Genomic DNA, 230,686 nt, shown 5'->3' with positions numbered 1-230,686 from the left:
ACAGTGACAGACAAGACTCTCCCCCTTGGTGTCCGGTTGGATGGTTGGTTTCCGGAACGGACGCCTGGTGATGTTCGCACCGGGGTCCGACAAGTCGGCCTCTCCAGAGTGGCACCGCAGCACCGTCGCGAGCCACTGATTTTCCGCTGGAGCTCGGGGTTCGGCCGCCCGATACAATGCGCCGCAGGCGCGAGTGACGGGTCGTTGGACGGCGAGCCCGCCAGACACAGGAGGGTCGTTGACGCGGATGGTCGGGCTGTTCGCCGGGATCGGCGGGCTCGAACTCGGCCTCGGCAGCAACGGCTGGTCGACCGAGTTGCTCTGTGAGATCGATCCCGGCGCGCAGGGCGTGCTCGCGGCTCGCTTCCCCGACACTCCCCTGCACGGCGACATCACCCGGCTGCGCTCCCTGCCCGCCCGAACCGAACTGGTCGCCGCGGGCTTCCCGTGTCAGGACCTGTCCCAGGCCGGTCGCACCGCGGGCATCACCGGTCGCCGATCCGGGCTGGTCGACGAGGTGTTCCGGCTGGTCCGGCGGCAACGCGGACCGCGCTGGCTGCTGATCGAGAACGTCCCGTTCATGCTGCAACTCGGCCGGGGCGCGGCGATGCGGCACATCACAGGCGCACTGGAGGAACTCGGCTACGCGTGGGCCTATCGCGTCGTCGACGGCCGTGCCTTCGGGCTGCCGCAGCGGCGCCAGCGGGTGCTGATGCTGGCTTCGCGCACCGAGGACCCGCGCGAGGTGCTGTTCGGCGACGACGCGGGCCCGCGCGAGTACGGCGACCCCGAGCGCGATCCGTGCGGCTTCTACTGGACCGAGGGCGTGCGCGGCCTCGGCTGGGCGGTGAACGCCGTGCCGACGCTCAAGGGCGGGTCGGGTCTGGGGATCGCGAGTCCGCCCGCGGTGCGGCTGCCCGCAGGCGAGATCGTCACGCCGGGCATCGTCGACGGCGAGCGGTTGCAGGGTTTCGACGCCGACTGGACCGCGCCCGCGCTCGACGTGCCCGGGGTGCGGCAGGGGCATCGCTGGAAGCTGGTGGGCAACGCGGTCAGCGTGCGGATGGCCAACTGGGTCGGTGAGCGGTTGGCCGCGCCGTCGGAGCCGCTGACCGTGGGGGAACCGCTGCGGCCGGGCTCACCGTGGCCGACCGCGGCGTGGGGCCGCGCCGGCGTCGTGCACCGGGTTCCGCTGTCGACGTGGCCGGTGCACGAACCGTACGAGGACCTGAAGAATTTCCTCGCCGAACCCCGGCTGTTGTCGCCACGCGCCACGGCCGGTTTCCTGCGCCGTACCGAGATGGGCAATCTGCGCTTCCCGCCGGGTTTCCTCGACGATGTGCGCGATCACCTCGACCGCATGGGCGGCTGGGCGGCATGACCGGGCGGCACGCGCGACGTGGGGACGTGCCCGCCGCGCCGCCGCCTGCCGCGAAACCGGTCACCGACGCGGCGACCAGCGCCCGCATGTCTCGCCAGCGACGTGCGAATACCGCACCGGAACTGGCCCTCCGTCGTGAACTGCATCGCGCGGGCCTGCGCTATTTCGTCGACCGCGCGCCCATCAAAGGCCAGCGCCGGCGCGCCGATGTGGTGTTCCCGCGCCTGCGAGTCGCCGTCTACGTGGACGGCTGCTTCTGGCATCGATGTCCGGTGCACGCGACCGATCCGAAGAACAACGCCCAGTGGTGGGCCGACAAATTGGCGGGCAATGTGGCGCGTGACCGGGCCACCGACGCCGCGCTGCGGGCAGCGGGCTGGCAGGTCGTGCGGGTGTGGGAACACGAGGATCCGCATCTCGCCGCCCAGCAGATCTTTGCCCTGATACGCGAGCGATCACCTCGCTCGCAGCGGTAGACGCGACCGGGTCAGCGGCGGCGCGGGTCGCTGTGCACGCGCACCCGGACCAGCGATCGCGGCGCGTTGGCGGCGGCGAAACCGGAGACAGCCATCGCCAGGACCATGGCAAAACCTGCCAGCGCTATCACGTAGCTCATCGAAATCCTCCTGGTTGGTTACGCCACCCACCCTGCCCGGTGAACCTGACAACAACCTGTGCGCGCTGTGATGAAACCACGTGCGCGGCGGGCGACGCGCCCGATCGGGTGGATGAACCGGACGCTCCGCCGGGGGCAGCACAATGGTCGATGTGCCCGAATCCACCCGGATACCCCGCGGCTACCCCCTGCTGATCGCCCTCGCGATCGCGGTCGCCGGCCTCTGCTATTCGTCCTGGGTGCTGGAGTTCGTCCTGCCGATCGAGGCCGATTCGGTCAACTCCTTCCTCAGCGAACTCGACGCGGAGGGCAAGCCCTACCGGGAGGTGTTCGCCACCGCGGACAAGCTGGTCGGCCTGCTGCTGATCCCGGCCGCGATCGGCGGCCTGCTGGTCTTTCGCCGACGCACGCTCACCACCGTCGGGTGGGTGGCCCTGCTGTGCTTCGGCGCGTCGACCATCGCCGACGCCATGCTCCCGCTGCGCGATTGCGACCCGTCGGTCAGCACGTGCGGCGGCAACAGCGAGCTGTTCCCACAGCTGCACCAGCCGCACGCGCTGACCAGTTCCCTGGCGGTCACCTCGATCGCGGTGGCGGCGTTCGCCTTCAGCGCCGCCGCCTACCGCTATCACCGCTGGCGGATCCTGCGCGAGTTCGGTGTGGTCGTGCTCGTCGTGGGGTCGGCGGCGACCGTCTGGATGTTGATCGCCGACAACCTGTCCGGCTCCTACGCTCTCGGCATCGCCCAGCGCATCCAGGTCGGATCGATGTCGCTGTGGCTGCTAGCGCTGGCCGCCGCCGTGCTCGTGGAGGGGCGCGAGTGGACTAGTTGACCGAGATCCGCACCGTGTAGCCGCCCACGTCGGCGGGCAGCTTGGTGGTGTCGACCGCGAGCACCTCGCCGGTGTCCTGCAGCCCGTTGGGCAACGTCTTGGGCTTCAGCCCGAACGGCGGCTGCTCGCCCTGGCTCGCGGCCAACCCGAAATCGCTGTCGTTGGCGATGTAGATCGTCTTGCCGCCGTCGGTGGTGGCGATGCCCTCGATCTTGTCGTGGCCGAAGAACCGGCCCCGCTCGTCGAGTCCGGCGACCAGCGCCGACAGGTCCAGGTTGCGCTGCTTGGCGACCGGGGTGATGCCCGCCTTGGTCAGCGCGGCCACCGCGTCCGTGGTCGGTACGACGCCGACGAGCGTCTCCAACGGCTTGCCGTCGACCAGCAGGCCGCCCTTGGCCGCGTCGTAGGTCGCGCCGGGCACGCTCGACTGCGGGCCGACATCGGTGGCACCGGCGATATCGATGGTCCAGATCTTCTTGTTCGACTGGGGCGCGAGGTTGCCGTCACGCTCGTCGACGAGGAAGGTGGTCGCGCTCAGCGCGGTGATCTCCGAGACCGCGACCTTGTTCTGCTTCGGGTTCTCCAGCGGGTACAGGAATTCCTTCTGCGCCTTGGTCTTCAGGTCGACGGTGACGATCCGCGCAAACGGCACCTCCTTGGCCGAACCGCTCAGACCCGGGGTGTTGAGCGCGCTCTGCACGACGCCGACGAGGGTGCTGCCGTCGGGCGTGATGGTCAGGCCCTCCATGCCCTGGTTGGGCGTGCGCAAGGCGATCTCCTCGGGAAGCCCGCTCCCGGGCGCGAGCCGCTCGATCTCGGTGCCCTCGGCATCGAAATGCACCAGGAACGGGCCGTACTCGTCGGACACCCAGAAGGTGCCGTCGGCCAGTGCGACCAGGCCCTCGGGGTCGAGGCCGTGATCGGTGGGAGGCAGGACGGTGCCCTGGAGATCCTTGATGGTCTCGCCGGTTGTGGCCGAGGTGTCGACCTGACCGTTGAACGGCGCGCCCGACTTGCTGCGCAGCTCGATGCTCGACTGGAGCACCGCCCGGTTGTCGACCAGCTTGAACCGGCCGATCTTGGGCACGAATGCCGGGGTGGGCGAGAGCTTTTCGTTCTTGGCCGGGCCGTCCACATTGGGACCGCGGTCGGTCAGGCCGTAGAACTCGTCGGCGCTGCCCGGCACCGGAGTCCACGCCGAACCGAATCCGCTGCCCTGCACCGTGGTGCCGCCGAACTCGCCGAGCACCGGGATGTCGGTGGTGTACAGCCGCACCGCGTCGCTGGTGGTGACCTTGAACTGGTCGAGTCCGCGGTAGCCGGCGACCGGGGTGTAGACGTAGGACCCGTCGGTGCGGCGGGTCAGGCTGCCGTGCTCGGGCTCCAGGTCGACGCCGAGGACCGCGCTCTTGCCCGACTTGGCGACCAACTCGTCGAGCGAGATGACCAGCGTCTGGTCCCGGTCCACGGAGAAGTCGGCGTCGGCGCCGGGCGTCGAGCAGCCCGTGGCGACGGCGGCGGCGCACAGCGCGGCGGTGAGCGGGAGGAGGCGGAAAACTGGACGCGCGTTCATCTGCCATGCGTACCGCGTCGAGCCGACCGGCAGCCGACCGACAAATGAATTGTGATCCACCCTGCGGTGGATCATTCTGGCTGCCATGACCACAACTCGGGTGAACATCGCTTCCGCCTCCGATTTCGAAGATGTCGTGGGGTACTCGCGGGCCGTGCGTGTCGGTGACCATGTGGTGGTGAGCGGAACGACCGCCGCCGTCCCCGGTGGTGGCGCCGTCGGCGGCGACGACATCGGCGCGCAGACCACCGAGGTCCTCGCCCGTATCGCCACCGCGCTGGAACAGGCGGGCGCGAGTTTGCGGGATGTGGTGCGCACCCGCATCTTCGTCACCGACATCTCCCGCTGGTCCGAAGTCGCCGCCGCGCACTCGGCCGTCTTCGACACCATCCGCCCCGCCGCCTCGATGTACCAGGTGACCGGCTTGATCGCTCCCGAGCTCCTGGTAGAGATCGAGGCCGACGCGATCGTTGCCGGCTGAATCGTCACACGCGCCGCTGCTCCGCCGTCGCCGTCGAGCCCGAAAACTCCCCAGTTGTCCACAGGTTCACGGTTATCCACAGGGGGCGCCGACACCGCGGTGAACGGCGGTGCGCACGGACCAGGGCAACTACGCTCGACCGGGTGACCAGCGAAACGGCTACTCCCACCGACCTGCTCACCCAGGTCGCCGCCTCCACCGCCCGCTTCGACGCGGCGATCGGCGCGCTCACCGATACCCAGCTGAGCGAACCGTCCCGGCTGCCGGGCTGGACGCGCGGGCACGTCGTCGCGCACATGGCGCGCAATGCCGACAGCCTGCTGAACCTGCTGCTGTGGGCACGCACCGGCATCGAGATCCCCCAGTACGCCAGCGCCGCGCTCCGCGACGCCGACATCGAGGCGGGCGCACCGCGCCACCTGGCCGTCCAGCACGCCGACTTCACCGCCTCGGCGCACCGCTGGCAAGCGGTGGCCACCACGATGCCCGCCGCGGACTGGCAGGCGGTCGTGCGCAACCGGCAGGGCGGCTCGCTCACCGCCGCCCAGATTCCGTGGATGCGCCTGCGCGAGACCGAGATCCATCACGTCGACCTCGGCGTCGACTACACCCCCGCCGACTGGCCCGCGTCCTTCGTGGCCCGCCTGCTCCCGGAAGCCATCGCCGACGTCTCCGCCAACCTGCGCCCGGAGGCAACCCCCACCTTCGACATCCAGGCCACCGACACCGACTTCATCGCCACCGTCGGCCCCGGCCGCCCGCACCACACCGTCCTCGGCCCATCCTCGGCCCTGCTCGCCTGGCTCCTCGGCCGCTCCCCCGGCCACGACCTCACCGGCCCGCTGCCCCCGCTGCCCGCGTGGAAGTAGCCGACCCGGCCGAGCATGAGAAAAGGCCCCCAGCGAATGCTGAGAGCCTTTTCTTGGTGCGCCCGAAGGGATTCGAACCCCTAACCTCTTGATCCGTAGTCAAGTGCTCTATCCGTTGAGCTACGGGCGCATGGTCTTCAGTTGTACCCGGCGAACCGGGTGTGGCGGAGGCGAGAGGATTTGAACCTCCGGTCCCCGTGAAGGGACAACTCATTAGCAGTGAGTCCCATTCGGCCGCTCTGGCACGCCTCCTGGAGCCTTCTCTTTCGAGGGCACCGGTCCTTGTCGAACCGCCGGGAATGAAGATTACACGAGCAGTTCATGTAGTCCAAAACGCCTGGTCAACTACCGTAAGTTGCTGTCGAACCAGTCGTAGATCCGGGTCTGGGAATCGATCCGAATGGCGTTGGCCGCGTCGTCGTCCGGATCGGGGCGGTCGGCGCGGTGACTGAGGCCGGGATAGGTGATGGTGAGACTGGCCACATTCGCTCGGGCGGCCTCGTCGCGGAGCCGCTCGACGGCGTCGGGCGGGGTGGCCGGATCGTCGGCGCCGAACAGGCCGAGCCACGGCGCCTGCAACGCGGCGGCGATGTCGACCAGGGCGGTGTCCTGATCCGGGAGCGGCTCGGTGATGCCGGGGGCACCCACGCTCACCGCGGCGCCGATCGGACGGTTGGTGGCGACGAGGAAGGCGGCGGTGCCCGCGGTGTCGAAGCCCAGCACGCCGATGGTGTCGGGGAAGACGCCGCGGCGAGTGAGCCAGTCGAAGCCGGCGTCGAAGTCGTCGAAGAGCTCGTCGCCGAAGACCTCGGTGACCTGGTCGTCGGCGATCCGGTCGAAAAGGTGCGGCGCGACGACGATCCAGCCATCGAAGGCCAGCGACCGCATCAGGTCCAGCAGCTGGGGCGAGAACTCCCGGGATTCGTGCAGGACCACGATGCCGCCGCGGGCGACTCGCTCGGGCTCGACCACGGTGATGGGCACAGCCGTCCGCGTGGCGACGGCTGCCGTTTCGGCGCCACCCGCCACGGCGGTGAGCTCCACCGACCTGAGTGGGGCGACATCGTCGTAGGTCCCCGACATAAACCCAGCGTAGGCGGCGAAACAGCGGTTGGGTAGAGCTGATCGGCGGCGGCGCGCACCGATATGACGCGTCACCGTAGGGTGGAGGCGTGACAGCGCACATCCGGCCCGACCTCGCCACCATCCCGGCCTACGTTCCCGGCCGTAACCACCCCGATGCGGTGAAGCTCGCGTCGAACGAGACGACCTTCGGGCCGTTGCCGAGCGCGGCGAAGGCGATCGCGGAATCGGCCGAGCAGGCCAACCGGTACCCGGACAACCAGGTCACCGAGCTGCGAGCCGCCCTGGCGGACTTCCTCGGCGTCACGGTCGCGAATGTGGCGGTCGGCTGCGGCAGCGTCGCGCTGTGCCAGGAGCTCGTGCAGATCACCTGTGACGCGCCGACCGACGAGGTGGTCTTCGCCTGGCGCTCGTTCGAGGCGTACCCGATCGTCACCCAGGTGGGCAACGCCACCGCGGTGCCGGTGCCGCTGGCCGAGGGCCACCTGCACGACCTGGACGCGATGGCCGACGCGGTCACCGAGCGCACCAAGCTGATCTTCGTCTGCAACCCGAACAACCCCACCGGCACCGCGCACGGACGCGCCGAGCTGGAGCGGTTCCTGGACCGGGTGCCCGCGCACGTGCTCGTCGTGCTGGACGAGGCCTACTACGAGTACCTCCGGCTGACCCCCGAGACCCGTCCCGACGGCGTCGAGATCGGCCGCACCCGACCGAATGTCGTGGTGCTGCGCACCTTCTCGAAGGCCTACGGCCTGGCGGGCCTGCGGGTCGGCTACGCCGTCGGTGATCCCGAGGTGATCACCGCCCTGCTGAAGGTGCACATCCCGTTCAGCGTGAACCGGGTGGCGCAGGCGGCCGCGATCGCCTCGCTGGAAGCCCGTGGCGAGTTGCTCGACCGGACCGACGTGCTGGTCGCCCAGCGCCACCAGGTGCGCGACGCGCTGCTGGCGGCCGGCTACCAGGTGCCGTCGAGCGAGGCCAACTTCGTGTGGCTGCCGCTGGGCGAGCGCACCACCGCTTTCGCCGAGGCCAGCGCGGCCGTCGGCGTGCTGGTGCGGCCGTTCGCCGGGGACGGCGTGCGGGTCACGATCGGCGACCCGCACGAGAACGAGCAATTCCTCGCGTTCGCCACCGCACCGGAGACCGCCGCCCGATTCCGTTAGGTCAGCACACCGTCAGCATGCCTTGACGCCAGTCGTGGTGGGATTACCGCGATTTCGAGCACACCGCCAGCACACCGGTCGTAGGCTGGCTCGCAGCGAATCTCGGTGTTCGAACAGGACGACTATGCATGCGGCGACGCTCGACCGATTACCTGGTCGGCGCGCGCCACCGGTCGAGCAGCGTGTTCTCGGCGGGCGAATACCCCGCATCCCGGGTACGCCCGCACGGCCCTGCACCCTGCTGCCCGACCGGAGATGTACCGTGAACCAACGTTCTCGCCCTGCTGTCTGCGAAAAAGGCTCCACCCCAGTCACTTCGGCCGGTGACACCGTCGTCGCCGCACCGCCTGCCACCGACCTCGAGCGTCGGCTACGCGAATGCGACGAGTTCTTCCGCAATCCCGAACTTGGTCATCTACCCACCCAGCGCCGGCTCGGCGCGCTCGCCGAACTGCGCGAAACCGGCACCTATCGGCAGACCGCCGAGGAGATCCTGATCGGCGCCAAACTGGCGTGGCGCAATCACGCGCGCTGTGTCGGGCGCAAGCATTGGCGGTCGCTCAAACTGCTGGACGCGCGCCGAGTTACTTCCGCGCGAGAGCTTTCCGAGGCTTGCTGGCAGCATCTGCGCCTGGCCACCAACGGCGGTGCGATCCAGTCGATGATCACAGTCGGCCCGCAGCTCGAGCCCGGCGGTGGGGAGTACCGCATCGTGAGCTCGCAGCTGATCCGTTACGCGGGCTATCCCAACGGCGACGGCACCGTCACCGGCGATCCGGCCAACATCGCCGCCACCGAGCAGGCGATGGCGCTGGGCTGGCGCGGCGCGCGCACCCCGTTCGACGTGCTGCCCGTGCTCATCAGCACGCCCGACGAGGACCTGCAGTACTTCGATGTGCCGCGCGAGCTGGTCCGCGAGGTCGATCTGGTTCACCCCGACTACCCGTGGTTCGCCACCCTCGGGCTGAAATGGCATGCGCTACCGGCGGTGTCGAACATGGACCTCGAGGTAGGCGGCATCACCTACCCGTTCGCCCCGTTCAACGGCTGGTACGTCGGCACCGAGATCGGCGCGCGCAACCTCAGCGACACCGATCGCTACAACATGTTGCCGCTGATCGCCGACATGATGGAGCTCGACACCTCCTCGGTGCGCACGCTGTGGCGCGACAAGGCGCTGATCGAGCTGAATCACGCGGTACTGCACAGCTTCCGGACCTCGGGCGTGCACCTGGTCGACCACCACACCGTCGCCAAACAGTTCTGTGATCACGTCCAGCGCGAGGAGGCGGCGGGCCGACGCTGCCCCACCGACTGGAGCTGGATCAACCCGCCGATCTCCTCGGGCCTGACCCCCACCTTCCATCGCTATTACGACGAACCCGACATGGACATCCGTCCCAACTTCGTCAAGCGGGAGCGGCCGGGCGAACGCTAGCGACGCTTGTGCGCCGATCGCCGATGCCGCCTCGACCGGGGGTTGTTTGCCGAAGATCGACTCGGGTATTTGCTTCGAAGTAGCTGATCTGGCTACGCCGGATGCTGCGAAAGAGCGATCACGACAACCCAGCGGAGCCGCCCGCCGACCCGATGCGGCCGGAATCGGGCGACCTCCGCGTCAGGTAGGAGGATCATCATGAGCAGAGCGACATTGGATTCGTTGATCGGCGCCACCGCGTACGACGAGCGGGGCGAGAAGATCGGCAAGGTCAAGCAGATCTACCTCGAGAACACCACCGGGGCGCCGACCTGGGCCGCCGTGTCCACCGGTCTGTTCCACGGCGACTCGCTGGTCCCGCTGGCCGGTGCCGAGCACCGGGCAGACGAGGACACCCTGCGCCTGCACGTCGACAAGGAAGCGGTGAGATCCGCGCCGCACCTCGACGACGACGGCCGGATCAGCGCCGAGTCCGAGCAGGAACTGTTCCGGCACTACCACGTCGACCCGCGGGCGGCGGCCTGGGATACCTACGGCCGCCAGCAGATTCGTGCGGGCGACGAGGAGCCGCTGACCCACGGCAACCCCGGGATCGGCGGTGAGTCGATGATCCGCTCGGAGGAACAGCTCCGGGTGGATACCGAGCGCGAGACCGTCGGCACCGCCCGGCTGCGCAAGTACGTGGTCACCGAGGAACAGAACGTGCGCGTCCCGACGAGTCACGAGGAAGTCCGCGTCGAGCGCGAACCGATCACCGATCGGGGCGAGCGCGGGGTCGAGATCGGTGACGACGAGCGTGAGGTGACCCTGCACGCCGACCGGGTGCGGGTGGAGACCGAGGCCGTCCCGGTGGAACGAGTCCGGCTGGCGGTCGACGAGGTCGAGGACGAGCAGACCGTGTCCGGCACCGTTCGCAAGGAACGCGTGGACACCGAGGGCTTCGACGACGATCCGCCGCGCACCGCGCGCTGACCTGGGTGCCAACCAGCTCGCGGCCGCCCGCTCCGGTGGGCGGCCGCGAGTCGTTCACCGGGCTGTTCCGCACCGACTCGGCCACGACTTCGTCGCCCGCCCCGCTGGTCCGTGTGGAAGACGAGCTCAACAGCAGAGGGTGGCTCCTCAGGCGGTGAAGAAGGTGCAGGCGCCGTAGGCGTCCGTGGCGGAGACGACGAAGCCGTCGGCGGTCGGGGTGGTCGGGGTGCCCGCGTCGTCGACGAGGTCGCGGGCCGCGACGACGTCGTCGACGCGGATGGTCAGGGCGGCCGGGTAGGAGGCGGCGGGCGCCGGTTCGCCGGGCAGGAGTTCGTCCGCGTCGCTCGCCCGGACGAATTCGAGCCGCGCGGGCCCGACGGCGAACATGGTCAGCGGGCCCTCCTGGTCGGGCACGCGGTCCAGGACGCGCCGATAGCGGTCGACGACGGTGGCGAAGGCGGCGTCGTCGACGACATACAGCGCCGAGCCGAGGCCGCGGGCGCCGTTCGGGTGCCGCAGATAGCGCGGTTGGTGGACGTAGTCGCGGGTCAGGTGCTGGGCGACGCCGAGGTAGGTCTCGGGGGTCGCGCGCGGGTCGACGTGGACGGCGCGGGCCCGCAGGGTGCGTGGGCCGTCCACGGTGTCGACCGGGCGTTCGAGGTCGAGGACCCCGGACGTGCGTAACCCGGCCTCGGTCAGGCGACGGTCGGCCTTCTCGGCGTCCGAGGTCTCCAGGTTGAGCAGGCGCAGCCCCTCGTACTCGTCGGCCATCGCCCTGGTGTGCCACGGGTCGGGCGCGGATTCGTCGACGATGCCGAGCAGCTCGAGATAGGAGTCCTCGAAGACCGCGCACAGGTTCGCGGTGCAGCCGGCGACCGGCGGCTCCCCCGGCCCGGCGGCGAGCAGGTGGCGCGAGCGCGGGGTGAGGGTGAAGCCGAGGGAACGGTAGCGGCGCTCGAGGCCGTCGAGATCGCGGGTGAGGATGCCGACGTGGTGGATGCCGTCGATGTCTGCTGTCATGCGTCGATCGTGGGTCCGGCCGGGGGCGATGTCGCCGATCCGCGCCCGCTGCGCCGGAATCCGACACGACCTACGCTGATCTGGTGGATTCGGTCAGGCTCGACGCGGTCGATCTGGGGCTGCTGCACGCCTTGCAGGTCGACGGCCGGGCTTCGTTCCGCCGGATCGGCGAGGTGCTCGATGTCGCCGACCGGACGGTGGCGCGGCGGTTCGCGCGGCTGCGCGCCCACGGGCTGGCGCGGGTCACCGGCATCGCCGCCACCGGCCTGGTCGGCCACGCCGAGTGGCTGGTCCGGATCCGGGTGCGGCCCGGCGGCGCGGACGCGCTGGCGCGAGCACTCGCCCGCAGGCCGGACACCTCGTGGGTGAGCGTGCTCGCCGGCGGTGCCGAGATCAGCAGCTTCTTCCATGTCGGCGCCGACGCCACGGTGCCGCTGGACGCGCTGGCCAGGCATCCGCAAGTCGAGTCGGTCCAGGTGCAGCGGCTGCTGCGGCATCTGACCGATCGGCGCTGGCAGGGCCGGACGTCGACGCTGACATCCGAGCAGGTCAGCGCGCTAGCACCGGCGCTGGCCGAGCGGCCGGACACGATCACGATGACCGAACTCGATCGGCGCTTGCTGCCCGCCCTCGCCGTCGACGGCCGCGCCGACTACGCGCGGCTGGCGCGCGCGGTCGACTGGTCGGAGTCCGCGGTCCGGCGCCGGGTGGACGAGCTGCGCAGGCAGCGCGTGCTGCGCTTCGATGTGGAGATCGATGCGGCGGTGCTCGGTTTCCCGGTGCAGACGGCACTGTGGCTGACGGTCGCGCCCGCCCGGCTCGTGGCCGTCGCGCGGGCCCTGTCGGCACATCCGGAGGCCGCGTTCGTGGGCGGGACCACCGGGACCGCGAACCTGATCGCGATCGTGGTGTGCCGCGACGCCGACACCCTGTTCGACTACCTCACCGAGCGGCTCGGCGCGCTCGACGGGATCGAACGCGTCGAGCCGGTGCCGATCACGGCCATCGCCAAACGGGCCGCTCCGGTCGGCTGATCTCGGGGCGTTCCGCAGGCCGGTCCGCGGGCGTAATGTGCTGGATTACGGGCCGAATCGCCCTGGTCCGGCTCGTTGGGCGACGAGCGAGGGAGACCGAGATGAGCACCGCATCCAGTTCGGGATTCGATGCCGAAGCACTGCGCCGTGGCATCGAAGGCCGCGACGCGACCACATTGCTGGCACTGTACGGCGACGACGCCGAGATCCGGATGGTCGACCACAACGACCAGCCCAGCCATCCCCGTGTGCTGCACGGACGTTCGGCGATCAGCGAGATGTTCGCCGACGTGTGCTCGCGGGAGATGACCCACAAACTGGAAAGCGTTCTGATGGACGGCGACCACGTCGCCTTCGTCGAATCCTGCCGCTACCCCGACGGAACCCGGGTCCTGGTCCACTCGATGGCCGACATCCGCGACGGCCGCATCGTCGACCAGACGTCCATCCAGGCCTGGGACGAGGCCGGCTGAATTCGGCCCGGGTCGTCGACGACCCGATTCGAGGATCGGCCGTTCGACGATCGCGTGCGCGGCGCCGATCGGATGAGCTGCTCGTCCACGTCGTCGCGGATCGCGGCCGTGGACAGCAGCACGGTCCCGCGCGCGCGTTCGGCGATCCTGGCGACGACGAACTCCGCGGTCGCCGCCGAGAGCATCGGCCGACCGTGACGTGACCGATCGCCCCGATCACCAGGACTGTGCTGTTGTCGACCGTGCGCCCGACAGTAGGGATGGGCCGATGCGGTTCCACGTCCTGTGCGACCGGATCGGCGGCGTCAGCGAGAAGAACAGGCGGTGCCCACCAACCGGATTGGCGGAGACGGAGGGATTTGAACCCCCGGTCGCTCTCGCGACGCTCGCTTTCAAGGCGAGTGCATTCGGCCGCTCTGCCACGTCTCCCTAGAGTGAGATCGTAGCGGACGCGCGGCGCGCGTCCGGTGTCCGGCCGAGGTCGCGGAGAGGTGGAACCACCCCATGCAGGCAATCGAGTTGAACGGGTTCGGCGGGCCGGAGGTGCTGGAGTGGACCGTCACGGTCGATCCGGAGCCGGGGCCCGGCGAGGTGTTGATCGAGGTCATCGCGGCCGGGGTGAATCGGGCCGATGTGTTGCAGCGGCGGGGGTTCTATCCGCCGCCCGCCGACGCGAGTTCGGTGCCGGGGCTGGAGTGTTCGGGGACGATCGTCGCGCTCGGGGAGGGCGTGCGGGAGTGGCGGATCGGGGATCGGGTGTGCGCGCTGCTGTCCGGTGGCGGCTATGCCGAACTGGTCGCGGTGCCTGCCACCCAGCTGTTGCCGATTCCGGACGGGCTCGATCCGGTGGCGGCGGCGGGGTTGCCCGAGGTGGCGACGACGGTGTGGTCGAACCTGGTGATGACGGCCGGGCTGCGGTCCGGGCAGCTGGTGCTGATCCACGGTGGCGGCGGCGGGATCGGGACGCACGCGATCCAGGTGGCCCGCAGCCTCGGGGCGCGGGTGGCGGTGACGGCGGGCTCGGCCGAGAAGCTGGCCAAGTGCGCCGAGCTGGGGGCCGAGCTGCTGATCGATTACAAGACGCAGGACTTCGTCGCGGTGGTCGCGGCCGAGCCGTCGCAGGCCGGTGGTTCCGGCGCCGACATCATCCTCGACAACATGGGCGCGCTGTACCTGGAACGCAATGTGGAGGCGCTGGCGGCGCACGGTCAGCTGGTGGTCATCGGGATGCAGGGCGGCGTGGCCGGGAAGCTGAATCTGGCCACGCTGCTGGGCAAGTGGGGCACGGTGCACGCGACGAACGTGCGCAACCGGCCACGCGTCGGCGCGGGCAGCAAGGCCGAGGTCGTCGCGGCGGTGCGCGAGCGGCTGTGGCCGCTGATCGCCGCGGGCGAGGTGGTGCCGGTGATCTCCGCCGAGCTGCCGATCACCGAGGCGGGCCGCGCGCACGAGCTGCTCGATTCGCCGGAGACCTTCGGCAAGATCGTGCTGCGCGTGCGCGACTGAGGACTATTCGAGCGCGCTGAGCGCGCGGCCGAGCTGGTCGATCTCGTAGCGGGTCGTGTAGGGCGCCAAGCCGATGGTGACGGCGCCGCCCTCGTCGTTGACCCCCAGCGCGTCGAGCAACCGGCTGCCGCCGTGCACGCCGCTGACCGTGCCGATCCGGTTGTCGGCCAGCTTGGCCGCCACCTTCTCCGCCTGCATCCCCGCCATGGTGAAACTGACGGTGGGGATGCGGGTGGAGGCACGGCCGATCACGGTGAGGTTGTCCACCTTGTCGAGCACCTGCATGAGGTGATCGAAGAGCTGGTCGTGATAGTCCTGCAGCGAGGTGATCGACATCTCGAGCCGTTCGCGCCGGGTGCCGCGCGCCCGCTCGTCGAGTCCGGCGAGGAAGTCGATCGACTCGGTGAGCCCGGCCAGCAGCGCGTACTGGTGGCCGCCGACCTCGAGCCGTTCAGCACCCTTGGCATAGGGGTTGAGCGACATCGACGGGATGCGATCGAGGAAGGCCGGATCGCGGAACACCAGCGCGCCCACCTGCGGGCCGCCCCACGACGGCGCGCTCAGCGCGACCACGTCGGCATTGAGTTCGTCGATATCGATCAGGGCGTACGGAGCCGCGCCGAACGCGTCGGCGACCAGCAGGCCACCCACGTCGTGCACCCGGTCGGCGGCCACCCGGACCGCGGGCGCCGAGCCAACGATCGGGGACGCGGCGGTGAGCGCGACCAGCCGCGCGGTCGGGCCGATCAGCTCCTCGAACTGCCACGACGGCATCTCGCAGGTCTCGATCTCGACCTCGGCCCAGCGCACGTGCGCGCCGTAGCGGTTGGCGATGCGCAGCCACGGGGCCACATTGGCCTCGTCGTCGAGCCGGGACAGCACGATGCCGGTGCCGAGACCGAGCCGGGAACTCAGCGATTCCGCCAGCCAGGCCAGCAGCACCGCGCGATCGGGTCCGAGCACGACGCCGGCCGGATCTCCCCCGACCAGATCGGCGACCGCCTCACGCGCGGCGTCGAGGATCGCACCGCTGCGGGTCGCCGCACCGTGGCGGCCGATATGGGAAAACGAGGAGGTGCGGAAACCCGTTGACACGGCACGCGATACCGAATCCGGAACGAGCATCCCCGCCTGCGGGTCCAAGTGGATCCAGCCGTCGCCCAGGGACGGTATCAGGCCCCGAACCCTCGCGACGTCATAAGTCATGCCCGCCACTTTAAGGGCAGCGGGCGGTCCGGTGTAACCGCGTCGGGGTTTTAGCGCGAACCTGCCACACACGCAATGATGGGGATATGACGCACTCGGAGGATGTACCGGAATCCATCGTCGTGATCGGCCCCGACGGCCGTCCGCTCACCGTGCCCGCCGACCAGAACGGTGGCGCCACGTTCACCGGGCAGGTCGTCCCCGACGACGAGCAGAGCGCCACCGACGACGCCGATTCGGGTGAGTCGCTGGCCGACATGGTCGAGCAGCCCGCCAAGGTGATGCGCATCGGCACCATGATCAAACAGCTGCTCGAGGAGGTGCGGGCGGCTCCGCTCGACGACGCCAGCCGGTCGCGCCTCAAGGAGATCCACAAGTCCTCGGTCCGCGAGCTCGAGCAGGGCCTCGCGCCCGAACTGCGCGAGGAACTGGAGCGGCTGACCCTGCCGTTCACCGACGAGTCGGTGCCCTCCGACGCCGAGCTGCGGATCGCCCAGGCCCAGCTGGTCGGCTGGCTCGAGGGCCTGTTCCACGGCATCCAGACCGCGCTGTTCGCCCAGCAGATGGCCGCCCGCGCCCAGCTGGAACAGATGCGTCAGGGCGCCTTGCCGCCGGGCATGCACGCGGGTGATCCGAAGGCCGGTGGCCACGTGGGCGGCGGGCAGTACCTGTAGACCGTTGAAGTCACTCCCCTTCTCGGCCGCCTCGATTCCGGACTGACGGAGCGAAGGAGCGCAGCGACTGAGCGGAGGAGGGAAGAATCGAGGCCGAGAGGCCGAGAACACCCGGCGCCAGCCGGGAAACAACACTGTAAGGTCGGGGACCGTGCCCGCAGCTGCCGCTCGTCCCGATTCGGTCTCCGACCAGAGTGACGCGCGTACCGAAGAGAGCCCCGTGCATTCCGACGACGATTCCCCGGTGACCGAGGCCGAACTGGCCGAGATCGCCGAAGCCGAGCACACCACGGATTCGCCCCTGCTGGTCGCGGAGCCGATGGTGTCGGACTCACAGACCTTCCAGCGCGCCTTCAAGGACATGCGAGACGGCTTCCATCAGCGCGAGCTATGGCTGTCGCTGGGCTGGCAGGACATCAAGCAGCGGTACCGGCGATCGGTGCTCGGCCCGTTCTGGATCACCATCGCGACCGGCCTGCAGGCGCTGGCGATGGGTCTGCTGTATTCGACGCTGCTCGATCAGCCGATCAGCCAGTATCTGCCGTACGTGACGATCGGCCTGATCGTCTGGAACGTCATCAGCGCCTCGATCCTCGAGGGCTCGGATGTCTTCATCGCCAACGAGGGCCTGATCAAACAGCTGCCGTCGGCGCTGAGCGTGCACGTGTACCGGCTGGTCTGGCGGCAGTTCCTGTTCTTCATCCACAACGCCGCGATCTACGCGGTGCTGTTGGTCGCGTTCTCGCTCTGGCGTGACCTGAACTGGTCGGTGCTGCTGGCCGTGCCCGCGATCCTGCTGCTGTTCCTCAACGCCATGTGGGTGTCGATCGTGTTCGGCATCTTCTCCACCCGCTACCGCGACATCGCCCCGATCCTGGGCTCGATGACGCTGATGCTGTTCGTGCTGACCCCGGTCATGTGGTCGACCAAGGCGCTGGAGAACTCGGTCGGCGGGATGAGCGACCGGGCCAAGCTGATCGAGATCGTGCCCACCTTCCACTACCTGGAGATCGTGCGCGCACCGCTGCTGGGCGAGCCGTCGGAATGGCACCACTGGGCGATCGTCGGCGCGATCACGGTGGTCGGCTGGATCGTCGCGATCCTGGCGCTCAAGCAGTACCGTGCCCGCGTCCCGTACTGGGTTTAGGAGCAGTCCCCGATGAGCCGTGTGAGTATCGAAACCCAGCAGGCGTGGGTCGAGTTCCCCATCTTCGACGCCAAGTCGCGGTCGCTGAAGAAGGCGTTCCTCGGTAAGGCGGGCGGCGCGATCGGGCGCAACAGTTCCGATGTGGTGGTCGTCGAGGCACTGCGCGACATCAACCTCTCGCTCAAGGAAGGCGACCGGGTCGGGCTGGTCGGCCACAACGGCGCGGGCAAGTCGACGCTGCTGCGGCTGCTGTCGGGGATCTACGAGCCCTCGCGCGGCAGCGCGCGCATCCGCGGCCGGGTGGCGCCGGTGTTCGACCTCGGCGTCGGCATGGATCCGGAGATCTCCGGCTACGAGAACATCATCATCCGCGGCCTGTTCCTCGGGCAGACCCGCAAGCAGATGATGTCCAAGATCGACGAGATCGCCGATTTCACCGAGCTCGGCGAGTACCTGTCGATGCCGCTGCGCACCTACTCCACCGGCATGCGGGTCCGGCTGGCGATGGGTGTGGTGACGTCCATCGACCCCGAGATCCTGCTGCTGGACGAAGGCATCGGCGCGGTCGACGCGGAGTTCATGAAGAAGGCGCGCACGCGGCTGCAGTCGCTGGTCGCGCGCTCGGGCATTCTCGTCTTCGCCAGCCATTCCAACGAGTTCCTGGCCCAGCTGTGCGACACCGCGATGTGGGTCGACCACGGCCAGATCCGCCTGCACGGCGGCATCGAGGAAGTCGTGCGAGCGTACGAGGGTCCCGACGCGGGTAACCACGTGGCACAGGTGCTGCGTGAGCTGGAGACCGAGGGCGCATCCGGCGCGACGGGCGAGAAGGAACTGGAGCAGAACAAGGCATGAGCGGTCAGCGGCCGGAGGAGGAAGCGGAGCGTGACCACGCAGGCCGCCCGAGCATGCCGAACGGGCACAGCATGAGCGGTCAGCGGCCGGAGGAGGAAGGCGATCGGGCGGTCGTGCCCGGTGGGTTCAGCGTGACCGACCGTCTCGAAGCGGCCGAGGCGCCCGCCGAACCGATCGCGCTGCCCGACGACGCCGAACTGCCCGCCGGTGCCGAACCGGCCGACCTGCACACCGAGACCGGGCCGCGGGCGCGGATCATCGGCGTGGTCGTCACGCACAAGCGCCGGGAGCTGCTCGCCGAATCGCTGAAGGTGCTGGCCTCGCAGTCGCGCCCGATCGATCACCTGATCGTCGTCGACAACGCCAACGAGGACGAGGTGGCCGAGCTGGTCGCCCAGCAGCCGATCGAGGCCACCTACCTGGGGTCGCGGCACAACCTCGGCGGCGCGGGCGGTTTCGCGCTCGGCATGCTGCACGCGCTCACCATGGGCGCGGACTGGGTGTGGCTGGCCGACGACGACGGCCGCCCGGACGGTCCCGAAGTGCTGGCGACCCTGCTCGATTGCGCGCGCAGGCACAACCTCGTCGAGGTGTCGCCGGTGGTGTGCGATATCGACGAACCCGACCGGCTGGCCTTCCCGCTGCGCCGCGGTGTGGTGTGGCGGCGGCTGCGCTCGGAGCTCGGTGACGAGGACTTCCTGCCCGGCATCGCCTCGCTGTTCAACGGCGCGCTGATCTCGGCCAAGGCCGTCGACCTGATCGGGGTGCCGGATCTTCGCCTGTTCGTGCGCGGTGACGAGGTGGAGGTGCATCGCCGCCTGGTCCGCTCCGGGCTGCCGTTCGGCACCTGTCTGCAGACGGCGTACCTGCACCCCAACGGCGCCGAGGAGTTCAAGCCGATCCTCGGCGGCCGGATGCACACCCAGTACCCGGACGACCCGGTCAAGCGCTACTTCACCTACCGCAACCGCGGCTATCTGATGTCGCAGCCGGGCATGCGCAAGCTGCTGCCGCAGGAGTGGATCCGGTTCTCCTGGTTCTTCCTGGTGACCCGGCGCGACCCGGCCGGCCTGCGCGAATGGTTCCGGCTGCGCTCGCTCGGACGCAACGAGCAGTTCGGGAAACCCGACCCGAAATAATCGGTTGCCGCGGTTCGCGGCGATGTGTCATTGTCTGGGGACCAGCGAGAAGAGACGAGGAGGTGGATGTCCGTGGTGAGGATTGCCGTGCCCCGGCGAGCTGTGCGTGCGCACACCGCCGACGTGGACTCCACCCCGAACTCTTCTCGCTGAGCCCGCCGTCGGGCTCGGCCCCGACGAAGGACTTTCCCCCATGGTCGATTACGACCGTCTCGTCCCTTACGGCTGGACCGAAGCCGTAGCCTCCGAATACCTGCCGCTGCTCGGCGAACTCGTACCCGCGCGCATCGTCCGGATGGACCGCAGCGAATGCGATGTGGTGACGCCGTCCGGGCCCGCGCGTGCCGCCTGCCCGCGCGACATCACCGGTCTGTGCACCGGCGACTGGGTCGGACTCGACGCCGAGCCAACGGTGCGGCAGCTGTTGCCGCGGCGTTCGGCGATCACGCGATCGTCGGTGTCGGGGCGTTCGGTCGCCCAGGTGCTGGCGGCCAATGTCGATACCGTGCTGATCTGCACGGCCGCCGATGGTGACGTCGACCTGGGCCGGATCGAGCGCATGCTCGCGCTGGCCTGGGAGAGCAATGCCCAGCCGATCGTCGTGCTCACCAAAGCCGATGCGGCGGTCGATATCCCGCTCGACGAGGTGCGCGCGGTCGCCCCTGGTGCGACGGTGCTCGCGGTGAGCTCCACCGCCGAGGTGGGGCTCGATGTGCTCACCGCGCTGCTCGCGGGCACGGTGGCGCTGATCGGACCGTCCGGCGCGGGCAAGTCGACCCTCGCCAACGCCCTGCTCGGCGCGGAGGTGTTCGCCACCAACGCCGTTCGCGCGGTCGATGGCAAGGGGCGCCACACCACGGTGCACCGGGAGTTGCGGCCGTTGCCCGGCGGCGGCACTCTCATCGACACGCCCGGTCTGCGTGGGATCGGCTTGTACGACGCGGCCGAGGGCATCGGCAAGACGTTCAGCGATATCGAATCCTTGGCCGCCGAATGCCGTTTCGCCGATTGCGTGCACGAGACCGAGCCGGGGTGCGCGGTACTGGCCGCGCTCGCCGACGGTTCGCTGCCCGAACGCCGCTTGGCGAGTTACCGCAAACTCGCCAAGGAGAACGAGTGGATGGCGGCCCGCACCGACAAACGCCTGGCCGCAGAACGTGCCCAGGCGTGGCGCACCATCGTCAAGGAGCAGCGCCGCCGGTACCGCGAACGCGGCCGCCGCTGACCTACCTGGACAAATGATCACCACGCTCCGGTGTGCGGGCCTGCCCAGTGCCGACCTGCACCGGAGCGTGGTGATCTTGTCCGTTCCGGCCGGTCGCTGCTCGCCCGGACGGCGGTCCAGGAGCGGGGTAGGGTTCAGGCGCACGGTTCGCTATCCGGGAGGGATGAATGAGTAGCCCCGGCGATTTTCCACCACCACACCGCCCCGACGAGCCGGGACCCGCGGATTCCAGCGAATCGGGAAGCGGCACACCCCGACCCGATCCGGGTCGCCCGTCGACCGGCGACCAGTGGTCGGCGAACGGGCCGGAGACTCCCCAACCGGGTCACGCGCGGCCGAGCCCTCCCCCACCGGGATTCGGTGGACCGGGCGCTCCGCCACCGGGATTCGGGCAGCCGGGTGGGGCACCTGGTTTCGGTCGGCCTGCCGCCGGTACCGGCGGCCCTGGCTTCGGTCCCCCTCCCGGCGTCCCCGGCTCCGGCCGGCCACCCATAGGCCCCGGCGGCCCCGGATTCGGCCAACCGCCCGCAGGTCCCGGCGTTTCGGCACCCAGCCATCCGCTGGTACCACCGCCGCCCGGATTCGGTGAACAACCAGGTCACGGGCGTCCGCAGGATGCCGACTTCGGACAACCGCACACGCCACCCGGCTTCGGTCGGCTCGACGCACTGCCGAGCCGCACCCCCGGAGGCGCCGCGGAGTCCGAATTTCCACCGCCGCACCGCCCTTCGGCCACAGTCTCTTTCGACGGCTTCTCCAGCCCGTCCGACGATCAGTCACCGGCCGGCCAGGAGAGCAGGCCACTGGTCGCCCCGCCCCGGCGCCCGGGCAGCAATCAACCACCGGGTGCACCGGGTCAACTCGGTCCCCGGCCGCCCCTGGGCGGACCTGCCCCGTTCGGCCCCGGCGCCCAACCCCAGGGGGCACCGGGCCAGTTCGGTCCAGGCGGTACGCCCCCGCACAGCGGCCCGGGCCAGTTCGGGCCCGGTCAGTTCGGTCCGGGTGCCCAACCCCCGCACGCCGCACCGGGCCAACCAGGTCCCGGCGGCCAACCCCCTGGTGCGCCCGGCCACTTCGGCCAACCACCACACGGCGAACCCAGCCGAATCGGCACCGGTGACCAGCCGCTCGCAGGCACACCAGGACATCTCGGTGGTCCACCACCGCATGCGCTCGGCCAGGTCGGCCCCGGCCAGTTCAGTCCGGGCGGCCAACCACACGGTGCGCCTGGCCAGTTCGGCCAGCCGCCACACGGCGAACCCGGCCGATTCGGCACCGGCGACCACTCGCTCGCAGGGGCACCAGGGCAACTCGGTGGACCGCCGCCGCATGCGCCTGGCCAGTTCGGGTCGGGTGGGCACGCACCGCGCGGCGGGGCCGGACAGTCGGTGGCCGGTGGAGCTTCGGGGCCGAATCCGCCTGGATTGACGGTGGATTCGTCGTATGTGTGGGCTTCGTTCATGTTGGCGCTGGTGAAGCCGAAGATCTTCGTCAACGGGCAGCCGGTACCGGATGCGCGGTGGGGGCAGACGCATGTGCCGGTGGGGCCGGGGCAGTACCACGTGCGGGTGGTGACGCCGTGGCTGTTCGATATGGGGCCCGCGGAGATCCAGGTTCCCGTCACACCGGGGCCGGGAAGCAAGGTGTACTACCGGTCGCCCGCCGCGGTCTTCTTCAAGGGGGCGATCGGGTCGGAGCCGCAGAAGACGCCGGGGGTGATCTTCCTGTGGTTGCCGTTCGCGGTGCTCGGGGTGTTCTTCCTGCTGACGTTGTTGCTGATCCTGCTCGGCTGACCGACTCCAGGCACGCGGCAGCCCCGGCATCGCGCCGGGGCTGTTCCCGTCTCGGCGGAAACGCGACCCCGCCGTCGCGGCGCGGCGACCTCGAGCCCGGCGACGAGAAACGCCGCGCCGGAACGAATTCCGGCGCGGCGTTCGAACGATCAGCGCGAACTCAGCTGGGGTCGATCCCGTAGAGCCGGGCCCAGTTCTCGCGGCTGGTCAGCTCGGGCACCGCGTCGCGGTAGGCAGCCTGCAGCGCGGGCAGTTCCTTGCGGAGCTTGCGCAGGGTGCGGTAGGTGCGGATGAGCAGGGCGCGGGCGCGGGCCTTGTCGCGGCGGCGCACGCGCACGCCGGACTGGGAGGCGTCGGTGACGACCACGTGGTCGAACAAGCCGACGTGCCACCAGTGCGCGTCCTCGCGGGTGACGCCGATCAGGCCGTGCTGGGTGCGTCCGGTCCACTGGGTGATCGCGCGCTTGATCAGCACCAACGTGACCCGGCTCGGCTCGCCACCGGCCCGGCGGACCTGGATGTCGGCGGAGTTCACCGGCGGGGTCGCGGCGGGGTGCTTGATGGTCTCCGGGTAGTCGCCGCGGGTGCCCCGGGCGGCGGCGAGGGCGTCGATACCGCCGTCGCGCAGCACCTTCGGGCCCTTCATGAAGTCCTCGATGCCCTGCAGCGTGGTGTGCACCAGGCCGTACTGCATGCCGACCAGATGCTCGGCGATATAGCGGAAGAAGTCCCTGGTGATCGCCTTGGCGTCGAGATCGGTGTGCAGGGCGCCGACGATGAGCGAGTTACGGGTGGAGAAGTAGCGCGCCCAGTCGTCGTAGTCCTTCCAGTAGAAGTCGGCGTGCCAGACGGCGGCGTTGGGCAGGGTGACGGTGACGAAACCGTGCTCACGCGCGCGGATGCCGTACTCGACGTCGTCCCACTGGAAGAAGATCGGCACCGGCAGGCCGATCTTGGCGACCACCTCGGCCGGGATCAGGCAGGTCCACCAGGCGTTGTAGCCGGCGTCGACGCGGCGCTCCTGGTTCTTCTTGAGCATGGAGGTGTTGCGCAGTGCCTTGGGCACCTTCTGCCCGTGCTTGAGCTCGTGCAGGTGCACCTCCTCCGCGCCGACGTTGAGGTAGTCGGGATTGAGCAGGAACAGCATCTGCGCGCCGACCAGGGTCGGCTCGACGGTCAGGTTGGCGAAGGCCTGCAACCGCAGCACGGTCTCGGGCTCGCAGAGGATGTCGTCGTCCATCAAGATGACGTCGGCATGCTCGTTGGCCGCCGACACCTCGTAGAGGCCGCGGGTGAAGCCACCCGCGCCGCCGAGGTTGGGCTGGCGGATGTAGCGCAGCTTGTCGCCGAAGTCGGGGCGCACCTGCTGGAACAGCGGGCGGTTCTCGACCAGGTCGGTGCCCTGGTCGACGACGTAGACGGCGTCGATCGCGGCCAGCACGGTCGCGTCGGAGGCCAGCGCGGCCACCGTGTGCGCGCAGTCCTCGGCCCGGTTGAAGGTACAGATCGCGATCGCGACCGGGCGGACCTTCTCCGGCGCCTGCGCGGTCCAGGCGAGGTCGGTGATGTCGAGGCTGCCGCCGATGGCGTCGAACTCGAGCCACAGCGCGCCGCCGTCGACGTACTGGTCGAGCGGGGCGGTCAGGCTGACCCGGCCGCCGCTGGTCGCCACGAGCGAGGCGATGATGCGGCGGTGGCCGGCGATGTCGGAGGCGACCAGGCGCACGTTCGCCTTGTCCCCGACCTCGAGGGTCGCGCTGGCCGTCACCTCGGTGACGGTGGTCCAGCGCTGCCAGTAGCTGGCGGCGAAGCGGCCGAAGTAGGTGTTGGTGTGCGCGGTGGCGCCCTTGGGCAGGTGCAGCGCCAGGCGCTCACGGACCGCGGCACCACCCTTGACGACGGCGTAGAGCTCGTCGCTCACCCGAGCCGACGGGCCGGTGAATATGCCCCTGGCCAGCACCAGCCGCTCCGGTGCCGCGTGTTCACCGCGCAGCGATTCCGGCGCGGCCTCGCGCCGATCGTTCGATTCGGTCACGGCTCCCGTAGCCGACTGTTCCATGAAGTCCTCGAAATTCTCGGTATCGACTGCGCCGACGCAAGCAGTCACGTAAAGAAGGGGCGGCGCGGCAGGCGGGGGTGAGGATATCAATCGCCCGGCCTCGTCGCGCTGTCAGTGAGGGGTCGCCGCACCCCGCGCGTGTTGCTCTTCGGTTGCCGAAGAGCCGGTGAAGACGAATTTGTCGTAGGCCCAATAGCGGAATACGACCGCGACGATCTGGCCGATCAGCGTGCCGGAAATGTTGTCCGACAGTGGCGAGGACAGGTCGAGCACATAGCGGGAAAAGCCGAGGCAGCCGAGTTGCAGCGCGATCGCGACGACGTTGAAGACCGCGTACAAAACGTATTCGCGGCCCGGGTTGTCGGTCTTCTTGTGGGAGAAGGTCCACCACTTGTTGCCGAAGTAGGTGACCACCGTCGCCACCGCGATCGCGATGATCTTGGCGACCAGCGGCGAGTGATACAGCACACCCTCGGTGAAGGTGAATCCGCCACCCCAGAAGACCAGCAGGTTGTAAGTGCCCGCGTCGACCAGGAAGCCGATCGCGCCGACGACGAGGAACGCGGCGCCCTGCCGCAGTGCCGTCACCACCTTCGACATCAACGACGCGGGGACCGGCTCGGACAACTCGGGGTGGGACACGGGCCGACCGTACACCGATGGCCCGTTCGGTCCCGCGTTAAGCTCGCTGAACCGGGTGAGCGGATCAGACGTGCGCTGTGTACCCTCCCGGTGTCCCACTGCTGCCTACATCGAGGATTGACCCGGGTGGACTCCACCGAGCTTCGCATTGCCGCCGTGGTCCCCTGCCACAACGAAGAGGCCGCGGTCGCCAAGGTCGTCGCCGACCTGAAGGCCGCCGTGCCGGGGATCGTCGTCTACGTCTACGACAACCTGAGCACCGACCGCACCGCCGAATGCGCCCGCGAGGCCGGGGCGATCGTGCGCTACGAGAACACCAAGGGCAAGGGCAACGTGGTGCGCCGTGCCTTCGCCGACATCGAGGCCGACGTCTATCTGATGATCGACGGCGACGACACCTACGAGGCGTCCGCGGCGCCGCTGATGATCAAGACGCTGCTCGACGGCCCCTACGATCACGTGCTCGGCGTGCGCAAGCAGGACGACAGCGACGGCAGCGCCTACCGCTCCGGCCACGAGACCGGCAACAAGGTGCTCAACGGCGTCGTCGGCAAGGTCTTCGGCGAGAACGTCGAGGACATGCTGAGCGGCTTCCGGGTGTTCTCGCGTCGCTTCGTCAAGAGCTTCCCGGCCGTATCGCGCGAGTTCGAGATCGAGACCGAACTGACCGTGCACTCGCTGCACCTGCGGGTGCCGCAGACCGCGGTGCAGGTCGGTTTCCGTGACCGCCCGGCGGGCAGCGAATCCAAGCTGCGCACCTACCGCGACGGCACCAAGATCCTCGCGCTGATCCTCGGCCTGGCCAGGCACGAGCGCCCGGTGGCGTTCTACGGCCTGTTCGGCACGCTGGCCTGGCTGGTCTCGCTCATCCTGACCGTCCCGATCGTGATCGAGTTCTACGACACCCACGAGGTGGCGCGGTTCCCGACGCTGTTCTTCGCGTTCACCCTGATGCTGCTGGGCAGTCTCGCGTGGACCGCGGGCATGATCCTCGACGGCATCCGCCGGTCCCGGCACGAGGCGGCGCGCCTGGTCTACCTGCGCTATTCGGCCGCGGGGGCGCACGAGGACGTCACTGCCGGAGACCGTCGGTGACGACTTCCACCGAGCCGGACACCACCGTCGAGCTCAGCAAGACCGCACCGCAGGCACCGAGCACCAAGGACCGGCTCCTCGCGCCGATCCGGTCGCTGACCCACAGGCTGGGCGCGGCCACTGTCGCCTTCGCGGTGATCGCCACCGTGTTCGGCGCCCTGTTCGCCGTGCTCACCCCGCCGTTCTGGGGCCATGACGAGCTGACCCAGTTCGGCCGGGCCTACCAGGTGGCGCACGGCGGGGTGTTCCCGCAGCGCATCGCCGACGATCGCGGCGTCGCCTACGGCGGCCAGATCCCGGTCAGCGTCGACGCGCTGATGGGCTACGCCTTCCGCGACTACAACGACAACCCGGACGAGCCCGACGCGATGGTGGCCGACCCCGCCGTCTACGACCGGCTCGGCGACGCCGAGATCAGCTCGGCCACCAAGACGATGTGGTTCACGAACACCGCCGCCTACTCGCCGGTCCCGTACGTGCCCGCCGCCGTCGGTATCCGGCTCGGTGAGGCGCTCGGCCTGAATGTCGGTGGGATGTACCTGCTGACCAGGCTGGCCGGGCTGGCGGCCTACCTGGCCGTAGTCGGTTTCGCGCTGTACGCGCTGCGGGAGCGGCGCAGTCAGTGGCTGGTGTTCACCGTCGCGGTGCTGCCGATCGCGCTGTTCCAGGCGGGCACCGTCACCGCGGATACGCTCACCAATGCGCTCGCGATCATGGTGTCGGCGCTGTTGCTGAAGGCCCTGTTCGTCGGTGACCGGTTGCGGCCGGTGGAAACCGGCGCGCTGCTCGCCGCGACGATCGCGTTGCCGTTGAGCAAGCCGACCTATGTGCTGCTGGCGATGCTGGTTGTCGTCGTGCCCGCCGACCGCCTCGGCTTCACCGGAAAACTGAAGCTGATTCCGTGGGCTTTCGCCGCGACCGGTGGCGCGCTTTTCCTCGCGTGGACCAAAATCGCGGCACCGACCGGCGACGGAATGAGCCTGATGCGCCCGCCGCACCAGTGGGGTCAGGTGCGCCCCGCCGACCAGCTGAAGGGAATCCTCAGCGACCCCGTGCAATTCGTGCACACTTTCGGCGAGAGCATCGCCCTGCGCGATCACCGCTGGTTCAACCAGTTCTTCGGTGAACTCGGCTTCGCCTACGTCGATGTGCCCGCCGTATCGATGCTGGCGTGCCTGATCGCCTTCGCGGTGAGTTTCGGTATCGCCGACCGGATGAACACCACGACAGCCACTTTCCGGCGCACGCTGATCGTGGCGCTGACCGTGCTGGCGAGCGTCGCGATGATCTACGTGACGTTGTACATGTCGTTCACGCCGGTCGATTTCTACATCATCGACGGTGTCCAGGGCCGGTATTTCGTGCCGTTGGCGATCATGGGGCTGGCCGTGGTGGCCCGCTGGGTTCCCTTGCGGCTCACCGATTCCGACGGCGTGATTCCCACCCGCGCGACGGCGATCACCGTCACCTGCGCCTCGGTTTTCGCGCTGATCGGCGCGGCCGCGACGTATTACACCGTCGTCTGGGGATAACTCCCCGGACGACGGTGCGGGACTCAGAGCGTCTTTTCGCCCGCGGCCGCGTAGGCGCGTTCGGTGGCGGCCTTCTTGGGCCGCCACCAGTCCTCGTTCTCGCGGTACCAGGTGATGGTGTCGGCGAGACCGGCCCGGAAGTCCGCGTACCGCGGTGACCAGCCCAGTTCCTCGCGCAGCAGGCTCGCGTCGATGGCGTAGCGCTGGTCGTGACCCGGCCGGTCCGTCACATGGTCGAAGTCGGCGGGATCGCGGTCGAAGGCCCGCAGGATGAGCTGGACGACGCTGAGATTGTCGAGTTCGCCCTCGGCGCCGATGAGGTAGGTCTGGCCGATCCGGCCGCGGTCGAGAATGTCCCAGACCGCGCGATTGTGGTCGTCGACGTGGATCCAGTCGCGCACCTGATGACCGGCGCCGTACAGGCGCGGCCGCACACCGTCGATGAGATTGGTGATCTGGCGCGGGATGAATTTCTCGACGTGCTGATACGGGCCGTAATTGTTGGAGCAGTTCGACAGGGTCGCGCGGACGCCGAACGAGCGGGTCCAGGCGCGCACCAACAGATCGCTGCCCGCTTTCGTCGCCGAATACGGACTGGACGGGTTGTAGGCCGTGGATTCGGTGAAGGCCGGGTCCTCGGGGGTGAGATCGCCGTACACCTCGTCGGTGGAGACGTGGTGGTAGCGCACGTCGTGGCGGCGCACGGCCTGCAGCAGCGAGTAGGTGCCGACGATATTGGTCTGCACGAACGGCCACGGCTCGGCCAGCGAGTTGTCGTTGTGCGATTCGGCCGCGAAATGCACCACCGCGTCGACGCCGCTGACCAGATTGTCGACCAGGTCCAGATCGGCGATGTCGCCGTGCACGAATTCGATCCGGTCGGCGACCGAATCCAGCGACGCCCGGTTGCCCGCGTAGGTGAGCGCGTCGAGGACGGTCACGTGCACATCCGGGCGCGTGGCCACGGTCTGCTGGACGAAATTCGCACCGATGAACCCGGCCCCGCCGGTTACGAGAACTCGCACCCGGCCAACGATACGTGCTCGCCGATGCCGTTCCGGACTCGAGGCGGCCGAAAATGCGATGCTGTACAGCGTCCGATCTGTGACGTCCCAGATATATTTGCTGTGACGTCCATCACTATAGACCCCACCAGGTTACGACTTCGGGTCTGGTTTCCTGAGAAAAAGCCCGGTCACCGCTCAGGTTTCGAGCACCGCACCAGTACCGGGGTATCAACGGTGAACAGAATTTGAATAGACGGTCACGCGAGGTTCACCGCTCGTTAGCTGCGAGGGCTTTTGATCATCGGGTCCCCTCCGAACGCTCCAACATCGAGGTTCAACGAAAATGCTGATGAGGAAATTCGCCGCCACCTCGGCGCTGCTGATCGCTGCCATGGGCGTCACCGCCGGCACCGTCAACGCCGCGCCGGTCGAAGAGGCCGCTCCGATCAACTACACCGCCGAGGTCGTCGAAGACTCCAAGGCTGTCATCACCACCGATGCCGGTTCGCTGGTGACTGAAGACGGCGTCTTCAAGATCAAGGCCGCCAACGGCACCACAGTCGCCGGCGTCCCGCTGACGTTCCGGATCGACGAGTTCGAGTTCCCGATCGCCGCCGAGATCTCGGGCAACACCGCGACCCTGACCCCGGGTCTGGACGTGGCCAAGGCTGTCTACAAGCCTGTCGCCCTTCCTTACGAGGACAAGGCTCCCTGGAAGACCGAGTACGAGCGTGAGCAGGCCGCCTGGAGCCGTCTGACCTCGACCATCTCCATGGGCGCCACCATCGGCACCCTGGTCGGCGGCCTCGGCGGCGCGACCATCGGTTGCCTCGCCGGTGCTGCCAGTGGCGCGGTTGCCGGTGGCATCCTCGGCTTCCTCGTCGGCACGGTTCCCGGCGGCATCGGCGGCTGCCTCGTCGGCGCCACCGCGCTTGGTGCCCTTGGCGTCATCGGCGGCCAGATCTTCGTGACCGCCCCGGTCGCGATCGCCGCCGCGATCCAGTACTTCACCACGATCAACCAGCCGTTCACCCCGCCGGCCAAGTAACACGCCGTAGGACCGAAGTCGAAAGGCCCCAGCCGGTCCGGCTGGGGCCTTTCGATGTCCCGGAGTGAGACTCGGCCGGCCTACCGACCGTGGTGGAAGACCGCCCGAGCCGTACTCAGGCCGTCCTGGCCCGCTGTGCGGGTTCCAGCGCCACCCGCACGAACTTGGCGACCCGGCCGAGCGCCGACCGGCTCTCCGGCATGCTCGGCAGGATGCTCATGAACGCGTGTACCTGACCGCGCCACAGCTCGAGGGTGACCGGCACGCCCGCGGCGGTCAGCCGGTGGGCCATGAGTTCGCAGTCGTAGCGCAGCAGTTCGTCCTCGGCGGCGATGAGCAGCACCGGGGGGAATCCGGTGAGCTCGGCGTTGACCGGCGACATGGCCGGGTCGAGCGGACCGGTCGCTTCGGCGCCCAGCCGGATGACGGCCTCCAGGCCCGACAGCGGAATGTAGGCATCGCGGGTGACGTTGACGTAGCCCTGCTTGGCCCGGTAGTCGAGATCGAGCAGCGGGCTCAGCCCGACCAGCGCCGCGGGCAGCGGCAGGCCGATCTCCCGGGAGCGCAGCGCGGTGGCGAAGGCGAGGTAGCCACCGGCGGAGTCGCCCGCGAAGACGATCTTGGCCGGGTCGGCGCCGTGGCGCAGCAGCCAGCGGTAGGCGAGCACACAGTCGTCGATCGACTCGGTGATCACGCGGCCGGGCAGCTGCCGGTACTCGACATTGAGCACGGCCAGTCCGGTGCGCCGCGCGATCCCGGCGACGATCGCCCGATGCGATTGCAGGCCGCCGACGGCGAAGCCGCCACCGTGCATGTACAGCACCGCGCCGTGCCGCAGCGCGCGCGACCCGCCGGCGGGCCGGACCATCTCCATCCTGAAGCCGTCCAGCTGGATCTGCTCGCGCTCGATGCCGTGCGGTTCCGGCCGCAGCCGAGACAGCAGGTCGACGGCGACGGCGCCGAGCGGGATGGTCGCCCGGTTGATCGGCACGGTCCGCAGCAGCGGCCCGATGACGCCGACGCACGCGCCCATCAGCACTCGTGACGAGGTACTCGTTCGCCCGGAGTTGACGATGATGCCCTGCTCGGGCACGCGCGCTGCCTTCTTACCCACGACAGCGGCGGCGATTCCGCCCACCACACCCGGCCCGGCGATCTTCGACGATCCCATCGCGCACCTACCTCACAGCTGGCGCGTCGACCCCCCACCAGGCGGGCCCGGTATGGATGTCCACGCTGACATCTAACATAGTGATGTTTCACACATCGACGCTCACATAATCAGATGAGCGCCTTGCGTGTCCCAGTTATCGCCCGACACACCCGGAGACAAACGTTCGTGACCAATTCGTCGACGTGTCGGAACCTCCCCGACTCCGCGGCAGGAGGAGCTGGCAGACTTCCCCCATGCGCGGAATCATCCTGGCGGGCGGCACCGGTTCGCGGCTGCACCCCATCACGCGCGGGGTGAGCAAGCAGCTCGTCCCGGTCTACGACAAGCCCATGGTCTACTACCCGTTGTCCACCCTCATGTTGGCAGGGATCGACGACATTCTGGTGATCACCACGCCGGAGGATGCCGACGCGTTCGCCCGGCTGCTCGGCGACGGCAGTCAGTTCGGCGTCGCCATCAGCTACGTGGTCCAGCCCGAACCCGACGGACTCGCGCGCGCGTTCGTGCTGGGCGCCGACCACATCGGCGGCGAGCCCGCGGCCCTGGTGCTCGGCGACAACATCTTCCACGGCCCCGGCCTCGGCGCCAGCCTGGAACGCTTCCACGACATCGACGGCGGCGCGGTCTTCGCCTACTGGGTCAAGGACCCGACCGCCTACGGCGTGGTGGAGTTCGAGCAGGGCCGCGCGGTCTCCATCGAGGAGAAGCCGAAGCGCCCGCGCTCCAACTACGCCATCCCCGGCCTCTACTTCTACGACAACGACGTGGTGCAGATCGCCCGCGAGCTGCGGCCGTCCGCGCGCGGAGAGTACGAGATCACCGACATCAACCGCGCCTACCTGGAACAGGGCAAGCTCAGCGTCGACGTGCTGGCCCGCGGCACCGCCTGGCTCGACACCGGTACCTTCGACTCGCTGCTCGACGCCGCCAACTACGTGCGCACCATCGAGGAACGGCAGGGCCTCAAGATCGGCGTGCCCGAGGAGGTGGCCTGGCGGCGCGGGCTGATCACCGACGACCAGCTCTGTGAACTGGCCGAACCGATGGTGCGCTCCGGCTACGGCCGCTATCTGCTCGATCTGATCGACCGTGGGAAAGACTGGTAACTACAGGCATGCAGATCCGTGAACTGGCCATCCCCGGCGCGTGGGAGGTGACTCCACGCCTGCTCGGCGACGACCGCGGGATGTTCTGTGAGTCGTTCAAGGCCTCGGAGTTCGAGAAGGCCACCGGGCGCCCGTTCGAGCTGCACCAGGTGAACACTTCGGTCTCGGCCGCCGGCGTGCTGCGCGGCATCCACTACACCGAGGACCCGCCGGGTCAGGCCAAGTACGTCACCTGCGTGCGCGGCGCGTTCCTGGACGTGGTGGTGGACCTGCGCCCCGGCTCGCCGACCTACGGCCGCTGGGACAGCGTGCTGCTCGACGACGTGCACCGGCGCTCGGTGTTCCTGTCCGAGGGCCTCGGCCACGCCATCCTCTCGCTCGAGGACGGCTCGACGGTCACCTACCTGTGCTCGCTCGAGTACACCCCCGAGTTCGACCGGGATATGGACGCCTTCGACGCCCGCCTCGGCATCGACTGGCCGACCGAGGCCCGCGACGGTAGTCGGCTCACCTATATCCGCTCGGCCAAAGACGAAGCGGCTCCGCCTTTTTCCTGATCCACGTGAAACAGCGCCCCCGAGCTTCAACTCGGGGACGCTGTCAGCGAACAACCCGCACCACGGTTTCGGCCGCGGCGCCAGCCGCCGTCTACACAGTCTCCAGCAGCTTCTCCTCCGCGGCGGGCGCCGCGACGACCCGCTGCCTGCGGCGCGGCAGGAAGACCGTCAGGGCGACCAGCGCGCCGACGATGGTGACGCCCGCGGCGAACTCGAGGCCCGGCCGGTAGGTGTCGAGCATCTGCTGCGGCGTCGCGCCGGCACCGTGGGTGCCGGAGGTGACGATCGCGGTGGTCACCGCGAGCACGATGGCCGCGCCGACCTGCATGGAGGTCTGCAGCACGCCGGCCGCCAGACCCTGTTCGTCGTCGTCGATACCGCTGGTGGCCTGCACGTTGATCGCCGGGAAGCCGACCCAACCGATGCCGATCAGCAGGATGGCGGGCAGCAGCACGGTCAGGTAGTCCGGCGCGGTGTCGACCCGCAGGAACAGCAGGTAGCCCACGGCCATCACGGACATGGTGACGGCGATGACCGGTCCGGTGCCGAAACGATCGATCAGCTTCTCGGAGAAGAACGCCGACCCGACGACCAGGATGCCGACCGGCAGCAGGGCCATCGCCAGCTTCAGCGCCGACCACTCCAGCGTGTCCTGCAGGTACAGGGTGACGATGAACTGCCAGCTGAAGTACGAACCGGCGACCGCGATGATGGCCAGGCTGGCCCGCACCAGCGACACCTTGCGCAGGATGCCCAGCCGCACCAGCGGGTGCCGCACCCGCTGCTCGGTGATCACGAACGCGGCGAACAGGGCGATCACAGCGAGGAACGAAGCGACCGTGCGGATCGAGGTCCAGCCGACCTCCGGCGCGGTGACCACGGTGTAGACCAGCAGCAGCATGCCCGCGGTGGACAGCAGGGCGCCGAGCAGGTCATGTCCGCCTTCCTCGGCCTTACCGTCCTTGGGCACCAGCACGAAGGCGGCGGCCAGCGCGGCCAGGGCGATCGGGACCGGGAGCAGGAAGGTCCAGCGCCAGCCGACGCCGGTCATCAGGCCGCCGAACAGCAGGCCCATCGAGTAGCCGCCCGCACCGAATACGGTGTAGATGGACAGCGCCTTGTTGCGCGCTTTCCCTTCGGCGAAGGTCGTGGTGATGATCGACAGGCCGGTGGGGGCGGTGAACGCGGCGGCCAGGCCCTTGATGAAGCGGGTGACGATCAGCAGGGCCGGATCGCTGACCAGGCCGCCGACCAGGGAGGCGATCGCGAACACGGCCAGGGCGATGAGGAAGACCTTGCGGCGCCCGAGCAGGTCGGCCGTGCGGCCGCCGAGCAGCAGCAGGCCGCCGTAACCGAGGACGTACCCGCTGACGAGCCACTGCAGGGTGGAGGTGGACAGATCGAGCTCGGCGCCGATGGACGGCAGCGCGACGCCGATCATCGAGACGTCGAGCCCGTCGAGGAACAGGACGATGCACAGGGTGATCAGCATGCCCCAGAGCCGGGCGGACCATGTGGTCGGATCGGTCGCCTGATCTGCGGCCGAGAGCGTTGCTGGCGAAGTCATGCGGCGAACATTACATGCGTGCGCATTAAATGCCAACACATAAAATGCCGTTGCATGGAGATGCCCGGACCACTAAGATGGGGCCATGTCGAACCCGGCCACAGCATCAGCTCGGCGCAATGGAGCGCCCACCGAGCTGGTCGGCCAGTGGCGCGAACTGCTCGGACGGCACGCCGCCGTGAGTTGCGCACTGGAGAAGGCGCTTCAGCACGAACACCGCATCGGTCTCAGCGAGTTCGAGACCCTCGATCGACTGGTCGACGCGGACTGTCAGAAGTACCGGATGACCGAGCTGGCGGGTGACATCTACCTGAGTCAGAGCGCGCTCTCGCGCGCGGTGGCCAGACTGGAACGCGACGGCCTGGTCGAGCGCACCATGTGCGCCGAGGACCGCCGCGCCATCTTCGTCCGGGTCACGGAAAAGGGCAGGGCGGTCTACGACCGGGCCCTGCCCACACACCGTTCGGTGCTCGCCGACTCCTGGTAGGAGCCGGGGTCACAGCTCGCCGGAAGCCGCCGCGCTGATGTCGGTGAACGCGCCGCGATAGCGGTCGTAGTCGTTCGGCTTGTCCAGGTAGGCCGAGCCGGCGAAGGTCTCCACGAAGACCACCGGCGGCTCCGGCCGGTCCAGCGAACCGTCGATACCGAAGTCGAGGATCACGAACCGGCCCGACTCCAGCCCCGCGTGATACCCGGTATCACCGGGGACCACCTGGATTCGCACCGTGTCCAGCTCGGCCAGCTCGCGCAGTCGCGCGCGCTGGCCGGCGAGCACCCGATCGTCACCGATGCGCCTGGTCAGCACCGCTTCGGCGAGCACCACCCGCAATCGCAGCGGCGACTGCGCACGGGTGATCAGCGCCTGCCTGGCCGCCCGGACCCGCAGCCTGCGCTCGAGATCCTCCTCGGTCAGGCCGGGGACGGTCTGCTCGAGCAGCGCCCTGGTGTAGTCCTCGGTCTGCAGCAGCGCCGGGACCAGCCCGTCCTCGTAGATCGACAGGCAGGTCGCGGCCTCCTCGAGGCCGATGTAGACCTCGAAGCCCTCCGGGATCACATCGCCGTAGCTCGTCCACCATCCCCTGGCCTTGGTTTCGCGCGCCAGCGCGGCCAGCGGCTCGACGAGTTCCGCCGGCGCGCCGTACACCTTGCACATGGCCTCGACGTCGAGGCTGCGCAACGACGTCTGCCCCGTCTCGATTCGCCAGATCTTCGCTTCCGACCACTCGAGTTGCGCCGCCGCGGTCCTGGTCGTCATCCGCGCCTGATTGCGCAGGTCACGTAAGTGCCTGCCCAGCTGCCTGCGCGGCATCGTCGAACCGGTGACGCCCTGTGGTGAAGCCATACTGCCCCCCTGTATCCAAATCCGGTCTCCCCCATTCTCTTTCGGAGACCGCCCTACGCAGCCGACAATAGGCGTCGGATCTGCGTACGGATTGTTTCACAATGAATCGGACAACGCGCACCACATAGTTTTGGGGCCTGCTCCAGGCGCGATCGCTACTTCTTCTTCCGGAACCGCCAGAACTGCACGGCCCGCACGTCCTCGGAGAGCTGGTTCACCGGTTCGGCGACATCGGAGAGCGCCTGGAAGAGTCCATCGGCCAGCTCACTGATGTGCTCGACCCGGCCCGCGAGCCGGGCGGCGTTGTCGGCGAACTCCAGCATCAGGCGCACCGAGGCCGCGATGGTCAGGCCGAGCGGAACGGCGACCAGTGCGGCGAGGATGCCCAGCAGAACCGAGGCCTTCCACATCAGCACCGTGAGCGCCACCGGGACGCCGATACCGAAGGAGACGACGCCGAGGATGTAGGCCAGCGGCAGCAAGGTCCTGGTCGCGGGCCTGCGGAACTGGACATCGAGCAGTGAACGCAGCACTTCGGCGGCCCACTGCTTGGCGGATCCGGTACTGCGGAACGGGTCATCGAAGCCCGCGTCGCGCGGTATGTCCGAATCGTCCGGGAATTCCTCGCCTTCGGCGGCCTGCCCCGACCGCGTGCCCGCGCGCTTCACATCGGTCTCTTTCCAAGAGAGCCAGCGTGATTCGGCTTCGAACTCCTCGGGATCTCCGTCGGGAGACGAGGACGTACCCGGCGCATCGGTCATGGTCCGAATCCTGCCCGTTTTCGGCCCGCACGCCAAGCCGGATCGGCTCGATCCTCCGATAGCGAAGGTGAGCGAACTGAGACGAAGCAGACACTCTCGAATATTTTTCGGTAACGGCGTAACAAGACGGCCACCCCCAGCCGATACGACCCATGAACGCAGGAACAGAGCTCTTCGGGGAATGGAGAACACAGTGCGCACGACGTTTCCGACCACCACCACGGGCACCGAGAAGGGTGCCGCCGCGCAGGAGTACGCCGCGCGGGGCTGGACGGTTGCCGAAACGGCCAACGGCCTGTGCCTGATCACCGACGATGACATCTCGGCTATCGAGGTCACCGGTGAGATGGCGGGCGAGGTCCGCCGATTCCTGCGCGCCAACAACCTGTCCGGCCCCGTGATCGAGATCCCGGGCCAGGAGCGTCGCGAGATCCACCTGGTCACCGGCGTCCGCAAGGCCGCCATGGCGATCGAGGCCATGCGCGAGGCCGGTGTCGTCGTACACACCGACGGTGCCAGCATCCCGCTGCCCCCGACCCAGCTCGCCGCCGGCTCCGCCGCCTGGAGCGTCGCCCCGTCCGAGGCCCGCTGGGTCCCGCCGGTCGTCGCCCTCGGTGCCGCCGTCCGCGCCGCCGCGAGCCGCAAGCGCGCCACCCTGACCCCCACGCTGACCCTGGCCAGCTGAGGTAACCAACAGCCCGAACCCTCGACCGCGACGCCTCCCCGACGTCGCGGTCGAGGGTTTTCGGCGTTTTCGAACCCGGGCACCGCGCGCGGCGTAAGGATGGGGACATGGCTCCGCGAACGCTGCTACGCACCTGTCCGCTGTGTGAGGCCGTCTGCGGCCTGACCATCACCCTCGACGAGGCCGACCGGGTGCTCTCGGTCCGCGGCGATCGCGACGACCCGTTCAGCAAGGGCTTCCTCTGCCCGAAGGGCGCGAGCTTCGGCAAGCTCGACGACGACCCCGACCTGGTCACCACCCCGCTCATCCGCGAGGGCGACACGTTCCGCCCCGCGAGCTGGGACGAGGCCTTCGACCTGATCGCGGCCGGGTTCGCCGCGGTCAACGCGGCGCACGGCAGCGGCGCGACCGCGATCTACCTCGGCAATCCCAACGCGCACACCGTCGCGGGGGCGCTGTATCTGCCCGCGCTGATCCGCGCGCTGAGCACCCGGCACATCTACACCGCCAGCACCGCCGACCAGATGCCCAAGCAGGTCGCCGCCGGGCTCATGTTCGGCGACCCGCTGACGGTGCCGGTCCCCGACCTGGACCGCACCGACTTCCTGCTGATGCTCGGCGCGAACCCGCTCGAATCCAACGGCTCGCTGTGCACCGCGCCGGACTTTCCCGGCAGGCTCAAGGCGCTGCGGGCGCGCGGCGGCAAGCTCGTCGTCGTCGACCCGAGGGCGACCAGGACCGCCGACCTCGCCGACGAGCATCTGTTCATCCGGCCGGGCGCTGACGCGTACCTGCTGTTCGCGGTGATCCACACGCTCTTCGCCGAGAACTTGGTCGACCTGCGGATCGAGGTCGACGGCCTCGACGAGCTGCGCGCCGCGTCCCAGGAGTTCGCCCCGGACGCGGTGGTCGAGCGCACCGGCATTCCCGCCGACGCCATCCGCGCCCTGGCCCGCGACCTCGCCGCCGCGCCGACGGCGGCCGTCTACGCCAGGATCGGCACCTGCACCGCCGAGTTCGGCACCGTCACCCAGTGGCTGGTCGACGCGATCAACGCGCTGACCGGCAATCTCGACGCCCCCGGCGGCGCCATGTTCGCCACCGCCGCGGCGGGCGGCATCGCGCGCAGCAAGCCGTTCCGGCCGGGCCGCTGGACCAGCCGGGTGCGCGGGCTGCCCGAGGCGATGGGCGAACTGCCGGTGGCGACCCTCGCCGACGAGATCGAGACCCCCGGTCAGGGCCAGATCCGGGCGCTGGTCACGGTCGCGGGCAATCCGGTGCTGTCCGCGCCCAGCGGCGCCCGGCTGGACCGGGGGCTGGCCGAGCTGGACTTCATGGTCAGCGTGGATCGGTACGTCAACGAGACGACCCGGCACGCGAAGGTGATCCTGCCGCCCCCGCGCTCGGTGCAGTCACCGCACTACGACTTCGCGCTGTTGCAGTTCGCGGTGCGCAACTACGCGCGCTACTCGCCGCCGCTGGTCCCGCTCGACGGGCGGCCGTCCGAGTCGGCGGTCATCGCGCGGCTCGCCGCCGCCGTCAGCGGGCAGCCGCACGACGGCACCGGCGCCGCGAGCCCGATCGCCGTGGTCGACGAGCTGGTCATCGCCGGCATGCTGCACAAGGCGGGGATGAGCGACCGGCGCGACGAGCTGGACGGCGTCGACACCACCGAACAGCGCATCGACCTGATGCTCAAGCTCGGCCCCTACGGCGCGTGGAACGGCGGCGAACTGAGCCTGCGCACCCTGCTCGACAATCCGCACGGCCTCGACCTTGGCCCGTTGCGGCCGCGCCTGCCCGGCGTCCTGCGCACCGCAACCGGCCGGGTCGACCTGGCCCCGCGCCTGCTGCTCGACGATGTCGGCAGGCTGCGCGGCAGGCTGGCGGCGAGCGCACCGGAGATGGTGCTGATCGGGCGCAGGCAGCTGCGCTCCAACAACAGCTGGATGCACAACATCGCCGGTCTGGTCGGCGGATCGAACCGCTGCACCCTCCAGATCCACCCCGACGACGCGACCAGACTCGGCCTCGGCGAGCAGGCCGCGATCAGCTCGGCGGCGGGCTCGCTGACCGTCCAGGTCGAGCAGACGCCGACGATCATGCCCGGCGTGGTGAGTTTGCCGCACGGCTGGGGACACGGCGCGAGCACCACGCAATCGGTAGCCAGCGCGCACGCCGGCGTGAACGCCAATGTGCTGACCGACGATTCGGTGGTCGACGCGATCTCCGGCACCGCGGTCTTCAACGGAGTACCGGTGAAGGTAGAACCGGCCTGATCGGTCTACCTCGGGAAACCCTTGCGCAAACCGGACTTTCGTACCATTCGCAACAATGGACTCGCCCCACGGCTTGTGACAGTCCCCTACACTGGGTGAGATTGCGGTCACAAGCGGGGGTTTCAGCGCGAAACCCGCATCACCCGGTTCGGCTAGCAGAGGGGGCCCCGATGCCCGAGAAACACGTCGGCAGCGACGGAGAGCACGAGCTTCAGGACACGTTGGGCACGACCGAAAGGGCTGGACGCTTCTACGACGACCAAGTGATCGACTACCTGAACCCGTCGATGGTCGAATTCGTCGGGCGGATGGACATGGCCTTCATCTCCACCGCCGACGCGCACGGCGAATGCGACGCCAGTTTCCGGGCGGGCACACCGGGATTCCTGCACGTGATCGACGAACGCACGATTGCGTACCCCGAATATCGAGGTAACGGGGTGATGGCCAGCCTCGGCAACATCCTCGAGAACCCCCATGTCGGAATCCTGATGATCGACTTCGTGCGCGATCTGATCGGTCTGCACATCAACGGCAAGGCTCGCATGGTTGCCGACAGTGAGCTACGGGAGACCGTCGGCGATCTGCCCGCCGCCGAACGCGGCAAGACCTCGCAGGTATGGGTCGTCGTCGACGTGGAAGAGGCTTACATCCACTGCCGCAAGCACATTCCGCAGATGGTGCCCGTCGCGCGGGATCGGCGCGAGTGGGGCACCGACAACGTCAGGGCCAAGGGCGGCGACTACTTCGGCGTCAAGGCGGGCAAGCAGCCCGCACCCGCCAAGGCCAGCTGACCTACTTGATCTTGAAGATCACCGCACGCTGCACGACGAAGTTGATGACGGTGGCGGTGCCCTGCGCGATCACGAACGCCAGCGGCTGCCGCCACCACTCGCCGGGCAGCGCGAAGTACAGCGCCGCGTTGATGCCGACCTGCACGGCGAAGGTGACCGCGTAGAGCACGACGACGGCGATGAACCGCGCCCTGCTCGGCTCGGCCTTGAACGTCCAGCGCCGGTTGATCAGGTACGCGGTCGTCGTCCCGCAGACGAAGCTGATCGCCTTGGCGAGGCTCACCGGCAGGCCGAGCAGGTTCAGCAGCAGGCTGTAGATGCCGTAGTCGACGATCGCCGAGAGACCGCCGGTCAGCGTGAACCGCACGATCTGCGTCTTCAGGTCTACGTCGGTTCCACCGGGCTCGTCGACCAGCGGAATCTCGGCGGGAAGCGGCAGATGCGGTTGGGCTTGCACGTGAGGAAGACTACGAGACCGGCCGCGTGTCCCGCCATGCATGTAGCCTCTTAGCCGATGTCCGAGAACATTCCGACCGCCACCGGCGAGGCGTTTGCGCTGAATACGCGTACGCGCAAGCTCACCGGATGGGGTCGCACCGCACCCACCTCCGCCGAAGTGCTCTCGACCAGCGATCCCGAGTTGATCGTCAAGGCCGTGAGCATGGTCGCCGAGGACAACGACTCCAAGCCGGCGCACCTGCGACGCGGCGTGATCGCGCGTGGCCTCGGCCGCTCCTACGGGGACAACTCGCAGAACGCGGGCGGCCTCGTGATCGACATGCCCGCGCTGAACAAGATCCACCGCATCGACGCCGCGACCCGCCTGGTCGACGTCGACGGCGGTGTCGATCTGGATCAGCTGATGAAGGCGGCGCTGCCGTTCGGCCTCTGGGTGCCCGTCCTACCCGGGACCAGGCAGGTCACCATCGGCGGCGCGATCGGCTCCGATATCCACGGCAAGAACCATCACAGCGCGGGCAGCTTCGGCAACCACGTCCGCTCGATGGACCTGCTGACCGCCGACGGCGTGGTCCGCACGATCACCGCCGAGTCCGACCCCGAGCTGTTCTGGGCGACCATCGGCGGCTGCGGCCTGACCGGCATCATCCTGCGCGCGACCATCGAGATGACGCCGACCGAGACGGCGTACTTCATCGCCGACGGCGACGTCACCGCCACCCTCGACGAGACCATCGCCTTCCACAGCGACGGCTCCGAGGGCAACTACGAGTACAGCTCGGCCTGGTTCGACGCGATCAGCCCGCTGCCGAAGCTGGGCCGCGCCGCCATCTCGCGCGGCAACCTGGCCAAGCTCGACCAGCTGCCCGCGAAGCTGCAGAAGGACCCGCTGCGGTTCAACGGCAAGACCTTCTTCACCCTGCCCGACGTGTTCCCGAACGGGCTGGCCAACAAGTACACCTTCGGCCCGATCGGCGAGGTCTGGTACCGCAAGTCGGGCACCTACCGCGGCAAGGTCCAGAATCTGACGCAGTTCTACCACCCGCTCGACATGCTGGGTGAGTGGAACCGTGGCTACGGCTCCAACGGCTTCCTGCAGTACCAGTTCGTGGTGCCGCCGGAGTCGGTCGAGGAGTTCAAGCGGATCATCATCGACATCCAGGGCTCCGGCTTCTACTCCTTCCTCAATGTGTTCAAGCTGTTCGGCCCGGGCAACCAGGCGCCGTTGAGCTTCCCCATGGAGGGCTGGAACATCTGCGTCGACTTCCCGATCTCGCGCGGGCTCAACGAGTTCGTCAGCGATCTGGACCGGCGGGTGCTCGAGTTCGGCGGCCGGCTCTACACCGCCAAGGACTCGCGGACCAGCGCCGAGTCGTTCCACAAGATGTACCCGCGGATCGACGAGTGGATCAAGGTCCGCCGCAGCGTCGACCCGACCGGCGTGTTCATGTCCGATATGGCCAGGAGGCTGGAGCTCCAGTGATCAACGCAGTTGGCAACCCGCAGACCATCCTGCTGTTCGGCGGCACCTCCGAGATCGGTCTCGCGATCTGCGCCGAGTACCTGCGCAAGGGCCCGGCCCGGGTCGTGCTGGCCAACCTGCCCGGCGATCCGCTGCTCGAGGGCGCGGTCGCCACGCTGAAGGCGGCGGGCGCGACCCAGGTCGACGTCATCGACTTCGACGCGCTCGACACCGAGTCGCACCCGAAGGTCGTCGACCAGGCGTTCGCCGCGGGTGACGTCGACGTCGCCATCGTGGCGTTCGGGGTGCTCGGCGACGCCGAGGAGCTGTGGCAGAACCAGCGCAAGGCGGTCATGACCGTCGGCATCAACTACACCGCCGGCGTCTCGGTGGGTGTGCTGGTCGGCGACAAGTTCAAGGCGCAGGGCCACGGCCGGTTCATCGTGATGTCCTCGGTGGCCGGTGAGCGCGTCCGTCGCTCCAACTTCGTCTACGGCTCGACCAAGGCCGGCCTGGACGGCTTCTACCTCGGCCTCGGCGAGGCGCTGCGCCCGCACGGTCCGCGCGTCACCGTGGTGCGGCCGATGCAGGTGCGCACCTCGGCGACGAAGGCGCACTGGGAGGCCACCGGCTCCAAGGAAGCCCCGCTCACGGTCGATCCCGAGGACGTGGCCCGGCTCGCCGTCGCCGCCTCCGAGAAGGGCACCGAGATCGTCTGGGCGCCCGGCGAGGCCCGCTTCCTGATGTCGGCGCTGCGCCACGTGCCGCGCCCGATCTTCCGCAAGCTGCCGATCTGATCCACCGCTCGTCCTGAACTGCCGCATCCTCTCCGAGGGTGCGGCAGTTCTCGTTCACCGACTACGCCGTGCCCGGCTCGGATCCGTCGTCGGCCGAGCCGACCGACCGGGCCGACTCCACTAGGCTGGCCCGGACCGTGGAGCCCAGTGGAGCCGGAGGATTGCGCGCCGATGACGACCAACGATGAGGTGCGGACGGGGCGCAGGATCGGGTCAGGGCTCGCCGAGGGCGCGACGGCGGCGCTGGTGGCGCTCGTCGTCGCGGCGGTCGGCCTGTACGCCTTCTCGGCGGTGCAGTGGCCTGCGTTCAACTCCTCCAACGTGACTCGGGCGCTGACGACCGTCGGGCAGGTCGTCGCGGTCGCGCTGCTCGTCGTCTCGGTGCTGCTGATCCGGCTGCGCAAGTGGCCGGTGGTCGCGAAACTGGCTTCCTGGGTGGGTATCTCGAGCTTCGTGACGGTGACGCTCGGGATGCCGCTGGCAGCGACCAAGCTCTACCTGTTCGGTGTCTCGGTGGATCAGGAGTTCCGCACCGAGTACCTGACCCGGCTCACCGACAGCGCCGCGCTGCGGGATATGACCTATGTGGACATCCCGCCCTTCTATCCGGCCGGGTGGTTCTGGATCGGTGGCCGGGTGGGCAACGTGCTCGGTATGGACGGCTGGGAAGTGTTCAAACCGTACGCGATCGGGCTGCTCGCGATCGCCGCGGCGGTGGCGCTGGTGCTGTGGACCCAGTTGGTGCGCGCCGATCTCGCGGTGGGCGCCGCGGCGGCCGTGACCGCGATGACGCTGGCGTACGCCTCGCCCGAGGCGTACGGGGCGGTACTGGTGGTGTTCCTTCCGCCCGTGCTGGTGCTGGCCTGGGGTGCGCTGCACCGATCCTCGGGTGGCTGGGGCGCGGTGCTCGGCACGGGGCTGTTCCTCGGCGTCGCCGCCTGTTTCTACACGCTGTACCTGGCGATCGCGGCGTTCACCGTGGTGCTGATGGCCGTGGTGGCGGCGGGTGTCGCGGTGTACACGCGGCGCGAAGACCTGCGTCCCAGGGTCGGCGGTCCGCGCGCGGTCGGCGGCCCGGCGCCATGGCGGGCGGCGATCGCGCCGCTGACCAAGCTGGTCGCCATGGGCGCGATCGCCGTGGTGCTCGCGCTGGTGGTGTGGGCGCCCTACCTGCTGAAAATGCTGTCGGGCGCGAAGCTGCCGTCCGGCAACGCCTTCCACTATCTGCCGCAGTCGGGCGCCGAGCTGGCGTTCCCCATGCTGGAGTTCTCGCTGCGAGGTGCGCTGTGCCTGCTCGGGACGCTGTGGCTGGTGCTGCGGGCCGGTTCGTCGCGACGGGCGCAGGCGCTGGGGCTCGGCGTGCTGGCGATCTATCTGTGGACCCTGCTGTCGATGGCGGCGACCGCGGCGGGGACGACGCTGCTCTCGTTCCGGCTGGAGCCGGTGCTGCTCGCGGTCCTCGCCGCGGCGGGCGTCTTCGGGTTCGTCGAGCTCGCCGGGGTGATCTACCGGGCGCTGCACGAGCCGGCGCCGGCGCGGATCGCGGCCGGTGTGCTCGCCGTGCTGGGCACGCTGGCCTTCGCCCAGCACATCCCGACCGTGCTCACCCACGAGATCGACACCGCCTACACCGATACCGTGCCCACCGATACCCCCACCGCCGACGGCACTTTCGGCGAGCGGGCCGACAAGCGCAAGCCCTCGGCCGTGGCCTACTACCACGCCGTGGACGAAGCCCTGTTGGCTCGGACCGGCCGTCCCCGTGACGAATCCGTCGTCCTCACCGCCGACACCAGCTTCCTCGCCTTCTACCCCTACTTCGGCTTCCAGGCCCTCACCTCGCACTACGCGAACCCGCTGTCGGACTTCAAGGCCCGCGCCGCCACCATCGCCGCCTGGAGCAAACTCGACTCGTCCCCCGCCCTCCTCGACGCCATGGCCACCGCACCCTGGCGCGCCCCCGACGCCTTCCTCTTCCGCCGCGACGGCGACACCTACACCCTGCGCCTCGCCGAGGACGTCTACCCCAACGACCCGAACGTCAAGCGCTACACGGTCGCCTTCCCGAAGACCCTCTTCACCGACCCCGCCTTCACCACCACCGACATCGGCCCCTTCACCCTGATCACCGTCCGCCGCTGATCCCTGGCTCGATCCGCCGCACGGGTCAGCGCGGCTACCTGCGGGCGGGGCACGCGGTACACACTCTGCAGCACGCACACCGCTCGTCGCTCAGGCGGTGGGGCGGCCGAGGTAGTGCAGCAGGTCGTCGATCGGGCCTGTGGAAGTGGTCTCGACGATGGGGGCGTAGGCGCCCCACTGGCGCAGGGGTTCGATGATCTCGGCGTCGTCGCCGCTGCCGGGAGCCGCGTGGACGGTGCGGGCCGCGGTCAGCAGGTGGGTGGCCAGGTCGGCGGTGAGCGGGGACGGCCGGCCGGTGGCCACGGCGATGTCCCAGGCGTGCACGGCGGCGTCGAGGGCGGCCAGGGTGGCGGCGACCGGGGTGGGCAGCTCGCCGTGCGGGAGCGGGGTGGGGACGGTCGCGGTGTCGTCGGCGACGGTGGCCCAGGCGGCGGCGGTCTCGTCGACGGCCGCGCGGACCAGCTCGATGGCGGAACCGTCGATGGTGCCGGACGGGTCGAAGGGGTTGTAGCTCGGGCCGGGACCGACGCCGAGGGCGGCGGCGTAGGCGAGCTGGTCGCCCGCCGCGTGCTGGACGACCTGGGCGACGGTCCATTCCGAGCACGGGGTCGGCAGGTCCCACTGGTCGGCGCCCACGCCGGCGACGACGTCGCTGAGGGCCTGGTAGGAGGTGGCGACCACGTCGCGCCAGACGGTCTCGAGGGCTGCGGTGCTGTTCATGATGAAGCCTTCCTTGTCGGTGATGACTCCAGCCTAGAAACCTATTAGGCTCGTTTCTTTCCTAATTTCTCCACGACTTCCGACGAGGTGGGAATGGCCGCGACGACACCCCGCGTCCTGCGTCTGCTCGCCCTGCTCCAGGACCGCGCCTACACCGGGCGCGAACTCGCCGAACGCCTCGACATCACCGAACGCACCGTCCGCAACGACATCGCCCGACTGCGCGAGCTCGGCTACCCCGTGCACGCCGAACGCGGCGCGATCGGCGGCTACCGGCTGGGCCGCGGCGCCACCATGCCGCCGCTGCTGCTCGACGACGAGGAAGCGGTCGCCGTCGCCCTGTCGATCGCCGTGGCCGCCGACGGCGCGCTCGCCGTCTCCGATCTGGGCGACCAGCTCGCCAGGGCCCTGCGCAAGATCGAGCAGATCCTGCCGAAACGCTTGCAGCGCAAGGTCTCCGCACTGCACGAGGCCACCGAGATCGGCCCGGCCACCACCGGCTCCCGCGAGCCCGACGCCCCGGTCGCGGCGGGCATCCTCACCACCCTGGCCGACGCCGTGCGCCGCACCACCGCGGTCACCGTCGACGACGGCGTCGAACTGGAGCCGTATCGCCTGATCAACTGGCAACGCCGCTGGTACCTGGTCGCCTACAGCATGAGAACCCATGCCTGGGAGGCGATTCCGGCCGCCCGGATCACCCGTGCGAGCCTGGGTAGCCGGGTGTTCGCCCCTCGCAGGCTGCCCGATGACGACCTGGTCGCCTTCGTCATGCGCCACATCGCGACCACCGGCTGGCGGGTGCACGCGCGCGTGACGGTCCTCGCGCCCGCCGAGACCGTCATCGCCCGGATCAATCCCGCGGTCGGGGTGGTGGAACCGATCGACGCGCGCACCTGCCTGCTGCACACCGGCGCCGACGCGATGGAGACGATCGCGATCTACCTGAGCATGCTGATGATGGATTTCCGCGTCGACGGTCCACCCGAACTGGTCGCGCACCTGCGCACCCTGGCCCGCCGCTATACCGAGTCCACGCCGCCGTGACCGGCCGGACGGATCGTTTCCGTTCTGCCGCAACCCGGTGTCGAGGCCGCTCGACAGCACTACACTGACTGGTGCGGCACGGTCGCCGCCGGCGGGCGAGCACCACGGCGGATGGCGTTGGAATCTTCGATCCTGCACGTCACGGGTCTCGGCGACCCGCTACCGGAGGAGGACGTATGTCCGATCCGTTGCACACGAGGGTGTGCCTCACCGGCCTGAACTGCTCCTGCCCGAGCATCAGCTTCTTCGTGGTGCCCGAGCCCCTGGTCCGCGGCGGGCAGATGCTGCACCTGCTCGAACAGGCCCCGGTCGCGGGACGAATACCCGAGCCGAAACCCGACACCGAACTGATCGAGCTGATCGAAGCCGTCCGCACGCCGCTGAGCACCCGCGGCCTCGCCCACCTCGAGCGCGTCGCCTTCGCGGGCCCGCGCCACGATCCGCCGACCGCGCGCACCGTCCTGCACGACCATCTCATCGAGGAACCGCAACCGTGGGGTCTGGACGTGGACGATCCGGCGGAGCTGGTCCGGCTGGATCTGCTGCCCGAGCACCGCATCGGCCCGCGCCGCATCGATGATTTCCAGGCGCATTCGGTGCGCCAGGCGATGGCGGCGGTCTATCGGTACTTCGGGATCGATCAACGCATCCCGCTCGTCTATCACGGATTCGCGGACCCACTGGACGGTTGGTTCGCGCTGCGCGCTTCCGCGGCCTGAACGCGCTGGTCAGAAGCACACAACCGGCTGTTGTGTTGATCGACACCCGGTAGCTACTGGTATGCGGGAACGCGATAGACCACAATATGTCCGGTCAGTGTCAACAAACCGCACGGTTCGTGTCGCGGGGCGGGTACGCTGCGAAATGTTGGAAGTTCGGCCGACCGAAATCAGTTTTGGTAGTGCTGATCGGTACGGATGCAGAGGTATAGCTATGACGCTCAGCAGACCCGAGCGGATCGATCTCTTGCTGACACGTCCGCACCGTCAAGAACCCGAGCCGGCGCCCCGCGAACAGCTGGCCACGCTCGGCGAGATCGAACAGACGGTCGTCGACGCCGCGATCGCGATGCTCGCGCCGGGCCAGAAGTTCGCGCTGCTGTGGTCGTTGCAGGTCGGCGAGCAGGCCGTGGCGGGCGTGCAGGTCAAGGAGCGCGACGGATCGGTCACCAACATGGTGCCGCCCGCCGAGGTGCTCGAGTACCTGATCGATCACAAGCGCATGTCCTACGACCCGAGCGTCGGCACCTGGCTCAGCGCCGAGATCTTCATCGCCGGGCCCACCCGCTACAAGGCCACCTTCGCCACCGGCACCGTCGCGGACTGGATGCCGGAGGTCTCCGAGGAGGACCTGCGGCACGAGTTCGACGCTTTCCCGCGCCCCGCCGCCGAGATCCCCGATTGGGCCCGCACGCAGCTCGATTGGAGCGACCGCCGGACGGGCTGAGCCCCGTTGTGCCGCGGCGCCGAGTCGCGCACAGGTTCGATGGCTAGCATCAACCCCCGTGCTGCGATCTGAACGAGCGTTCACCCGATACCGCATGGTCGCCCTCGTCTGCGGGCTCCTCGGTTTCGTGCTTGCCCTGCTGACGCCGCTGCTGCCGGTGCGCCAGGACCGCGCGAGCCTGGACTGGCCGCAACCCGGCGCGACCAGTGTCGAGGCACCGCTGGTGTCGTATGTGCCGCAGCAGCTCGACGCGCAGCTGCCGTGCACGATGTTGCGCGACCTGCCCGAGACCGGGACCACGACGCTGGTCGGCACCATCCCGGCGGCCTCCGGCCAGACCTCGCGTGGCCTCACCGTCGCCGTGCGCGACGGGGTGCTCGGGGTGCAGGCGCGCGACGTGCCGATGCTCTCGGCGCCGGTCACCGAGCTCGCGAACTGCGACCGGATCACCATCACCTCCACCATCGCGGCCACCACGGTCGAGTTCACCGGGGTGACGCGCCAGGACGGCAGCCCGTTCCGCAACACCGTCACCGTCGACAAGCGGCCCCAGATCGTCGGCGTCTTCACCGATCTCGACGCCGCCGCGCTCAGCGGCGCCCGCGTGCACGCCGACATCGATTCCCGCTTCACCTCCACGCCGACCACGCTCAAGCTGGTGACGATGATCGCCGCCGCGGTCCTCACCGTCCTCGCGCTGATCGCGCTGCATCTGCTCGACACCACCGACGGCAGGCGCGCGCGCCGGTTCCTGCCGCGGCACTGGTGGCGGATCACGCCGACCGACGTCGTCGTGGTCGTGACGCTGCTGGGCTGGCATGTCATCGGCGCCAACACCTCCGACGACGGCTACATCCTGAACATGGCCCGTGCGTCGGGCCCGTCGGGCTACATGGCCAACTACTACCGCTGGTTCGGCGTCCCCGAGGCCCCGTTCGGCTGGTCCTACGAGTTGCTGGCCTGGATGACCAAGGTCTCCGACGCCAGCCCCTGGATGCGCCTGCCCGCCCTCGCCGCCGGCCTGGTGTGCTGGGCGGTGATCAGCCGGGAAGTACTGCCGCGCCTGGGCGCCCGGGTGCGCCGCGACAAGGTGGCGCTGTGGACGGCCGGGCTGGTGTTCCTGGCGTTCTGGCTGCCCTACGACAACGGACTGCGCCCCGAGCCGCTGATCGCGGCGGGCGCGCTGCTCACCTGGTGCCTGATCGAACGCGCCATCGCCACCGCCCGGCTGCTGCCCGCGGCGCTGGCGATCCTGGTCGCCGCGTTCTCGCTGGCCGCCGGGCCGACCGGGTTGATCTGCATCGCCGCGCTCATCGCGGGGACCAGGCCGGTCATGCAGATCATCATCAAGCGCGCCCAGGGCGTGCGCCCGCGCCGGATCGCCGCCGACGCGCACGCGGCGGACGCCGATCCCGCCGACGCGAGCACCACGAACAGCGAGCGTCCTCGACTGTCGCCGGCGACCACGTTCTTCCGCTACGCCGCCCTGCTCGCGCCGGGACTGGCGGCGGGCACGCTGGTCCTGATCGTGGTCTTCGCCGACCAGACCCTCGCCACCGTCATGGAGGCCACCCGGGTCCGCACGCTCGTCGGCCCCAACGTGGCCTGGTTCGACGAGCGCACCCGCTGGGACTCGCTGTTCATGCTCTCCCCCGACGGCTCGCTGGCGCGCCGTTTCGGCGTGCTGGTGCTGCTGCTGTGCCTGCTCGTGTGCGTCCTGCAGGTGCTGCGCAAGGGCCGCATCCCCGGCACCTCGCGCGGGCCGTCGGTGCGCATCCTCGGCATCGTCTTCGGCGCGCTGCTGCTGATGATGTGGACGCCGACCAAGTGGACCCACCACTTCGGCGTGTACGCCGGGCTGGCCGGGTCGCTGGCCGCGCTGGCCGCGGTCGCGGTGGGCGCCAACGGCATCCGCGCGCCACGCAATCGCGCGCTGTTCACCGCGGCGGTGCTGTTCCTGCTCGCGATGACCTTCACCGGGTCCAACGGCTGGTGGTACGTCTCCAGCTACGGCGTGCCGTTCTGGGACAAGGCGCCGCTGGTGGCGGGCAAGGGCATCTCGACGCTGTTCCTCGGACTCGCCGTGCTGGCGCTGCTGGTCGCGCTCTACTTCCATCTGCGCGATCCCTACCGCACGCCGTCGGCGCCGAACCGCTTCGACCGGTTGGCCACCATGCCGCTGACCATCGCGGCCGCGCTGCTGGTGCTGTTCGAGGTGGCCTCGATGGCCAAGGGCGCGCTCACCCAGTACCCCGCCTACTCGATCGCCAAGTCGAACATCGAGTCGCTGGCCGGGGACACCTGCGGACTCGCCAACGACGTCCTGGTGGAGACGAATACCGCCGATTCGCTGCTCACCCCCTACACCGGCGCCCCCGCCGACGGCCTGAGCGCCGAATCCACCGGCTTCACCCCCAACGGCGTCGCCGCCGACCTCACCGCCGACGCCGACGAGACCGTGGTCGGCGGGGCGAACTCGGTCGACAAGGACTCCGCGAACAAGACCACCAACACCACCGGCGCGGGCACCGGCGGCGGGACGAGCACCGAATCGGGCATCAACGGCAGCACCGTCGCGCTGCCGTTCGGCCTCGACCCCGCGCGCACGCCCGTCCTCGGCTCCTATCAGGACGGCGTGCAGCAGCAGGCCAAGCTGACCTCGCAGTGGTACCGCCTCGACCTCGACACCGTCCGCGACGACCCGGCCTACCAGGCGCTCGTCGTCACCGCGGCCGGGCGCATCCGCTACGTCGACACCGACGGCGTCGTGCACTACGGCCAGGACCTGCGCCTGGAATACGGCACGCGCGCCGCCGACGGCAGTGTCACGATGACCGGCTCGGTCGCGCCGATGGACATCGGCCCCGCGCCGTCCTGGCGCAACCTGCGCGTGCCGCTGGATCAGCTGCCCGCCGGCGTGAACGCGGTGCGCTTGGTCGCCGCCGACAACGACATCACCCAGAAGCAGTGGCTGGCCGTGACGCCGCCCCGGCTGCCGAAGCTGGCGACGCTGCAATCGGTGGTCGGCGAGACCGACCCGGTGCTGCTGGACTGGCACGTCGGCCTGGCCTTCCCCTGCCAGCGGCCCTTCGATCACCACGACGGCGTCGCCGAGGCACCGCAGTGGCGGATCCTGCCCGACCGGGTCGGCTCCGACGCCTCCAACGCCTGGCAGGACGACATCGGCGGCGGCCCGCTCGGGTGGACAGGATTGCTGCTGAAGGCCGAGACTGTCCCCACCTATCTCGACCACGACCTCGGCCGGGACTGGGGCGCACTGGAGCGCTTCACCCCCTACCAGCCCGCGCCGCCCGCCGAGATCTCGGTGACGGTCGTGAACCAGTCGGGACGGGCGAAGGAGCCGGCGATCCGCGCGCAGTAGGGGCCACGCGGACGGGCGAGTGTGACTGTGCCAGCGGAAGGGCAGTGACCGGGCGTATACGCATGTACGGCGCGAAAATCGTAGCGGCCGTTAGCGTTTCGTGTACGTGAAACGCCTGTAAATGCCTGCCGAATGCCCTCCGTCCCCTGGTTTGAGCACGTACCCTGTTGGGTATGACAGGAGCCTTCGATGACATGGATCTGCGAGATCTCGTCGAGCTGCTCAGCGATGACGAGAAAAAGGAACTACGACCGGCTGTGATGCGGGTGCTGGATAGATTGCCTTCGCAAGAGGTATTACGTCGCGACCTCAACCGTCGCATGCTCAACGTCTGACTCCTGCTACCCCGCCAACGACAGAAGGCGCGGCCCCACCGAGTGGGTCCGCGCCTTCCTACTGTCCGGCGTCGATCAGAACACGCGCAGCGGTCCCGGCGTCCACAGGCCGTCGCGGGTCTCGGTGCCCGTCTTCAGCTGCGCGGGCTCGGCCTTGAGGTACTGGTCGTAACGCTCCAGCGAGCCCCAGTCCCGCGCCCAGTCGTCCTTCAGGTAGGTCGGGATGGTCACCCGGCTCGCCAGCATCTGCGAGAAGCCGAGCGGGCCACCGAACTCCTCGGCCTGCCAGGTATCGGTGGAGGAGATCGCCAGCGGGCGATCCGGCAGGATGCGGTAGTTCGGCACCTCGGCGACGCCGTTCTTGTGCGCGAACGGCCGCTGGCACGGGAACTGCAGGCCGACGGCCCAGTCCAGCAGCACCGGTTGGGTGCGGCCGATGAAGGTGTCCAGGGTCTGCAGCTTGGGCACCCGCGGCGGGGTGAACGCCAGCCACTGGTCACCGATCAGGATCGGGTCGTTGGCCATGATGCGGACCGCGTTCGCCTCGGCGGGCAGGTCGGCCAGCGGGACGCGCAGGTTGCGCCAGGACGGGAACGGGCCGATATCGCGGGGCAGGTAGGTGCCCAGCGTGGTGACGCTGCCGTCCGGGTTGCGGGTGCCGTACTCCACGAGCAGCGACTGACCGTACTTGTCGGCGCCGGTGTCGTCCTTGGAGGCGATGCGGCCCGCCGCGGAGATCACGACCAGCGGCGAGTCGTCGGACCGGGCCGGCAGCCCGTACCAGGACGACTCCAGGTGCGCGGGCTGCTGCACGCCCTCCTGGTAGGAGCCGAGGATCGGGGTCCGCGCCGGGTCGAGCCCGAACGGCAGGGCCACGGTCGACCCGTTGACGCCCCGCGCGCCCTCACCGCCGCCGGTGCCCGCGCTCTCGCCTTCGGCGAAGGCCGCGCCGACCGACTGGTTGCTGGTGTTGCCGGTGCCCGGCTTCACCTCGACCGCGTCCGCGGACAGATCGCTCGGCACGCCGTTGGGCGTGAAGCCGACCGAGCCGGTTCCGGCCAGCGGATCGTTCGGGTCGGTGAGCGGCGTGGCCGGATCGACGATCGGATCGAGTCTGCCGCTGTTCGGGTCGGACTCGACGAGCACATCGTTGGCCAGGCCGCAGGCGTTGCCGCCCAGCGCGTCGATGTTGGAGCGGGCCAGCGAGTACGCCGGGTACTGCTGGGTGGCGCCCTTGACCAGCGACAGCACCTCGAACAGCACCATCAGCCCGACCACGACGGTCAGCGGGATGGCGGCGAACTTGCGGATCCGCCTGCCCCGCACGGTCTTCGCCGACGGCTGCGGTTTCACGTAGTCCTCGCGCAGGGCGTACCAGCCGACCAGCGCCAAGGCCACGCCGAACAGGATCAGCATCACCGTGTTGGAGTTGATCCCGCGCAGCGAGATGGTCTTGTCGAACCACGGCACGCCGTAGCTGGAGACATACCAGTAGCCGTTGATGCCCGAGAACGACAGCGCGAGCACGAACAGCAACCCGGCCAGGAAGATCGCCCGGTTCTTGCGTGAGCGCAGCGCGCTCTGCGAGACGGCCACCGCCGTGACCGCGGCCAGCGAACCCGCGATGCCCGCGTAGGCGCCGAAGTGGTGGGTCCACTTCGTCGGGTTGAACATCATGAAGAAGATCGTGCCGAAGACGATCCCCATCAGCCGCCAGGTCGGACCCGACGCGATACCGGGCACCTGACGGCGGCGCAGCAGCACCAGCAGCGTGGTGAACAGGCACAGCAGCATCACCAGGAAGGCGAAGCGCCGGGCCAGCGAGCCGTCGACGGTCTCGACGAACATGTAGTAGTAGCGCAGGTAGTCCTCGTACCAGGCCAGGTTCGGGCCGGTGGCCTGGCGCACCCGGTTGGCCTCCTGGATGCCGGCGAAGGTCTGGTCGCCGTAGACCACGACCAGCACCAGCAGACCCGCCGACGCGATCGGGGCCAGCAGCGGCAGCGTGCCGAACTGCCGGTGCCTGCGCACGATGATCCGCACCAGCGGCCGGATGCCGGCCAGCAGCGCGGCCACACACATCAGGCCGGTCGGGGCCGCGGCCAGGGTGAAGGCCGCGATCAGCACCGCGATCCCGGCGGGCAGCAGCCTGCCGGTGGCGATGGCGCGCTCGATGGAGACCCAGGTGAGCAGCGCGCCGAGGGCGACGATCGGCTCCGAGCGCAGGCCGTTGTCGAACGGCAGCCAGAACGCCAGGAACACCAGGCCGCCGGTCCACAGCGCCACCTGCGAGCGCTTCACCGCGTTGCCGAGGCGGGGCACCACCTCGCGGCTGATGACCATCCAGCACAGGATTCCGCACAGCAGCGCGGGCAGACGCACCCACGGGCTCGCCGTGGAGATCTCGGCGAAGACCTGGATGACGTAGTAGTACCAGCCGAACGGCGCCTCGGGGACGCCGTACCAGCGGAAGTAGTTGGCCGTGTAGCCCGCGTCGGGGGCCACTCGCACCATCGACAGGATGTAGCCGTCGTCGGAGGTGTTGGCGCCGACGAAATGCCAGACCAGCAGCGTGCCGATGACCGCGCCGTCGGCCCAGGTCGGCTTGAGCCAGTTCTTCGGCAGGAACCGGCGGTGCCCGCGCCCGTCGCTGCCGTCGAGCGCGGCCAGCGCGCCCAGCGCCAGCAGAGTGCACAGCACGGCGGCGATGATCGCGACCAGCTTGATCACCGACGGGCTGGAGGAGAAGCGCGAGTCGATCGTCGAGGTCAGCGACAGTCCCGGCGGGACCTCGCCCTTGAGATCGGAGAACACCCCGACGATCTGCGGCCGCAGATCACCGGCGAGCTGACCCTGCACCGGCACCTGCACGGTCTCGACCGCGCCGGGCTGACCGGGGATCGGCCGCTCGATCTCCTTGGTCAGGCCCGTGAACTCGGCCGTGGTGCGGTTCTGATCGGAGCTGATGACGATCGCCGAGCAGCCGTCCATCGCCGCGCGGTCCGCCGAGGCGACCACCGCGTTGCGGTCGACCACGTCGACGGAGGTGTCGGAGACGCGGACGAACAGCGCCTCGAGCGCGGCCCGGTCGCCCTGCGGCGGCGCGGTGGCCAGCAGCATGCCGCCCTGCGCGGGCAGCGTCGCGACCGCCGCGCACGGGATGGTGGCGTTCAGGTCGATCGGCACCTGCGACATCAGCGGTGCCTGGATATTGCCGAGCTTGCCGTTCTGCGGCCAGTTCAGCTGCGCGGTCGTCTGGGTGACCGGCAGGAACGGCGTCGCCACCGCGAAGAGGGCGCCGAGGATTCCGGCGACGAGCGCGATCCATCGCGCGATCCGGAAGTCCTTCGGGGACGCCACCGGTTCGGCAGGTGGCTTGGTGAGAACAGCTGTTGCGGCGTCTGGCACGGTTCGCCATGGTATCCGCACCAGGGTGGTTGTGAGGGGTCGCACGCCATGCCGTCGGACATGGACCGCGCTATGGTGTGAAGCTCAAGCGTTTCATTAAGCATGCGACGTGCGCCGACTGCCGGCGCCGACAGGCTCGCGCCACCCGGCCGGAGGTTTCGCCGCTATGCGAATCCGCTATCGATCCAGGTCCGGGCGAGGCGGCCAACCGTCGAGCGGGTGCGGCACAGGAGTTTTTCGATGGTACCAGTGTGCACGGTGCATATAGCTACGAAAAGGGGTAACTGTTACAGACGGTAACAGGTCCCACATTTTAAATGCGGGGCGATTTCCCGGAGGCCGAAACGCGAAGGTTCCCGAATGAAATGGTAGTCCCGAATTGCGCGCTACAGAATTACGGCCTTCGTACTCTTGAACACGACATCTTCACATCCCGGAGATGTCGAATTCACCAAGGAGTACGCATGTTCCACAGCAACTTCTTCGCACGCACCGCAGTGGCGACCGCCGGGTGCGCGATCGCGGCCGCGTCGCTGGGCATCGGCCCCGCCGCGGCCCAGGCCTCGACGACGGTCAGCCCGGCCGGCGCCGCGGTCCAGGCCACCAACCAGGGTGTGGTCAAGGCCGTGGCGGGTGGCGTCACGATCACCTGTACGACCTCGACCGCGACCGGCACCGTGCCGGCCGCGCCCGGCAACACCAACCCGAGCGGCCCGGTCACCGTGCCGATCAGCGCGCCCAGCTTCACCGGCTGCTCGACCAGCATGTGGGGCGTCAGCGCGACCGTGACGACGAGCGGCAGCTGGTCGATCACGGGCCAGAACGGGTCGCCGATCGCGGGCTCGATCAACGTCCCGACCGGTGGCATGGTCATCCAGACCAGCGGTCTGGCGTCGTGCAAGGTGGTCGTCGCGCCCACCGCGCCCGCCGCGCTCGCGGGCACCTGGACCAACGGCAACCCGTCGACGGTGCAGGCCACGAATTCCCCGGCCCCCATCAAGGTGACCGGTGGCTTCGGCTGCCCGACCAGCGCGACAACGGGGTCGGTGACCGGTGTCTACAAGGTCACCAACACCACCACCCCGTCGGTGCCGATCACGGTCGGCCCCTGATAATTCCGGGGTGAATTCGAATCGACCGGCCGGTCGGCTCGAATTCGGTGAATTACCCGGATGTGTATAAAAGGAACCCGCGTGCGTCTCGCACTCGCACGCGGGTTCCCCACACATCCTAGGCAATATTCGCGCCGGGTGCCGCCCACCGGGCACCCGGCCGCGATTTCGCCACCGGCCCGCGGTGGTTCGGACCCCGGTCTCTTCCCGACCCCTCCCCTCCCTAGACTCGACGGCATGACCAAGGTGAATCTCGAAACCAACTACGGACAGATCGTGCTCGAGTTGGACGACCAGGCCGCGCCGAACACGGTCGCCAACTTCGTGAACTATGTGAACGCCGGCCACTACAACGGCACCGTGTTCCACCGCGTCATCCCCGGTTTCATGGTGCAGGGCGGCGGGTTCGAGCCCGGCCTGAAGCAGAAGCCCACGCAGGCGCCGATCCAGAACGAGGCCACCAACGGCCTCAAGAACGACAAGTACACCGTCGCGATGGCCCGCACCAACGACCCGCACTCGGCCACCGCCCAGTTCTTCATCAACGTCTCCGACAACGCCTTCCTCAACCACACCGCCCCGCAGGGCCAGGGCTGGGGCTACGCCGTCTTCGGCAAGGTCGCCGAGGGCACCGAGGTCGTCGACAAGATCGCCGCCGTCTCCACCGGCAACGCGGGCCCCCACCAGGACGTCCCGGTCGACGACGTCATCATCGAATCCGCCACCGTCGCCTGATCTTTCGACGTCGAGTCGGGCCGTCATCGTCAACGACGAGGGCGGCCCCGACCCGTATGACAACCGTGACGGCGCAGCCAGTGAGCACTCGGACCTACATCGAGGAACAGCGCGCTCGAGTAAACTGTGTCCAGCGGGTCGAGCCCGCACCGATAGTGTCCGGGAGGAGCGCGTGATGACTGCCGAGACAGCGCTGCCCGCGTGGATGCATCAGCAGATCACGGCAGCGGAGTACGACTCCTGGTCCGAGGAGCAGAGTGCGGGTATCGAGATCGTCGACGGGATGGTCGTTGTGAGCCCGAGCGCGTCGAAGCGCCACAACCGGTTGGCCCGGATGCTGGCGAATGCGCTGGATGCCGCATCCGGACCGGACTGGAACGCCGACATCGACTTCGACGTCCGGCTCCAAGATGTTCCGCTCACCAATCGCCGCCCGGACGTCGTGGTCTATCGCGCGGACACCATCGACCTCACCCCTACCCGCCCCGAACATGTGCTGCTCGTCGCGGAAGTCGTCTCGCCCGGTTCGGAGACCACCGACCGGATTGTGAAGGTCGACCAGTACGCCAGGGCCGGCATCGCCTTCTACTGGCGGATCGAACAAGCAGCGACCGGTGTCCCGCTGGTCTACACCTACGTCCTCGACCCGGCGACCATGGCCTATCGGACCGGTGACATGTTCACGGGCGTCGTCAAGGTCTCGGCTCCGTTCCCCGTGGAGATCGACCTCGGCGCGATCTGATCGCACGGGTCCGGCCGACGACTTCCACTGGCTCGGCGGGCTGGCAGGTACTACAGGGGCAGGACGTGGTGCTTGCGGGGGTTGCGCTGGATCTTCTTGTCCTGGAGGAGCTTCAGGGCTCGGCGGATCTCGAGGCGGGTGGTGGCCGGTTCGATGACCGCGTCGATGAAACCGCGTTCGGCGGCTACCCAGGGGGTGGCGATATTGGCGTTGTAGAAATCGATCAGGTTCTGGCGGATGGCGGCGCGCTGGTCCTCGGGGGCGGCCGCGATCTGGGCGGCGCCGAGCAGGCTGACGGCGCCCTCGGCGCCCATGACCGCGAGGCGGGCCGTCGGCCAGGCCAGGTTGATGTCGGCGCCGAGCTGCTTGGAGCCCATCACCGCGTAGCCGCCGCCGTAGGACTTGCGGACCACCAGGGTGATCTTGGGGACCGAGGCCTCCACGTAGGAGAACAGGAAGCGGCCGCCGCGCTTGATCACGCCGACCTTCTCCTGCTCGACGCCCGGCAGGAAGCCGGGGGTGTCGACGACGAAGATCAGCGGGATCTCGAACGCGTCGCACAGGCGCACGAAATGCGAGGCCTTGTCGGACGCGCGCGCGTCCAAGGCGCCGGCCGAGGCCAGCGGCTGGTTGGCGACGACACCGACGGTGTTGCCGTCGACGCGGGAGAAACCGGTGATGATGTTCTGGCCGGTCTCGGCGCTGATCTCCTTGAACTCACCGTCGTCGAAGATGCGCAGCAGGATGTCGTGCATGTCGTAGCCGGCGTTGTCCGAGTCCGGCATGAGCGTGTTCAGCTCGCGGTCGGAGTCGGTGATCTCCGGCTCCAGGCCGGGATTCACCACCGGCGGCAGTTCCTGGCAGCTGCTCGGCATGTAGCCCAGGTACTCGCGCACCCAGGTGAACGCCGCCTCCTCGTCCTTGGCGACGTGGTGGATGTTGCCGTACTCGGCCTGCGTGCGCGCCCCACCGAGCTCCTCGAGGCTGACGTCCTCGCCGGTGACCTCTTTGATGATCTTCGGGCCGGTCACGAACATGTGCGCCGACTCGGTCGCCACCACCACATCGGTGCAGATCGGCTCGTACACCGCGCCACCGGCGCAGTTGCCGAGGATCAGCGAGACCAGCGGCACCATGCCCGACAGCGGCTCCAGGTTGGTCGCCATCCACGCGTACCAGGCCAGCGAGCTGATCGCCTCCTGCACGCGCGCGCCACCGGAATCGTTGATACCGACCAGCGGGATGCCGACCTTGGACGCGTACTGCATGATCCCGCACAGCTTGCGGCCGAACGCCTCACCGACCGAACCGCCGTACACGGTCTGGTCGTGCGAGAACACCGCCACAGGACGGCCCTCGACCAGACCGTGCCCGACGACGACACCGTCACCGTAGAGCGCGGTCGGGTCACCCGGCTTGCGGACCAGCGCGCCGATCTCGACGAACGTGCCCGGGTCCATCAACATGTCGATGCGAGCCCTGGCGCTGGGAATGCCCTTCCGCGCGCGCTTCTCGATCCCCTTCGCACCCGCGGGCTCTTTGGCGAGCTCGAGGCGCTGCTGTAGATCGACAAGCTTTTCGGCGGTAGTGCTCACTTCTCTCCCTTGGCGGAAATCGCGGCCAGCTTGGCGGCGAGGTCGGCCCCGATCTGGCCGATCCGCGGTTCGTCGACGATCTGCAGGTGGTCGCCCGGGATGTGGACGATCTCCAGGTTCGGGACGTATTCGTCCCAGCCGCCGTTGGGCTTGCGGTCGGCGAAGCGGGGCTCGAGCTCGATCGCACCGTCGTGGTAGCGATCGGCCAGGTAGAGCACCACGTCACCGTCGTACTTGCGGGGGCGCACCTGCTGCAGCGCGCGGTTCTCGATCCACGAGGTGCGCTGGTGTTCGAGCACACCACCGGGGATCTTCGCGCCCGACAGCTTGATCAGGTCGCTGATCATCGAGAACTGCTCGGCGTCGGAGGCCGCCGCCAGTTCCTCGATCTGGTCGCGGTCGAGTTCGGCGGGCACGTTGTAGGTCTTCTTGGCGAAGGCCTGGTAGCGCTCGAGGCGACGCACGCGTTCCTCGGGGCTGTTGTCCTCGTCCTCGACGGTCATCGCCAGGTCGATCAGGCCGACGTAGCGCACGTCGGCGCCTTCCTCCCGCAGCAGCTGACCCACCTGCAGCGCCAGCACCGCGCCCAGCGACCAGCCGTACAGCACGTACGGGCCGTCGCCCTGGATCTTGCGCAGCTCGGGCAGGTACTGGCGGGCACGCTCCTCGATCGAGCCGTCGACTCGCTCGATGCCGTACATCGGGGTGTCGGCGGGCAGCCGCTTGAGCAGCGGCTCGTAGACCAGGGTGTTGCCGCCGGCCGGGTGGAACACGAATACCGGGGTGGCGGTGGAACCCTCGACGCGGGCCCGCAGCGGACGGATGAAGCCGTCCACGTCGGCACCGCTGTCTTGCAGGTTGCGCACGATCTCGGAGAGCTGCTCGATGGTCTCGCAGTCGAGCACGTCGTCGACGGTGACCTCGGCGCCCACCCGCTCGGTGAGGCGAGCCGCCATCTTCTCGGCGACCTCCTCCTCCAGAATCGGGAGGGTGTTGAAGATGCCGCCCGGCGAGGTGCCGGTGACCACGGCCCAGGTCGCGTAGGCGAGTCGCTCGGCAGCGTCACGTGGCGGAACGTTGTCCTCGTCCCCGGCCGGGGCCGAGTAGTCGACATCCGGCACGACCGCCGCGACCTCGGCAGGCGCGGTGTCCGTCGAAACCGGCTCGGCGGCAGCGGTATCGGCTGCCACGGCGACGGAGTCCGAGGCAGCGGAAGCAGATTCGGCCGCAGCCGGGGTACCGGCGGCCTCCGACGGCAGGTCCGCGCCCGCGGCCTTGGCGGCGGCCAGCGGATCCCCACCGGCCGCGATCGCCGCGCGCGCGGCCTCGACGAAGCCGGCGTCCACGCCGATCTCGACGTCTTCACCGGCCGCCTTGGCCGCGGCCTGCTTCTCCGCCATCGCCGCGACCTCGTCGCGGTGCTCGATCGCGTAGCGCAGGACCTTGGAGACCTCGTTGAGGCTGGCGTCGCGCACGGCCGAGACCTGCAGCTGCGGGATGTCGAACTCGTACTCGACGCGGTTCTTGATGCGCATCGCCATCAGCGAGTCCAGGCCGAGCTCCATCAGCGGGATCTCCATCGGGAGGTCCTCGACGGCGTAGCCCATGGACTCGGCGACGATCACGCACAGCCGCTGTTCGACGGTCTCGCTGCCGTTGGGGTCCCAGCGGTCGCTGGTCGCCACGGCCACCTCGGCCGCGGTCGGCTCGGCGACGGCGGCCGGGACGGTCTCGGCGACAACGGGTTCGGGCAGCGCGGCACCGGAGGTGACGACCGCGTCGAACAGCAGCGTGAAACCGGTGGCGTCCTTGGCGTGCACCTGCACCGACGCACCACCGAGATGCGGGGTGAGGGTGGTGGTCAGGGTGCCGGTGCTCGGCAGCGCGGCATGCGGGTGCGAGACCGACACGGCGACATCGGAGAGCACCTGCGCGGCAGCGGCTTTCACCAGCGCGGCCAGATCGGTGACCGAGGCGGCCTGCACCTCCCAGGCGTGGCGGCCGTCGGGCATGGCGACGTGCGCGCCGGGCACCTTGGTGTTGCCGGGACCCGAGGACATGGCGACCTTGGGCCAGTACTCCTTGCGCACGAACGCGGTACGCGGCACGTCGGCGTAATCGCCCTCGGGCAGCAGCGAACTCAGGTTCACGGCGTGGCCGTGCACGTAGAGCTGGGCGAGCGCGCCGATGACACCGGCGGACTCGTCCTCCTTGCGCTTGAGCGTGGGGATGAGCTGCGCGTCGTGCACGCCCGCGGCGAAGGTGGTGCCCAGCACCTGCATCAGCGCGACGGAATTGGGCGCCAGCTCCAGGAACGTGGTGTGCCCGGAGTCGACGGCGGCCTTGATCGCGTTGGTGAAGTACACCGCGTGGCGCATGTTCTTCACCCAGTAGGGCTCGTCGTGGATCGGCTCGGAGCCGGGCTTGAAGTACAGGCCCTCGTGCACGGTCGAGTACAGGCCCGTTGTCAGCGAGGTCGGCTCGATGCCTGCCAGTTCGGCGGCCAGCTCGCCGAGCAGCGGGTCCATCTGCGAGGTGTGGCCCGCGCCGCGGGTGGGCAGGATGCGGGCGAACTTGCCCATGCCCTCCACCTCGGCGACGATCTGCTCGACCTGCTCGCGCGGGCCGCCGATGACGGTGTTGGTCGGCGCGGCGTACACCGCGCACTCCACGTCGGGGAAGCGCGGCAGCAGCTCGGCCACATCGTGGGCGCTGAGCTCGACCAGCGCCATATTGCGCACGTCGTCCTCGGTGATCATCTGCTCGCCCTCGCCCATCAGGCGCGAGCGGGCGCAGATCACGCGCACCGCGTCTTCCAGGCTCAGACCGCCCGCGATGTAGGCGCCGGCGACCTCACCCATCGAATGGCCCACCACCGCGGCGGGTTCGGCACCGTGGGCGCGCAGCACCGCGGCCAGACCCAGCTGGGTGGTGAAGATGCCGACCTGGCAGGTACCGACGTCGTAGTCCTGCTCGTCGTCAAGGAACATCTCACGGATCGAGTAACCCGCCTCGTCCTGCACCAGCTCGTCGACCTCGTCGACGGTCTTGCGGAAGATCGAGTTCTCGTTGTACAGCTGCTTGGACATCTTGCGGTGCTGCGCGCCGAAGCCGCACATCACCCAGACGGGGGCGTTGGTCGCCGGCGAATCGGCGGTGAACACGCCGGTGCCGGGCTTGCCCTCGGCGATGGCGCGCAAGCCGGTGACGGCCTCGGCGTGCGTCTTGGCCAGCACCACACCGCGCGAACGCTGGTGGCTGCGCTTGGCCAGCGCGCGGGCGACATCGACCAGCGGCACGTCCTTGCCCGGGCCCTCCAGCCAGTCGGCCAGTTCGGCGGCGGCGCGCTTGCGGCGCGAGGGCAGGTAGGCCGACACGGCGATGATGACCGGGAGCGGCTCGGCGCGCTCGCCGTCCCACTCGACGACGACCGGCTGCTCCGGCTCGGCGGCGGCCGCGGTGATCGCGGTGGCCTCGGCGACCACGTCGGTGGTCTCCTCGCCCTCGATCGCCTCGGCCGCGACCTGCTCGACCGTCACGTCCTCGACGACGGGCAGCGACGGCACGTACTCCTGGAGCACGACGTGGGCGTTGGTGCCGCCGAAGCCGAAGCCGGAGATGCCGACGGTCGCGACGCCGCTGTAGCGCGGGTACTCGGTGGGCTCGTCGACGACCTTGAGGTTGGCCTGCTCGAACGGGATGTACGGGCTCGGGCCCGCGTAGTTGATGTTCGGCGGAATCACGTTGTGCTGGAACGACATCAGCACCTTGGCCAGGCTCGCCGCGCCCGCGCCGGATTCCAGGTGGCCGAAGTTGGTCTTGGCGGAGCCGAGCAGCGCGGGCTTGTCGGCGTCGCGGCCGCGGCCGACGATGCGGGCCAGCGCCTCGGCCTCGATCGGGTCACCGATCGGGGTGCCGGTGCCGTGCGCCTCGATGTAGTCGACGGTGGAGGGGGCGATGCCCGCGTCGCGGTAGGCGGCGCGCAGGACGTCGGCCTGAGCCTCCGGGTTCGGCGCGAACAGGCCGTTGGAGCGGCCGTCGGAGTTCACCGCGGAACCCTTGATCACGCCCAGGATGTTGTCGCCGTCGCGCTCGGCGTCGACCAGGCGCTTGAGCACGACCAGACCCGCGCCCTCGGAGCGGACCATGCCGTCGGCGTCGTTGGAGAACGCCTTGATGTGACCGTCCTTGGCGACCGCGCCGTTCTTCTCGAAACCGAGGGTGATGACGGGGGCCAGGATCATGTTCACGCCACCGGCCAGCGCCACGTCGGCCTCGCCGTCGCGCAGCGCGCGTACGGCCTGGTGGACCGCGACGATGGTCGAGGAGCAGGCGGTGTCGACGGTGACCGACGGGCCACGGAAGTCGAAGAAGTAGGAGACGCGGTTGGCGATGATGCCGGTCGACGCGCCGAGCAGGGCGTAGGCCTCCGCCGAGATCGGCAGGCTCGGGTCCCGATCGCCGAGGCCGAGCGAGGCGATCAGCTGGAAATCGCTGCTGGACGAGCCGACGAACACGCCGACCTTCTCGCCCTTGAGCTCGCTGGCCGGGATGCGCGCGTGCTCGAGCGCCTCCCAGGTGAGCTCCATCATCAGCCGCTGCTGCGGGTCGACGCGCTCGACCTCGACCGGCGACATGGCGAAGAACTCGGCGTCGAAGCCCTTGACCACGTCCTGGTCCAGGTAGCCGCCGAGGGTGTTGGACTCGCGGACGGTCTGCGCCACCCCGGGATCGCCGAGGAACTCCGACCAGCGGCCCTCCGGCAGCTCACGGATCGCGTCACCGCGACCGATGATGAACTCCCAGGTCGACTCCGGGGTGCTGCCCGCGCCGGGCAGCCGGGTCGACAGGCCGACCACGGCGATGTCGTGCGTCTCGCCGGGCTGGTAGGCGGCCGCGTAGTCCTCGGTCTCCTCGGCGGGCAGCTCCGGCTCACCGTTGACGATGACCTCGGCCAGCGAGGCGATCGTCGGATGCTGATAGACCACCGTCGGGGTGAGGATGACGCCGGTCAGTTCCTCGATGTCACCACCGAGGGCGAGGGCATCGCGCGAGGCCAGCCCGAACTCCTCCATCGGCCGGTCGACGGTGATCGCGTCGATCGACTGCCCGGTCGCGTCGGCGACCCATTTGCGCAGCCATTCGCGCAGCTCGGCCACCGAGAGATCACCCGCCGGGGTGGTCTGCGCGGGAACTTCGGGGTTCTGGGTGGGCGTGCCCTCGTTGTCAGCCATCAATTCCTCAAGCTACCTGTCTGCGTACAGGGCGCGCCGTGGAATGACGCCCGACGTGCGCTCACGCCGGGCGTCGATCCGATCCGGTCGGCCGATTACTCTTCCGGTGCATCGGGGAAAGCCTGCTGGGTGTAACCACCGCGCAGCGTTCCCTCGAGGTAGGCGGCCTTGCAGGCCCGCCGGGCGATCTTTCCGCTGGAGGTACGCGGGATGGAACCCGCGGGTACGAGCAGGATGTCACGGGCGGTCACACCGTGCCGCAGCGAGACCGCCGCGCGCACCGCGTCGGCGATCGGGGCCGGGTCGGCCTTGCCCGCGCCGGGACCACGCTCGGCCACGATGACCAGCTGCTCGGACGCGTCGTCGGCGTCGAACTTCAGGCCGGAGTGGCTGTCGGCGGCGAAGACCTCGGCGGGCAGCTGGTTGGCGGGCACCGCGAAGGCGGCGACGAAACCGGGACGCAGCGCCTTGGACGCCTCCTGCGCGGAGAACTCCAGATCCTGCGGGTAGTGGTTGCGGCCGTCGACGATCACCAGGTCCTTGACGCGACCGGTGATGTAGAGCTCGCCGTCGAAGTACACGCCGTAGTCGCCGGTGCGCAGCCAGTCGGCGTCGAGCTCGGTGCCCTCGGCGTGGCTGCCCTCGGCGGCCCGCTCGGTGACCTTGTTGCGGAAGGCCTTGGTCGACTCGTCCGGGCGACCCCAGTAGCCGATGCCCATGTTGTTGCCGTGCAGCCAGATCTCACCGACGTGACCGTCGGGCAGCTCGCGGCCGCCCTCGGGGCGCTCCACCGTCTCGGGATCGATGATGGTGGCCCACTGCGACAGCGCGACATAACCGCACGCGACCTGCGCGATGGCGTTCTCGTGGGTCTGCTCGACCCGCACCATGCGACCGGCGTTCAGCTCGTGCCGGTCGACGTAGACGACCTTGGCCTCGTCCTCGGCCTTGGTCGCCGAGACGAACAGCGTCGCCTCCGCCATGCCGTAGCAGGGCTTGATCGCGGTCTTGGGCAGGCCGTAGGGCGCGAACGCCTCGTTGAACTTCTTCATCGACGACACGGTCACCGGCTCGGAGCCGTTGATCAGGCCGATCACGTTCGACAGGTCCAGCGACTCGCCCGCCTTCGGCAGACCACGCGCCGCGGCGTGCTCGAACGCGAAGTTCGGCGCGGCCGCGAAGGTGCCCGCACCGTCGGAGACGGCGGCCAGCTCGTTGATCCAGCGCGACGGGCGGCGCACGAAGGCGCTCGGCGACATGATGGTGATGTAGCGGCCGCCGACCGCGGGCAGGATGACCGTCAGCAGGCCCATGTCGTGGAACAGCGGCAGCCAGGTGACGCCGCGCGAGTTCCAGTCCAGGTTGATCGCCTTGACCATCTGCAGCAGGTTGGTGCCGACCGCGCGGTGGGTGATCTCCACGCCCGCGGGCACCCGGGTGGAACCCGAGGTGTACTGCAGGTAGGCGATGTCGTCGATCGCGGTGTCGGGGCGGACCCAGGACTCCCCGAGGGTGTCCGGGATCGCGTCGACGGCGATGATGCGCGGACGCTGCGCGGCGGGCAGCGAACGGAAGAACTGGCGGACACCGGCGGCCGAGGAGGTCGCGGTGAGGATCGCCGACGGCTCACAGTCGCCGAGCACGGCGTGCAGGCGGTCGGTGTGACCCGGCTCGTCGGGATCGAACAGCGGCACGGCGATGGTGCCCGCGTAGATCGCCGCGAAGAAGGAGATCACGTAGTCCAGGCCCTGCGGCGCGAGGATCGCGACCCGGTCGCCCGGGTTGGTCACCTGCTGCAGGCGAGCGGCCACCGCGCGCAGCCGAACTCCGAACTCCTGCCAGGTCAGCTCGTGCACCTCGCCATCGCGTTCCCGCGAGTAGTCGATGTAGCGGTACGCGAGCGTGTTCGCATCGTTACGGGTGTGCTTCTCGACGTGATCGACCAGGGTCCGACCCTCGGGAATCACAATGTTCCCGGTCTCGTCCAGGTAGTCGTCGAAAGTCTCTTCCATTCCTTCTTCTCCTCCGAGGCCCAGACACCGGTGAATTCTCCCAACGCATTACGGCGTTGACACCCGTGAGGCCCCGACTCGCTATCGCCACCGGCCCCCGGAACACGCCGTGCGTGCGTCCTGACAACCTGCGGATTTTCGAGCGGTCTGCGCGGTGACCGCTATCGGCTAGATGTTCTCAAACCAGAGTCATGTTACAGAGAACCCCCGCTCAGTCCTCCCGCAGCAGCGGAATGACAGGCGCGAAAGCGTCCATCTGGGTGGGGAAGATGCCCACATAGGACATCGACGTGAGTTCGCGCACACGCTTGACCTGTTCGGCGATCTCCTCGAAGGTGCCGATCGCGATGTAGGGCGAACTCAGGATCTGCTCGGCGGTGAGCTCCACGTCGACCTCGAGATCGGGGTGCAGGCCGCGTTCGATCGCGCGCAGCGCCATCTCCGCGGTCTTCTCCCGGTCGTCGGTGATGACGATCGCGGTGATCGCCCAGTTCAGTTCGATGTCGGCGAACCGGTCGCCGGCAGCCTCCTTGACGATGTTGACCTTCTCGATCGTCTTCTCCAGCGTGATGCCGGACAGCAGACCCTTACCGTTCTTCGTGGTCTGCGGGACGATCGAGACGATGTCGGCGTGCTTGGCCGCCAGCGCCAGCATCTTCGGGCCACCGCCACCGGTACACAGCGGGGGACGAGGGCCCTGCCGCGGTCGGGGGGTGCCCTTGATGCCACGCACCTGGTAGTGCTTGCCCTCGAAGTTGCACTCCTGGCCACGCAGCAGCGTGTCCAGGATGGTCAACGACTCGTCGAGCTTCTCCAGCCGGATGCCGGGGCGCTCGTACGGGATGCCCGCGTTCTCGAACTCTTCCTTGATCCAGCCCGCGCCGACGCCGACCTCGAGCCTGCCCTTGGACAGCACGTCGATGGTGGCCAGGTCCTTGGCCAGCACGACGGGGTGCCGGAAGCCGTTCGCCAGCACCGAGGTGCCGAGGCGGATCTTGTCGGTCGCCTGGGTGAGTGCGCCCAGCGCCGCGATCGGACCGATCTGGTCGCCCAGGTGATCGGGGACGACGAAGGTGTCGTACCCCATCTCCTCGGCCTGCTGCGCAGTCTGGACGAACTTGCGTGCGCCGCCCTCCTGCTTGTTGCCCTCGCCCGCCGCCGCGAAGCGGAACGGACGCAGCGGCGTACCCAGCGCGGTCAACTCACCGACGGGTGCGGCAGCTTCGGTCATGAACTCATCGCTCCTGGCTGTTGCACGCTGCGCGTGCTAGGCGGTGTATTCGGGCCACCGGCTACTCCGCGGTAGCAGAGAAGACGGCGCGATCATCAGCGCACTTTACAGCGTGTGGGCGAATGGGAGTGCGGATGTCACAGCGAGGCATGATCCATGGCAATCACACACCCGCTGTGACTGTGACAACTCCGCCAATCCGGTTCGGCGGGAAGACTCAGGAATGCGGCGGATGCGGCGCGTTCTCGATGAGTCCGGCCGCCCAGTTCACCGTCCACTGGGTCGCGGTGGTGCCCTGTCCGTCCACGGTGTTGCTGGCGTAGAGCGCGTGCACCGGGTTGCCCGCCGAGCGGATCAGCGCGCCCAGGCTGCCCAGGGCATTGGCCGGGTTGAGGGCCTCGCGCGGCGCGTCGCAGATCATGTCGCCGGGCGCGCAGATCGAGTTCACCTTCGACGCCAGCGAGCCGAACCCACCGGGGCGCGGGCCGGTCATGCTGATGCCGGGCACGTTGACCCCCTTGAGCGCCACCTCGGCGCCCTGGCCCGCCGGCGGCGGATCGCCGATCTCGGTGGGCTGGCCGGGGCCGGTGTCGGCGGTGCGACGGCCGTCGGCGATCACCGTCACGCCGAGCACCTTGTCGGCCGGGACCGGCCCGTTGCCCATGCCGATCTGCGCGGCGACGTCACCGGCGATGACGGCGCCCTGCGAGAACCCGGCGATGACGTAGGTGGTCAGCGGGCACTGCTGGTGCCGCTGGGCCAGGATGTCGGTGGCCCGCGCGGTGCCCTCGGTGCGGCTGTTGTTGTAGGAGGCCTGACCGTCCGGCGGGAAGGCGATCGGGTTCGAGAACTGGGCCACGTAGGGCACCGTGTACACCTCGAGCCGGTCGTCCGGGAACTGCGCGCGCAGCGGCCCCGACACACTGAGCATCAGCGAGATCGGGTTGGCCTGCGGGTTGTACGGATCGTCGTTGCTGGCCGACTCCCAGGTGCCCGGGATCGAGAGCAGCATCACATCGGGGCAGTCCGCCGACTGCGACGTCGGTGGCGGCGGCCCGGGCGGCGTCGGCCCGGGCTCCCGCAACCGGCCGGCGAGCAGATACCAGAGCAGCACGATGACGATGATCGCCAGGACGACCAGGGCCAGCACGGTCAGGCACCCCGCGGGCCAGAGCCTGCGGGTACGTCGCGTCGGTCGGGGGTTCACTAGCAGTAGGTGGCGGTCGCGGCGGCGATGTAGATCTGAGCTGCCTTGTTGACGTCCATCTTGGACTGGTCGAACGCGGTGTCGGTGCCCGCGATCGCCGCCACGTACGGGGCGATATCGGCATCGGAGGCACCGGTGGCGCGGCTGGAGCAGATGTAGCCCGCCGCGGTCAGCGCGATGTCCGGGCTGGCCGGGTTGATCCCGTTCTTGCTCAGCTCGGCCAGGAACGCCTTGTCCTTGTCGGAGGCGGGCGCGGACGCGGGCGTGGTCTCCGGCGCTGCCTGCGGCTGCTCGGGCGCGGCCGAGGACTCCGGCGCGGCGCTCGAGGTCGTCGGGTGGTCACCGTGACCGCCCGGCGCGGGCGCCTGGGAGGTCGCCGACGCGGCGGCGCTCGCGCTCGAGGAGAGAGTGGGCGTCTGCGACGCGGTCGAGTCGTTGCCACCACAGGCGGACAGCAGGGCGACGGCAGCCAGGGCCGCGACCGAACCGGCGGCCTTGCCAGGAATCCGATGCATGAAGATGTCTTTCCTCGATCGTTCGTCAGGGAAGCGGTCGCAGACCAGGCTAGCCGGACATCACCGGCCGCCGGGTACCGCGCGGCGAAGCTCAGAGAGTTCTCAGCCCGGGCTCACACCCCATGAACTTCGGGTTTGCCGTCCCGCACCACGATGAACCCGGTCTGAAAATTCTGCTGGATCCCACCGGGGACGGTGAACTCGTCGCTGACCGGATACCCCAGCCTGCCGTTCTCGAACCCCTGTGCGCCCCAGGCGTCGGCGACCGCGCCGTTGCGCACCGACCACGCGCCCGACAACGGGCTCCAGTAGATGTTGCCGCCCTCGAACCGGCTGTACCGGCCGAGATCCTTCAGCGGCGCCTCCTCGGCGAGCGGGAAGCCCAGCGGGCTGTTCTCGAAGCCGAGCGCGGCGTACTTGTCCAGGATGAAACCCTGCACCCGGTGCGCGCCGGTGGCCGGGCTGTAGAACATCGGGCCGTGCTCGAAGGCCTGCACCGAGCCGTCGCGGCTGGGCGTACGCGCTTCGGCGGCAACGGGATACCCGGCGGGCCCGCGCTCGAAGCCCTGTTTGCCCCACTCCTCCAGGAACGCGCCGCGCATCACCTGCGCGCCGGTCTGCGGCGTCCAGTAGATCGAGCCGCCCTCGAAGGTCTGCATGCGGCCGCGCCCGTCCGGCAGGCCCACCTCGTCACCGGTCGGCATGCCCAGCGGCGACGACGGCCCGCCGACACCGGCGTACGTGCCACCGATACGGCCCGCCACCGCGTGCGCGCCGGTCGCGGCGGAATGGAACACCCGACCGTTCTGGAAGTCCTGCACCATGCCCGCCGCCACCGGGTACTCCGCCGTCAGGCAGTTCCCCAGCCACGCCGCGGCCTGGGCGACCGGGCCGATCGCGCCGCCGGTACCGCACGCGGTGCCGCCGGGATCGGTGCCGAGCGCCGCGGCCGCCTGCGACCACGACTGCCGCATCTCGAAATCCCAGTACGGCCAGGTATGCGTGCCGGCGGGGCGGTAGTTCGCCTGCACCGGGATCGCGAGCTTCTCGAGCTTGGCGACGAAGTTCTGGGTCGACAGCCGCGACAGGATCTCCAGCCCGGTGCCTGCCCAGTTCTCGCTCAGCAGCGGCACCTCGCCCAGCTGGTCGTGACTGCCCGCGAGGCCGCTACCGCTGGAGACGTACATGCTCACGCCTTTGAGCTTGTCGGCGAGCAGATAAGGATCGTGCGCCGCCCACTCCGGCCCACCGGGCGGGCCCCACATCGACATCGCGTCGAAGCCGCCGGCGTCCTTGTTGGCGAAGGTGATCGCCTGCGGCATACCGAGAGTCGTGGTGGTCAGCAGGCCCGAGTACGAGGCCACGTACTTCATCAGGCCGGGATTGCGGCCCGCCAGGTTCATCGCGGCCGTGCCGCCCATCGACAGGCCCTGTACGCCACGCACATCCGTCGTGCGCCAATCCCGTTCGAGCAGCGGCGGGAGTTCCTTGGTCAGGAATGTCTCCCACTTGTAGGTGCGACCGTTGTCGGGCGCGAGCCAATCGGAGTACCAGCTGGACTGCCCGCCGACCGGCAGCACCACGTTGACGTTCTTGTCGGCGTAGAAGCCCTCGGCGTCGGCGTCCTTGGTCCAGCCGTTCTCGTCGTCCTGGGCGCGCAGACCGTCGAGCATCAGCAGCATCGGGAACTTCGCGTCGGGGCGGACGTTCCAGTCGCGCGCCAGCAGCATCTGCACCTGGATCGGGGTGTTCATCGCGGGCGAGTACACCCACATCGCCACCCGGCGATCGGAGAGCCATTCCACCCGTTGCACGCCCGCGACGCCGGTCTGCGCCTGCGCCTGGCCGGGTATGGCGACCGTCGGCGCGAGCAGCGCCGCGGTCATCGCCGCGATGCCGAGGATCCGCCGCATCGGCGCTCGGACACGATGTTTCAACACGCGCGACCCTCCTCATCCCCACCCTGGGACTGCCTCATCGTTGGTTGTACCGCAGTACCGGCCGATAACCCGGGAGGACACGCGAGCGCCCCACACAGCAAAAAGACCGGCTCACCCTGCGGGTGAGCCGGTCTTGTCAGCGTTGCTGAACGGAAACTGTCAGGCGCCCAGCGCGCCGAGGATCTGCGGACGCGCCTTCCACAGCTGGTCCTCCCAGTACTTCCAGGAGTGGGTGCCGTTGGCCGGGAAGTCGAAGGTGGCGGCGATGCCGAGCGACTTCAGGCGGCTCTGGAACGCCAGCGTGCTGACGAACGAGATGGCCTCGATGCCCATGGCGTTGGCGGTGTTGTAGACCCCGCCCAGGCCGGCCGGACGATCGTGCTGGCCGGGCAGGCCGTTGGCCGAGGAGATGAACATCGGCAGGCCACGCAGCTCGGGCGCGAAGACCATCGGGTCCATCCGCAGCCACGCCGGGCTCCACGGAGCGGCCATGGAGTCGACGTTGAAGCGGCCCGCGTCGAGCATCATCACGCGGATGGCCTCACGCATGCCGGGAGCACCCCAGTTCAGCGGGCCCGAGAGCGAGGACGCGTGCTTGAACTGGTCCCGGTGCAGCGCGGCCAGCCGCAGGGCGGCCGGGCCGCTCATCGACAGGCCGAGCACCGCGTTGTTGGTACGGGAGACGCCGTAGCCCTCGAGGAAGGCGGGCAGCTCCTCGGTCAGGAAGGTCTCCCACTTGTAGGTGGTCTTCTGGCCGTTGGTGTTGCTGGCCGAAACCCAGTCGGCGTACCAGCTGGACTGGCCACCGACCGGCATCACCAGGGTGACGTTGTCGTTGGAGAACTGCTGCATCGCGTTGGTCTCGAACGACCAAGCGTTCTTGTCGTCGCGGGCGCGCAGGCCGTCGAGCAGGTAGAGCGCGGCGTTGCCACCGTTGCGCGCCCACTGCACCTGGACCTTCACCGGGCCCATCTTCGACGGCACCATCAGCTCTTCGTAGCCACCGGCGGGCGCGCGCAGCGCCGGCACGGACGCGGGGGCGGCGAACGCCATCGGGGCCGCCCCTGCGGCGATCGGCAGCACGAGGGCTGCGGCGCCGACAGCTAGAATTCGATTACGCCAACCGCGAGATGCAACTCCCCGGGACGTGCCCGGCTGGTCACCCTTCGGCGCGGCGGCCTTGCCGAAACGCATGTGAATTCCGCTCTCTTTCTGCTGTTGTGGCATGCCAGACCCGTCTCCGACATCGCCCCGGATCCCGACAGTCCGGCCGATCAGACAGGTGAAACAACGATCTGGTCACACTTTCGCTCGCTGGAGGATATTCGACCCACGAATTACTTGCAAGGGCAACGGAACTCGGCCGTATTAAACCGGAGAGCCGGTCCGTCGAGCCGAGCAGGTCAGAACCCGTGAACATCCGGTTCGGGCACGATTCCGGCCGGAAAACAAACGCCCGGTGCACGAATGCACCGGGCGTTCGGGTTGTCGCGAGCGACTGGCGTCAGCCGATGTTGTTCGACATATCCGGGATCATCCGCAGCGCCTCGTCGTTCCAGTTGTTCCAGGCGTGGATGCCGAACGCCGGGTAGGAGTAGGTGACGTTGCGCGCCCCGAGGGTCGCCATCCTGACCTCGAAGGCACGGGTGTTGGCCAGCGCCAACGCTTCCAGGGCCATGCCGTTGACGGTGTTCATGTTCGGTCCGTCGGTACCCGTCGGCAGACCCGACGCCGCGGCGATCCACAGCCGGGTGTTGTTGCCGACTAGATTCGGGGCGAAGACGAACGGGTCCATCCGCAGCCACTGCGGACCCCACGGCGGGGCCATCGAGTCGACGTTGTAGCCGCCCGCGTCCAGCATGGCGACGCGGATGGCCTCGCGCATGCCGGGCGCCGAGATGTTCAAATAACCGGAGAACGCGCCGGCGAAGGAGAACTGGTCCGGGTGGTAGGCGGCCAGCGTCAGCGCCGCCGAGCCACCCATCGACAGACCGAAGACCCCGTTGCGGTTGCGGCTGAAGCCCAGCCGGCCGGCGAGCGCGTTGGGCAGGTCGTTGGTGAGGAAGGATTCCCACTGGTACCGGTAGCTCTTGCCGGGCCCGCCGGAGAGCGCGTTGGCCGCGCCGGAGCCGGAGTTCGGCGCGCCGTTACCCGGAATACCGAAGAATTCGCTGGGCGAGTTCCAGTCGGCGTAGAAGCTCGACATACCGCCGACGGGCATCACCACGTTGATATCCGCCGCGGCGAGCGCATTCGGGATATCCGTTTCGATCTCCCAGCCGTTGAGGTTCTCCGGCGCGCGCATGCCGTCGAGCACGTAGGCGACGCGATTGGTATTGCCGTTTCGCGCGGGGAGAATGCGCGTCTTGATCGGGCCCATCCCGGAGTCGACCCAGAAGTCGAAGGCGGCGGGGTTGAATCCGGCGGAGGCGGGGGCGGCGCCACCCGCGATGACCGTTCCGATCGGCACCAGCAGTGCCATGGATACGCCGGCGGCCCAGCGCCGCGCCCACGATCCGGGGGCTGCGGTCTTCACGGGCCGACGCTTCCAGCGCAGTGTTCGCATTCGACTAGACCTTTCTCAGCTGAACCGACGGCGCAAACCCCGAGCTACACGGTCGGATCCCTCATCGGGCGTCGAAAGCGATCAATCCAGGGCAAAACGGACGAATCAACCTCGACGCATGCTCACTGTGTATGAATCAATGACGAATGCCTACATGTTGCTGGAAAGTGACCCGTAACACAACTCGCGGTGACCTGCCGCACGTGATTCGTCACCGGCTATCACTCGGATCGTGACGAAAACGAACAAATGGCCGCCCGGTGCCTGAGCACCGAACGGCCATTGCCATTCACGACCACCACGGTTTCGGCCGCCCCGGCCCCGCGGAGCGAGACGGAACGCCGAAGGCGCAGTATCGCTCCGCGGGGCCGGGGTCACGAGGCCGAAACCCGCGGCGCCAGCCGCCGAAGAATCAGCCGATATTGGCCGACAGATCCGGGATCATGCGATTGACCTCGGTCTCCCAGTTGCGCCAGTTGTGCACGCCGGTGAGCGGGAAGTCGAAGTTCGCGTTGCCGCCGCCGAGGGTGGCCATCCGCACCTGGAAGGCACGGCTGTTCACCATCGCGAGCAGCTCCAGCGGCACGCCCTGGACGATCTCCATCGGGTTGGAGACGTCACCCGCGCCCGGGATACCGCTGGCCGCCGACACCCACACGCGGGTGCCGTTGGCCACCAGCCGCGGCGCGAAGACGAACGGGTCCATCCGCAGCCACTGCGGGCCCCACGGCGGGGCCATGGCGTCGATGTTGAAGCCACCGGCCGAGACCATCGCGACTCGCATCGCCTCACGCATACCCGGCGCCGAGATGTTCAGGTAGCCGGAGAACGAGCCGGCGAAGCTGAACTGGTCGGGGTGGTAGGCGGCCAGCGTCAGCGCGGCCGAGCCACCCATCGACAGACCGAACACACCGTTGTTGTTGGGGTTGAAGCCCAGCCGAGCCGACAGCGCGTTGCGCAGGTTGCCGGTCAGGTAGCTTTCCCACTTGTAGGTGTTCTTCTTTCCCGCGACCTGGGCGGGCGCGATCGACGAACCCGTCATCGCCGAACCCGTGGCCGCCGAACCGGTCGAGCTGCCGCCCGAACCGGTGTCGAGGCCGAAGAAGTTGCTCGGGGCGTTCCAGTCGGCGTAGAAGCTGGACTGGCCACCCACCGGCATGACGACGTTGATGTTGGCCGCGGTCAGCGCCCGGGCGACGTTGGTGTCGATCTCCCAGCCGCTGAGGTCGTCGCGGGCCCGCATGCCGTCGAGGGCGTACACGACGCGACCGGTGTTGCCGTCGGCCGCGCGGAAGATCCGGTTCTTGATCGGGCCCATCTCGGAGTCGACCCAGAAGTCGAAGCCACTGGGATCGAACGCCGCCGAAGCGGTGCCGGTCGGGCCGGCCACCGCCGCACCGAGCGGTAGGACAACAGCCAGGGAGAGAAGCATCGACCGCTTGAGCCAGCCGGCTCCCCGGGCTCTGAGACGTCCGCCACGCATTCTGTTTTGGGCCTTTCCTCGTGCGGTTCGCGCGGAACCGCGGTTGCAAATGACCGCCGACTTACTACCGGCACACCAGTGCGCCGACGGGCCGTTCCTCGAAGACCATATCGTGACATCGATAGCCTGGCGTTACCGAAAAGTGATTAAGCGGCGAACGCCACTGGGAAACCGCAGGCCAGCGCTGTAACCACTGAGCCCACGGGTAACCCGTGGGCTCAGTGTGACGCATGTGGAGCTTTTCAGCGCGGCGGCTCGGGAAATGGATCCACCAGACCGCATCGCTGGATCTCGTACTTGGGCACCCGGTCGATCCGGTACTTCGCGAAACTCAGCGCATTGCGCAGGTTGTGCTTGAACCGGTCGAAGGTGAGCGGGTCGCGGGTGGAGATCAGCAGCGCCTGCGTTTGCGGGCACGCCATCGCCGCGCGCGCCTGGGTGACCCACTCCTCGTCCATGTACCAGGGCATCCACGGATGGATGTCGACCATGCCCGAGTCGACGACCACCCAGTCCGGGTACAGGCTCTTGTCGTGCCCGATGCGGCCGTCGGCGAGCCGGTCCGAGTGCGCGGCCAGCGGGTAGGCCAGGCCCATCGGATCGATGACGCGCACGCTCAGCGGCACGTTCATGCTCGTCATGCCCAGGTTCAGGAAGTAGACCGTGTGCCCGGCGCCGCCCTCGGGAATCGGCTGCGGCGGCGGATCCAGGTACCAGAACGTGAACGACGGCGAGTTCAGCAGCAGGCCGCCGTTGGGGTTGGCCGCGATGTCGTTGACCATCGCCCGCATGCGCGGGTAGTCGAGGTAGTCCTCGGCCAGGATCGGATGGTCCTTGCCGGTGTTGAGCACGTAGTACACGCGCTCGTCGACGATGCCCGACGAACTGATCTTGGTGCCGGTCTTGATCGCGGTGGTGCTCGCCGCGTACAGCGACCAGCCCGCGGTGCCGAGCAGCGCGACCAGCACGACCACCATGGACCAGTCACGAGGGGTGAACCCCCGCGCCACGCTGTCCGCGTGGTCAGGCGAGCTACCGTCCGCCGGCGCTGACCGACCGAGGCGGGCAGGCAGCCGGATCGGCACGACCGCCACCGGCAACAGCAGCAGGAACAGCTGGGTCAGCAGCATCCGGCCGTGCATGAAGTCGCCGCCGACGCGGATCGCGTAGACGGTGAGCAGCAGGCCGCTGCCCAGCATCAGCGTGACGACCGCGCTCGGCGAGCGCAGCCAGGTCCGGATCGCGGCCACCGACCACCGCGGCCGCACCTCGATCCCGCGCGCCACCGCGGTGACCACCCCGGCGATCAGCAGCACGAGCAGCGGAATCCACAGGTAGTACGGGCCGACGAGGTCCCACAGGTACTTCATGCCCTGGCCCCACTTGGCCCCGCCCGCGTCCTTGGCGACCGCGGTGTTCGGGTAGGGCAGGCCGTAGTAGCCCATCCGCCAGATCTGGTAGGCCACCGGCACGATCCCGGCGACGAACACGATCAGCGCGCGCAGCGCGATCGGGCCGTACCGGAACACCGGCATCGGGGTCAGGAAGATCATGCCGAGCGCGAGCACGCCGATCAGCGTGGCCTCCGGCCGGATCAGCGGCGCGAGACCGGCCAGGAAGACCAGCCCGAGCAGGCTCGGCACGCGCACGACCGCGGCCTGGCTCCACCGGATCATCAGCCACCACAGCAGCCCGACCCAGCAGATCACCAGACCGCTCTCCAGGCCGGAGGTGGCGTAGTCACGGGCGGGCGGCAGCGCGATGTAGACGAGCACGCCCGCCGGGATGAGCAGCTGGCCGCTCGTCCCGCCCCACAGCCGGGCGGTGCCGAGCATGGCGAACACGATGGCCAGCAGCGAGACCGCCAGCGCGACACCGAGCACCACGTACTCGAGCCGCGCCTGGGTCAGCCAGCTGAAGAACCAGACCAGGTAGGTCCACGCGGTACTGGTGTTGGCCTCGACCCGCTCGTCCATGTTGAAGACGGGGCCGTTGCCCGCGAGCAGGTTGCGCACCGTCCGCAACACGATGAGGCCGTCGTCGGCGATCCAGCGCCGCTGCCAGGCACCCACCGCGAACACGACCACGGCGAAGACCACCCCACCGACGAAGGTGGCGCGGGACAGGGTCGCGAAACGCGCGGTCGGACGCGCCGACTGCTCGTCGTCGCGTAGCCGCTCGTATTCGGTTGATTCCTGCTCCGCTACCACGATCTCGTCAGGTGAGATAGACAGCGACACCTACCGCTCCGATCCAGGCAATAGCGAGGAACTGCAGGATGCGGTCCCCCAGCGCGATCTCTTCGGGTTCACCGGCCTCGCCACCGTCGACGTCGACCGCGTAACGCAGGATTGCGATGGTAAACGGGATCATGGAGATCGAGTACCACTGGGTGTCACGAGCCGAGTCCTGCTGGAACGCCCAGAGGCCGTAGAACACCACGACGGCGGTGGCCGCGAGCGTCCAGATGAAGCGCAGGTAGGTCGGCGTGTAGTACTGCAGGGACTTGCGGATCTTCGCGCCGGTCTCCAGCGCGATCTGCAGTTCCGCGTAGCGCTTGCCCGCCGCCATGAACAGCGAACCGAACGCCATGATCAGCAGGAACCACTGCGACAGCGCGATGCCGGCGGCCGCGCCACCGGCGACGGCGCGCAGCAGGAAGCCCGACGACACGATGCAGATGTCGAGCACGGCCTGATGCTTGAGGCCCAGGCAGTAGGCCAGCTGGATCGCGATGTAGATCGCCATCACCACGGCCAGGTGCCAGGACGCCAGGAACGAACCGGCGATCGAACCGGCCAGCAGCACCGCGGCCAGCGCGTACGCCAGGTTGACCGGGACCACGCCCGCGGCGATCGGACGGAACCGCTTGGTCGGATGCGCCCGGTCGGCCTCGACGTCGAGCGAATCGTTGACCAGGTAGATGCCCGAGGCCGCCATGCAGAACACCACGAAGGCGATGGCGACGTGCACGAGCACGCCCGCGTCGCTGATCGCCTCCGGCCCGACGGCCAGCGGCGCGGCGAGCACGAGGACGTTCTTGACCCACTGCCGCGGACGGATGGCCTTGATGACACCGCCGACCAGAGTCTTCGGCGGGCCCTTCACCACGGCCTCGTCGAGGACGGCGGCGGACGGTTCTTCGCTCATCTCAGCCAAGGTTCTTTCGGTTGCGGTCACTGTCGGAGTCTCTTTTCGGCGGCTAGCACGGCGGCTGCCGACGCGGCCCCCAATGCGGAACCGGCGAGCACGTCGGAAGGGTAATGCACCCCGAGCACGACCCGGGAAAGGAGCATCGGCGGCACGAGCACCGCTGGCAAGGGTAGCCCGGTCAGCCTGCCGAGCAACACCGCAGCCGCCGTGGTCGACGTGGCGTGCGAGGACGGGAAGCTCAGCTTGCTCGGCGTCGACACGTTGACCTGCACCGTCGGGTCGTTCGGGCGCGGGCGCCGGACGATCCGCTTGATCACGATCGAGGCGGCGTGCGCGCCGACCGCGCCGACCGCGACCCCGGCCCACTGCCTGCGCCGCGGCTTGTCGACCAGCCAGCCCGCGGCGGCGATGCCGACCCAGCCCAGCGCGTGCTCACCGAAATGCGACATCCCGCGCGCGGCCGAGACCACCGCCGGGTTGGTGCCGATGGTGGTCTGCACGACGTTGATGATGCCGACCTCGAGCGGCACCTCCACGTACTCGCCGTCACCGCAGGCGCAGGCGCACTCGCCGCCGCAGCCCTCTTCGGCCAGTTCCAGTTCGGGCAGTTCCGGGTTGATCGCGTTCACTTCGCGGTTCCATTCAGGCTGTTGTCGTCGCGGCCGCCTTCGAGTCCGAAGACCTTCTCCCACGCCGCCGTACTGGTCAGCTCGGCGTGCGCGGCCCGGTAGCGCTGCTGCATCTCCGGGAAGCGAGCGGTGAGCTCTTTACGCAGGCGCAGGGCTTCCTTGAGCAGCTCGGCGGCCTTGCGCGGGTCGCGCTTGCGGTAGACGACGCCACGGCCGTCGGCGGTCGTCACGGTGACGCCGTCGACCTGCGAGAGCAGGAACCAGCGCGCGTCCAGCGTCGGCACGTTCAGCTGCGGGGTCTCGTGCGCGGCCGGGTCGGCCTTGCGGAAGTTGTGCACCACGCCCTTGGCCAGGCGCGCGACCTTGGCGATCGGGTTGCCCGGCTCGCCGGTCGCGCCGACGCCGTGCCGGTTGGCCAACGGCAATTCGGTCGAGGAGGGCAGCACCACGGCGTCCGGGTACTCCTTGCGCATCGCGTGGATCTTGCCCAGCGCGCTCGGCAGCAGGTCGAACAGACCCTCCGGGCCGGCCAGGAAGTCGCGGATCGCCTCGTTCTGGATGGCGACCGTCGAGTACTCCAGGCACAGCAGGTGCTTGAGAGTGGCCTTGACCGTGTTCACGATCATCGGCTTGCCGTCGCCGGGCAGGTGCAGCGAGGCGACCACGAGGCGGTTGCGCAGGTGGAAGTACGCCTGCCAGTCGATCGCGTCGTCCTTGTCCGACCAGGCCATGTGCCATACGGCCGCACCCGGCAGGGTGATCGTCGGGTAGCCGGCCTCGCGGGCGCGCAGGCCGTATTCGACGTCGTCCCACTTCAGGAACAGCGGCAGCGGCTGACCGATCTGCTCGGCCACCTGCCGCGGGATCACGCAGGTCCACCAGCCGTTGAAGTCGACGTCGATGCGCCGGTGCAGCAGCTTGGAGTTGTCGCGATCCTTGAGCGGGTACTTCGAGAAGTCGTGGTCGTACTCGACGTTCGGCGCCGAGGACCACATGAAGATCCCGCGGTCGACGACCTCGCCCATGCTGTGCAGGTGCGAACGCTCCTGCAGGTTCAGCATCTGCCCGCCGACCAGCAGCGGCGACTTGGCGAACCGGGAGAACGCCAGCGCGCGCAGGATCGAGTCGGGCTCGATCTCGATGTCGTCGTCCATGTAGACGATGAACTCGGCGTCGGTCGCGAGCGCCTCGTACATGACGCGGCTGTAGCCGCCGGACCCGCCCAGGTTGGGCTGGTCGTGGATGCTCAGCCGGTCACCGAGGGTCGCGGCGGCCTCGGTGAAGCCGGGCTCGTCGACGACCTTGCGGTTGCCCTGGTCGGCCACGATCACGGCGGTGACATTGCCGAGCACCAGCGGGTCCGAGCCCAGCGCGGCCAGCGTCTTGACCAGGTCGGTGGGCCGGTTGAAGGTGGGCATGCCGACCGCGATGGTGCCGGTGCCCGGCGCCTCCTGCGGGGCGTACCAGCCGCCGGCCAGCAGCGTCACCGCCGTGTCGGTGGTGATGTCGAACCAGATCCAGCCGCCGTCCTCGAACGGGCCCAGATCGGTCTCGAACTCCACGAACACCGAATCCGCGCCCTGCGCGACGGCGAACTCCTTGCCCTGCACGTGGATGCGCGAGCCGTCGGCCTTGGAGCGGTACACGTCGACGCGGCCGTGCCCGGCCAGCTCCAGCCGCAGCACCACCGAGTTCAGCACGCTCCAACGCCGCCAGTAGCTGGCGGGCAGCGCGTTGAAGTAGGTGCAGAACGACACCTCGGACTCGGCGCCGATCGAGAGCGCGGTCCGGCTGGTGGCGTGCGCGCGGCGCGCGTTGGTGGTGGATTCCTCCAGGTAGAGGGTCCGCACGTCGAGTGGCTCGCCCGGGCGCGGCAGGATGATCCGCTGTAGCAGCGCCTTGGCGCGCGTCTCGGTGGTCACGTCGTCGAGCACCGGCTGCGCGCTCACACTGCGTCCTTTCTGGCGTGCTCGGGCGCCCTGCGTTGTTACGCGGGCCGCCTCCTCCGGGCGCTGACCGCTCACGACTCCACCTCGCCGGCGCTCGGTTCCGTCGTGCGCGGTGCCGCGCTGTGCTTGTGGTTCACTCGCCAAGGCTCGCTCACGCCGGGTCCACCAGTGCCGCGCCGGACTCCAGGTGCGGACGCAGCACGTTCTCGAACATGCTCAGCGCCGAACCGATCGCCATGTGCATGTCCAGGTACTGGTAGGTGCCGAGACGGCCGCCGAAGAGCACCTTCTTCTCGGCGGTCTCCTTCTTGGCGAGCTCGCGGTAGGCCAGCAGCTTGGCGCGGTCCTCGGGAGTGTTGATCGGGTAGTACGGCTCGTCGCCGGTCTGCGCGAAGCGGGAGAACTCGCGCATGATGACCGTCTTGTCGGTCGGGTAGTCGCGCTCGGGGTGGAAGTGGCGCGGCTCGATGATGCGGGTGTACGGCGCGTCGGCGTCGTTGTAGTTCATCACCGAGGTGCCCTGGAAGTCGCCGATCTCGAGGACTTCGGTCTCGAAGTCGATCGTGCGCCAGCCCAGCTCGCCTTCGGAGTAGTCGAAGTAGTGGTCCAGCGGGCCGGTGTAGACGATCGGCGCGTCCGGGCTGGCCGCGACCAGTTCGTCACGCACGTCGAACCAGTCGGTGTTGAGCCGCACGTCGATGAGCTCGGAGGCGGCCATGTTCTCCAGCCACTTCGTGTACCCCTCCTTGGGCAGGCCCTCGTAGGTGTCGTTGAAGTAGCGGTTGTCGAAGGTGTAGCGCACCGGCAGGCGGGTGATGTTGCCCGCGGGCAGTTCCTTCGGGTCGGTCTGCCACTGCTTGGCGGTGTAGTCGCGCACGAACGCCTCGTAGAGCGGACGGCCGATCAGCGAGATCGCCTTCTCCTCGAGGTTCTGCGCGTCGGCGGTCTGCACCTCGGCGGCCTGCTCGGCGATCAGCGCCTTGGCCTCCTCGGGGGTGAAGTACCGGCCGAAGAACTGCGAGATCAGGCCGAGTCCCATCGGGAACTGGTAGGCCTGCCCCTTGTGCAGCGCGAACACGCGGTGCTGGTACCCGGTGAACTCGGTGAACTGGGTGACGTAGTCCCACACCTTCTTGTTCGAGGTGTGGAACAGATGCGCGCCGTACTTGTGGATCTCGATGCCGGTTTCGGGCTCCGGCTCGGAGTAGGCGTTGCCACCGAGGTGGTAGCGGCGGTCGATCACCAGCACCCGCTTGCCCAGCAGGTTCGCGGCGCGCTCGGCGACGGTCAGGCCGAAGAAGCCGGAGCCGACCACGATCAGGTCGTAAGCAGAATTATCGGAGTTACCCGGGGACGATGCGACGGTCACGGGTGCCCAGCGTATCGGAAGACGCCGGATTGTCCCGGCGGAGTCACCGACCTGCCCCTGAGCTGGGGTGATGCCACCGGCCTACCGGGCGGGATGATTCCGCCGTCGTGTCCAGGTCGCCGCCGCCGAGATCGGCAGGAGGGCGGTCAGGGGTAGGGCGAGGAGCAACCCGCTCCAGGCGATCCACGGTTCGAGCTGGTTCCCGTCGGCTGTCAGTACGTCCATCCCCTCGGCGTACTGCGACAGGTAGATCGCCGCGAGCGCGAAGACGAGTGCCCGGCTGTACCCGATCTGCTGGGCGAGCAGCAAGCCACCGATCCCCCAGAGCAGTACGAAGACCACGTTGCCGCCGGCCTCGCTCGAGATCTGCTCACTCGTCCCGGACCCGGCATGGGGCGCCGCCGCCCACAGGAATCCGTTGATCGCGGCGATCGCCGACAGGACGGCGAGGAGCAGCGCCAGCGTGCCCATCGTCCGGTGCAGCGGCACCCCCGAAGCGTCGGGACGACGGCGGCGCTCGAGGCGCGGGACCGGCGCCACCCCCTGGCGAACCCGGCCCGCGTCCTGCCACGGCTGGACCGCCTGTGGCACGGAGTACGGGTCGGCCCGAGGCGAGAGCCACCACTCCCCGTTCCCCGCGCCGGAAGCGCGGTGATCAGGGCCGGACAGCACCGCCGGTGCCGAGAGCGGCGAAAACTGCTGGGCGACACCTTCGTTCGGACCGTGGCCGGACGGATGGCTCATGCGTGTTCCCCCTGGGCGCGCGTCAGTAATACGGGTAGGGAGGGTACGCGGGCTGACGAGCCGCGCGGATCCAGCGGCCCGTGGACGGGGCGGAAGCGCAGACGAGGATCAGCAGTGGGACGCAGGTGGCGACGACACTGCCGGCGACCAGGCCCGGCGGTGCTCCTTCGCTGGCCGAGACCGCGACCGAGATCGCGCTGATCAGCAGGCCGATCGTGGACAGGATGATCAGGATGACCCGGCCGGCGGTCTTGCGGCGGAACAGCAGGATCGAGCCGAGCAGCCACAGCAGGGCCGGGACCGCGGCGATCGCGAGGCCGGCGATCGTGCCTGCGCGGGCGTCGTCGCTGCGGCTGGATTCGGTGCTCAGCTCGGCGGCCGCGATCACGCCGAGGCCGATCAGCGCGACCAGCGAGATCAGCAGGGAGAGCAGGGCCGCGGTGATACCGGTGCCGCCGCCCGCCCGCTGCGGGGCGCCGTAAGCCGGTGCACCGTAACCGTATTCGTAGCCGGGCGCGGCATAGGGCTGCTGCCCGTACCCGTACGGCTGCGCGGCGTAGCCCTGCTGCGCGTAGGGATCGGCCGCGTAGCCGGGTTGCGCGTAACCACCCGCGTACGGGTCGTGGCCCTGCTGCGGACCATACGGGTATCCCATGGTGTCCCCCTCCGAAAACGAGCGCGGCGTAGCGCCGCTGACCTGCCGAAACTATACGGCCGAACCGACCGCCCGCTCGGTCCGAGCGTAGGCCGCCGTCCACGGCAGCACCGCGGGCACCAGCACCAGCGCGCCCAGCGCGACGGCCGCCAGCGCGGCCGCCCAGCTGTGGTTCACGATCGCCGTCACGGCACCGGGTACCCCACCGAACCCGATCGGAATCGAACGAACGACCGACTCCTCGGCGAACCAGTGGATGCCGTACTCGGAGTCGTAATTCACCAGGGTGGCCAGCAGACCCAGCGCACCGAGCCCGATCTGCGCGCCGCCCGCGACGATCAGCACCCACCGGCCGGTCTCGTCGCGACGGGCCAGCAGCATGCCCCCGTAGCCGAACGCGAAGGCCGCCACCAGGGCGCCGAGAGTGGTGAACAGCGTCAGCGAGTCGTCGAGCCGTTGCGGCGCGTCCAGGAAGGCGCGCACCAGGATCAGGGCCCCGAGCAGATTCGCCACGGCGGCCACGCCGGCGCAGCACACGGCGACGATCACCGCCACCTCACCGACTGTCGACTTCGTTTCCCGCACGACCATGATCAAAACCTATCCCCTGCCGCGTTACCGCGTGATGGTCCAGCGCCGCGTCGGCTCGATCACGCTGAGCACCAGGATCACCACGTTGAGCGCGAGCCACCAGTCCAGCGGCCCGAACCGCAGCCCGTGCCCGGCGCCGTTGAGTACGACGACCAGCAACGTCGCTCCGCTCATCGCGCCCGTGATGGCCACCAGAATCCGCCTGCCGAGCATCCGCCGCCGCAACAGCAGCACCGCCCCCAGCAGATACAGCACCCCGAGCCCGCCGACGATCCCCGCACCCGCGTAATCGAGCTCGATCTCGCGCCCGAATGCCCGCACCAGCGCCGTCGCCGTGCCCACGATGATCCCGGCACCCCCGACCAGCACCCCGAGCCACCCCGCCACCAGCGCGGTCACCGCGCGAGAAGGCCGCTCGGGCTCCACCTGATCCACCACTGTCCCCTGCACGTTGTCGTCGTCGCCGTCAGTTATACGGCGAAACGCCCGATCCGGCGTGGTTCGCGTGGTCCACCCAGCGCTGCGGGGAGCCCGCGCGGCCCGCCGGAGAGAGCGCCGAGACCGGTGCGTACCGCCACGAGTCGGGGTGACCGGCCCGGATGCGGTCGCGGCATCTGCCCGATGGCGGCGGAAACCCCTGCGGGCCATGGTGATTGTTCATCGCTTCCCTTCGCGACCGCACCGGCACCGGGCAGCCTACGACGCCGAAAGCCGCGGCCGGGCGGGTGGCGTCCGGACGCGGCTGTCCTCTAGTTCCCGGTGCGGGGCCGGATAAACCGCGATCAGGCGTTTCGGCCCGCGACGTAGGCGCGGAAGGCCTCACGGATGTACTCCGCGGTGCCGTCGCCGTGCACGTCGTAGTTCTGCCGGAACCGCGGGTCGGCGACGTACATCTCGCCCAGGTTGAGCAGGTATTCGTCGGTCACCGGGCGGCCCTGGGTGCCGTCGCCGAGCCAGGCGCGGTGCCTGGCGACGATCGCCTGGACGGTCTCGCCCGCCACCGGCAGGCCCGCGGCGTGGGCCTTGCCGAAGTCGGCGGCGATGTCGAGCTGGGTCTGCTGGAACGACTTCTTCTCGGCATCGCTCAGTGAGCGCCACCAGCGGTCGCCGCTCTCGTAGGCCTCCTTGCCCCACCGTTCGGTGACCTCGTCCTTGTACTGGGTGTGGTCGAAGCCGTCGAAAACCTCTGCGGCCATGAGTGGTTCACCTCTTTCGGTCTTGCGCAACGTGGTCGACACCGATTCGATCTGGCGCGCGATCCGATCCTGTTGCTGCCGAAGCAGTTCCAGGTGGGTCCGCAGTGCGCCCGCGGTGTCCTGTTCCCCGGCGAGTACCTCGGCGATCACCGGAAGGCCGAGGCCGAGTTCGCGCAGCAGCAGGATGCGCTGCAGGCGGATCAGGGAGCTCTGGTCGTAGTAGCGGTAGCCGTTGGCGCCGATCCGGCTCGGTTCCAGCAGCCCGAGCTGGCCGTAGTGGCGCAGCGTGCGGCTGGTGGTGCCCGCGGCTTTCGCGAGGTCCTGGATGGCCCATTCACCCGCCATGACCTGCCCCTTTCTCGTCGGTGTTCCCAGTCTGCAAGTTGACGCTACGTCAAGGTCAACCCCGAAAGTCAGAATCCGATCTCGACGGTGTCGCGCTCGGCGGCCTGCGCGCGAAAGCCGCGCACCCCCTGCCGGTCCCGGCCCTCGCCGAGGACCAGTTGATGCAGGCGATGCGCGGCCGACCGTGCGCCCCGGGTTCAGCGGGCGACCGAAACCTTCTCCGGCGCAGGCAGAACGGCGATCTTGGTGATGGTCGCCCGCGCGGGCACCGGCTCGGCCACCGTCGCCGGCGCGACCTTCGGCGGAATCTGGCCGAGCACGGTGCCGCCGAGCGCGATCGCCAGGCCGAGGACCTGCGGCGGAGTCAGCGCCTGCCCGAGGGCGAGCCAGCCGATCACCGCGGCCGACATCGGGCTCAGCAGACCGAGGAAGGCCACCGACGTCGCGGGTACCCGCGAGATCCCCCGGAACCACAGCCAGTAGGCGAGCGCCGTGCCGATGACGCCGAGGTACAGGTAGCCGCCGACGGCCTGCGCGTCCATCGCGGGCGGCGCGCCTTCGATCAGCACGGCGAGCGGCAGGATGAACAGGCCGCCCGCGGTCAGCTGCCAGCCGGTCATCGCGAGCGGACCGACGCCCTCGGGACGTCCCCACTTCTTGGTCAGCACGGTGCCCGCCGACATCGACGCCGCACCGGCCAGCCCGGCGACGACACCGATCGTGTCCAGCTCGGCATCGCCGCGCAGCACGACCAGCGACACCCCGGCGACGCCGATCAGCCCGGCGATCACCTTGCGCCGCGCCGGCGCCTCCGACAGCAGGACCGCGGCGAAGCCGAGCGCGAACATCGGCGCCACCGCGCCGAGTACCCCGGCCACGCCGCCCGGCAGCCGGTAGGCCGCCAGGAACAGCAGCGGGAAGAACGCGCCGATATTGAGAACGCCGAGCACCGCGGCGCGACCGAGCCACCTGCCGTGCGGCAGCACCCTGGTCAGCGCGAGCAGGGCCAGACCGGCGGGCAGGGCGCGCGTCAGCGCGGTGAACAGCGGCCGGTCCGGGGGCAGGAACTCGGTGGTGACGGCGTAGGTGGAACCCCAGACGATCGGGGTGAGAGCGGTGAGCGCGAGGGTGCCCGCGTAGCCGGTCGGGCGAGTAGCCGTCGTCATGTTCACTCCTGATTGATAATCTCAACATTGAAATATCTACCCGGCGGGATGCCTCATCGTCAAGTAGATGAACGTTAAGATTTTCAATAGAGAGGGATACGCATGCGGGACGCCGTCGATCTGATCACCGAGCACTGGGGGGTCGAACGACCCGATGTCGACGTGTCACCGATGGCGATCGTCGGCCGGATCACCCGGCTCTCGCGCGTCCTCGAACAGGACCTCAAACGCTTCTTCGCCGGTCACGGACTGGAATTCTGGGAGTTCGACGTGCTCGCCACGCTGCGCCGCTCCGGCGGCGACACCGGCCTGACCGCGGGCTCGCTGAACCGGGCCGCGATGGTCACCTCCGGCGCGATCACCAACCGCATCGACCGCATGGCGGCCAAGAACCTGGTCCGCCGGGTGCCCTCGGCCGACGACCGGCGCTCGGTCTTCGTCCAGCTCACCGACGAGGGCAGGGAACTGGTCGACCGCCTCCTGCCCCTGCACATGGACAACGAGCAACGCCTGCTCGCGGCGCTGGGCACCGAGGACCGCGAACAACTCGCCGGGCTCTTGCGCACCCTGGCCATCGGCCTGGACGACACCACCCTCGACTGACCCCGGCCGCTACCCGTCGTGGGACACCCGGCGGTCATGGCCGGATCGGCGACGCGCCCCGGCAGCCCGGTTCGCCGAGCCCAGGCGCACCTGGCCGTCCGCCGGATCGACGCGGTCTCGACCGTCCCGGGCCGCTACTCGCCGTCGTGGATTCCCGGCGCGGTAGCCGGGCCGTGGGGCACGGGTGCCGGGTTCCGCGGCCCGGCAGCGGGAACTTGCTGACCGGTAGCGGGATCCACCGAACCACGCGGCGCGGCAACAGGATTCGCGGGTGCGTGTGGCGTGGCAGCGGGATTCACCGGACCGTGCACAGGTCCGACCTGGTCACCACCCGCGGCGGCCTGTGCCGGTACGGACGCCTGAGTCCCCGGCGCGACACCGCCGGGCGCCGTGCCCTCCGGCGTCGTCACCTTCGGCTGACCCGACGCCGACGGCGGCAGCTGATCGCCCACCTCCGGCACCAGCTGCAACAGCGTCGAGAAGTCGACGACCTGGGCGCCGAGCGTCTTGGTCGCCACGATCACACCGTTGGTGTACAGCCGATACGTGCCTGCCCGCTGCGGCAACATCATCTCCGGCCCGATCGGCGCCCCGATGGTGCTGTCCGGACCGCCGATCCGCCGGTACTCGGTGTCGATCGCGGTCTCGCCCGCGAGCGCCTCGATGGTCGGATCGGGGCGGGTCGGGGCGGTGGGCGCCGTCGGCGCGGGCGCGGTTTCGACCAGGTCGCCGGGCGCGGGGCCCACGGCGAAGGTCTCGATATCGGCCGGGCGGCCGCCGTCGGGCGCGGCGGAGTACTCCGAGCGCAGGATCAGTCCGTCGCGCAGCAGCACGGTGCCCGCGGTCGCCGCGACGGCCTCGGTCGTGCGGGCGTCCTCTTTCACGGTGCCGGGATACACCTGGCAGTCGGTGGTGTCGCAGGTCTGCGCGTAGTCGTAGCGGTTCTCGGCGAGCGCGTAGGAACGGGCCGCGATCGCCTGTGCGCGCAGCGCTTCGAACGCGCCCTGATCGGCCCAGTTCGCCTGCATCTCGGCGGGTAACAGGCCGGCGAGGTAGTCGTCGAGGTCGACCTGGTTGACGGTCCGGTACGCGCCGCCTTCCAGCGCGACCCCGAGCGCGCCGCGATAGGCGGTGCCGCCGCACAGCGTCAGGTGTTCGGCGGCGGGTCTGCCCGGCCCCGGATCCAGCGGGTAGACGAACGGGTCGTCGGTCGCGGTCTGCCACAGCACTTCGCCGTCGCAGCCCGTGGTCACCACGACGTTCGCGCCGCCGTCGGGTAATGGGGTGAGGTGGGCGGCCTCGCCCGGGCCGATCATCCGGCCCGCGACCTGCGCGCCCGCGGCGGCGAAGGTGTCGAGGGTGGCGTCGTCCTGGGCCTGCAGCCGGACACCGATCGTGGTCGGCCCGACCTGCCCGAGCTCGGCGCCCGGGTAGTAGTGACCGAGGATCTCCTCGGCGGACCAGCCCTCCCTGGCGCTGTCGAACGCGCCGACCTGGCTCATCCCGCGCCCGTGGCCCGCGCCCACGGTCGGGGCGACCTGGCCCGGCAGGATCTGCCACAGCCCGAACGCGCCGGTCAGCGCCAGCGCGGTGCCACCGACCAGCAACGGCAGCGGGGCAGTCTTGATCATCGGCACGGCGCGGCGCCTGGTGCCGCGGCGGGTACTGCGGTTGATCTTGGTGTCCGCTCTCATACTGCGCTCCCACGGTGTCGCGATTCGACCGGCGGAGCTCGCGTCGGCATGTCGTCGTGGCCGAGCGGGTTCCGAAGGCTACATTCGAGCAATCACATAATCCTCAAGTTGAGGTTTAGATGTGTGACGTATGTTAACTAGTGTGGTGTGTGAGACAAGAGGAAGCAAGCATCACTTGCCGGTGATGGCCTCGATGCCACCAAGGTCTACGAGCTCGACCCTGATTGGAGAAGGCACGTGCGATATCGAAAGCCGAAACGTTCCTACGTGCTCCCGGTGGTCACAACGCTCGCCGTCGCCGCACCCGTCGGCGCGTTCGCGCTGAGCGATTCGACCGACTACCGCAGCACCAACGAATCGCAGGTCGCGGCGGTCCCGACCCAGCTGGCGGAGGTCGCGCTGACCTCGGTCCCCGACATCACGGTCCCGCTGCGTGACCTGACCGGCCTCGATCTGCCGGATCTGCGCCTGTCGGATCTGCAGATGCTGCCGCTGCCGACCTCGATCCCGGTGCCGCCGGGATTGCCCGTTCCGCCGGGCGTGGCGCTGCCCACCGAGATCCCGCTCCCGGCGATCCCGACGAAGGCGCAGCCCACCACGACGACGGCCGCCCCCGCGCCCGCGCAGCAGGGCAACGCGCCCGCCGCGCGTCCGCCGGTCCCGAGCACCGCCGTCCCGACGGCACCGCCCGCCGCGCCGACCACGACCTCGGCGGCTCCGGCCCCGATCGCCCCGGCCGCACCGGCGCCCGACGCTCCGGCTCCGTCCGCGACCACGACCACGGCCGCACCGGCCCCGGCCGCACCCGCGACCACTCCCCCGGCGGGCGCGCCGGTCGTCCAGAACCGGCCGACCGGAATGAAGTTCATCGCCGACCCGGCCAACCTGGAGCCCGGCACCACCCCCGAGACCCCGGCGCTGTCCCCCGGCGCGGTCGGACCCGACCTGATCGACCAGGTCGGCGCGCAGGTCAAGGAGCTCACCCAGGAGACCCCGTTCAGCATGGTCGCGGTCACCGCGCGCGACCTGGTGAACACCACCACCAAGCTGCGGGCCCGCCAACTGGACGGCAACTGGGGCCCCTGGTACGACGCCGATCCGGTCGACACCAGGGCCACCGACCAGACCCCGGCCGACGCGCCGACCGGCACCGAGCCGATCTACGTCGGCGAGACCACCGCCGTGCAGATGCTGGTGACCCGCAAGCCGGTCGCCGGCGCCGATCACAGCGACCCGGCCCATCTCACCGAGGCCGCGCTCAAGGCCATCCTGATCAACCCGGGCCGCGCCGCCATCGACGCCGGGCTCACCGATGTCGCCGCGGCGCTGCCCGGCGGCGGCCCGAAGGTCATCACCCGCGCGCAGTGGGGTGCCGACGAGTCGATCCGCTGCGAGGAACCCACCTACGACGACGGCGTCGGCGGCATCACCGTGCACCACACGGCCGGTCGCAACGACTACAGCCGGGCCGAGTCGGCGGGCATCGTCCGCGCGATCTACGCCTACCACGCCGAGACCCTGGGCTGGTGCGACATCGGCTACAACGCCCTGGTCGACCAGTACGGCCAGATCTTCGAGGGCCGCTACGGCGGTCTGGACCGGGCGGTGCAGGGCGCGCACGCGGGCGGGTTCAACGAGAACACCGCGGGCGTGGCGCTGATGGGCAACTACGAGACCGAGACACCGAGCAACGAGTCGATCAACGCGATCGGCAAGTTCATCGGGTGGCGGTCCAAGATCGCGGGGATCGATCCCGAGGGCCACACCACGATGTATTCCGAGGGCACCGAGTTCACCCCGTACGCCCAGGACGAGGCGGTCGACCTGCCGACGGTGTTCGCGCACCGCGACGTCGGCAACACCGACTGCCCCGGCGACGCGGCCTACGCGCTGATGGACCGCATCCGTGGGATCGCCGCGGGCAACAGCAGCACCTACTCCTCACCCGCGACGCCGGAGCGGCCGCCGAGCCAGCAGGCCCGCGCGCCGCAGCAGCAGGGCAATATGGCCGAACTCGGCGCGCTGGTCGACAAGCTGCTCGGTCTGTCCGGCTCGAACGAGATCGCCAGGCACTGGGTCAGCCGCGGCGGTGTCGACGGTCCGCTCGGCGCGCCGCAGTCGGATCTGCTCTCGGGCGCGCAGGGCCGCCAGTACGCGAAGTTCGCCAACGGCTACGTCTTCTCCGGGGAGAACGGCGCGGTCTTCGAGGTGGTCGGGGCGATCCTGGACCGCTACCTCAGCCTGGGCGGTGACTCGGGCGTGCTCGGCCTGCCGACCGGCAGCGCCTACCTGGTGCCGGATGGTCTGCGTGCGGACTTCCAGAACGGATCGCTGGTGCTCAACGAGCTCACCGGCATCGTCACCACGTTCTGGAAGACCTACAACGAGACCTACAAGGCCGAGATGGAGGGCATGAACGGCACCAAGCCCGAGCAGGCGCCCGCCACCACCGCCCCGACCTCGACGGTCCCCGCGGCTCCCGGCGCCCCCGCGCCGACCGAGCCGGTCGCCCCGCAGGTCCCGGCCGAACCGCAGGCGGCGCCGGTGGAACCGGCACCGGCGGCACCGCCGGTCGCCACCGAACCCGCCCCGGCCGGCTGACACCCGGTCACGGCGAAGAGCAGCCGGTGCGCCTCCGAGTGAGGGCACCGGCTGTTTCCATTCCGGCTCAGCTCCACCAGCGTTCGAGCACCATGGCGACGCCGTGGTCGACATTGCTGCCGGTGACCTCGTCGGCGGCGGCGCGGGCCTCGGGATGGGCGTTGCCCATAGCGACGCCGTGCCCGGCCATGGTCAGCATCGGCACGTCGTTGGGCATGTCGCCGAACGCGACGATCGACCCCTCGTCGATACCGACCCGCCGCGCCACCTCGACCAGCCCCGACGCCTTGGTCACCCCCGGCACGGCGATCTCGATCAGGCCGTTCTCGGTGGAATAGGTGATCTCGGCGCGGTCGCCGACCAGCGGGACCAGCGCGGCGCGCATGTCCGAACTGCGGGCCGAGCTGAGCCGGATCAGCATCTTGATCGCCGGCGAGTCGATGACCTCGGCGTGCGAGACGACGGTGTCGTCGGGATTGAGCCAGGCGTGCTCGTAGGTCGGCGAGCTGACGAACTGCGGGGTGGCCGCGTCGTGCGCGCTGGCCCCGACCCGCTCGGTGGCCAGCCCACAGCCCGGCAGCGCGTGCTCGGCGAGCTCGGCCAGCCAACCGAGGGTGTCCACATCGAGAGTGTGGCTGGACAGCACCCGATCGGTGGCGCTGTCGTAGATGACCGCGCCGTTCCCGCACACCGTGAGCGGCGCGTACCCCAGTTCGCTGACCACCGGATCGATCCAGCGCGGCGGCCTGCCGGTCGCGAGCACGAAGGTGACGCCGTCGGCGACGAGCGCGCCGACGGCGGCCTTGGTGCGGGCCGAGACCTTGTCCGCGTCGTCGATCAGCGTGCCGTCGACGTCGGTGGCCACCAGCTTCGGTTTCGGGTGCAGGGGCGTCATCCGTTCCATCCTGCCGCACGTCGCCACGCGGGGACGGCGGACTGTCCTTATGATCAGGGCCTGATTACCCGATCCAGAGGGGACTGATGACCGGCTTCTTGTTGCGGCGCACGCTCAACTACATCGTGCTCCTGTTGCTGGCCTCGTTCCTGACGTTCAGCCTGGCATCACTCACGTTCAACCCGCTCGACAGCCTCGAGCAGCGTAATCCGCGCCCGCCGCAGTCGGTGATCGATGCCAAAGCCGAGCAACTGCACCTCGACGAGCCGATCCCCCAGCGCTATCTCAGCTGGCTCGGCGGCGTTGTGCAAGGGGATTTCGGGACGACGCTGGCCGGTCAGCCGGTGAGCGAGGAGCTGGGCAGGCGGGTCGCGGTGAGCCTGCGGCTGCTGATCCTGGGTTCGGTCATCGGTACCGTGCTGGGCGTGCTGATCGGCGCGGCGAGCGCGATCCGGCAGTACAAGTTCAGCGACTACTTCGCGACGGTGGTCTCGCTGCTGATCATCTCCACCCCGATCTTCCTGCTCGCGACCCTGCTGAAATACGGCGCGCTGCAGATCAACACCGCCACCGGCACCCAGGTGTTCCTCTACACCGGCGAGACCTCGGCGACGCAGGTCGTCGGCCTGTGGAACCAATTCGTCGACCGCGCACAGCATCTGGTGCTGCCGACGCTGGCCCTGGTGCTCGGCGCCGCCGCCGGATACAGCCGCTACCAGCGCAACGCCATGCTCGACGTGCTGCAGAGCGATTTCATCCGCACCGCACGCGCCAAGGGCCTCTCGCGCAACCGCGCGCTCTACAAACACGGCCTGCGCACCGCGCTGATCCCGATGGCCACGCTGTTCGCCTACAGCCTGGGCGGCCTGATCACCGGCGCCACCTTCGTGGAGAAGATCTTCGGCTGGCACGGCGTCGGCGAATGGTTCGTCGACGGGATCAACGCCCAGGACCTCTACATCGTCGTCACGGTCGCGACCTTCGCCGGCCTGGTCGTCCTGGTATCGGGCCTGCTCTCCGACATCGTGCTTGCCCTGCTCGACCCGAGGGTGCGTGTCTCATGACCGAAACCGAACTCATCGCCGTCGGCGCGCCCGAGGCCGCCGCGGCCGGTCGCCGCAAGCTGGTCTGGCGCCGCTTCCTGCGCAACAAGCCCGCCGTGGTCGGCGCGGTGATCCTGCTCCTGCTGCTGATCGCCAGTTTCGCGCTGCCGCCGCTGCTGCCCTGGGACTACCAGGAGATGGACTACAAGGCGCTGTTGAAGCCGCCGAGCCCCGAGCATCCGTTCGGCACCACCCAGATCGGCCAGGACGTGCTCGCCCAGACCATGCGCGGGCTGCAGAAGTCGCTGGTCATCGGGTTCTGCGTGGCGATCTTCTCCAGCGTCATCGCCTCCACCGCGGGCGCGGTGGCCGGGCTGCTCGGCGGCTGGACCGACCGGGCCATCATGTGGCTGGTCGACCTGCTGCTGGTGGTCCCGGCCTTCATCATCATCGCGATCTTCGCCCCGCGCACCAAGGGGTCCGGCTCGATCGTCATCCTGATCATCCTGCTCAGCGTGTTCGGCTGGATGATCGCGGCGCGCATCATCCGCGGCCTGACAATGAGCCTGCGTGATCGCGAATTCGTCCGCGCCGCACGCTATATGGGCGCGCCGACGCACAAGGTGATCATCAGCCACATCATCCCGAACATCGCCTCGATCCTGATCATCGACACCACGCTGGCCGTCGGCGCGGCGATCAGCGCCGAAACCGGGCTGAGCTTCCTCGGTTTCGGTGTGCAGCCGCCCGATGTCTCGCTGGGTTCGCTGATCGCGACGGGCACCAAGTCGGCACTGACCTATCCGTGGCTGTTCCTGTTCGCCGGTGGCCTGCTGGTCACGATCGTGCTGTGCGCCAACCTCGTCGGCGACGGTCTGCGCGACGCCTTCGACCCGGGCGCCCGCGGCGCCCGCAAGGCGCGCAAGGACGTCGCCGAGAAGAAGGACGAGGCGCAGGTGGAGTTGAAGAAAGCCGAGAAGCGATGACCGCGAGCACATCGACCGCGCCCCTGCTAGAGGTCACCGATCTGCGGGTCTCCTTCCCCGGCGAGGAAGGCCGCGTCGACGCGGTGCGCGGGGTGAACTACACCGTCGCCGACGGCGAAGTGCTGGCCATCGTCGGCGAGTCCGGGTCCGGCAAGTCGGTGTCGTCGCTGGCCGTGATCGGTCTGCTGCCCGAACAGGCGCGGGTGCAAGGGTCGATCCGGTTTCGCGGCCGTGAGCTGCTCGGCCTGGGCGACAAGCAGATGTCGAAACTGCGCGGCTCCGCGATCAGCATGGTCTTCCAGGACCCGCTCTCAGCGCTGACGCCGGTGTACCGGGTGGGCGACCAGGTGGCCGAGGCGCTGCTCGCGCACGGCACGATGCAGCGCAAGGAAGCCGCCGAGCGCGCGATCGAACTGCTCGAACTCGTCGGCATCCCCGACGCGCGGGTGCGGGCGCGGGCGTTCCCGCACGAGTTCTCCGGCGGCATGCGCCAGCGCGTGGTGATCGCCATGGCCATCGCCAATGATCCAGCGCTGATCATCTGCGACGAGCCGACCACCGCGCTCGACGTGACGGTGCAGCGGCAGATCCTCGACCTGCTGCGCAAGGCGCGCGACATCACCGGCGCCGGCGTCATCATGATCACCCACGACATGGGCATCGCGGCGACGATCGCCGACCGGGTCGCGGTCATGTACGCGGGCAAGGTCGTCGAAACCGCGCCGGTCGCGGAGCTTTTCACCGCCCCCCGGATGCCGTACACGGTGGGCCTGCTCGGGTCCATCCCGCGCATGGACGGCCCGCCGCGCCGCCCGCTGATCCCGATCGTCGGCGCGCCGCCCGCCATGCACGACCTGCCGCGCGGCTGCTCGTTCGCGCCGCGCTGCCCGGTCTCGATCGACGACTGCACCGCCGCCGAGCCGCCGCTGGAGAAGGTCGCGCCCCGGCACTCGGTCGCCTGCATCCGCACCGCCGAGATCGGCACGACGCAGCTGTTCGACGCCTACCGCCAGGAGATCGCCGAGCCGCCGCAGCAGGATGTCACCGAGTCCGATGTGGTCCTGCGGGTCACCGACCTGGTGAAGACCTTCCCGCTCACCTCCGGGGTGGTGCTGCGCCGCAAGACCGGCGAGGTCCGCGCGGTCGACGGCATCAGTTTCACCGTCCGCGCGGGCCGCACGCTGGCGCTGGTCGGTGAATCGGGCTCGGGCAAGTCGACCACCCTGTCCCAGATCATGGACCTGGTGCGGCCGCAGTCGGGCAGCATCGAGGTGCTCGGCAACGACGTCGCGACGCTGACCAAGGCCCGCACCCGCGAGATCCGCCGCAAGATGCAGATCGTCTTCCAGGACCCCAGCGCCTCGCTCGACCCGCGCCTGCCGATCTTCGACGCGCTGGCCGAGCCGCTGCGCATCGACGGCCGCTCGCGCGAGGAGGTCAACCGCCGGGTGCCCGAGCTGCTGCGCCAGGTCGGCCTGCGGCCCGAACACGCCGACCGCTACCCGGCCGACTTCTCCGGCGGCCAGAAGCAGCGCATCAGCATCGCCCGCGCCCTGGCCCTCGACCCCTCGCTGCTCGTCCTCGACGAGCCGGTCTCCTCGCTGGACGTGTCGATCCAGGCCGGTGTGCTGAATCTGCTGCGTGACCTGCAGGCCGAGCGGGGACTGTCGTATCTGTTCGTCTCGCACGACCTGTCGGTGGTGCGCAATCTCGCCCACGACATCGCCGTCATGCTGCGCGGCAAGATCGTCGAATCCGGCCCGGCCGAACAGATCTTCGCCGATCCTCGGCACGAGTACACCCGCTCGCTGATCGCGGCCGTTCCGGAACCCGTCGTCAGCGGCTGATCACGCCAGGAGGCCCGCCATGAGATCCCGAGGAATGCAAGCCCGTCGTCGCGCCCGGCTGCGTTGCGCCGCCGTCGTGGTGGCGGCCGGGATGATCGTGGCGGGCTGTGGGTCCGGCGACGAGTCCGCGACCGGGCTCACCGACGCGCTCGGGACCACCAGCGACATCAACCCGATGGAGCGCGACGCGCTGCGCGAGGGCGGGAATCTGCGGCTGGCCACGACCAGCTACCCCGCGAACTGGAACACGCTGTCCAACGACGGCAACGACGGCGAGATCGCCGACATCCTGCGCCCGATGATGCCGCGCTCGTTCACGATCGACGCGGCGGGCAAGCTCACCGTCGACACCGACTACTTCACCGACATCGCGCTGACCGGCACCGACCCGATGCGGGTGACGTACACGATCAACCCGAAGGCGGTGTGGTCGGACGGTTCCCCGATCACCTGGGAGGACATCGCCGCCCAGGCGAACGCGCTCAGCGGCCGGGACAAGCGCTACCTGATCGCCATCACCAACGGTTTCGAGTTCGTCGACAAGGTCGAGCGCGGCGTCGACGACCGGCAGGCGATCCTCACCTTCAACACTCCCTTCGCCGACTGGCGCGGCCAGTTCGCGGGCAACAGCTCGCTGTACCCGAAGTCGGTGACCAGCACCCCCGAGGCGTTCAACACCAGCCAGGTCGACGCGATCGGTCTCACCGCGGGCCCGTTCATCGTCACCGGCACCGACCGCGCCCAGGGCCGGATCACGCTGGGCCGCAACCCGAAATGGTGGGGTGAGCGGCCCGTGCTCGACACCATCACCTACAGCGTGCTCGACCACACCGCCTGGGTGCAGGCGCTGCAGAACAACGAACTCGACCTGGTCCGCCTGACCACCATCGACGAGGTGAAGACCGTGCGCGGCACCGAGGGCCTGGTGGTCCGCCGCGCGCCCGGCAACCGCTGGCGCCACATCACCTTCAACGGCGCGCCGGGCTCGATCCTCGCCGATCCGGCCGTCCGGGTGGCCATCTCGAAGGCGATCGACCGGCAGGGCATCGTCACCGCGCTGCAGAACGGCCTGGTCGAGGACCCGAAGCCGTTGAACAACCACATCTTCCTGCAGGGCCAGCAGGGCTACCAGGACAACAGCCTCGGCTTCGATCCCGCGGCCGCGGCCGCGGAACTCGACGCGCTGGGCTGGGTCCGCACCGGGGACGGCCGCGAGAAGGACGGCCGCAAGCTCGTCATCCGCGACGTCATGTACAACGACCCGACCTGGGTGCAGATCGCCCAGATCATCCAGCAGAACCTCGCCGCGATCGGCGTCGGCCTGACCATCGACACCAAGCCCTCCGCCGGCTACTTCACCGACGTCATCCAGCCCGGCGATTTCGACGCCGCCCAATTCATCTTCCAGGGCGACCCGTTCCCCCTCGCCAGCATCCGCCAGATCTACTACTACGACCCCAACGACCTGCAGGGCAACTACGGCCGCATCGGCTCGCCCGAACTCAACGCCCTCATCGAACGCACCATCACCGAACTCGACCCGCAGAAGTCCATCGACCTGGCCAACCAGGTGGACCGCGCGGTGTTCGAGGAAGGCCACTCCCTGCCCCTCATGCAGTCCGACGGCAGCTTCGGCGCCCGCACCACCCTCGCCAACATCGGTTCACCGGGCTTGGCATCGTATGACTACACGAAGATCGGATTCACGAAATGACCACTGCTACTTACGCATCCCGGCTGCGTCGCGCCGGTTTCCGCGTCGCGGCACCCGCTGTCGCGTTGACGCTGGTTTTGGGTGGCTGTGGATCCGACACCGCGGTGGAGTCGGGATCGAGTTCGATCGGCGCGGTCAACGACATCAACCCGCAAGATCGTGACGCGATCCGCGACGGTGGCAATTTCCGTTTGGCGCTGAGCGGCTTCCCGGAAACGTTCAACAGCCTGCATGTCGACGCCGACGGCGAGGTCAGCGACGTCACCGGCTGGACGCTCCCCGGCTCGATCAATGCCGATGCCGCTGGCGAACTCTCGATCGACCACAACTTCTACACCGACGTGCAGCTGACGAACACCGATCCGCAGCAGATCGTGTACACGATCAACCCGAAGGCCGTGTGGTCGGACGGATCCCCCATCACCTGGGAGGATCTGCGCTCGCAGGCCGCCGCGATGAGCGGCCGCGATCCGGCGTTCAAGATCAGCCACGACCAGGGTTACAGCAGCGTCGAGAAGGTCGAGCGTGGCGTCGACGACCGGCAAGCGATCGTGACCTTCGCCGAGCACTACGCGGAATGGAAGGGCCTGTTCAATCCGCTGTATCCGCGCCAGCTCACCTCGTCCCCCGAGGCCTTCGACAATCTGTACCGCAACGAGATGCCGCTGTCCTCGGGACCGTTCATCATCACCTCGATCGACCGCGCCCAGCAGCGCATCGTGCTCAGCCGCAACCCGAGATGGTGGGGCGACACCCCCAAGCTGGACACGGTCACCTACAGCGTCCTGGCCGACGAGGCCCGCTTGACCGCGCTGCAGAACAACGAACTCGACGCCACCGGCCTGAGCGGGATCGAGGAGGTCACGACCGCGACCGGTACGCCGGGCATCAAAGTCCGACGGGCATCGGCGAACCGGTTCTCGCACTTCACCTTCAACGGAGCGCCCGGCGCGCTGCTGTCCGACCCGAAGCTGCGGATCGCGATTTGCAAGGGCATCGACCGACAAGCCATCGCCACGGCGACCCAGCAGGGCATCGTGACCGATCCGAAGCCGCTGAACAACCATCTCTTCCTGGTCGGTCAGAAGGGCTACCAGGACAACGCGCAATCGGTGTCCTACGACCCGGCCGAGGCCGCTCGGATGCTGGACGAGCTGGGCTGGAAGCTCAACGGTGACGTCCGGGAGAAGGACGGGCGCAAGCTCGAGATCCGCGACGTGATGTACCAGTCGGACACCTGGACGCAGATCGCGCAGATCGCGCAGCAGAATCTCGCGGCGATCGGCGTGAAGCTCACGATCGAGACCTATCCGGGCAATGGCCTGTTCACCGATGTCATCGATCCGGGCAATTTCGATATCGCCCAATTCGTCTGGTCCAAGAGCATCTTCCCGCTCGGTGCGCTGCCGCAGATCTACGCCTACGACCCGGCGAACCCGCTGAGCAACAAGGGCCGGATCGGTTCGCCCGAGCTGAACGCCCTGATCGAGGAAGTGATCGCCGAGCTCGACCCCGAAAAGGCCATCGAGCTGGCGAACAAGGCCGATCGGATGATCTTCGAGGAGGGCTTCTCCCTGCCCATCGTGCAGTCCGCGGGTACGGTCGCGGTGCGGGAGAACCTGGCGAATTACGGTGCGCCGGGACTGGCGTCCGAGGACTACACCAAGGTCGGCTTCGTCAAGTAATCACCGAAGTGCCGCACTCGTGCAGCGAACATATGGAAAGGAGCGGATCATGCGGATTCGTTCATTGACCACCCGCCTGGCCATACCTCTGGTCATCGTCAGTGTGCTCGCGGTCGGGTGTAGCTCGGAGGAACCGGCGGCGGACGGACAAGCCTCGCTCGGCACGACCAACGACATCAATCCGAAGGATGTCAGCGAGCTGCGCGACGGGGGCAACCTGCGGCTGGCCATCACTTCGCTGCCGGAGAACTGGAATTCGCTGCACACCGATGGCAACGACGGTGATACCGGTTCGATTCTGCGTCCGGTGATGCCGCGCGCGTTCAAGACCAATGCCGCGGCGGAACTCTCGGTCAACACCGATTTCTTCACCGATGTCGCTCTGACCAACACCGAGCCGCAGCAGGTGACGTACACGATCAACCCCAAGGCGGTCTGGTCGGACGGTTCGCCGATCACCTGGGAGGACTTCCAGTCCCAGGCCAACGCGCTCAGCGGCAAGGACAAGTCCTTCCTGATCGCCAACAGCAGTGGCTTCGATCGGATCGAGAAGGTCGAGCGCGGCGTCGACGACCGGCAGGCCGTCATCACCTTCAACAAGCACTACGCCGATTGGAAAGGCCAGTTCGCCGGTAACTCCTTCCTGCTCCCCAAGTCCGCCACAGCGACTCCGGAGGCGTTCAACAACAGCCAGGTCGACGCGCTCGGGCTGTCGGCCGGTCCGTTCGTCGTCCAGTCCGTCGACCGCGGGCAGGGTCGTGTGGTGCTCGGACGCAACCCGAAGTGGTGGGGCGATACCCCCAAGTTGGACACGATCACCTTCAGCGTGCTCGACAGCGCCGCCTTCGTTCCCGCGTTGCTGAACAACGAGATCGACGCGGTCGGCGTCGCCAGCCTCGACAACCTGAAGTCGGTGCGCAACGCGCCCGGCGTGGCGGTCCGTCGCGCACCCGGCAACAGCTGGGGCCACTTCACATTCAACGGCGCACCGGGTTCGCTGCTGTCCGACCAGGGCGTGCGCGTCGCGATTTCGAAGGCGATCGATCGGCAGGGCATCGCGACCGCCATCCAGAACGGCCTCGTGCAGGATCCGAAGCCGCTGAACAATCACGTCTACCTGAGCGGCCAGGACGGCTACCAGGACAACAGTCTCGGTTTCGACCCGACGGCGGCGGCCAACGAGCTCGACGCCCTCGGCTGGAAACTCAACGGCGATGTGCGTGAGAAGGACGGGCGCAAGCTCGAGATCCGCGATGTCATGTACAACGACCCGACCAACATCCAGATCGGCCAGATCATCCAGCAGAATCTCGCGCAGATCGGCGTCAAGCTGAGCATCGAGACCAAGCCGGGCGCCGGCCTGTTCTCGGATGTTCTCCAGCCGGGCAACTTCGATGTGGGGCAGTGGTTCTGGGCCGGTGACCCGTTCCCGCTCAGCAGCCTGACTCAGATCTACGGCTACTACCCGGACGACATCCAGGGCAACTATGGCCGGATCGGCTCGCCCGAGCTCAACGCCCTGATCGAACAGACCATCTCCGAACTCGATCCGGTCAAGGCCAAGGAACTGGCCAACCAGGTCGACCGGAAGGTCTTCGAAGAGGGCCATTCGCTGCCGCTGTTCCAGTCCGCGGGCAATGTCGGAGTGCGTGACAACCTCGCCAACTTCGGCGCGGCGGGCCTGGCCTCCCTCGACTACACCAAGATCGGCTTCGTGAAGTAACCGTGTCCGGCCCGGCGCGCGCACTCGTCTACCCCCTGCTGGTCACGTCCGGCACCGTCGCGGTTCTCGCCGCGCTGGTGCCGTTCGCCGATCTCGATCAGCTGAGTGCGCTCGCCGTGGTCGTGCTGGTGATTCTCGCGGTCACCACCTATCAGCTGGGGTTGGCGTTGGGGGTGCTGCCGACCGGGCTCGTCGCGACGGGCACGGTCGGGGGGCGGCGGGTGCGGCAGCAGCATCGGCTGGTCAGCAGGTCGTGGCTGGAGATCACCAGTGGGGATCGGATGGTGTGGCAGCCGGTGTTCTACGAGCCGAGCCTGTCCACGCTGACGCCGACCGAGCTGGAGTTGACCGGCCGCCGGATCCGCACCGGTGAGCTGCGCTTCTACCCGTCGGGCCGGGTCCGCAACACCGAGCCCGCGGGCAAGCTCGTCGACAATCCGAGCCGCGCGTCCGAGGTACCCGCCTACGGGATCGCCCGCCGCCTGGTCCTCGATGTCCAGCCCGCCGTCGCCGCCCCGATCGTCGGCCTGCTGTGGGTCTACGTCATGGCCGGTGGCATCCCCGCCTTCGCCGGCGCCACCCTCGCCGCCGCGGCCACATTCACCTGGTTCTCCGCCATCCGCGGCTCCGACCCCAGCTGATTCCTGCCCACCCCGCGCTGACCGGGCGGTTTCCTCAACGTGATTCAACTGGTCTGACCACTTGACCTCTTGACCTGTTGGGTGGAGGATCTAGGCATGGCGTGGACTCCTGTCGTGAAGCGGTCGGTATCCGGTGATGTGTTCGAGCAGATCGCCGCCGAAGTGCTGGGCGGGGAGCTGGCGGCGGGGAGCACGTTGCCCAGTGAGCGGCAGCTGGCCGAGGCGCTGGGGGTCTCGCGGCCCGCGGTGCGCGAGGCGTTGCAGCGATTGGCGGCGGCGGGGCTGGTGTCGGTGCGGCAGGGGGAAGCCACCACCGTGCTCGACTATCGACGCAGCGCGGGGCTGGAAGTACTGCCCCGGCTGCTGCTGCGGGGCGACACCATCGATCCCGCCGTGGCGCGCAGCATTCTCGAAGCGCGGCTGCACAACGGTCCGAAGATCGCCGAGCTCGCGGCCGGTCGGGTCCGGCGAGCCCGCGCGGGCGGCACCGACGCGCTCACCGCCGAGCTCGACCTGCTCCACGAATCCGTCAACGCCCTTGTCGCCGAGGCGGACCCGCTCACACAGCAGCGCATCGCCCTCGAATTCTGGGACCACGTCCTCGAGCTGGCCGATTCGATCGCGTTCCGGCTGATGTACTCCATGCTTCGCGCCGCCTACGAACCCGCGCTGGCGGCGCTCGCGCCGATCATGTCCGCCGAGGTGGGCAATGGTGACGCGTATCGAGACCTGGCCGCCGCGATCACCGCGGGCGCGCCGGAACGGGCCGCCGAATCCGCGCGAGCACTGCTCGGGCCGGCGACCACCGCTCTCATCCACGCCCTCGACGGGGCGTGATCCACCCGAGGAATCGCCATGAAGAATGACCGTCCGACAACGACGTCGCACGACACCACCGCGGCCGGGCAGGGCCGCGACCCCGCCCGATCCGGCGCGCCCCGCGCCCTCCGCCGCAGCGCCTCGCTGAGCGAGATGGCCCGCGAATTCGTCCGGCATCCCTCGCCCTGGATGATCGCCACGGTCTTCGTCGCCGCCTTGGTGGCGCGGATCGCGGTCGGGGACTGGCAGTTCACCGACGCCCTCGTCCCGCTGATCGTCATCGGCACCTTCCCGCTGACGGAGTGGATCATCCACGTGACGGTGCTGCACTGGCGGCCCCGCCACCTCGGCCCACTCACCATCGACAGCGAGCTGGCCCGCAAACACCGTGCGCACCACACCGATCCACGCGCCACCCCGCTGGTGTTCATCCCGCCCAAGTCGCTGACGCTCACCATCGTCGCGCTGGTCGCGATCGGCCTGCTGGCGTTCCCGCGCCTGGGCCTCGGCCTGACCTTCCTGCTGACGATCACCACGCTGGGCCTGCTCTACGAGTGGACGCACTACCTCATCCACACCGACTACAAGCCCAAGCACGCTCTCTACCGGGCGATCTGGCGCAACCACCGCCACCACCACTACAAGAACGAGCACTACTGGTTCACCGTCACCACCTCCGGCACCGCCGACCGCCTCCTCGGCACCGCCCCCGACCCGGCGACCGTGGCCACCTCCCCGACCGCCCGCCACCTGCACGCGGGCTGAAGCTCGAATTCGCGCTCCGGCAGAGCGTGTTCACCGCCCGCGAACGCCGCGGGTCCGGCCGCGCTCACGCCAGGAGTTTGGTGGCGATCGAGGCCGCGCGGTCGGCGGCGGCCGGGGAGTTCTCGCGCACGGCGGTGACGATGGCGCCGTCGATGAGCAGGGCCAGTTCGGGGGCGAGGACCTCCGGATCGGGATGGCCCGCGGCGGTGAGGAGTTCGGTGAGGTAGTCGATCACGCGGCGCTTGTGGCGGTCGGCCACTTGGTGGGCGGGGGCGGTGGGGTCGGCGACTTCGATCATCGTGTTGATGAAGGCACAGCCGCGGAAGTCGTTGCGGGCGAAGCGTTGCGCGAGGGCGGCGAAGACGGCCAGCGGGCGCGCCGCCGGGTCGTCGACGGCTTCGACGGAGGTGCGTAGCCAGTCCAGCCAGCGACGGTCGCGGTCTTCCAGCACGGCGACGACCAGGTCGTCCTTGCTCGCGAAGTGGCGGTAGAAGGAGGCGCGGCCGACGCCGGACTCCTGGAGCAGCCGGTCGATGCCGACGGCGCGAATGCCCTCGGCGTAGAACAGCTCCTCGGCGGTGGTGAGCAACCGCTGCTTGGCCTGTGTCGCCATGCGCCCACCGTACCAGAACGGAAACGATCGGTACCGAATTGCTTGACCGAGACGGAACCGATCGGTACCGTCTCCATTCGGTACCGATCAGTACCGTTGCCGAAAGCCTTGGAGCGCACCATGTCCCGACTGCCGCTACTGTCCGCCGACACCGCCGATGCCGAGCAGGGCGAACTGCTCACCGAAGTCCAGCGGCAACTGGGCCGGGTGCCGAATCTGTACGCCGCCATGGCCAACAGCCCGGCCACCCTACGGGGGTATCTGCGCTTGCGCGACGCCCTCACCGCGGGCAAGCTCGGCGCGCGGACCCGCGAGCAGCTCGCCCTGCTGATCGCCGCCGACAACGGCTGCGAATACTGCGTCTCGGCGCACACGATGCGCGCGTCGAAGATGGGCTTCACGCCCGAGGCGATCGCGGCGACGCGGGCCGCCCGCGCCGAGGACCCGCACGCCGAAGCCGTGCTGCGCTTCGCCCGCGAGGTACAGCGCACCGGCGGCCGGGTGGACGACGAGCGATTGGCCGAGGCCAGGAGCAGCGGCGTCAGCGATGCCGAACTGACCGAGGCCGTCGGCCATGTGGCATTGAACGTGCTGTCGAACTACTTCAACCATGTCGCCCGCCCCGAGCTGGACTTTCCACTCGCCCCCACCCCACCGAAGGCACCCGCGACGACAATGAGATGGCGCGCCGCCGACACCGTCAGCCTGGTCGCCGGCTACACCCTGACCGATGCCGACGGGCGGCAGACCGCGATGGTGCGCGATGTGCACGTCGCCATCGAGGGCGGCTTCGCGCAGATTTCCGTCAAGGGCGGCGAGCGGGTGCAGGTGGTGTCGGCGCCGGCGATCGCGCTGATCACCTACCGCCCCGAATCCTGATCCGCGCAGCACGAAATGCCCGGTCCACCGCCGTGTGGGCCGGGCTTTTCGCTGTCGAAATCCTTTCCGCCGGAGTCTTGACAGGTTAATACCCTAGGGGGGTATGGTACCGACCACGAGACGCTCTCCGCTCGAAAGGACGAAAGTCGTGACTACGCAATCGCAATCCACCCGGAAGTGGTGGGCGCTGGCGGTGATCGCCGCAGCGCAGTTCATGGTCATCATGGACACCTCGATCATCGGGATCGCGCTGCCGAAGATGCAGGCCGAGCTCGGCTTCACCCCCGGCAATCTGACCTGGGTGTTCAACGCCTACGTGATCGCCTTCGGCGGCCTGCTGCTGCTCGGCGGCCGGCTCTCCGACCTGCTCGGCGCGCGCCGGATCTTCGGGGCGGGCTGGCTGGTGCTGGCCGTAGGCTCGGTGATCGCCGGCGCCGCGGGCACCGTCGGCATCGAGCTGGCGGGCCGGGCGATCCAGGGCGCGGGCGCGGCGCTGATCGCGCCCTCGGCACTGACCCTGCTGATGATGCTGTTCGGCGGCTCGCCACAGGAACTCACCAAGGCGCTGGCCGTCTACGGCGCGGCGGCTCCCGCCGGTGGCACCGCGGGCGTGTTCCTGGGCGGTGTGATCACCGAATACGTCAGCTGGCCGTGGGTCTTCTACATCAATATCCCGATCGCGGCGCTGGCGCTGATCGCCGTTCCGCTGCTGATGCCCGCCGCCCCCGCGCGCAAGGGATCCATCGACATCGCCGGATCCATCACGGTGACAGCCGGTTTGGCGGCCGCGGTGTACGCGATCGTGCAGGCTCCCGAGGTCGGCTGGGCGTCCGCGGAAACCCTGGGCGTGCTGGCGCTGGCCGCCGCGCTGCTGGGCGGCTTCGTCGCCATTCAGTCCCGCCGCGGCGAACCGCTGATGCGGCTGAGCATCTTCCGCGCGCCGAATCTGGCCGCCGCCAACTTCGCCCAGTTCGCGCTGGCCGCGGCGTGGGTGCCGATGTGGTTCTTCCTGAACCTGTACCTGCAGCAGGTGCTCGGCTACAGCGCGTTCCCGTCGGGCGCCGCGCTGCTGCCGATGACCACGCTGATCATGCTCGGCATGGTGGTGCTGGCCCCGAAGGCCATGCAGCGCTTCGGCGCCAAGCCGATGATCGTCACCGGCCTGATCGTGCTGGGTCTCGGCCTGGGGATCATGTCGCTGGTGCGGCCGACCGGCAACTTCTGGGTCGACGTGCTGCCCGCCTCGCTGGTGGCCGCCGGCGGGATGTCGCTGGCCTTCATCCCCTCGCTCGGCACCGCCATCTCGGCGGCGCGACCGGAGGAGGGCGGTCTGGCCTCGGGCATCGTCAACGTCAGCTACCAGGTGGGTTCCGCACTCGGCCTGGCCGCCATGACGGCGGTCGCCGCCGCGTTCGGCGCGGGCGAACTGGGCGATGCCACGGCGCTGACCGACGGCTACTCGGCGGCCTTCCTCGGCGCGGGCCTGCTGGCCCTGGCCGGTGCGGGCATCACCGCCGCGGTCATGCGCAGCCCCGCCCCGGTCACGGCCGACGCGACCGTTTGACAAAGTACCCTAGGGGGGTATGGTAATGATTGAGATCACGGACGAGGAGACCACCATGAGCACCACCACCGTCACCGTCACCGGCATGACCTGCGGCTGCTGCACCAACAAGGTGCGCGACAAGGTCGGCGCACTGCCCGGCGTCACGGGCGTCGAGGTCGACCTGGCCACCGGCACGGTGGCGATCGACGGCACCGCACCCGAGCGCACCGCCCTCGCCGACGCCGTCACCGCGGCCGGCTTCCAGCTCGCCGACTGAACCCGAAACGGAGCATCCCGATGAACGCAACAGGCAAGTTCGCCGGTTTCACCCTCGGCCTCGCGGCGGTCTTCGGGATCGCTCTGGCCGCCGGCGCCCTGGTCGGTCCGGAACCCGCCGAACCGGCCGGGCACGGCGAACACTCGACCGCGGCGGCGCCGTCGGCCGACCTGCCCGGCGGCCTCCTCGCCTCCGATCAGGGCTACACGCTGGCCATCGACAAGCCGAACACCACGACCGCGGCGCAGGCGCCGGTGAGCTTCCGCATCCTCGACGCCACCGGCGCACCGGTCACGAAGTACGTGACCAGCCACGACAAGGATCTGCACCTGATCGTGGTGCGGCGCGACATGGCGGGCTTCCAGCACGTGCACCCGGTGCTGGACCCGGCGGGCACCTGGTCGGTGCCGCTGAACCTGAGCCGGGGCGGTGACTACCGGGTGTTCGCCGACTTCACCCCGGCGGGCGGGTCGAACCTGACCCTCGGCGCGGACCTGCGCGTGGCGGGCAACTACGACGTGCAGGCGCTCCCGGCGCCCGCGACCACCGCCCGGGTCGGCGAGTACACCGTCACCCTCGACGGCACGGTCACGCCGGGAACGGCCTCGAACGTGACGCTGTCGGTGAGCCGCGACGGCACCCCGGTCACCGACCTACAGCCCTACCTCGGCGCCTACGGCCACCTGGTCGCCCTGCGCGCCGCCGACCTCGCCTACCTGCACGTTCACCCCGAAGGTGCCCCCGGCGACGGAGTCACCCCCGCCGGTCCCGGCATCGACTTCGTGGTGAACGCGCCGAGCGCGGGCGACTACCGCCTGTTCCTCGACTTCCAGCACCAGGGCGTGGTGCGCACGGCCGAGTTCACGGTGCGCGTCGCCCAGCCGGCGGCCACCGGCGCGAGCGATCCGGCGCCGACGACCGCACCGGCCGAACCCGGCCACGGGCACTGACGTAGCCCGTCGGCAAACCCTCAGCAAGAATCGATACCAGGAACGAAACGGAGCACCCCATGACCACCGTGACGCAACCACCGGGCACCGGCCAGGTAGAACTGGTGATCGGTGGCATGACCTGCGCTTCCTGCGCGAACCGGATCGAGAAGAAGCTCAACAAGCTCGACGGGGTCACCGCGACGGTCAACTACGCGACCGAGAAGGCCAGGGTCGACGTCACCGGCGACATCTCCCCCGAGGAGCTGATCGCCACCGTCGAGCAGGCCGGCTACACCGCGGCGCTGCCCGCGCCGAAGCAGGCCGAGCCCACCGACGACGCGGCCGTCGAGCCCGACCCGACCGCCTCACTGCGAACCCGCCTGCTGGTCTCGCTGGTGCTCACCGTCCCGGTCATCGCGATGGCGATGATCCCCGCGTTGCAGTTCACCAACTGGCAGTGGCTCTCGCTGACGCTGGCCGCGCCGGTCGTCGTGTGGGGCGCGCTGCCCTTCCACCGGGCGGCCTGGACCAACCTCGAGCACGGCACCGCCACCATGGACACGCTGGTATCGATGGGCACGCTCGCCGCCTTCGGCTGGTCGCTGTACGCCCTGTTCTGGGGTACGGCGGGCACGCCGGGGATGAAGCACCCGTTCGAATTCACCATCGCGCGGATGGACGGCACCGGCAGCATCTACCTGGAGGCCGCGGCGGGGGTCACCACGTTCATCCTGGCCGGGCGCTACTTCGAGGCCCGTTCCAAGCGACGGGCGGGAGCCGCGCTGAAGGCGCTGCTGGAGCTGGGCGCCAAGGACGTCGCGGTCCTGCGCGACGGCGTGGAGACCCGGATTCCGGTGGAGCGGCTGGCCGTCGGTGACGAGTTCATCGTGCGGCCCGGCGAGAAGATCGCCACCGACGGTGTGGTGACCGAGGGCAGTTCGGCGGTCGACGCCTCCATGCTGACCGGCGAATCCGTGCCGGTCGAGGTCGGCGCGGGCGACGCGGTGACCGGCGCGACCGTCAATGTCGGCGGACGGCTCCTGGTGCGCGCCACCAGGATCGGCGCCGACACCCAGCTCGCCCAGATGGCCCAGCTCGTCGAGGACGCGCAGACCGGCAAGGCCCAGGCCCAGCGCCTGGCCGACAAGATCTCCGGCATCTTCGTCCCGATCGTCATCGCGCTGGCCGTGGCCACCCTCGGCTTCTGGCTCGGCACCGGCGGCGCGATCGCGGCGGCCTTCACCGCCGGCGTCGCGGTGCTGATCATCGCCTGCCCGTGCGCCCTCGGCCTGGCCACCCCGACCGCGCTGATGGTCGGCACCGGGCGCGGCGCCCAGCTCGGCATCCTGATCAAGGGGCCCGAGGTGCTGGAATCGACCCGCAAGGTCGACACCATCGTGCTGGACAAGACCGGCACCGTCACCACCGGCAAGATGACCCTGCTCGACGTGCTGCCCGCCGAGGGCGAGGAGCGCGGCCGGGTACTGGAACTGGCGGGCGCGCTGGAACATTCGTCGGAGCACCCGATCGCCCAGGCGATCGCCAAGGCCGCGCAGGACGAGTTCGGCACGCTGCTGCCGGTGGAGGGTTTCGCCAATGTCGAGGGCCTCGGCGTGCAGGGCGTGGTGAACGGTTCCGCGGTGATCGTCGGCCGGGCCCGGCTGCTGGCCGACTGGTCGCAGCCGCTGCCCGAGGCGCTGGAAACCGCGATGACGGAGGCGGAGTCGGCGGGCAAGACCGCCGTGGCGGTCGGCTGGGACGGAAAGGCACGCGGCGTGCTCGTCGTGGCCGACGCGGTGAAACCGACCTCGGCGCAGGCCATCGCGCAGTTCCGCGCGCTGGGGCTGACCCCGATCCTGCTGACCGGCGACAACGCCCGCGCGGCCCGCACCATCGGTGACGAGGTCGGCATCGACGAGGTGATCGCCGAGGTGCTGCCGCAGGACAAGGTCGACACGGTCAAGCGGCTGCAGGCCGAGGGCAAGGTCGTCGCGATGGTCGGTGACGGCGTCAACGACGCGGCCGCCCTGGCCCAGGCCGATCTGGGCCTGTCGATGGGCACCGGCACCGATGTCGCCATCGAGGCCAGCGACCTGACCCTGGTCCGGGGCGACCTGCGCGCCGCCGCCGACGCGATCCGCCTGTCGCGCCGCACCCTCGCCACCATCAAGGGCAACCTGTTCTGGGCCTTCGCCTACAACGTGGCGGCCATCCCGCTGGCCATGGCGGGCCTGCTCAACCCGATGCTGGCCGGCGCCGCCATGGCGTTCAGCTCGGTGTTCGTGGTGAGCAACAGCCTGCGGTTGCGGCGATTCAAGTCGACGGCGCACTAGTCGACGACGAGCGCGGGGGCGTCATCCGGGATTCCGGGTGGCGCCCCTTCTCGCGCGCGAATCGCCCGCATCGGGTCAGAAGGTGGTCTGGCTGTCGGCGGAGATGGTGAAGCCGTGGCCCGCCGCGTCGCAGCGGACGCCCTGCCGGCTGGAGGTGCAGGCGACGCCGCGCACGACGAGGGTGTCGCCGTAGTGCAGGGTGGCGCCGCCGCCCTTGTTGGTGCCGTCCACCGGGGAGCCGACGAAGATGCCCTGGCTGGTGCACAGGAACTCCGTCTTGCCGCCGACTGTGTGCACGGCGACCTTGCGGTCGGGGGCGTCGTCGCAGTTGGGCAGTTGCGGCGGAATGACATTCGCCTTCGCCAGCTGGCAGCCGACGCCGAACGGGGCGTCGGCGAGGATGCCGCACATGATGTTGCCGGTCGGTGATTGGAAGTAGAAGTTGTCGCGCTGCTGGTAGTCGCGGGCGTCGACGGTGGCGTCGTCGCGCGAGGGCAATCCGGTGGGCGCCGCCGTCGGGACGGCGGTGGCCGGGCTGGGCACGATGACCGGTGGAGTACCCGGGGCGCCGGTGCCGCTCGGCTGGGCGACGGCAGACTGGGTGACGGTGGTCTGCGCGGTCGAACCCTGATCGCCGGCGCACGCGGCCAGTCCCCCCGCCGACGCCACCAGCGCTGCCACCACGATCGCTGATCTCATGATCTCTCCCCTCGATGTCCTCCCGACCCATCGAAGGAAGAATCGACGGCAGAAACGGATTCGTTTCCTCCGCTCAGGAACCGTGACCCACCCGAGGTGAGCCCGTGACCACAGCTCAGCGCGTCTGGTACGCCGCGTACGGCTCCAACATGCTTGCCGCGCGGTTCGCCTACTACCGTGACGGCGGCACCCCGCCGGGCACAGCGCACCCCTACCCCGGCTTCCGCGACCGCACCCCACCGGCGGCGACGATGCCGCTGACCCTGCCGGGGAGCCTGTATTTCGCCTGGCAGAGCCCGGTCTGGACCGGCGGCGTCGCCTTCTACGCCGACCGCCCGGCCACCGGCTGGCCGATCGGCGTCGCGGCGCGCGGGTACCTGCTCACCGTCGGCCAGTTCGGCGATCTGCTCGCCCAGGAGATGTACCGGACACCGAGCGCCGACTTCGACCTCGCGTCGGTGCTCGCGGCGGGCTCGGTCCGGCTGGGGCGCGGCCGGTACGAGACCGTGGTGCACGCCGGGACCCTCGACGGCGCGCCGATCCTCACCTTCACCGCGCCGTGGCGGCCGGAAACGGTTGACCTGCAACGACCATCGGCTCGCTATGTGGCCATGATCGCCGCCGGACTGCGCGCCTCGCACGGCTGGGACACCGACCGCGTCGTCGGCTATCTGGCGGCGCTGCCCGGCATCGCCGCGCGGTGGCACGAGCCCGAGCTGCGCGCGGCGGTCACCGGCGGATCCGGCCTCGAGCTGCCGGAATGACCGAGGGCGTTTCGCCGGACGGTCTGCGGGTGGACAATCGAACCAGGGAGCATGACCGTCCGGGAGCGGGTGCATGGACTGGTTCACGGCGCCGGAGTACTGGCAGGGCAGGCTGATCTTCCAGCGTGGCCTGGCGGTCGTCTACGCGCTCGCGTTCCTCGGCGCCGCGCTGCAATTCCGGGCGCTGCTCGGTGAACGCGGGATGCTGCCGGTGCCGCGTTTCCTGGCGCGGACCCCGTTCCGGCGGGCACCGAGTCTGTTCCAGCTGCACTATTCCGATCGCGCCTACGCCGCGGTGGCCTGGTCGGGGGTGGCGGTGGCGGTCGCGGTCGCCGTGGGGGCCGCCGATCTGGTGCCGCTGTGGGGGTCGATGGCGCTGTGGTTCGTGCTGTGGGTGCTGTATCTGTCGATCGTCAATGTCGGGCAGGCCTGGTACGCCTTCGGCTGGGAAGCACTGCTGCTCGAGGCCGGTTTTCTGGCGATCTTCCTGGGCAACGACACCGTCGCGCCGCCGCTGCTCGTCCTGTTCGCCGCGCGCTGGCTGCTGTTCCGGGTGGAGTTCGGCGCCGGGCTGATCAAGATGCGCGGGGACCGGTGCTGGCGCGACCTGACCTGCCTGTACTACCACCACGAGACCCAGCCGATGCCCGGTCCGCTGAGCTGGTTCTTCCACCAGCTGCCGCGACCACTGCACCGGGTGGAGGTCGCGGCCAATCACTTCGCGCAGCTGGTGGTGCCGTTCGGGTTGTTCGCGCCGCAACCGGTGGCGAGCGTGGCGGCGGGCATCGTCATCGTCACCCAGCTGTGGCTGGTGCTGTCCGGCAATTTCGCCTGGCTGAACTGGGTGACGCTGCTGCTGGCCACGACGGTGGTCGACGGGCGGGTCTATGCGATGCTGCCCGACGCGCCCGAGGCGCAGCCGCCACCTGCCTGGTTCACCGGCGCGGTGTTCGGCTATGTCGGGCTGGTCGCCGTGCTGAGCTATCAGCCGGTCGTCAATCTGCTGTCCTCGCGTCAGGCCATGAACGCCTCGTTCGACCCGTTGCACCTGGTCAACACCTACGGCGCCTTCGGCAGCATCACGCGGGTCCGGCACGAGATCGTGCTCGAGGGCACCGATGCCACCGAGCTCACCCCGGACACGCGGTGGCGCGAGTACGAGTTCAAGGGCAAACCGGGCGATCCGCGCCGCCTGCCCCGCCAGTGGGCGCCGTACCACCTGCGCCTGGACTGGCTGATGTGGTTCGCCGCGCTGTCGCCCGCCTACGCCAGGGCGTGGGCGCTGCCGCTGGCCCTGCGCCTGCTCCGCAACGACCCCGACACCCTGCGCCTGCTGCGGCACTGCCCCTTCCCGGACGCCCCACCGCACTACCTGCGCGCCCGGCTCTACGAGTACCACTTCAGCTCGCCCGAAGAACTGTTCCGGCAGCGGATCTGGTGGCGGCGCAGGCTGATCGGCGACTACCTGCCGCCGGTGACCTACGAGCGGATCACGCGGCGCTGAGAACGCGGAAAGCCCGGTGCGACAGAGTGTCGACCGGGCTTTTCGTGGAGCGGATGACGAGATTCGAACTCGCGACCCTCACCTTGGCAAGGTGATGCGCTACCAGCTGCGCTACATCCGCACGCCGTGCGAGGCCCGTTCCGGGATCGCCGGGGGCTTCGTCGTGCGAGAAGGAACTCTAGCGCGTCGGCCGCGAAAAACGAAATCCGTGCGCACGGCCGACGGGCGGGAGCGGTGAGGTCAGCGTGGGGCGCGGCGGATGCCGATCAGCAGCAGGACCGACGCGGCCCAGGCAAGCACCCAGGGCGCCGGTTCGAAGATCAGCGCGCAGCCGGCGGTCCAGACCGGCAACGACCAGGCCAGATAGGTCGGCGGCGCGATCGCGCACGTATGCTTCCACGGGTTTCGCCCGCCCGCACCCGATCCCTCGGGGTAGGCCGCCAGGCCACACCGGTGTCCTCGACCCGGGCCGAGGCACCGACGACAGGCACCGCCGCACGGCGGCGCACCCGCCGTTAAGCGCTCGCCAAGGTTCCGGAATCCCTTGCCGGGAAAGCTCTTTCCCAGTCCGGTGGTCGCCACCGGCACTAGGGAGGAACGGGATGAAGACTCTGGGACCGGTCGCGGCGGGCATCGCCGCGATTACCGTGACGATCATGGGCGCGGGCCCGGCGCACGCGGACTTCACCGACGCGGTGGAGTTCACCGACAGCGGCGAGAACGTCGAGGAGGGCGAGTTCGGCGAGTACGCGATCGACCGGAACAACCCGGGCTCGTGCCTGGTGGTGCAGAACCACACCGGCGGGCGGGTGACGGTACGGCTGAATTACCCGACCAGCCAGGGCAAATGGATCTTCGCCCACGACGACGTGGGCGTGCTGACCCGTAACAACAGGGTGGTGACCTCGCCGTCCGGACGCTGGAGCGTGCGGACCAACCCGCCGATCGTGTTCCACTGGGTCTACGACGGCGACCTGAACGACCGTAAAGGCTGCAACGGATCCTGGGTGCTGACCATGAACTGATCCGGGACTCGGCACGGCCGCGCGAAGGCGCGGCGATGATCGGCGACCCACCCGCGCGGCAGGCTGCCCGCGCCGACTCGCTGCCGGATACCGCGCTGAGGGCGCGGCGCCGGGAGCGAGTCGGTCGGGATCAGGCTTCCGGCTGCTCCCGCTGGGCGGCCTTGCGGGCGAGGCGCTCCGCGGCCTCGGCGTCGTCGAGTGCGGTGGCCTCTTCCAGGGTCGGGGCGCTGCCGCCGAGGCGACGCGGGACCCAGTAGGCGCCGGGCTCGTGCTCGTAGGATTCCTGCAATTCGGCCAGCAGCCCCTGCATCGTGCTCCGGAGCTGGGCGGTCAGCTCGGTGGCCGGTTCGTACGGCTTGATCGGGGCGCCGACCGCGATCGAGATGGGGGTGTTGGTGCGGCCGAGGCGCTTGGGGAAGCCCTTGGTCCAGACGCGTTGGGCGCCCCAGATGACGATCGGGATGATCGGGACGTCGGCCTCGAGTGCCATCCGGGCCGCGCCGGACTTGAATTCCTTGATCTCGAAGCTGCGGCTGATGGTGGCCTCGGGGTAGACGCCGACCAGCTCGCCTGCTCGCAGGTACTTCACCGCCGACTTGTAGGAGTCGGCGCCCGCGGTGCGGTCCACGGGGATGTGTTTGAGGGCGCGCATGATCGGGCCGGAGATGCTGTTGTCGAACACCTCCTGTTTGGCCATGAACCTGATGTAGCGACCAGGTGTGCGCGCGGGCAGTCCCGCGTAGGTGAAGTCCATGTAGCCGGTGTGGTTGATCGCCACCACGGCACCACCGGACGCGGGGATGTTCTCCGCGCCTTTCACGGTGAACTTCAGACCTTCGAGGAAGAAGACGGTTCGGGCCAGGCCGATGATCGACCGGTAGACGGGTTCCACAATTCAGCTAGCGTAGTCGCAGATCGTGCCACGGCCCAGGAATGAGGAACGTCGTAGTGGAACGCGCGCAGCCGACCCCGCCTGCTCTGCCCCGTCCCCGCCCGCACCGCGCCGTCGCGCTGGCCGCGGGACTCACCGTCACCGCGGCGCTGATCGCCGGGTGCGATTCGGTCTCCGGCATCCCCGGTGACGATCCGGCACCGGCGGGCACCACGACCGCGACGGCACCTCCGACCACGTCCACCGCCACCCAGGCGATCGCCCCCGGCGAACCGGCGCCGACGAAGGCCACCACCCCGCTGCCCGCCGACGCGCCGCAGGTCGGCGCGGTGCCCGGCGACGCCGACGCGGTGACCGCGGTCCGCCGCTGGGCCGCCGACCTGCAGACGAGCACGGTCGCCGAACTGCAGGCCAAGTGCTGGACCATCCCGCCGCGCACGGTCGCCGACATGTACGCCGACCCGCAGTCGGTCCTCGCCGCGCTCGGCCAGCCCGGCACCGCGACCGCCGACACCGTCACCTGGCGAAACCGCACCACCACCGTCACCGTGGAGCGCGATGCCGTCGCCACCGGTTACGCCTGTGGCCGGGTGTTCGCGGCAGGCGTCGAGCCCGGTTACGACGAAGCCGATGCCCGCCACACCGTCCGCCGCTACCTCGCGCGCGCCACCGGCAAACCGCTCGATCCGGCCGACATCGAAGACACCCATCCGCTGACCTGCAAGGCGAGCCTCACCACCTGGGATCCCCAGGGCGCCGGCAACCCCACAGCACCCCCACTGGCCGGCGACTCGGGCAAAGTAGGCAATGTCACCTCCTACACCGGTGACGAGCTACGATCCGACCAGGTTCGCGGCGACTACCTGGCAGTTCATGTCCCGGTGACCACCTCGCCGGGGGGCACGCGGGTGCGGACTTTCACCGTGGTACCGACCGCCGAGGGCTACTGCATCGGTGACGTCACGGTTTAGCCACTACCCTGGTTGGCTGGTCCGCCGGAGCAGCCAGGGTCCGGAGGCGGCAGCTTGCGTGACCACGCAGGGCCCCCGATCCGGCGAATCAGATACTGGTAGGAGGAAACAGCTCGTGCAGATCACCAGCGTCGGACACGCAGGCTTCCACATCCGAACCACGGCCGGGACGATCCTGTGCGACCCCTGGGTCAATCCCGCGTATTTCGCCTCGTGGTTCCCGTTCCCGGACAACTCCCAGCTCGATTGGGAGTCGCTCGGCGATGTCGACTACCTGTATGTCTCGCACCTGCATCGCGACCACTTCGACGCCGCGCATCTGCGCAAGTACGTCAACAAGGACGCCACGATCCTGCTGCCGGACTACCCGGTGCCGGATCTGCGCCGCGAGCTCGAGGCGCTGGGCTTCACCAAGTTCTTCGAGACCGAGGACTCGGTCAAGCACACCGTCACCGGCCCCAAGGGCTCGCTCGACATCATGATCGTGGCGCTGCGGGCGCCCGCCGACGGCCCGATCGGCGACTCCGGCATTCTCATCTCCGACGGTGAGACCACCTGCTTCAACATGAACGACGCGCGCCCGGTGGACATGGACGTCATCCACGAGGCGTTCGGCGACATCGACATCCACCTGCTCCAGTACTCCGGCGCCATCTGGTACCCGGCCGTCTACGACATCCCGGCCCGCACCAAGGCCAACTTCGGCAAGCAGAAGCGGCAGCGCGGCATGGACCGCGCCCGCTCCTACATCGAGCAGGTCGGCGCGACCTGGGTGGTGCCCTCGGCGGGCCCGCCGGTGTTCCTCGACGACGAACTGCGCTATCTCAACGACGACCGCGGCGAGGAAGGCAACATCTTCCCCGACCAGATCGTGTTCCTCGAGCAGATGGAGATCCACGGCAACGCCGGTGGCATCCTGATGATCCCGGGCTCGGTCGCCGACGTGCGCGGCAAGGAGCTCGACCTCGCGCACCCCTTCGATCCGGACCGGATCTACGGCGACAAGGCCGCCTACATCGCGGAGATGGCCGAGCGGTTCGCACCCGTGCTGGCCGCCGAGAAGGCATCCTGGGAGACCGGCGAGGGCTCGCTGCTCGAGCCGCTGCGCGAGCTGTTCGAGCCGATCATGAAGCAGTCGGCGCTGATCAGCGACGGCATCGGGTACCCGGTCGGCCTGGTCATCGGCGACGAGACCGTGGTGCTGGACTTCCCGCACCGCACCGTCCGCGCGCCGATCGAGGGCGAGGGCCGCTACCGCTACGGCTTCCGGATCGCTCCCGAGCTGGTCCGCACCGTGCTGCGCGACAACGAGCCGGACTGGGTCAACACGATCTTCCTGTCCACCCGCTTCCAGGCGTGGCGCATCGGCGGCTACAACGAGTTCCTCTACACCTTCTTCAAGTGCCTCACCGACGAGCGCATCGCCTACGCCGACGGCTGGTTCGCCGAGGCCCACGACGACTCCGCCGTCACCGAACTCGACGGCTGGGAAGTCCAGCGCCGCTGCCCCCACCTCAAGGCCGACCTCTCCAAATTCGGTGTGGTGGAAGGCAACAACCTGACCTGCAACCTGCACGGCTGGCAGTGGGACCTGGAATCGGGCCGCTGCAAGACCTCCAAGGGCCACGAGCTGCGCTCGCGCAAGCTCTGACTCCGGATTCCGAACGGGCGGGACGGCTTTCGTCCCGCCCGTTTCGTCTGTCCACCCGCCTGTCCACTGTTTGCATAACTTGCAAACTGCCAATCTTCGGACAATTCCGGGTCGATTCGGCCGACGGAACTCCCGCCACTGACCTAGCGTCACCATCGACGGTCAACCGCTCCGATTCGGAAGGAAATCCCTTGGCGGACATGGATATCGCACTCAAGGAAATGATGCTGCTCGACGGGGCGCTCGGCGCCTGCATCGTCGACTACACCAGCGGCATGACCCTCGGCGCGCTCGGCGGATCCAAGACCCTGGATCTACAGGTCGCCGCCGCGGGCAACACCGAGGTGCTGCGCGCCAAGGTCCGCACCATGGAGCAGCTCGGCATCGACGACGGAATCGAGGACGTGCTCATCACCCTCAGCGGGCAGTACCACCTGATCCGGCCCTCCAAGGCGCGCCGGGCCAAGGGCCTGTTCCTCTACCTCGCCATGGACCGCGCCCGCGGCAATCTCGCGCTCGCTCGCCGTCGCCTCGCCGACATCGACGCCGAGCTCGAGATCTAGCCGTTCGTGCCGGGGACACAGCGGCCGCTGTATCAGATGAAGGCCGACTTCTTCAAAACCCTCGGGCATCCCGTGCGGATTCGCGTGCTCGAACTGTTGAGCGCGCGGCCGCATGTGGTCGCGGAGATCCTGCCCGAGGTCGGCGTCGAGGCGGCGACCCTGTCCCAGCAGCTGTCGGTGCTGCGGCGGGCCGGATTGGTGACCTCGCGCCGGGACGGGCAGTCGGTCACCTACGCACTCACCTCACCGGAGGTCGCCGAGCTGCTCGCGGTCGCGCGCGGCATTCTGACCGGCGTGGTCGCGGTGCAGGTCGAAGCGCTCGGGCCCGCGGTCCACTGATCGCGGTTTCCTGACCGGGTCGGATCGCGCCCGGTCAGGGCTCGTCCCGGCCCGCCACGTGGGCGGCGTACTCCAGGATGCGCAAGGTGTGCACGGCGTCGCGGGGGTCGACCGGGACCGGGGCATCGTCGAGGAGGGCTGCGGCCATGCCGGCGTAGAAGGCGGGGTAGTCACCGGGCACGGTGGGAACGGCCCGCAGGTCGTCGCCCGCGCCGAAGGTACCCCAGCGGTCCGGCGGCACTGTGCCCCAACCCGGTTCGCCGTCACCGGGTCGGCGGCCCGCGCGCAGGTCGTCCTCCTGCGGATCCAGACCGTGGACGGTGTAGCCGCTGGTGGAGCCGAGCACGCGCAGCCGGGGGCCCAATTGTGGTGCGACGGCGCTCATCCACAGCTGGGAGCGGGTGCCGCAGGCGTGGGTGAGGGCGATGAAGGCGTCGTCGTCGGCCTGGACGCCGGGGCGGCGGCGGTCGAGTTCGGCATAGACCTCGGTGACCGGGCCGAACAGGGTCAGGGCCTGGTCGACCAGGTGACTGCCGAGATCGAACAGGATGCCCGCGCCGTCGGCCGCGGTGCCCAGCTCACGCCAGCCGCCCTTGGTGACCGGACGCCAGCGTTCGAACCGGGACTCGAATCGCCGCACCTCGCCGAACTCCCCCGCGTCCAGCAGCGCGCGCACCGTCAGGAAGTCGTTGTCCCAGCGGCGATTCTGGAACACGCTCAGCGCGAGTCCGGCGTCCTCGGCAGCGGTCACCACCGCGTCGGCGTCGCTGGAGGTCACCGCGAACGGCTTGTCGACCACCACGGGCAGACCCGCGACCAGGGCCCGCAACGCCAAGGGCGCGTGACTGCTGTTGGGCGTGGCGATCACCGCCAGGTCGATTCCCGCCGGCTCGGTGAACAGCTCGTCGGCGTTCGGCACCACTCGCACACCGGGATGCTCGGCCCGCGCCTTCGCCGCCCGCTCCTCGGACGAGGTCACCACCGCCGCCACCCGCAACCGTGGATCGGCGGCGATCAGCGGCGCGTGGAACACCGACCCGGCCAGGCCGTACCCGACTACCGCTACCCCGAGCTGGTCCATCACTGTCCCTTTCGTGGTGGGTCCCCGGGGTCGAGTATGCCCCGGGGCCGACGCGGGACGGGGATCTCAGCGGTTCGCCAGTTTCTCCGCGGCCGAGCGCAGGATCTCACCGGCGATCGCGCAGTAGTCCTCGCGCATGCCCTCGGCGCCGTGCACCGACACCTCGACCGTCTCCGTCTCGGACTGGGGTATGAGGTAGGCCCTGGTGCACATGGCCTTCGTGCTGGTGGGCTGGTCGACGTAGAGCCGGAACCCGTCGACGGAGATCGTCACCAGCTCGGTGCCGGAGGTGTACCTGCTCTTGCTGACGAGCTTCACGCTGAGCTGCACGCTGCCGTTCCACTGACAGGTGTGCGCGTCCGCGATCGTCGGCGCAGGCGGCAGTCTGCCGATCTTGGCGGCCACGAGGTCACGATCGAGCAGGGTGCACGGCTCGACCAGCGCCAGGGACGACTCCTGATGCTCCACACGCGGCGCGGACGACAGCGACCGGGCGATATTCGCCGCGATGTAGTCGATGCCGTCGCACCCCTTGACCCCGCTCGGCGGTGAGAGGGTGATGACGATGCCCGCCGGACCCTCCGCACCCGGACTGGCGATGGCCCTGGTGCAGGCGGCCGCACTGCCGTCGATGATCGGCACACCGTCGACGACGTGCTGATTCGGCGTCAGGTACATGTCCTCGGTGCCCAGCTCCAGACTCAGCGAGGTCCGGTTGGAGGTCGCGAAGCACCCCCAGGACGGCGACTGGTCCAGCTTCCAGGTGTCGGCGGCGAGCGGGGCGGGCGCGACCGGGACCGCGTCGCCGATGGCCTCGCCGAGCCAGGCGCACGCATCGGTCTGCCGCAGCTGGGCGAGGGTCAACCCGGTCACCGGCGGCGGTTCGCTCGCCGGTCGGGTGGCCCAATAGGTGAGACCGACGACGACGAGCAGCAGCGCCGCCAGCCCGCCGGCCAGCGCGCGCCGGATCTCCGGCGTGGCCGCGCGCCAGCGGTGCAGGCCGGATCGCGCCACCCGCCTGCCGGTGTCGAGCGCGCGCTGCCCGAACCCGGCGAGGACTTCGGGCAACGGCCGCGCCGGTGGGGCCACCGGCGCGACGACCGGCGGCAACGCGGCGAGCAGGGCGGACACCTGGTCCTGTTGGCGGCCGATGTCGTCGAGCACCGGCGCAGGCCACGGCGCGGGTGCCGAGGGCGGACCACCGAGGTACTCCAGCATCTGGCCCGGCGTCGGCCGGGCCGCCGGATCCTTGCGCAGGCACGCGGCGATCAGTTCGTACAGCGGTTCGGGCACCCCGCTCAGGTCGGGCTCGCGCTGCGCGATGTTGAACAGGATGTAGGGCACCGACGGCGCGGTGAACGGCGCGCGGCCGGAGGCCGCGAAGGCGAGCACCGAGCCGAGGGCGAACATGTCGGCGGCCGGGGTGATCGTCAACCCGAGAGCCTGCTCGGGCGCGAGGTAGTCCGGGGTGCCGAGAGCGGTCACGCTGCCGGTCGTCGGCGGTCCGGCGACCGGCGTGATGCCGATCTCGCCGAGCCGACCGCTGTCGCGTGCGAGCAACACCGAGTCGGCCCGGAGCCGCTGATGCACGAGGCCTGCGGCGTGCACGGTCCGCAATGCCGAGGCCAGGGCCGCGGCGAGCGCGCGGACGGCGGGCACCGGCAGCGGGCCGTGTTCGGCGACCGCGCGGTCGAGTCGCACCCCCGGCACGAACACCGAAGCGAGCCACGGCTTGTCGGCATCGGCGTCGACATCGATCACCGTCGTGTTGGCGGCACCCGAGACCCGCATCGCGGCGACCGCGCTGTGCCGCAGCCTGATCCGGAACTCGGGCTCGTCGAGCAGTTCGGCCTCGGCCTGCCGCACGACGACGAGGGAATCGTCGGGACCGGCCGCGAGCAGCGAGCGGAAACCCACTTCCGCATCGAGCGCGCCGATGACGCGGTAGCGGCCGATGGTGTCCGGTTCGCCGGGACCGCGGGGGTGAATCGTCATGAGGTGGGCAACTTCGTGAGTACGGGTGCGAACAGGGTGGCCGCGGCGTCGCACGGGCTCAACGCTTGCGGCTTGTACGCGGAGTACATGATGCGCACCTGCTCCGCCTGATCGTCCCGGCTCGGCCTGGTCATGAAGGCCAGCTCGCAGAAATTGACGTTCTCCGTGCGAACGTTCACCGTGCGCCCCTCGATCGTCCTGGTGGGCCGGACCTTGCCACCGACCACGTGATCCGGTCGCAGGCGATCGTCGAGGTCGAGCGCGACATACCCTTCCCGCCCATCGGCCACGCAGCCGTGCACGGTACGGCTGCGGGCCGGATCACCGGTCACCGAGCTGAGGGCGGGAGAATCCAGCAGCGCGCAGGGATCCAGCCGCAGCACCGAGTCCGCGGGCAGCGCGCGCAGCGGTGGGTTGACCGCCAGCCGGCGCACCACCGCGCCGAGTCCGCGCTCGACCGCCGGACAGGTGTCGCCGCCCTCGAAGGTCTGCGCGCTCAATGTCAGCGCCATCGGCAACCCGCTCTGCGCCACGACCGAGCGGTCGCAATTGCGGGCTTCCTTGTTCCGGCCCAGCACCGGCATCCAGTTGATGGTGCTGCCCATCGCGGTCCTGCCGCCCTTGACCTGTTCGACCGGGGTGCCGTTCTCGAGCGTGAATTGCACCTTGCGCCCGGACTGATCTCGATAGGAGATGCTGCACGAGTGCACCCCGTTCGGCGCGACTTCACCTGTCGCCGTGCCGAGTTCACCGAGCACCGACGGCATCACCAGCGCGCAGAGATCGAGCCCGCGGCTCTCGTCGACGGTCAGCGCGAGCGGCGGGTCGTCCATCGCCACCGCGTTGCCCTCCACACCGATGCCCCAGAGGGCGGTAGCGCTCAGTACCAGCGCCGAGACCACCCCGGCGGCCACGACGATGCGCGACCATGCTCGCTTCGGCCGCTCGGCGGGCTCCGGCGCGACCCTCGCCGTGCCGTCGGCCCAGCTCGCCGCCTCGGCCTGGTATTCCGCGATCCGTCGGCGAATCCGGACCGGCCAGACGGGCTCGGCCTCGATCCGGCTCGCCGCGTCGAGCACCTGCTCCGGCGTGGGGCGCTGCGCCGGGTCCTTCGCCAGGCACGCGTCGACCAGCGCGCGGATCGGCTGCGGGATGCTGGTGGTGTCCGGCGAGCCGTAGAGCACGTTGTAGAGCACCTGCGGCGTCGACGCGGCGTCGAACGGGCCGACGCCGGTGGCCGCCATCGCCAGCACGGCACCGAGCGCGAACACGTCCGACGCCGCGGTGAGCGTGCGACACTCGGCTTGCTCCGGCGACATGTAGGCGGGCGAGCCGAGCACCGCGCCGGTCGCGGTGAGCGTGACGTCGTCCTCCAGCGCCCTGGCGATGCCGAAGTCGATCACCCGTGGGCCGTCGTTGGTCAGCAGGATGTTGCTCGGCTTGAGGTCACGGTGCACCAGGCCGGTGCGGTGGATCTCGAGCAGCGCCATCGCCAGGCCCGTCGCCAGCAATTTCAGCCCGCTCACCGTCAGGCGGCCGTACTCGCCGACCATCTCCTGCAGGGACGGACCCGCAATGTATTCCGATGCCAACCAGGGTGTTTCGGACTCGGCGTCGTGGTCGACGACGCCGGCCGTGTAGGCGCCGGTGACCTGCTGGGAGGCGAGCACCTCCCGGCGGAATCTGGCCCGGAACTCGGGGCTGCCGGTGAACTGCCGGTGGATCCGCTTCACGGCGACCAGTCGGCCGTCGGGACTCTGCCCCAGCAGCACCTGGCCCATCCCGCCGTTGCCGATCACCGCCAGCAGACGGTTGCGGCCCAGTTGGCCCGGATCGTGTGGACCCAGCGGTTTCATCGCCTCGCCTCCCGTCTCACCGGGATCCGCTCAGCAACGCGTACTGCGCGACCGCGAGTTGCCGGACATCGGTTTCCTGATTGCTGTACACGCGCACCACGAATTCGTCGCGCCGCACCAGACACGCGAAGCGGCGGGCGGCGCTCACCTCGGTATTCGGCCGCGACGCGCGATAGCACGAGACACCATCGGGCCCGGGGACCTCCGACATGGCCGTGAAATCCGCCGACAGCAGCAGTCTCTCCTCGGCCTCGGCGTAGGTCCGCGCGGTCTGCTCGTCGCTCGCGCGATGCAGGAACTTGTTGTACGACACCGCGACCGCGTCGATCTTGCTCTGCTCGAACTCCCGCAGCCGAGCCGACGGCTTGTCCAGCAGCAGCGCATAGGTCCGCGGGCCGTAGACGAGGAAATCCCACCGATCCGGCCAGTATTCGCCGGTCTTCACGACCCGGGTGAGCAGATGCTCGCTGTCGAGTTTCAACGCCGCCAGGTCGGCGGCCGGTGTCGGGACGAAGGTGTCGAGCTCGGCCAGCTGGGCCCGATAGGTGCGGGTGAGCAGATCGGTCAGCACTTCCGGACGCGGGTCGACGACCTTCGCGTAGAGCCGGATCACCAGGTTCTTCCACACCAGCCAGCTACCGACCGTGGGCACACCCGGGCGCCAATGACTCAGCGCGGCCGGGTAATCGGGCAGCGGCAACGGCGCGTTCTCGGTGTTGGCGCCGAAGTCCGCCGCCGCCATCGCCTGCGCCGCGGCACCGGCCTGCTCGGCATCGGGCAACGACAGGATCGTGATCGAGAGCAGCTTGTGCTGCTGTTCGTTGTCGGATCGGCCGTTGCTGCCGATCGCCCCGAAACCGGCCTGGACATCGAAGGGTTGCAGGGCCGTTTGCTGCACGCCCGAGAGCAGCTCGTCGACGCCGCGCACCCCGACGACCACACCGCCGCCGTCACCCTCGACCAGGTCCGGGTCGACCCGGTCGGCGAACAGCAGCCGCTCCCCGATGCGCACCGATTCCACCAGCGATCCACGCACGCGACTCGGCGCGTCGTCGAAGTCGCCCGGAATCGGATCCAGCGCGTAGCCACCGTGATCCAGTGCCGCCGACTCGTCACCACAGGCCGCGATGAGCAGCGTGAGCGACAGCAACGCCACGACACAACGCGACCGGTACCGCACGAATGTTCCCCTCCGACCGGCGAACTGCCCGCCGACCCCTCCCGAACTCTGCCGTGAAACTATCACCCGGGTATCCGCGCCGCTACTGCGCGGGCAACCGGCTGACCGCCTGCTTCACCAGCGGATCGGCGATCTCACACAGCTGCGCCGTCCGCTGCCGTTGGTCAGCGACCACCACCTCGACGATCTCGACGAAGGTCTGGCCCACCTTGCGGTAGCGGTAGCTGCGGCGGCATTCGGACGCGACAGCGGAGAATTCGTCGGATTTATCGACCTGCACACCGTCGCCGATGTCGATGGTCTCCTGCACCGCCGACGTCTGCCGCTGGCGTTGCTGGGACAGGGCGATCCGCACGGTGGTCGCGCCCGGCCATTCGCAGCTGTGCGCGGATTTCGCGACGCCGCTGCCCAGGCTCGCGAACGCCGAACTGTCCACCAGCGCACAGGGATCGACCGAGGTCAACGATCGCTGGGCGGTGGGGTCGGTGGGTCGTTCGCCCAGTGTGGCCGTCAGCCGGTCGACGACATGGTCGGCGAGACCGCAGTCGTCGCGGGTGAAGGCGTCGACCGTGATGCCCCAGCGCTGCCCCTCGGCTCCGCCCTCGATCGCAAACGCGCAGTCCTCGCCCTTGCGGGCCAGCGCGTACCCGTTGACCACCCGCGCGTCGGGCGCGAATCCGGCTGTCGCGGCGCCGATTTCCACCGCGATACGCGCCGCTCCGGACGTGCCGTCGCAGCCCCAGCTCGACGTCGGCTGCCAGCGCCACGACGACACCTCCGTCGACGCCTTCACAGCCGCGGCCGCGGGCAAGGTCGGGCCGAGTGCTTGCCGCAACCACCCGCAGGTGTCGACGGCGCGGAGTTGGTCGATGCCGGGCAGTGTCGCCGTCGGCAGCGCTGACGGAGGCGCGGATTCGCCACCGCGCAGAACGACCGCGGTGAGCCCGGCGACGAGCACCGCCGCGCCGGCCACGGCGAGGCCCACTCGGAGTGCGGTGCGCCGTCGCCGCGGCGGCGGCGCGGTGGCAGGTGCCTGGGGGACCGACAGGTGCGCCGGAAGAATCTGTGTCGCTTCGGGATCGGAGGTGAGTGCGACCAGATCGCGGGTCTGCTCGGCGATCGCGGTGTGGATCGGCGCGGGCCAGGGCCGCGACTGCACCGGCAGCGCCCCGAGGTAGTCCAGGATCTGCGCCGGCGTCGGCCTGGCGTGCGGGTCCTTGCGCAGGCAACCGGCGATCAGCTCGCGCAGCGAGGCGGGGACCTGGTCGAGCTGTGGCTCGCTGTGGACGATGTTGAACAGGGTGTACGGGGCCGACGTCGCGGCGAAGGGGCTCTGGCCGGTGGCGGCCATGCACAGCAGGGAGCCGAGGGAGAACACGTCGCAGGCGGAGGTGATCGGCTCGCTCATGGCCTGTTCCGGTGACATGTACGCGGGTGAGCCGACCACCGCGCCGACCTCGGTGAGCTGGCCGGAACCCACCGCCTGGGCGATGCCGAAGTCGATCACCCTCGGCCCGTCGGCGGCGAGGATCACGTTGGCGGGCTTGAGATCACGATGCACCAGGCCGGTGGCGTGAATGGAGTGCAGAGCCGAGGTGAGGCCGGAGGCGAGGGTGCGCAGGGCCGGGTCGGGCAGTGGGCCGTTGTCGCGGACGGCGCGGTCCAGCGGGACTCCGGCGATGAAGACCGAGGCCAGCCACGGGGATTCGGCGCCGGTGTCGAAGTCGACGACGGCCGCGGTGAAGGCGCCGGAGACGCGGGCGGAGATGGCGACCTCGCGTTCGAAGCGGGCCCGGAACTCGCGGTCGTCGAGCAGGTGCGCGTGGATCTGCTTGATCGCGACGAAGCGCCCGTCCGGTCCCGTGGCCAGCAGGACCCGCCCCATGCCGCCCGCACCGAGCACACCGCGAATCCGATACCGGCCGATCATCGATTGCTCGCCCGGCGCCAACGGCTCGATCACTTCGGCACTCCCCCATTTCACTCCCGCCACGGCGGGGCGAGCCCACCTCGATCAGGCGGCCCGGTTCGTTCGCGAGCAACCTAACACCCGCGCCGATCGGGCAGCCCGTCGTGACGGCGGGACCGGTGCCGACGACGACGCGGGCGCAGGTCGACGTCGAGTCTGGGCCGAGGCACGACCGGCGGCCCACGCCTGCCTGCGCGTCAGCGATCGGCCGGGGCCTGGGCGCGGCTGGCTACGAGGACGGCGGCGAGGACGACGAGGCAGCCGAGAACGGCTGCGGTGGACAGTCTTCCGTCGATGGCGTCGAGGACGAGCGCGGCGATGAGCTGGCCCGCGACGGAGGTCAGGCCGAGCAGCAGGACGCCGATCAGGCCGACGGTGTAGGCGGCCAGGGCGATGAAGGCCACGCCGATCAGGCCGCCGAGATACAACCAGGGGGCCGTGGGGAATCGCTCCGGCAGACCGGTCGTGATCACGGTGAACACGTCGAACAGACACAGGGCCACCAGGCCGACGGCGAAGTTCACCAGGGTCGCCGAGAACGGGCCGCCCACGGCGCCGACCCGGCCGTTCACGGCCTGCTGCCAGGCCAGGCCGATTCCCGCGAGCGCGGGTATGGCGATGAGCAGCACCGGGATGTCGGGGAGGCCGGTCACCGCGGTCGCGGACGCGGAATGACCGCCCGCGCCGAGGAGGACGCCGCCGATGCCGAGGATCGCGCCGACTACCCGCCACGGGGTGATCGGGGTGCGGCCTGCGGGGGCGAGGCCGAGCCGGTCGACCACGAGGCTGCTGAGCAGCTGGCCCGCGACCACCGCGACGGTGAACGCGGTGACGCCGATCGCGGCGATCGTGAGTCCCTGACCGGCGACGAAGAACGCTCCACACAACCCGCCGAGCAGCTGCCACGGCCGTAACTCCCCGGCGGACACGGCGGTTCGCACCCGCGCCGGACCCGCGCGCAGGTGGGGACTGACCGCGAGCGCGATCAGGAGGGCGACGAGACCGGTCGCGAAGCTGATGGTGGCGGCCGCGACACCGTCGCCCAGCTCGGCGCCGAGTGCGCCGTTGATCCGGCCCTGCACGGCGACACCGGCGCCGATGCAGAATCCGAAGACCAACCCGAGTCCGTCGCGCCCGACCACCGTGTCCTTTCGCCAGCTCCGCCGTAGTCTTCGACAGTAGACCCGGCCCGGAGCCGTCGTCCGGAATCGTCAGGGGAGGCCACGATGTCAGAGGTCGCGGTGGTGTCGCATCCGGTGATCGAGGTGGTGCTGCGACGGCACCGGGCGGCGCTCGGCGCGGACGAGACGACCTATCGCCATCATGTCTATCGCTGCGCCAACTATCACTGCGCGCTGCTCGGCGGCGTCCTGCCCGACGCGGCGGCCCTCGCCTGGGCGGTGCACGACCTCGGGATCTGGACTGCGGGCACGTTCGACTATCTCGCGCCGTCGGCGGCGCTCGTCGACGGTTTCGCCGCCGAGCTCGGGATCGCGGAACCCGACCTGGCGCGCACGATGGTGCTCGACCATCACGGGGTGCGGCCGCGCACCGACCCACTGGTGGAGACGTTCCGGATCGCCGATCGGGTCGATGTCAGCCACGGTCTGCTGCGGGGCGGGCTCGACGCGGCGTTCGTCCGCGCCGTGGTCGAGCGATACCCCTACCGCGGGTTCCACAAGTTTCTGGTGCGCAGCGCGTTGCGGCACGGCGTGCGGCATCCGGCGCGACCGCTGCCGATGCTGCGGTGGTGACTAGTCCTCGGCGCGCGGCGGCAACCAGCTCGGGGTGAGCAGGGCGGTCACCAGCAGCACCGTGCCGAGCAGGGCGATCGTGGTCGACATCGACAGCCACTGGGTGGCGGCCGCGACGAAGCCGAACACCAACAACGCCACGATCTCCGAGAGCAGCCCGGAGAACGACAGTACGGTCGCGCGAGCCGGGCCGGCGATGGCCGCCTGCAACCGCGCCCCCGCCACCACCTCGATGGCGAAGTCCACTCCATAGGCGACGCCGATCCCGACGAACCCCGCCCACAACAGCACCGGCCCCACCGTGAGCGCGGCACCCACCGCCAGCGATCCCGCGATGAAGAGCAGGCCCGCGACGAACAGCGCCACGGCGAGCCAGCGCGCCGGGACCAGCTCGGTCCGGCCGGCCAGCAATGATCCGGCGAGCGACCCCACCACCGTCACGCCGACCAGCAGCGCGGACGCACTGGTCGACGCGCCGCCGGACACGGCGAGCAGACCGAAGTATTCGTCGAAGGCGGTGACGCCGTACAGCAGGGCGCCCAGCAGCACACCTCGCCGGACCCGGCGAACCCGGAACGCCTCGGCGGTGCCGGTGCGCAGCATGGTCAGGTACCGCGCGGGGGCCTTATCCGGAACCGTGGTGTCCGGGAGGGGGTCGTCCGGCGCGACCCGGTGGTCGGCGGGACCGTCGGTCTCGGTGCGGGCCGCCGAGTCCTCGGTGCGGGGCGGCGCATCCTCGGTGCGGGCCACCGCTTTACCGATGCGAACCGCTTCCCCGGGGGAGGCCGAGTGTGGGTGTGCGGGGGCCGCACCCGGGACCTGGTGCGGGCCGGGGGCCGGGGGTTCGTCGTCGAGGTCGTCGACGGCGGCCGCGGAGATGGCGACCGGCGCGCTCGGCAATGCCACCGCGGTCAGGGTGTGCAGCAGGGCGATGGCCACGCTGACCCAGCCGACCAGGGGATAGCCACCGAGGGTGAAGAGCGGGGCGGCCACCAGGATCGCCACCAGCACCGTGGTCTCCTGGGCGCCACGCGCCCAGCCGATGATCGAGGCATAGGCCGACGGTTCGCCGCGGGCGACGAGATCGTCGTAGATCAGCGCCTCGAACGTGCCCGATTCCAGCGACGACGCGACGCCCCAGATCACGAATCCCAGTGCGAAACCGAGAAACGACGGGGCCAGCATCCACAGCGCGAAACAGGCCGCCTGCAGCAGACAGCTCAGGACCAGCAGCGCCCGGCGCGAGACGGTGTCGGCCCACGCGCCCGACGGCACCTCCAGCACGAACGCGGTGACCGACCAGAGGGCGAGCAACAGCGAGATCTGCGCGGTGCTCAGGCCGTGATCGGCGAACAGCACACCGTAGAGCGCATAGATCGGCAGCAGATCGCGCGTGCCCTTGAACAGGACCGCCCGAACCGCGACACCACGCACGCCGACCGGTTCACTGGTCAAACGCGCCACCACCGCCGCGACGCGCCGGTAGAGCTCCGAAGATCAACAGCGGTAGATGAGCATTCGCATGCGTCCATGGTTCGCCGCGCGCGGGCGAGGCGTCAAGCGATTAACCGAGGGGAATCCAGCCGCTCGCCGAGAGCGAATCGTCGTCGTCGGTGCTGCCGGGCCGCCCCTGACCGTCGTTGAGGTCGTTGATCAGTTCCGAGACCGGATGCGAGTCGCTGTAGTGGTAGCCCTGGGCCAGCGCGAAGCCGAGCTCGGTGAGCACCGCCGCCTGGTATTCGGTCTCCACGCCCTCGGCGATGACCTGCAGATCCAGCGACTTGCTGAGCGCGGCGATCACGCCGAGCAGGGGCGGCGCCGGGGAATCCGAGCGGATCGCGGCGACGAAGGACTGGTCGACCTTGAGGATGTCGCTGGGGATGGTGGCCAGGCGGCTCAGCGAGGAGTACCCGGTGCCGAAGTCGTCGATGGCGATGCGCACGCCACGGTCGCGCAGGGTGTGCAGATTGGTGATCGCGGTCTGCGATTCGGCGGCCAGCTCGCTCTCGGTGACCTCGAGGACCAGCTGGTCGGCGGGCCAGCCGGTGTCGTTGAGGATGGTCGCGACCCGCTCGGCGTAATCGGGTTCGGCCAGTTCCAGACCGGAGACGTTGACGTTGAGCGTCAGATCCAGCGAGGCGAAGCTCTCCTGCAGGCGGGCGGCGTCGGCGCAGGCGCGGCGCAGCACCAGCTCGTCCAGGTCGGAGATGAGGTCGTATTCCTCGGCCACCCGGATCAGTCCCTCGGTGGTGACCTCCGGCTGGGCGTTGGACGACCAGCGCAGCAGCGCCTCGACGCCGACGGCCTGGCCGCCGTCCTCGGACAGGCTCACGATCGGCTGGTAGTGCACGTCGAGCGCGCCGCGGTCGATCGCCTCGCGCAGCTCCACCGCCAGCGGCAGCTGCCGCGACGACTCGAGCACCGTGCGATTGCGCCCGGCCTGCTTGGCCCGGTACAGGCCGACGTCGGCGCGGCTGATCAGCAGCGAACCGGACTCGCCCGGCTGCCAGGAGGTGACACCGGCCGAACAGCCCATGGTCACCGCGGCGCGCAGCTTCTCGGTGAGCAGGATCGCGGCCTGCTCGGTGGTGCCGGGCAGCAGCAGCGCGAAGACGTCACCGCCGAAGCGGGCCAGCACCTGATCGGGGGCGAGCAGGTCGAGCCAGGTGTCGGCGACCCGCTGCAGCACCGCGTCCCCGGCGCGGTGGCCGAGGTGATCGTTGATCTTCTGGAAGCGGTCCAGGTCGACCAGGACCAGGGCCAGGCCCTGACCGCCGCGACCCGCCGCATCGATGGCGGGGTTGAGCTGCTTCTCGAAACCACGCCGGTTCAGCAGGCCGGTGAGCACATCGATATCGGCGTCGGAGGCCATCCTGGTGAGAATGCCGACGACGACGCCCGCGCCGAAGGTGACACCGGCCGGGATCATGCCCGACCACCACGGCAGCCCACGGTCGGGCAGCACCCACAGGCACAGCGCCATCGCGAAGCCGATGTGCGCGGCGGCCTGCGGCCACGCGAAGAACAGCGCGGCGTCGCAGGCGACGAAGACGTAGAACGAGGCCAGCGTGATGCCGCCGACCAGGTTCGGGAAGGAGTGCACCGCGATCGTCACCAGGACGGTCGCGGTGGCCAGGTAGAGGTGGTGCAGGGAATGCGGCATCCGCGGACCCCACGCCAGCAATGTCAGACCGAGCACCAGCGCGACCGCCGCCGCCGTCCCGACCAGCAGCCGACTACCGTCGTCACCCGGTGCGATGGCAGTGATCGTCAGGCCGAGGACACCACCGAGGACGTAGAACGCCCCCGTTGTCCTGGCCATGACCTTTGCCGTCGCCAACGCCGATGCCGCCCGCACCCGGGTTCGGGTATCGCCGCGCGCCCCGATTCCTCGCACGTGCACCAGCCTAGATGTTGTTCGGTCAGGGCGTTTGCCACATCCACCAAATGGGACTTCAGCAAACAGTGAAGGACTCTACGGTTCGAGCACTTCGGTGCCGACGAAGGGCACCAGCGCCGCGGGCACCCGCACCGAACCGTCGGCCTGCTGGTGGTTCTCCAGGATCGCCACGATCCACCGCGTGGTCGCCAGCGTGCCGTTCAGCGTGGCCGCGACCTGCGCTTTTCCGTTCTCGTCGCGGTAGCGGACCGAGAGCCTGCGGGCCTGGAAGGTGGTGCAGTTCGAGGTCGAGGTGAGCTCGCGGTAGGTCTGCTGGGTGGGCACCCAGGCCTCGCAGTCGAACTTGCGCGCCGCCGAGCTGCCCAGGTCGCCCGCGGCCACATCGATGACCCGGTAGGGCACATCGATCGCGGCCAGCATCTCGCGCTCCCACGCGAGCAGCCGCTGATGCTCGGCATCGGCCTGCTCGGGGGTGGTGTAGACGAACATCTCCACCTTGTCGAACTGGTGCACGCGGATGATGCCCCGCGTGTCCTTGCCGTAGCTGCCCGCCTCGCGGCGGAAACACGACGACCAGCCGGCGTAGCGCTTCGGGCCCTGGCTCAGGTCCAGGATCTCCTCGGCGTGGTAGCCGGCCAGCGGCACCTCCGAGGTGCCGACGAGGTACAGATCGTCGTCGGCCAGGTGGTAGACCTCCGCCGAATGCTGACCGAGGAAGCCGGTACCGGCCATGATCTCGGGGCGCACCAGCACCGGCGGGATCATCATGGTGAAGCCGTTGGCGACGGCCTTCTGCGCGGCCAGCTGCAGCAGACCCAGCTGCAACAGCGCGCCGGCGCCGGTGAGGAAGTAGAACCGCGAGCCCGACACCTTGGCGCCGCGCTCCATGTCGATCAGGCCGAGCGACTCGCCGAGCTCCAGGTGATCCTTCGGCTCGAAGTCGAACTCCGGTGGGGTACCGACGGTTTCGAGAACGATGTAGTCGTCCTCGCCGCCCGCGGGCGCGCCGTCCTGCACCACGTTGGAGATGGCGCGGTGCGCGGCGTCGAGGTCGGCGTCGGCCGCGTTCTGGGCGACCTCGGCTTCCTTGACCTTGGCGGACATGTCGGTCGCGGCGGCCAGCAGCGCGGGGCGCTCGTCCTTGCTCGCCTTGCCGATGACCTTGCCCATCGCCTTGTGCTCGGCCCGCAGGGTGTCGGCGGTGGCCACGGCGGCCCGGCGCGCGGCGTCGGCTTCGAGCAGGGCGTCGACGAGTGCGGGGTCCTCACCGCGGGCCCGCTGCGAGGCTCGGACGGCTTCCGGGTTCTCGCGCAGGAATCGGAGGTCGATCATGAGAAAACAGCCTAGTAGTTTACTCAACTCTTTATCCCGCGGCCTATGCCTTCCGGGCCGAACAGGAGCATAGTTGCGGTGTGAGTACTACTTTCGACACCGCCGTCATCGATAACGCGCTCGCTGATCTCACGCAGGGGGAAAAGACCTGGGCCGCGACCGACCTGCGCCGTCGCCGCGAGCTGCTCGAGGAACTCCATACGCGCACCGCCGCCAACGCCGAGGCCTGGGTCGCGGCGGCCCGCACCATCAAGCAGCTGGCCGCCGACAGCCCGCTCGTCGGCGAGGAGTGGATGTCGGGACCGATGACGATGCTGGCGGGCGCGCAAGCGCTGGCCGAAACGGTCGGCGCGCTCGAGCGTGGGGTGAGCCCGCTCGCCGGTGTCGAGCTCGGCACCGCCCCCGGCGGACGGGTCTCGGTGCCCGCGCTGCCGCACGGTGTCTACGACAAACTGCTGCTCAGCGGCTTCAGCGCCGATGTCTGGCTGCGCCCCGGAGTCGACGCGGCCACCGCACGGCGCAAGGCCGGGCTGGCCCAGCTCGACCCGGCCGCGACCGGCGGTGTCGGCGCGGTGCTCGGCGCGGGCAACATCATGTCGATCGCGCCGCTGGACACCCTCTACGAGCTCTACGCCAACAACCGGGTGGTCGCGCTCAAGCTCAACCCGATCACCGATCCGCTGCTGCCGGTGTTCCAGGCGATCTTCGCGCCGTTCATCGAGCTCGGCGTGGTCCGCATCCTCACCGGTGGCGCGCCCGAGGGCGGCTACCTGGTGACCCATCCGCAGGTCGCGCACGTGCACATGACCGGCGGCGCGCCCACGCACGACGCGATCGTGTGGGGCCCGGGCGAGGCGGGCATCGAGCGCAAGAAGACCGGTGCCCCCGCGCTGGACAAGCCGATCACCAGCGAACTCGGCGGGGTCGCGCCGTGCATCGTCGTGCCGGGCGACTGGTCGGCCGCCGACCTGAAGTTCCAGGCCGAGCACGTGGCGACCCAGCGGCTGCACAACGGCGGCTACAACTGCGTCGCCGCCCAGACCGTGGTCCTCAGCGCCGACTGGCCGCTCAAGGACGCCTTCCTCACCGAACTGCGCACGGCGATCGACAACGCGCCCGCCCGGCCCGCGTACTACCCCGGCAGCGACGGCCGGGTCGAGGGCGCGCTGTCGGCGTACCCCGGTTCGGAGCGGGCCAACGGCCGCGTGCTGGTCGAGAACCTGCCCGCGAGCGACACCCCGCTGCTGCGCACCGAGTACTTCTCCCCCGTCCTCGGGGTGGTCGAGTTGCCCGGCAGCGGCACCGAATTCCTCCGCAACGCGGTCGATTTCGCCAACGACGAGCTGATGGGCACCCTCGGCGCCAACATCATCGCGCACCCGGCATCGATCAAGGAGCTCGGCGGCGCGCTCGACACCGCGATCGAGGATCTGCGCTACGGCACCGTCGCGCTCAACGCCTGGACCGGCCTGGCCTTCCTCACCCCGCGCGCGAGCTGGGGCGCGTTCCCCGGCCACACCCTCGACGACATCCAGAGCGGCATCGGCGTCGTACACAACGCCTTCCTGCTCGACGATGTGGAGCGCACCGTGGTCCGCGGCCCGTTCCGGCCCGCGCCGCGCGCGCTGCTGCACGGCGAATTCACCCTGAGCCCCAAGCCGCCGTGGTTCGTCAGCAACAAGACCGGCACCGGCACCGGTCGCAAGCTCACCGATTTCTACGGCGACGGCAAGAAGACCCGCCTGCCCGGCATCTTCGCCTCCGCCCTGCGCGGCTGAGGTATTGGAGCGCTGGCGCGCTCGAGGTCGCGGCCCTTGGGTCCCGCCGGTCAGGCACCGTTGCTTGCTCCTTCGTCGCCTACGCAACGGCGCCTGACCGGCGGGACGGCCGCGACGGCCGCTGCGCGGCCTGCCCTCCTCGAGGTCGGGCGAGCAGGGCGAGGCGTGGACGGAAGTGCGGTGTCATGAGGTCGCGCGTGCCGGGTGTCGTGGCATGGACCGAATCTCGCTGCCATGATGGATCCGATGTCTGATGAGCAGAGGGAACCAGCCGAGGGATCCGCGTCGCGTGGCCGCGTCCCCAGTTCGCTGCATCTGTCGGCGACCAAACTGCGGTGGGGGCTGCTGATCGGCGCCCTCGGCGCGGTGATCGCGGCGATGGTCACCATGCTGGTCACCGGCTTCGAGAACGACAAGGGGCTCGAGGCGCACCAGCCCGGCTCCGAGCCCGTGGTCCGGGACAAGGAATTCAGCAGCGCGAGCGTGGGCGACTGCCTGAGCTGGACCAAGTCCGATCGCAGCGACCTGGTGAAGGTCAACTGCGAGGACAAGCACCTGTTCGAGGTCGCCGGGGTGATCGACCTCGCCGCCTACCCCGGCCGGGAGTTCGCCGGCGGCACCAGGCACCCCGATTCGCTGCGGATGACCGAGCTCAGGGACGAGCACTGCGTCCCCGCGGTGCAGCGGTATCTGGGCGGGCGCTTCGATCCGCGCGGCCGGTACATGGTCAACGTGATGTCGCCGAGCCCGGCGGGCTGGCAGCACGGCGACCGCACCCTGCGCTGTGGCCTGCAGGTCGCCGCGACCTCGGCCAGCCCGGCCGCGACCGGCTCGGTCGCCGGCCAGGATCAGTCCAAGGTGCACGCCACCGGCACCTGCCTCGGCATCAACCAGAACCTGCCGACCGATCCGGTCGACTGCGCCCAGCCGCATTCGGTCGAGATCGTCGGCACCGTCGACCTGGCGAGCAACTTCACCGGTGGTCCCCCGTCGGAGGCAGATCAGGACAAGTACGTGGAGTCCGAATGCAACCGCCTCTCCACCGACTATCTGGGCAGCCCCGACGCCATCCGGAACAAGACGCTGACCCTGTTCTTCGATTATCTGGAACCGACCAGTTGGCTCGCGGGCAGTCACAAATTGGATTGCTGGCTCGGAAAGGGCGCCGACCGTGAGGGATTCGCGGCGATCGTCGGGTCGGCGCGCGGCGAGATCCTGATCGACGGTCAAGCCCCGGTGCCGCCGCCGAACACCGGGCGCTCCACGCCTGCCCCGCTGCCCGGCGCCGCGCCGCTGCCCCCGCAGCCACAACCACGGTGACCGTGTCGGAACGGATGTCGCCGGAGCGGTTCGAGGAGCTGGTGAGCGACGCGCTCGACCTGATCCCGCCCGAGCTGGCCGAGGCGATCGACAATGTCGTGGTGCTGGTCGAGGCCAGAAACGACGAGGAACCCTCGCTGCTCGGGCTGTATCACGGCATCGCGCTCACCGAGCGCGACAGCTACTACGCGGGTTCGCTGCCGGATACCGTGACCATCTATCGAGAGGCTATTCTCGACATCTGCACTACCGCCGACGAGGTGGTCGAGGAAGTAGCGATCACCGTGATCCATGAAATAGCACACTATTTCGGGATTGACGACGACCGGTTGCATGAGCTGGGATGGGGCTAGCGAAACTGGGTGGGGAATCGATGGAACCGAACGACCCGCTCTCGCGTCCTATCACTCGTAGGGGGAATTCTCGTGGTTCCCGATAGTCGCCACCAGAAGGAGTCGGGTCATGGTCGGACACGTTCTCGTCACACCTGAAATCGTCCTCGCCGCTGCCGCCGAGCTGGATCTGCTCGCCGAGCGCCTCGCCGTGGCCGCCGGCCTCGCCGGGCCAACCACCCATGTGCTCCCGTCCGGCGCCGAAGAGGTGTCGCTGCTCGCGGCCTCGCACTTCAACCGCGCCGCCGCCACCCACGACAGCTCTGTCGCCCAGGGCATCCTCGAGCTGCACCACGCGGCCGCGACCCTGCGCTCGCAGCTGGTCACCAACATCGGCGAGGACATCGCCCAGGGCGCGGCGATCACCGCGATCCAGATCTAGTCGTACCCGATCCGTCGCCGATCATTCATTCAGGGGAGAAACAAGCATGACCGCAGGGATCACCGGGGTCTTCTGGCTGCCGCGCATGGCAGAAGTCAACTCGACCACGCTCAACGCGGGCGCACACGCCGTTCCGATCTCCGCCGCCGCCACCTCGTGGGGCACGCTGGCCGCGGCGTGGGGTGACGCCGCCTTCACCATCACCCGCGTGATCGCCGAGGTCGGCGTCGGCCTGCAGGGTGTCAACGGCCTCGCCGTGCTCGCCAAGCTCGCGCCGTTCGGCGCCTGGGCGGGTCAGCAGGGCATCATGGCCGCGGCCATGGGGGTCAAGGCCACCGCCAACGCCACCGCCTACACCGTGGCCTCGCTCGCGATGCCGAGCCTGCCCGAGATCGCCGCGACCAATACCGCGGTCGCCGCCTCGGCCAACCCGCCCGGCGTCGTGTCCGGCGCGTTCGAGGCGGCCGAGGTCGCCCGTCACGCCATGGACATCCGCGCCGCGCTGGTGATGGAGACCTACGAGGCCGCCACCACGGCCACCGTCACCACGCCCGGCGAGTTCTCCATGCCGCCGACCATCGCCAACGGCGCGGGCACCGCCGCCGAGGGCGACTTCGGCGGCGACCCGCTCAGCACCGCGGTCGCCGCGGCGCAGGCCTTCGTCACCAACCCCGGCGTCGTCAGCGCCGCCACCCAGGCGGCCAATGTCGCCGGTGGCGTCGTCACCAGCGGCGTCAGCACGGCGGGCAACATCGGCGCCTCGGCGATCTCGGCCGCCACCTCCGCGGCGACCGTGCCCGCGACGACCGCCGCGGCACCCGCCATGGCGAGCCTCGGCGCCGTCGGCGCCGCGGCCGGTGTGGCCACCACGTCGGCCGGTCTCGGCAACGTCTCGCTCAGCAACGGTCAGCTGAAGCTGCCCGAGGGCTGGGGTGCTCCGGCGGCCAACGCGCCCGCCGCCGCCCCCGCGGTCACCGAGTCGGTCGTCACCCGTGCGGAGGGCGCACCGGTGCGCAACGCGAACACCGCCGGCAACCCGCTGCTGGGCAACCGCGCCAACGGCGAGGACGACGACGAGCACAACGGCGTCGACTACGGCCGCTCGGACGAGGCGTTCACCGACGGCCGGTACACGGCCGAAGGTGTGATCGGCGGCGACCTCGCCGGATCGGCCAAGTGACGGTGCTCGGGGGGAGTAGCGGGGGATCGTTGCTGGAGGCCGTCGTGCTATCGCTCGACGACATGCAGTTCCTCTTGGAGAAGCTGCAATTCGACGAGATGCCCGTGGTGCTCGACGCCATGGGCCGCTACGACAACATCTCGACGCACGACGCCGCCATGAAGGCGGCCGAAGCCGCTCTCACCGAGCGTGAACTGCTGTTCGGTGACGTGGTCCAGACCGAGCTGGCGGAGCGCCTGCGGGTGCTCTACCGGCCGCAGTGGATCATCGCGCTGCGCTGGGTGGTCCAGGGCCACGTCAACCGGTTCTGCCTCGCGCAGGGCGACGACCGCGCGGTCGTCGCCCTGCGCGGGCCGGAGTCCTATGTCATCGACGACGCGGGCTTGGACCTGCCCGGCGCGGTCCTGCAGGCGCTGGGCAAGTCCGAACCGCTCGAGCTGTACGGAATGAACGCGCCCACCGAGGAACTCGCGCCGATCTTCGGCGATACCGGTGACGTCGCGGCCACCACGGAGCGGCTGAGCAAGATCGGCAAGCCCGCCACCGACGCCCAGACCCTGGCCTCGGCGCTGGTGGAGATCCACTCCTACGCCGAGATCATCGGCGTCGCCTACGGTGACGGCACGCGCGACATCCAGGACAACCACATCGCCGTGTTCAACACCCGCGCTGGCAGATTCATCATCACCGCCAGCGTGGCCGACGACGGCGTGAAGTGGTCGTCGATCGCCACGGGTACCAACGCGCGCCTGCGCACGGCGGTGGCCGATCTCATCGAGTCGCTGCCGATCCGCACCGAGTTCCCGACCGCGACGGCCGACAACCCGGCCTGATCAGCCCATCGGGTCGTCGGCTGTGGGCTCGGCCTCGAGCGCGAACGGTGGCGTGAACCTGCCCCAGCGCAGGCACTCCCAGCCGCCGTTCGCGGTGGGGAGCAGTTCGATGGTCTCGGTGTTGTCGAGGTGGTTGTTCGTCGTGAACGGCGGCGCCACCCCGGCCAGCGTCATCGCGACCAGGCGCATGGCGGCGCCGTGGTTCACCACGATCACGTCGCCGTCGGCGTCCTCGGTCAGGAACTCCTCGCGGAGTCCGGTGAGGATCGGCACGATCCGGTCGATCACCTCACGACCGGATTCGCCGCCGGGTGCCCTGGTGTCGAGATCGCCCCGGTGCCAGCCCCGGTAGATCTCCTGGAAGAACTCGTGCGCCGCCTGATCCGAGCGGCCGTGCAACTCGCCGACCTGCACCTCGTAGAGCCCGTCGAGGACGTGCGCGGGCGCACCGGTGGCCGCCTCGATGTAGCTCGCCGTCTGCCGGGCCCGCAGCGCCTCCGACGACACCAGCACCTGCGGCGCCCGTTCCAAACCGGCGCCGAAGGCTTTCGCCTGGGCCACACCACGTTCGGTGAGCGGGAGACCGGGCACCTGGGTGTCCAGGATCTTCGCGACGTTGCCCTCGGTCTCGCCGTGCCGCACCAGCACCAGCTTCGCGGGTGTACTCATAGGTCAGCGACCCCCTTTCGCAATTGCGTCAACCATTCTGCGGCAGGTTCGTCCGACGGGGGCGGTGTTCCGACTGCCGCGTACGCGGGCCACGAGCCGAGATACCGGACCCGCGCCGTGCGATGCAGTGCCTTCAAGGTCTCCGCGACCGCCGGATCGTCGATATGGCCGACGCAGTCGAGGTAGAAGCGGTAGGTGCCCATCGCGGTCCGGGTGGGTCGCGACTCGATGCGGGTCAGATCGACACCGCGGGTGGCGAATTCGGCGAACGCGCGCATGAGCGAGCCGGGTTCGTTCGGGAGTTCGAGCACGATGGACGTGCGATCGGCGCCGGTGGCGTGCGGGGCGACCCCGGGTTGGGTCACCAGGACGAAGCGGGTGATCGCCTGTTCGTGGTCGGCGACCCCGGCGGCCAGCGTGGCCAATCCGAGCCGCTCCCCCGCCAGCGCCGTCGACACCGCGGCGTCGGCGACGCCCGCCGCGACGTCCTCGGCCGCCGCCGCGTTGGAGGCCGAGGTGAACGGTTGCGCCTCGGGCATGTTCCGGGCCACCCACTGCCTGACCTGCGCGCCCGCCACCGGGTAGGCGGCCAGCGTGCGCACCTGCGCGAGCGTGGTGCCGGGCCGGGCGAGGATCGTGAAACTCACCTCGAGCTCGGTCTCGGCGACGATCTGCAGCCGCGGTCCGAGGGCGAGGGAATCCAGTGTCGCCGGGATCGACCCTTCGACGGAGCTCTCGATCGGCACGACCGCGCCGTCGACGTCACCGGAGCGGATCAGATCCAGCGCCGCGCCCTGACTCGGCGCGGCGACTCGCTCGACGGGACTGTCGAAGGCCCCCGAGTTCTCGAACTTCGCCAGAGCCATCTCGGTGAACGTCCCGGACGGTCCGAAATACGCAATACGCGGCACACAGAAAGATTAGCTGGATCGTTGTCCGAAGTCGGCCCCGCTCAGGAATCCAGCACCCGGAGCGCGTCCCGGATCGCCTGCTCATCGTCGGTTTCGATGGCCAGCAGAACAGTACGGGTGGCTTCGATGGCCGGGGGCTTGAGCGCGGTCAGGAAATCCAGGTCGGGGGTGCTGAGGGCGGTCGGGATGTCCTCACCGCAGAGGGCCGCGACGGTGCCCGCGACGATGGCGACCGCACGGGGCGCGCTGGCGGTGCGGGCGACGAAACCGTGGTCGGCGTGCGCGATCCGGACCAGGAAGGCGGCCAGTTCGGCGTCGGGGACGTCGATGTCGACGACCTCGGCGGTGGCCGGCGCGCTGCCCAGCGGGCGGACCAGGCCCGCCACCAGACTGCGGCGGGCGGGGGTCGAGAGCGTGACCAGCACGGGTTCGGCGGAGGTCGGTTGGTCGTCGCCGTGGTCGTCGTGCGTCATCAGACCACCGTAGAGCCGATTCGTTCGGCGATTCGCCGGGGTGTCCCCTTGCGCGAAGTCGCGCGGTAACTTAGCTTAGGTTTACCTAATCAACAGTTCGCGGAGGTTGTCATGTCGAGCCCCACCACGATCCTCGCGCCGACGACCGCCGAGCGCGTGCGCAGCGCGTGCGCCCACGCGGAGACGGCGATGCTCGCGCTGCCCGGCATCGATCCGGTGCCGACCTCGCTGCATCACCTGCGCCGCTGTGGTGACGCGGTGATCGCGGTGCCCGCCACCTCGCTCGCGGCGGCGCTGGCCGCGACCGCGAACGAGACCTCGGCGGTGCTCGAGCTCACCGATCACGCGCCGCTGCCGCTGCGCGAACCGGTCCGGGCGCTGGTGTGGCTGCGCGGGTGGGTGCGGCAGGTGCCGATGCAGGCCCAGCGCACGCTCGCGGTCGAGATCGCCAAGGAATACCCGCATCCGGGGCTGCTCGACGTCGGACACGGGGTCACGCTGCTGCGCGTGGTGGTGAACTCGGCCGTGCTGGCCGACACCTCCGGCGCGGAATCGGTCGACCACGCCGACCTGCGCGCGGCCAGCGCCGACCCGTTCTGCGAACTGGAGAGCGCCTGGCTACAGCACCTGGCCGAGGACCACGCCGATATCGTCGCCCAGCTCGCGCGCCACCTGCCGACCCGGCTACGCGGCGGCCTGGTGCATCCGCTGGCCATCGACCGCTACGGCCTGACCCTGCGGGTGGAGAGCAACGAGGGCGACCACGACGTGCGCCTGCCCTTCGCCACGCCCGCCGACGACGTCGCCGCGCTGAGCAAGGCGGTGCGCATCCTGGCCGGCTGCCCCTTTCTGAACGGCCTGCGCCGCATCTGAATCCGGTCGCGGCGCGACGCGCCCCGGCCACCGGGGCTGCCTACACTGCGCGACATGCGCGTCGATCCTCCTGACACCACGCTCAGCGAGCGGGAACGGTTCGGTCTCCGAGTCGAGATCACCGTCGTCCTGCTCGTCACCTTCGGGCTGAGCGGGATCAGCGCGGGCCTGGCCCTGCTGGATTCGGCGCTGGCGCCCGGCGGGGTCGGCGGGCGCACGGTGGCGTTGAACGCCTCGCGCTCGGACAACTCGATTCTCGACCTGCTGTTCCAGCTGGTCGGAATCACCCGGCTGCTCGCGTGGGCGGCGCTGGGCCTGTACCTGTTGTGGCGCAGCGGGATCGGACCGCGACTGATCGGGCTGGCCAGGATTCGCCGCACCGATGTGCTGCACGGCCTGATCCTGGCGGCGGTGATCGGCGTGCCCGGACTGGCGCTGTATCTGATCGCGCACGCGCTCGGGGTGAGCGTGACCATCGTGCCGAGTTCGCTGACCGAGCACTGGTGGCGGCTGCCGGTACTGATCCTGTCGGCGTGCGCGAACGCGGTGGCCGAGGAAGTGCTCGTGGTGGCCTACCTGATCACCCGGCTGCGCAAGCTCGGCTGGTCGGAGAACCGGTCACTGGCCGCCTCCGCGCTGCTGCGTGGCAGCTATCACCTGTACCAGGGCCTGGGCGGCGGGCTCGGCAACATCGTGATGGGCGTGATCTTCGGACGCTACTGGCAGCGCACGAATCGGCTGTGGCCGCTGATCCTGGCGCACGCGACGATCGATGCGGTCGCCTACCTGGGCTACACCGTGCTGCGCGGCCGCGTCGGCTGGCTGCCGTGAGCGGCGTGTCACGGCGAGTCTCGCCACATCACCGCGTTTCCCGCTAACGCGGGCACCCGAGCGGGGTATCCAGTAGAGACCGAGCGCGCACAACCCACCCGCGCCCCCGACGATCAGTAGAGTTCGACAGTGATGAACGGCGACGATCCCCGCGATGACCCGCGTAGGCGCCGGGTGCCGCCGCCTCCAGGCCGCCCCGGTGGACCTGCCGTGCCGCCGCCCGCGGGCCGCGGCACTCCGCCGCGGCGACCGCTGCCGCCCGGCGGCCTGCCCCCCGGCGGCGATCCGACGATGCGGCGCGGAAACCCGCAGGCCGGACGCGTGCCCGCGCCCGACGAAGGCCCGACGGTGCGCTACAACCCGGCCCAACGGCGCGAGCGACCCGCCTCGCATATCGAGCCGACCCAGGTCCTGCACCGCGACGGCCGCGGCGATCAGCCGCTCGCCTATTCGCAGCTGCCGCGCGAGCAGGCGAAACCGCGCCAGCACGCGCCGACCCCGCGCCCGATGCCGCAGCGCGAGCAGGTCAGGCACGCGCCGACCCAGCGCCCGGTCCCCCACCACGACGCCGTCCCGCCCCGGCGGCGCACCCCGCCGCCCGCGGATGCCGGCGGACAGGTCCAGCCGCCACGACGACGCCGCAAGCGTCATCCGTTCCGGTGGTTCACGGTGATCGTCGTGCTGCTGATCGCGGGCCTGATCGCCGCGGTGATCCACCTGGACAACTCGCTGACCCGCATCACCGCGCTCGCCTCCTACAGCGACCGGATCGGCGATACGCCCGGCACGAACTGGCTGCTGGTCGGTTCCGACGGCCGCGGCGACCTGTCGACCGAGCAGGAGCAGGAACTGGCGACCGGCGGCGACACCGGCCCGGAACGCACCGACACCATCATGCTGGTGCACATCCCGTCGTCCGGGCCGACCACGATGGTCAGCCTCCCGCGCGACTCCTACGTCAGCATTCCCGGCCACGGCAAGGACAAGCTGAACGCCTCGTTCGCCTTCGGCGGCGCGCCGCTGCTGGTGCAGACGGTGGAGGAGGCCACCGGGGTGCGGATCGACCACTACGCCCAGATCGGCTTCGGCGGCTTCGCCGGCGTCGTCGACGCGCTCGGCGGCATCGAGATCTGCCTGGACGAGCCGATCGTCGACCCGCTGGCCGGGCTCGATCTGCCCGCGGGCTGCCAGGAACTGAGCGGGCCAGAGGCACTGGGCTTCGTGCGCACCAGGGCGACCCCGCGCGCGGACGTCGACCGGATGAACCACCAGCGGATGTTCATGTCGGCGCTGCTGAAGAAGGCGACCAGCATGGGCACCCTCGCCAATCCGTTCGCGCTGTGGCCGATGGCCACCGGGGTGGCCGGCTCGCTGAAAGTCGATGACGGCGACCACATCTGGAACCTGGCCGCGCTGGGCTGGGCGATGCGTGGTGACACCGTCACCACCAGCGTCCCGATCGGCGGATTCGACGACACCGACGTCGGCAACGTGCTGCTGTGGGACAAGTCGAAGGCGAGCGGTTTCTTCGACGCCCTGGCCAAGGATCAACAGATTCCCGAGGACCTGCTGACGCGGTAACGTCGTGGTATGGCCGAGGATCGTTCGTTCACCGAGCTAGTGCGGGACCAGATCCGGCACGGGCTGACCACCGCACAGCAGTATCTGGCCGCCGCCGTGTACTTCGACGCGCAGCGATTACCGCAACTGGCCGCGCAGACCTACGCCCGCTCGGCCGAGAACCGGGGCCACGCGATGCGGATGGTCCAGTATCTGCTCGACCGCGATGTCGCGGTGACGATCGGCGGGCTCGACGAGCTGCGCTCGGAGTTCGATTCGCCGCGCGCCGCGATCGCCTTCCTGCTCGACCGGGAACGGACCGCCACCGCGCAGATCAGCGCGCTGGCCGGCGCCGCTCGTGCGGCGCAGGATTTCCTCGGCGAACAATTCGTGCAGTGGTTCCTGAAAGAACAGGTCGCCGACGTCGCGGAGATGAGCACGCTGCTCACCGTGCTGGACCGGCAGGACAATCTGTTCGACGTGGAGGAATTCATCCGGCGCGAGCTGGCAGGCGTTGTCCCGGTGGACAACACGGCGCCCAGAATGGCGGGCACGGGGCAGCTTCAGTAAGGGAATACTTGGTTAGGAAATACTTCCCTCAATAAGGTTGCACTTGGATGACAACCCACTTTGACCAGGTCTAATGTTGCGGCCATGTCGATTCATCCGGAACCCCCGCGCAGCAAATTCCACAGCCTGCTCCAAGACCAGATCCGGCATGAGTTCAACGCCGAACATCAGTACATCGCCATTGCGGTGTGGTTCGACAACAACGACCTCCCGCAGCTGGCCAAGCGCTTCTACGCCCAGTCCGTCGAAGAACGAAATCACGCGATGATGATCGTGCAGTATTTCCTCGACCGGGACATCAGCGTGGAGATCGCGGGCATCGACGCCGCGAAGTCGAACTTCGAGACCGCACGCGAGCCGATCGAACTGGCCCTGGCCCAGGAGAAGACGGTCACCGACCAGATCATCCGGCTGGCCAGCACGGCCCGCGAAGAGGGCGATTACCTCGGCGAGCAGTTCATGCAGTGGTTCCTGAAGGAACAGGTCGAAGAAGTCGCGCACATGACGACGCTGCTCAATATCGCCGATCGCGCCGGGTCGAACCTGTTCGATCTCGAGGCGTTCATGTGGCGCGAGCTCAGCACCCCGAAGGACACCTCGGGCGCACCGTCCGTCGCCGGCGGCAGCGTCTGACCGGAGCCACCCGGATTCGGCTCGCGAACGCGAGCCGAATCCGTTGTGCGCTTCACCAGCCGGAGCCGGAACCGCCCGAGCCGGTATTGGCCAGAATCGTGCCGATCACCATCTGCGCGAGACCGGCGACCGAACCGAGAAACTCCATTGTTATCCCTTTCCACTGCGCCGATTGGCCGGCGTAGGCGTGAACCTAGCCGACCCGGCATGTGAAAGGGGATTATTTCATTTAGTTCAGGATGGAAGAGTTCAGCGCAGGGTGACCTGACGCGAACGCAGCCCGTCGCGCGAACGACGCTCTTCGCTCGACATCGGGGCATCCGAGGCCAGCGCCTCCGCCAGCCGCGCACCGAATTCCCGTGCGGGCGTTTCCCATTCGGTCGGGTGCCGCTCGGGATCGAGATCGAACACCGGCACCAGCAGACCGTGTGTGCGGAACGAGCCGGCGAAGCGCGAGCCCTCGCCCATGTGCAGCCCGCCGCCGGCGTGCACCCGTGCCAGCGCCAGCATCAGCTTGTCCTCGTCCTCGGGACGCACCCAGCGCACGTGCGCCTTCTCGCCCGCGTCGACCCACCAGGCCGCGCCGACGCCGTCGGCTCCGAGATCCAGCCGCGCCGAGGGCATGATCGCCTGCTTGGCCTGCTCGATCGTCGCCGCCACCTGCGGATCGGGGGTCACGCCCTCGGGCACCCACCAGTCGAAGTCCTGGTGCACGGTGAGCTCGAGGTCGGCGCCCGGATCGATGACGTCGGCCAGGCGCGGACCGCCCTGGACCGCGTCGGCCGAGTTCAGCGACTCGCCCGGCTCGGCGGACTGGGTCCACAGGATCGCCGCGGCGATGTCGGCGTTCGGGTCGGAGCCCTGGTACTGCATCTGCGTGCCGACGAAGCCGACGGGCTCGTCACCGGCGCGCACCAGCGCGGCCACCGCACCGGGCAGCACCGTCGCCAGCGTCACCTCGCGCTGCGCCGCGACACCGGGCGCCAGCTTCAAGGTCGCGGTCGCCGACGGCACGAACTCCCGCAGCGCCACCAGATCACATTCGGCAGCAAGCCCCTCGAACGGCCGCGTCACGGCCGCAGATGCCTGCTCCTGCGCCGCACGCCGCTCGGCGAGACGCTGAGCCCGATTACTGTCGGGCTTCGGACTGTTCCGCTTGCTTTTACCCACGCACGGAGTTTATGGCCGGGCGACTGTGGACCACTTCTCGCCCCACCCAGCCACCACGCCCCGACCCGAGGAGGGGCAGGCCGACGCAGTCGGCCGTCGCGGCCGTCCCGTCGATCAGGTGCCGTTGCGTCCGCGACGAAGGAGCAAGCAACGGCACCTGATCGACGGGACAGGAGGGGCCGCGACCTCGAGCGCGCCAGCGCTCCAACAGCACAGCTCAGACGCCGGCCAGCAGCGACTTCGTGCGGCCGGGATGGTTGGTGGCGACCCAGCTGACGCCCAGGTCGGCGCACAGTGTCACGTCGTCGGGATCGTCGACGGTCCAGCAGTAGGTGGCCCGGCCCGCCGCGGCGGCCTTGTCGACGAGTTCGGGGTGTTCGCGCAGCGTCTTCACCGACGGGCCGACGGCGGTGGCGCCGACGGTGGTCGCCGCGCCGCCGCCGAGGAAGCGCGAGGACTCACCGAGCAGCACGGTCGGCAGCAGCGGCGCGGCGCGGCGGATCCGCCAGACCGCCGTCGCGGCGAACGACATCACCACGGCGCGGGAGTGATCGGCCGAGGCGGGCGTCGCGATGCCGAAGCGCTGCAGTTCGGCGAGCACCTTGTTCTCCACCAGGGCGCCGTAGCGCACGGGGTGCTTGGTCTCGATGAACAGCTTGGTCGGCCTGCTGCGCCAGTCGAGGACCAGACCGATGAGATCGCTGAGGGCGAGCACGCCCGACGGCGCGTCCTCGGTGCCGAAGTTCATGTCGCGCAGCTCGGCCAGGGTCAGCTCGCTGACCAGGCCGGTGGCGTCGGAGGTGCGGTCGACGGTGCGGTCGTGCACGCAGACCAGATGCCCGTCGCGGGTCAGCCGGACGTCGCACTCGACGCCGTCGGCGCCCTCCTCGAGGGCCAGCTCGTACGCGGCGAGAGTGTGCTCGGGGCGCGCAGCGGACGCACCACGGTGCGCGACGACGAATGGCGCCCGATTGCCCTGGCTCACTTGGCCACAACCTCCTCCTGCGCATTCTCGCCTGTTTCGACGGAATCCGCGCGTTCAGTGTCATCCTGCCCGCTCGCGGGGGCGCCGGGCTGCACCGGGGCGATGACGGCCTCGGCCGGGTCGGCGGCCATCACCCAGCGGTGCGCAGAGCGCGGCGCGCCCCGCAGGTCACGGCCTTCGAGCAGCCGCACGGTCCACAGCGTGAGCACCGCGAAACCGGCCGCGCACAGATCGCTGAACGCGGTGAACGAGACGCCGTCGGCCTCGGCCTGCAGTGTCGACGCGTCGCGCCAGAGGGTGGCGCCGACCAGGATCAGGCCGCTGACCACCCAGGCCGCCCACCAGATCCGAACGGCCCGCTGGGCGCGGGGATCGGGTGCGGACCCGAGCAATTCGGTGAGGAAGACGCCGGGCCAGATCAGGTTCACACCGGGCACCAGGCAGCCGAGCACCAGCGCCCAGCGGCGCCGTGGATCGCGCCTGCCCTGCGCGGCGAAGGCGCTCTTGCGCGCCTCGATCAGCCAGGCGATCAGCGCGAGCGCGGTGGCGAGGGCGCACAGCGGCGCGATGACGCCGAACACCCACACCGACATGTCGGAGATCACCAGCAGCCAGTTCGGGATGAGGGTGGTGCGGTTGCGCAGCAGGATGAGATAGCGGCCGTACTCGGCGCAGGCGGCGACCAGGAAGGCCAGCGCCGTCACCACGAGCAGGACATCGCGCGAGGCCGCCAGGCCCCACAGCGGTCGCTCGGCGGCGCGGGCGGGCGCGGGCGGCGCATCGAGCAGGCCCCAGCGCGGGATCTCGGTGTAGCGCGGGGTGGGGCCGACCGGCGCCCGTACGGTGGCGGCCGCGGCCTTGCGCGCGCGATGGTCGGGCCTGCGGGCGATCCAGCGGTAGTTGCGCTGGGCGGCAGGCGCGTCGACCTTGCCCGGCGACAGCAGCACGCCACGGCACCGGGGGCACCAGTGCATCGGCGCGCCCTGCACAGCCCATCGCGCGCCACAGCGTGCACATGGTTGCACCACCGAACTCACCCGCGCACCCCGTTCCGGATTAGTAGATCTTGGCTTCGTGCTCGCCGTCGGCGACCACCGGACGGCCGGTCTGCTGCCAGGCCACCATCCCACCCGCGACGTTCACCGCCTCGTACCCGATGTGGGCCAGATACTTGACGACCTCGATCGAACGCCCGCCCTGCCTGCACACCACGTACACCTCGGCGTCGATGTCGATCTCGTCGAGCCGGGCCGGCACGTCGACCATCGGGATGTGGATCGCGCCGGGCGCGTGCCCGAGCTCCCACTCGTCGGGTTCGCGCACGTCGAGCAGCTGGGCGCCGGGGGCCGGTTCGGCGTGGTCGAACGCGGCGGGTACCGCACCCACCGGCACCGTGGGCACATCGGAGCTCGTCACGCCTCGATCCTGCCATGCCGGAAGCGACGCCGGGCGGGGCAATGCGCGGTCTGGGGATGGATCCCGGTTATCCACAGAATCCACAACTTGATCCACAGGTCTCAGCTATCGGTCAGCACACAATCATGAGGCGGTGGCTATCAACCGAGGTGACATGGCGCGAAGTCAGCGGCGGAACGGCCGATCCGGGACTCCCCTCCATGTCATCCCGGAGCGGCCGTTCGCCGCTGACGTCGGGATTCCGACCTCCCATCGGTCCCGACATCTACTTGGACGCGAGCCGGGCCGATTCGGTTCCATAAAAACGACATCAGTAGAGAAAATCCTAAATCCTGGGATCCGGGCGGGCCGATCGGTAGCCTGAGCGCATGAACGTGAGCAGGGGGCTACTCGACAGTTTCGACATCAACGGCCTGAATACCGCTTTGTCCGAATCAACCTGTCTCGGAGTAGAGGTGGACGCCGCCGCGGGGCGGCTGCAGCTCGCTCTCGAGGTGCTGACGCTACCCGCCGACGGCGAGACGCCGATCGACACCAAAGTCCTGCTCACCTTCACGGGGGTCACCCGGGTGGCCGCGTCCCTGCGCATCCAGCGCTGGGACGACATCGACGCCCGCGTCCTCCCCCTCACCCTCGAGCAGCTCGACGAGGCCATCGAGAGTTTCGGTGGCGGCGGGCTGCACGGCTGGGAATTCATCGACCTCGACGACAGCGGCTGGACCCTGTGGAGCGAGTTGCTCAGCTTCGACACCGTGCTCGACAACCGGATCGCGGCGCACGTCATCGAGTTCTCCCAAGAAGAGGGCATCGACCCGCGCGAACTCGACGTCCGCGTCTGGTTCGACCGGATCACCGTGACCGACCCGGCGGGCCGGGAGATCCCGATGGCCGATTTCATCGCGGGCGGCAAGCGCTGGTGGGCCGCCCACGATTCCGGCGATCTGCGGGCCTCCAAGGCCGACGTCGCACCGCCGCTGTAGGTACCGCCCGCGGACACCTGGGTTTCCTCCGGCGTGATTCGAAGGGAATGCGGGGCCGACCGTCCGGGGTTGCATCGAGCGGGTGTACGAATGATGGTTGGTGTGCTCGTCCGAATGGGCGCACACAGCCCGACATACGGAAAGGGACATCGTGGCCGTCTACACGCTGCCGGAACTGGACTACGACTTCGGCGCACTGGAGCCGCACATCTCCGGTCAGATCAACGAGATCCACTACACCAAGCACCACGCCGCCTACGTCGCCGGCGCCAACAAGGCGCTGGAGCAGCTCGAAGAGGCCCGCGAGAACGGCGACCTGGCGAACATCCTCCTGCTGGAGAAGAACCTCGCGTTCCACCTGGGTGGTCACTACAACCACTCCGTCTGGTGGAAGAACCTCTCCCCCAACGGTGGCGACCAGCCCGACGGTGACCTCGCCGCCGCGATCGCCGACCAGTTCGGTTCGTTCGACAAGTTCCGCGCGCAGTTCACCGCTGCCGCGAACGGCCTGCAGGGCTCCGGCTGGGCCGTCCTGGGTTACGACACCCTGGGCCAGAAGCTGCTGACCTTCCAGCTGTACGACCAGCAGGCCAACGTGCCGACCGGCATCATCCCGCTGCTGCAGGTCGACATGTGGGAGCACGCCTTCTACCTGCAGTACAAGAACGTCAAGGCCGACTACGTGACCGCGTTCTGGAACGTCGTCAACTGGGCCGACGTGCAGGACCGCTTCGCCCGCGCGGTGTCGCAGGGCAAGGGCCTGATCTTCGGCTAGTCCGGCCCGCGTTCTCGCTTTCGCGAAAGACCTCCAGCGTCCGCTGGGGGTCTTTTGCGTTCTTTGCCCTGTTCCTGGCACTCAGTGGTACTTGTGTGCCAGATGGGTTTCGGGCTATTCCTGACGTACCGGGCAGCGCAGCCCCCGGAAAATCGGGAGGCCATCATGACGACACAGGGTCCGATCGGGATCACGCCCTTCCAGGCGCGCGGTCATCTGCAGGGATTCGTGGTTTCGGGCCGCTGGCCGGACACCACCAAGGAATGGGCGCAGGTCCTGGTGCTCGCCGTGCGGGTGGCCTCGATGCCCGGCCTGTTGACGACCTCGACCGTGTTCGGGGTGCGCGAGGAACTGCCCGACGACCCGGAACCGGGCACGGTCGGGCTGGTGCTGGCCGAGGGGCCGGTGCTAGGCGAGGAGGCGATCGAGCCGGGCCGGTTCGCGGCGCACGTGCCGCCCGCGTTGCTGATGCTGCATCCGCCGTCGGAGACCCGGCCGTCGCTGCCCGAGTGCACCGGCGCCGCCTCGGGCTGCGTGCTGCTGCCCGGCGTGCCGCATCTGGGTCTCGAGCATCGCGCGGCCTGGGCCGAGGCCGAGCTGGACGGCACGGTCACCTCGCTGGTGAGCCGGGTCGGGATGGATCTGATCAGCGATCCCGACACCGCCGTCCTGGCAATGCTGCTGGCGGCCTGAGGCTTTCGCGACACCGGCCCGGCGAATACCCGGCAACGGGCATCCGCGACGCCGAAATCAGGGATACCGAACTATTCGGGCCGCGCAGCCAAACTTATTGCGGCCATAGCGATTTCGCTAACAATGAGTTGGCATACCACCAGCTATCGCGCTAGGGTGGACACCAGCGAAGGGGAGTAGCCCGCAATCGCGCAGTCGACATACTGATCGGCGCCACATTCGGCGCGGTCCGGCTGCGTGAACCGGTCACCACCGGTGGGCGAGACCTTCGGCCACGAACCGATCCGTCGACCGGTGTGGCTGGAGGCGCACCCGTTTCTTCAGCCGCAGGCCGGAGTACCACCCTGGGAGCTGAATTCATGATCGCCACGATCCTGCTGAGCTTCGGCGTGCTCTTCCTCGCCGAGCTGGGCGACAAATCGCAGCTGATGGCGCTCACCTTCTCGCTGCGTTATCGCTGGTGGGTGGTGCTGTCGGGGATCACCGTGGCCAGCGTCGCCGTCAATCTCATCGCCGCCGGCGTCGGCCATTTCCTCGGTACCGCGCTGCCCGCGAACGCGATCGCCGTCGTCACCGCGCTCACGCTGCTGGTCGTCGGCCTGTGGACGCTGCGCGACGCCCTCGGCTCCGCCGACGAGACCGATGACGCTCCCCCGCCCAGCACCCGCAACGCCTTCCTGGTCGTCATCTCCGCCTTCATGCTCGCCGAGCTCGGCGACCGCACCATGTTCGCCGCCGCCGCGCTGGCCTCCAAGAACGGCTGGCTCGCGGTGTGGATCGGCTCGACCCTCGGCATGGTCGCCGCGGGCGCCCTCGCGATCCTGGTCGGCAAGCTCGCGGGCAAGCACCTCCCCGAGCGTGGCATCGCGTTCGCCTCCGGCCTGCTGTTCCTGTTCTTCGCCGCCAAGACGATCCTCGACGCGTTCGTGCCCGGCCTGGGCGGCTGGGGTTCGACGGGGTCGGCCCTGGCCGTCCCGGTCGTGGTCGGCCTGGGGATCGGCGCCTGGCGGTTCACCCGGACCGGCAGGGCCGCCGCGCCTGCCGAGGATCAGCCGGCGAACGCGTTGCCGTAGACGACGCCGGAGCGGCGGGCCAGGTCGATCAGGGGTTCCTTGAGAGCGCGCAGGCCCACCAGGTCGTCGGCGGCGATCTTGCCGGTGACCATCGCGCCGATGGCGGCGGCCAGCGTGGCGCAGGCGAACTGCTGCTCGTCGGTCTGGGCGCCGAGCATGGCGGCGACGACCGCGACGAAGCGGCTCTGGAGTTCCATCCGCGCCCGCACCGCCGACGGGCCGACCGCGTACACCTCCATCAGGAACAGCCTGGCCGAAGCCGGGTCGTCGATCATGTGGTCGAAGTAGGCGGTGAGGATGGCGTCCATCCTGGTGAACGCGTCGGCCTCGGCGGTCTCGGCGATGACCTCCTGGAGTCGCCCGGCCAGCAGGCCGGAGACCCGGTCGAAGGCCGCGGCGAAGCAGTCCTCCTTGGAGCGGAACAGCTCGTAGAACGTCTCCCGCGAGACCCCGGCCCGTTTGAGCACCGCCGCCACCGGCGTGCCGACGTAGCCGCCCTCGGTCATCGCCTCCCCCATCGCGACGAGGATGCGTTCCCGCTGGGAGGCGACCACTTCTTCGCGCGAGAGGTGGTGCCGTCCGCGCGGGAGTTGGCGCAGGGTGGATGCCGAATCGCTCATCGTCGAACTCCGTGCTCGAGGTCAGGCTTGCCGTTCCATTCTGCGTGGTCGGGCAGGCTGGGTGGTGGTGAAGGGGGCGTCCTCGGTGCGCGCGATCTCGATGGCGCGAGCGACTCGGTTGCCGAGCAACCGCTGCACCAGCTGCTGAGCCAAGGGTCGCACCGGCAGCACGAGCGATACCCACCAGGGTGAGACGACGCTCTTGCGCCTGCGCGCGATCGCCCGGACCAACGCGTCCACCGCGGGACCGATCGGCGAGGTGCCGGTCAGGCTGAGCTCGCGCAGGCCGGTGTGCGCCGCCGCGGTGCCGAAGCCGCGCCGGGTCATCTCGGTATCGATCTCGGCGAAGTAGCTGACGCCCACGCGCGCGCCGGTCGGACGCAACTCGCAGCGCAGCGTGCCCGCCAGCGATTCGACCGCCGCCGCCGAGGCGCTGTAGGCGCCGGCCAGCGGCAACTGCACCGCCGTGGAGATCGACGACATCATCAGCACGTAGCCGCCAGGACGGGCCAGGTGGGGACCGGCGGCCTGCACGGCGTACGCGACGCCGAGCACGTTGACGGCGAGGGTCTCCTCCAGCACGCTCGGATCGCCGCCGATCATCGGCATCTGCTTGGCGATCCCGGCGTTGGCGACGAGCACGTCGAGCCCGCCGAGTTCGCCGACCAGCGCCTCGACCACGCGCTCGACCTGGGCCCGGTCGGCGACGTCGCAGTAGCGCCACGGCGCGTCGCCGCATTCGGCGGCCACCTCCGCCAGCAGTTCCGGTTCCAGTCCGAGCAGAGCGACGTGGGCGCCCTGGGCGGCGAGTTTGCGGGCGAGTGCGGCCCCGATACCGCGCGCTGCCCCGGTGATCAGGACCTTGCGTCCGGCCACCGTCGGAGCGGCGAACGATCTCATGAACGCACGTTACCACCGGAAAACAGCCCTGTTCGCTGGTATTTTCGCAGCTGATCCGGCAGCGTCGGTGGGCGTGATGGGCACCTCACCGGAAACCCGCTAGGGTGCCAATTGACGAAGTGCCAACTAGTAGTCATGAACGAGAGGACCATCGTGGAGATTTCGGGTTCCGCCGCCATCGTCACCGGAGGCGCATCCGGCCTCGGTGCCGCCACCGCCAAGCGTCTCGCCGACGCGGGCGCCACCGTCTTCGGCCTCGACGTCCCGGCGTCGATCGAGCGCGCGGGCGACAACGTCCCCGCCGGTGTCACCCTGATCGCGGCCGACGTCACCAGCGGCGACGAGGTGGCCGCCGCGATCGCCCAGATCACCGAGGGCCCCGCCCCGCTGCGCATCGTGGTCAACTGCGCCGGTGTCGGCTGGGCCGGTCGCATCCTGTCCAAGAACGGCCCGCACGATCTGGAGCTGTTCCGCACCGTCATCACCGTGAACCTGCTCGGCACGTTCAACGTGATGCGCCTGGCCGCCGACGCCATCGCCAAGACCGAGCCGGTCGACGAGTACGGCCAGCGCGGCGTGGTCATCAACACCGCGTCGGTCGCCGCGTTCGAGGGCCAGATCGGCCAGATCGCCTACTCCGCGTCCAAGGGCGGCGTGCACGGCATGACCGTCCCCGCCGCGCGTGACCTGGCCCAGTTCGGCATCCGCGTCAACACCATCGCCCCCGGCATCATCGACACCCCGATGCTGGCCGGTGTCACCGAGGAGTACCGCAAGGGCCTCGAGGCCGGCGTCCCGTTCCCGTCGCGTCTCGGCCGCCCCGACGAGTACGCCCAGCTCGTCGAGTACATCGCGAGCCACGACTACCTCAACGGCGAGACCATCCGCATGGACGGCGCCCTGCGCATGGCCCCGCGCTAGGCACTACGCGCTGTGGAACGACTGCCCGTCGCCGGTTTCGGCGGCGGGCAGTCGTCGTTCAGGCCGGGGGGACGGTGCCGATGCCGAACAGGGCCGTGGTGGACAGCGCGGTGTTCGCGCGGTAGGTGACCGTGAGGTGCTCGACGGCCGCGTCCGTGCGGCGCTGCCATTCCGCCTCGCCCACTTCGTGTCTGAGCGTGGTCAGCGGGGCGCTGCTGCGAGTCATGGTGTCCCACAGCGCAGCCGCGTTCGGGAAGCTCACCTCGACCGTGTGCGGGCGGATCGTCACCGCGTCGAAGCCGGCCGCGCGCATCTCGGCCGCGAAGACGGCGGGGTTCTCCAGGCCGCGCGAGTTGGGCTGCGGTAGCGCGGCGTTCGGGTCGCCCGCGCTCAGCGCGCCGAACAGCGCGCGCATGAGCGAGGAGTCGACCGCGGGCGCCCAGGCCGAGACAACGGCGGTGGCGCCAGGACGCAGGACCCGGCGCAATTCGGCGAAGCCCTGGGGCCGGTCGGCGAAGAACATGAGGCCGAACAGCGAGAATCCGGCGTGGAAGCGGCCGTCCGGGTACGGCAGGTCCTGGCCGTCGCCGACCTGGGCGGTGATCGTGGTGCGCCCGGCGCGTTCGGCGGCCGCGGTGAGCTGTTCGATCATCGGCGCCGAGACGTCGATCGCGTCGACACGCGCCCCTGCGGCCGCGGCCGCGAGACTGAGCAGTCCCGTTCCCGCCGCGACATCGACGACAATGGAATCCGGTTCGAGAGTGACGAATTCGAGCGCGCGCTCGGCGAACGGACCGAGCACGGTCGCCGCCGCCGCGGCATAACCCTCGGCCACCAGATCCCACGGCTGTGCCGTGACCGACGTCCCCTCCGACATGTGCGACCGTTCCTCTCACTCCGCGATCGATGCCCGGACCAAGATTACGGTTCGGTGGCCGTGTGGTGTCAGAGAGTTCGTTCGAAGGTGATCAGGGCGTGGCCGGGGCCGTTGTAGTCCGGCACCGGGCCGGTGACGGTGAACCCGAGGCTGCGGTGGAAATCGATCGAGGTGAAGTTGGCCGGAGAAGTGATGGCGGTGACCACTTTTCGGCCATCGGCCCTGGCCAGCTCGAAGAATTCGTCGTAGAGGGTGCGGCCGAGGCCGACCTTGCGGGCGTCGGGGCGGACGCCGACGAAATGGATGTAGGCGGCGTCGGGGTCGGACGGGGAGCCGAAACCGATGAGGAAGCCGGAGATTCCGTCGTCGTCGGTCGCCACCAGGCTGGTGCGGTGGAAGTGGTCGAGGAACAACCTCGGCAGGCTGGGCACCACGGTCCGGCCCCACCAGTGGTCGACCACCCCGATCAGGCCGTCGTAGTCACCGGGCCGCGCCCGGCGGATCAGATGCCCCGCCGCCATCTCTCCATAGTGCGGCCTGCGGGGCTGGTCGGCACCCGTATTCCGCACAGCGAATCCAGCTCTTGCCGCAGGGCGCGATGGCCGCCTCGGGCGAAGCGGCCATCGCGGGGACCTCAGACGGTGCGGGTCAGCCGGTCGGTGAGCAGCTGGGCGAAGCGCGCCGGATCCTTGAGCTCGCCGCCCTCGGCGAGAACCGCGGTGCCGTAGAGCAGTTCGGCGGTCTCGGCGAGCTCGGGAACCTTGCCCTCGTCGGCATCGGACTTGCGCGCGTCGTAGGCGTCGCGCAGGCCGGTGACCAGCGGATGGGTCGGGTTGAGCTCGAGGATGCGCTTGGATTCCGGCAGCGCCTGGCCCGAGGCGCGGTACATGCGCTCGAGCATCGGGGTGAAGTCGAAGACGTCACCGACCAGGCAGGCCGGGGAGGTGGTGAGCCGGTTGGTCAGGCGCACCTCCTTGGCGACCTCGTCGAGGGTCTTGCCGAGCCAGCCGAGCAGATCGGCGAAGTCCTTGTCCTGCTGCTCGCGCAGGGCTTCGGTCTCCTTCTTCTCGTCCTCGGTCTCCAGGTCGACCTCGCCCTTGGCGATGGACTGGAACTTCTTGCCGTCGAACTCCGGCACCGAACCGACCCACATCTCGTCGACGGGGTCGGTCAGGATCAGCACCTCGCGGCCCTTGGCCTTGAACGCCTCCAGATGCGGCGAGTTCTCCACCTGCGCACGGCTTTCGCCGGTCATGTAGTAGATCGCGTCCTGGCCCTCCGGCATCCGCTCCACGTACTGCTTCAGCGTGGTGAGCTCGGACTCCGAGGCGGTCGAGGCGAAAGACGACACGGTGAGCAGGGTTTCGCGGTTGTCGGTGTCGGAGAGCAAGCCCTCCTTGAGCACCCGGCCGAACTGGGTCCAGAAGGTCTGGTACTTCGTCTGATCCTCGGCGCCCTGCAGGTCCTTGACCGTCGACAGCACCTTCTTGACCAGCCGCTTGCGGATCATCTGGATCTGGCGGTCCTGCTGGAGGATCTCGCGCGAGACGTTGAGCGAGAGGTCCTGCGCGTCCACCACACCCTTGACGAAGCGCAGGTACTCCGGCATCAGCTCTTCGCAGTTGTCCATGATGAACACCCGGCGCACGTAGAGCTGCACGCCGCGCTTGTGCTCGCGGGTGAACAGGTCGAACGGCGCGGTCGACGGGATGAACAGCAGCGCCTGGTATTCGAAGGTGCCCTCGGCCTTCATCGGGATGATCTCGAGCGGCTCGTCCCAGGCGTGGCTGACGTGGTGGTAGAACTCCTTGTACTCCTCGTCGGAGACCTCGCTGCGCGGGCGTGTCCACAGCGCCTTCTGCGAGTTGAGGGTCTGGTCCTCGACGATGGTCTTCTCGACCTTGTCCTCGCCCTCGCCCTCCATCACGGTGCGCTCGACCTGCATGCGGATCGGCCAGGCGATGAAATCGGAGTACTTGCGGACGATCTCGCGCAGCTTCCATTCCTGCGTGTAATCGAAGAGGTGATCGTCCTCGTCGGCGGGCTTGAGCTCGAGGGTGACCGCCGTGCCCTGCGGGGCGTCGGCGACGGTGTCGATCTCGTAGGTGGAGCTACCCGCGGCGGCGCTCCAGCGGGTGCCCTCGGCCTCGCCCGCCTTGCGGGTGGTCAGGGTGACCCGGTCGGCGACCATGAAGGTGGAGTAGAAGCCGATGCCGAACTGGCCGATCAGCTCCTCGGCGGCGGCATCGGACTTGGCCTCGGTGAGCTTGCGGCGCAGCTCGGCGGTGCCGGACTTGGCGAGAGTGCCGATCAGATCGATCACCTCGGCACGGGACATGCCGATGCCGTTGTCCCGGACGGTCAGGATGCGCTTGTCGGCGTCGACCTCCAGCTCGATGTGCAGGTCGGAGGTGTCGGCGACGAGGTCCTTGTCCTGGAACGTGGCCAGCTTCAGCTTGTCCAGTGCGTCGGAAGCGTTCGAGATCAGCTCCCGCAGGAACGTGTCTTTGTTGGAGTAGACCGAGTGGATCATCAGCTCCAGGAGCTGGTGGGTTTCGGCCTGGAACTCGAGGGTTTCGACGTGCTCTGTCACGCCCCCGATCGTATTACCGTCCGAAGTCGGCCAGGGAGGGAACCTCGTCGACGGCCCGTTGCGTCATCCAGTCGCGCAGCACCTGGGTGGCCCGCACGTCGTCCTCGTTGTATTCGAACAGGCGCGTGCGCTGGGACAGGTCCGATTCCGCGTCGTAGCCGACGGCCCGGCGGTACCAGCCCATCGACGCCTCGCCGCCGGCCTCCGGGTCGCGCCAGCCGAAGCCGGCGACCGGGGCGATCTTCTTCAAACCCTTGCCGTTGGGGCAGATGAACTGGTCGGTGACGGCCTGGAACATGTCGACCCACTCGGGCGAATCGACGAACGCGCGCACCTGCTCGTGCGTCGGCACGCCCGGCCTGCCCGCGAACCGGCGGGCCGACTCGTAGAGCCATTTGTCCTCGGCGGTGCGCGAGTAGCAGTAGGCGGCAAAGGTTTTGCCCGCGGCGTGCGCCTCGGCGCGTACCGCCATGAGCCAGGTCCAGAACTCGCCGAAGGAGCGGCCCTCGTCCTCGGTGGGCAGCGGGTCCCAGGTGACGAACGGCCGGTAGACGCCGTCGAGCAGGGTGCCCCACAGGTAGGCGCCGTCCTCCTGGTAGCTCTCCAGGTCGACGTCGACCTCCACGTCGGCGCGGCGCACGCTCACCGTGTCGAAGCGGCGCACCAGCGGCGCGCCCTCGATCCAGGCGCGGGCGGTGACCACGGTCTCGGAGAACGGGCCGTGCTGCCAGTCCTCCGGGTCCTCGCCTTCCCAGGCGGCCAGCTCGTCGACGGTCTGCACGCCGTGCACTCGCAGCACGTCGGCCCGGGAGCCGGGCGCCACCAGGCTGACGTCGCGCATCAGCGCCAGCTGACCCTCGCAGCTGGGCTCGCTGCCCGCGCCGCGCACCCACCACGGGCACTGCCTGCACTCGGGCACCTTCGACGGCTGGGTCGGCAGTTCGCCGCGCACCACCGCGATGCGGTCGCCGTAACGCTGGTCGTAGTCGGCAAGGACGTTGGTCAGGTCGTGCACGAGGATGCGGTCGAGGGCCAGGCCGATGGCACCGCCGAGCAGGGCGGGGCTGGCCATGCCGTGCCGCTGCAGCATCCGGTACAGGTGCGCGAGGCGCTGCTGGTCGCGCGGCTGCGGACGCAGTTTCACGTGCTTGTCGCGGCGGGGCTGCCAGCGGAACAGGTCCGAGGTCAGCGGGTGGAAATCGGCCGGATCGGGCCTGCGCGGGTCGGTGACCTTGTGGTTGACCACGATGATCGGGATGTAGCCGCCACGGTCGTCGTCGCGGAGCAGGAACTCGGCGCCGCCACGACGGCCGGTATCGGGTTCCTGCGGCAGCAGCCCGCCCCAGATGCGCGCGGCGCCCGCCGCCATCGCGGCCATCGTCGCCGCGGCCTTCTCCCCCGCGCGCAGCTGCGGCTCGATCACCACCCAGTCGGCGGGTGCGGCGGCCACCAGCTCGTCGCGGACCTTGAGACGGTGCGCGGCGGCGGCCTCCCGGCGCTGCTGAACGCCCGGATCCTCCCTGACCTCGGCGATGGTCCCCGGATGCTCGGCATCCAGGCGCAGGCGGTGCCTGCACCCGATCAGCGAGCGCGCGTCCAGGAAGGCGATCCGGGACTCGGCGAGCCCGGTATCGGTACCTCGATCGAGCGCAGCGGAAGCGGGGGCCGGGCGATGCACCGGCCCGCCGTCGAAGTCGTCCTCGGCTGCACGCACGCAAGCAGTATGGTCCCTCCCCCCGACACAATGCCCAATCGCTACCCTCATCCCACTACGCTACGAAGTACGGCAGGCCGCTACCCCGGCACTGCCTCATGACTTGGCGAGCATGACGGAGGGCCTGATCTCATGGGGTTGTTCAGCAAGCGCAAGCGGCGCCCGAGCCGACGCGCTGAGGCGAAGGCGCTCAAGCACAAAGCCGCCGTGGAGGCGAAGCTGAGCGCCAAGAACGAGCGCAAGGCCGCCAAGGCGAGCGAACGCACCACCCGGCGCGCGGCCAAGGCACAGGCCAAGACCGAGGCCAAGGTGGCCAAGGCGCAGATCGCTACCCTGCAGGCCGAGGAGAAGGCCGCCCAGAAGCTGGCGGCCAAGGCCGACCGCGAACTGTTCAGCGCGAGCCAGATCCGCAAGTACATCGGCGTCGCCCGGGTGCTGGTCCCGGTGCTCGCGCCGCTGGCCTACCGCGGCGCCACCTACGTGCGTGGCCAGCTCGACGCCCGCAAGGCACAGCAGCTCGGCATCGGGCTCGATCAGCTGGGCGAGTTCAGCGGTCACGGCGCGCGCCTGCAGGCCCGCATCACCAATACCGAGAGCGCGCTCGACAAGGTCGCCGCCGACGCCCCCGGCGACGCCGACACCAAGAAGTTCGTCGAGGCCGCCCGGTCCCGGCTGACCGACCTGACCGTCGCGGTGAACACCGCCGAGCAGATGCCCGCCGCGCGCCGCAAGGCCGTGCACGCGTCCATCTCGGCCGAACTGGGCGTGCTGGAGACCGACGCGCTCGCCCGGCTCGGCGTGCGCTGATCCCGTCGTGACCACGCCGCAGCTCACCGCCCGCCTGCGCGGGGGTGGCTGCGGCGTACTCGTCGGCGCGCTGGCCGTCGCCGCGCACGGCGGTGCGGGCGGTGGCGTGCCGCACTCGGCCGATATCGCCCTGCTGCTGCTGGTTTCGCTCGGCGCTGGCATCGTCGCGGGCGGATCGCGCGTGCGATCCGGTGGCGCGCCGCTGCTGCGAGCCGGTGCGGTGCTGCTCGGTGGGCAATGGGCCGGGCACTCCGCGTTGTCGGCGTCGCTCGCGCACCACGACGAGCTGTTCCACCTGCCCAGCGCGCCGATGGTGGCCGCGCACACCGTCGCGGCGTTCGCCTGCGCCGCACTGATTCTCGTCGCCGAGCGGCTCTATCTCGTCGCGTCCAGCGTGGTCAGGGCCGTGCTCACGGCGCCGTCGACCGCGATCGTCCAGCGCGCGCCGCGCTGGCGCGGCCTGGCGTTCGCCGGGCCGGGCCGCCCCACGCGGGGCACGCGATGTCCGCGCGCGCCGCCGCTGTCCGCCTGATTCGTCACGACATCAGCATCTCTTCGGACAGAAGGCTTTCCATGCACAACTTCATCACCCGTAGCACCGGGACCGCCGCCGTCGCGGCCGGTCTGGTGCTCGCCGCCTGCGGCTCGGCGGCCGCGCACGTGACCGTCGACGCGCCGGGCGCCGCCCAGGGCAAGTACACCGTCGCCACCTTCAAGGTGCCGACCGAATCCGAGACCGCGGCCACCACCGCGCTGCGCGTCACCGTGCCGAACTTGAAAAGCGTGCGCACCGAGCCGATGCCGGGCTGGACAGCCAAGGTCGAGCGCAACGACAAGGGCGAGGCCGTCGCCGTCGCCTGGACCGCCGACCCGGGCAACCCGGGCGTCGGCCCCGGCCAGTTCCAGCGCTTCGTGCTCTCGCTGGGCCCGCTGCCCGCGCAGGACACGGTGAACTTCCCCGCCACCCAGACCTACAGCGACGGCAAGGTCGTCGCCTGGGATCAGCCGAGCACCGGCGGTGCCGAGCCCGAGCATCCGGCACCGTCGATCACGCTGGGCGCCGACGGCGGTGACGCGGGCGGCGACCACAGGGTCGCTTCCGGTGAGACCAGCGTCGCGGAGACCGACACGGTGGCGCGCTGGCTCGGCGGCATCGGGCTGGCCCTCGGCCTGTTCGCGGCCGCGCTCGGCCTCGGCCTCGTCTTCCGTTCGCGGCGGTCGTGATGCGGGCCGATCATCTCGTCGCCGATATCAACCGATCCGCGCGGCTGCGCATCGGACGCCGGGTGCTCGCGGTGCTGATCGCCGGCCTGTTCGCCGCGATGTTCGCGGCGGGCACGGCGAGCGCGCACTCCGGTGCCGTGAGCAGCGTGCCCGAGGACGGCTCGACCGTCGAGGCCGGGCCCCCGCGCGCCAGCATCACCTTCAACGAGGAACTGCAGCAGAACTTTCCGTCGCTGACCGTGGTCGGCCCGGACGGTCGCCTGTGGTCGAAGGGCAAGGCGCTCGTCGAGGGCCGCACCGTCAGTGTGGAACTGGGCGAGCTCGGGCCGGTCGGCGAATACACCCTCGCGTTCCGGGTCACCTCTGCCGACGGGCACCCTGTCAGCGGGACCCGGCATTTCACGCTGAGCAAGGCGGGTACCGGCACGCCGGGACCCAAGCCGGGTGCGGACACGGCCGACAGCGGCGACTCCGACGGCGGCGTGCCGGTGTGGGTGTTCATCGCCGGTGGCGTGGTGCTGTTCGGCGCGGGCCTCGCGGTCGCGCTGCTGTCCGGCCGCAAGAAGTAGCCAGCATGACGACCGGTCGCCGGGTACCCGCGACGACGCTGCGGCAGTGGCGGGTCCTGGTGCCGGTCGTGGTGGCCGCCGTGGCCGGGGTGGCGCTGGCCTGGCTGCTGCGCCGCGGCGGCGGTTTCCCCTGGTCGGCGGGCGCGCGGGTGCTCGCCGACGGCGCGGGCGCGGTGGTGCTCGGGCTGGCGGCCCTGCCCCGGCTCGACGACCGGCTGCGGGTGGCCTGGCGGCCGCTGGCCGCGCTGGCCGGCGTCTGGTTCGCGGCCGAATTCGCCGTGCTGGTGGCCGAGGCCGCCGAGGTGGTCGGCGTGCCCGTGACCCGGCTCGGCGCGGGTGAGTTCGGCACCTTCCTCACCAACCTCAGCGGCGGGCAGATCGGCATCGCGATCCTGTTCTGCACCGGCGCCGTCGCCTGCTACGCGGCACTGGCCTTCCGCAGGCCCGACGCGGCGTCGGCCGATCTGGTGCTGGTGTTCGCCGCGGTCGCGCTGGCCCTGCGCCCGATCACCGGCCACATGTCCCAGCAGATGTTCGGTTCGGTGCTGGCCGCGATCCACGCGCTGGCCGCGGCATGCTGGCTCGGGCTGCTGCTGGCGATGGCGGTGGTGCTGCGCACCCGCGGCGGCTGGGCGAGGACGCTGCCACGCTATTCGGCGCTGGCCGCACCCCTGGTGCTGGCGGTGGCCGCCACCGGGACGATCGACGGACTCGTCCGTATCGGCGGCATCGAACCGCTGTGGTCGACCGGCTACGGGCGGATCCTGCTGGCGAAGTTCGCCGTCCTCTGCGCGCTGACCGGCCTGGGCTGGTGGTGGCGGCGCAGCTGGGTGCGCCGGGCCGCCGACCACCGGGTCACCGCCGAGATCTCCCTGCGCAACGCCGCCATCGAGGTCACCGCGATGGGCCTGGCGTTCGGCCTGGCCGCGACCCTGGCCGTCACCGCGTAGCCCGATCGGTCGCGGCGGACCATTAAAGTGGCCGCTATGACCGAAGTGAGGATCGTCGAAGACTGTGCCGCGTCCGCCGAGACGGCGTTCGACTACGTCAACGACTACCGCAACCTGCCGCATTTCCTGTACGGCATCGAATCCTTCGTCCCGGTCACCGACCAGACCGACGGGCTCGGCGCGACCTTCGACGGCCACATGAAGCTCGGCCCCGCGTCGCTCAAGTCCCGGGTCGAGGTCGTGAAGTGGGAGAAGGGCCGCGTGATCGGCATCAAGTCGATCAAGGGATTCGAGATCATCTCGACATTCCACTTCTATCCCAAGGGCGACGCGCTGTGCACCGTCGACGCGACCATCGAGTACTTCGTGCCCGGCGGTCTCGCGGGCAAGATGCTGGGCAAGACGATCGAGCCGTTCGTCAAGATCGCGGTGAAGCACACCACAGACAGCCTGGTCAGGGAGATCGCCAAGGCGCATGTCGAGGGCGCCTGACAGAATGCAGGCCATGACCGAATCAGCGAATGTTGTGGCCACCGCCGATCTGGCCGACGAGATCGGCCCCGAGATCCGCAGTTGTGACACCCAGTTCATCCAGTTCGGTGGCCGGGCCGCGTTCGCCGGACGGATCACCACGATCCGGTGCTTCCAGGACAATCTGCTGGTCAAGCAGACCCTGGGCGAGCCGGGCGAGGGCAAGGTCCTCGTGGTCGACGGCGGCGCCAGCGTGCACACCGCGCTCGTGGGCGACATCATCGCCGGCCGTGGCGTCGACAACGGCTGGGCCGGCGTGATCGTCAACGGCGCCGTGCGCGACTCGGCGATCCTGCGCACCCTCGACATCGGCGTGAAGGCGCTGGGCACCAACCCGCGCAAGAGCACCCAGACCGGCAGCGGCGAGAAGGACGTGACCGTCGAGTTCGGCGGCATCACCTTCGTGCCCGGCGAGATGCTCTACAGCGACCACGACGGCGTCGTGGTCCGCGCGGAGTAGTTGGAGCGCTGGCGCGCTCGAGGTCGCGGCCCCTTGGTCCCGCCGGTCAGGCACCGTTGCTTGCTCCTGCGTCGCTTGCGCAACGGCGCCTGACCGGCGGGACGGCCGCGACGGCCGACTGCGTCGGCCTGCCCCTCCTCGGGGTCGGGGCGTGCGGGGAGGTTGGGTAGAACGGTCAGTTCCCCGATACCCGCACCTTGTGGCCCGCCAGCACGACGACGTCGCCGACCTGCAGTTGCCTGCCGCGGCGCAGCTCCACCTCATCGTTGACCCGGACCAGGCCCTGGGCGATCACCGTCTTGGCCTCGGAGCCCGAATCGATCAGGTTGGCCAGTTTCAGGAATTGCCCGAGCTTGATGACCTCGTCATCGATCGGCACATCGACTGGTTCCGACATGCGCTAATACTTACCCTCCGGCGAAAATCCGGTCGCCACCGGCCCCACTACCGGCGCGCGTGACGAACACGCCGCAGCGTCCGCCACACCGATCCGGCCCGGATGCACGCACACTGGATCGGTGACCACCACGCAGGCCGAGCAACACCCCATCGTCGAGGCACCGCAGAGCCGCGCCACCGTTCCGCACCGTGGGCACGGCAGGCTGGCCGAGGTACCGCACATCACCGGGCTCGTCCTGGGCGTCTTCGCGGTGCTGCTGTTCTTGTGGAGTCTCTCGCCCGCCCTGCGCTATCTGACGCAGGTGCCGCGGCACTACGTGGACGTGTACTACTTCGACGCTCCCGACACCAGCCTGGTGTGGGCGGTGGTGGTCGGCCTGCTGGCCGGGGCGATCGCGAGCCGCAAGCGCGTCGCGTGGTGGCTGCTGGTGGTGTACCTGCTGCTCTACGCGGTGTCCAACATCGCGGACTTCGTCGTCGACGACGACATCGACGCGCTGGTGGCCTGCATCGTGCACGTCGTCGTCATCGGGATCCTGATCGCGGCGCGCAACGAGTTCTATACCCGGGTCCGGCCGGGGGCGCTGTGGAAGGCGATCGGCGTGCTGGTGGCCGGGCTGGCGCTGGGCTGCCTGATCGGCTGGGGGCTGGTGGAACTCGCGCCCGGCACCCTTCCCGAGGGGGTGCAGCGCCCGCTGTGGGCGGTCTACCGGGTGACCGCGGCGGTGCTGGTGAACAACGAGCATTTCGACGGGCACCCGCGTCCGTGGGTCAACTTCCTGCTCGGCCTGTTCGGCGCGATCGCCCTGCTCACCGCCGTGGTGGTGCTGCTGCGCTCACGCCGCGCCGACAACGCGATGACCGCCTTGGACGAGTCGGCCATCCGCGGGCTGCTCGCGGCGGGCGACGTCGAGGACTCGCTGGGCTACTTCGCCACCCGCCGGGACAAGGCGGTGGTGTTCGCGCCCAACGGCAAGGCCGCCATCACCTATCGCGTCGAGCTGGGCGTGAGCCTGGCCAGCGGCGATCCGATCGGACCGAAACAGGCCTGGCCGCAGGCCATCCGGGCCTGGCTCGAGGAGGCCGACCGGTTCGGCTGGGCGCCCGCGGTGATGGGCGCCAGCGAGATCGGCGCCACCGCCTACCGCAATGCCGGGCTCGCGGCACTGCGCCTCGGCGACGAGGCGATCCTCGACACCCGCACCTTCTCGCTGGCCGGGCCCGAGATGAAGCAGGTCCGCCAGGCCGCGAACCGGCTGCGCAAGAACGGTCTCGGGGTGCGGGTGCGCAGGCACCGCGACATCCCCGCCGCCGAGTTCGCCGACATCGTCGCCCGCGCCGACGCCTGGCGCGACACCGAGACCGAGCGCGGCTTCTCGATGGCGCTGGGCCGTCTCGGCGACCCGCTAGACGGCGACTGCCTGCTGGTCGAGGCGGTCGACCACGACGACCGGGTGCACGCCATGCTCTCGTTCGTCCCGTGGGGCCGCACCGGTGTCTCGCTGGAACTCATGCGCCGCGACCCGCAGAGCCCCAACGGCGTGATGGAGCTGATGATCTCCCAGCTCGCGCTGAACTCCGACCAGTACGGGATCACCAAGATCTCGCTGAACTTCGCGGTGTTCCGTTCGGTGTTCGAGGAGGGCGGCCGGATCGGGGCGGGCCCGATCCTGCGCGCGTGGCGCGGTGTGCTGCTGTTCTTCTCGCGCTGGTGGCAGCTCGAGGCGCTGTATCGGTCGAACGTGAAGTACCACCCGCGCTGGGTGCCGCGTTTCTTCCTGTACGAGGAGCGCAGGCAGTTGCCCCGGGTGGCCACGGCCAGCGGCCTGGCCGAGGGCTTCCTGCCGCGCATCGGCAAGGAACCCGACGCGGCCGTGCACACCGGGACGCACACGGCGGTGCCGGCGAGCGTCACCGGGCTGCACGCCGACGGCAGCGCGCCGGACGCGCCGGCGGGCGAGGACGCCGACCAGGGCCCACGCAGGCCCGAGCAGGTCCGCGTCCGGATGAACAAGCTGGACCGGCTCACCGCCGCCGGCGTCGACTCCTACCCGGTGGCCTATCCCCCGACGCACACCATCGCCGACGCCCGCGCCTGCCCCAAGGGCACGACGGTGCGGGTGGCGGGCAGGCTGCTGCGCATCCGCGACTACGGCGGGGTGATCTTCGCGGTGGTCCGCGACTGGACCGACGAGATCCAGCTCGTCATCGACCGGGAGCGGGTCGGCGCCGACCGCAGCGCCGAGTTCACCGAGTTCTTCGACCTGGGCGATCTCATCGAGGTGAGCGGACAGCTCGGCACCAGCCGCAGCGGCGAGCTCTCGCTGCTCGCCCAGGACTGGCGGATGAACGGCAAGTGCCTGCACCCGCTGCCCGACAAGTGGCGCGGCCTGGCCGATTCCGAGGCCAAGGTCCGGCAGCGCTACGTCGACATGGCGATCAATCCGGAGACCCGCGAGGTGATGGCCAAGCGCAGCGCGGTGCTGCATTCGCTGCGCGACTCGCTGTTCAACTGGGGCTTCCTCGAGGTCGAGACACCGATCCTGCAGCAGGTGCACGGCGGCGCCAACGCGACCCCGTTCCGCACCCACATCAACGCCTACGACCTCGACCTGTACCTGCGCATCGCGCCCGAGCTGTACCTCAAGCGGCTGTGTGTCGGTGGGATGGAGAAGGTCTTCGAACTCGGCCGCACCTTCCGCAACGAAGGCGTCGACTTCAGCCACAATCCCGAGTTCACGATCCTGGAAGCCTATGAGGCGCACAGTGATTACCTGCGGATGATGCAGCTGTGCCGCCGGTTGATCCAGGACGCGGCGATGGCGGCCAACGGCGCCGAGGTGGCGCTGCGACCGAACGACGACGGGGGATTCGACGCCGTCGACATCTCCGGCGAGTGGCGGGTGAAGACGGTGCACAGCGCGGTCTCGGAGGCCATCGGCACCGAGATCACCACCCGCACCGAACTCAGCCGCCTGCGCGAGCTGTGCGACGAGGCGGGCATCGCCTACCAGCACGGCTGGGACGCGGGCCAGGTGGTGCTGGAGATGTACGAGCACCTGGTGGAATCGCAGACCACCTACCCCACCTTCTACCTCGACTTCCCCACCTCGGTCTCCCCGCTGACCCGCTCGCACCGCAGTATCGACGGCGTCACCGAGCGCTGGGACCTGGTCGCCTGGGGCGTCGAATTGGGCACCGCCTACAGCGAACTCACCGACCCGGTCGAGCAGCGGCGCAGGCTCACCGAACAGTCGATGCTGGCGGCGGGCGGCGATCCGGAGGCGATGGAACTCGACGAGGACTTCCTGCAGGCGCTCGAACACGCGATGCCGCCCACCGGCGGTCTCGGCATGGGCGTGGACCGGGTCGTCATGCTGATCACCGGACGCAGCATCCGGGAAACGCTGCCGTTCCCGTTGGTGAAACCGCGCTGATTCGGGGTACACCGTTACTCGTGTAAACGAATCGTGGCCGCGCCGCGATCAACAACTGCTCCGGGACGCCGCGAGGCTTTCGCACCGAAAGCCACACCAACGGCGCTAGTCTCGGAGTTCCGGCACCGGGAGGATGCCGGGCCAACGACACCTCGGGATGGGACTACATGTATCTGGATCTGCTGACCACGGCCGCCCTCGTCGACCCGCACCTGCTCACGAGCAGCTTCGACACCCTGGCGAGCTCGGACACGGTCAACACCGCGCTGGAGCTGGCGGCCAAGAAGAAAAAGAAGAGCAGCTCCGGCCTGATCATCGGCGGCATCTGCTGCCTGCTCGTCGTCGTGCTCATCATCGGCGGCATCTACCTGCTCAAGAACAAGAAGAAGGACAACGGTCAGCCGCCCGCCCAGCCGCCCTACGGCGGTCCCCAGGGTGGTCAGCCGCCGTACGGTCAGCCGCCCTACGGCCAGCCCTGACCTGATCGAGGGACTCGCGGCGATATCCTCGCCCGATGACGAGGCATCCTCGCGAGTCCTCGAACGAACGCCGGCTGGCCCATGGGCTGTCCGCGACCGGTGTCGCCGGCCTGTTCCTGCTGCTGCGGCTGTTCGCGGTCACCGATTACGACTGGAACGCCGCCTTCTCGCTACTGGGCACGCTCGGCATCGGCGATGTCGCCGCCATGGTGGTCGGCACCCTGATGGCCAGTCCGCTGCTCGGCGGGATCGCCCTGTCGGTGTTGCTGCCGGAGGCGGTGATCCATCAGATCCGGCTCGGCAGACCGAGCTGGACCAACGCGGGCAATCTGACCTGGCTCGTCGTGATCGCCCTGTTCACCGGCGCGCTGGTGTGGACCTACCGGGTGTGGTGGGTGCTCATCGTCGCCGGTGTCCTTGGTTTGGTGCTGTTCGGGCTGCTGCGGGCGGACAAGCGCAATCCGGAGGGCGCGAAGTTCGCGCACTGGTTCGTCGGCAGTTCCGCGCTGATCGTCACGCTGGCCGCCCTGATCCTGGCCGCGACCGTGCAGGTGCCGTGGGTTTCGCGGGAGCACATCCAGACGAAGAACGGCGTCGTCGACGGGTATGTGATGGAGAATCCGCCCGGCTTCCTGAAGGTATTGCTCGAAGACGGGCGCGAGATCGTCATCATCGATACCGCCGACGTGACCGGTCGCGAGGAAATCGACCCGGAGCCGTGAGACCGCCAAACCGGGCGATACGGCAGAGTGTGTGAGCGTGCAGCTCATTCTCGTGCGTCACGCCCAGCCCGAACGCGTCATCGGGGACACCACCGCCGCCGACCCCGGCCTGACCGAGATCGGCGGCCAGCAGGCCGACCGCGTCCCCGCCGCGCTCGCCGCCCACGAGATCGCTCGGATCGTCAGCAGTCCGCAGCGGCGGGCCCGCGACACCGCGGCCACCACCGCGGCCGCGCGCGAACTGCCCGTCGATGTCATCGACGACCTCGCCGAGTACGACCGCGACCTGCCCGCCTACATCCCCATCGAAGACGCCAAGACCGATTTCGCCGAGGCCTACGCCCGGATCAAGGCAGGCCTGCTACCCGAGCAGATCGACGGCCCCGCCTTCACCGCCCGCGTCCTCACCGCGATAGACGGCCTGGTCGCCGCCGCGGCCCCCACCGACACTGTCGTCGCCTTCGCCCACGGCGGCGTGGTCAACGTCCTGCTGGCCGACATCCTCGGCCTGGACCGCCCGCTGACCTTCCCGATCGACTACTGCTCGGTGACCCGAATCCTCTACTCGCGCACCGGCTCCCGCACCGCCGCCACCATCAACGAAAACGGCCACGTCTGGGACCTGCTCCCCCGCAACCTCTCCCGCACACACCCCTGACCGATCACCCCAACCGCGCCCGCCCGACCGGAGGGGCCGTCGGCGGCCGTCCCGCCGGCCAGGCACCGTGGGCGTACGCGACAAAGGAGCAAGCCACGGCGCCTGACGGACGACACCCGAGGGACCGCCGACCAGAGTGGGCCGACGTTCCAAACCAACCACGCACGCCCGACCCCTAGGGAGGGCAGGCCGACGAAGTCGGCCGTCGGCGGCCGTCCCGCCGGTCAGGCGCCGTGGCGTACGCGACGAAGGAGCAAGCCACGGTGCCTGACCGGCGGGACCCAAGGGGCCGCCGACTCGAGCGCGCCAGCGCTCCAAAAACTCAAGCCTGCTGGGCGATCCAGTTGTGCATCCAGGTGATGGCGGTCTGGCCGCCACCCACGGGGTAGCTGCCGTAGAGGGTGTGGGCCTGGGAGCGGTAGAAGCGCTCCAGGTCCTTGGCCCGCTGCTGGTTGGCCGCCTCGGAGAGCTGCGCCTGCAGGGTCGGGACGCCGCCGTGGGCCATCAGGTCGTTGACGATGGCGCCCGCCTCGATCTGGTAGCGCCACATGTTGGCCGGGTTGGCGTCCGAGCTCTGCGCGAGGAAACCGGCGAAGCGGGTGACGAAATCGTCGGTGGCGGTGGCGCAGTACAGGTCGTCGACGGCGCAGATGGTGCGCACGCGGTCGCTGATCCAGCCGAAGCCACCGGGCCGCGCGCCACCGGCGCCCGCGCCCGCGGCGATCGGGCCGACCTGCACGTCGGTCGGCGAGCGGCGCGGATCGGAGATCAGGCCGACGGCCTTGACCTTGCCCGGCGCGATCGGGCTGACGCCGGTGCCGATTTCGGCGGCGAGGTCACCCGCCGCGTCGGCGCCCTGGCTGTAGCCCACCAGCGCGATGTCGGTGTCGCCGCACGCGGCGAGCTTGGCGGTGATCAGTCCGCGCGCGGCGTCGACCGCCTGCTTCTTGGACTGACCGTAGACGTCGCCCTCCCACGGGAACGCGGTGGCGGCGTAGGTGACATAGTCGACGTCGGTGTTGCGGGGCAGCCCGTTGGTGACGCCGGAGAGCATGCCGGGGCCGGGGGCCTTGTCGTGGCCGGTTTCCCAGGTGCCCGGGATCGCGACGACATAGAGACTCGGGCAGCCCGGCGCCGCCGCCGCACTCGTGCTGCCGACCATGACGCCGGTGGTCATCGCCGCGGCCGCGCCCAGCGCCGCAACAACCTTCTTCAACCGCATACCGCTCCAGTTCAACCTTGCTCGATACAGAGCAAACCCCGATAAGTCCCTGTCAAGGTGGGTGAACCCGGCTAGTGGCCATGCTGTGTCTCACCCAGACCTCGCCGCGAATCACAATAGGCGGACGAGCCCGCTGATGCCACACGACGACTCGTCCATGTCCGATTTCCGACAGTCGGCTTCGACACAGGCTGCGCGGGATGTCGGCGGCCACGCGGAGTCGCCGACACTCGCCTCCGCCGCGGGGTGGAACTCACACCTCCAGATCTTCCTCGATGCCCTTGAGACGGTGCCGAGCCATGGCCAGATTGGACCGGCCGCGATCGAGCGCGAGGTAGAGGAACAGACCCTTGGACTTGCGGCCGGTCATCGGTCGGATGACGTGGTACTGGGTGCCGAGGGTGATGAGCACGTCCTCGATGTCCTCGTTGAGGCCGAGCTGCTCGATGGTGCGCATCTTCGCGCGGACCACCTCGGTGTTGCCCGCCGCGGCCACCTGCAGATCGAGCGCCTTGGTGCTGCTGAGCATTCCGAGCGCCATCCCGCTGCTGTAGTCGACGACGGCGGCGCCTATCGCGCCTTCGATCACCATCATGTCCTTCAGTGCCAGGTCCATGTTCGACATGTCTTGCCTTTCAATCGGTTTCTTCCTTGGATTGCGCCGCCGCCAGGTGTTCGGCGATGGCGCGCGCCACCGGTCGCGACTCCAGGTGGAGCCGGCCGACGTTCACTTCCGGGCCGGCGAGCACGGTCAGCGAGGTGTAGCCGGCGGCGTAGATCACCACCTGCCCCTCGGTGCCGAGCACGACGACCTCGTTGAATCCGCCGCCGTGCGCCGTGGTCGCGAGCCGATACGACAGCGACAGCTGCGCGGCCGCCATCGCGGCCATGCCGGCGGGTTCGATGTGCGGGGGTAGGTCGTGTTCGATCAGCAGCCCGTCGCTGGAGGCCACCACCGAACCAGTCAGGCGGGGGACGCGCTCCCGCAACGACTTCAGTTCGGCCAATACGGCCGTGTTCCGTTCGGGCACCGGCATCGCCACCTTCGTCCTTCCCCTCCATTCACCGAGCAGCTTCTTCCGCACGGTCACGCAAGCTCCTCCAACGCCGCCCTGAGCCGGATGAGTACATCGCAGTCGACCTGTCGCCAGCGCTCGGGTTCGTACGGTGCCGCGCCGGTGCGGTGTCCGCGATGCCGGGCGGGTGCGGTCGCTTCCTCGTCGACCGCGTGCCGACCGGTTCGCTCGCCCGTCCCCGCGTACACCGGGCGGGGCGGACGAGCCGTTCCCCCGCCGCCGAGCGCGGGCGGGACCCGCCTCGGCAGCGCGGGCACGCCTGTGGAAGGCACCTCCGGTGCCGAATGCCGATGGCGCCCAGTGTCTTCCACGGGTGCGGGCGCCAGCGTGAGGTGCCGCACGGCCGGTGGCGACTGGGGCGCGTCGGCCACGGCGGGCTCCACGACCGGTTCCGCCGCCGCCGGGTCGGGTTCCTGGATCAGCCCCGCGGTGGTGAGGTCGCGCACGGCGACCAGGCAGCCGTAGGTGGTGCGGCCCAGGTCGCGGGCGATCTCGGCGATGCTGCGCCGCTCGTCGGCGGCGGCCAGCACCTCGGCCTGGCCGCCGGTGAGCACCACCCGATGGCGGCGCACCCGGCGCGCGGGGACCACCGGCACCGCGGCGACGAGGTCGGCGGGCCAGGGACCCCACTCCGAATCACTGCGCCGGGCGCATTCGTGCAGCAGCGTATGCGGCGCCACTCGGCAGACAGGGGCGAGCCAATGTTCGGGCGCGGGCAGGAATTCCGGCTCGGCGGCCGAGGCGAGCAGAAAATAGGCGGCGTCGAATACCGACAGCAACGCCAGGGTTTCCAGTCGTGGCCGGTGCAATAACGGACCGGGATCGCCCGCGCCGGCCCGGCGCCAGTCCTCGGCCGTGGCCACACCCGCCTCGACCACCAGCCGGTCCAGGCCGATGGTGCGCCGGCAGCCCGCCGAGGCGATCGCGCCGCGCGCCAGATGGAATTCGCCGTCCCCGGCCCGCAGTACCCCGGTCGATCCCTGTTCCTCGAGCCGGTGCAATTCCTCGGCGAGGGCCAAGCTCATCGATCGCCGCCCGTCAGTTCCTCGAGCGCGGCACGGAGCTGATACCGGGCCATGCCGAGATTGCCGGTGTCGCCGTCGAAGACGACATGGACGAACAGCCTGCCGTCGAAATCACCCTCGACCAGGTGCAACAGGTGGAAGCCACCGGTGCGGCAGACCACGATCTCGGTGATGTCGTCGTCCGCGCGTCCGGTCGCCAGCGCCGAACACCCGAGCGCGGCCCGCACCACATCCGTGGTGCCCGCCGCATCCTCGTGTTCGTCGACGATGTCGTGCACTCCAGCGGCGGCGATCGCCAAACCGCTGGCCCCATCCACCAGTGTCACGCTGCACGCACCGGGAATATCCATGATGCGTTTCAGGCAGCCGTCGAGAGAATTCACACGCCCCGGCCTGTCTTCGAGAGGTTATCGGAACGTGACGCTATACCTCCCGGCAAATTCCCGCACGCCGAACGCCGGAAAATTGCTGCGCCCCATAATGTTTGCTGAGGTTTGCTGGAAAACCGCTCGGTATCAATACTTTTGGGTAACTTCGCGCCGGTTCGCTGCCCGGCCGATAAACCCGGTGCTCAACCACCCTAAATGGATCGGCGACCATCTCGCGAACATCACGAACAGAACGCGACGAATCCACGAACCGGTCGGTTCGTCAGTAGTGTTCGCTCAGCCGGCGGCGCGGCGGTACCAGGACTCGGCCTCGCGGTGCGCGCCCTGCGACTCCAGGAGCGCGGCGAGATTGGCCATGGCGCGCGGGTGGCCGAGATCGGCGGCACGGCGGAAGCAGCGGCGCGCCTCGGTGAGGGCACCGCGACTCCGCAGCAGCATGCCTAGGTTGTTGACGGCGTCGATGTCGCCGTTGTCGGCGGCGTCGCGATACCAGGCCTCGGCGTCGTCGAGACGATCCTGGTCCTCGCACAGGCGGGCGAGGTTGTACATCGCGTCGACATTGCCCGCGAAAGCCGCGTGGTGGTACCAGGTTTCGGCGCCGCGCCGGTCACCGCACTGGTAGAGCAGGGTGGCCAGGTTGTACATGGCGTTGACGTTGCCCGCCGCCGCGGCCCGGCGGTACCACGACTCGGCCTCGTCGATCTCGCCGAGCTTGTCCAGCAGCACGGCCAGGTTGTTCATCGCGCGGGTGTGCCCGGCGGCGGCCGCCCGGCGGAACCAGTGCTCGGCCGCGTCGAAATCGCTGTGGTCGTAGTAGATGTTGGCCAGATTGTGCATGGCGGTACCGTCACCGCGCTCCGCGGCGCGATGCAGGCTCGCCATCGTTCCCGGCGGTAACGGCACAGCTCCCCCTCGGATCATCACCGGTTACACATCGATAACGGAAGTGTATGTGCTGCACCGGAGATCAGCCACGTCGTTTGCTCGGGTACCGAACTCCTTGTGGGCGAACGGCGTTCAGTCCCCTACGCATACCCTGGGCAAACGACGAAGGCGCCCGCGGACTCGGAAGTCCGCGGGCGCCTTGATGGTTCGTGCGTCAGCGCTGGGCGACGGCGGTCGGCGGGATCGGCGCGGGCAGCGCGGTCTCGCCTTCCAGGAACTTGTCCACCGCGGACGCCGCGGCGCGGCCCTCCGCGATCGCCCACACGATGAGCGACTGGCCACGGCCCATATCGCCGGCGACGAAGACGCCGGGGATGTTGGTGGCCCAGTTCTTGTCCCGCTGCACGTTGCCACGGCCGTCGTAACCGACGCCGAGGTCGGTCAGCAGGCCCGGCTTCTGCGGGCCGACGAAGCCCATGGCCAGCAGCACCAGGTCGGCCTCGAGGGTGAAGTCGGTGCCTTCGACCTTCTCGAACCGGCCGTTGGCCATCTTGACCTCGTGCGCCTCGAGACCGGTGACCTTGCCGTCCTTGCCGACGAAACGCTCGGTGTTGACGGAGAACACGCGCTCGCCGCCCTCCTCGTGCGCCGAGGACACCCGGTACATGAGCGGGTAGGTCGGCCACGGGGTGGAACCGGCGCGCTCCTCCGGCGGACGGGGCATGATCTCGAACTGGTGGACCGATTCGGCACCGTGGCGGTGCGAAGTGCCCAGGCAGTCGGCGCCGGTGTCGCCACCACCGATGATGACGACCTTCTTGCCCTTCGCGTGGATGGGCGGCAGGCCGTTCTCGTCGGTGATGTCGTCGCCGAGCTGGACGCGGTTGGCCAGCGGCAGGAACTCCATCGCCTGGTGGATGCCGTCGAGCTCGCGGCCCGGGATCGGCAGGTCACGCGCGATGGTGGCGCCACCGGCGAGCACGATCGCGTCGAAACGCTCCCGCAGCTCCTCGGTGGTGATGTCGACACCGACGTTGACGCCCGGCTTGAAGATGGTGCCTTCGGCCTCCATCTGCGCGAGGCGACGGTCGATGACCGACTTCTCCATCTTGAATTCCGGGATGCCGTAGCGCATCAGACCGCCGATGCGGTCGTCGCGCTCGAACACGGTCACGGTGTGGCCCGCCCGGGTCAGCTGCTGGGCGGCGGCCAAACCGGCCGGGCCCGAACCGACGACGGCGACCTTCTTGCCGGTCAGGCGGGTCGGGTACACCGGGGTGACCCAGCCCTCGTCGAAGGCGTTCTCGATGAGCTCGACCTCGACCTGCTTGATGGTGACCGGTTGCTGGTTGATGCCGAGCACGCACGACGCCTCACACGGAGCCGGGCACAGGCGGCCGGTGAACTCCGGGAAGTTGTTGGTGGCGTGCAGGCGGTCGATGCCCTCGCGCCAGGCACCCTTGTACACCAGGTCGTTCCACTCGGGGATCAGGTTCCCCAGCGGACAGCCGTTGTGACAGAAGGGGATACCGCAGTCCATGCAGCGGCTGGCCTGCTTCTGCAGGGTGTCGTGCGAGAACTTGTCCTCGTAGACCTCTTTCCAGTCGAGCAGTCGCAGCTCGACCGGTCGGCGGGTGGGCAGTTCCCGTGAGGTGTGCTTCAAAAATCCCTGTGGGTCAGCCACGAGCCGCCTCCATGATCGCTTCGTCCACGTCCTTGCCGCTCTTCTCAGCTTCGGAGATGGCGAGCAAAACCTTCTTGTATTCGCGGGGCATGACCTTCACGAAGTGGTTCACCTGCTGGGACCAGTCGCTCAGGATGCGTTCGGCGACAGCCGAACCCGTTTCGTCGCGGTGGGTGGTGATGATGTCGCGCAGCCAGGTGAAGTCGTCACCGGAGAGCTGCTCGATCGCCTCGGCCTGATCCGGGCTGACGCGCGATGCGAGCGTGCCCTCCGGGTCGTAGACGAAGGCGACACCACCGGACATACCGGCGCCGAGGTTGCGGCCGGTGCCACCGAGGATCACCACGCGGCCACCGGTCATGTACTCGAGCGCGTGGTCGCCCACACCCTCGACGACCGCGGTGGCGCCGGAGTTACGGACGGCGAACCGCTCGCCCGCCACACCGTTGATCAGGATCCGGCCGCTGGTCGCGCCGAACATGATCACGTTGCCCGCGATGATGTTGTCCTCGGCGACGAAGCCCTCCGGCGCGGTGAGCGCCGGGCGGACCACGATGTGGCCGCCGGACAGGCCCTTGCCGACGTAGTCGTTGGCGTCACCCTGCACGCGCAGCGTGATGCCGGCCGGGACGAACGCGCCGAAGCTGTTGCCCGCCGAACCGTTGAAGGTGATGTCGATGGTGTTGTCGGGCAGGCCCGCGCCACCGTAGAGCTTGGTCACCTCGTGGCCGAGCATGGTGCCGACCGTGCGGTTCACGTTGGTGATCTTGGTTTCGATCTTGACCGCCTGGCCACGCTCGAGCGCGTCGGCGCTCTGCGCGATCAGCTCGTTGTCCAGCGCCTTGTCCAGACCGTGGTCCTGGGTGCCGGTGCACCGGGTGTCCTGGTTCATGAACGCCGTCTCCGGCATGTCCAGGATCGGCGACAGGTCCAGCTTGGCGGCCTTGAAGTGCGCCTTGGCCTTGCTGGTGTCGAGCAGGTCGACGCGGCCGATGGCCTCGTCGAGCGTGCGGAAGCCCAGCTCGGCGAGCAGCTCACGCACCTCCTCGGCGATGAACAGCATGAAGTTCTCGACGAACTCCGGCTTGCCGGAGAAGCGCTCGCGCAGCACCGGGTTCTGGGTCGCGATGCCGACCGGGCAGGTGTCGAGGTGGCACACGCGCATCATGATGCAGCCCGAGACGACCAGCGGAGCGGTCGCGAAACCGAACTCCTCGGCGCCGAGCAGGGCGGCGATCATCACGTCGCGACCGGTCTTCATCTGACCGTCGACCTGGACCACGATGCGGTCGCGCAGGCCGTTGAGCAGCAGGGTCTGCTGGGTCTCGGCCAGGCCGAGCTCCCAGGGGCCACCCGCGTGCTTGAGCGAGGTCAGCGGCGAGGCGCCGGTGCCGCCGTCGTGGCCCGAGATGAGCACGACGTCGGCGTGCGCCTTGGACACACCGGTGGCGACGGTGCCGACGCCCGGCTCCGCGACGAGTTTCACGTGAATCCGCGCCTGCGGGTTCGCGTTCTTCAGATCGTGGATCAGCTGCGCCAGGTCCTCGATCGAGTAGATGTCGTGGTGCGGCGGCGGGGAGATCAGGCCGACGCCCGGCGTGGAGTGCCGCACCTCGGCGACCCACGGGTACACCTTGTGCGCGGGCAGCTGGCCGCCCTCGCCCGGCTTGGCGCCCTGGGCCATCTTGATCTGGATGTCGGTGGCGTTGGTCAGGTAGTGCGCGGTGACGCCGAAGCGACCCGAGGCGACCTGCTTGATCGCCGAACGACGCCAGTCACCGTTCTCCTCGACCTCGAAGCGGGCCGGGCTCTCGCCGCCCTCACCGGAGTTCGAGCGCGCGCCGAGGCGGTTCATCGCGATCGCCAGGGTCTCGTGCGACTCGGCCGAGATGGAGCCGTAGCTCATCGCGCCGGTCGAGAACCGCTTGACGATCTCGGCGGCCGACTCGACCTCGTCGATCGAGATCGACTCGCGCTGACCGGTCTTGAACTTGAACAGGCCACGCAGCGCGGCCAGCCGCTCGGACTGGTCGTCGACCAGCTTGGTGTACTCCTTGAAGATCGAGTACTGACCGGTGCGGGTCGCGTGCTGCAGCTTGAACACCGTGTCCGGGTTGAACAGGTGGTACTCGCCCTCACGACGCCACTGGTACTCGCCGCCGACCTCGAGCTCGCGGTGCGCGCGCTCGTTGCGGTTCTCCAGGAACGCGGTGCGGTGGCGGATGGCCACCTCTTCGGCGATCTCGTCCAGGCCGATGCCGCCCAGCGGCGAGCGCAGGCCGGTGAAGTACTCGTCGACCAGATCCTGCGCCAGGCCGATGACCTGGTACAGCTGGGCGCCGTTGTAGGAGGCGAGGGTGGAGATGCCCATCTTCGACATCACCTTGAGCACGCCGTTGCTGGCCGCGGTGCAGTAGTTCGCGACGGCCTTGCGGAAGTCGGCGGCCAGGTCACCGGTCGAGCCGGGGATCTGCAGCGAGCCGCGCTCGAGCATGTCCTCGATGGTCTCGAAGGCCATGTACGGGTTGATCGCGGCGGCGCCGAAACCGACCAGCATCGCCATGTGGTGCACCTCGCGGGCGTCACCGGCCTCGACCACCAGGCCGACCATGGTGCGGGTGCGCTCGCGCACCAGGTGGTGGTGCACCGAGGAGGTGAGCAGCAGCGACGGGATCGGCGCCAGCTTCTCGTTGGACTCACGGTCGGACAGCACGATGATCCGCGCGCCGCCGTCGATGGCCGCCGACACCTGGGTGTTGATCGCGGCCAGGGCCTTGCGCATGCCCTCGCCGCCCTCGGCGACCGGGTACAGACCGCGCACGACCACCGAGCGCAGGCCGGGGTGGCTGCCGTCGTCGTTGATGTGGACCAGCTTGGCCAGCTCGTCGTTGTCCAGGATCGGCTGCTCGAGCGCGATCTGCTGGCACGACTCGGGGCCGGGGTGCAGCAGGTCGGCCTCGGGGCCGATGTTGCGCTTGAGGCTGGTGACGACCTTCTCGCGGATGGCGTCCAGCGGCGGGTTGGTGACCTGCGCGAACAGCTGGGAGAAGTAGTCGAACAGCAGACGCGACCGGTTCGACAGCACCGCGATCGGGGTGTCGGTACCCATCGAGCCCAGCGCTTCGCCGCCGGTCTTGGCCATCGGGGTGATCAGCAGGTTCAGGTCCTCGGTGGTGTAACCGAAGATCTGCTGACGGATCAGCACGCGGTCGTGCGACATGTGCACGTGCGGACGGTCGGGCAGGTCGGCCAGGCGGCTCACGCCGGCGTCGAGCCACTCCTGGTACGGCTGCGCGGCGGCCAGCTCGGACTTGAGCTCGTCATCGGTGACGATGCGGCCCGCCTCGGTGTCGACCAGGAACATCTTGCCCGGCTGCAGGCGGATCTTCTGGACCACGGTGGAGGGGTCGATGTCGAGGACGCCGACCTCGGAGGCGAGCACGACCAGGCCGTCCTCGGTCACCCAGATGCGACCGGGGCGCAGGCCGTTGCGGTCGAGCACGGCGCCGATCTTCTTGCCGTCGGAGAAGCAGACGGCGGCGGGGCCGTCCCAGGGCTCCATCAGCATGGAGTGGTACTCGTAGAACGCCCGCCGCTGCGGGTCCATGTTCTCGTTGCGTTCCCAGGCCTCGGGAATCATCATCAGGATCGCGTGGTGCAAGTCGCGGCCGCCGAGGTGCAGCAGCTCCAGCACCTCGTCGAAGCGCGCGGTGTCACTCGCACCCGGCGTACAGACGGGGAAGATCTTCTGCAGCCGGTTCTTGCCCGCCTCGTCCTTGCCGAAGACGTCCGAACGCAGCAGCGCCTCACGGGCGCGCATCCAGTTCTCGTTACCGGTGACGGTGTTGATCTCACCGTTGTGGGCGACCCGGCGGAACGGGTGCGCCAGCGGCCACGAGGGGAAGGTGTTGGTGGAGAAGCGCGAGTGCACGATGCCGATGGCCGACTCGACGCGCTCGTCCTGCAGGTCCAGGTAGAACGCGCGCAGCTGCGGCGTGGTGAACATGCCCTTGTAGATGAAGGTCTCGCCGGACAGGCTCGGGAAGTACACCGATTCCTTGCCGACGGTGCCCTCACCGGGGCCTGCCTTGCCGAGCTCGTGCTCGATCCGCTTGCGGATGACGTAGGCGCGACGCTCCAGGTCCATGCCGGAGAGCTGCTCGGCGGAGTTCTTGGGCGAGCCGATGAAGATCTGCCGGAAGGTCGGCATGGCGTCGCGGGCCAGGGCGCCCAGCGAGGACTCGTCGATCGGCACCTCGCGCCAGCCGAGCACGGCCAGGCCCTCTTCGGTGACGATCTTGTCCACGCCGTAGGCGGCACGCGCGGCCTCACGACGGGCCTGGGGCAGGAAGGCGATGCCGGTCGCGTAGGAGCCGACCGGAGGCAACTCGAAGTCGACGATCGCGCGGAAGAACTTGTCCGGGAGCTGGATCAGGATGCCCGCGCCGTCGCCGGAGTTCGGCTCGGCGCCCGCGGCACCGCGGTGCTCCAGGTTCAGCAGGGCCGTGATGGCCTTGTCGACGATGTCTCGACTGCGTCGTCCGTGCATGTCGGCGACGAACGCGACGCCGCAGGCGTCGTGCTCGAATGCCGGATCGTAGAGCCCGGTGGCACCGGGTGACCTGTGGCCAGGAAGTTGCGTCATGCCTCTGCCTTCAAGAAAGTCGGCTGTCGATGAGATCGGCCGCTCAGCGAGCTGAGTTGGGCCCTTCGTCGTTTCGCCTCCGTCAAGACTGCGTCCGTACGATCCGAAACCAGCGGCGATGATGGTTTGCGGCGTGCAGTCACGTCTCCAGTTGTCCACCCGCTTCGTTGACGTAGTGGGTGCTCAGAGGTAACGGAACGCTTACACATCCCTTACCTCCGCGCGGGGGTTCACCCGCTACTCTTGGCCCGGTTTCACCGGACCCCGAAACAGGTGGTTGTACCGAACAGGGGTGCGTTCGGCGTAAGAGCAAACGATAAGTCAGACCGCAGACCCAACCAACTAAGGTCGTGCTAAGAAACCTGTCTAGCTGGGGTTTGTAACGGCGGCATGCTTCGTCGCGCGCGTCGTCCAGTGTAAAGCAGAGCGAGGGCCGGATCGATCCCGGACAACCCGCGCCGACCTGCGCGAACACCGTGGCGAAGCAGGCCAGAACCGGCTGCCGACCCAGGGCCGAAAGCTGAACTCACCTGCACCGCAGCAGAATTCCCCGACAATGCCCAGGTCAAACCTGTGCGCTCCGCTAACCGGGACGGAAGCGGTGAGATATTTCCGACAGCGGCCCCGACGTGGCATCGCAGTGATCCAACCGTTCGGTCTGTATCGAGTTTGTGTGCCACAGCACACCTCTGGCTAATTCTGGAACAGTGGCGTTCGCCACAACAGGGGCTCTACCAACCGGTAGGTACGAATCGCCGACGTCGACACGCCGGGCGGGCCTGGGCATCCAGCCCGCGCCACCGACTCGCACCGATGCCGGGCTCCTACTACTGTGAGGCTGACCACAAGGGGGTCGTCGGCACTCGGTGTGTCGGGTCGCTGCCTGTCACGCTGACACAACGAATCCATGACAGTTTCGCCATGCCCAGTGGAGCGCACGACCCGGGGAGAACCTATGACCGGCACACTCACCTGGCTCGGCGGAGGCCTCGCCTCGCCCCGGCGCCGGGATCCCGAAACGGGCTCCGACCTGGCCTACAACCATGAACAGGGCGGCTACGTCGTCACCGGTGCCGCCGTGCTGTTGTTCGCCGCGGTCGCCGGGATCGTCACCGCCGCCGCCCTGGCCGCCGCCGACGGGATCGGCGCGTTCGCCATCGTCGCGCTCGCGCTGGTCGTCGCGGTGGCCGCCGCCGCGCTGGGCCGCGCGCTGGCCACCACCAGGCCCGGCGCCGCCGACCGCGCGAGCACCGCTGCCAGGATCGGCGTCGGCGTGCTGGCCGGCGTGCTCGTCGCCGAACTGGCCTCGACCGTGCTGCTCGGCGGCACCGTCGACCGGGAGCTGGACGTGCGCGCGCAGGCGAGCGCCGAGAACGCCCCGGGCGTGGTCGCCGCGCGGGCCGAGTTCGACCGGGCGAGCGCCGACCGGGCCGCCCTGGACGTGAGCATCGCCAAGGCGCAGGCCGATATCGACCGCGCGCTGGTCATCGCCCGCTGTGAGTACAACCCGACGCCGGAGTGCCCGCAGACCAGGATCACCGGCGTCCCCGGCCGCGGTCCCGAGGCCCAGACGGCCAACGACATGCTCGACGATTCCCGCAGGCAGCTCGCCGCCGCGCAGGCCCGCACCGATCAGCTCGACCAGCAGGTCCGCACCGAGACCGCCGAGCTGGCCGCCGCCCGCGCCACCGCGTTCGCCGAGGCCGACCGGGGGCTCGGCGCCCGCTGGCTGGCCATGAACGGCTACACCGCCGACCACGCCGGGGCCGCCGCGCTGCGGGCGCTGATCCTGCTGGCCGGGGTCCTGCTCGCCCTGCTGCCCCTGCTGCTGCGCTGGTGGCGCGGGGAGACCTCGCTGGACCGCCGGGTCGACGCCGAGGAGGTGGCCGACCGGGCCCAGCGCGAGGCCGACGCGGCCATCGCGGTGAAGCGGGCCGAGGTGCGCACCGAGGCGGCTGCCCTGCGCGCCGATCACGAACTCGCCGCGGCGCGCCTGGCCATCGAGGCCGATACCGTCATCGATCGAGAACGTCAGCGCACCAGGATCATCGCCGCCATCGGCGGCTTCGAGCTCGGGATCACCGAGCCGCATCGAAAGGACGACTCCGTGGCTCTGGAGCCGAACGTCTCCCAGCAGCAGCTGCCCGCCGGGTACCTGCCCACCGCGCTGCCCGCCGCCGCGCCGCAGACCGGTGCGCTGGTGCCGGCCCAGCCGGTCGCCGCCGCGCCCGCGCAGGCCCCGACCGGGGGCGGCGGACTCGAGCTGCCGATCATCGGCACCGTGCCGTTCACCGACACCGCCGCCCGCTGGATCCGTCCGCTGGTGCCGTCCTTCGTCGCCAACGCGATCGACTCGGCCACGCACCCGCTGCGCACCGCGCGGCAGGCGTTCGAGGAGGTCGAGGAGGTCACCTTCACGCTGCGCCGCAGCCGCAAGGTCACCGTCGACACCCAGGATTCGCAGGCCCAGCAGCAGATGATGGCGCCGCCCGGCTACCAGCTGCCGGGTCAGCCCGCGCAGGGCTACCTGCCCGCCGGGTACCCCCAGCAGGGCGCACCGCAGTACCACCCGTACGCCCAGCAGATCGCCTCGACCGTCGTCGACGCGCCGTCGACCCGGTACCACCCGGACCCGCGCCAGTACCAGGCCGCGCCGACCTACACCGCGCTGCCCGCCGGCCAGGGCAACACCCTGCCGACCGCGGACGGCTACGGAGAACTCCCCGGCGGCAACGCCAACGAGCTCCCCGGCGGCGATCAGCGTCAGCTGCCGCCCGCGCGCTGAGCGTCGGGTCGGACGGTTCCCTCGCGGGCGTCCGACCGACCCCGCCGCCGAGGCGACCTGACGACAACCGAGCCGCCGTGGGGCCGGATCGACACCGGCCCCACGGCGGTACTCACGCGCGGGTGTTCTTCGTCCGCACCGCGCCGTAGGCGGCGCACAGCAGCACCGCGACGATGCCGAGCACCGTCAGATGGATGCCGCTGACGAACGCCTGATTCGCCGAGGACAAGAACTCCTGCGCCACCGCGGCCGGCAGCTCCCGCGCGACCTCGACCGCGCCGCTGAGCGATCCCGATGCCGTCGCCACCGCGTCGTCCGGCAGCAGGGACAGATCGAGCCCGCGGCGGAAGATCGCCATCACGGTGCTGCCGAGCAGGGCGACACCGAGCGCGAGACCGGTCTCGTAGGCGGTCTCCGAGATCGCCGCCGCGGCACCGGCGCGTTCCGCCGGCGCCGAGCCGACGACCAGGTCGGCGGCCACGGTCATGGCCACCCCGGCGCCGAGGCCGATGCCGACGAAACCGAGCACGAACGCCTCGGCGCCGCTGACCGCGTCGACCAGGAGGAAGGCCGCCGCGCCGAACGCGGTGACCACCAGCGCGCCGGCCAGCACGACCGCCGCGCGCCAGCGCCGCACCAGCCACGCCGCCGCGAGCGAACCGAGCACGCTGGCCGCGAGCCCGGGCAGCATCAGCAGCCCGGCCTCCAGCGGCGAGCGACCGAGCACCAGCTGCAGGTACTGCGAACCGAAGAACAGCACACCGGCCAGCGCGAACACCGCGAGCAGGTTGGTGAACACCGCGACGCGGAACCGGGGCAGCGCGAACAGCCGCAGGTCCAGCATCGGATCGGCCAGGCGACGCTGCCTGCGGACGAACAGCACGCCGGCGAGCACACCGGCCAGACCGACCAGCAGCGCGGCCACGGTCGGGCCGTGCGCGGCGGTTTCCTTCACCGCGTAGACCACGGGGACCAGCGCGAGCATCGACAACACCGCGCTGAGCGCGTCGAACCGGCCCGGGTTCGGGTCGCGCGATTCGGGGATGAGCAGCGGCGCGAGCGCCAGCAGCACCAGCATGACCGGCAGGTTCACCAGGAATACCGAGCCCCACCAGAAGTGCTCGAGCAGCCAGCCGCCGACCAGTGGACCGGCCGCGGCGCCACCACCGGCCATCGCGCTCCACACACCGATCGCCAGGGTGCGCTGCCGCGCGTCCTGGAACATCGAGCGGATCAGGCCCAGCGTGGCCGGCATCAGCGTGGCACCGGCGACACCCTGCAGTACGCGCGCGGCGATGAGCATCTCGGGCGAGACCGCCCAGGCGGCCAGCGCCGAGGCGATGCCGAAGCCGACGGCGCCGATCAACAGCAGCCTGCGCCTGCCGATCCGGTCGCCGAGGTTGCCCATCACGACCAGCAGGCCGGCGAGCACGAACGAATAGACGTCGATGATCCACAGCAGCTGCGGGGTGCTCGGGGCGAGGTCGGCGCTGATCGCGGGCACGGCCAGGTCGAGCACGGTCGCGTCGACGGCGAGCAGCAGGAGGGCGAGGGCCAGCACACCGAGGCCCGCCCACTCGCGCGCGGTGGCGCGCGGCGGGGCGGCGGCGGTGGTGACAGGGGTGTTCATCGGTTTCTCGACTTTCTGAGTTGGTAAACCGTCCAGACGGTACAGTAACAGAAAGACCGTCCAGACGGTACAGTGATCGCCGTGAGCCCCGGCACCCGCGATCGCATCCTCGACGCCCTGGAGACCCTGCTGCTCGAACGCGGCGCGGCCCAGATGACCCTCGACAACGTCGCCGCCGCGGCGGGCGTATCCAAGGGCGGGCTGCTCTATCACTTCAAGAGCAAGGACGCCCTGCTCGTCGGCCTGGTCGAACGACTCGGCGACCGCGCCGGCACCCAGCTCGCCGAGATGCGGGCGAACGGCACCCCGGTCGCGGAGTGGTACCTCCAGACGCCCGACCCCACGACCCAGGCCGACGCGGTCGAACTCGCGCTGTACCGCTCCCTGCTGGCGACCATGCGCACCATCGACGCCTCGGCGGGGACCGACCCCGACGAGGTGCAACGGGCCCTCGACGGGGTCATGACGGCCTGGTCGGACGGCCTCGACGACGAGGTGGACGACCCCGTCCGCGCCGACACCATCCGCCTGGTCGGCGACGGCGTCTACCTGCGCGCCCTGCTCGGCCTGCCGCAGCTCGAGCCCGCCCGCTACCGCGCGGTCGTGGATCGGCTGCTCGAGCGCTGAGCACAACAATCTCAGTGGACATGTGTACTCCGAACCGATTCCGGACCGGACCGCGCGCACATATCCGCCGACCGTGGTCAAAAACCGACCACTGACTGGTCATATAGCACGGCCCGTTAATCAGTGACCTGGGCTACACATTGTGGCAACTCACGACACTCGGTTTACAGTGCGAGAGTGATCCACAGCAACGGACCGAAGGGCGCGGCGCCGTGGGGCTCACCGCTGCTCGGTCCGGTCGAGGAGAAGTCGTCCATCCGGCGCGTCCGCGTGCAGCTGCTGCTGACCGTGCCGTTGCTCGTGGCCAACCTGATCGGCATCACGATGATCGTGGTGCTCGCCGGGTTCGTGCTGCCCGGTCCGACCGTCTTCACCAGGCAGCTGCTGCTGATCAACGCCGTCTTCACACCGCTGTGCGCGGTCCTCGCGCTGGCGATCGGCACCGTGTGGGGCACCGTCGCCGGCCTGCGCACCATGCGCTGGGCCACCGACCCCGACCACGTGCCGACCCCGCCCGAACAGCGGGTCGCGGTGTCGGCGCCGCGCTGGATGGTGTTGCAGCAGGCGGTGCTGTGGTCCCTGGCGCTGGTCACGCTGACGATCGTCTACGGCGTGGCCGATCCGGCGCTGATCCCCAAGGTCGGGCTGTCCATCGGCGCCGCGGGCATCGTGGTGTGCGCCAACAGCTATCTGATCGTGGAATTCGCGCTGCGGCCGGTGACCGCGCGGGTGCTGCAAGCCGACCCGCACCGGCGCCGCGGCATCGGCGTGTTCGGCCGGACCATGCTGTCGTGGCTGGTCGGCGTCGGGATTCCGGTGGCGCTGTCGATGATCGTCGCGGTGTGGGCGCTGGCCGACCCCGCGGTGAGCAAGGCCAGGCTGGCGGTCTGTGTGCTCAGCCTCGGCGGCTCGGCGCTGCTGTTCGGGATGTTGCTGATGGCCCAGGTCGTCGCCGCGACGGTCGCCCCCATCAAAGGTGTGCGCCAGGCGCTGCGCCGGGTGGAGGACGGCGATCTCGACACCGAGATCACCCTTTACGACGGCACCGAACTCGGCGATCTACAGAGCGGTTTCAACCGGATGGTGCACGGCCTGCGCGAGCGCGCGCTGATCGAGGACCTGTTCGGCAAGCACGTCGGCCACGACGTGGCGATGGCCGCGATCGCCTCCCGGCCGGTGCTCGGCGGCACCGAGACCGAGGCCGCAGCCCTGTTCATCGACATCATCGGCTCGACGACGATGGCCGCCACCCGGCCCGCGCCCGAGATCGTCGGCATCCTCAACCGCTTCTTCGACATCGTCGTCGACGAGGTGGAACGCCATGGCGGCCTGCTCAACAAGTTCGAAGGCGACGCCGCCCTGGCCGTTTTCGGCACCCCCGCTCCCCTGCCCGACCTGGCGGGCTCGGCTCTGTCCTGCGGCCGCGCCATCCAGCGCCGACTGCGCGACGCCTCCGACCTGAACGCGGGCATCGGCGTCGCCGCGGGCCGGGTCGTCGCGGGCAATGTGGGCACCCACAACCGCTATGAGTTCACCGTCATCGGCGACGCGGTCAACGAGGCGGCCCGCCTGTGCGAGCTGTCGAAGAACTACGACGAACGCCTCCTCAGCTCGGCGACCACCCTCGCCCGCGCCGCCGCCACCGAGACCGCCCACTGGGACCTCGGCGAAACCGTCACCCTCCGAGGCAGACTCACCCCCACCCAGCTGGCCCTACCCAGAATCTCGGCGCGCACCCCGGACCCCACCGCGACGAACGCACAGTCGACGACCGACGTGCGCTGATCCGGACCACCTCACCCGACCCCCACGCCCCGACCCCGACGAGGGGCAGACGACGCGGACGGCCGCGACACGAGCGCGCCGGTGCTGCGACAACCCGGCTAGACTCGCCGACGTGCGTCCCGCCGTCGAAGCGGTCGGCGCCGTCGGGGCGGGAACCGATCCGGCACCGGCGTCCGTGCCGGCGCCACCCTCTCCGCCGACGGTACCGATCCGGCCCCTGCGTTTCCGCGAACTGCTCGACGAGCCGTTCGCCCTGATCCAGGCCCACATTCGGGCGCTGTCGACCCTCGGCGCCTGCGCGCTCGTGGCGGCCGTACTCGGCGTGCTCGGGGTGACCGGCCTCGTCTCGCACTTGACCGACGGCTCCGACACGGGCACGGCGTGGGCCGCGATCCTGGCCACGGCGGCGTTTCTCTGGCTGCTGCGCCTGGTGTTGCGCGGCGCGACCGTCGCGATCACGCTCGCCGACTTCGGTGGGGTGCGCCTCGGCGCGATCGCCGGGTTGCGGGCGGCCGCCCGGCGCGCCGGTCCGCTGCTGCTCGCGCAGATCATGTTCACGCTCACCGGCATCGGGGTCCTGCTGGTCGGCAGCCTGCTGATCATCACCTATCCGCTGGCGCTGCTGTGGTTGTCGAACGTGCGGGCACGACGGTTCGTCGCCGAGCCGGTGATCGTCGGCGAGCACGCCGGATTCGGCCCGGCGATCGCCCGGTCGAAGGAACTGGTGCAGGGGGCCGATTGGACCGTGGCCGGCCTGTGGCTCACCCAGCGGGTCATCTTCGCCGTCCTCGCGGTGCCCGCGTTCGGCGTGCCCTTCTATCTGTCCGACTTCTCCGGCACGCATCGCTGGGCGTTCATCACGCTGCTGGTCGGCGGGCTGCTGCTGGTGGTGACGATCAGCGAGATCGTCGAGGCCACCAGTCGCGCCGTCTGCTACATCGACCGGCGGTGCGCCCGCGAGGGTATGGACATCGCGATCCCCGGTGAGTCCCGATGAGCGACAGCCGCTTCCCCGATCCGGCTGCCGCCGACGCCCCGCCGCCCGGCCCCGGCGCGTGGCGGCCCGGTCCGGGCGGTCCGTCCGCTGTCGACGACGAGCGGCACCTCGGCGCGACGCGACAGCTCGGCTCCGGTCCGCCGCCACCGCCCCGGCTCGGCGCGGCCGCCGAGCATCGGGCCGCCGCCGAGAACGCCGCCGCCCACCGCGACTACGACCGCGCGCTGCGGGAACGCTTCCGCGCCGTGTTGCGTGCCCTCGAGCAGGGCGGCACCCTGCCGGTCCGGCGCTCGCGCACCGCGCAGGAGACCGCCGACGACGCGACGACCGCGCTCCCGCTGGAGCAGTCCACCGAATTGCATCCGGCGGCACGCAGTTTCGACGAGGTCGTCTACGGCGGCCGCGCCGCCACCGAGGACGAGTACCGCAGACTCGAATACGCCGACCGCTACTCCCAGTCCGCGCCGCCGCCGGTCGCCGAGCCGGTCGAACTCGAGATCGCCGAGCGCGCGCCCAGGCGGCGCAGGCAGCTTCCGCCGCTGCCCGCACTGCTGCGCAGTCCCAAGTTCTGGGCGACGCTGGCGGCGGTCCTGGCACTGTGCCTGCTGCTGTACGCCACGATGCAGTCGTGCGGCGCGCCCGACGCACCGCCGCCCCCCGACGTTCCCGACCTGCCCGATCCCCCTGATCCGCCCGATGATTCGGACTACGACCCCGATTTCGGCGCGGGCAAGGACTCGATCTTCACCAGCCTGCCCGCCTGGCTGGCCTTCGGCGGGTTGCAGTTCCTGATCGCCTTCGGCGTGCTGACGTGGTGGCGGGGCCGCAGGCGCGGCGCGCTCGTCGGCGAACCGCGACCGGTCGAAGTCGCCGCGAACGAACTGCTCGCGGGCCAGGCGGGCCTGTACCGTCGCTCCGGCGATGTCGAGCACGTGGCCCGGACGCTGCGCACGGCGACGCTGCGCCGGATCCGGCCGCGCCTGGGCGCGCGCGATCTGACCGACGATCAGCTCGTCGCCGCGGCGGCCACCCGCCTCGGCGCGCCCGCTCAGCAGATCGGCACCGTCCTGTTCGGCCCGGTGCCGGACGAGACGACCCTGTATTACGTTGCCGCACACCTCGAATGGATCGAGACGGAGCTCGGATGACCGACATCACCAAGAACACCACCCCGCAGCCGAGCGCGGCGGAAGCCGGTGCGGCGCTGGCCGCCCTGCGCACCGAGATCGGCAAGGCCGTGGTCGGCAACGACCAGGCCGTGCTGTACCTGGTGCTCGCGCTGCTGTGCCGCGGCCACGTGCTGCTGGAAGGCGTTCCCGGCGTGGCCAAGACGCTGCTGGTCCGGGCGCTGGCCACCTCGCTGGCGCTCGACCACGCCCGGGTGCAGTTCACTCCCGACCTGATGCCGGGCGATGTCACCGGTTCGCAGATCTACGACCCGCATTCGGCCGAGTTCACCTTCCGCCAGGGCCCGGTGTTCACCAATCTGCTGCTGGCCGACGAGATCAACCGCACCCCGCCGAAGACGCAGTCCTCGCTGCTGGAATCGATGGAGGAGCGGCAGGTCTCGGTGGACGGACAGCCGCGACCGCTGCCGGAGCCGTTCGTCGTCGTCGCGACCCAGAACCCGATCGAGCAGGAGGGCACCTACCCGCTGCCCGAGGCCCAGCTCGACCGGTTCCTGTTCAAAGTCGACATCCGGCTGCCCGACCGCGACGACGAGTTCCGCATCCTGCAGCGGCACGCGAGCGGCTTCGACCCGCGTGACCTCGGCGCCGCCGGGTTGCGACCGGTGGCCGGTCCCGAACACATCGCGGCCGCCCGCGCCGCAATCGCGCAGGTCACGGTGAGTCCCGAGGTGCTGGCCTACATCGTCGACCTGTGCCGCGCCACGCGCAGCTCGCCCGCCGTCGCGCACGGCGCCTCCACCCGTGGCGCGACCGCGCTGCTGGCGGCCGCGCGCGCGTTGGCCTGGCTGAACGGGCGCGGCTACGTCACCCCCGACGATGTGAAGACCGTGGCGGTCCCGGTGCTGCGGCACCGGCTGCAGTTGCGGCCCGAGGCCGAGCTGGACGGGGTGAGCACCGAGGGCGTGCTCTCGTCGTTGCTGGTCTCGGTGCCGGTTCCGGTGTAGCGGCGTGGTCGTCACAGGCCGGTTCGCGCTGCTCGCGGCGATCGCGGGCGCGCTGGTGATGTTCCTGGTGCCGTCGTGGGTGGGCGTGGTCGGCGCGAGTGCCGCGCTGCTCGCGCTCGCCGTATTCGACCTCGCCCTCACCGCGCGGGCCGACACGCTCACCCTCACCCGCGATCCGCTGACGGTGGTGCGGCTCGGCCGCGGCGCCGAGGTCGAACTCGTGGTCACCAATACCGGCACGGCCACCGTGCGCGGCCTGCTGTGGGACGCCTGGCCCGACAGCGCGCGGGCCGATCACCGCGCCCATCGGCTCGACCTGGCACCGCGCACCCGCGTCCGGCTGCGCACCGCGCTCACCCCCACCTATCGCGGTGACCGGGTGGCCGGTCCCGTCACCGTGCGGCTGCTCGGTCCGCTGGGGCTGGCGGGGAGGCAGTCCCGTGTCCCTGTGCCCGCCCGGGTGCGCGCCTTGCCGCCGTTCCGCAGCGAACGGCTGCTGCGATCGAAGGTGAAGCGGCTGCACCATCTCGAGGGCCGCAATGTCGCGAACACGCGCGGCCAGGGCACCGAGTTCGACTCGTTTCGCGAGTACGTCGCGGGCGACGACGTGCGCAGCATCGACTGGCGGGCCACCGCCCGCGCCGCCGACGTCCTCGTGCGCACCTGGCGGCCCGAACGCAACCGGCACGTGCTGATGGTGCTCGACACCGGCCGGGCCAGCGCGGGCCGCGTCGGCGACGGCACGCGACTGGATTCCTCGATCGAGGCGGCGCTGCTGCTCGGCGGGCTGGCCGCGGCCGCAGGCGACACCGTCGACCTGCTCGCCTACGACCGGCGGGTGCGGGCCGAGGTGACCGGCGCGGGCGGACATCAGCTGCCGCTCAAACTTATGCACACCCTCGCCGGAGTGACCCCACAGCTTGTGGATACCGACACCACCGGCCTGGTGCGGACCGTGATCTCCCGGGTCCGCAGGCGGGCGCTGATCGTGTGGTTCACCAGCCTGGACGGCCCGACGGTCACCGAGCACCTGCTGCCCGCGCTGCCGACGCTCACCAAGCGGCACCGGGTCCTGATCGTCTCGGTCACCGACCCGGAGATCGCCGCCGCCGCCCGTGATCGCTCCACCGCCGAGGCGGTCTACACCGCGGCGGCGGCCGAGACCGTGCTGGCCGAGCGGGCGCTCGTGCAGGAATCACTGCGCAGGCGCGGGGTCGCGGTGGTCGCGGCGGCACCCGACCAGCTGCCCGAAGCACTCGCCGACGAGTACCTGGAGCTGAAGCAGTCCGGCTCCCTGTGAGTTGTGGACAACCGGAGTTGTCCCCCGTCGCTCACAGCCCATCCACCGGTTGACCAACATGTTGTGCACAGGGCCAGGTCATCCACAGGCTCAGGCGCGCGAAACCTGCTGTCGCCGAGCCAGCACCGCGCCGAGCACGTGATACGGCGGATACCCGGTCGGCACCGGGCGCTGCACAGCGGCGCACACCGCGGTCACCAGCTGGGTGCCGAGATGATGTTGCGCGGCCGGGGTGAGCGTGCGCAACCGGGTCAGATACTGGCGGACCGCACCGGCCAGCTCGTCGGACAGGCCACTCGGGTCGAGCTGGGCCGCCCAACCGCTCAGCCACGGCGGCGCGACGGCGAGCGCGGGCATCGGCAGGCTCTGCCGGGTGTGCACGACCACGGTTCCGGCGAGCACGTCACCCACCCGTCTGGCATCACGCGAACACAGCGAGCTGATCACCGCGACCGCCCCGAAGGCGCCGAGCATCCAGAAATCCACGATGGCGCCGGCCAGCCCGCGGGTCAGCGCGTGCCGGAAATCGATCGGCCCCGCGTCGGCGCGCACCACCCGCAGCCCGAAGGCCAGCTTCCCGATCGAGCGACCACGCGAGACCGTCTCGCTGCACACCGGATAGACGATGAGCACCGTCACCAGCGTGACCACCCCGGTGACGTCGTACCAGGCCGAGTCGGCGTCGGCCGCGATCAGCGCCAGCACCGCGCCGTAGGCGAGCATGAACGCGAGGGTGAGCTGGAGGCACAGGTCGAGCAGGAAGGCGCCCGCACGGCTGGGGATGCGCGCGATCGGGAGCTCGAGCGCCACCGCTTCGCCGGTGGTGAATTCAGCCATGTGGCTAGCATTCCCGATATGGACACCGATGCCTACAGCTGGGCGCATCAACGGTCGTGGCATCGGTTGGATCAGCTGGTCCGCCAGCGCAAGCTGTCCGGCGCCGAGGCCGACGAACTCGTCCGGTTGTACCGGGCGGCTTCGCAACAGCTTGCGAAGATCCAGGGTCAGCCGGCCGATCCCGATCTCGTCGCCGGGCTCAGCGTGCTGCTCGCCCGGGCCAGGGGGCGGGTGCTGGCGGCCCGATCGCAGCCCTGGCGGGAGATCGGCCGGTTCTTCACCCGGCACTTTCCCGCGGCTGTGTATCGCGCGTGGCCGTGGTGGGTGGGGGTCGCCGCGATCTTCCTCGCCGTCGCCGCTGTCATCGCGGTACTTGTGGACAACTCCGCGGCGGCCAGGAAAGCACTGGGGATACCGGAGGGCGACACCGATATCGTCACCGGACCTGGGGGAACGTTCGAGACCTACTACACCGAGCACCCCAACGACGCCTTCGCCGCCCAGGTGTGGACCCACAACTCGCTGGTCTCGGCGATCGCGTTGTTCACCGGCGTGCTGATCCTGCCCGCTGTGTACGCCCTGTTCATGAACGCGCTGAATCTGGGGATAACCGGTGGATTGATGGCCGACGCGGGCCGGCTCGAATCCTTCTTCGGCTTCATCCTCCCGCACGGCACCTTGGAGCTGACCGCGCTGTTCGTCGCGGGCGGGGTGGGGTTGAAGCTGGGCTGGACGCTGGTCGACCCCGGCCGGCGTAGCCGCGCGGCCGCCATGGCCCGGCAGGGCAAGGTGACCGCGACGGTGGCGCTCGGCCTGGTCGCGGTGCTGCTGGTGTGCGGTCTGCTGGAGGGCTTCGTGACGCCGAGTCCGCTGCCCGCGCCGGTGCGGATCGCCTTCGGGTTCGCCGCCGAGGCGGCATTCCTGTTCTACGTGTTCGGCATCGGGCGCCGGGTGGCCGAGGAGCAGGACGCCGCGGCCGCGTTGCCGCCCGCCCTGCCCGATCCCGCCGACCGTTGGCTGACACCGACCGCAAAGGCGCTGTACCGCGCCTGAACTCGCATCTGCACGTGCATTTGAACGGCAGGCAACTCTGAGCACACCTCGCCGAAACGGCGCCGGACAATCGGCAGCTACGCGAGGTTACGAGATGGTGTCGAACTCCCCCATTTGAGTTCCGCTGGCCGCAGCGAGTCGGGCTCGAGCTGCGGCCAGCGTTACCGTCAACTGTACACAATCGTTATGCCCACGCAACCCCCAACGCGCAGGTCCGGGGTACTGATTGCGAACCAGCAAACATCTGTGAAGGCACCGATTTTCACAGTCTCAGCTAACTTCCGGCGCTACCCTGAAGCCGCTCTCGCCCGCACCGAGAATTCACCTACGGCAAACCTTCGAAATCGACTCACCCATCACTCGCCATCGCGCGGCGCCGGTATTCCCGGCGGTTGCCGATGATCTTGCAAACGTGCTTGCATAGCCGATCACCTGCGGATTCGGCAACGGAATTTCGATAGCCTGAGTCGAATCGCGATAAAAGAGACTCCAAGTTTGTTTACAGGGCTGCAAACAAGATCAGCGCCTAGCAATCAGGCCGTAGCGCCTGTCACGAGGCCATAATTTGGACAGGCGACCGGTTGCGAACGGTCCGCCGAACGGCGTGAGATCGGCACGCGAACGCCCGGAATACGGCCCGCTCCCGACACTGTGATCTTCGCCTCACACAGGCATAGGCCGTGCTCAGCCGACCCGGACGACCCCCGTCACCGTGCCCTGCAGCAGAGCGCCGCCGTGGGTGATGAGCGCCGCCATCTGCAACGGGTCCTCCGCGACGGTGCCGGGCAGCGCTCGCGCGGCGCGGACCGCACCGGTCGCCGGATCGAGGACGACGTACTCGAAACCGTCCAGCGGCGTCGTCGCCTCGGGCCCGACGCGACGCAGGGTGTGGATACCGCCGTCGGCCAGCGACAGGCGCGGCACGGCGGCGCTGCGCACCGGGCTGTCCCACACCGGCACACAGCCGTCGGTGGTCAGGTCGACCCTGGTCAGCCCGCCGTGGAAGGGCGCGGTCGCGGGGACGGCGGGCCCGGCGCCCTCGGGCACCGTCGGGTAGGGATAGCCGTAGGTGCTCGCGACGAAGATCGACGTGCCCACCGCGATCGGCGAATTCTCGCTGCCCGCGCCCGCCGTGGTGAGCACCGGCACCGAGCAGACCCGCTCGCCCGACCCCGACCGCAGCACGAGCAGATTCACCCGGCCGTCGGCGTTGTCGACGATGGTGAGGTACTCGTCGCCGGTGACCGGACCGAAGTAGGTCGGGGTCGATCCGGTGCCCCAGCTGAGCTGGCCCGGCTTGCGCGCCGCGCCGCGATCGTAGGGCGCGCGCCAGAGCACCTCGGGCAGGCCGTCTTTCGCGCGCAGTTCGTAGAGCGCGTGTGTAGTCGCCACGGCCACACCGCCGTTCGGCGCCGAGGAGATGCTGTTGGCGATCTGTTCGCCGGTGGGCAGCCGCACCGTCGACACCCGGCCCGCGTGATCGGCGAATCCGACGACGCCGTGCCCGGTCGCGAACCAGACGTCGCCCGACCAGTCCGGAACCAGCCCGGTCACGTTGTCGCCCTGGGGAATCGATCCGGACAGGTCGGCCTGTTCCGCGGCCCGCAGCCAGTACCGGCCGTCGCCGTCGCGACCGTGCGCGACGCGCAGCAGTCGCCGGTTGCCGTCGACGACCACGAGTTGATCCTCGTTGTCGAGGTAGGCGTACACACCGCCGAGCAGGCTGCCCTTGGCCAGCGGCAGCGTCGCGAGCGCGCCGGTGAGCGGGCCGGGGGCCGCCGGATCGAGCAGGAACACCGTCGGGGTCTGGCCCGCGATGGCGGTGCACAGCCCCACCACCAGGCCGTCGGCGCCTTCGAGCAGCGTCGGGCAGGCCGCGCCGAGGGGATACACGGTCACCGGCGCGCCCGGCGCCGGACCGGCGAGCGGGGTGACATCGGAGGAACCCGCGTCGCCGTGCATGGTCGCCGTGCCGAGCGGACCGAGGAACGGATTGGCCGCCGCGAGCGGACCGGTGACCGGCCGCGCGGTCTCGGCGCTCGCCGGTCCGGCGCAGGCACAGGCCGCCGCGAGGGCGACAGCGGCGAGGCGGACGGCGGCGCGGCGGCGAGAGATCACGGGCTGTATCGAACCGCACCGCGCGCGCGAGCGGAAGGTTTCGGATCCGTGTCACCGCGCACGCCTACGATGAGCCCATGCCCGGGGTCAAGGATCGACTGCTCACGACCGTCGCCGATCAGCTCGGCAATCCGCACGGAACGCTCGGCAAGGTCGTCGCTTTCGTTCTCAACCGCGGCAACAAGCGCGCCATCGCCGCCGCCGTCGACGCGACGGGGGTGGCCGCGGGCGCGACGGTCGCCGATATCGGCTTCGGCGGCGGTATCGGGCTGACGCTGCTGCTCGACCGGGTCGGCCCCGGTGGTGTGGTGCACGGCATCGAGCCCTCGGCCGACATGCTCGCCCGCGCCCGCTCGGGGTTCGCCGGGGACGGGCGCATCGTCTTGGCCGAGGGCACCCTCACCGCGCTGCCGCTGCCCGACGCGAGCCTGGACGCGGCGATCACCGTCAACACCCTCTACTTCCTCGACGAGCTGCCCGCCGCCTGCGCCGAGCTGGCTCGCGTCCTGCGGCCGGGCGGCGCGGCGGTGGTCGGGATCGGCGATCCCGACGCGATGGCCGCGATGCCGTTCACGTCGTATGGATTCACCCTGCGGCCCGTCGCCGACGTCGTCGCGGCGCTGGCCGGTGCCGGCCTGACGGTCGAGCAGCGCACCCTGGCCAACCCGCCGATTCCGCATCACCTGCTGATCGCCCGCAAGGACTGAGCGGATCAGCGGATCTCGGTGATGTCGCCCAGTTTCCAGCTGCGGTCGAAGTACGGCTCGAGCGGCCCGTAGAACCGGGCGTAGGCGAACCAGTGCTTGCCGGGGAGGGTCTGGATCCAATTGCTCGCACCGGCACTGGGCGGCGTCGGCCCGAAGTACAGATCGACCGAACCGTCGGCGTTGGTCACCAGCTCCGCGTCGCGGGAACCGCGGTCGCCGCGCTGCTGCGCGTTGTCGATGAGGCAGCGGGTCCACGCGTCGTAGACGGTGATCGACCAGAACAGCGCGGCGGGCGGGTCGGCGGGCACCCGCACCGTGTAGGACTTGCCGCCGTCGAGCCACGCGCCCGCCGCATCGGTGTACGCGCCGAGATAGGCCTGCCCGACGCCGGGCGTCTGGCTCTTCATGGCCGCGGAGAAACTGACGGCTTCGTAGAACCACGCCGCCCTTTCCAACAGCTGGTCGTAGTACCGCGTGCGCTGATCGGACCGGTCGAGCTGGAGCACCAGATCCCACTGCCGGTCCGGCCAGTACGACGCGCCGGGGAAGCGTTTGGCGAACGAATTCGCCTGTGCCATCAGCTCACCCGCCGCGGCGGCCTCGGTCAACAGCGCTGTGGTCCGCTCGTCCGGGGCGAACGGCTTGTCCTTCTCGATGCCGAGCTGGGCGAGCATCGCCAGGTGGAAGCGGTCCCGTTCGTCGACGATCTCGCGCTGGTAGATGTCGTGCAGGCGAACCCAATAGTCCATCCCGCGTGGCTGATCGCCGGTCCACGCCCGGCCTGCCGGAGAGATCAACCTGGTGGTCGGGGCCGTCCCGGTGACCGGCCGTATCCGGACCTGGTCGACCAGCGCGCGGGCCCGGTCCGGGTCGGGGTCGAGGGTTCGGAACCCGAACATCACGTTCATCCCGGTGGCCTGGTGGCGGAAGTGCTCGCCGTCGAGCTGGGGCTCGGGCATGCCGGGCGGGATGATCAGGTGCTCGCCGCCCTTGCCCTGATCGGGGCCCATCTCCCCCAGGATGCCGAACTCACGCTGCCAGAAGTCGGAGAACCCGCCCGCGGTGTGTCCCGGCGGCACCGACACGATCAGGGGGCCGGTGGCGCCGAGATCGATGAAGTTGAGGATGTACGGCGTGGTGGCGTTCGCGGTGATCAGACCGAGCCGGTCCTGGTAACTCACGTAGTGCACCAGGTCGTAGTCGCCGGCGCCGAACACGTCCCGGTGCTGGGTCTGCCACTGGGCGTAGGACACCAGCGGCAGTGCCCAGAGATAGGCCTGACACGCCATCTGATAGTCGAGCTCGTCGAAGATCAAGGGCAGGTCGGCACGTGCGGGGAGCTCACCATCGGCGCGAACACGCCCGAGGCGGCCGGGAAGTAGCGGGTTCACCATCGCCCGAACCTAACGGCGACGACAGCGCGTTACCTCACACGAATCGGGTGACATCCTGGGGAATGCCGGCAGAAACGACCAGAGGCCCGATCCTGATGGATCGAGCCTCTGGTCTCTGTGGGCGAAGGGGGACTTGAACCCCCACGTCCTTACGGACACTGGCACCTGAAGCCAGCGCGTCTGCCATTCCGCCACTCGCCCGAGCGACTGGAAAAATCTAACATGCTCCGCCGTCGAAAATAAAATCGACCCTCTGACCTGCGGCGATGCGAGCGGATTCGGCTCGGGAACCGGGGCGGTTCGCCGGGAGTTACAGGGTTGGAGGATCGTGGATATCATGCAAGGAACGTGGTCGGGTCCGGACACGCCGTAACCAGCGTGTCGACCTGGTCGGACACGCGCACCGAAGGGAGGGCTGTGATGGGCATCGTGTCGAGATTCGAGCGTCGCTTACAGGGCGCCGTCGGTGACGTGTTCGCGAGGGCTTTCGGCGGCAGCGTCGTTCCCCAGGAGGTGGAGGCCGCGCTGCAGCGCGAAGCCGCAGATCAGGTCCAGGATCTGGGCGGTGGGCACAAGCTCGCGCCGAACAGTTACGTGATCACGATCAACGAATCCGATCACGGAAAACTCGATGCCGATCACGACCTCACGACCAAGGCGTTCGCCAAACATCTGCACGATTACATCCGCGAGCAGGGCTGGCAGACCTACGGCGAAGTACACGTGGCGTTCGAGGCATCACCTACGCTGCACACCGGAATGTTCAGAGCGAGCGGCCGCGTCGACCCCGACGCCGGTCGCGGGACCGCCCCACCTCGCCCCGAACCGCCACAACGACCCGCACACCCGCAACCAGGAGCTGGCCCCATGACGCACAACTCAGGCTACGAGCCGAGCCGAGAGCCCGCGGAGTCCGATCCACGCAATCGCGGGTACGCGCCGCCGCCCGCCCGCGGTGCGGCTCCTGGCGGTGCCTACCCCGACGAGTACGGCCAGCAGGGCGGCTACGGCGCCCAGCCCGGTTACGGCGAGCCCGGCTACGACCAGCAGGGCGGGTACCAGAACGGGTACGACAACGCGGGCGGCCAGGCCGGCTACGGCCAGCAGGGCGGCTACGGCGCCCAGCCCGCCTACGGCGAGCCCGGATACGACCAGCAGGGCGGCTACGGCCAGCAGGCCTACAGTCAGCAGGGTGGGTACGGCCAGCAGGGCTATGCCGAGCCGGGCTACGACCAGCAGGGCGGCTACGGCCAGCCGGGTTACGCCGATCCGCAGCCCGGTTACGGCCAGCAGCCCGGCTACGGCCAGCAGGGTTACGCCGAGCCCGGCTACGACCAGCAGGGCGGCTACGGCCAGAACGGTTACGCCGACCCGGGCTACGGCCAGCAGGGCTACGCCGATCCGCAGCAGGGCTACGGCCAGCAGGCCGGTTACGGCCAGGAGGAGCAGGCGGGTTACGGCCAGCAGGGCGGTTACGGCGCCCAGCCGCAGGGCTACGGCCAGCCCGCCGCCGGTGCCGGATACGGCGCCGCCCAGTCCAGCTACTCGGCCACCCTGCAGCTCGACGACGGCAGCGGCCGCACATACCAGCTCCGCGAGGGCAGCAATATCATCGGCCGCGGCCAGGACGCGCACTTCCGCCTGCCCGACACCGGTGTGTCGCGCCGCCACATCGAAGTGCGCTGGGACGGCCAGACCGCGATGCTCTCGGATCTGGGTTCCACCAACGGAACCCTGGTCAACGGCTCGCCCGTACAGGATTGGCAGCTCGCCGACGGCGACGTCATCCGGGCCGGACATTCGGAGATCCTGATCCGTATCGTCTGATCCCGTAAGCTGCGCGGTGCAGGTCACGAGTCGACGCCGTCGGCCCTATGATGCTGCCATCACACGCACGGCCCCGACCTCGGGGCCCGCAAGCCAGCACGCTGGTGGGGGTGGTTCGCCCCGCACCTGCCGTACCGACGTACCCGGGCGAACAGGAGGTGGAACGCCGTGCAGGGATTGATCCTGCAATTGACCCGCGCGGGGTTCCTGCTGCTGCTCTGGTTGTTCGTCTGGGCCGTTCTGCGGACCTTGCGCAGCGATATCTACGCGGCATCCGGCATCCGGATTCAGCCCAGGGCCGCACGCGGTGCGCGCGGGTCCATCGGGCTGCCTTCCTTCAGCCGAGGCCAGAAGGGCGCCAAGTATCTAGTGGTGACTCATGGTTCACTCGCCGGCACTCGAATCACACTCGGCACGCAGCCGGTCCTCATCGGCCGTGCCGACGATTCGACGCTGGTACTCACCGACGACTACGCCTCGACCAGGCACGCGCGACTGTCTCAGCGTGGTGACGACTGGTACGTGGAGGACCTCGGCTCCACCAACGGCACTTATCTCGACCGCGCGAAAGTCACCACCGCTGTCCGTGTTCCGCTCGGTACTCCGGTCCGGGTCGGCAAAACTGTGATCGAGCTGCGATCGTGACACTTGTTCTGCGCTACACCGCGCGAAGCGACCGCGGACTCGTCCGGGGCAACAACGAGGATTCGGTCTACGCGGGCGCGCGCCTGCTGGCCCTCGCCGACGGCATGGGTGGCCACGCCGCCGGTGAAGTCGCCTCCCAGCTGATGATCGCCGCACTGGCGCATCTGGACGACGACGAGCCCGGCCAGGACATCCTCGGCAAGCTCGACCGCGCAACGCGTTCCGGCAACGCGGCCATCGCCGACCACGTCGAGGCCGAACCCGAACTCGACGGCATGGGCACCACGCTCACCGCCATCCTGTTCGCGGGCGGCAAGCTCGGCATGGTGCACATCGGCGACTCGCGCGCGTACCTGCTGCGCGAGGGCGAACTCACCCAGATCACCCGCGACGACACGTTCGTGCAATCGCTGGTCGACGAGGGCCGGATCACCGCCGAGCAGGCGCACACCCACCCGCAGCGGTCGCTGATCATGCGTGCCCTCACCGGCAACGAGATCGAGCCGACGCTGATCATGCGCGAAGCCCGCGCCGGTGACCGGTATCTGCTGTGCTCCGACGGACTTTCGGACGTGGTGAGCGACGAGACCATCGGCAACACCATGCGCGAGGGCAATACCGACGAGTGCGCCGACCGGCTCATCGAATTGGCTTTGCGCAGTGGTGGTCCCGACAACGTCACCGTCGTCGTCGCCGACGTGATCGACCTGGACTACGGCCAGAGCCATCCGATCGTCGCGGGCGCCGCCTCCACCGAGGAGGAGGAAGACACCCCGCCGCCGAACACCGCCGCGGGTCGTGCCGCCGCGATGCGCCCACCGCGCGCCCAGCCTCGCCGGGCCGCCGCCGCGCCCCCGCCGCCGGAGCCCAAGTCGCACAAGCTGCGCTGGCTGCTGCTCTCGCTGGCGCTGATCGCCGCGGTCGCCGTCGGACTCGTGGTCGGCTACAAGATGATTCGCAGCAACTACTACGTGGGCGCCGACAACGATCAGGTGGTCGTCATGCGCGGCCTGCCCGGCTCGATCCTCGGCTACTCGATCCACGATGTGGAGCTCACCGGCTGCGCCACCAGCAAGGGCGAGCTCACCCTCATCGAGGCCGGTAAGTCCGCGCCCGCAGGCTGCAAGAAGCTGATGGTCAGCGATCTCAAGCAGACCGGCCGCGATCAGGTCGAGCGGGGCCTGCCGCCGGACTCGCTGGACAAGGCGCGCGACAGCATGATGCTGCTGCAGAAGGAACTGCTGCCGGCCTGCCCGAAGAAGGAATCGGTGCCCCAGCCCGGCGTGCTGCCCACCGAGCAGCCGCCGGTGACCCCCGGTGGCGCGCCGACTCCCGGCCCCGATCAGCCCGCGACGCCGACCACGACGCCGCCCGCCCCGACCACGACGACCGTTCCCCCGACAACTCCGCAGATCTCAGGGGAGAACTGCCGGGTGACGGACTGATGTCCGCACCGGCACCGCCGTCGGCTGGGGCTTTCCCCAGCCCCCCTGGCGGATTCGCGCCAGCACCACCCCCGTCGACGCGACGCAACCAGGAGTTGCTGCTGCTGGCGGGGGCGGCGGGGATCACGACGGTGTCGTTGTTCATCGTCGAGGCGAGCCAGGAACAGTCGATCACCTGGGACATCGCCAAGTACGGACTGGCATTCCTCGCGCTGTTCGGTGTCGCGCATCTGGCCGTGCGCCGGTTCGCGCCGTTCGCCGATCCACTGCTGCTACCGATCGTGGCGCTGCTCAACGGTTTGGGGCTGGTGCTGATCCACCGGCTCGACCTCGCGGACGCGCAGAAGGCCGCCTACGACTCGAGTCCCCTTCCCTCCCCCGACGCCAATCAGCAGATCATGTGGACCGGCCTGGGCATCGTGGTGTTCATCACCCTGCTCATCGTCTTGCGGGACTACCGCACGCTCGCGCGCTACACCTACACCCTAGGCCTGGTCGGACTGCTCGCGCTGGCGATTCCGGCACTGCTGCCCAGCCGGTTCTCCGAAGTCAACGGCGCCAAGATCTGGATCCGGCTGCCCGGATTCAGCGTGCAGCCGGGCGAATTCGCGAAGATCCTGCTGATCGTGTTCTTCGCCGGCGTGCTGGTGGCCAAGCGCGACCTGTTCACCGCGGCGGGCAAGCACTTCCTCGGCATGGACTTCCCGCGCCCGCGCGACATGGGACCGGTGCTGATCGTCTGGATCGTCTGCATCGGCGTGCTCGTGCTGGAGAAGGACCTCGGCACCTCGCTGCTGATCTTCGGCACGGTACTGGTGATGATCTACATCGCCACCGAGCGGGTGGGCTGGCTGATCATCGGCGGCGGCCTGCTGGTGCTCGGCTTCGTCTTCGCCTACCAGCTCTTCGGGCACGTGCGGGTCCGCGTGGACACCTGGCTGCACCCGTTCGACGACTACCACAACACCGGCTACCAGATCTCGCAGTCGCTGTTCGGTTTCGCGACCGGCGGGCTGGCGGGCACCGGGCTCGGCAGCGGCCGACCCAACCAGGTGCCGTTCGCCAAGACCGACTTCATCGTCACCACGATCGGTGAGGAGCTCGGCCTGATCGGGCTCACCGCGGTGCTGATGCTGTTCCTGATCTTCATCGTGCGTGGGCTGCGGACCGCGCTGGCCGTGCGCGACAGCTTCGGCAAGCTGCTCGCGGCCGGGCTCTCGTTCACGATCGCGATCCAGATCTTCGTCGTCGTCGGCGGTGTCACCAAGCTGATCCCGCTGACCGGCCTGACCACGCCGTTCATCTCCTACGGCGGTTCGTCGCTGCTGGCGAACTACGCGCTGCTCGGGCTGCTGATCAAGATCTCCGATGCCGCCCGCGCGCCCGCACCGGTGCGCAAGCGCGGCCCGGCGCCGATCGCCGAGGCGCCGACCGAGATGTTCCGCAGGTCGGAAGGCAGGGCGAGCGAATGAACACTCCACTACGTCGCGTCGCCGTCGCCGTGATGGTGATGGTGGTCGCGCTGCTCGTGAACGCCACCTATCTGCAAGTGGTCAAGGCCGACGATCTGCGCAGCGATCCGCGCAATTCGCGCGTGCTGCTCGACGAGTACTCGCGTCAGCGCGGGCAGATCTCCGCAGGCGGCACCGTGCTCGCGAGCTCGGTCGCCACCGACGACCGGTACAAGTACCTGCGCCAGTACCCGAGCACCCCGCCCGCGTACGCGCCGGTCACCGGCTTCTATTCGATGCAGTACGGCAAGACCGGACTCGAACTGGCCGAGGACCCGCTGCTGTCGGGCAACGACTCGAGCCTGTTCGGCCGCAGGCTCATCGACATGTTCTCCGGGCGGGATCCGCGCGGCGCCAACGTGCTCACCACACTCAATCCGATGATGCAGCAGGTCGCTTACGACCAGATGACCTCGAAGGGCTACACCGGCGCGGTGGTCGCGATCGAGCCGAGCACCGGCAAGATCCTGACGATGGTCTCGACCCCCAGCTACGACCCCAACGAGCTGTCGGGCCACGACGGCGCGGCGGGCCGGGCGGCGTGGGAGCGGCTCAGCACCGATCCCAGTCAGCCCATGCTCAATCGCGCCGTCTCGCAGACCTACCCGCCCGGCTCGACCTTCAAGACCATCGTCACCGCGGCGGCGCTGTCCAACGGTGTGGCCGGTCCCGACGACCAGTTCACCGCGGCGCCCAACATCACCCTGCCCGGCACCAGCACCACGCTGGAGAACTACGGCGGCAGCACCTGTGGTGACGGGCCGACCGCGAGCCTCTACGACGCGTTCCGGCGCTCCTGCAACACCGCGTTCGTCGAGCTCGGCGTGAAGGTCGGCGCGAGCGCACTCAAGGACGAGGCCGCCGCGTTCGGCATCGGCCCGCATCGCGGGGTGCCGATCCCGGTGGCGGAGTCGACGGTCGGCCCGATCCCGGACAACGCGGCCCTCGGACAGTCCAGCATCGGTCAGCGTGATGTCGCGGTCACCCCGCTCGACATCGCGGTGGTCGCCGCGACGATCGCCAACGGCGGCACCAGGATGCAGCCGTACCTGGTCGATCAGACCCAGGCGCCGGACCTGTCCGAGCTCAGCAAGACCAAGGCCGTCTCGGTCGGACAAGCCGTGAGTCCCCAGGTAGCGTCGACGCTGACGAATCTGATGGTCGCCTCGGAGGCCAATACCGCGGGCGGTGGCCGGTCGCCGTACCAGATCGCGTCCAAGACCGGAACGGCCGAACACGGCAGCAATCCCCGTAACACCCCGCCACACGCCTGGTATATGGCCTTCGCGCCCGCCCAGAACCCGAAGATCGCCATCGCGGTGATCGTCGAGAACGGCGGCGACCGGGCCCTCCAGGCCACCGGTGGCTCGGTGGCGGCACCGATCGCCAGGTCGGTGCTGGACGCGGGTCTGGCAGGGGGCTGAACGAAATGAGTGTGCGAGTGACAACACGGGGGCCCCGATGCTGAACAACGGCGCCATGATCGCCGACCGCTACCGTCTGCAACGGCTCATCGCCACGGGCGGCATGGGTCAGGTGTGGGAAGCGATGGACACCCGGCTCGACCGGCGGGTAGCGGTCAAGGTCCTCAAGACCGAGTTCTCCGCCGACCCGACCTTCCGTCAGCGGTTCCGGACCGAGGCGCGCACCACCGCGCAGCTCAACCACCCCGGTATCGCCGGTATCTACGACTACGGCGAGACCACCGACCCGTCCGGTGGCGAAACCGCCTACCTGGTCATGGAACTGGTGCAGGGCGAGCCGCTGAACGCGGTGCTGAACCGGATGGGCAGGCTCTCGGTCGTCCAGGGTCTGGACATGCTCGAGCAGACCGGGCGCGCACTCGAGGTGGCCCACGCCGCCGGTGTGGTGCACCGTGACGTGAAGCCGGGCAACATCCTGGTGACGCCCACCGGCCAGGTCAAGATCACCGACTTCGGCATCGCCAAGGCGGTCGACGCCTCGCCGGTGACCAAGACGGGCATGGTGATGGGCACCGCGCAGTACATCGCGCCCGAACAGGCCGTCGGCGAGGACGCCACCGCGGCCAGCGACGTCTATTCGCTCGGCATCGTCGGCTACGAGGCACTGGCCGGCGTGCGCCCGTTCACCGGCGACGGCGCCATCACCGTCGCGATGAAGCACGTCCGCGACGCGCCGCCGCCGATGCCCGCCGATCTGCCCGCCAACGTGCACGAGCTGATCGCGATCACGATGGCCAAGGACCCGACCCAGCGCTACAGCAGCGGTGGCGAGTTCGCCGACGCCGTCGCCGCGGTGCGCGCGGGCCACATGCCGCCGCCGCCCGCCGGCGCCGCGCCCCCGCTGACCGGCGCGACCCGGGTGCTGCCGCCCGGCCCGACCATGGTCATCCCGGCGGCCGCCGGTGCCGAGTACGACGGCGCGACCATGCGCTTCGGCAACCAGGCGCCGCAGCCGATCACCCCCGCGGGCGGCTACACCGGTCCGGCGACGCAGGCCGCCGCGCCCGCGGCGGTGGCGGCGACCAGCACCGCCAAGAACAACCAAAAATGGCTGATCGCCCTGGGCGTTGGCGCGCTGTTGCTCGGCGGCGTCGTGCTCTGGGTGCTGTTCGGCGGTGAGCCGAACCGCGACTCCGGCACCACGACCACCACCACCCAGACCACCAAACCGCTGCCGCCGCCGGTGACCACCAAGTCGTTCCCGCCGCCGATCGTGCCGCCCACCGAGGCGCCGCAAACGACCACGGAACCGCCGCGCCCGACGACGACCACCGAGGCGCCGACGACAACGACGGAACCGCCGACCACCACGACGACACCGCCGCCGACGACCACCACCAAGGCGCCGACGACGACGAAGACCACCAAGCCGGCCACCACCACCCCGGCCGCCGGAACGACGACGGTCAACGGCAGGCCCCGGCTGCCCACGCTCGACCTGCCGTTCCCGGACGCCCCGAACGCGCTGGGCCCGAACATCACCGTCGACAACACTCCGCCACAAGGACAACCATGACGACCCCGAAGAATCTCTCCTCGCGGTACGAGCTGGGCGAGATCATCGGGTTCGGCGGCATGTCGGAGGTGCACAAGGCCCGCGACGTGCGCCTCTCGCGCGATGTCGCGATCAAGGTGCTGCGGGCCGATCTGGCCCGCGATCCCACGTTCTACCTGCGGTTCAAGCGGGAAGCGCAGAACGCGGCCGCGCTGAATCATCCGGCCATCGTCGCGGTGTACGACACCGGCGAGGCCACCGTCGACGGCGGCCCGCTGCCCTACATCGTCATGGAGTACGTCGAGGGCGACACCCTGCGCGACATCGTGCGCGGCAAGGGCCCGCTGGCCCCGCGCAAGGCGATGGAAGTCGTGGCCGACGTGTGCGCTGCGCTCGATTTCAGCCACAAGGCCGGCATCGTGCACCGCGACATGAAGCCCGCCAACATCATGATCAATCGCGCGGGCGCGGTGAAGGTGATGGATTTCGGCATCGCGCGCGCGATCGCCGACAGTTCCAACCCGATGACCCAGACCGCCGCGGTGATCGGCACCGCGCAGTACCTCTCCCCGGAGCAGGCGCGCGGCGAGACCGTCGACGCCCGCTCTGATGTGTACTCGGTCGGCTGCGTGCTGTTCGAGATCCTCACCGGCCAGCCGCCGTTCACCGGCGACTCGCCGGTCGCGGTCGCCTACCAGCACGTCAAGGAGGATCCGCCGCTGCCGTCGTCGGTGAATCCCGGCGTGCCGCGCGAACTCGACTCGGTGATCCTCAAGGCGATGGCCAAGAACCCGGCCAACCGGTACCAGACGGCCGCGGAGATGCGCGCCGATCTGATCCGGGTGCTCGGCGGCCAGAAGCCGAGCGCGCCGATGGTGATGAACGAGGAAGATCGCACCACCATCCTCGACTACGACGACGAGCCCGCCCCGCGCTCGTTCCGTGATCGTCGCGACGACACCTCCGAGCAGGCCGCGATCGCGCCGCCCGCCGAGGGCCGCAACCGGACCGGGCTGATCGCGCTCGGCGTCGCCGCCGCGCTGGCGGTGGCGTTCGGGCTGTTCTGGGTGCTGGTCGGACCGGGCAGCAAGGCCGATCAGGTGGCCGTCCCCGACGTGTCGGGTCAGCCGTCGCAGCAGGCCCAGACCGCGTTGCAGCAGGCCGGGTTCCACGTCGCCACCCAGCAGAAGGCGGACGGCAAGGTGGCCGTCGGCAATGTCATCGCGACCCAGCCGCTCGGCGGTTCCCGGATCGACGAGGGCAGCACCGTCACCATGCAAGTGTCGACCGGACCGACCCAGGTGCAGGTGCCGCGGCTGTCCGGGCTGACCCAGGCCGAGGCCGAGCAGAAGCTGAACTCGATCGGGCTGACCCTGAGCCCGAACCCGCCGCGCAAGGCGTCGAGCACCGCCGAGACCGACAAGGTGATCGCGCAGGAGCCGAGCGCGGGCGTGCGGGTCGACATCGATCAGCCGATCGTGATCACCATCGGCTCGGGGCCGGAGCAGGTCCGGGTGCCGACGGTGGTCGGTCAGGACATCTCGATCGCCCAGCCGAACCTGGTCGACAGCGCCGGGTTCAAGGTCGACATCCAGGAAGTGAAGTCGTCCGCGCCGAAGGGCCAGGTGCTCTCGACCAACCCGACCGGCGGCAGCAACGCCGAGAAGGGGTCGACCATCACCGTGCAGGTCTCGGCCGGTGACCGGATCACGGTCCCCGACCTGAGCGGACTCACCCCGACGCAGGCGCAGGAACAGCTGCGCGCGCTCGGCTGGACCGGTCAGCTCAGCCAGACCACCGTGATCACGCTGGACGGCAGTGCCTCCGGCAAGGTCGTCGGCCAGAGTCCGGCGGCGGGATCCACGGTGACCATCACCGGCAACGTCGTGCTGCAGGTGGGTGCTTCGCCGCTACCGCGCTGAGATCGCCAGGTCTCGATTGCGTGGAGAACCCACCTGCCGCGACGCGGCGGGCGCAGAATGAGGCTGCTTCATCCCACCCAGCACCGCTGAACGAGGAGGTAGCCCCTATGACCACGGCCAGGGACATCATGAAGCCCGGCGCGCAGTGGATCACCCGCGGTGACACCGTGGCGACCGCGGCGACGGCGATGGCCGATCTCGGTGTCGGATCGCTTGTCGTCGCCGACGACGACGAGCGCATGTGCGGCATCATCACCGATCGCGACATCGTCGTGAAGTGCATCGCGCTCGGCCTGTCCCCCGAAACCACGACCGCGGCCGAGTTGTGCGAGTCCACCCCGCGGTGGGTCAGCGCGGACGCCGACGTGGAGGACGTGCTCGACCAGATGGAAGGCCATCGGGTCAAGCGGATGCCGGTGATCGACAACAAGCGGCTGGTCGGCATGATCAGCGAAGCCGATCTGGCCCGGCACCTCGACGACAACCAGCTGGGCGAGTTCGTGACCGCCATCTACGGGCGGCCCTGACCTCAGCTCAGATCGAGATGGGAGTTCATCGACATGGCCTCCTCGGCCAGGTCGGTCAGCTCCACCACCCGCACGCCGTGCCCGCGGAGTTTGTCCACACCCTCGCACGCGGCGACGAACAGGCTCGGCTCACGCCAGGCGATGACGACGGTCGGGATGCCGGCGGCCAGGATCCGGTCGGCGCACGGCAGCCGGCTCGCGGTGGCGCGGGTCGAGCACGGTTCGAGCGTGCTGTAGATCGTCGCCCTGGTCAGCCGCGGATCGTCCGGGTCGAGCTTGTTCAGCGCCGACTCCTCGGCGTGCACCTTCTCGTCGGTCTCCCTGGAGTAGCCGGCGGAGATCTCCACACCATCGGCGACGATCACCGCGCCCACCGAATAGGCCGTCGGGCTGGGTGGGCAGTTCCTGGCGAGTTCGATCGCCCTGTGCATGAATCGGTGGTCGGTGCTCTCGGCACTGCTTGCGGTCATCGGGTTCCCCTGCTGGTCGGGAGTTATCCACAACTGTCGCATGATGTGGATTCGGTCATGTTCAGGTGTGCAGCGATTCGCCGGACAAGCTGTGGACAGTGATATTTCCCCAGGTCGTGAACATGATTTCGACCACAGGGCCGGTTAGCGGACGGGCTCGTCGCCGTGCCCGACCAGGTACTTCAGCACAGCGACATCCCCAAGTTGTTCCACACCTGCCAGCCGGAGCCGTCGTTGTGCACCACCGGGAAACCGCCCCGGGCCGACGAACCGCGGAGCCGCCGGGTCGCCGACCAGGATCGGCGCGATCGCGAGCCGGATCTCGTCGACCAGATCGGCGGCGAGGAAACCGGTGTGCATCGCGGTGCCGCCTTCGACCATCAATCGGCCGATTCCGCGCGCGCCCAGGTCGTCGACCAGGGCGGCCAGCGACAGTTCCGGGCCGAGCGCGACCACCTCGGCCAGTCCGGCGAGCCGGTCGCCGAGCCGGGCCGCGCCGCTGTCGGTGGTGTAGACGAGTTTGTCGCCGCCGGTGTGCCAGAACCGCAGCTCGGGATCGAGCTCGCCGGACGCGGTGACGGTGATCTTCACCGGATACTCCGGCTTGCCCGCCGTCACCCGGTCGGCCCGGCGCACGGCGCTGTTGACCAGCAGCCGGGGATTATCGGTCCGCAGCGTCCGCGCGCCGATCAGGATCGCGTCGGATTCGGCGCGGACCTGGTCGACGCGGTCGAAGTCGGCGCTGTTGGACAGCAGCAGCCGCTGCGCGCTCGCGTCGTCGATGTAACCGTCCAGGCTCGCCGCCACCGACAACAGCACGAACGGCCGCACGGCGTCACTCCCCGGTGCCATCGCGGACCGCTACGACGTCACCAGCGCGGCGACTTCCGCTTCGAGCGCCGACACGAGGGCCTCGGCGGGACGCTGTCCACACACCTCGAGCCAGTTGGCCAGCATCCGGTGCCCGCCCTGGGTGAGCACCGACTCGGGGTGGAACTGCACGCCGTGGATGGGCAGGGTGCGGTGGCGCATGGCCATCACGATCCCGCTCTCGGTGTGACCGACGACCTCCAGCTCCGCGGGCATGGTCTCCGGCAGGACGGTCAGCGAGTGGTACCTGGTGGCGGTGAACGGGTCGGGCAGACCGGCCAGCACGCCCGCGCCGATGTGGAAGACCTCGCTGGTCTTGCCGTGCAGCAGTTCGGGCGCGCGGTCGACCGTTCCGCCGAACGCCTCGCCGATCGCCTGATGTCCGAGGCAGACGCCGAGCAAGGGCGTGTGGTGCTTCGCCGCCGCGTGGACGAGCGGGATGCTCGCGCCCGCGCGGTCGGGGCTGCCGGGGCCGGGGCTGACGAGCACGCCGTCGAAGGTCCCGCCCTCGTCACCACGGGTCAGCAGGGTATCCAGGTCGGCCAGGCGCTGGTCGTCGTTGCGCCACACCACGGCCTCGGCCCCAAGCTGGCCGAGGTACTGCACCAGGTTGAACACGAAGCTGTCGTAGTTGTCGACGACCAATACACGCATGCGTCGAGGGTACGTGGCGACCCCGTAGGTCGTCGCATCCATTACCTGGTGGGATAGCCTAGGAGTTACCTGTATCCCGAATTCGAGGACGTCATGCCCAAGTCCAAGGTCCGTAAGAAGGCCGACTACACCCCGAGCCCTGCCAGCCGCACTCCGGTGAAGGTGAAGGCGGGCCCGTCGCCGGCTTGGTACGTCGCGATCATGCTTGGCTTCATGCTGGCCGGGCTCGTGTGGCTGCTGGTGTACTACCTGGCCGCCGAGCACATCGGCTGGATGAACGATCTCAACGCCTGGAACTTCCTGATCGGGTTCGGCCTGATGGTCATCGGCCTGATCATGACCATGCGATGGCGCTGAGCGATCGCCGCGCACCGGATTACACCGGTGTTATTCATGCACACCTGTGGATGAAGCTGTGGACAACTCGAGGAGCAATGGGGGACGACGCCGCGTGAACGCTGTGGATTCCGCCGACAGCAGGTCGTGGACAACTCCCACCGCCGGTCTGCTCGCCGTCGCCGGCGGCGGCCTCATCCTCGTCGTCGCCGCGGTGCTGGCCCAGGACGGCCCCAGCAGGCTGCTCGTCGGCCTGGCCGCGGTCGCGGTCCTGGGGATGGCGATCCTCGGTGTGCGCCAGCGTCCCCGGCTGACCATGGTCTCCGGTCCCGCGCCGCGCCTGGTGGTCGGCACGCTGACCGGGCCCAAGACCTACCCGCTGACCCGGATCGACCGGATTCGGATGGTCTCCTACCGCCGCCTCGGCCGGAAGTCGGCGATGCTCGAGATCGATGTCCAGCACGAGGGCTCGGAGCGGCTGCTGATCTTCGGCCGCTGGGATCTGGGCACCAACCCGCACGACGTCTACGACGCGCTGGTCGTCAACGGCTTCGCCTCGGTCACCGACTGACCGCAACGTTTCACGTGAAGCAACGAACTCCCCGTCGCGCTCCGGCGCGGCGGGGAGTTCTGTTGTGCGCAGCCGCTGTCAGCCGATGGTCACCGAGGAGATGACGACCGGCTCGACCGGCCGATCGTTGCGATCGGTCTTCACCGAGGCGATCGCGTCGACGACCTTGCGCGAATCGGGATCGACCACCTCGCCGAAGATCGTGTGCTTGCGGTTGAGGTGCGGCTGGGCACCGACCGTGATGAAGAACTGCGAACCATTGGTCGCGGGCCCTCCGTTGGCCATCGCCAGCAGATAGCCGCGATCGAAGCGCAGCTCCGGATGGAACTCGTCACCGAACTCGTAGCCGGGCCCGCCGCGACCGGTGCCGGTCGGGTCGCCGCCCTGGATCATGAACCCCGGGATCACCCGGTGGAAGACGGCGCCGTCGTAGAACGGGCCAGCGTCCGTGCCACCGGCGTTCGCGGTGGTGTAGGGCGCGCTGCCGTCGGCGAGACCGACGAAGTTGCGCACCGTCTTGGGCGCGTGGTTGCCGAAGAGCGCGATCTTGATATCGCCGTGGTTGGTGTGCAGCGTCGCCACGGCCGTCTGGTTGGGTGAGGTCACGGCAGTTATGGTGCCACGGGGCGGCGGGAAGCCGGGAAGCTGTGCCACAGTGGTCGCATGAAGCTTCGTAACCCGATCATCGCCGCCGTCGGGATCGCCGGGGCGGCGGCCCTGGCCCTCCTCGCTCGCAGCAAGCGACCGCAACTTCCCGAGCCCGCCGCCGAGCCGCCGCGCCTCGGCTACTCCCGCAACGGTGCCGCGCCGGTCTCCGGGGTGGAGACCGGCGCGCACTGAGCCGTCAGCGGCTCACGGACTTCTTGTACTGCACCTGCGCCAGCGGCACGAACACGACCAGGATCACCACGATCCAGATCAGCGTCGTGACCACCGGATGCTGCATCGGCCAGGCGTCGGAGGGCGGAGCCATCGGATTGGTGTTGCCGAACAGGTCGCGCACGGCCTGGGTCAGCGCCGAGACCGGGTTCCACTCGGCGAATACCTTCAGCGGCCCGGGCATGCCCTCCAGCGGCACGAACGCGTTCGACAGGAACGTCAGCGGGAAGATCACCATGAAGCTGGCGTTGTTGAACACCTCCGGTGCGCGCACCAGCAGTCCGACGACCGCCATCATCCACGACAGCGCGTAGGCGAACAGCAGCATCAGCACGTACGCCAGGACCGCGTCCAGGAACGACCCGCGGATCCGCCAGCCGACGACCAGGCCGGTCAGCGACATGACGACCAAGCTCACGACGTTGATCACCACGTCGCTGATCGTCCGGCCGACGAGCACCGCCGACGGCGCCATCGGCAGCGAACGGAACCGGTCGATGATGCCCTTCTGCATGTCCTCGGCCAGGCCGGCGCCGGTGAACGTGGCGCCGAAGACCACGGTCTGCGCGAAGATGCCCGCAATCAGGAATTCGCGGTAGCCGCCCTCCACACCCTCGACCGTGATCGCCGAGCCGAAGACATAGGCGAACAGCAGCACGAACATGATCGGCGACAGCGTCGTGAAGATCAGCACGTCGGGCACGCGCTTGATCTTGATGACATTGCGCTTGGCGATGGTCACGCTGTCGCTGACCACTATCGCGAGCCGTTCCCCGAAGGTGGGTCCCTGCACGTCGACCTTGTCGAGCGTGGTGCTCATCGGTTCTGTCCTTCCTCGGCGCCGACAGCCTGTTTCGCGGCATCGCTGTTGACGAGTTCCTCGGCCTCGTGCCCGGTGAGGGTGAGGAAGACGTCGTCGAGCGAGGGCCGCCGCAGCGCGACGTCGTTGATCTGCACCTTGTGCTCGGTGAGCCTGCCGATGGCGGTGACCAGGTCCTGGGAGCCGTCGGCCACCGGGACGGTGATCCGGCGCAGGCCGGGTTCGAGATGGATCTCGCCGTCGGCCAGCCCGGCGAGCACCTGCTGCGCCGGCGCCAGCTGATCGGGCGTGGCCACGGTGAGTTCGATCCGGTCGCCGCCGACGAGGGCCTTGAGTTCGTCGGCGGTGCCGCGCGCGATCACCCTGCCGTGGTCGATGACGGCGATCGAGTCGGCCAGCCGGTCGGCCTCCTCCATGTACTGGGTGGTGAGCAGCAGCGTGGTGCCGCCCGCGACGAGTTCCTCGATGACGTCCCAGAGATCGAGCCGGGCCCGGGGGTCGAGGCCGGTGGTCGGCTCGTCCAGGAACAGCACCGGAGGGTTGGCCACCAGAGCGCCGGCGAGGTCGAGGCGCCTGCGCATACCACCGGAGTAGCCCTTCACCGGCCGATCCGCCGCATCGGTGAGCCGGAAGCGCTCGAGCAGTTCGCGCGCGCGTTCCTTACTGCGCGCCACACCGAGGTGATAGAGCCTGCCGACCATCTCGAGGTTCTCGAAGCCGGTGAGGTATTCGTCGACCGCCGCGTACTGCCCGGAGGTGCCGATCCGGGAACGCAGGGCCTGTGGATTGCCGAGCACGTCGATCCCGGCGACGGTGGCACGGCCCTCGTCGGGGATCAGCAACGTGGTGAGAACGCGGACAGTCGTGGTCTTTCCCGCGCCGTTGGGGCCGAGAAGTGCGGTGACGGTTCCTTCGGGGACGGACAGGTCGAGCCCGTCCAGGGCGGTGAGCTGCCCGTACCGTTTGACCAGACCCTCGGCGACGATTGCGTCGGGCATGATTCTCCTGAAGTCGTAGTTCTACGCTGTTGCCCCAGTATTGCGGGACCCACCGACAAGTCGCACCCCCATTTTCCCGGTGTCCGCGATCCCGATGTACAGATCTGTTCGACATGCCGATTTACGGCGACACGCGGCGAATCGGACGGATTTTCCGGCGGACCCCCGGATCACAAGCCCCTGGTCTTCGGGGCATCGATGGCGCACCGACAAGAACATGTTCAGCGAAATTTTCGCGTAATTCGTTGTGCACCAGCACATTCCGACCGATGTAAGACAACTGCCGGTTGGCCGACCGACCGATTCGCCGTTCACTACACCGGCCGCCGGTCACGGTCCAGGCCCAGAACGGCGAAAAATCTCGGAAACTGGCTCGTTGCGCGTACACGAATTCCGCTCGCATCGCGTAGGATCGTTCACGTCGGCCCCTCCCCCCCGGGCCGACCCTACGCGGGCCTCGGCTAACTCCCCCCCTTCGCCGAGGCCCGCTCCCCATTTTCCGGCAAGGTGCAGTTCCGGCTACCGGTGAGTACTCCCGGTCCGCGAAACCGTCACAGTCCAGCCACGTTCCCGCGATCGCCCCGCAACCGGGTCTATCGTCAGCCCATGGTGCCCGGCAAAGGCGCGCTCGCCGCGCTGGTCGTGTCGATGGCTGTCGTGGTCGGTTGCAGCGATGCATCCGACGACGAGAGCTCCACCGCGACCAGCACCGAACAGCTCCCACCGAACCAGGTCGCCGCGGTCGCCCTGCCCGACGACGCGGTCGACAACGCCGTCGCGAAACTCGACGAGCTGGCCACCTCGCTGATGGACAGCAGTCACATCCCCGGCATGGCCGTCGCCGTCGTGCACGGCGGGAAGACCGTCTACGCGAAGGGCTTCGGCGTCAAGCAGGCGGGCGGCCAGGACAAGGTCGACGCCGACACCGTCTTCCAGCTGGCCTCGGTGTCGAAGTCGGTCTCGGCGTCCGTGGTCGCCCACCAGGTCGGCGCGGGCACGGTCGAATGGACGACGCCGGTGGTCTCGAAGCTGCCCTCGTTCGCGCTGGCCGACCCGGCCACCACCGCCCAGCTCACCGTCGGCGACCTGTTCGCCCATCGCAGCGGCCTGCCCGACCACGCGGGCGACCGGCTCGAGGATCTCGGGTACGACCAGGCCGCGATCCTGGACAAGCTCCGGCTCGAGCCCCTCGACCCGTTCCGGATCACCTACCACTACACCAACTTCGGGCTGACCGCGGGCGCCGAGGCGGTCGCCGCCGCGGCAGGCGTGCCGTGGGACCGGCTCTGCGCCGAGACGGTGTACGGCCCACTCGGCATGTCGTCCACCAGTTCCCGCTTCGCCGACTACGAGGCCAGGCCGAATCGCGCGGTCGGCCACGTCGACGTCGATGGCGAGTGGGTCGCGAAGTTCGTCCGCGATCCCGACCCGCAGTCTCCCGCCGGCGGGGTCAGCTCCTCGGTGAACGACATGGCGCGCTGGCTGGCCATGATGCTCGGCCACGGCACCGCGAACGGAACCACCATCGCGCCCGCGGCGGCGCTGCTGCCCGCGATCACCCCGCAGGTGATCTCCTCGCCGGCCTCCTCCCCCGAATCACGGGCCGGGTTCTACGGGTACGGCTTCAACGCCTCGACCAGCTCCACGGGTCGCACCGCCTACAGCCACTCCGGGGCGTTCGCGCTCGGCGCCGCCACGAACTTCCTGGCCATCCCGTCGGCCGACGTCGCGATCATCGCGCTCACCAACGCCGCGCCGATCGGCGTGCCGGAGGCGCTGACCGCCGAGTTCGGCGATCTCGTCCAGTTCGGTGAGATCCGCGAGGACTGGCGGGGCATCTACCAGGCCGCGCTCGCCCCCATCAACGACCCGGAAGGCGACCTGTCCGGCAAGTCCGCGCCCGTGACCCCCGCGCCCGCCCAGCCCCTGCCGACCTACGTCGGCAGCTACGCCAACGAGTACTGGGGCCCGGCGACGATCTCCGAGGCCGAGAGCGGCCTGGTCCTCACCCTGGGCCCGGCGCAGCGCCGATTCCCGCTGCGGCACTGGGACGGCGACACCTTCGCCTTCGAGCCGAGCGGCGAGAACGCACCGCCCGGCAGCGTCTCGTCGGCGACCTTCGACAACGGGACACTCACCCTCGACTACTACGACGAGAACGGCCTCGGAAAGTTCACCCGCTGACCCTCACGCCTCGACGACCGCACGCCAGGCCGTCGCCAGCCGCAGCGCCCTGACCTTGCCCGCCACCCCGAGCAGCGGCTCGTCACGCTCCCAGCGGCTCCGGACCGCCGGGTCGACCCGGTCCCACAGCGGCGCGAGTTCGGCCCGCAGGCGCGTCAGCCGCTCGAAGATCCCGCCCAGCGCGATGTGCACGCCGGCCGAACCCGGGTCCTCGGTGCCCACGCCACGCACTGCCGCAAACAGGGCCAGCAGCTGTTCTACGGCCTCGGCGGGCCATTCCGCTTGCCGGGCCACCCGAACGAGCTGTCCGAGTACAGCGGCGACCACATGCAGATCCTCGACGGTGCGGAACGGCTTGAGGAAGTCGGCGTAGCCGTCGCCGGGCAGCAGTTCCCCCGGCGCGGCGTCGAAAGTGACGGTGGCGTGCGGGATCTCCGGAGCGAACGGCAGCGCGGGCAGCGGCGTCACCACGACGCCGGGACCGGCGGGCACCAGCACCGCCCGCAGCGCGGCGCGGCCGTCGGCCTGCTCGCCCGCCCTGGCGATCACGAGGAAGCGGGTGGCGAACTCGCCCAGGGTCGCGAAGGACTTGGTCCCGGTGACGAAGCCGTCGGCGGTCACCGTAGTCGTCAGCTGCGACGGCTTGGCCCCGTTCGCCTCGGTCGCGCACATGGAGGTGAGTCCGGTGGCGTCGAGCGGCACCAGCGCGCCGAGCGCTTCCTGATATCCGCCGAGAAACGCCGTACCTGTTCCGGCACTGTCGAATCCGGCGACAACGGCGCGATCGATGGAGCTGGCGAAAGCGGCGCTCCGGGCGCGATGGTATGCCGCGATCGCGGCGATATCGGTCGACCCCGACTCGACAGGGGCCGCACTGAGCAGAAAATCGAAAACCGAGGAATTCACAGAAGTGGAGCCTAGGGGAATCGAACCCCTAACCCCTGCCTTGCAAAGGCAGTGCTCTGCCAATTGAGCTAAGGCCCCTGGCTGGCTTGATGAAACCAGTTGGCAACCCGAATCAGCGGGTGGTGACCTCGCGCCAGAGGTCTGCGTCATCGCGCTTGCGGAATTTGGTGATACCGATGAGAACCGCGATCACAACACCGACCGTGAGGACAATCTTCATGATTCCCACCCTACTGTGATGTTCGGGAGTGGGCCTAGGAGGACTTGAACCTCCGACCTCTTCGTTATCAGCGAAGCGCTCTAACCGCCTGAGCTATAGGCCCGTACTCGTTTTCGATCCCCTGCCGGAGCAGTGAACCGCAACGAGGAACGAGGTTACCCTACCCGGCCGGGGATAACCAAAACGGCCGGTCAAGCCCCTTTTTACGGGGCTGACCGGCCGTCGTGGCAGAGCCTGTTCCTAGTCCGGATCGGCCAGGGTCACCTGGATGCCACCGACCAGATCGCAGCACTGGTTGTAGATGAACACGCCCACTGTCGCCAACGCGGTGAACAGCACCACGTTGATCAGACCGATGACGCCCGCGTAGCCGAAGACGGTGCCCGCGTCGATCAGGCTCGACGAGCTGCCCTCCTGGTTCAGCATCTCGCCCAGCGAGTTGTCCAGGTTGTCCCACACGCCCATGCCGGCCAGCACGATGTAGAGCAGACCGACGGCCAGCATCCACACGAAGAACAGCGCCACGCTGATCACCAGGGTGATCTTGAGCGTCGACCACGGATCGATCCGGCGGATCTGCACCGTCGCGCGTAGCGGCTCACCGGACGCGGCGGCCGCGATGGCCACCGGCACGGCGGGCGAGACCGCCCCGGCGGACGCGGCGGCGGCCCGCGCGCTCGGCCCCGGCTGCGGCGGGATGTGCGCCATCGGCAGCCCGGGCGCCGCCGCGGGCGCGGCCTGGCCGTCCGGCGTCGGATGCCGCACCTCGGACAGGTCCGGCATGTCCTTGACCAGCTCGGGACGGGCGATGCTGCGGGTCGGTCCGTCGATACCGACGGACTTCACCATCGCCGCTTCCTTGCGGGCCGCCTTGGCCGCCAGGTCGGCGGTGGTCCTGGCATTGGACGCGCCGCTGCCCTTCAGCCCACCGGACGAGGGGCCCGCACCGCCAGAGGACGGACGCCCCTGGCTCGGGGCCTCACCGGGCCGGTACAGGTTCGACTGCGGCTCGCGCTGCGGCAGCTGCGCCCACCCGTCCTGGTAGGGCGACTTGCCCTTTCCGTTGCCGGCGGGCGGGGTGGGTTCGTTGCCCATCCGCACGGTCGACTGGTCGAACGATTCGCCCCCGGCGGCACCGGATTCCGGCGCTGCCGCGCCCTCGGCCGGACCGCCCTGGCGTGGGATCGGCCGCGGCTGGATCGGAGACGAGGCAATCCGCTCGGTGACGCCGTTGGTCTGGTTCCGATCGTCGTTCGACTGATTCGGTGTGGTCAATGGAATCCTCAGATCCGTTCGTTGCCGCCGCTGGTTGGGTTACTGCTCCGAAGCCGCGTCGCCGGTGAGCTGATCGGGATCGGGCTCGTCGGCGTTGCGCGCGATCGCTAGCAAGGTATCGCCATCCGCGAGGTTCATCAATCGCACGCCCTTGGTCTGGCGTCCAGCTTTCCGAACTTGCTTGGCTGCGGTGCGGATGACGCCACCACTGGAAGTGATCGCGTACAACTCGTCCTCGTCGTCGACGATGAGCGCACCGACCAGGCTGCCACGTTTCGGGTCGTACTGAATTGTCAATACGCCTTTTCCGCCACGACCCTGCGCGGTGTACTCCTCGATCGCCGTACGTTTGGCATACCCACCCGCGGTGGCCACCAAAAGGTAGGTGTCCTCGCGGACCACATTGAGCGAGAGCAATTCGTCGTCGGCGTTGAACCGCATGCCCTGCACACCGGAAGTGGCGCGGCCCATCGGACGCAGCGCCTCGTCGGTGGCGGAGAAGCGGATCGACTGACCGTGCGCCGAGACCAGCAGCAGATCGTCGTCGGCCGAGCACAGCACGGCGCCGACCAGCTCGTCGTCGTCGCGCAGGTTCACCGCGACGATGCCGCCGGACCGGTTGGAGTCGAAGTCGGTGAGCTTGGACTTCTTCACCAAGCCGGCGCGCGTGGCGAGCACCAGGTACGGCGCGTCCTCGTAGGTCTTGAGCTGGATGATCTGGGCGATCTTCTCGTCCGGCTGGAACGCCAGCAGGTTCGCCACGTGCTGACCACGCGCGGTCCGGTTGGCCTCGGGCAGCTCGTAGGCCTTGGCCCGGTAGACCCGGCCCTTGTTGGTGAAGAACAGCAGCCAGTCGTGGGTGGACGACACGAAGAAGTGCTTGACGATGTCGTCCTGCTTGAGGCCTGCGCCCTGCACGCCCTTGCCGCCGCGCTTCTGCGAGCGGTACAGGTCGGTCTTGGTGCGCTTGGCGTAGCCGGTCTCGGTGATCGTGACGACCACGTCCTCGCGGGCGATCAGATCCTCGTCGGCGACGTCACCGTCGTTGGCGATGATCCTGGTCCGGCGGTCGTCGCCGTACTTCTCGACGATCTCCGACAGCTCGTCGCGCACGATCGCGCGCTGGCGCTCCGGCTTCTCCAGGATGTCCTTGTAGTCGGCGATCTCGAGCTCGATCTTGGCCAGATCGTCGACGATCCGCTGCCGCTCCAGGGCGGACAGGCGGCGCAGCTGCATGTCCAGGATCGCGGTGGCCTGGATGTCGTCGATCTCGAGCAGCTGCATCAGGCCGGTGCGCGCGGTGTCGGTGTTGGCCGAGCGGCGGATCAGCGCGATGACCTCGTCGAGCAGGTCGAGCGCCTTGACCAGGCCGCGCAGGATGTGGGCCCGCTCCTCGGCCTTGCGCAGCAGGTAGCGGGTGCGCCGGACGATGACTTCCAACTGGTGGTCGACGTAGTACCGGATCATCTGATCCAGGCGCAGCGTGCGCGGCACGCCGTCGACGATCGAGAGCATGTTCGCGCCGAAGCTGGTCTGCAGCTGGGTGTGCTTGTACAGGTTGTTCAGCACGACCTTGGCGACCGCGTCGCGCTTGACCGTCACCACGATGCGCATGCCCACACGGTCGGAGGACTCGTCGTGGATATCGGAGATACCCGCGATCTTGCCGTCCTTGACCTGCTCGGCGATCGAGTTGATGAAGTTGTCGGTGTTGACCTGGTACGGCAGCTCGGTGATGACGATCTGGGTCTGCCCGCGGCTGCCCTCCTCGATCTCCACCACACCGCGCATGCGGATCGAGCCGCGGCCGGTGGTGTAGGCGTCGTGGATGCCCTGGCCGCCGACGATCAGGCCGTGGGTCGGGAAGTCCGGGCCCTTGACCCGTTCCATGCACGCGGCGAGGGTGGTCTCCTCGTCGGCGTCGTAGTTCTCCAGCGCCCAGTAGATGGCCTCGGCCAGCTCGTTGAGGTTGTGCGGCGGGATGTTGGTCGCCATGCCGACCGCGATGCCGTTGCTGCCGTTCATCAGCAGCGCGGGCACGCGCGCGGGCAGCACGGTCGGCTCCTGCGAGCGACCGTCGTAGTTGGGGACGAAATCGACGGTCTCGCTGTCGATATCGCGCAGCATCTCCATCGCGAGCGGCGTCAGGCGGCACTCGGTGTATCGCATGGCGGCCGCGCCGTCGTTGCCGCGGGAACCGAAGTTGCCCTGGCCGTCGACCAGCGGGTAGCGCAGCGACCAGGGCTGCGCCATGCGCACGAGGGTGTCGTAGATCGACGCGTCGCCGTGCGGGTGGTAGTTACCCATGGTCTCGGCGACCGGACGGGCCGACTTCACATAGCCGCGGTCGGGGCGGTAGCCGTTGTCGTACATCGCGTAGAGCACGCGCCGATGCACGGGCTTGAGGCCGTCGCGCACGTCGGGCAGCGCGCGGCCCACGATCACGCTCATCGCGTAATCGATGTAGCTGCTCTGCATTTCGTTCTGGATGTCGACCGGTTCGATCCGGTCGCCCGCACCACCGGAGGGCGGCAGCGTGGTCTCAGTCATCAAATCTCCTTCGAGGGCCTGACATGCTTCACGGGCGCGCGCTTACGGCGCTGCACCGGTTACACGTCCAGGAAGCGGACGTCCTTGGCATTGCGGGTGATGAAGCTGCGACGTGCCTCCACGTCTTCGCCCATGAGCACGGAGAACAGCTCGTCGGCCGCGGCCGCGTCGTCGAGCGTCACCTGACGAAGCACCCGCACCGACGGATCCATGGTGGTTTCCCACAGCTCCTTGGCATTCATCTCGCCCAGACCCTTGTAACGCTGGACGCCGTCGTCCTTGTTGATCTTCTTGCCCGCGGCCAGACCGGCTTCGAGCAGCGCGTCGCGCTCGCGGTCGGAGTAGGCGAACTCCGGGTCGGTGCGCATCCACTTGAGCTTGTACAGCGGCGGCTGGGCCAGGAACACGTGCCCGTGCTCGACCAGCGGGCGCATGAACCGGAACAGCAGCGTGAGCAACAGGGTCGCGATGTGCTGGCCGTCGACGTCGGCGTCGGCCATCAGGATGATCTTGTTGTAGCGCAGCTTCGCGATATCGAACTCGTCGTGGATGCCGGTGCCGAACGCGGTGATGATCGACTGGACCTCGTTGTTCTTGAGGACGCGGTCGATGCGGGCCTTCTCGACGTTGATGATCTTGCCGCGCAGCGGCAGGATCGCCTGGTACATCGAGTCGCGGCCGGACTTGGCCGAGCCGCCGGCGGAGTCACCCTCGACGATGTAGATCTCGCACTTGCTCGGGTCCTTGGAGCGGCAGTCGGCCAGCTTGCCGGGCAGGCCGCCCAGGTCGGTGGCCGACTTGCGGCGCACCAGCTCACGCGCCTTGCGCGCGGCCACGCGGGCCTGCGCCGAGGACACCGCCTTCTGCACGATGGTCTTCGCGTCGGCCGGGTTGGCCTCGAACCAGTGCGTCAGGTGCTCGTTGCAGGCGCGCTGCACGAACGACTTCACCTCGGTGTTGCCCAGCTTGGTCTTGGTCTGGCCCTCGAACTGCGGCTCGCCGACCTTGACGCTCACGATGGCGGCCAGGCCCTCGCGGATGTCGTCACCGGTGAGGTTGCCGTCCTTCTCCTTGAGGAGCTTCTTCTCCTTGGCGTACTTGTTGACCACCGTGGTCAGCGCCGCGCGGAAGCCCTCTTCGTGGGTGCCGCCCTCATGGGTGTTGATCGTGTTGGCGAAGGTGTGGACCGACTCGGAGTAACCCGAGTTCCACTGCATCGCGACCTCGAGCTCGTGGCCGGTGCCCTTACCGGTGAAGCCGACCACCGAGTTGTGGATGGCCTGCTTGGTGCGGTTGATGTGACGGACGAAGTCCACCAGGCCGCCCGGGTAGTGGTAGGTGCGGGTCTTGACCTTGTGCTCGACCGGCTTCTCGACGCCTTCCTCGGCGTGCTTGGGCGCCTCGGCGGTATCGCTGACGACCTCGTCGGTGACGTCGGACTCGCTGACGCGCTGGTCGGTGAGGGTGATGGTCAGGCCCTTGTTGAGGAACGCCATCTCCTGCAGGCGGCGCGCGACCGTCTCGAAGTTGTAGGTGGTGGTCTCGAAGATCTCCGGGTCGGCCCAGAATCGGATCGTCGTACCGGTGCGCTTGGTCGGCTCGCCCTGGATGAGCTTGCCCGGCTTGGCGTCCTTGTAGGTCTGGGCCCAGTGGTAGCCGTCGGTGTCGATCTCGGCTTCCAGCTTGGACGACAGGGCGTTGACCACCGAGATGCCGACACCGTGCAGACCACCGGAGACGGCGTAGGAGTCGGAGTCGAACTTGCCGCCGGCGTGCAGCTGCGTCATGACGACCTCGACGGTCGGAATGCCCTGCGCGTGCATGGCGGTGGGGATACCGCGGCCGTCGTCGATGACCTCGACACCGCCGTCCTCCAGCAGCGTGACGTCGACCCGCGTCGCGTAGCCGGCCATCGCCTCGTCGACCGAGTTGTCCACAACCTCCCAGATGAGGTGGTGGAGGCCGCGTTCACCGGTGGAACCGATGTACATGCCAGGGCGCTTGCGCACCGCTTCGAGGCCTTCGAGGACTGTGATGGAGGAGGCACCGTAGCCCTGCTTGTTGCCCGATGCGTTGGAGTCGTTGGCAGCCACTTGTCGGTAGCTCTCCTTACTTGCTGATCCCTGTCGCAGCGATCGGGCAGCACGCGGACTGCACAGCACGCGTCGAGGGTTCGCCGCTGGTTACGTCACCATCCTACTGGTAAGCCCAACTTACAGTGCACCTACGACACCCCTGACGCCGCCGTGAATGCAAGAAATCGGTCTACGGTGACAAGATTCCGCCTTCCGGAGATTTCCGCCCGGCAGAACTGGCGTGAGACTTGCGTTCGGCGGTTCCACGTGAAACGCGATCGACCGCCCCCGCGGCCGCTCCGAGTTATCCACAGGTTTTGTCCACATGTACAAAACTCGGGGCCCGAGAGCGTTGCGGCCACAAGGCAACTCGCCCCGGTCACCGCCCGGCTATCCGTAGGTGTCGCGTGGCCCGCGGCCCTTGATGTGTCGTTCGCCCTTGCGCCAGCTCGGCGCGGCGGGCCCGGTGATCCGCAGCGAGGTGACCACGCCCTGACCGACCGCGGCATTGATCTTGGCCAGGATCTGGCCCTGCAGCATGCGCAGCTGGGTGGCCCACGCGGTGGACTCGGCGGCGATCTTGAGCACGCCGCCCTCCAGCGTCACCGGGGTGGCATGCGAGGCGATATCCTCCCCGACCACACTGGTCCACCGGCCGAACACCATGCCTTCGGCCACCTTGCCCGACCAGCCACGACTCTTCGCGATCGACCCGGTCAGGGCCGACAACAGCTGGGGATCACGGGGGTCGGGACCTGCGCCGGACCAGCCGGTGCGCCTGCGTCCACCCGCGCGCAGCTTGCGGACCGGGGATGCCCGGCCCTGGCCGACCGACTTGCCGCTGGCCTTGGCAGCGGCCCTGGCCTCCTCCAGCGCGCGCCGGGCCAGATCGATCCCGCGCAGCTCCGGTTCGGGCTCTTCGCTCACCTTGGTTCCTTCCGGTGTCGAGGCTGGCCGAGTGCGGACTGAGTCTACGCCGGAGCGCCGACAGCGCCGTCCAGGCCGATCCGGCATATGTCCAGCATGTTGCCGGTTTTCCACAGGCTGCTGTTGATAACTATCGCTATCTGTGCATATCTTCCGGTTGTTCGGCCACCTCGGTGACGATTCGTGAGGTACGCCGATCGGCTTCGCCGGTCGTTTGCACCCGCAGCGGTTCGGCGGCCAGCTCGGCCGGCACGTCCTCGGCCACCGCCGCGGTGATGAGCACCTGCTCCGCGCCGGCGGCCACCTCGGCCAGCGCGGTCCGCCTGCGCCGATCCAGTTCGGCGAACACGTCGTCGAGCAGCAGCACCGGCTCGGTGCCCGCGCTGCGCAGCAGTTCGAACGAGGCCAGCCGCAGCGCCAGCGCGAACGACCAGGACTCACCGTGACTGGCGAAGCCCTTCGCGGGCGAGCTGCCGAGAAGCAGCTCGAGGTCGTCGCGGTGCGGGCCGACCAGGCACACCCCGCGCTCGAGTTCCCGGCTCCTGGCGGCGGCCAGCTCGCGCAGCACGATCTCGTGCAGGTGCGCCACGTCGTCGGCCCCCGGCTCGCGCGCCGGATCGAGGAGTTCGGGCGGCAGATATCCCGAGCGATAAGCGATTGCCGCGGGCCGTGATTCGGGCGCGATCGATCGATATGCCTGTGCCAGATACGGATACAGGTCGTGGGCCAGGCGCAATCGCTGGGCCAGCAGCACCGAGGCGTGCTCGGCCAGATGCCCGTCCCACACGTCGAGGGTGCTCAGATCGGCGCGGGAACGGACATGGCGGCCAGCGGTTTTCAACAGCGCCGAGCGCTGGCGCAGCACCTTGTCGTAGTCGGCGCGCACGCCGGCCAGCCTGGGCAGGCGGGCTGTGCACAACTCGTCGAGGAACCGTCGGCGCTCCCCCGGATCGCCGCGCACCAGCGACAGATCCTCCGGCGCGAACAGCACGGTCTGCAGAATCCCGAGGATCTCCCTGGACCGGCGCACCGGCGACCGGTTGATCTGGGCCCGGTTGGCGCTGCCCTGTTTGAGCTCCACATCGACGCGCAATTCGCGGCCCGTGTTCACCACGGTCGCCCCGATCCGGGCCTGGGTCGCCCCCATCCGGATCAGCGGCGCGTCGGCGGAGACCCGATGCGACCCCAGCGTCGCCAGATAACCGATCGCCTCGAGCAGATTGGTCTTGCCGTTGCCATTGGCCCCCAACAGCACCGTGCGCCCTGGGGACAACTCGAGCTCGGCGTGTTCCCACGACCGGAAATCACGGACCGACAGCGCACGAATGAACATGCCGGATTACGCGGGCGGGCCGGCTCAGCCGGGCAGCCGGACCGGCATCAGCAGGTAGATGTACTGGCTCTCCAGCGCCGCGAACGCACCCGACTCGAGCACCTTGGGCTCCTCGTCGGAGGCGGGCAGCAGCACGGCGGGACGGCTCGGGGTGGTGAACCCGAAGGTGACCCGCTCCGCGTGCAGCGCCGACAGTCCCTCGGTCAGGTAGCCGGGGTTGAAGGCGATGGTCAGCGGCTCACCGCGGAAATCGGCCTCCAGCCATTCCTCGGCGCGGCCCGCGTCGTCCCCACCCGCCGACAGCAGCACGCCGTCGGTGGAGAACTCCAGACGCACCTGGGCACCGCGCTCGGCCACCAGGGCGACGCGCTTGATCGCCTCGGACAGCGCCGCGACGGGCAGCGTGGCGATGGAGGTGTGCTCCTTGGGAAGCAACTGGCGGAACTTGGGGAATTCCGCGTCGAGCAGGCGGGTGGTGGTGCGCCGGCCCGCGTTGACGATGCCGAGCAGGCCGTCGGCCCCGCCACCGCTGCCCAGCGACAGCTGCACGGGCGCGTCGGCGGCACCGAGGGTCTTGGCGGCTTCGGACAGCGTGCGCGCCGGGATGAGCACGGCGGTCTCGATGTCGGAGCGGGTGGGCTGCCACTGCAGGTGCCGCACGGCCAGGCGGAAGCGGTCGGTGGCGGCGAGGACGACATCGTTGCCCTCGATCTCGACCCGGATGCCGGTGAGCATGGGGAGCGTGTCGTCGCGGCCCGCGGCGACGGCGACCTGACCGACCGCCTCGGCGAACACATCGACACCGAGCTCACCGGTCTGCTGCGGCACCTCGGGCAGCTGGGGATAGTCCTCGACCGGCATGGTCGGCAGGGAGAACTTGGCGCTACCGCAGGCGATGAGCACGCGGGTGCCGTCGACGGAGACATCGACCGGCTTGTTGGACAGCGCCTTGGTGATGTCGGCGAGCAGTCGGCCCGAGACCAGCACCTGGCCGGGACCGGCGACCTCGGCGGCCACCCGCATCTGCGCGGAGACCTCGTAGTCGAAGCCGGAGACCGTCAGGCCGTTCTCGTCGGCGACCAGCAGCACACCACCCAGAACGGGCACCGGAGGACGGGAGGGCAGGCTGCGCGCCACCCAGGCCACCGACTCGGCGAAATCCTCTCGGGCGACCCGAAACTTCATGCTCGCAAGCTCCATCGCCCGATTTGTCCTCTCCGAGTTTCGAATCCGTGTGCGGGGTGTTCAGCGGAGTTGAGGTGCTGCGTCGGCCGCGCACTGAGTCTCGCACAACAAGCCGACAACCAAACGGTACCCGGGCATCGCGGGAAGTCCGCATCGACCCTCCCTGCCGATCGAGCCCTCGCTACCCGTCCCCTCTCCTCCTTGCCGCTTGTGAGTGGAGCACCGACCGAGCCGAGCCTCTCCGACCGACTTTCCACACACCTTGTTTTGAAGAGATCTCTTCAAGAAATAGAACTGAAGTAGTAGTAGGCACTGTGGAATCTGTGGACTTCGGCCGAATCCGCAGGTCAGAGCGCACGTCGGCATGGGGATGGCCGTGGGGTGTCTCGAGGATGAACCGGGAGCGTCTGTGGACGCCCGAAGTTGTCCCATTTCCATCCTCGAGTAGTCCTCGAGTTGTTCCACCGGATTCACCCTGTTGTTCACACGCGGGGGCAGGGTGGTGGCAACCAGGTGGATTCCTCGAGGACTCCACACGGATTCCTCGAGGAATCCACAGGGCAGATCCGCCGACGTCGCAGGTCGGGGTGACCGTGGAGGTGTGAGTGGATCCGGCTGTGGACGATGTGGACAACTCCCTGTGAGCGAACACTCCCAGATCGCTCCCCAGCCCCTGTGCGCCGATCGGTGCACAACCGGTGGATTCCTCGAGGACTCCACAGGGATTCCTCGAGGAATCCACAAGGCAAAAAAGAACACCGCCCCAGGTCAGGGCGGTGTTCGAGGGTGTGGATGAAATCAGCGCGAGCGCTGTTTGATCCGGGCTGTGAGTTCTTGCACCTGGTCGTAGACACGGCGTCGCTCGGTCATCTCCTTGCGCACCTTCTTCTCCGCGTACATCACCGTCGTGTGGTCGCGACCGAACGCCTGCCCGATCTTGGGCAGCGACAGATCGGTGAGCTCGCGGCACAGGTACATCGCGATCTGCCGGGCCTGCGCCAGCGGCCTGGCCTTGCCAGGCCCGGTCAGTTCCTCGAGCGTCGTGTTGAAGTATTCGGCGGTGACGGCCATGATCGTCGCCGCGTTGATCTCCAGCGCCGCGGTGTCGGGCATGAGATCGCGCAGCACGACCTCGGCCAGCGAGAGATCCAGCGGCTGACCGTTGAGCGAGGCGAAGGCCGTCACCCGGATCAGCGCGCCCTCGAGCTCACGGATATTGCGCTCCACCCGGCTGGCGATCAGTTCGAGCACGTCGTGCGGCACATCGAGCCGGTCCATCCGCGCCTTCTTGCGCAGGATCGCGATGCGGGTCTCCAGTTCGGGCGGCTGCACATCGGTGATCAGGCCCCACTCGAAGCGGGTCCGCAGCCGCTCCTCCAGGGTCGCCAGCTGCTTGGGCGGGCGGTCGGAGGAGACGACGATCTGCTTGTTCGCGTTGTGCAGGGTGTTGAAGGTGTGGAAGAACTCCTCCTGGATGCCTTCCTTGCCCTCGATGAACTGGATGTCGTCGACCAGCAGGATGTCGGTCTCGCGGTAGCGACGCTTGAACGCGACCTTGCGATCGTCGCGCAGGCTGTTGATGAAGTCGTTGGTGAACTCCTCGGTGGAGACGTACTTCACCCGCATGCCGGGGAACAGTCGCTGCGCGTAGTGCCCCGCCGCGTGCAGCAGGTGCGTCTTGCCCAGACCCGACGCACCCCAGACGAACAGCGGGTTGTAGGCCCGGGCCGGCGCTTCCGCGATCGCGACCGCGGCCGCGTGCGCGAACCGGTTGGACGCGCCGATGACGAACGTCTCGAACGTGTACTTGGCGTTCAGGCTCGCCGAGGACGACGCCTGCGGCGGGGCCTCGGGCG

Annotated in this window: 203 protein-coding genes and 7 tRNA genes (2 of these 210 only partly in view); 109 read left to right on the top strand and 101 right to left on the bottom strand. The window is 69.4% G+C overall.

Annotation, left to right across the window (positions count from 1 at the left end):
- A protein-coding gene (locus Q7X29_RS02580) for an ABC transporter ATP-binding protein (RefSeq protein ID WP_449411933.1) crosses the window boundary here: on the bottom strand, positions 1-14 show its beginning. It extends 1,819 nt beyond the left edge of the window; only the first 14 of its 1,833 coding nucleotides appear in the window; its start codon is at positions 12-14; the stop codon falls past the left edge of the window.
- Positions 15-247: 233 nt separating this feature from the next.
- Here Q7X29_RS02580 and Q7X29_RS02575 point away from each other — a divergent pair, with 233 nt between their 5' ends.
- Together Q7X29_RS02575 and Q7X29_RS02570 are read left to right on the top strand one after the other, a co-directional pair.
- On the top strand, positions 248-1,381 hold the full coding sequence (locus Q7X29_RS02575; protein WP_316573246.1) for a DNA cytosine methyltransferase: 1,134 nt from the start codon (positions 248-250) through the stop codon (positions 1,379-1,381).
- Positions 1,378-1,857, top strand: coding sequence for a very short patch repair endonuclease (locus Q7X29_RS02570; RefSeq protein WP_218721283.1), 480 nt, complete (start codon positions 1,378-1,380; stop codon positions 1,855-1,857). Before Q7X29_RS02575 ends, Q7X29_RS02570 begins: the two co-directional genes overlap by 4 nt.
- Before the next feature lie 11 nt (positions 1,858-1,868).
- Here the strand turns inward: Q7X29_RS02570 and Q7X29_RS02565 are convergent, their stop codons facing one another.
- Positions 1,869-1,997 (bottom strand): hypothetical protein, encoded by a 129-nt coding sequence (locus tag Q7X29_RS02565; RefSeq protein ID WP_255588566.1) that lies wholly within the window; start codon positions 1,995-1,997, stop codon positions 1,869-1,871.
- A gap of 143 nt (positions 1,998-2,140) precedes the next feature.
- On the opposite strand from Q7X29_RS02565, the gene Q7X29_RS02560 reads away from it, so the two are divergent.
- A complete protein-coding gene (locus Q7X29_RS02560) occupies positions 2,141-2,830 on the top strand; it encodes a DUF998 domain-containing protein (RefSeq protein ID WP_218721282.1) in 690 nt (229 codons plus the stop codon).
- On the opposite strand, the gene Q7X29_RS02555 is transcribed toward Q7X29_RS02560, so the two are convergent.
- Entirely contained in the window at positions 2,823-4,403 is a 1,581-nt protein-coding gene (locus Q7X29_RS02555) for an esterase-like activity of phytase family protein (protein WP_218721281.1), read from the bottom strand. The two genes, Q7X29_RS02560 and Q7X29_RS02555, sit on opposite strands and share 8 nt — an antisense overlap.
- 85 nt (positions 4,404-4,488) lie before the next feature.
- Between Q7X29_RS02555 and Q7X29_RS02550 the strand changes: the two genes are divergently transcribed.
- Positions 4,489-4,884: a RidA family protein gene (locus Q7X29_RS02550; protein WP_218721280.1), complete on the top strand. Its 396-nt coding sequence runs from the start codon at positions 4,489-4,491 to the stop codon at positions 4,882-4,884.
- Between the two features lie 143 nt (positions 4,885-5,027).
- Positions 5,028-5,753, top strand: coding sequence for a maleylpyruvate isomerase family mycothiol-dependent enzyme (locus tag Q7X29_RS02545; protein WP_218721279.1), 726 nt, complete (start codon positions 5,028-5,030; stop codon positions 5,751-5,753).
- A gap of 54 nt (positions 5,754-5,807) precedes the next feature.
- On the opposite strand, the gene Q7X29_RS02540 is transcribed toward Q7X29_RS02545, so the two are convergent.
- From Q7X29_RS02540 to Q7X29_RS02530, 3 genes are all read right to left on the bottom strand, one after another.
- Positions 5,808-5,883, bottom strand: a tRNA-Arg gene (locus tag Q7X29_RS02540).
- A gap of 32 nt (positions 5,884-5,915) precedes the next feature.
- Positions 5,916-6,005 (bottom strand) — tRNA-Ser (locus tag Q7X29_RS02535).
- Positions 6,006-6,098: 93 nt separating this feature from the next.
- The gene (locus tag Q7X29_RS02530) at positions 6,099-6,836 is read right to left on the bottom strand and encodes a dienelactone hydrolase family protein (RefSeq protein ID WP_218721273.1); all 738 of its coding nucleotides are present in this window, start codon (positions 6,834-6,836) and stop codon (positions 6,099-6,101) included.
- Between the two features lie 89 nt (positions 6,837-6,925).
- On the opposite strand from Q7X29_RS02530, the gene hisC reads away from it, so the two are divergent.
- The 3 genes from hisC to Q7X29_RS02515 all read left to right on the top strand — a co-directional run bounded on the left by hisC (position 6,926) and on the right by Q7X29_RS02515 (position 10,412).
- A complete protein-coding gene (hisC, locus tag Q7X29_RS02525; RefSeq protein ID WP_316573171.1) occupies positions 6,926-8,002 on the top strand; it encodes a histidinol-phosphate transaminase in 1,077 nt (358 codons plus the stop codon).
- A gap of 262 nt (positions 8,003-8,264) precedes the next feature.
- Positions 8,265-9,440: a nitric oxide synthase oxygenase gene (locus Q7X29_RS02520; RefSeq protein ID WP_316573170.1), complete on the top strand. Its 1,176-nt coding sequence runs from the start codon at positions 8,265-8,267 to the stop codon at positions 9,438-9,440.
- 198 nt (positions 9,441-9,638) lie between these two features.
- Positions 9,639-10,412 carry a PRC and DUF2382 domain-containing protein gene (locus Q7X29_RS02515; RefSeq protein ID WP_316573169.1) on the top strand — a complete coding sequence of 258 codons (774 nt, stop codon included), beginning with the start codon at positions 9,639-9,641 and terminating at the stop codon, positions 10,410-10,412.
- A 147-nt stretch (positions 10,413-10,559) separates the two neighbouring features.
- Here the strand turns inward: Q7X29_RS02515 and Q7X29_RS02510 are convergent, their stop codons facing one another.
- Complete coding sequence (locus tag Q7X29_RS02510) at positions 10,560-11,432, bottom strand: VOC family protein (RefSeq protein ID WP_316573168.1); 873 nt, start codon at positions 11,430-11,432, stop codon at positions 10,560-10,562.
- Positions 11,433-11,515: 83 nt separating this feature from the next.
- Here Q7X29_RS02510 and Q7X29_RS02505 point away from each other — a divergent pair, with 83 nt between their 5' ends.
- A complete protein-coding gene (locus tag Q7X29_RS02505) occupies positions 11,516-12,466 on the top strand; it encodes an Lrp/AsnC family transcriptional regulator (protein ID WP_316573167.1) in 951 nt (316 codons plus the stop codon).
- 101 nt (positions 12,467-12,567) lie between these two features.
- Positions 12,568-12,939: a nuclear transport factor 2 family protein gene (locus tag Q7X29_RS02500; RefSeq protein WP_218721266.1), complete on the top strand. Its 372-nt coding sequence runs from the start codon at positions 12,568-12,570 to the stop codon at positions 12,937-12,939.
- A 341-nt stretch (positions 12,940-13,280) separates the two neighbouring features.
- Here the strand turns inward: Q7X29_RS02500 and Q7X29_RS02495 are convergent.
- A tRNA-Ser gene (locus Q7X29_RS02495) sits at positions 13,281-13,368 on the bottom strand.
- Positions 13,369-13,443: 75 nt separating this feature from the next.
- Between Q7X29_RS02495 and Q7X29_RS02490 the strand changes: the two genes are divergently transcribed.
- The gene (locus Q7X29_RS02490; RefSeq protein WP_218721265.1) at positions 13,444-14,445 is read left to right on the top strand and encodes an NAD(P)H-quinone oxidoreductase; all 1,002 of its coding nucleotides are present in this window, start codon (positions 13,444-13,446) and stop codon (positions 14,443-14,445) included.
- A 3-nt stretch (positions 14,446-14,448) separates the two neighbouring features.
- On the opposite strand, the gene Q7X29_RS02485 is transcribed toward Q7X29_RS02490, so the two are convergent.
- Positions 14,449-15,651, bottom strand: coding sequence for a cysteine desulfurase-like protein (locus Q7X29_RS02485; protein WP_218721264.1), 1,203 nt, complete (start codon positions 15,649-15,651; stop codon positions 14,449-14,451).
- A gap of 86 nt (positions 15,652-15,737) precedes the next feature.
- Here Q7X29_RS02485 and Q7X29_RS02480 point away from each other — a divergent pair, with 86 nt between their 5' ends.
- From Q7X29_RS02480 to rsgA, 5 genes are all read left to right on the top strand, one after another.
- On the top strand, positions 15,738-16,325 hold the full coding sequence (locus Q7X29_RS02480; RefSeq protein ID WP_218721263.1) for a bacterial proteasome activator family protein: 588 nt from the start codon (positions 15,738-15,740) through the stop codon (positions 16,323-16,325).
- Between the two features lie 319 nt (positions 16,326-16,644).
- Complete coding sequence (gene wzm, locus Q7X29_RS02475) at positions 16,645-17,472, top strand: galactan export ABC transporter permease subunit Wzm/RfbD (RefSeq protein WP_218721343.1); 828 nt, start codon at positions 16,645-16,647, stop codon at positions 17,470-17,472.
- A 12-nt stretch (positions 17,473-17,484) separates the two neighbouring features.
- On the top strand, positions 17,485-18,327 hold the full coding sequence (wzt, locus tag Q7X29_RS02470; protein ID WP_218721262.1) for a galactan export ABC transporter ATP-binding subunit Wzt/RfbE: 843 nt from the start codon (positions 17,485-17,487) through the stop codon (positions 18,325-18,327).
- A 71-nt stretch (positions 18,328-18,398) separates the two neighbouring features.
- On the top strand, positions 18,399-19,466 hold the full coding sequence (gene glfT1, locus Q7X29_RS02465; RefSeq protein WP_316573245.1) for a galactofuranosyltransferase GlfT1: 1,068 nt from the start codon (positions 18,399-18,401) through the stop codon (positions 19,464-19,466).
- A gap of 193 nt (positions 19,467-19,659) precedes the next feature.
- Entirely contained in the window at positions 19,660-20,691 is a 1,032-nt protein-coding gene (gene rsgA / locus Q7X29_RS02460; RefSeq protein WP_316573166.1) for a ribosome small subunit-dependent GTPase A, read from the top strand.
- 776 nt (positions 20,692-21,467) lie between these two features.
- Here rsgA and Q7X29_RS02455 read toward each other — a convergent pair.
- The gene (locus Q7X29_RS02455; RefSeq protein ID WP_316573165.1) at positions 21,468-22,052 is read right to left on the bottom strand and encodes a hypothetical protein; all 585 of its coding nucleotides are present in this window, start codon (positions 22,050-22,052) and stop codon (positions 21,468-21,470) included.
- Positions 22,053-22,121: 69 nt separating this feature from the next.
- Between Q7X29_RS02455 and Q7X29_RS02450 the strand changes: the two genes are divergently transcribed.
- Complete coding sequence (locus tag Q7X29_RS02450) at positions 22,122-22,484, top strand: hypothetical protein (RefSeq protein WP_316573164.1); 363 nt, start codon at positions 22,122-22,124, stop codon at positions 22,482-22,484.
- 160 nt (positions 22,485-22,644) lie between these two features.
- Here Q7X29_RS02450 and Q7X29_RS02445 read toward each other — a convergent pair whose 3' ends face one another.
- Both Q7X29_RS02445 and Q7X29_RS02440 read right to left on the bottom strand, forming a co-directional pair.
- Positions 22,645-24,543 carry a glycosyltransferase gene (locus Q7X29_RS02445; protein ID WP_218721260.1) on the bottom strand — a complete coding sequence of 633 codons (1,899 nt, stop codon included), beginning with the start codon at positions 24,541-24,543 and terminating at the stop codon, positions 22,645-22,647.
- Positions 24,544-24,654: 111 nt separating this feature from the next.
- Complete coding sequence (locus Q7X29_RS02440) at positions 24,655-25,185, bottom strand: GtrA family protein (protein ID WP_316573163.1); 531 nt, start codon at positions 25,183-25,185, stop codon at positions 24,655-24,657.
- A 126-nt stretch (positions 25,186-25,311) separates the two neighbouring features.
- Here Q7X29_RS02440 and Q7X29_RS02435 point away from each other — a divergent pair, with 126 nt between their 5' ends.
- Both Q7X29_RS02435 and Q7X29_RS02430 read left to right on the top strand, forming a co-directional pair.
- Positions 25,312-26,280: a glycosyltransferase gene (locus Q7X29_RS02435; protein WP_316573162.1), complete on the top strand. Its 969-nt coding sequence runs from the start codon at positions 25,312-25,314 to the stop codon at positions 26,278-26,280.
- Positions 26,277-27,812 carry a DUF2142 domain-containing protein gene (locus Q7X29_RS02430; protein WP_316573161.1) on the top strand — a complete coding sequence of 512 codons (1,536 nt, stop codon included), beginning with the start codon at positions 26,277-26,279 and terminating at the stop codon, positions 27,810-27,812. Before Q7X29_RS02435 ends, Q7X29_RS02430 begins: the two co-directional genes overlap by 4 nt.
- 23 nt (positions 27,813-27,835) lie before the next feature.
- Here the strand turns inward: Q7X29_RS02430 and rfbB are convergent, their stop codons facing one another.
- Positions 27,836-28,837, bottom strand: a complete 1,002-nt coding sequence (gene rfbB / locus Q7X29_RS02425; protein WP_316573160.1) for a dTDP-glucose 4,6-dehydratase — start codon at positions 28,835-28,837, stop codon at positions 27,836-27,838.
- 325 nt (positions 28,838-29,162) lie between these two features.
- Here rfbB and Q7X29_RS02420 point away from each other — a divergent pair, with 325 nt between their 5' ends.
- On the top strand, positions 29,163-29,867 hold the full coding sequence (locus Q7X29_RS02420) for a hypothetical protein (protein WP_218721255.1): 705 nt from the start codon (positions 29,163-29,165) through the stop codon (positions 29,865-29,867).
- Positions 29,868-29,982: 115 nt separating this feature from the next.
- Here the strand turns inward: Q7X29_RS02420 and Q7X29_RS02415 are convergent, their stop codons facing one another.
- Positions 29,983-31,038 carry an alpha/beta hydrolase gene (locus tag Q7X29_RS02415; protein WP_218721254.1) on the bottom strand — a complete coding sequence of 352 codons (1,056 nt, stop codon included), beginning with the start codon at positions 31,036-31,038 and terminating at the stop codon, positions 29,983-29,985.
- Between the two features lie 236 nt (positions 31,039-31,274).
- Here Q7X29_RS02415 and rfbA point away from each other — a divergent pair, with 236 nt between their 5' ends.
- Positions 31,275-32,147 (top strand): glucose-1-phosphate thymidylyltransferase RfbA, encoded by an 873-nt coding sequence (rfbA, locus tag Q7X29_RS02410; protein ID WP_218721253.1) that lies wholly within the window; start codon positions 31,275-31,277, stop codon positions 32,145-32,147.
- A gap of 8 nt (positions 32,148-32,155) precedes the next feature.
- On the top strand, positions 32,156-32,704 hold the full coding sequence (locus tag Q7X29_RS02405) for a dTDP-4-dehydrorhamnose 3,5-epimerase family protein (protein ID WP_218721252.1): 549 nt from the start codon (positions 32,156-32,158) through the stop codon (positions 32,702-32,704).
- Positions 32,705-32,795: 91 nt separating this feature from the next.
- On the opposite strand, the gene Q7X29_RS02400 is transcribed toward Q7X29_RS02405, so the two are convergent.
- The gene (locus Q7X29_RS02400; protein ID WP_316573159.1) at positions 32,796-34,271 is read right to left on the bottom strand and encodes an MFS transporter; all 1,476 of its coding nucleotides are present in this window, start codon (positions 34,269-34,271) and stop codon (positions 32,796-32,798) included.
- 85 nt (positions 34,272-34,356) lie between these two features.
- On the opposite strand from Q7X29_RS02400, the gene Q7X29_RS02395 reads away from it, so the two are divergent.
- Positions 34,357-34,758 (top strand): MarR family winged helix-turn-helix transcriptional regulator, encoded by a 402-nt coding sequence (locus Q7X29_RS02395; RefSeq protein WP_218721250.1) that lies wholly within the window; start codon positions 34,357-34,359, stop codon positions 34,756-34,758.
- Between the two features lie 9 nt (positions 34,759-34,767).
- On the opposite strand, the gene Q7X29_RS02390 is transcribed toward Q7X29_RS02395, so the two are convergent.
- Together Q7X29_RS02390 and Q7X29_RS02385 are read right to left on the bottom strand one after the other, a co-directional pair.
- A complete protein-coding gene (locus tag Q7X29_RS02390; protein ID WP_316573158.1) occupies positions 34,768-35,613 on the bottom strand; it encodes a helix-turn-helix domain-containing protein in 846 nt (281 codons plus the stop codon).
- Between the two features lie 155 nt (positions 35,614-35,768).
- Positions 35,769-36,374, bottom strand: coding sequence for a DUF4282 domain-containing protein (locus tag Q7X29_RS02385; RefSeq protein WP_316573157.1), 606 nt, complete (start codon positions 36,372-36,374; stop codon positions 35,769-35,771).
- 181 nt (positions 36,375-36,555) lie between these two features.
- Between Q7X29_RS02385 and Q7X29_RS02380 the strand changes: the two genes are divergently transcribed.
- From Q7X29_RS02380 to Q7X29_RS02370, 3 genes are all read left to right on the top strand, one after another.
- Complete coding sequence (locus Q7X29_RS02380) at positions 36,556-37,059, top strand: hypothetical protein (protein ID WP_218721247.1); 504 nt, start codon at positions 36,556-36,558, stop codon at positions 37,057-37,059.
- Positions 37,060-37,166: 107 nt separating this feature from the next.
- Positions 37,167-39,338 carry a molybdopterin-dependent oxidoreductase gene (locus Q7X29_RS02375; protein WP_316573156.1) on the top strand — a complete coding sequence of 724 codons (2,172 nt, stop codon included), beginning with the start codon at positions 37,167-37,169 and terminating at the stop codon, positions 39,336-39,338.
- A 170-nt stretch (positions 39,339-39,508) separates the two neighbouring features.
- A complete protein-coding gene (locus tag Q7X29_RS02370; RefSeq protein WP_218721245.1) occupies positions 39,509-40,132 on the top strand; it encodes a pyridoxamine 5'-phosphate oxidase family protein in 624 nt (207 codons plus the stop codon).
- A gap of 1 nt (position 40,133) precedes the next feature.
- Here the strand turns inward: Q7X29_RS02370 and Q7X29_RS02365 are convergent, their stop codons facing one another.
- Complete coding sequence (locus Q7X29_RS02365; protein WP_255588564.1) at positions 40,134-40,631, bottom strand: GtrA family protein; 498 nt, start codon at positions 40,629-40,631, stop codon at positions 40,134-40,136.
- 15 nt (positions 40,632-40,646) lie between these two features.
- On the opposite strand from Q7X29_RS02365, the gene Q7X29_RS02360 reads away from it, so the two are divergent.
- From Q7X29_RS02360 to Q7X29_RS02350, 3 genes are all read left to right on the top strand, one after another.
- Positions 40,647-42,074, top strand: a complete 1,428-nt coding sequence (locus Q7X29_RS02360) for an FAD-binding oxidoreductase (protein ID WP_218721244.1) — start codon at positions 40,647-40,649, stop codon at positions 42,072-42,074.
- Positions 42,071-42,850: a decaprenylphospho-beta-D-erythro-pentofuranosid-2-ulose 2-reductase gene (locus tag Q7X29_RS02355; protein ID WP_218721243.1), complete on the top strand. Its 780-nt coding sequence runs from the start codon at positions 42,071-42,073 to the stop codon at positions 42,848-42,850. The genes Q7X29_RS02360 and Q7X29_RS02355 overlap by 4 nt, the downstream gene beginning before the upstream one ends.
- 171 nt (positions 42,851-43,021) lie before the next feature.
- Positions 43,022-44,992 carry an arabinofuranosyltransferase gene (locus Q7X29_RS02350; protein WP_316573155.1) on the top strand — a complete coding sequence of 657 codons (1,971 nt, stop codon included), beginning with the start codon at positions 43,022-43,024 and terminating at the stop codon, positions 44,990-44,992.
- 90 nt (positions 44,993-45,082) lie between these two features.
- On the opposite strand, the gene Q7X29_RS02345 is transcribed toward Q7X29_RS02350, so the two are convergent.
- On the bottom strand, positions 45,083-45,712 hold the full coding sequence (locus tag Q7X29_RS02345; RefSeq protein ID WP_218721241.1) for a TIGR03086 family metal-binding protein: 630 nt from the start codon (positions 45,710-45,712) through the stop codon (positions 45,083-45,085).
- Positions 45,713-45,805: 93 nt separating this feature from the next.
- Between Q7X29_RS02345 and Q7X29_RS02340 the strand changes: the two genes are divergently transcribed.
- From Q7X29_RS02340 to Q7X29_RS02320, 5 genes are all read left to right on the top strand, one after another.
- Complete coding sequence (locus Q7X29_RS02340) at positions 45,806-46,759, top strand: helix-turn-helix transcriptional regulator (protein WP_316573154.1); 954 nt, start codon at positions 45,806-45,808, stop codon at positions 46,757-46,759.
- A gap of 176 nt (positions 46,760-46,935) precedes the next feature.
- Positions 46,936-47,478: a hypothetical protein gene (locus Q7X29_RS02335; RefSeq protein ID WP_316573153.1), complete on the top strand. Its 543-nt coding sequence runs from the start codon at positions 46,936-46,938 to the stop codon at positions 47,476-47,478.
- Positions 47,479-47,692: 214 nt separating this feature from the next.
- Positions 47,693-48,205 carry a hypothetical protein gene (locus Q7X29_RS02330; protein ID WP_218721238.1) on the top strand — a complete coding sequence of 171 codons (513 nt, stop codon included), beginning with the start codon at positions 47,693-47,695 and terminating at the stop codon, positions 48,203-48,205.
- 94 nt (positions 48,206-48,299) lie between these two features.
- Complete coding sequence (locus tag Q7X29_RS02325) at positions 48,300-51,587, top strand: arabinosyltransferase domain-containing protein (protein WP_316573244.1); 3,288 nt, start codon at positions 48,300-48,302, stop codon at positions 51,585-51,587.
- A 173-nt stretch (positions 51,588-51,760) separates the two neighbouring features.
- A complete protein-coding gene (locus Q7X29_RS02320; RefSeq protein WP_218721237.1) occupies positions 51,761-51,922 on the top strand; it encodes a hypothetical protein in 162 nt (53 codons plus the stop codon).
- Between the two features lie 75 nt (positions 51,923-51,997).
- Here the strand turns inward: Q7X29_RS02320 and Q7X29_RS02315 are convergent, their stop codons facing one another.
- Entirely contained in the window at positions 51,998-55,330 is a 3,333-nt protein-coding gene (locus Q7X29_RS02315; RefSeq protein ID WP_316573152.1) for an arabinosyltransferase domain-containing protein, read from the bottom strand.
- A gap of 464 nt (positions 55,331-55,794) precedes the next feature.
- Between Q7X29_RS02315 and Q7X29_RS02310 the strand changes: the two genes are divergently transcribed.
- From Q7X29_RS02310 to Q7X29_RS02300, 3 genes are all read left to right on the top strand, one after another.
- On the top strand, positions 55,795-56,442 hold the full coding sequence (locus tag Q7X29_RS02310) for a hypothetical protein (RefSeq protein ID WP_218721235.1): 648 nt from the start codon (positions 55,795-55,797) through the stop codon (positions 56,440-56,442).
- A gap of 237 nt (positions 56,443-56,679) precedes the next feature.
- Positions 56,680-57,177, top strand: coding sequence for a peptidylprolyl isomerase (locus Q7X29_RS02305; RefSeq protein WP_218721234.1), 498 nt, complete (start codon positions 56,680-56,682; stop codon positions 57,175-57,177).
- Positions 57,178-57,352: 175 nt separating this feature from the next.
- On the top strand, positions 57,353-57,919 hold the full coding sequence (locus Q7X29_RS02300) for a Uma2 family endonuclease (protein WP_218721233.1): 567 nt from the start codon (positions 57,353-57,355) through the stop codon (positions 57,917-57,919).
- 50 nt (positions 57,920-57,969) lie between these two features.
- Here the strand turns inward: Q7X29_RS02300 and Q7X29_RS02295 are convergent, their stop codons facing one another.
- The 21 genes from Q7X29_RS02295 to Q7X29_RS02195 form a co-directional block, all read right to left on the bottom strand.
- The gene (locus Q7X29_RS02295; RefSeq protein ID WP_218721232.1) at positions 57,970-59,514 is read right to left on the bottom strand and encodes an acyl-CoA carboxylase subunit beta; all 1,545 of its coding nucleotides are present in this window, start codon (positions 59,512-59,514) and stop codon (positions 57,970-57,972) included.
- On the bottom strand, positions 59,511-64,748 hold the full coding sequence (gene pks13, locus Q7X29_RS02290) for a polyketide synthase Pks13 (protein ID WP_316573151.1): 5,238 nt from the start codon (positions 64,746-64,748) through the stop codon (positions 59,511-59,513). Before pks13 ends, Q7X29_RS02295 begins: the two co-directional genes overlap by 4 nt.
- Positions 64,749-64,843: 95 nt before the next feature.
- Positions 64,844-66,760, bottom strand: a complete 1,917-nt coding sequence (gene fadD32 / locus Q7X29_RS02285) for a long-chain-fatty-acid--AMP ligase FadD32 (protein ID WP_218721230.1) — start codon at positions 66,758-66,760, stop codon at positions 64,844-64,846.
- 211 nt (positions 66,761-66,971) lie between these two features.
- Positions 66,972-67,991 carry an LLM class F420-dependent oxidoreductase gene (locus tag Q7X29_RS02280; protein ID WP_218721229.1) on the bottom strand — a complete coding sequence of 340 codons (1,020 nt, stop codon included), beginning with the start codon at positions 67,989-67,991 and terminating at the stop codon, positions 66,972-66,974.
- Positions 67,992-68,208: 217 nt separating this feature from the next.
- Positions 68,209-69,204, bottom strand: a complete 996-nt coding sequence (locus tag Q7X29_RS02275; RefSeq protein WP_394358656.1) for a cutinase family protein — start codon at positions 69,202-69,204, stop codon at positions 68,209-68,211.
- Positions 69,198-69,713 carry a DUF732 domain-containing protein gene (locus Q7X29_RS02270; protein WP_218721227.1) on the bottom strand — a complete coding sequence of 172 codons (516 nt, stop codon included), beginning with the start codon at positions 69,711-69,713 and terminating at the stop codon, positions 69,198-69,200. The genes Q7X29_RS02275 and Q7X29_RS02270 overlap by 7 nt, the downstream gene beginning before the upstream one ends.
- A 113-nt stretch (positions 69,714-69,826) precedes the next feature.
- Complete coding sequence (locus Q7X29_RS02265) at positions 69,827-71,626, bottom strand: alpha/beta hydrolase-fold protein (protein ID WP_316573243.1); 1,800 nt, start codon at positions 71,624-71,626, stop codon at positions 69,827-69,829.
- A gap of 186 nt (positions 71,627-71,812) precedes the next feature.
- Positions 71,813-72,847, bottom strand: a complete 1,035-nt coding sequence (locus tag Q7X29_RS02260; RefSeq protein WP_255588563.1) for an alpha/beta hydrolase — start codon at positions 72,845-72,847, stop codon at positions 71,813-71,815.
- Positions 72,848-73,157: 310 nt separating this feature from the next.
- Positions 73,158-74,219, bottom strand: a complete 1,062-nt coding sequence (locus Q7X29_RS02255) for an alpha/beta hydrolase (protein WP_316573149.1) — start codon at positions 74,217-74,219, stop codon at positions 73,158-73,160.
- Positions 74,220-74,631: 412 nt separating this feature from the next.
- Complete coding sequence (locus Q7X29_RS02250; RefSeq protein WP_218721226.1) at positions 74,632-75,702, bottom strand: alpha/beta hydrolase; 1,071 nt, start codon at positions 75,700-75,702, stop codon at positions 74,632-74,634.
- A gap of 242 nt (positions 75,703-75,944) precedes the next feature.
- Positions 75,945-77,912 carry a flagellar motor control protein ZomB gene (zomB, locus tag Q7X29_RS02245; RefSeq protein ID WP_394358655.1) on the bottom strand — a complete coding sequence of 656 codons (1,968 nt, stop codon included), beginning with the start codon at positions 77,910-77,912 and terminating at the stop codon, positions 75,945-75,947.
- Between the two features lie 7 nt (positions 77,913-77,919).
- Positions 77,920-78,852, bottom strand: a complete 933-nt coding sequence (locus Q7X29_RS02240) for a decaprenyl-phosphate phosphoribosyltransferase (protein WP_218721225.1) — start codon at positions 78,850-78,852, stop codon at positions 77,920-77,922.
- A 26-nt stretch (positions 78,853-78,878) separates the two neighbouring features.
- Positions 78,879-79,391, bottom strand: a complete 513-nt coding sequence (locus tag Q7X29_RS02235) for a phosphatase PAP2 family protein (RefSeq protein WP_218721334.1) — start codon at positions 79,389-79,391, stop codon at positions 78,879-78,881.
- Between the two features lie 89 nt (positions 79,392-79,480).
- A complete protein-coding gene (locus Q7X29_RS02230) occupies positions 79,481-81,433 on the bottom strand; it encodes a glycosyltransferase (protein WP_218721224.1) in 1,953 nt (650 codons plus the stop codon).
- Between the two features lie 151 nt (positions 81,434-81,584).
- Positions 81,585-82,802, bottom strand: coding sequence for a UDP-galactopyranose mutase (glf, locus tag Q7X29_RS02225; protein ID WP_218721223.1), 1,218 nt, complete (start codon positions 82,800-82,802; stop codon positions 81,585-81,587).
- Positions 82,803-82,883: 81 nt separating this feature from the next.
- Entirely contained in the window at positions 82,884-83,546 is a 663-nt protein-coding gene (locus Q7X29_RS02220) for a hypothetical protein (protein WP_316573147.1), read from the bottom strand.
- Between the two features lie 22 nt (positions 83,547-83,568).
- Positions 83,569-84,201, bottom strand: coding sequence for a hypothetical protein (locus Q7X29_RS02215; RefSeq protein WP_316573146.1), 633 nt, complete (start codon positions 84,199-84,201; stop codon positions 83,569-83,571).
- A 51-nt stretch (positions 84,202-84,252) separates the two neighbouring features.
- A complete protein-coding gene (locus Q7X29_RS02210; RefSeq protein WP_316573145.1) occupies positions 84,253-84,792 on the bottom strand; it encodes a hypothetical protein in 540 nt (179 codons plus the stop codon).
- A gap of 24 nt (positions 84,793-84,816) precedes the next feature.
- Positions 84,817-85,242 (bottom strand): hypothetical protein, encoded by a 426-nt coding sequence (locus tag Q7X29_RS02205; RefSeq protein WP_316573144.1) that lies wholly within the window; start codon positions 85,240-85,242, stop codon positions 84,817-84,819.
- 332 nt (positions 85,243-85,574) lie between these two features.
- Positions 85,575-86,333: a MerR family transcriptional regulator gene (locus tag Q7X29_RS02200; protein ID WP_218721218.1), complete on the bottom strand. Its 759-nt coding sequence runs from the start codon at positions 86,331-86,333 to the stop codon at positions 85,575-85,577.
- A 197-nt stretch (positions 86,334-86,530) separates the two neighbouring features.
- A complete protein-coding gene (locus tag Q7X29_RS02195; protein ID WP_316573143.1) occupies positions 86,531-87,499 on the bottom strand; it encodes an EamA family transporter in 969 nt (322 codons plus the stop codon).
- A gap of 102 nt (positions 87,500-87,601) precedes the next feature.
- On the opposite strand from Q7X29_RS02195, the gene Q7X29_RS02190 reads away from it, so the two are divergent.
- A complete protein-coding gene (locus Q7X29_RS02190; protein WP_316573142.1) occupies positions 87,602-88,102 on the top strand; it encodes a MarR family winged helix-turn-helix transcriptional regulator in 501 nt (166 codons plus the stop codon).
- 134 nt (positions 88,103-88,236) lie between these two features.
- On the opposite strand, the gene Q7X29_RS02185 is transcribed toward Q7X29_RS02190, so the two are convergent.
- Positions 88,237-89,796: a SpoIID/LytB domain-containing protein gene (locus tag Q7X29_RS02185; protein WP_218721216.1), complete on the bottom strand. Its 1,560-nt coding sequence runs from the start codon at positions 89,794-89,796 to the stop codon at positions 88,237-88,239.
- Positions 89,797-90,072: 276 nt separating this feature from the next.
- On the opposite strand from Q7X29_RS02185, the gene Q7X29_RS02180 reads away from it, so the two are divergent.
- Positions 90,073-92,397: an N-acetylmuramoyl-L-alanine amidase gene (locus Q7X29_RS02180; RefSeq protein ID WP_449411932.1), complete on the top strand. Its 2,325-nt coding sequence runs from the start codon at positions 90,073-90,075 to the stop codon at positions 92,395-92,397.
- Between the two features lie 67 nt (positions 92,398-92,464).
- Here Q7X29_RS02180 and Q7X29_RS02175 read toward each other — a convergent pair whose 3' ends face one another.
- The gene (locus Q7X29_RS02175; RefSeq protein ID WP_218717488.1) at positions 92,465-93,292 is read right to left on the bottom strand and encodes an HAD family hydrolase; all 828 of its coding nucleotides are present in this window, start codon (positions 93,290-93,292) and stop codon (positions 92,465-92,467) included.
- A gap of 86 nt (positions 93,293-93,378) precedes the next feature.
- On the opposite strand from Q7X29_RS02175, the gene Q7X29_RS02170 reads away from it, so the two are divergent.
- The 9 genes from Q7X29_RS02170 (at position 93,379) to Q7X29_RS02130 (ending at position 104,515) form a co-directional block, all read left to right on the top strand.
- Entirely contained in the window at positions 93,379-94,356 is a 978-nt protein-coding gene (locus tag Q7X29_RS02170; RefSeq protein ID WP_218717487.1) for an ABC transporter permease, read from the top strand.
- Positions 94,353-95,321: an ABC transporter permease gene (locus Q7X29_RS02165; protein ID WP_218717486.1), complete on the top strand. Its 969-nt coding sequence runs from the start codon at positions 94,353-94,355 to the stop codon at positions 95,319-95,321. The genes Q7X29_RS02170 and Q7X29_RS02165 overlap by 4 nt, the downstream gene beginning before the upstream one ends.
- Positions 95,318-97,168: an ABC transporter ATP-binding protein gene (locus Q7X29_RS02160; RefSeq protein WP_316573141.1), complete on the top strand. Its 1,851-nt coding sequence runs from the start codon at positions 95,318-95,320 to the stop codon at positions 97,166-97,168. The genes Q7X29_RS02165 and Q7X29_RS02160 overlap by 4 nt, the downstream gene beginning before the upstream one ends.
- A gap of 19 nt (positions 97,169-97,187) precedes the next feature.
- Entirely contained in the window at positions 97,188-98,882 is a 1,695-nt protein-coding gene (locus Q7X29_RS02155; protein ID WP_255587428.1) for an ABC transporter family substrate-binding protein, read from the top strand.
- Positions 98,879-100,567 (top strand): ABC transporter family substrate-binding protein, encoded by a 1,689-nt coding sequence (locus Q7X29_RS02150; RefSeq protein WP_316573140.1) that lies wholly within the window; start codon positions 98,879-98,881, stop codon positions 100,565-100,567. The genes Q7X29_RS02155 and Q7X29_RS02150 overlap by 4 nt, the downstream gene beginning before the upstream one ends.
- 49 nt (positions 100,568-100,616) lie before the next feature.
- Positions 100,617-102,290, top strand: a complete 1,674-nt coding sequence (locus Q7X29_RS02145) for an ABC transporter family substrate-binding protein (RefSeq protein WP_316573139.1) — start codon at positions 100,617-100,619, stop codon at positions 102,288-102,290.
- Between the two features lie 2 nt (positions 102,291-102,292).
- On the top strand, positions 102,293-102,931 hold the full coding sequence (locus tag Q7X29_RS02140) for a hypothetical protein (protein WP_394358647.1): 639 nt from the start codon (positions 102,293-102,295) through the stop codon (positions 102,929-102,931).
- Between the two features lie 96 nt (positions 102,932-103,027).
- The gene (locus Q7X29_RS02135; protein ID WP_218717482.1) at positions 103,028-103,768 is read left to right on the top strand and encodes a FadR/GntR family transcriptional regulator; all 741 of its coding nucleotides are present in this window, start codon (positions 103,028-103,030) and stop codon (positions 103,766-103,768) included.
- A gap of 135 nt (positions 103,769-103,903) precedes the next feature.
- Complete coding sequence (locus tag Q7X29_RS02130; RefSeq protein WP_218717497.1) at positions 103,904-104,515, top strand: sterol desaturase family protein; 612 nt, start codon at positions 103,904-103,906, stop codon at positions 104,513-104,515.
- Between the two features lie 64 nt (positions 104,516-104,579).
- On the opposite strand, the gene Q7X29_RS02125 is transcribed toward Q7X29_RS02130, so the two are convergent.
- Positions 104,580-105,128 (bottom strand): TetR/AcrR family transcriptional regulator, encoded by a 549-nt coding sequence (locus tag Q7X29_RS02125; protein WP_316573138.1) that lies wholly within the window; start codon positions 105,126-105,128, stop codon positions 104,580-104,582.
- 120 nt (positions 105,129-105,248) lie between these two features.
- Between Q7X29_RS02125 and Q7X29_RS02120 the strand changes: the two genes are divergently transcribed.
- From Q7X29_RS02120 to Q7X29_RS02100, 5 genes are all read left to right on the top strand, one after another.
- Positions 105,249-106,007, top strand: coding sequence for a carboxymuconolactone decarboxylase family protein (locus Q7X29_RS02120; RefSeq protein WP_316573137.1), 759 nt, complete (start codon positions 105,249-105,251; stop codon positions 106,005-106,007).
- Between the two features lie 148 nt (positions 106,008-106,155).
- A complete protein-coding gene (locus tag Q7X29_RS02115) occupies positions 106,156-107,571 on the top strand; it encodes an MFS transporter (RefSeq protein WP_316573136.1) in 1,416 nt (471 codons plus the stop codon).
- 55 nt (positions 107,572-107,626) lie between these two features.
- Positions 107,627-107,830 (top strand): heavy-metal-associated domain-containing protein, encoded by a 204-nt coding sequence (locus tag Q7X29_RS02110; protein ID WP_218717496.1) that lies wholly within the window; start codon positions 107,627-107,629, stop codon positions 107,828-107,830.
- A 20-nt stretch (positions 107,831-107,850) separates the two neighbouring features.
- Positions 107,851-108,780: a hypothetical protein gene (locus Q7X29_RS02105; protein ID WP_316573135.1), complete on the top strand. Its 930-nt coding sequence runs from the start codon at positions 107,851-107,853 to the stop codon at positions 108,778-108,780.
- Positions 108,781-108,839: 59 nt separating this feature from the next.
- Positions 108,840-111,095 carry a heavy metal translocating P-type ATPase gene (locus Q7X29_RS02100; RefSeq protein WP_316573134.1) on the top strand — a complete coding sequence of 752 codons (2,256 nt, stop codon included), beginning with the start codon at positions 108,840-108,842 and terminating at the stop codon, positions 111,093-111,095.
- A 75-nt stretch (positions 111,096-111,170) separates the two neighbouring features.
- Here Q7X29_RS02100 and Q7X29_RS02095 read toward each other — a convergent pair whose 3' ends face one another.
- Positions 111,171-111,794, bottom strand: a complete 624-nt coding sequence (locus tag Q7X29_RS02095; protein ID WP_316573133.1) for a DUF6636 domain-containing protein — start codon at positions 111,792-111,794, stop codon at positions 111,171-111,173.
- A gap of 104 nt (positions 111,795-111,898) precedes the next feature.
- Between Q7X29_RS02095 and Q7X29_RS02090 the strand changes: the two genes are divergently transcribed.
- Complete coding sequence (locus Q7X29_RS02090; RefSeq protein ID WP_316573132.1) at positions 111,899-112,558, top strand: histone deacetylase; 660 nt, start codon at positions 111,899-111,901, stop codon at positions 112,556-112,558.
- Positions 112,559-112,631: 73 nt separating this feature from the next.
- Positions 112,632-114,062: a lipase maturation factor family protein gene (locus Q7X29_RS02085; protein WP_316573131.1), complete on the top strand. Its 1,431-nt coding sequence runs from the start codon at positions 112,632-112,634 to the stop codon at positions 114,060-114,062.
- 45 nt (positions 114,063-114,107) lie between these two features.
- On the opposite strand, the gene Q7X29_RS02080 is transcribed toward Q7X29_RS02085, so the two are convergent.
- Together Q7X29_RS02080 and Q7X29_RS02075 are read right to left on the bottom strand one after the other, a co-directional pair.
- Positions 114,108-114,183, bottom strand: a tRNA-Gly gene (locus tag Q7X29_RS02080).
- A gap of 119 nt (positions 114,184-114,302) precedes the next feature.
- On the bottom strand, positions 114,303-114,644 hold the full coding sequence (locus Q7X29_RS02075; protein ID WP_316573130.1) for a hypothetical protein: 342 nt from the start codon (positions 114,642-114,644) through the stop codon (positions 114,303-114,305).
- 20 nt (positions 114,645-114,664) lie between these two features.
- Here Q7X29_RS02075 and Q7X29_RS02070 point away from each other — a divergent pair, with 20 nt between their 5' ends.
- Positions 114,665-115,087, top strand: a complete 423-nt coding sequence (locus Q7X29_RS02070; protein WP_218717472.1) for a hypothetical protein — start codon at positions 114,665-114,667, stop codon at positions 115,085-115,087.
- A gap of 130 nt (positions 115,088-115,217) precedes the next feature.
- On the opposite strand, the gene Q7X29_RS02065 is transcribed toward Q7X29_RS02070, so the two are convergent.
- Positions 115,218-115,979, bottom strand: coding sequence for a lysophospholipid acyltransferase family protein (locus Q7X29_RS02065; RefSeq protein ID WP_218717471.1), 762 nt, complete (start codon positions 115,977-115,979; stop codon positions 115,218-115,220).
- A 41-nt stretch (positions 115,980-116,020) separates the two neighbouring features.
- On the opposite strand from Q7X29_RS02065, the gene Q7X29_RS02060 reads away from it, so the two are divergent.
- From Q7X29_RS02060 to Q7X29_RS02045, 4 genes are all read left to right on the top strand, one after another.
- Complete coding sequence (locus Q7X29_RS02060; RefSeq protein WP_316573129.1) at positions 116,021-116,950, top strand: hypothetical protein; 930 nt, start codon at positions 116,021-116,023, stop codon at positions 116,948-116,950.
- Between the two features lie 115 nt (positions 116,951-117,065).
- Entirely contained in the window at positions 117,066-118,601 is a 1,536-nt protein-coding gene (locus tag Q7X29_RS02055; protein ID WP_218717470.1) for a Rieske 2Fe-2S domain-containing protein, read from the top strand.
- A gap of 191 nt (positions 118,602-118,792) precedes the next feature.
- A complete protein-coding gene (locus Q7X29_RS02050; RefSeq protein WP_218717469.1) occupies positions 118,793-119,164 on the top strand; it encodes a hypothetical protein in 372 nt (123 codons plus the stop codon).
- 36 nt (positions 119,165-119,200) lie between these two features.
- Positions 119,201-119,503, top strand: a complete 303-nt coding sequence (locus tag Q7X29_RS02045) for an ArsR/SmtB family transcription factor (RefSeq protein ID WP_218717493.1) — start codon at positions 119,201-119,203, stop codon at positions 119,501-119,503.
- A 34-nt stretch (positions 119,504-119,537) separates the two neighbouring features.
- On the opposite strand, the gene Q7X29_RS02040 is transcribed toward Q7X29_RS02045, so the two are convergent.
- The 6 genes from Q7X29_RS02040 to Q7X29_RS02015 all read right to left on the bottom strand — a co-directional run bounded on the left by Q7X29_RS02040 (position 119,538) and on the right by Q7X29_RS02015 (position 128,726).
- Complete coding sequence (locus Q7X29_RS02040) at positions 119,538-120,584, bottom strand: Gfo/Idh/MocA family protein (protein ID WP_316573128.1); 1,047 nt, start codon at positions 120,582-120,584, stop codon at positions 119,538-119,540.
- Positions 120,585-120,650: 66 nt separating this feature from the next.
- Positions 120,651-122,579, bottom strand: a complete 1,929-nt coding sequence (locus Q7X29_RS02035) for a protein kinase domain-containing protein (protein ID WP_316573127.1) — start codon at positions 122,577-122,579, stop codon at positions 120,651-120,653.
- Positions 122,576-124,435, bottom strand: a complete 1,860-nt coding sequence (locus Q7X29_RS02030) for a serine/threonine-protein kinase (RefSeq protein WP_316573126.1) — start codon at positions 124,433-124,435, stop codon at positions 122,576-122,578. Before Q7X29_RS02030 ends, Q7X29_RS02035 begins: the two co-directional genes overlap by 4 nt.
- Positions 124,436-124,451: 16 nt before the next feature.
- Complete coding sequence (locus Q7X29_RS02025; protein ID WP_316573125.1) at positions 124,452-125,591, bottom strand: DUF7373 family lipoprotein; 1,140 nt, start codon at positions 125,589-125,591, stop codon at positions 124,452-124,454.
- 106 nt (positions 125,592-125,697) lie between these two features.
- Positions 125,698-127,578, bottom strand: a complete 1,881-nt coding sequence (locus Q7X29_RS02020) for a serine/threonine-protein kinase (protein ID WP_316573124.1) — start codon at positions 127,576-127,578, stop codon at positions 125,698-125,700.
- A gap of 203 nt (positions 127,579-127,781) precedes the next feature.
- On the bottom strand, positions 127,782-128,726 hold the full coding sequence (locus tag Q7X29_RS02015) for a DMT family transporter (RefSeq protein ID WP_316573123.1): 945 nt from the start codon (positions 128,724-128,726) through the stop codon (positions 127,782-127,784).
- Between the two features lie 84 nt (positions 128,727-128,810).
- Between Q7X29_RS02015 and Q7X29_RS02010 the strand changes: the two genes are divergently transcribed.
- Positions 128,811-129,338: a hypothetical protein gene (locus Q7X29_RS02010; protein WP_316573122.1), complete on the top strand. Its 528-nt coding sequence runs from the start codon at positions 128,811-128,813 to the stop codon at positions 129,336-129,338.
- On the opposite strand, the gene Q7X29_RS02005 is transcribed toward Q7X29_RS02010, so the two are convergent.
- The 3 genes from Q7X29_RS02005 to serS all read right to left on the bottom strand — a co-directional run bounded on the left by Q7X29_RS02005 (position 129,339) and on the right by serS (position 134,070).
- Complete coding sequence (locus Q7X29_RS02005) at positions 129,339-130,802, bottom strand: MFS transporter (protein WP_316573240.1); 1,464 nt, start codon at positions 130,800-130,802, stop codon at positions 129,339-129,341. It abuts the gene before it with no gap.
- Positions 130,803-130,902: 100 nt separating this feature from the next.
- Entirely contained in the window at positions 130,903-132,735 is a 1,833-nt protein-coding gene (locus Q7X29_RS02000; protein ID WP_308248421.1) for a putative bifunctional diguanylate cyclase/phosphodiesterase, read from the bottom strand.
- Positions 132,736-132,813: 78 nt separating this feature from the next.
- On the bottom strand, positions 132,814-134,070 hold the full coding sequence (gene serS / locus Q7X29_RS01995; RefSeq protein WP_218717461.1) for a serine--tRNA ligase: 1,257 nt from the start codon (positions 134,068-134,070) through the stop codon (positions 132,814-132,816).
- An 80-nt stretch (positions 134,071-134,150) separates the two neighbouring features.
- Here serS and Q7X29_RS01990 point away from each other — a divergent pair, with 80 nt between their 5' ends.
- The 6 genes from Q7X29_RS01990 to Q7X29_RS01965 all read left to right on the top strand — a co-directional run bounded on the left by Q7X29_RS01990 (position 134,151) and on the right by Q7X29_RS01965 (position 139,955).
- On the top strand, positions 134,151-135,848 hold the full coding sequence (locus Q7X29_RS01990; RefSeq protein WP_218717460.1) for an aldehyde dehydrogenase family protein: 1,698 nt from the start codon (positions 134,151-134,153) through the stop codon (positions 135,846-135,848).
- Between the two features lie 246 nt (positions 135,849-136,094).
- A complete protein-coding gene (locus Q7X29_RS01985; protein ID WP_218717459.1) occupies positions 136,095-137,168 on the top strand; it encodes a septum formation family protein in 1,074 nt (357 codons plus the stop codon).
- A 14-nt stretch (positions 137,169-137,182) separates the two neighbouring features.
- Positions 137,183-137,521: a metallopeptidase family protein gene (locus Q7X29_RS01980; protein ID WP_255587430.1), complete on the top strand. Its 339-nt coding sequence runs from the start codon at positions 137,183-137,185 to the stop codon at positions 137,519-137,521.
- Between the two features lie 109 nt (positions 137,522-137,630).
- Positions 137,631-137,942, top strand: coding sequence for a PE family protein (locus tag Q7X29_RS01975; RefSeq protein ID WP_218717458.1), 312 nt, complete (start codon positions 137,631-137,633; stop codon positions 137,940-137,942).
- 46 nt (positions 137,943-137,988) lie between these two features.
- Positions 137,989-139,122: a PPE family protein gene (locus tag Q7X29_RS01970; protein WP_218717457.1), complete on the top strand. Its 1,134-nt coding sequence runs from the start codon at positions 137,989-137,991 to the stop codon at positions 139,120-139,122.
- 44 nt (positions 139,123-139,166) lie between these two features.
- Positions 139,167-139,955 (top strand): ESX secretion-associated protein EspG, encoded by a 789-nt coding sequence (locus Q7X29_RS01965; protein ID WP_316573121.1) that lies wholly within the window; start codon positions 139,167-139,169, stop codon positions 139,953-139,955.
- Here Q7X29_RS01965 and Q7X29_RS01960 read toward each other — a convergent pair whose 3' ends face one another.
- Genes Q7X29_RS01960 through Q7X29_RS01950 form a run of 3 tightly spaced genes read right to left on the bottom strand, consistent with a single transcriptional unit; the run spans position 139,956 to position 142,008 of the window.
- A complete protein-coding gene (locus tag Q7X29_RS01960; protein WP_218717455.1) occupies positions 139,956-140,624 on the bottom strand; it encodes a histidine phosphatase family protein in 669 nt (222 codons plus the stop codon).
- Positions 140,621-141,535: a prephenate dehydratase gene (gene pheA / locus Q7X29_RS01955; RefSeq protein WP_316573120.1), complete on the bottom strand. Its 915-nt coding sequence runs from the start codon at positions 141,533-141,535 to the stop codon at positions 140,621-140,623. The genes Q7X29_RS01960 and pheA overlap by 4 nt, the downstream gene beginning before the upstream one ends.
- Positions 141,536-141,576: 41 nt before the next feature.
- Positions 141,577-142,008, bottom strand: coding sequence for a hypothetical protein (locus tag Q7X29_RS01950; protein ID WP_316573119.1), 432 nt, complete (start codon positions 142,006-142,008; stop codon positions 141,577-141,579).
- Positions 142,009-142,119: 111 nt separating this feature from the next.
- Between Q7X29_RS01950 and Q7X29_RS01945 the strand changes: the two genes are divergently transcribed.
- From Q7X29_RS01945 to Q7X29_RS01925, 5 genes are all read left to right on the top strand, one after another.
- Positions 142,120-142,881: a DUF2470 domain-containing protein gene (locus Q7X29_RS01945; RefSeq protein ID WP_316573118.1), complete on the top strand. Its 762-nt coding sequence runs from the start codon at positions 142,120-142,122 to the stop codon at positions 142,879-142,881.
- A gap of 54 nt (positions 142,882-142,935) precedes the next feature.
- The gene (locus Q7X29_RS01940; protein ID WP_316573117.1) at positions 142,936-143,712 is read left to right on the top strand and encodes a CPBP family intramembrane glutamic endopeptidase; all 777 of its coding nucleotides are present in this window, start codon (positions 142,936-142,938) and stop codon (positions 143,710-143,712) included.
- Between the two features lie 132 nt (positions 143,713-143,844).
- Positions 143,845-145,293, top strand: coding sequence for an LCP family protein (locus Q7X29_RS01935; protein WP_316573239.1), 1,449 nt, complete (start codon positions 143,845-143,847; stop codon positions 145,291-145,293).
- 9 nt (positions 145,294-145,302) lie between these two features.
- Positions 145,303-145,842 carry a ferritin gene (locus Q7X29_RS01930; RefSeq protein WP_316573116.1) on the top strand — a complete coding sequence of 180 codons (540 nt, stop codon included), beginning with the start codon at positions 145,303-145,305 and terminating at the stop codon, positions 145,840-145,842.
- Between the two features lie 84 nt (positions 145,843-145,926).
- The gene (locus Q7X29_RS01925; RefSeq protein ID WP_218716135.1) at positions 145,927-146,475 is read left to right on the top strand and encodes a ferritin; all 549 of its coding nucleotides are present in this window, start codon (positions 145,927-145,929) and stop codon (positions 146,473-146,475) included.
- 249 nt (positions 146,476-146,724) lie between these two features.
- Here Q7X29_RS01925 and Q7X29_RS01920 read toward each other — a convergent pair whose 3' ends face one another.
- The 4 genes from Q7X29_RS01920 to Q7X29_RS01905 all read right to left on the bottom strand — a co-directional run bounded on the left by Q7X29_RS01920 (position 146,725) and on the right by Q7X29_RS01905 (position 150,046).
- Positions 146,725-147,645, bottom strand: coding sequence for a DUF5926 family protein (locus tag Q7X29_RS01920; protein ID WP_218716134.1), 921 nt, complete (start codon positions 147,643-147,645; stop codon positions 146,725-146,727).
- A 217-nt stretch (positions 147,646-147,862) separates the two neighbouring features.
- The gene (locus Q7X29_RS01915; RefSeq protein WP_316573115.1) at positions 147,863-148,630 is read right to left on the bottom strand and encodes a glycerophosphodiester phosphodiesterase; all 768 of its coding nucleotides are present in this window, start codon (positions 148,628-148,630) and stop codon (positions 147,863-147,865) included.
- Entirely contained in the window at positions 148,627-149,577 is a 951-nt protein-coding gene (locus Q7X29_RS01910; RefSeq protein ID WP_308248333.1) for a DUF4328 domain-containing protein, read from the bottom strand. The genes Q7X29_RS01915 and Q7X29_RS01910 overlap by 4 nt, the downstream gene beginning before the upstream one ends.
- A gap of 109 nt (positions 149,578-149,686) precedes the next feature.
- Positions 149,687-150,046 (bottom strand): rhodanese-like domain-containing protein, encoded by a 360-nt coding sequence (locus tag Q7X29_RS01905; protein ID WP_218716131.1) that lies wholly within the window; start codon positions 150,044-150,046, stop codon positions 149,687-149,689.
- A gap of 368 nt (positions 150,047-150,414) precedes the next feature.
- Between Q7X29_RS01905 and Q7X29_RS01900 the strand changes: the two genes are divergently transcribed.
- The 4 genes from Q7X29_RS01900 to Q7X29_RS01885 all read left to right on the top strand — a co-directional run bounded on the left by Q7X29_RS01900 (position 150,415) and on the right by Q7X29_RS01885 (position 153,567).
- The gene (locus Q7X29_RS01900) at positions 150,415-151,026 is read left to right on the top strand and encodes a hypothetical protein (RefSeq protein ID WP_218716130.1); all 612 of its coding nucleotides are present in this window, start codon (positions 150,415-150,417) and stop codon (positions 151,024-151,026) included.
- A gap of 151 nt (positions 151,027-151,177) precedes the next feature.
- Positions 151,178-151,801, top strand: a complete 624-nt coding sequence (locus Q7X29_RS01895; protein WP_218716129.1) for a superoxide dismutase — start codon at positions 151,178-151,180, stop codon at positions 151,799-151,801.
- A gap of 165 nt (positions 151,802-151,966) precedes the next feature.
- Positions 151,967-152,494 (top strand): peptidase, encoded by a 528-nt coding sequence (locus tag Q7X29_RS01890; protein ID WP_218716128.1) that lies wholly within the window; start codon positions 151,967-151,969, stop codon positions 152,492-152,494.
- Between the two features lie 359 nt (positions 152,495-152,853).
- Complete coding sequence (locus Q7X29_RS01885) at positions 152,854-153,567, top strand: TMEM165/GDT1 family protein (RefSeq protein ID WP_218716127.1); 714 nt, start codon at positions 152,854-152,856, stop codon at positions 153,565-153,567.
- Here Q7X29_RS01885 and Q7X29_RS01880 read toward each other — a convergent pair.
- Positions 153,543-154,187, bottom strand: a complete 645-nt coding sequence (locus tag Q7X29_RS01880; RefSeq protein WP_218716126.1) for a TetR/AcrR family transcriptional regulator — start codon at positions 154,185-154,187, stop codon at positions 153,543-153,545. The genes Q7X29_RS01885 and Q7X29_RS01880 overlap by 25 nt on opposite strands.
- A gap of 21 nt (positions 154,188-154,208) precedes the next feature.
- Entirely contained in the window at positions 154,209-155,087 is an 879-nt protein-coding gene (locus Q7X29_RS01875; protein WP_218716125.1) for an SDR family NAD(P)-dependent oxidoreductase, read from the bottom strand.
- Positions 155,088-155,240: 153 nt separating this feature from the next.
- Here Q7X29_RS01875 and Q7X29_RS01870 point away from each other — a divergent pair, with 153 nt between their 5' ends.
- Positions 155,241-156,008 carry an SDR family NAD(P)-dependent oxidoreductase gene (locus Q7X29_RS01870; protein ID WP_218716139.1) on the top strand — a complete coding sequence of 256 codons (768 nt, stop codon included), beginning with the start codon at positions 155,241-155,243 and terminating at the stop codon, positions 156,006-156,008.
- 58 nt (positions 156,009-156,066) lie between these two features.
- Here the strand turns inward: Q7X29_RS01870 and Q7X29_RS01865 are convergent, their stop codons facing one another.
- The 4 genes from Q7X29_RS01865 to Q7X29_RS01850 form a co-directional block, all read right to left on the bottom strand.
- Positions 156,067-156,885 carry a class I SAM-dependent methyltransferase gene (locus Q7X29_RS01865; protein WP_255586681.1) on the bottom strand — a complete coding sequence of 273 codons (819 nt, stop codon included), beginning with the start codon at positions 156,883-156,885 and terminating at the stop codon, positions 156,067-156,069.
- Between the two features lie 68 nt (positions 156,886-156,953).
- A complete protein-coding gene (locus Q7X29_RS01860; protein ID WP_218716124.1) occupies positions 156,954-157,406 on the bottom strand; it encodes a GNAT family N-acetyltransferase in 453 nt (150 codons plus the stop codon).
- Positions 157,407-157,519: 113 nt separating this feature from the next.
- A complete protein-coding gene (gene htpG, locus Q7X29_RS01855) occupies positions 157,520-159,478 on the bottom strand; it encodes a molecular chaperone HtpG (RefSeq protein WP_218716123.1) in 1,959 nt (652 codons plus the stop codon).
- A gap of 13 nt (positions 159,479-159,491) precedes the next feature.
- Positions 159,492-161,087, bottom strand: a complete 1,596-nt coding sequence (locus tag Q7X29_RS01850) for a TM0106 family RecB-like putative nuclease (RefSeq protein ID WP_218716137.1) — start codon at positions 161,085-161,087, stop codon at positions 159,492-159,494.
- Positions 161,088-161,324: 237 nt separating this feature from the next.
- Here Q7X29_RS01850 and Q7X29_RS01845 point away from each other — a divergent pair, with 237 nt between their 5' ends.
- Genes Q7X29_RS01845 through rraA form a run of 7 tightly spaced genes read left to right on the top strand, consistent with a single transcriptional unit; the run spans position 161,325 to position 165,733 of the window.
- Positions 161,325-161,999, top strand: coding sequence for a DUF6474 family protein (locus Q7X29_RS01845; protein WP_218716122.1), 675 nt, complete (start codon positions 161,325-161,327; stop codon positions 161,997-161,999).
- A gap of 7 nt (positions 162,000-162,006) precedes the next feature.
- Entirely contained in the window at positions 162,007-162,531 is a 525-nt protein-coding gene (locus Q7X29_RS01840; RefSeq protein WP_316573114.1) for a hypothetical protein, read from the top strand.
- A gap of 41 nt (positions 162,532-162,572) precedes the next feature.
- Entirely contained in the window at positions 162,573-163,223 is a 651-nt protein-coding gene (locus tag Q7X29_RS01835) for a YcnI family copper-binding membrane protein (RefSeq protein ID WP_316573113.1), read from the top strand.
- Complete coding sequence (locus Q7X29_RS01830; protein WP_316573112.1) at positions 163,223-163,792, top strand: copper resistance CopC family protein; 570 nt, start codon at positions 163,223-163,225, stop codon at positions 163,790-163,792. Before Q7X29_RS01835 ends, Q7X29_RS01830 begins: the two co-directional genes overlap by 1 nt.
- Before the next feature lie 5 nt (positions 163,793-163,797).
- The gene (locus Q7X29_RS01825) at positions 163,798-164,742 is read left to right on the top strand and encodes a CopD family protein (protein ID WP_316573111.1); all 945 of its coding nucleotides are present in this window, start codon (positions 163,798-163,800) and stop codon (positions 164,740-164,742) included.
- Between the two features lie 36 nt (positions 164,743-164,778).
- The gene (locus Q7X29_RS01820) at positions 164,779-165,234 is read left to right on the top strand and encodes an SRPBCC family protein (RefSeq protein WP_218716114.1); all 456 of its coding nucleotides are present in this window, start codon (positions 164,779-164,781) and stop codon (positions 165,232-165,234) included.
- Positions 165,235-165,247: 13 nt separating this feature from the next.
- Entirely contained in the window at positions 165,248-165,733 is a 486-nt protein-coding gene (gene rraA / locus Q7X29_RS01815; protein WP_316573110.1) for a ribonuclease E activity regulator RraA, read from the top strand.
- Between the two features lie 175 nt (positions 165,734-165,908).
- Here rraA and Q7X29_RS01810 read toward each other — a convergent pair whose 3' ends face one another.
- Positions 165,909-166,130, bottom strand: coding sequence for an RNA-binding S4 domain-containing protein (locus Q7X29_RS01810; protein ID WP_218716112.1), 222 nt, complete (start codon positions 166,128-166,130; stop codon positions 165,909-165,911).
- Between the two features lie 121 nt (positions 166,131-166,251).
- Between Q7X29_RS01810 and lysX the strand changes: the two genes are divergently transcribed.
- From lysX to Q7X29_RS01790, 4 genes are all read left to right on the top strand, one after another.
- Positions 166,252-169,569 carry a bifunctional lysylphosphatidylglycerol synthetase/lysine--tRNA ligase LysX gene (gene lysX, locus Q7X29_RS01805; protein ID WP_316573109.1) on the top strand — a complete coding sequence of 1,106 codons (3,318 nt, stop codon included), beginning with the start codon at positions 166,252-166,254 and terminating at the stop codon, positions 169,567-169,569.
- A gap of 167 nt (positions 169,570-169,736) precedes the next feature.
- Positions 169,737-170,048, top strand: a complete 312-nt coding sequence (locus tag Q7X29_RS01800) for a hypothetical protein (RefSeq protein WP_255586676.1) — start codon at positions 169,737-169,739, stop codon at positions 170,046-170,048.
- Positions 170,049-170,083: 35 nt separating this feature from the next.
- The gene (locus Q7X29_RS01795) at positions 170,084-170,770 is read left to right on the top strand and encodes a hypothetical protein (protein ID WP_218716110.1); all 687 of its coding nucleotides are present in this window, start codon (positions 170,084-170,086) and stop codon (positions 170,768-170,770) included.
- Between the two features lie 37 nt (positions 170,771-170,807).
- Entirely contained in the window at positions 170,808-171,428 is a 621-nt protein-coding gene (locus Q7X29_RS01790) for a histidine phosphatase family protein (RefSeq protein ID WP_316573108.1), read from the top strand.
- Positions 171,429-171,750: 322 nt separating this feature from the next.
- Here the strand turns inward: Q7X29_RS01790 and Q7X29_RS01785 are convergent, their stop codons facing one another.
- The 8 genes from Q7X29_RS01785 to gltB form a co-directional block, all read right to left on the bottom strand.
- Entirely contained in the window at positions 171,751-172,650 is a 900-nt protein-coding gene (locus tag Q7X29_RS01785) for a cutinase family protein (protein WP_218716117.1), read from the bottom strand.
- Positions 172,651-172,903: 253 nt separating this feature from the next.
- The gene (locus Q7X29_RS01780) at positions 172,904-173,275 is read right to left on the bottom strand and encodes a hypothetical protein (protein ID WP_218716109.1); all 372 of its coding nucleotides are present in this window, start codon (positions 173,273-173,275) and stop codon (positions 172,904-172,906) included.
- 10 nt (positions 173,276-173,285) lie between these two features.
- Positions 173,286-173,687 carry a roadblock/LC7 domain-containing protein gene (locus Q7X29_RS01775; protein ID WP_218716116.1) on the bottom strand — a complete coding sequence of 134 codons (402 nt, stop codon included), beginning with the start codon at positions 173,685-173,687 and terminating at the stop codon, positions 173,286-173,288.
- 50 nt (positions 173,688-173,737) lie between these two features.
- A complete protein-coding gene (locus Q7X29_RS01770; RefSeq protein WP_316573107.1) occupies positions 173,738-174,751 on the bottom strand; it encodes a hypothetical protein in 1,014 nt (337 codons plus the stop codon).
- A complete protein-coding gene (locus Q7X29_RS01765; protein WP_316573106.1) occupies positions 174,748-175,068 on the bottom strand; it encodes a hypothetical protein in 321 nt (106 codons plus the stop codon). Before Q7X29_RS01765 ends, Q7X29_RS01770 begins: the two co-directional genes overlap by 4 nt.
- A 348-nt stretch (positions 175,069-175,416) precedes the next feature.
- Entirely contained in the window at positions 175,417-176,022 is a 606-nt protein-coding gene (locus Q7X29_RS01760; RefSeq protein WP_316573105.1) for a tetratricopeptide repeat protein, read from the bottom strand.
- Positions 176,023-176,239: 217 nt separating this feature from the next.
- Positions 176,240-177,709: a glutamate synthase subunit beta gene (locus Q7X29_RS01755; protein WP_316573104.1), complete on the bottom strand. Its 1,470-nt coding sequence runs from the start codon at positions 177,707-177,709 to the stop codon at positions 176,240-176,242.
- Positions 177,702-182,354, bottom strand: a complete 4,653-nt coding sequence (gltB, locus tag Q7X29_RS01750) for a glutamate synthase large subunit (RefSeq protein ID WP_316573103.1) — start codon at positions 182,352-182,354, stop codon at positions 177,702-177,704. The genes Q7X29_RS01755 and gltB overlap by 8 nt, the downstream gene beginning before the upstream one ends.
- A 955-nt stretch (positions 182,355-183,309) precedes the next feature.
- On the opposite strand from gltB, the gene Q7X29_RS01745 reads away from it, so the two are divergent.
- A complete protein-coding gene (locus tag Q7X29_RS01745) occupies positions 183,310-185,139 on the top strand; it encodes a DUF4407 domain-containing protein (RefSeq protein ID WP_316573102.1) in 1,830 nt (609 codons plus the stop codon).
- 112 nt (positions 185,140-185,251) lie between these two features.
- Here the strand turns inward: Q7X29_RS01745 and Q7X29_RS01740 are convergent, their stop codons facing one another.
- Positions 185,252-186,769, bottom strand: coding sequence for an MFS transporter (locus Q7X29_RS01740; RefSeq protein ID WP_316573101.1), 1,518 nt, complete (start codon positions 186,767-186,769; stop codon positions 185,252-185,254).
- 81 nt (positions 186,770-186,850) lie between these two features.
- Between Q7X29_RS01740 and Q7X29_RS01735 the strand changes: the two genes are divergently transcribed.
- From Q7X29_RS01735 to Q7X29_RS01710, 6 genes are all read left to right on the top strand, one after another.
- Positions 186,851-187,396: a TetR/AcrR family transcriptional regulator gene (locus Q7X29_RS01735; RefSeq protein ID WP_218715860.1), complete on the top strand. Its 546-nt coding sequence runs from the start codon at positions 186,851-186,853 to the stop codon at positions 187,394-187,396.
- Between the two features lie 177 nt (positions 187,397-187,573).
- Entirely contained in the window at positions 187,574-189,181 is a 1,608-nt protein-coding gene (locus tag Q7X29_RS01730) for an adenylate/guanylate cyclase domain-containing protein (protein WP_218715861.1), read from the top strand.
- 112 nt (positions 189,182-189,293) lie between these two features.
- Positions 189,294-190,178 (top strand): hypothetical protein, encoded by an 885-nt coding sequence (locus tag Q7X29_RS01725; RefSeq protein ID WP_316573100.1) that lies wholly within the window; start codon positions 189,294-189,296, stop codon positions 190,176-190,178.
- Positions 190,175-191,326, top strand: coding sequence for a DUF4129 domain-containing protein (locus tag Q7X29_RS01720; protein WP_316573099.1), 1,152 nt, complete (start codon positions 190,175-190,177; stop codon positions 191,324-191,326). The genes Q7X29_RS01725 and Q7X29_RS01720 overlap by 4 nt, the downstream gene beginning before the upstream one ends.
- Positions 191,323-192,312, top strand: coding sequence for an AAA family ATPase (locus tag Q7X29_RS01715; protein ID WP_218716020.1), 990 nt, complete (start codon positions 191,323-191,325; stop codon positions 192,310-192,312). The genes Q7X29_RS01720 and Q7X29_RS01715 overlap by 4 nt, the downstream gene beginning before the upstream one ends.
- Positions 192,313-192,316: 4 nt before the next feature.
- A complete protein-coding gene (locus Q7X29_RS01710; RefSeq protein ID WP_316573098.1) occupies positions 192,317-193,612 on the top strand; it encodes a DUF58 domain-containing protein in 1,296 nt (431 codons plus the stop codon).
- Positions 193,613-193,702: 90 nt separating this feature from the next.
- Here Q7X29_RS01710 and Q7X29_RS01705 read toward each other — a convergent pair whose 3' ends face one another.
- Complete coding sequence (locus Q7X29_RS01705; protein ID WP_218716018.1) at positions 193,703-194,449, bottom strand: RDD family protein; 747 nt, start codon at positions 194,447-194,449, stop codon at positions 193,703-193,705.
- Between the two features lie 18 nt (positions 194,450-194,467).
- On the opposite strand from Q7X29_RS01705, the gene Q7X29_RS01700 reads away from it, so the two are divergent.
- The gene (locus Q7X29_RS01700) at positions 194,468-195,502 is read left to right on the top strand and encodes a stage II sporulation protein M (RefSeq protein WP_316573097.1); all 1,035 of its coding nucleotides are present in this window, start codon (positions 194,468-194,470) and stop codon (positions 195,500-195,502) included.
- A gap of 684 nt (positions 195,503-196,186) precedes the next feature.
- Here the strand turns inward: Q7X29_RS01700 and Q7X29_RS01695 are convergent.
- Positions 196,187-197,617: a hypothetical protein gene (locus Q7X29_RS01695; RefSeq protein WP_316573238.1), complete on the bottom strand. Its 1,431-nt coding sequence runs from the start codon at positions 197,615-197,617 to the stop codon at positions 196,187-196,189.
- Between the two features lie 80 nt (positions 197,618-197,697).
- On the opposite strand from Q7X29_RS01695, the gene Q7X29_RS01690 reads away from it, so the two are divergent.
- Complete coding sequence (locus Q7X29_RS01690; RefSeq protein WP_218716016.1) at positions 197,698-198,327, top strand: methyltransferase domain-containing protein; 630 nt, start codon at positions 197,698-197,700, stop codon at positions 198,325-198,327.
- A gap of 5 nt (positions 198,328-198,332) precedes the next feature.
- On the opposite strand, the gene Q7X29_RS01685 is transcribed toward Q7X29_RS01690, so the two are convergent.
- Together Q7X29_RS01685 and Q7X29_RS01680 are read right to left on the bottom strand one after the other, a co-directional pair.
- Complete coding sequence (locus Q7X29_RS01685) at positions 198,333-199,721, bottom strand: DUF1254 domain-containing protein (protein ID WP_316573096.1); 1,389 nt, start codon at positions 199,719-199,721, stop codon at positions 198,333-198,335.
- 118 nt (positions 199,722-199,839) lie between these two features.
- A tRNA-Leu gene (locus Q7X29_RS01680) sits at positions 199,840-199,922 on the bottom strand.
- Positions 199,923-200,141: 219 nt separating this feature from the next.
- Here Q7X29_RS01680 and Q7X29_RS01675 point away from each other — a divergent pair.
- The 8 genes from Q7X29_RS01675 to Q7X29_RS01640 all read left to right on the top strand — a co-directional run bounded on the left by Q7X29_RS01675 (position 200,142) and on the right by Q7X29_RS01640 (position 210,577).
- A complete protein-coding gene (locus Q7X29_RS01675; protein WP_316573095.1) occupies positions 200,142-201,548 on the top strand; it encodes a DUF3662 and FHA domain-containing protein in 1,407 nt (468 codons plus the stop codon).
- Between the two features lie 168 nt (positions 201,549-201,716).
- Positions 201,717-202,193, top strand: a complete 477-nt coding sequence (locus Q7X29_RS01670; protein WP_218716014.1) for an FHA domain-containing protein FhaB/FipA — start codon at positions 201,717-201,719, stop codon at positions 202,191-202,193.
- Complete coding sequence (locus Q7X29_RS01665; protein ID WP_218716013.1) at positions 202,190-203,638, top strand: protein phosphatase 2C domain-containing protein; 1,449 nt, start codon at positions 202,190-202,192, stop codon at positions 203,636-203,638. Before Q7X29_RS01670 ends, Q7X29_RS01665 begins: the two co-directional genes overlap by 4 nt.
- Positions 203,638-205,110, top strand: a complete 1,473-nt coding sequence (locus Q7X29_RS01660) for an FtsW/RodA/SpoVE family cell cycle protein (protein WP_218716012.1) — start codon at positions 203,638-203,640, stop codon at positions 205,108-205,110. The genes Q7X29_RS01665 and Q7X29_RS01660 overlap by 1 nt, the downstream gene beginning before the upstream one ends.
- The gene (locus Q7X29_RS01655; protein WP_218716011.1) at positions 205,107-206,573 is read left to right on the top strand and encodes a peptidoglycan D,D-transpeptidase FtsI family protein; all 1,467 of its coding nucleotides are present in this window, start codon (positions 205,107-205,109) and stop codon (positions 206,571-206,573) included. Before Q7X29_RS01660 ends, Q7X29_RS01655 begins: the two co-directional genes overlap by 4 nt.
- A 37-nt stretch (positions 206,574-206,610) precedes the next feature.
- Positions 206,611-208,149, top strand: coding sequence for a protein kinase domain-containing protein (locus Q7X29_RS01650; protein ID WP_316573094.1), 1,539 nt, complete (start codon positions 206,611-206,613; stop codon positions 208,147-208,149).
- Positions 208,146-210,050, top strand: a complete 1,905-nt coding sequence (pknB, locus tag Q7X29_RS01645; RefSeq protein ID WP_218715981.1) for a Stk1 family PASTA domain-containing Ser/Thr kinase — start codon at positions 208,146-208,148, stop codon at positions 210,048-210,050. The genes Q7X29_RS01650 and pknB overlap by 4 nt, the downstream gene beginning before the upstream one ends.
- Before the next feature lie 107 nt (positions 210,051-210,157).
- The gene (locus Q7X29_RS01640) at positions 210,158-210,577 is read left to right on the top strand and encodes a CBS domain-containing protein (protein ID WP_218715980.1); all 420 of its coding nucleotides are present in this window, start codon (positions 210,158-210,160) and stop codon (positions 210,575-210,577) included.
- A gap of 2 nt (positions 210,578-210,579) precedes the next feature.
- Here Q7X29_RS01640 and Q7X29_RS01635 read toward each other — a convergent pair whose 3' ends face one another.
- The 3 genes from Q7X29_RS01635 to Q7X29_RS01625 all read right to left on the bottom strand — a co-directional run bounded on the left by Q7X29_RS01635 (position 210,580) and on the right by Q7X29_RS01625 (position 212,571).
- On the bottom strand, positions 210,580-211,047 hold the full coding sequence (locus tag Q7X29_RS01635) for a deaminase (RefSeq protein ID WP_218715979.1): 468 nt from the start codon (positions 211,045-211,047) through the stop codon (positions 210,580-210,582).
- 144 nt (positions 211,048-211,191) lie between these two features.
- A complete protein-coding gene (locus Q7X29_RS01630; RefSeq protein WP_316573093.1) occupies positions 211,192-211,899 on the bottom strand; it encodes a RibD family protein in 708 nt (235 codons plus the stop codon).
- Between the two features lie 9 nt (positions 211,900-211,908).
- Positions 211,909-212,571, bottom strand: a complete 663-nt coding sequence (locus Q7X29_RS01625) for an aminodeoxychorismate/anthranilate synthase component II (protein WP_218715977.1) — start codon at positions 212,569-212,571, stop codon at positions 211,909-211,911.
- Between the two features lie 93 nt (positions 212,572-212,664).
- Here Q7X29_RS01625 and crgA point away from each other — a divergent pair, with 93 nt between their 5' ends.
- Together crgA and Q7X29_RS01615 are read left to right on the top strand one after the other, a co-directional pair.
- Positions 212,665-212,928: a cell division protein CrgA gene (gene crgA / locus Q7X29_RS01620; RefSeq protein ID WP_218715976.1), complete on the top strand. Its 264-nt coding sequence runs from the start codon at positions 212,665-212,667 to the stop codon at positions 212,926-212,928.
- 103 nt (positions 212,929-213,031) lie between these two features.
- Positions 213,032-213,478: a PH domain-containing protein gene (locus Q7X29_RS01615; RefSeq protein WP_218715983.1), complete on the top strand. Its 447-nt coding sequence runs from the start codon at positions 213,032-213,034 to the stop codon at positions 213,476-213,478.
- A gap of 78 nt (positions 213,479-213,556) precedes the next feature.
- Here Q7X29_RS01615 and Q7X29_RS01610 read toward each other — a convergent pair whose 3' ends face one another.
- On the bottom strand, positions 213,557-214,084 hold the full coding sequence (locus tag Q7X29_RS01610) for a peptidylprolyl isomerase (RefSeq protein WP_308248321.1): 528 nt from the start codon (positions 214,082-214,084) through the stop codon (positions 213,557-213,559).
- A 57-nt stretch (positions 214,085-214,141) separates the two neighbouring features.
- Between Q7X29_RS01610 and Q7X29_RS01605 the strand changes: the two genes are divergently transcribed.
- Positions 214,142-214,318, top strand: coding sequence for a hypothetical protein (locus Q7X29_RS01605; protein WP_218715974.1), 177 nt, complete (start codon positions 214,142-214,144; stop codon positions 214,316-214,318).
- Between the two features lie 4 nt (positions 214,319-214,322).
- Here the strand turns inward: Q7X29_RS01605 and Q7X29_RS01600 are convergent, their stop codons facing one another.
- Positions 214,323-215,177 carry an ABC transporter permease gene (locus Q7X29_RS01600; protein ID WP_316573092.1) on the bottom strand — a complete coding sequence of 285 codons (855 nt, stop codon included), beginning with the start codon at positions 215,175-215,177 and terminating at the stop codon, positions 214,323-214,325.
- A complete protein-coding gene (locus tag Q7X29_RS01595) occupies positions 215,174-216,175 on the bottom strand; it encodes an ATP-binding cassette domain-containing protein (protein ID WP_218715973.1) in 1,002 nt (333 codons plus the stop codon). The genes Q7X29_RS01600 and Q7X29_RS01595 overlap by 4 nt, the downstream gene beginning before the upstream one ends.
- 606 nt (positions 216,176-216,781) lie before the next feature.
- Here Q7X29_RS01595 and Q7X29_RS01590 point away from each other — a divergent pair.
- Positions 216,782-218,359, top strand: coding sequence for a serine hydrolase (locus Q7X29_RS01590; protein WP_218715972.1), 1,578 nt, complete (start codon positions 216,782-216,784; stop codon positions 218,357-218,359).
- 3 nt (positions 218,360-218,362) lie between these two features.
- Here Q7X29_RS01590 and Q7X29_RS01585 read toward each other — a convergent pair whose 3' ends face one another.
- The 11 genes from Q7X29_RS01585 to dnaA form a co-directional block, all read right to left on the bottom strand.
- Entirely contained in the window at positions 218,363-219,265 is a 903-nt protein-coding gene (locus Q7X29_RS01585) for an acyl-CoA dehydrogenase middle domain-containing protein (RefSeq protein WP_218715971.1), read from the bottom strand.
- Between the two features lie 5 nt (positions 219,266-219,270).
- Positions 219,271-219,343: transfer RNA gene (locus Q7X29_RS01580), tRNA-Ala, on the bottom strand.
- 34 nt (positions 219,344-219,377) lie between these two features.
- Positions 219,378-219,485, bottom strand: coding sequence for a DLW-39 family protein (locus tag Q7X29_RS01575; RefSeq protein ID WP_211359241.1), 108 nt, complete (start codon positions 219,483-219,485; stop codon positions 219,378-219,380).
- Positions 219,486-219,514: 29 nt separating this feature from the next.
- Positions 219,515-219,588: transfer RNA gene (locus Q7X29_RS01570), tRNA-Ile, on the bottom strand.
- A 137-nt stretch (positions 219,589-219,725) separates the two neighbouring features.
- Positions 219,726-220,760: a DUF3566 domain-containing protein gene (locus tag Q7X29_RS01565; protein ID WP_316573091.1), complete on the bottom strand. Its 1,035-nt coding sequence runs from the start codon at positions 220,758-220,760 to the stop codon at positions 219,726-219,728.
- Positions 220,761-220,799: 39 nt separating this feature from the next.
- A complete protein-coding gene (gyrA, locus tag Q7X29_RS01560) occupies positions 220,800-223,310 on the bottom strand; it encodes a DNA gyrase subunit A (RefSeq protein ID WP_218722276.1) in 2,511 nt (836 codons plus the stop codon).
- Positions 223,311-223,369: 59 nt separating this feature from the next.
- Positions 223,370-225,403: a DNA topoisomerase (ATP-hydrolyzing) subunit B gene (gene gyrB / locus Q7X29_RS01555; RefSeq protein ID WP_218722275.1), complete on the bottom strand. Its 2,034-nt coding sequence runs from the start codon at positions 225,401-225,403 to the stop codon at positions 223,370-223,372.
- A 372-nt stretch (positions 225,404-225,775) separates the two neighbouring features.
- Positions 225,776-226,312, bottom strand: coding sequence for a DUF721 family protein (locus Q7X29_RS01550; RefSeq protein WP_218722274.1), 537 nt, complete (start codon positions 226,310-226,312; stop codon positions 225,776-225,778).
- Positions 226,313-226,448: 136 nt separating this feature from the next.
- The gene (gene recF / locus Q7X29_RS01545; protein ID WP_316573090.1) at positions 226,449-227,645 is read right to left on the bottom strand and encodes a DNA replication/repair protein RecF; all 1,197 of its coding nucleotides are present in this window, start codon (positions 227,643-227,645) and stop codon (positions 226,449-226,451) included.
- Positions 227,646-227,669: 24 nt separating this feature from the next.
- Positions 227,670-228,845 carry a DNA polymerase III subunit beta gene (gene dnaN, locus Q7X29_RS01540; protein ID WP_218722272.1) on the bottom strand — a complete coding sequence of 392 codons (1,176 nt, stop codon included), beginning with the start codon at positions 228,843-228,845 and terminating at the stop codon, positions 227,670-227,672.
- Between the two features lie 783 nt (positions 228,846-229,628).
- A protein-coding gene (dnaA, locus tag Q7X29_RS01535; protein ID WP_316573089.1) for a chromosomal replication initiator protein DnaA crosses the window boundary here: on the bottom strand, positions 229,629-230,686 show its 3' portion. It continues 1,141 nt past the right edge of the window; only the last 1,058 of its 2,199 coding nucleotides appear in the window; its start codon lies beyond the right edge, outside the window; it ends in the stop codon at positions 229,629-229,631.

The sequence above is a fragment of the Nocardia canadensis genome, assembly GCF_032656385.1.
Taxonomy (GTDB): domain Bacteria; phylum Actinomycetota; class Actinomycetes; order Mycobacteriales; family Mycobacteriaceae; genus Nocardia; species Nocardia canadensis.
The sequence above is the reverse complement of the archived record's forward strand: the minus strand, read 5'-3'. Positions and strand labels throughout refer to the sequence as shown.

Coding starts and splice junctions, on each gene's coding strand:
- Q7X29_RS02575 (WP_316573246.1), top strand. CDS start 248: ATGGTCGGGCTGTTCGCCGGGATCGGCGGGCTCGAACTCGGCCTCGGC.
- Q7X29_RS02570 (WP_218721283.1), top strand. CDS start 1,378: ATGACCGGGCGGCACGCGCGACGTGGGGACGTGCCCGCCGCGCCGCCG.
- Q7X29_RS02565 (WP_255588566.1), bottom strand. CDS start 1,997: ATGAGCTACGTGATAGCGCTGGCAGGTTTTGCCATGGTCCTGGCGATG.
- Q7X29_RS02560 (WP_218721282.1), top strand. CDS start 2,141: ATGGTCGATGTGCCCGAATCCACCCGGATACCCCGCGGCTACCCCCTG.
- Q7X29_RS02555 (WP_218721281.1), bottom strand. CDS start 4,403: ATGAACGCGCGTCCAGTTTTCCGCCTCCTCCCGCTCACCGCCGCGCTG.
- Q7X29_RS02550 (WP_218721280.1), top strand. CDS start 4,489: ATGACCACAACTCGGGTGAACATCGCTTCCGCCTCCGATTTCGAAGAT.
- Q7X29_RS02530 (WP_218721273.1), bottom strand. CDS start 6,836: ATGTCGGGGACCTACGACGATGTCGCCCCACTCAGGTCGGTGGAGCTC.
- Q7X29_RS02515 (WP_316573169.1), top strand. CDS start 9,639: ATGAGCAGAGCGACATTGGATTCGTTGATCGGCGCCACCGCGTACGAC.
- Q7X29_RS02510 (WP_316573168.1), bottom strand. CDS start 11,432: ATGACAGCAGACATCGACGGCATCCACCACGTCGGCATCCTCACCCGC.
- Q7X29_RS02500 (WP_218721266.1), top strand. CDS start 12,568: ATGAGCACCGCATCCAGTTCGGGATTCGATGCCGAAGCACTGCGCCGT.
- Q7X29_RS02490 (WP_218721265.1), top strand. CDS start 13,444: ATGCAGGCAATCGAGTTGAACGGGTTCGGCGGGCCGGAGGTGCTGGAG.
- Q7X29_RS02485 (WP_218721264.1), bottom strand. CDS start 15,651: ATGACTTATGACGTCGCGAGGGTTCGGGGCCTGATACCGTCCCTGGGC.
- Q7X29_RS02480 (WP_218721263.1), top strand. CDS start 15,738: ATGACGCACTCGGAGGATGTACCGGAATCCATCGTCGTGATCGGCCCC.
- wzm (WP_218721343.1), top strand. CDS start 16,645: ATGGTGTCGGACTCACAGACCTTCCAGCGCGCCTTCAAGGACATGCGA.
- wzt (WP_218721262.1), top strand. CDS start 17,485: ATGAGCCGTGTGAGTATCGAAACCCAGCAGGCGTGGGTCGAGTTCCCC.
- glfT1 (WP_316573245.1), top strand. CDS start 18,399: ATGAGCGGTCAGCGGCCGGAGGAGGAAGGCGATCGGGCGGTCGTGCCC.
- rsgA (WP_316573166.1), top strand. CDS start 19,660: ATGGTCGATTACGACCGTCTCGTCCCTTACGGCTGGACCGAAGCCGTA.
- Q7X29_RS02445 (WP_218721260.1), bottom strand. CDS start 24,543: ATGGAACAGTCGGCTACGGGAGCCGTGACCGAATCGAACGATCGGCGC.
- Q7X29_RS02420 (WP_218721255.1), top strand. CDS start 29,163: ATGCTGATGAGGAAATTCGCCGCCACCTCGGCGCTGCTGATCGCTGCC.
- Q7X29_RS02415 (WP_218721254.1), bottom strand. CDS start 31,038: ATGGGATCGTCGAAGATCGCCGGGCCGGGTGTGGTGGGCGGAATCGCC.
- rfbA (WP_218721253.1), top strand. CDS start 31,275: ATGCGCGGAATCATCCTGGCGGGCGGCACCGGTTCGCGGCTGCACCCC.
- Q7X29_RS02405 (WP_218721252.1), top strand. CDS start 32,156: ATGCAGATCCGTGAACTGGCCATCCCCGGCGCGTGGGAGGTGACTCCA.
- Q7X29_RS02400 (WP_316573159.1), bottom strand. CDS start 34,271: ATGACTTCGCCAGCAACGCTCTCGGCCGCAGATCAGGCGACCGATCCG.
- Q7X29_RS02395 (WP_218721250.1), top strand. CDS start 34,357: ATGTCGAACCCGGCCACAGCATCAGCTCGGCGCAATGGAGCGCCCACC.
- Q7X29_RS02390 (WP_316573158.1), bottom strand. CDS start 35,613: ATGGCTTCACCACAGGGCGTCACCGGTTCGACGATGCCGCGCAGGCAG.
- Q7X29_RS02385 (WP_316573157.1), bottom strand. CDS start 36,374: ATGACCGATGCGCCGGGTACGTCCTCGTCTCCCGACGGAGATCCCGAG.
- Q7X29_RS02380 (WP_218721247.1), top strand. CDS start 36,556: ATGGAGAACACAGTGCGCACGACGTTTCCGACCACCACCACGGGCACC.
- Q7X29_RS02375 (WP_316573156.1), top strand. CDS start 37,167: ATGGCTCCGCGAACGCTGCTACGCACCTGTCCGCTGTGTGAGGCCGTC.
- Q7X29_RS02370 (WP_218721245.1), top strand. CDS start 39,509: ATGCCCGAGAAACACGTCGGCAGCGACGGAGAGCACGAGCTTCAGGAC.
- Q7X29_RS02365 (WP_255588564.1), bottom strand. CDS start 40,631: ATGCATGGCGGGACACGCGGCCGGTCTCGTAGTCTTCCTCACGTGCAA.
- Q7X29_RS02360 (WP_218721244.1), top strand. CDS start 40,647: ATGTCCGAGAACATTCCGACCGCCACCGGCGAGGCGTTTGCGCTGAAT.
- Q7X29_RS02350 (WP_316573155.1), top strand. CDS start 43,022: ATGACGACCAACGATGAGGTGCGGACGGGGCGCAGGATCGGGTCAGGG.
- Q7X29_RS02345 (WP_218721241.1), bottom strand. CDS start 45,712: ATGAACAGCACCGCAGCCCTCGAGACCGTCTGGCGCGACGTGGTCGCC.
- Q7X29_RS02340 (WP_316573154.1), top strand. CDS start 45,806: ATGGCCGCGACGACACCCCGCGTCCTGCGTCTGCTCGCCCTGCTCCAG.
- Q7X29_RS02335 (WP_316573153.1), top strand. CDS start 46,936: ATGTCCGATCCGTTGCACACGAGGGTGTGCCTCACCGGCCTGAACTGC.
- Q7X29_RS02330 (WP_218721238.1), top strand. CDS start 47,693: ATGACGCTCAGCAGACCCGAGCGGATCGATCTCTTGCTGACACGTCCG.
- Q7X29_RS02325 (WP_316573244.1), top strand. CDS start 48,300: ATGGTCGCCCTCGTCTGCGGGCTCCTCGGTTTCGTGCTTGCCCTGCTG.
- Q7X29_RS02320 (WP_218721237.1), top strand. CDS start 51,761: ATGACAGGAGCCTTCGATGACATGGATCTGCGAGATCTCGTCGAGCTG.
- Q7X29_RS02310 (WP_218721235.1), top strand. CDS start 55,795: ATGTTCCACAGCAACTTCTTCGCACGCACCGCAGTGGCGACCGCCGGG.
- Q7X29_RS02305 (WP_218721234.1), top strand. CDS start 56,680: ATGACCAAGGTGAATCTCGAAACCAACTACGGACAGATCGTGCTCGAG.
- Q7X29_RS02300 (WP_218721233.1), top strand. CDS start 57,353: ATGACTGCCGAGACAGCGCTGCCCGCGTGGATGCATCAGCAGATCACG.
- pks13 (WP_316573151.1), bottom strand. CDS start 64,748: ATGGCTGACAACGAGGGCACGCCCACCCAGAACCCCGAAGTTCCCGCG.
- fadD32 (WP_218721230.1), bottom strand. CDS start 66,760: ATGGAAGAGACTTTCGACGACTACCTGGACGAGACCGGGAACATTGTG.
- Q7X29_RS02280 (WP_218721229.1), bottom strand. CDS start 67,991: ATGACCGAAGCTGCCGCACCCGTCGGTGAGTTGACCGCGCTGGGTACG.
- Q7X29_RS02270 (WP_218721227.1), bottom strand. CDS start 69,713: ATGCATCGGATTCCTGGCAAGGCCGCCGGTTCGGTCGCGGCCCTGGCT.
- Q7X29_RS02265 (WP_316573243.1), bottom strand. CDS start 71,626: ATGCGGCGGATCCTCGGCATCGCGGCGATGACCGCGGCGCTGCTCGCG.
- Q7X29_RS02260 (WP_255588563.1), bottom strand. CDS start 72,847: ATGCGTTTCGGCAAGGCCGCCGCGCCGAAGGGTGACCAGCCGGGCACG.
- Q7X29_RS02255 (WP_316573149.1), bottom strand. CDS start 74,219: ATGCGAACACTGCGCTGGAAGCGTCGGCCCGTGAAGACCGCAGCCCCC.
- Q7X29_RS02250 (WP_218721226.1), bottom strand. CDS start 75,702: ATGCGTGGCGGACGTCTCAGAGCCCGGGGAGCCGGCTGGCTCAAGCGG.
- Q7X29_RS02240 (WP_218721225.1), bottom strand. CDS start 78,852: ATGAGCGAAGAACCGTCCGCCGCCGTCCTCGACGAGGCCGTGGTGAAG.
- Q7X29_RS02220 (WP_316573147.1), bottom strand. CDS start 83,546: ATGAGCCATCCGTCCGGCCACGGTCCGAACGAAGGTGTCGCCCAGCAG.
- Q7X29_RS02215 (WP_316573146.1), bottom strand. CDS start 84,201: ATGGGATACCCGTATGGTCCGCAGCAGGGCCACGACCCGTACGCGGGT.
- Q7X29_RS02210 (WP_316573145.1), bottom strand. CDS start 84,792: ATGGTCGTGCGGGAAACGAAGTCGACAGTCGGTGAGGTGGCGGTGATC.
- Q7X29_RS02200 (WP_218721218.1), bottom strand. CDS start 86,333: ATGGCGGGTGAATGGGCCATCCAGGACCTCGCGAAAGCCGCGGGCACC.
- Q7X29_RS02195 (WP_316573143.1), bottom strand. CDS start 87,499: ATGACGACGGCTACTCGCCCGACCGGCTACGCGGGCACCCTCGCGCTC.
- Q7X29_RS02190 (WP_316573142.1), top strand. CDS start 87,602: ATGCGGGACGCCGTCGATCTGATCACCGAGCACTGGGGGGTCGAACGA.
- Q7X29_RS02185 (WP_218721216.1), bottom strand. CDS start 89,796: ATGAGAGCGGACACCAAGATCAACCGCAGTACCCGCCGCGGCACCAGG.
- Q7X29_RS02175 (WP_218717488.1), bottom strand. CDS start 93,292: ATGACGCCCCTGCACCCGAAACCGAAGCTGGTGGCCACCGACGTCGAC.
- Q7X29_RS02170 (WP_218717487.1), top strand. CDS start 93,379: ATGACCGGCTTCTTGTTGCGGCGCACGCTCAACTACATCGTGCTCCTG.
- Q7X29_RS02165 (WP_218717486.1), top strand. CDS start 94,353: ATGACCGAAACCGAACTCATCGCCGTCGGCGCGCCCGAGGCCGCCGCG.
- Q7X29_RS02160 (WP_316573141.1), top strand. CDS start 95,318: ATGACCGCGAGCACATCGACCGCGCCCCTGCTAGAGGTCACCGATCTG.
- Q7X29_RS02155 (WP_255587428.1), top strand. CDS start 97,188: ATGAGATCCCGAGGAATGCAAGCCCGTCGTCGCGCCCGGCTGCGTTGC.
- Q7X29_RS02150 (WP_316573140.1), top strand. CDS start 98,879: ATGACCACTGCTACTTACGCATCCCGGCTGCGTCGCGCCGGTTTCCGC.
- Q7X29_RS02145 (WP_316573139.1), top strand. CDS start 100,617: ATGCGGATTCGTTCATTGACCACCCGCCTGGCCATACCTCTGGTCATC.
- Q7X29_RS02135 (WP_218717482.1), top strand. CDS start 103,028: ATGGCGTGGACTCCTGTCGTGAAGCGGTCGGTATCCGGTGATGTGTTC.
- Q7X29_RS02130 (WP_218717497.1), top strand. CDS start 103,904: ATGGCCCGCGAATTCGTCCGGCATCCCTCGCCCTGGATGATCGCCACG.
- Q7X29_RS02125 (WP_316573138.1), bottom strand. CDS start 105,128: ATGGCGACACAGGCCAAGCAGCGGTTGCTCACCACCGCCGAGGAGCTG.
- Q7X29_RS02120 (WP_316573137.1), top strand. CDS start 105,249: ATGTCCCGACTGCCGCTACTGTCCGCCGACACCGCCGATGCCGAGCAG.
- Q7X29_RS02110 (WP_218717496.1), top strand. CDS start 107,627: ATGAGCACCACCACCGTCACCGTCACCGGCATGACCTGCGGCTGCTGC.
- Q7X29_RS02105 (WP_316573135.1), top strand. CDS start 107,851: ATGAACGCAACAGGCAAGTTCGCCGGTTTCACCCTCGGCCTCGCGGCG.
- Q7X29_RS02100 (WP_316573134.1), top strand. CDS start 108,840: ATGACCACCGTGACGCAACCACCGGGCACCGGCCAGGTAGAACTGGTG.
- Q7X29_RS02095 (WP_316573133.1), bottom strand. CDS start 111,794: ATGAGATCAGCGATCGTGGTGGCAGCGCTGGTGGCGTCGGCGGGGGGA.
- Q7X29_RS02085 (WP_316573131.1), top strand. CDS start 112,632: ATGGACTGGTTCACGGCGCCGGAGTACTGGCAGGGCAGGCTGATCTTC.
- Q7X29_RS02070 (WP_218717472.1), top strand. CDS start 114,665: ATGAAGACTCTGGGACCGGTCGCGGCGGGCATCGCCGCGATTACCGTG.
- Q7X29_RS02060 (WP_316573129.1), top strand. CDS start 116,021: ATGAGGAACGTCGTAGTGGAACGCGCGCAGCCGACCCCGCCTGCTCTG.
- Q7X29_RS02045 (WP_218717493.1), top strand. CDS start 119,201: ATGAAGGCCGACTTCTTCAAAACCCTCGGGCATCCCGTGCGGATTCGC.
- Q7X29_RS02040 (WP_316573128.1), bottom strand. CDS start 120,584: ATGGACCAGCTCGGGGTAGCGGTAGTCGGGTACGGCCTGGCCGGGTCG.
- Q7X29_RS02035 (WP_316573127.1), bottom strand. CDS start 122,579: ATGACGATTCACCCCCGCGGTCCCGGCGAACCGGACACCATCGGCCGC.
- Q7X29_RS02030 (WP_316573126.1), bottom strand. CDS start 124,435: ATGAAACCGCTGGGTCCACACGATCCGGGCCAACTGGGCCGCAACCGT.
- Q7X29_RS02010 (WP_316573122.1), top strand. CDS start 128,811: ATGTCAGAGGTCGCGGTGGTGTCGCATCCGGTGATCGAGGTGGTGCTG.
- serS (WP_218717461.1), bottom strand. CDS start 134,070: ATGATCGACCTCCGATTCCTGCGCGAGAACCCGGAAGCCGTCCGAGCC.
- Q7X29_RS01985 (WP_218717459.1), top strand. CDS start 136,095: ATGTCTGATGAGCAGAGGGAACCAGCCGAGGGATCCGCGTCGCGTGGC.
- Q7X29_RS01980 (WP_255587430.1), top strand. CDS start 137,183: ATGTCGCCGGAGCGGTTCGAGGAGCTGGTGAGCGACGCGCTCGACCTG.
- Q7X29_RS01975 (WP_218717458.1), top strand. CDS start 137,631: ATGGTCGGACACGTTCTCGTCACACCTGAAATCGTCCTCGCCGCTGCC.
- Q7X29_RS01970 (WP_218717457.1), top strand. CDS start 137,989: ATGACCGCAGGGATCACCGGGGTCTTCTGGCTGCCGCGCATGGCAGAA.
- Q7X29_RS01960 (WP_218717455.1), bottom strand. CDS start 140,624: ATGAGTACACCCGCGAAGCTGGTGCTGGTGCGGCACGGCGAGACCGAG.
- Q7X29_RS01950 (WP_316573119.1), bottom strand. CDS start 142,008: ATGACGCACGACGACCACGGCGACGACCAACCGACCTCCGCCGAACCC.
- Q7X29_RS01945 (WP_316573118.1), top strand. CDS start 142,120: ATGTCGAGCCCCACCACGATCCTCGCGCCGACGACCGCCGAGCGCGTG.
- Q7X29_RS01940 (WP_316573117.1), top strand. CDS start 142,936: ATGCGCGTCGATCCTCCTGACACCACGCTCAGCGAGCGGGAACGGTTC.
- Q7X29_RS01935 (WP_316573239.1), top strand. CDS start 143,845: ATGAACGGCGACGATCCCCGCGATGACCCGCGTAGGCGCCGGGTGCCG.
- Q7X29_RS01930 (WP_316573116.1), top strand. CDS start 145,303: ATGGCCGAGGATCGTTCGTTCACCGAGCTAGTGCGGGACCAGATCCGG.
- Q7X29_RS01925 (WP_218716135.1), top strand. CDS start 145,927: ATGTCGATTCATCCGGAACCCCCGCGCAGCAAATTCCACAGCCTGCTC.
- Q7X29_RS01900 (WP_218716130.1), top strand. CDS start 150,415: ATGAACGTGAGCAGGGGGCTACTCGACAGTTTCGACATCAACGGCCTG.
- Q7X29_RS01890 (WP_218716128.1), top strand. CDS start 151,967: ATGACGACACAGGGTCCGATCGGGATCACGCCCTTCCAGGCGCGCGGT.
- Q7X29_RS01885 (WP_218716127.1), top strand. CDS start 152,854: ATGATCGCCACGATCCTGCTGAGCTTCGGCGTGCTCTTCCTCGCCGAG.
- Q7X29_RS01880 (WP_218716126.1), bottom strand. CDS start 154,187: ATGAGCGATTCGGCATCCACCCTGCGCCAACTCCCGCGCGGACGGCAC.
- Q7X29_RS01875 (WP_218716125.1), bottom strand. CDS start 155,087: ATGAGATCGTTCGCCGCTCCGACGGTGGCCGGACGCAAGGTCCTGATC.
- Q7X29_RS01865 (WP_255586681.1), bottom strand. CDS start 156,885: ATGTCGGAGGGGACGTCGGTCACGGCACAGCCGTGGGATCTGGTGGCC.
- Q7X29_RS01860 (WP_218716124.1), bottom strand. CDS start 157,406: ATGGCGGCGGGGCATCTGATCCGCCGGGCGCGGCCCGGTGACTACGAC.
- Q7X29_RS01845 (WP_218716122.1), top strand. CDS start 161,325: ATGGGGTTGTTCAGCAAGCGCAAGCGGCGCCCGAGCCGACGCGCTGAG.
- Q7X29_RS01835 (WP_316573113.1), top strand. CDS start 162,573: ATGCACAACTTCATCACCCGTAGCACCGGGACCGCCGCCGTCGCGGCC.
- Q7X29_RS01830 (WP_316573112.1), top strand. CDS start 163,223: ATGCGGGCCGATCATCTCGTCGCCGATATCAACCGATCCGCGCGGCTG.
- Q7X29_RS01825 (WP_316573111.1), top strand. CDS start 163,798: ATGACGACCGGTCGCCGGGTACCCGCGACGACGCTGCGGCAGTGGCGG.
- Q7X29_RS01820 (WP_218716114.1), top strand. CDS start 164,779: ATGACCGAAGTGAGGATCGTCGAAGACTGTGCCGCGTCCGCCGAGACG.
- rraA (WP_316573110.1), top strand. CDS start 165,248: ATGACCGAATCAGCGAATGTTGTGGCCACCGCCGATCTGGCCGACGAG.
- Q7X29_RS01810 (WP_218716112.1), bottom strand. CDS start 166,130: ATGTCGGAACCAGTCGATGTGCCGATCGATGACGAGGTCATCAAGCTC.
- Q7X29_RS01800 (WP_255586676.1), top strand. CDS start 169,737: ATGTATCTGGATCTGCTGACCACGGCCGCCCTCGTCGACCCGCACCTG.
- Q7X29_RS01795 (WP_218716110.1), top strand. CDS start 170,084: ATGACGAGGCATCCTCGCGAGTCCTCGAACGAACGCCGGCTGGCCCAT.
- Q7X29_RS01785 (WP_218716117.1), bottom strand. CDS start 172,650: ATGCGGTTGAAGAAGGTTGTTGCGGCGCTGGGCGCGGCCGCGGCGATG.
- Q7X29_RS01780 (WP_218716109.1), bottom strand. CDS start 173,275: ATGTCGAACATGGACCTGGCACTGAAGGACATGATGGTGATCGAAGGC.
- Q7X29_RS01775 (WP_218716116.1), bottom strand. CDS start 173,687: ATGCCGGTGCCCGAACGGAACACGGCCGTATTGGCCGAACTGAAGTCG.
- Q7X29_RS01770 (WP_316573107.1), bottom strand. CDS start 174,751: ATGAGCTTGGCCCTCGCCGAGGAATTGCACCGGCTCGAGGAACAGGGA.
- Q7X29_RS01760 (WP_316573105.1), bottom strand. CDS start 176,022: ATGGCGAGCCTGCATCGCGCCGCGGAGCGCGGTGACGGTACCGCCATG.
- gltB (WP_316573103.1), bottom strand. CDS start 182,354: ATGACGCAACTTCCTGGCCACAGGTCACCCGGTGCCACCGGGCTCTAC.
- Q7X29_RS01745 (WP_316573102.1), top strand. CDS start 183,310: ATGACCGGCACACTCACCTGGCTCGGCGGAGGCCTCGCCTCGCCCCGG.
- Q7X29_RS01740 (WP_316573101.1), bottom strand. CDS start 186,769: ATGAACACCCCTGTCACCACCGCCGCCGCCCCGCCGCGCGCCACCGCG.
- Q7X29_RS01720 (WP_316573099.1), top strand. CDS start 190,175: ATGAGCGACAGCCGCTTCCCCGATCCGGCTGCCGCCGACGCCCCGCCG.
- Q7X29_RS01715 (WP_218716020.1), top strand. CDS start 191,323: ATGACCGACATCACCAAGAACACCACCCCGCAGCCGAGCGCGGCGGAA.
- Q7X29_RS01705 (WP_218716018.1), bottom strand. CDS start 194,449: ATGGCTGAATTCACCACCGGCGAAGCGGTGGCGCTCGAGCTCCCGATC.
- Q7X29_RS01700 (WP_316573097.1), top strand. CDS start 194,468: ATGGACACCGATGCCTACAGCTGGGCGCATCAACGGTCGTGGCATCGG.
- Q7X29_RS01690 (WP_218716016.1), top strand. CDS start 197,698: ATGCCCGGGGTCAAGGATCGACTGCTCACGACCGTCGCCGATCAGCTC.
- Q7X29_RS01685 (WP_316573096.1), bottom strand. CDS start 199,721: ATGGTGAACCCGCTACTTCCCGGCCGCCTCGGGCGTGTTCGCGCCGAT.
- Q7X29_RS01675 (WP_316573095.1), top strand. CDS start 200,142: ATGGGCATCGTGTCGAGATTCGAGCGTCGCTTACAGGGCGCCGTCGGT.
- Q7X29_RS01660 (WP_218716012.1), top strand. CDS start 203,638: ATGTCCGCACCGGCACCGCCGTCGGCTGGGGCTTTCCCCAGCCCCCCT.
- Q7X29_RS01655 (WP_218716011.1), top strand. CDS start 205,107: ATGAACACTCCACTACGTCGCGTCGCCGTCGCCGTGATGGTGATGGTG.
- Q7X29_RS01650 (WP_316573094.1), top strand. CDS start 206,611: ATGCTGAACAACGGCGCCATGATCGCCGACCGCTACCGTCTGCAACGG.
- pknB (WP_218715981.1), top strand. CDS start 208,146: ATGACGACCCCGAAGAATCTCTCCTCGCGGTACGAGCTGGGCGAGATC.
- Q7X29_RS01640 (WP_218715980.1), top strand. CDS start 210,158: ATGACCACGGCCAGGGACATCATGAAGCCCGGCGCGCAGTGGATCACC.
- Q7X29_RS01635 (WP_218715979.1), bottom strand. CDS start 211,047: ATGACCGCAAGCAGTGCCGAGAGCACCGACCACCGATTCATGCACAGG.
- Q7X29_RS01630 (WP_316573093.1), bottom strand. CDS start 211,899: ATGGCACCGGGGAGTGACGCCGTGCGGCCGTTCGTGCTGTTGTCGGTG.
- Q7X29_RS01625 (WP_218715977.1), bottom strand. CDS start 212,571: ATGCGTGTATTGGTCGTCGACAACTACGACAGCTTCGTGTTCAACCTG.
- crgA (WP_218715976.1), top strand. CDS start 212,665: ATGCCCAAGTCCAAGGTCCGTAAGAAGGCCGACTACACCCCGAGCCCT.
- Q7X29_RS01605 (WP_218715974.1), top strand. CDS start 214,142: ATGAAGCTTCGTAACCCGATCATCGCCGCCGTCGGGATCGCCGGGGCG.
- Q7X29_RS01600 (WP_316573092.1), bottom strand. CDS start 215,177: ATGAGCACCACGCTCGACAAGGTCGACGTGCAGGGACCCACCTTCGGG.
- Q7X29_RS01595 (WP_218715973.1), bottom strand. CDS start 216,175: ATGCCCGACGCAATCGTCGCCGAGGGTCTGGTCAAACGGTACGGGCAG.
- Q7X29_RS01590 (WP_218715972.1), top strand. CDS start 216,782: ATGGTGCCCGGCAAAGGCGCGCTCGCCGCGCTGGTCGTGTCGATGGCT.
- Q7X29_RS01575 (WP_211359241.1), bottom strand. CDS start 219,485: ATGAAGATTGTCCTCACGGTCGGTGTTGTGATCGCGGTTCTCATCGGT.
- gyrA (WP_218722276.1), bottom strand. CDS start 223,310: ATGACTGAGACCACGCTGCCGCCCTCCGGTGGTGCGGGCGACCGGATC.
- recF (WP_316573090.1), bottom strand. CDS start 227,645: ATGTTCATTCGTGCGCTGTCGGTCCGTGATTTCCGGTCGTGGGAACAC.
- dnaN (WP_218722272.1), bottom strand. CDS start 228,845: ATGGAGCTTGCGAGCATGAAGTTTCGGGTCGCCCGAGAGGATTTCGCC.